208 protein-coding genes and 1 pseudogene (2 of these 209 only partly in view) are annotated in these 226,497 nt (G+C 71.1%); 111 read left to right on the top strand and 98 right to left on the bottom strand.

Going from position 1 to position 226,497, the window contains the following annotated elements:
* The 21 genes from N4G63_RS04820 to N4G63_RS04720 form a co-directional block, all read left to right on the top strand.
* A protein-coding gene (locus N4G63_RS04820) for an SLBB domain-containing protein (protein WP_260790425.1) crosses the window boundary here: on the top strand, positions 1-47 show its 3' end. Its footprint begins 1,810 nt before the window's first position; only the last 47 of its 1,857 coding nucleotides appear in the window; its start codon lies beyond the left edge, outside the window; the stop codon is at positions 45-47.
* A 124-nt stretch (positions 48-171) separates the two neighbouring features.
* The gene (locus N4G63_RS04815) at positions 172-1,284 is read left to right on the top strand and encodes a Wzz/FepE/Etk N-terminal domain-containing protein (protein ID WP_260790424.1); all 1,113 of its coding nucleotides are present in this window, start codon (positions 172-174) and stop codon (positions 1,282-1,284) included.
* A 158-nt stretch (positions 1,285-1,442) separates the two neighbouring features.
* Complete coding sequence (locus N4G63_RS04810; protein WP_314599405.1) at positions 1,443-2,438, top strand: FAD-binding oxidoreductase; 996 nt, start codon at positions 1,443-1,445, stop codon at positions 2,436-2,438.
* Between the two features lie 19 nt (positions 2,439-2,457).
* Complete coding sequence (rfbF, locus tag N4G63_RS04805; RefSeq protein WP_260790422.1) at positions 2,458-3,231, top strand: glucose-1-phosphate cytidylyltransferase; 774 nt, start codon at positions 2,458-2,460, stop codon at positions 3,229-3,231.
* 2 nt (positions 3,232-3,233) lie between these two features.
* Complete coding sequence (gene rfbG / locus N4G63_RS04800; protein WP_443112038.1) at positions 3,234-4,316, top strand: CDP-glucose 4,6-dehydratase; 1,083 nt, start codon at positions 3,234-3,236, stop codon at positions 4,314-4,316.
* Positions 4,313-5,635, top strand: a complete 1,323-nt coding sequence (gene rfbH, locus N4G63_RS04795) for a lipopolysaccharide biosynthesis protein RfbH (RefSeq protein ID WP_260790420.1) — start codon at positions 4,313-4,315, stop codon at positions 5,633-5,635. The genes rfbG and rfbH overlap by 4 nt, the downstream gene beginning before the upstream one ends.
* 8 nt (positions 5,636-5,643) lie before the next feature.
* A complete protein-coding gene (locus N4G63_RS04790; protein WP_314599404.1) occupies positions 5,644-6,714 on the top strand; it encodes an NAD-dependent epimerase/dehydratase family protein in 1,071 nt (356 codons plus the stop codon).
* Complete coding sequence (locus tag N4G63_RS04785) at positions 6,711-7,646, top strand: FkbM family methyltransferase (protein WP_260790418.1); 936 nt, start codon at positions 6,711-6,713, stop codon at positions 7,644-7,646. The genes N4G63_RS04790 and N4G63_RS04785 overlap by 4 nt, the downstream gene beginning before the upstream one ends.
* The gene (locus tag N4G63_RS04780; RefSeq protein WP_260790417.1) at positions 7,643-8,458 is read left to right on the top strand and encodes a transketolase; all 816 of its coding nucleotides are present in this window, start codon (positions 7,643-7,645) and stop codon (positions 8,456-8,458) included. The genes N4G63_RS04785 and N4G63_RS04780 overlap by 4 nt, the downstream gene beginning before the upstream one ends.
* Positions 8,455-9,369, top strand: coding sequence for a transketolase family protein (locus N4G63_RS04775; RefSeq protein WP_260790416.1), 915 nt, complete (start codon positions 8,455-8,457; stop codon positions 9,367-9,369). The genes N4G63_RS04780 and N4G63_RS04775 overlap by 4 nt, the downstream gene beginning before the upstream one ends.
* 82 nt (positions 9,370-9,451) lie before the next feature.
* Complete coding sequence (locus N4G63_RS04770; protein WP_260790415.1) at positions 9,452-10,813, top strand: lipopolysaccharide biosynthesis protein; 1,362 nt, start codon at positions 9,452-9,454, stop codon at positions 10,811-10,813.
* Positions 10,814-11,027: 214 nt separating this feature from the next.
* The gene (locus N4G63_RS04765; RefSeq protein WP_260790414.1) at positions 11,028-11,981 is read left to right on the top strand and encodes a glycosyltransferase family 2 protein; all 954 of its coding nucleotides are present in this window, start codon (positions 11,028-11,030) and stop codon (positions 11,979-11,981) included.
* A gap of 5 nt (positions 11,982-11,986) precedes the next feature.
* A complete protein-coding gene (locus N4G63_RS04760) occupies positions 11,987-13,018 on the top strand; it encodes a glycosyltransferase (protein WP_314599403.1) in 1,032 nt (343 codons plus the stop codon).
* 4 nt (positions 13,019-13,022) lie between these two features.
* Positions 13,023-14,090 (top strand): glycosyltransferase family protein, encoded by a 1,068-nt coding sequence (locus tag N4G63_RS04755; RefSeq protein WP_260790412.1) that lies wholly within the window; start codon positions 13,023-13,025, stop codon positions 14,088-14,090.
* Positions 14,087-15,412 carry a hypothetical protein gene (locus tag N4G63_RS04750; protein WP_314599402.1) on the top strand — a complete coding sequence of 442 codons (1,326 nt, stop codon included), beginning with the start codon at positions 14,087-14,089 and terminating at the stop codon, positions 15,410-15,412. Before N4G63_RS04755 ends, N4G63_RS04750 begins: the two co-directional genes overlap by 4 nt.
* A gap of 100 nt (positions 15,413-15,512) precedes the next feature.
* Positions 15,513-16,622, top strand: coding sequence for a glycosyltransferase family 4 protein (locus N4G63_RS04745; protein WP_260790409.1), 1,110 nt, complete (start codon positions 15,513-15,515; stop codon positions 16,620-16,622).
* Complete coding sequence (locus N4G63_RS04740; protein ID WP_260790408.1) at positions 16,622-17,752, top strand: DUF1972 domain-containing protein; 1,131 nt, start codon at positions 16,622-16,624, stop codon at positions 17,750-17,752. Before N4G63_RS04745 ends, N4G63_RS04740 begins: the two co-directional genes overlap by 1 nt.
* Positions 17,749-18,222 carry an acyltransferase gene (locus N4G63_RS04735; RefSeq protein ID WP_314599401.1) on the top strand — a complete coding sequence of 158 codons (474 nt, stop codon included), beginning with the start codon at positions 17,749-17,751 and terminating at the stop codon, positions 18,220-18,222. The genes N4G63_RS04740 and N4G63_RS04735 overlap by 4 nt, the downstream gene beginning before the upstream one ends.
* Entirely contained in the window at positions 18,219-19,301 is a 1,083-nt protein-coding gene (locus N4G63_RS04730; protein ID WP_314599400.1) for a Gfo/Idh/MocA family protein, read from the top strand. Before N4G63_RS04735 ends, N4G63_RS04730 begins: the two co-directional genes overlap by 4 nt.
* A complete protein-coding gene (locus N4G63_RS04725) occupies positions 19,298-20,158 on the top strand; it encodes a hypothetical protein (RefSeq protein ID WP_314599399.1) in 861 nt (286 codons plus the stop codon). Before N4G63_RS04730 ends, N4G63_RS04725 begins: the two co-directional genes overlap by 4 nt.
* A 144-nt stretch (positions 20,159-20,302) precedes the next feature.
* Positions 20,303-21,130, top strand: coding sequence for a class I SAM-dependent methyltransferase (locus N4G63_RS04720; protein ID WP_314599398.1), 828 nt, complete (start codon positions 20,303-20,305; stop codon positions 21,128-21,130).
* A gap of 106 nt (positions 21,131-21,236) precedes the next feature.
* Here N4G63_RS04720 and N4G63_RS04715 read toward each other — a convergent pair whose 3' ends face one another.
* Genes N4G63_RS04715 through N4G63_RS04655 form a run of 13 tightly spaced genes read right to left on the bottom strand, consistent with a single transcriptional unit; the run spans position 21,237 to position 35,329 of the window.
* Positions 21,237-22,619: an LTA synthase family protein gene (locus tag N4G63_RS04715; protein WP_314599397.1), complete on the bottom strand. Its 1,383-nt coding sequence runs from the start codon at positions 22,617-22,619 to the stop codon at positions 21,237-21,239.
* A complete protein-coding gene (locus N4G63_RS04710) occupies positions 22,616-23,503 on the bottom strand; it encodes a PI-PLC domain-containing protein (RefSeq protein ID WP_260790403.1) in 888 nt (295 codons plus the stop codon). Before N4G63_RS04710 ends, N4G63_RS04715 begins: the two co-directional genes overlap by 4 nt.
* Before the next feature lie 37 nt (positions 23,504-23,540).
* Entirely contained in the window at positions 23,541-25,517 is a 1,977-nt protein-coding gene (locus tag N4G63_RS04705; protein WP_260790402.1) for a polysaccharide biosynthesis protein, read from the bottom strand.
* Between the two features lie 16 nt (positions 25,518-25,533).
* Positions 25,534-26,130, bottom strand: a complete 597-nt coding sequence (locus N4G63_RS04700) for a sugar transferase (protein WP_260790657.1) — start codon at positions 26,128-26,130, stop codon at positions 25,534-25,536.
* Positions 26,131-26,178: 48 nt separating this feature from the next.
* Positions 26,179-27,369 carry a DegT/DnrJ/EryC1/StrS family aminotransferase gene (locus N4G63_RS04695; protein WP_260790401.1) on the bottom strand — a complete coding sequence of 397 codons (1,191 nt, stop codon included), beginning with the start codon at positions 27,367-27,369 and terminating at the stop codon, positions 26,179-26,181.
* A gap of 10 nt (positions 27,370-27,379) precedes the next feature.
* A complete protein-coding gene (locus tag N4G63_RS04690; RefSeq protein WP_314599396.1) occupies positions 27,380-28,108 on the bottom strand; it encodes a class I SAM-dependent methyltransferase in 729 nt (242 codons plus the stop codon).
* Positions 28,105-29,358, bottom strand: a complete 1,254-nt coding sequence (locus tag N4G63_RS04685; RefSeq protein ID WP_260790399.1) for a glycosyltransferase family 4 protein — start codon at positions 29,356-29,358, stop codon at positions 28,105-28,107. Before N4G63_RS04685 ends, N4G63_RS04690 begins: the two co-directional genes overlap by 4 nt.
* On the bottom strand, positions 29,355-30,599 hold the full coding sequence (locus N4G63_RS04680) for a glycosyltransferase (RefSeq protein ID WP_314599395.1): 1,245 nt from the start codon (positions 30,597-30,599) through the stop codon (positions 29,355-29,357). Before N4G63_RS04680 ends, N4G63_RS04685 begins: the two co-directional genes overlap by 4 nt.
* Positions 30,596-31,216, bottom strand: coding sequence for an acyltransferase (locus N4G63_RS04675; protein ID WP_314599394.1), 621 nt, complete (start codon positions 31,214-31,216; stop codon positions 30,596-30,598). The genes N4G63_RS04680 and N4G63_RS04675 overlap by 4 nt, the downstream gene beginning before the upstream one ends.
* Position 31,217: 1 nt before the next feature.
* Positions 31,218-32,465 carry a lipopolysaccharide biosynthesis protein gene (locus N4G63_RS04670; RefSeq protein ID WP_260790395.1) on the bottom strand — a complete coding sequence of 416 codons (1,248 nt, stop codon included), beginning with the start codon at positions 32,463-32,465 and terminating at the stop codon, positions 31,218-31,220.
* A gap of 40 nt (positions 32,466-32,505) precedes the next feature.
* Entirely contained in the window at positions 32,506-33,648 is a 1,143-nt protein-coding gene (locus N4G63_RS04665) for a DegT/DnrJ/EryC1/StrS family aminotransferase (RefSeq protein ID WP_260790394.1), read from the bottom strand.
* An 8-nt stretch (positions 33,649-33,656) separates the two neighbouring features.
* Positions 33,657-34,262 (bottom strand): acyltransferase, encoded by a 606-nt coding sequence (locus N4G63_RS04660; RefSeq protein ID WP_260790393.1) that lies wholly within the window; start codon positions 34,260-34,262, stop codon positions 33,657-33,659.
* Positions 34,263-34,264: 2 nt separating this feature from the next.
* Positions 34,265-35,329: a Gfo/Idh/MocA family protein gene (locus N4G63_RS04655; RefSeq protein WP_260790655.1), complete on the bottom strand. Its 1,065-nt coding sequence runs from the start codon at positions 35,327-35,329 to the stop codon at positions 34,265-34,267.
* Positions 35,330-35,420: 91 nt separating this feature from the next.
* Here N4G63_RS04655 and lysS point away from each other — a divergent pair, with 91 nt between their 5' ends.
* Both lysS and N4G63_RS04645 read left to right on the top strand, forming a co-directional pair.
* Positions 35,421-36,971 (top strand): lysine--tRNA ligase, encoded by a 1,551-nt coding sequence (lysS, locus tag N4G63_RS04650; RefSeq protein ID WP_260790392.1) that lies wholly within the window; start codon positions 35,421-35,423, stop codon positions 36,969-36,971.
* 250 nt (positions 36,972-37,221) lie between these two features.
* Complete coding sequence (locus N4G63_RS04645; RefSeq protein WP_260790391.1) at positions 37,222-37,812, top strand: pyridoxamine 5'-phosphate oxidase family protein; 591 nt, start codon at positions 37,222-37,224, stop codon at positions 37,810-37,812.
* A gap of 56 nt (positions 37,813-37,868) precedes the next feature.
* On the opposite strand, the gene N4G63_RS04640 is transcribed toward N4G63_RS04645, so the two are convergent.
* From N4G63_RS04640 to N4G63_RS04615, 6 genes are all read right to left on the bottom strand, one after another.
* The gene (locus N4G63_RS04640; RefSeq protein ID WP_260790390.1) at positions 37,869-38,651 is read right to left on the bottom strand and encodes an enoyl-CoA hydratase; all 783 of its coding nucleotides are present in this window, start codon (positions 38,649-38,651) and stop codon (positions 37,869-37,871) included.
* Positions 38,652-38,831: 180 nt separating this feature from the next.
* Positions 38,832-39,581 carry a DUF3108 domain-containing protein gene (locus N4G63_RS04635; protein WP_260790389.1) on the bottom strand — a complete coding sequence of 250 codons (750 nt, stop codon included), beginning with the start codon at positions 39,579-39,581 and terminating at the stop codon, positions 38,832-38,834.
* A gap of 550 nt (positions 39,582-40,131) precedes the next feature.
* Complete coding sequence (locus tag N4G63_RS04630; RefSeq protein ID WP_260790388.1) at positions 40,132-41,904, bottom strand: M61 family metallopeptidase; 1,773 nt, start codon at positions 41,902-41,904, stop codon at positions 40,132-40,134.
* Between the two features lie 145 nt (positions 41,905-42,049).
* Positions 42,050-42,511, bottom strand: a complete 462-nt coding sequence (locus N4G63_RS04625) for a DUF3429 domain-containing protein (protein WP_260790387.1) — start codon at positions 42,509-42,511, stop codon at positions 42,050-42,052.
* 133 nt (positions 42,512-42,644) lie between these two features.
* Positions 42,645-43,379: a DsbC family protein gene (locus N4G63_RS04620; RefSeq protein ID WP_260790386.1), complete on the bottom strand. Its 735-nt coding sequence runs from the start codon at positions 43,377-43,379 to the stop codon at positions 42,645-42,647.
* 30 nt (positions 43,380-43,409) lie between these two features.
* Positions 43,410-44,546 carry an FAD-dependent monooxygenase gene (locus tag N4G63_RS04615; protein WP_260790385.1) on the bottom strand — a complete coding sequence of 379 codons (1,137 nt, stop codon included), beginning with the start codon at positions 44,544-44,546 and terminating at the stop codon, positions 43,410-43,412.
* Between the two features lie 162 nt (positions 44,547-44,708).
* On the opposite strand from N4G63_RS04615, the gene ychF reads away from it, so the two are divergent.
* The 6 genes from ychF to tnpC all read left to right on the top strand — a co-directional run bounded on the left by ychF (position 44,709) and on the right by tnpC (position 52,988).
* The gene (ychF, locus tag N4G63_RS04610; RefSeq protein WP_260790384.1) at positions 44,709-45,803 is read left to right on the top strand and encodes a redox-regulated ATPase YchF; all 1,095 of its coding nucleotides are present in this window, start codon (positions 44,709-44,711) and stop codon (positions 45,801-45,803) included.
* A 126-nt stretch (positions 45,804-45,929) separates the two neighbouring features.
* The gene (locus tag N4G63_RS04605) at positions 45,930-49,211 is read left to right on the top strand and encodes a CHASE domain-containing protein (protein ID WP_260790383.1); all 3,282 of its coding nucleotides are present in this window, start codon (positions 45,930-45,932) and stop codon (positions 49,209-49,211) included.
* 140 nt (positions 49,212-49,351) lie between these two features.
* Positions 49,352-50,281, top strand: a complete 930-nt coding sequence (gene rpoH / locus N4G63_RS04600; RefSeq protein WP_260790382.1) for an RNA polymerase sigma factor RpoH — start codon at positions 49,352-49,354, stop codon at positions 50,279-50,281.
* 180 nt (positions 50,282-50,461) lie between these two features.
* Complete coding sequence (tnpA, locus tag N4G63_RS04595; protein ID WP_314599393.1) at positions 50,462-50,899, top strand: IS66-like element accessory protein TnpA; 438 nt, start codon at positions 50,462-50,464, stop codon at positions 50,897-50,899.
* Positions 50,896-51,231, top strand: a complete 336-nt coding sequence (tnpB, locus tag N4G63_RS04590) for an IS66 family insertion sequence element accessory protein TnpB (protein WP_260786059.1) — start codon at positions 50,896-50,898, stop codon at positions 51,229-51,231. Before tnpA ends, tnpB begins: the two co-directional genes overlap by 4 nt.
* Before the next feature lie 71 nt (positions 51,232-51,302).
* Entirely contained in the window at positions 51,303-52,988 is a 1,686-nt protein-coding gene (gene tnpC / locus N4G63_RS04585) for an IS66 family transposase (RefSeq protein WP_260790381.1), read from the top strand.
* 80 nt (positions 52,989-53,068) lie between these two features.
* Here the strand turns inward: tnpC and N4G63_RS04580 are convergent, their stop codons facing one another.
* The 6 genes from N4G63_RS04580 to N4G63_RS04555 form a co-directional block, all read right to left on the bottom strand.
* The gene (locus N4G63_RS04580; RefSeq protein ID WP_260790380.1) at positions 53,069-53,713 is read right to left on the bottom strand and encodes a PEP-CTERM sorting domain-containing protein; all 645 of its coding nucleotides are present in this window, start codon (positions 53,711-53,713) and stop codon (positions 53,069-53,071) included.
* A gap of 83 nt (positions 53,714-53,796) precedes the next feature.
* Positions 53,797-54,438: an SCO family protein gene (locus tag N4G63_RS04575; protein ID WP_260790379.1), complete on the bottom strand. Its 642-nt coding sequence runs from the start codon at positions 54,436-54,438 to the stop codon at positions 53,797-53,799.
* A complete protein-coding gene (gene cyoE, locus N4G63_RS04570) occupies positions 54,426-55,334 on the bottom strand; it encodes a heme o synthase (RefSeq protein ID WP_260790378.1) in 909 nt (302 codons plus the stop codon). The genes N4G63_RS04575 and cyoE overlap by 13 nt, the downstream gene beginning before the upstream one ends.
* 25 nt (positions 55,335-55,359) lie before the next feature.
* Entirely contained in the window at positions 55,360-56,535 is a 1,176-nt protein-coding gene (locus N4G63_RS04565; protein WP_260790377.1) for a COX15/CtaA family protein, read from the bottom strand.
* A 99-nt stretch (positions 56,536-56,634) separates the two neighbouring features.
* A complete protein-coding gene (locus N4G63_RS04560; protein WP_260790376.1) occupies positions 56,635-57,456 on the bottom strand; it encodes an SCO family protein in 822 nt (273 codons plus the stop codon).
* Positions 57,419-58,192 (bottom strand): SURF1 family protein, encoded by a 774-nt coding sequence (locus tag N4G63_RS04555; RefSeq protein ID WP_314599392.1) that lies wholly within the window; start codon positions 58,190-58,192, stop codon positions 57,419-57,421. The genes N4G63_RS04560 and N4G63_RS04555 overlap by 38 nt, the downstream gene beginning before the upstream one ends.
* Before the next feature lie 24 nt (positions 58,193-58,216).
* Here N4G63_RS04555 and N4G63_RS04550 point away from each other — a divergent pair, with 24 nt between their 5' ends.
* Entirely contained in the window at positions 58,217-58,444 is a 228-nt protein-coding gene (locus tag N4G63_RS04550) for a twin transmembrane helix small protein (protein WP_260790375.1), read from the top strand.
* A gap of 80 nt (positions 58,445-58,524) precedes the next feature.
* Here N4G63_RS04550 and N4G63_RS04545 read toward each other — a convergent pair whose 3' ends face one another.
* From N4G63_RS04545 to N4G63_RS04510, 8 genes are all read right to left on the bottom strand, one after another.
* On the bottom strand, positions 58,525-59,409 hold the full coding sequence (locus N4G63_RS04545) for a cytochrome c oxidase subunit 3 (protein WP_260790374.1): 885 nt from the start codon (positions 59,407-59,409) through the stop codon (positions 58,525-58,527).
* A 56-nt stretch (positions 59,410-59,465) separates the two neighbouring features.
* Entirely contained in the window at positions 59,466-59,696 is a 231-nt protein-coding gene (locus N4G63_RS04540; RefSeq protein ID WP_260790373.1) for a DUF2970 domain-containing protein, read from the bottom strand.
* Entirely contained in the window at positions 59,693-60,301 is a 609-nt protein-coding gene (locus tag N4G63_RS04535) for a cytochrome c oxidase assembly protein (protein ID WP_260790372.1), read from the bottom strand. The genes N4G63_RS04540 and N4G63_RS04535 overlap by 4 nt, the downstream gene beginning before the upstream one ends.
* A gap of 46 nt (positions 60,302-60,347) precedes the next feature.
* Positions 60,348-60,491 carry a cytochrome oxidase small assembly protein gene (locus tag N4G63_RS04530; protein WP_443112002.1) on the bottom strand — a complete coding sequence of 48 codons (144 nt, stop codon included), beginning with the start codon at positions 60,489-60,491 and terminating at the stop codon, positions 60,348-60,350.
* Between the two features lie 12 nt (positions 60,492-60,503).
* On the bottom strand, positions 60,504-62,129 hold the full coding sequence (ctaD, locus tag N4G63_RS04525) for a cytochrome c oxidase subunit I (RefSeq protein WP_260790371.1): 1,626 nt from the start codon (positions 62,127-62,129) through the stop codon (positions 60,504-60,506).
* A 52-nt stretch (positions 62,130-62,181) separates the two neighbouring features.
* On the bottom strand, positions 62,182-63,351 hold the full coding sequence (coxB, locus tag N4G63_RS04520; protein WP_260790650.1) for a cytochrome c oxidase subunit II: 1,170 nt from the start codon (positions 63,349-63,351) through the stop codon (positions 62,182-62,184).
* Between the two features lie 5 nt (positions 63,352-63,356).
* Positions 63,357-63,929: a DUF2244 domain-containing protein gene (locus N4G63_RS04515; protein ID WP_260790370.1), complete on the bottom strand. Its 573-nt coding sequence runs from the start codon at positions 63,927-63,929 to the stop codon at positions 63,357-63,359.
* A gap of 211 nt (positions 63,930-64,140) precedes the next feature.
* A complete protein-coding gene (locus N4G63_RS04510) occupies positions 64,141-65,049 on the bottom strand; it encodes a class I SAM-dependent methyltransferase (protein ID WP_260790369.1) in 909 nt (302 codons plus the stop codon).
* Between the two features lie 22 nt (positions 65,050-65,071).
* On the opposite strand from N4G63_RS04510, the gene N4G63_RS04505 reads away from it, so the two are divergent.
* Entirely contained in the window at positions 65,072-65,815 is a 744-nt protein-coding gene (locus tag N4G63_RS04505) for a ComF family protein (protein ID WP_260790368.1), read from the top strand.
* A gap of 23 nt (positions 65,816-65,838) precedes the next feature.
* Positions 65,839-66,318, top strand: coding sequence for a tRNA (cytidine(34)-2'-O)-methyltransferase (locus N4G63_RS04500; protein WP_260790367.1), 480 nt, complete (start codon positions 65,839-65,841; stop codon positions 66,316-66,318).
* Positions 66,319-66,359: 41 nt separating this feature from the next.
* Here the strand turns inward: N4G63_RS04500 and N4G63_RS04495 are convergent, their stop codons facing one another.
* The 4 genes from N4G63_RS04495 to N4G63_RS04480 form a co-directional block, all read right to left on the bottom strand.
* A complete protein-coding gene (locus N4G63_RS04495; protein WP_260790366.1) occupies positions 66,360-67,355 on the bottom strand; it encodes an NAD(P)H-dependent glycerol-3-phosphate dehydrogenase in 996 nt (331 codons plus the stop codon).
* Between the two features lie 67 nt (positions 67,356-67,422).
* Positions 67,423-67,872 (bottom strand): protein-export chaperone SecB, encoded by a 450-nt coding sequence (secB, locus tag N4G63_RS04490; protein ID WP_260790365.1) that lies wholly within the window; start codon positions 67,870-67,872, stop codon positions 67,423-67,425.
* A 173-nt stretch (positions 67,873-68,045) separates the two neighbouring features.
* The gene (gene grxC, locus N4G63_RS04485; RefSeq protein ID WP_260790364.1) at positions 68,046-68,306 is read right to left on the bottom strand and encodes a glutaredoxin 3; all 261 of its coding nucleotides are present in this window, start codon (positions 68,304-68,306) and stop codon (positions 68,046-68,048) included.
* Positions 68,307-68,433: 127 nt separating this feature from the next.
* Complete coding sequence (locus N4G63_RS04480; protein WP_260790363.1) at positions 68,434-68,832, bottom strand: rhodanese-like domain-containing protein; 399 nt, start codon at positions 68,830-68,832, stop codon at positions 68,434-68,436.
* Positions 68,833-68,990: 158 nt separating this feature from the next.
* Between N4G63_RS04480 and gpmI the strand changes: the two genes are divergently transcribed.
* The 9 genes from gpmI (at position 68,991) to N4G63_RS04435 (ending at position 78,347) form a co-directional block, all read left to right on the top strand.
* Positions 68,991-70,631 carry a 2,3-bisphosphoglycerate-independent phosphoglycerate mutase gene (gpmI, locus tag N4G63_RS04475; protein ID WP_260790362.1) on the top strand — a complete coding sequence of 547 codons (1,641 nt, stop codon included), beginning with the start codon at positions 68,991-68,993 and terminating at the stop codon, positions 70,629-70,631.
* Between the two features lie 156 nt (positions 70,632-70,787).
* Positions 70,788-71,570 (top strand): FadR/GntR family transcriptional regulator, encoded by a 783-nt coding sequence (locus N4G63_RS04470; protein ID WP_260790361.1) that lies wholly within the window; start codon positions 70,788-70,790, stop codon positions 71,568-71,570.
* A complete protein-coding gene (ltnD, locus tag N4G63_RS04465) occupies positions 71,567-72,526 on the top strand; it encodes an L-threonate dehydrogenase (protein WP_260790360.1) in 960 nt (319 codons plus the stop codon). Before N4G63_RS04470 ends, ltnD begins: the two co-directional genes overlap by 4 nt.
* Positions 72,523-73,815 (top strand): 3-oxo-tetronate kinase, encoded by a 1,293-nt coding sequence (gene otnK, locus N4G63_RS04460; protein ID WP_260790359.1) that lies wholly within the window; start codon positions 72,523-72,525, stop codon positions 73,813-73,815. Before ltnD ends, otnK begins: the two co-directional genes overlap by 4 nt.
* On the top strand, positions 73,812-74,501 hold the full coding sequence (locus tag N4G63_RS04455; RefSeq protein WP_260790358.1) for a class II aldolase/adducin family protein: 690 nt from the start codon (positions 73,812-73,814) through the stop codon (positions 74,499-74,501). The genes otnK and N4G63_RS04455 overlap by 4 nt, the downstream gene beginning before the upstream one ends.
* 53 nt (positions 74,502-74,554) lie before the next feature.
* Positions 74,555-75,370, top strand: a complete 816-nt coding sequence (gene otnI, locus N4G63_RS04450; RefSeq protein ID WP_260790357.1) for a 2-oxo-tetronate isomerase — start codon at positions 74,555-74,557, stop codon at positions 75,368-75,370.
* Between the two features lie 57 nt (positions 75,371-75,427).
* Positions 75,428-76,408 (top strand): TRAP transporter substrate-binding protein, encoded by a 981-nt coding sequence (locus N4G63_RS04445; RefSeq protein WP_260790356.1) that lies wholly within the window; start codon positions 75,428-75,430, stop codon positions 76,406-76,408.
* 124 nt (positions 76,409-76,532) lie between these two features.
* Positions 76,533-77,045: a TRAP transporter small permease gene (locus tag N4G63_RS04440; protein ID WP_260790355.1), complete on the top strand. Its 513-nt coding sequence runs from the start codon at positions 76,533-76,535 to the stop codon at positions 77,043-77,045.
* A 9-nt stretch (positions 77,046-77,054) separates the two neighbouring features.
* A complete protein-coding gene (locus tag N4G63_RS04435) occupies positions 77,055-78,347 on the top strand; it encodes a TRAP transporter large permease (protein WP_260790354.1) in 1,293 nt (430 codons plus the stop codon).
* A gap of 20 nt (positions 78,348-78,367) precedes the next feature.
* On the opposite strand, the gene cybH is transcribed toward N4G63_RS04435, so the two are convergent.
* From cybH to N4G63_RS04385, 10 genes are all read right to left on the bottom strand, one after another.
* Positions 78,368-79,084 carry a Ni/Fe-hydrogenase, b-type cytochrome subunit gene (gene cybH, locus N4G63_RS04430; protein ID WP_314599391.1) on the bottom strand — a complete coding sequence of 239 codons (717 nt, stop codon included), beginning with the start codon at positions 79,082-79,084 and terminating at the stop codon, positions 78,368-78,370.
* A complete protein-coding gene (locus N4G63_RS04425) occupies positions 79,081-80,511 on the bottom strand; it encodes a methyl-accepting chemotaxis protein (RefSeq protein WP_260790352.1) in 1,431 nt (476 codons plus the stop codon). The genes cybH and N4G63_RS04425 overlap by 4 nt, the downstream gene beginning before the upstream one ends.
* A gap of 119 nt (positions 80,512-80,630) precedes the next feature.
* The gene (locus N4G63_RS04420) at positions 80,631-81,515 is read right to left on the bottom strand and encodes a ribose-phosphate diphosphokinase (protein WP_260790351.1); all 885 of its coding nucleotides are present in this window, start codon (positions 81,513-81,515) and stop codon (positions 80,631-80,633) included.
* Entirely contained in the window at positions 81,512-81,682 is a 171-nt protein-coding gene (locus tag N4G63_RS04415) for a hypothetical protein (RefSeq protein ID WP_260790350.1), read from the bottom strand. The genes N4G63_RS04420 and N4G63_RS04415 overlap by 4 nt, the downstream gene beginning before the upstream one ends.
* A gap of 10 nt (positions 81,683-81,692) precedes the next feature.
* A complete protein-coding gene (locus tag N4G63_RS04410; RefSeq protein ID WP_260790349.1) occupies positions 81,693-82,442 on the bottom strand; it encodes a lysophospholipid acyltransferase family protein in 750 nt (249 codons plus the stop codon).
* A 70-nt stretch (positions 82,443-82,512) separates the two neighbouring features.
* Positions 82,513-83,829, bottom strand: coding sequence for a dihydroorotase (locus N4G63_RS04405; protein ID WP_260790348.1), 1,317 nt, complete (start codon positions 83,827-83,829; stop codon positions 82,513-82,515).
* 73 nt (positions 83,830-83,902) lie between these two features.
* On the bottom strand, positions 83,903-84,865 hold the full coding sequence (locus N4G63_RS04400; RefSeq protein ID WP_260790347.1) for an aspartate carbamoyltransferase catalytic subunit: 963 nt from the start codon (positions 84,863-84,865) through the stop codon (positions 83,903-83,905).
* 135 nt (positions 84,866-85,000) lie between these two features.
* Positions 85,001-85,507 (bottom strand): bifunctional pyr operon transcriptional regulator/uracil phosphoribosyltransferase PyrR, encoded by a 507-nt coding sequence (pyrR, locus tag N4G63_RS04395; protein WP_314599390.1) that lies wholly within the window; start codon positions 85,505-85,507, stop codon positions 85,001-85,003.
* On the bottom strand, positions 85,504-85,932 hold the full coding sequence (gene ruvX / locus N4G63_RS04390) for a Holliday junction resolvase RuvX (RefSeq protein ID WP_260790346.1): 429 nt from the start codon (positions 85,930-85,932) through the stop codon (positions 85,504-85,506). Before ruvX ends, pyrR begins: the two co-directional genes overlap by 4 nt.
* A gap of 17 nt (positions 85,933-85,949) precedes the next feature.
* Positions 85,950-86,525: a YqgE/AlgH family protein gene (locus N4G63_RS04385; protein WP_314599389.1), complete on the bottom strand. Its 576-nt coding sequence runs from the start codon at positions 86,523-86,525 to the stop codon at positions 85,950-85,952.
* 34 nt (positions 86,526-86,559) lie between these two features.
* On the opposite strand from N4G63_RS04385, the gene N4G63_RS04380 reads away from it, so the two are divergent.
* Entirely contained in the window at positions 86,560-88,113 is a 1,554-nt protein-coding gene (locus N4G63_RS04380; protein WP_260790345.1) for a cryptochrome/photolyase family protein, read from the top strand.
* Between the two features lie 54 nt (positions 88,114-88,167).
* Here N4G63_RS04380 and N4G63_RS04375 read toward each other — a convergent pair whose 3' ends face one another.
* From N4G63_RS04375 to N4G63_RS04350, 6 genes are all read right to left on the bottom strand, one after another.
* Positions 88,168-94,965, bottom strand: a complete 6,798-nt coding sequence (locus N4G63_RS04375) for a hybrid sensor histidine kinase/response regulator (RefSeq protein WP_314599388.1) — start codon at positions 94,963-94,965, stop codon at positions 88,168-88,170.
* A gap of 19 nt (positions 94,966-94,984) precedes the next feature.
* The gene (locus N4G63_RS04370) at positions 94,985-97,333 is read right to left on the bottom strand and encodes a methyl-accepting chemotaxis protein (RefSeq protein ID WP_260790342.1); all 2,349 of its coding nucleotides are present in this window, start codon (positions 97,331-97,333) and stop codon (positions 94,985-94,987) included.
* A 76-nt stretch (positions 97,334-97,409) separates the two neighbouring features.
* Complete coding sequence (locus tag N4G63_RS04365) at positions 97,410-97,937, bottom strand: chemotaxis protein CheW (protein WP_260790341.1); 528 nt, start codon at positions 97,935-97,937, stop codon at positions 97,410-97,412.
* 30 nt (positions 97,938-97,967) lie between these two features.
* Positions 97,968-98,333 (bottom strand): response regulator, encoded by a 366-nt coding sequence (locus N4G63_RS04360; RefSeq protein WP_260790340.1) that lies wholly within the window; start codon positions 98,331-98,333, stop codon positions 97,968-97,970.
* Positions 98,334-98,368: 35 nt separating this feature from the next.
* Positions 98,369-98,824, bottom strand: a complete 456-nt coding sequence (locus tag N4G63_RS04355) for a response regulator (RefSeq protein ID WP_443112001.1) — start codon at positions 98,822-98,824, stop codon at positions 98,369-98,371.
* A 74-nt stretch (positions 98,825-98,898) separates the two neighbouring features.
* Complete coding sequence (locus N4G63_RS04350; RefSeq protein ID WP_260790645.1) at positions 98,899-99,051, bottom strand: rubredoxin; 153 nt, start codon at positions 99,049-99,051, stop codon at positions 98,899-98,901.
* Positions 99,052-99,237: 186 nt separating this feature from the next.
* On the opposite strand from N4G63_RS04350, the gene thiD reads away from it, so the two are divergent.
* From thiD to N4G63_RS04335, 3 genes are read left to right on the top strand one after another with little or no spacing between them, the layout of a single operon-like run.
* Positions 99,238-100,269, top strand: a complete 1,032-nt coding sequence (gene thiD / locus N4G63_RS04345; RefSeq protein ID WP_260790339.1) for a bifunctional hydroxymethylpyrimidine kinase/phosphomethylpyrimidine kinase — start codon at positions 99,238-99,240, stop codon at positions 100,267-100,269.
* Positions 100,270-100,294: 25 nt separating this feature from the next.
* Positions 100,295-101,605: a glutamate-1-semialdehyde 2,1-aminomutase gene (gene hemL / locus N4G63_RS04340; RefSeq protein ID WP_260790338.1), complete on the top strand. Its 1,311-nt coding sequence runs from the start codon at positions 100,295-100,297 to the stop codon at positions 101,603-101,605.
* Entirely contained in the window at positions 101,602-102,438 is an 837-nt protein-coding gene (locus tag N4G63_RS04335; protein ID WP_260790337.1) for a D-hexose-6-phosphate mutarotase, read from the top strand. The genes hemL and N4G63_RS04335 overlap by 4 nt, the downstream gene beginning before the upstream one ends.
* 27 nt (positions 102,439-102,465) lie before the next feature.
* On the opposite strand, the gene N4G63_RS04330 is transcribed toward N4G63_RS04335, so the two are convergent.
* Complete coding sequence (locus N4G63_RS04330) at positions 102,466-102,945, bottom strand: DUF6152 family protein (RefSeq protein WP_260790336.1); 480 nt, start codon at positions 102,943-102,945, stop codon at positions 102,466-102,468.
* Positions 102,946-102,976: 31 nt separating this feature from the next.
* Positions 102,977-103,396 (bottom strand): hypothetical protein, encoded by a 420-nt coding sequence (locus N4G63_RS04325; protein ID WP_260790335.1) that lies wholly within the window; start codon positions 103,394-103,396, stop codon positions 102,977-102,979.
* A 72-nt stretch (positions 103,397-103,468) separates the two neighbouring features.
* On the opposite strand from N4G63_RS04325, the gene mpl reads away from it, so the two are divergent.
* The 15 genes from mpl to N4G63_RS04250 all read left to right on the top strand — a co-directional run bounded on the left by mpl (position 103,469) and on the right by N4G63_RS04250 (position 119,025).
* Positions 103,469-104,842, top strand: a complete 1,374-nt coding sequence (mpl, locus tag N4G63_RS04320) for a UDP-N-acetylmuramate:L-alanyl-gamma-D-glutamyl-meso-diaminopimelate ligase (protein ID WP_260790334.1) — start codon at positions 103,469-103,471, stop codon at positions 104,840-104,842.
* Positions 104,843-104,930: 88 nt separating this feature from the next.
* Positions 104,931-105,581, top strand: coding sequence for a GTP cyclohydrolase I FolE (gene folE, locus N4G63_RS04315; RefSeq protein ID WP_260790333.1), 651 nt, complete (start codon positions 104,931-104,933; stop codon positions 105,579-105,581).
* Between the two features lie 91 nt (positions 105,582-105,672).
* Positions 105,673-106,257 (top strand): YqiA/YcfP family alpha/beta fold hydrolase, encoded by a 585-nt coding sequence (locus N4G63_RS04310; protein ID WP_260790332.1) that lies wholly within the window; start codon positions 105,673-105,675, stop codon positions 106,255-106,257.
* Positions 106,248-106,988, top strand: coding sequence for a 3-oxoacyl-ACP reductase FabG (gene fabG / locus N4G63_RS04305; protein WP_260790331.1), 741 nt, complete (start codon positions 106,248-106,250; stop codon positions 106,986-106,988). The genes N4G63_RS04310 and fabG overlap by 10 nt, the downstream gene beginning before the upstream one ends.
* 224 nt (positions 106,989-107,212) lie before the next feature.
* The gene (locus N4G63_RS04300; protein ID WP_314599387.1) at positions 107,213-109,282 is read left to right on the top strand and encodes a ribonuclease catalytic domain-containing protein; all 2,070 of its coding nucleotides are present in this window, start codon (positions 107,213-107,215) and stop codon (positions 109,280-109,282) included.
* A gap of 43 nt (positions 109,283-109,325) precedes the next feature.
* Positions 109,326-110,393, top strand: coding sequence for an energy transducer TonB (locus tag N4G63_RS04295; protein WP_260790329.1), 1,068 nt, complete (start codon positions 109,326-109,328; stop codon positions 110,391-110,393).
* Between the two features lie 86 nt (positions 110,394-110,479).
* Positions 110,480-111,361, top strand: coding sequence for a shikimate dehydrogenase (gene aroE / locus N4G63_RS04290; RefSeq protein ID WP_314599386.1), 882 nt, complete (start codon positions 110,480-110,482; stop codon positions 111,359-111,361).
* Positions 111,362-111,377: 16 nt separating this feature from the next.
* Positions 111,378-112,223, top strand: a complete 846-nt coding sequence (locus tag N4G63_RS04285) for a transglycosylase domain-containing protein (protein ID WP_314599385.1) — start codon at positions 111,378-111,380, stop codon at positions 112,221-112,223.
* 64 nt (positions 112,224-112,287) lie between these two features.
* Positions 112,288-112,902, top strand: coding sequence for a hypothetical protein (locus tag N4G63_RS04280; RefSeq protein WP_314599384.1), 615 nt, complete (start codon positions 112,288-112,290; stop codon positions 112,900-112,902).
* Positions 112,899-113,498: a TlpA disulfide reductase family protein gene (locus N4G63_RS04275; RefSeq protein WP_260790326.1), complete on the top strand. Its 600-nt coding sequence runs from the start codon at positions 112,899-112,901 to the stop codon at positions 113,496-113,498. The genes N4G63_RS04280 and N4G63_RS04275 overlap by 4 nt, the downstream gene beginning before the upstream one ends.
* A 299-nt stretch (positions 113,499-113,797) precedes the next feature.
* Positions 113,798-114,268 carry an acetyl-CoA carboxylase biotin carboxyl carrier protein gene (accB, locus tag N4G63_RS04270; RefSeq protein ID WP_260790325.1) on the top strand — a complete coding sequence of 157 codons (471 nt, stop codon included), beginning with the start codon at positions 113,798-113,800 and terminating at the stop codon, positions 114,266-114,268.
* Between the two features lie 16 nt (positions 114,269-114,284).
* Positions 114,285-115,634, top strand: coding sequence for an acetyl-CoA carboxylase biotin carboxylase subunit (gene accC / locus N4G63_RS04265; RefSeq protein ID WP_260790324.1), 1,350 nt, complete (start codon positions 114,285-114,287; stop codon positions 115,632-115,634).
* Between the two features lie 11 nt (positions 115,635-115,645).
* Positions 115,646-116,563, top strand: a complete 918-nt coding sequence (prmA, locus tag N4G63_RS04260; protein ID WP_260790323.1) for a 50S ribosomal protein L11 methyltransferase — start codon at positions 115,646-115,648, stop codon at positions 116,561-116,563.
* A 113-nt stretch (positions 116,564-116,676) separates the two neighbouring features.
* Entirely contained in the window at positions 116,677-118,017 is a 1,341-nt protein-coding gene (locus N4G63_RS04255) for a zinc-ribbon and DUF3426 domain-containing protein (RefSeq protein ID WP_260790322.1), read from the top strand.
* Between the two features lie 93 nt (positions 118,018-118,110).
* Positions 118,111-119,025 (top strand): carbohydrate kinase family protein, encoded by a 915-nt coding sequence (locus tag N4G63_RS04250; protein WP_260790321.1) that lies wholly within the window; start codon positions 118,111-118,113, stop codon positions 119,023-119,025.
* 36 nt (positions 119,026-119,061) lie between these two features.
* On the opposite strand, the gene N4G63_RS04245 is transcribed toward N4G63_RS04250, so the two are convergent.
* Genes N4G63_RS04245 through sorT form a run of 3 tightly spaced genes read right to left on the bottom strand, consistent with a single transcriptional unit; the run spans position 119,062 to position 121,240 of the window.
* Positions 119,062-119,628 (bottom strand): MOSC domain-containing protein, encoded by a 567-nt coding sequence (locus tag N4G63_RS04245; protein ID WP_260790320.1) that lies wholly within the window; start codon positions 119,626-119,628, stop codon positions 119,062-119,064.
* Positions 119,625-119,993 (bottom strand): SorU family sulfite dehydrogenase c-type cytochrome subunit, encoded by a 369-nt coding sequence (sorU, locus tag N4G63_RS04240; protein ID WP_314599383.1) that lies wholly within the window; start codon positions 119,991-119,993, stop codon positions 119,625-119,627. The genes N4G63_RS04245 and sorU overlap by 4 nt, the downstream gene beginning before the upstream one ends.
* A gap of 41 nt (positions 119,994-120,034) precedes the next feature.
* On the bottom strand, positions 120,035-121,240 hold the full coding sequence (gene sorT, locus N4G63_RS04235; protein ID WP_260790641.1) for a SorT family sulfite dehydrogenase catalytic subunit: 1,206 nt from the start codon (positions 121,238-121,240) through the stop codon (positions 120,035-120,037).
* Positions 121,241-121,524: 284 nt separating this feature from the next.
* On the opposite strand from sorT, the gene N4G63_RS04230 reads away from it, so the two are divergent.
* The 15 genes from N4G63_RS04230 to N4G63_RS04160 all read left to right on the top strand — a co-directional run bounded on the left by N4G63_RS04230 (position 121,525) and on the right by N4G63_RS04160 (position 138,364).
* Positions 121,525-122,208 (top strand): GntR family transcriptional regulator, encoded by a 684-nt coding sequence (locus tag N4G63_RS04230; RefSeq protein WP_260790319.1) that lies wholly within the window; start codon positions 121,525-121,527, stop codon positions 122,206-122,208.
* Between the two features lie 25 nt (positions 122,209-122,233).
* Positions 122,234-123,685 (top strand): malonyl-CoA decarboxylase domain-containing protein, encoded by a 1,452-nt coding sequence (locus tag N4G63_RS04225; RefSeq protein ID WP_260790318.1) that lies wholly within the window; start codon positions 122,234-122,236, stop codon positions 123,683-123,685.
* Positions 123,686-123,798: 113 nt separating this feature from the next.
* Positions 123,799-124,803 carry a Bug family tripartite tricarboxylate transporter substrate binding protein gene (locus N4G63_RS04220; RefSeq protein ID WP_260790317.1) on the top strand — a complete coding sequence of 335 codons (1,005 nt, stop codon included), beginning with the start codon at positions 123,799-123,801 and terminating at the stop codon, positions 124,801-124,803.
* 8 nt (positions 124,804-124,811) lie between these two features.
* Positions 124,812-126,365, top strand: coding sequence for a malonate--CoA ligase (locus tag N4G63_RS04215; RefSeq protein ID WP_260790316.1), 1,554 nt, complete (start codon positions 124,812-124,814; stop codon positions 126,363-126,365).
* On the top strand, positions 126,362-126,661 hold the full coding sequence (locus N4G63_RS04210) for a cysteine-rich CWC family protein (protein WP_314599382.1): 300 nt from the start codon (positions 126,362-126,364) through the stop codon (positions 126,659-126,661). Before N4G63_RS04215 ends, N4G63_RS04210 begins: the two co-directional genes overlap by 4 nt.
* 186 nt (positions 126,662-126,847) lie before the next feature.
* Positions 126,848-127,651 (top strand): hypothetical protein, encoded by an 804-nt coding sequence (locus N4G63_RS04205; protein ID WP_260790315.1) that lies wholly within the window; start codon positions 126,848-126,850, stop codon positions 127,649-127,651.
* Between the two features lie 93 nt (positions 127,652-127,744).
* Positions 127,745-129,265 carry an amidase gene (locus N4G63_RS04200; RefSeq protein ID WP_260790314.1) on the top strand — a complete coding sequence of 507 codons (1,521 nt, stop codon included), beginning with the start codon at positions 127,745-127,747 and terminating at the stop codon, positions 129,263-129,265.
* Positions 129,266-129,656: 391 nt separating this feature from the next.
* Positions 129,657-130,964 (top strand): glucose-1-phosphate adenylyltransferase, encoded by a 1,308-nt coding sequence (glgC, locus tag N4G63_RS04195; protein ID WP_443112037.1) that lies wholly within the window; start codon positions 129,657-129,659, stop codon positions 130,962-130,964.
* Positions 130,965-131,006: 42 nt separating this feature from the next.
* Entirely contained in the window at positions 131,007-132,851 is a 1,845-nt protein-coding gene (locus N4G63_RS04190) for an NADH-ubiquinone oxidoreductase-F iron-sulfur binding region domain-containing protein (protein WP_260790312.1), read from the top strand.
* Positions 132,848-133,573, top strand: a complete 726-nt coding sequence (locus tag N4G63_RS04185) for a 2Fe-2S iron-sulfur cluster-binding protein (protein WP_260790311.1) — start codon at positions 132,848-132,850, stop codon at positions 133,571-133,573. The genes N4G63_RS04190 and N4G63_RS04185 overlap by 4 nt, the downstream gene beginning before the upstream one ends.
* A complete protein-coding gene (locus tag N4G63_RS04180; RefSeq protein ID WP_314599381.1) occupies positions 133,570-134,133 on the top strand; it encodes an NADH-quinone oxidoreductase subunit B family protein in 564 nt (187 codons plus the stop codon). Before N4G63_RS04185 ends, N4G63_RS04180 begins: the two co-directional genes overlap by 4 nt.
* A 5-nt stretch (positions 134,134-134,138) precedes the next feature.
* Positions 134,139-135,674: a Ni/Fe hydrogenase subunit alpha gene (locus N4G63_RS04175; protein ID WP_260790309.1), complete on the top strand. Its 1,536-nt coding sequence runs from the start codon at positions 134,139-134,141 to the stop codon at positions 135,672-135,674.
* A 7-nt stretch (positions 135,675-135,681) separates the two neighbouring features.
* Complete coding sequence (locus N4G63_RS04170) at positions 135,682-136,203, top strand: hydrogenase maturation protease (RefSeq protein WP_260790308.1); 522 nt, start codon at positions 135,682-135,684, stop codon at positions 136,201-136,203.
* Between the two features lie 69 nt (positions 136,204-136,272).
* Positions 136,273-137,172, top strand: coding sequence for a hypothetical protein (locus tag N4G63_RS04165; protein WP_260790307.1), 900 nt, complete (start codon positions 136,273-136,275; stop codon positions 137,170-137,172).
* A gap of 100 nt (positions 137,173-137,272) precedes the next feature.
* The gene (locus N4G63_RS04160) at positions 137,273-138,364 is read left to right on the top strand and encodes an RNA methyltransferase (protein ID WP_260790306.1); all 1,092 of its coding nucleotides are present in this window, start codon (positions 137,273-137,275) and stop codon (positions 138,362-138,364) included.
* 75 nt (positions 138,365-138,439) lie between these two features.
* On the opposite strand, the gene N4G63_RS04155 is transcribed toward N4G63_RS04160, so the two are convergent.
* Positions 138,440-139,807 carry a citrate/2-methylcitrate synthase gene (locus tag N4G63_RS04155; RefSeq protein WP_260790305.1) on the bottom strand — a complete coding sequence of 456 codons (1,368 nt, stop codon included), beginning with the start codon at positions 139,805-139,807 and terminating at the stop codon, positions 138,440-138,442.
* Positions 139,808-140,058: 251 nt separating this feature from the next.
* Between N4G63_RS04155 and N4G63_RS04150 the strand changes: the two genes are divergently transcribed.
* A complete protein-coding gene (locus tag N4G63_RS04150; RefSeq protein WP_314599380.1) occupies positions 140,059-141,552 on the top strand; it encodes a CoA transferase in 1,494 nt (497 codons plus the stop codon).
* Between the two features lie 9 nt (positions 141,553-141,561).
* On the opposite strand, the gene N4G63_RS04145 is transcribed toward N4G63_RS04150, so the two are convergent.
* Positions 141,562-142,425, bottom strand: coding sequence for a phytanoyl-CoA dioxygenase family protein (locus tag N4G63_RS04145; RefSeq protein ID WP_260790304.1), 864 nt, complete (start codon positions 142,423-142,425; stop codon positions 141,562-141,564).
* Between the two features lie 60 nt (positions 142,426-142,485).
* Here N4G63_RS04145 and N4G63_RS04140 point away from each other — a divergent pair, with 60 nt between their 5' ends.
* Positions 142,486-143,796: an amidohydrolase family protein gene (locus N4G63_RS04140; protein ID WP_443112000.1), complete on the top strand. Its 1,311-nt coding sequence runs from the start codon at positions 142,486-142,488 to the stop codon at positions 143,794-143,796.
* Positions 143,797-143,910: 114 nt separating this feature from the next.
* A complete protein-coding gene (locus N4G63_RS04135; protein ID WP_260790303.1) occupies positions 143,911-144,522 on the top strand; it encodes a glutathione S-transferase family protein in 612 nt (203 codons plus the stop codon).
* 127 nt (positions 144,523-144,649) lie between these two features.
* Here N4G63_RS04135 and N4G63_RS04130 read toward each other — a convergent pair whose 3' ends face one another.
* From N4G63_RS04130 to N4G63_RS04115, 4 genes are all read right to left on the bottom strand, one after another.
* Positions 144,650-145,213 carry a PEP-CTERM sorting domain-containing protein gene (locus N4G63_RS04130; protein ID WP_260790302.1) on the bottom strand — a complete coding sequence of 188 codons (564 nt, stop codon included), beginning with the start codon at positions 145,211-145,213 and terminating at the stop codon, positions 144,650-144,652.
* Between the two features lie 141 nt (positions 145,214-145,354).
* Positions 145,355-145,987, bottom strand: coding sequence for a hypothetical protein (locus N4G63_RS04125; RefSeq protein ID WP_260790301.1), 633 nt, complete (start codon positions 145,985-145,987; stop codon positions 145,355-145,357).
* A 100-nt stretch (positions 145,988-146,087) separates the two neighbouring features.
* Positions 146,088-147,833 (bottom strand): FMN-binding glutamate synthase family protein, encoded by a 1,746-nt coding sequence (locus tag N4G63_RS04120; RefSeq protein WP_260790300.1) that lies wholly within the window; start codon positions 147,831-147,833, stop codon positions 146,088-146,090.
* Between the two features lie 443 nt (positions 147,834-148,276).
* On the bottom strand, positions 148,277-151,462 hold the full coding sequence (locus tag N4G63_RS04115; RefSeq protein WP_314599379.1) for an adenosylcobalamin-dependent ribonucleoside-diphosphate reductase: 3,186 nt from the start codon (positions 151,460-151,462) through the stop codon (positions 148,277-148,279).
* A 68-nt stretch (positions 151,463-151,530) separates the two neighbouring features.
* Between N4G63_RS04115 and N4G63_RS04110 the strand changes: the two genes are divergently transcribed.
* Positions 151,531-153,720, top strand: coding sequence for an ATP-dependent helicase (locus N4G63_RS04110; protein ID WP_443111999.1), 2,190 nt, complete (start codon positions 151,531-151,533; stop codon positions 153,718-153,720).
* A 99-nt stretch (positions 153,721-153,819) separates the two neighbouring features.
* Complete coding sequence (locus N4G63_RS04105) at positions 153,820-154,671, top strand: acyl-CoA thioesterase (RefSeq protein WP_314599378.1); 852 nt, start codon at positions 153,820-153,822, stop codon at positions 154,669-154,671.
* A 40-nt stretch (positions 154,672-154,711) separates the two neighbouring features.
* On the opposite strand, the gene N4G63_RS04100 is transcribed toward N4G63_RS04105, so the two are convergent.
* Positions 154,712-155,995 (bottom strand): glutamate carboxypeptidase, encoded by a 1,284-nt coding sequence (locus N4G63_RS04100; protein ID WP_314599377.1) that lies wholly within the window; start codon positions 155,993-155,995, stop codon positions 154,712-154,714.
* 146 nt (positions 155,996-156,141) lie between these two features.
* The gene (locus N4G63_RS04095) at positions 156,142-157,032 is read right to left on the bottom strand and encodes a DMT family transporter (RefSeq protein ID WP_260790294.1); all 891 of its coding nucleotides are present in this window, start codon (positions 157,030-157,032) and stop codon (positions 156,142-156,144) included.
* A 434-nt stretch (positions 157,033-157,466) separates the two neighbouring features.
* On the opposite strand from N4G63_RS04095, the gene N4G63_RS04090 reads away from it, so the two are divergent.
* The 4 genes from N4G63_RS04090 to N4G63_RS04075 all read left to right on the top strand — a co-directional run bounded on the left by N4G63_RS04090 (position 157,467) and on the right by N4G63_RS04075 (position 159,787).
* Positions 157,467-158,147, top strand: coding sequence for a choice-of-anchor E domain-containing protein (locus tag N4G63_RS04090; protein ID WP_260790293.1), 681 nt, complete (start codon positions 157,467-157,469; stop codon positions 158,145-158,147).
* Positions 158,148-158,184: 37 nt separating this feature from the next.
* Positions 158,185-158,892 carry a choice-of-anchor E domain-containing protein gene (locus tag N4G63_RS04085; protein WP_260790292.1) on the top strand — a complete coding sequence of 236 codons (708 nt, stop codon included), beginning with the start codon at positions 158,185-158,187 and terminating at the stop codon, positions 158,890-158,892.
* A gap of 78 nt (positions 158,893-158,970) precedes the next feature.
* Positions 158,971-159,357, top strand: coding sequence for a cupin domain-containing protein (locus N4G63_RS04080; protein ID WP_260790291.1), 387 nt, complete (start codon positions 158,971-158,973; stop codon positions 159,355-159,357).
* A 61-nt stretch (positions 159,358-159,418) separates the two neighbouring features.
* Positions 159,419-159,787: a hypothetical protein gene (locus N4G63_RS04075; RefSeq protein ID WP_260790290.1), complete on the top strand. Its 369-nt coding sequence runs from the start codon at positions 159,419-159,421 to the stop codon at positions 159,785-159,787.
* Here the strand turns inward: N4G63_RS04075 and N4G63_RS04070 are convergent.
* From N4G63_RS04070 to N4G63_RS04050, 5 genes are all read right to left on the bottom strand, one after another.
* The gene (locus N4G63_RS04070) at positions 159,771-160,751 is read right to left on the bottom strand and encodes an NAD-dependent epimerase/dehydratase family protein (protein WP_260790289.1); all 981 of its coding nucleotides are present in this window, start codon (positions 160,749-160,751) and stop codon (positions 159,771-159,773) included. The genes N4G63_RS04075 and N4G63_RS04070 overlap by 17 nt on opposite strands.
* 55 nt (positions 160,752-160,806) lie before the next feature.
* Positions 160,807-161,049 (bottom strand): hypothetical protein, encoded by a 243-nt coding sequence (locus tag N4G63_RS04065; RefSeq protein ID WP_260790288.1) that lies wholly within the window; start codon positions 161,047-161,049, stop codon positions 160,807-160,809.
* 175 nt (positions 161,050-161,224) lie between these two features.
* Positions 161,225-161,743: a hypothetical protein gene (locus N4G63_RS04060; RefSeq protein WP_260790287.1), complete on the bottom strand. Its 519-nt coding sequence runs from the start codon at positions 161,741-161,743 to the stop codon at positions 161,225-161,227.
* A 494-nt stretch (positions 161,744-162,237) separates the two neighbouring features.
* Positions 162,238-163,977 carry a hypothetical protein gene (locus tag N4G63_RS04055; RefSeq protein ID WP_314599376.1) on the bottom strand — a complete coding sequence of 580 codons (1,740 nt, stop codon included), beginning with the start codon at positions 163,975-163,977 and terminating at the stop codon, positions 162,238-162,240.
* Between the two features lie 166 nt (positions 163,978-164,143).
* Positions 164,144-165,391 carry an NAD(P)H-dependent flavin oxidoreductase gene (locus tag N4G63_RS04050; protein ID WP_260790284.1) on the bottom strand — a complete coding sequence of 416 codons (1,248 nt, stop codon included), beginning with the start codon at positions 165,389-165,391 and terminating at the stop codon, positions 164,144-164,146.
* A gap of 200 nt (positions 165,392-165,591) precedes the next feature.
* Here N4G63_RS04050 and N4G63_RS04045 point away from each other — a divergent pair, with 200 nt between their 5' ends.
* Both N4G63_RS04045 and N4G63_RS04040 read left to right on the top strand, forming a co-directional pair.
* Positions 165,592-166,806, top strand: coding sequence for an NAD(P)/FAD-dependent oxidoreductase (locus tag N4G63_RS04045; protein ID WP_260790640.1), 1,215 nt, complete (start codon positions 165,592-165,594; stop codon positions 166,804-166,806).
* Positions 166,790-167,359: a CAP domain-containing protein gene (locus tag N4G63_RS04040; RefSeq protein WP_260790283.1), complete on the top strand. Its 570-nt coding sequence runs from the start codon at positions 166,790-166,792 to the stop codon at positions 167,357-167,359. Before N4G63_RS04045 ends, N4G63_RS04040 begins: the two co-directional genes overlap by 17 nt.
* Before the next feature lie 32 nt (positions 167,360-167,391).
* Here N4G63_RS04040 and N4G63_RS04035 read toward each other — a convergent pair whose 3' ends face one another.
* Together N4G63_RS04035 and N4G63_RS04030 are read right to left on the bottom strand one after the other, a co-directional pair.
* Positions 167,392-167,847: a response regulator gene (locus N4G63_RS04035; RefSeq protein WP_260790282.1), complete on the bottom strand. Its 456-nt coding sequence runs from the start codon at positions 167,845-167,847 to the stop codon at positions 167,392-167,394.
* 185 nt (positions 167,848-168,032) lie between these two features.
* Positions 168,033-170,156 carry an amidohydrolase family protein gene (locus tag N4G63_RS04030; protein WP_314599375.1) on the bottom strand — a complete coding sequence of 708 codons (2,124 nt, stop codon included), beginning with the start codon at positions 170,154-170,156 and terminating at the stop codon, positions 168,033-168,035.
* Positions 170,157-170,331: 175 nt separating this feature from the next.
* On the opposite strand from N4G63_RS04030, the gene N4G63_RS04025 reads away from it, so the two are divergent.
* Positions 170,332-171,231 carry a caspase family protein gene (locus N4G63_RS04025; protein WP_314599374.1) on the top strand — a complete coding sequence of 300 codons (900 nt, stop codon included), beginning with the start codon at positions 170,332-170,334 and terminating at the stop codon, positions 171,229-171,231.
* Between the two features lie 4 nt (positions 171,232-171,235).
* Here N4G63_RS04025 and N4G63_RS04020 read toward each other — a convergent pair whose 3' ends face one another.
* On the bottom strand, positions 171,236-172,339 hold the full coding sequence (locus N4G63_RS04020) for a phosphotransferase enzyme family protein (protein ID WP_260790279.1): 1,104 nt from the start codon (positions 172,337-172,339) through the stop codon (positions 171,236-171,238).
* Between the two features lie 75 nt (positions 172,340-172,414).
* On the opposite strand from N4G63_RS04020, the gene N4G63_RS04015 reads away from it, so the two are divergent.
* The 8 genes and pseudogenes from N4G63_RS04015 to N4G63_RS03985 all read left to right on the top strand — a co-directional run bounded on the left by N4G63_RS04015 (position 172,415) and on the right by N4G63_RS03985 (position 180,053).
* Complete coding sequence (locus tag N4G63_RS04015; RefSeq protein WP_260790278.1) at positions 172,415-173,110, top strand: aspartate/glutamate racemase family protein; 696 nt, start codon at positions 172,415-172,417, stop codon at positions 173,108-173,110.
* A gap of 15 nt (positions 173,111-173,125) precedes the next feature.
* On the top strand, positions 173,126-174,796 hold the full coding sequence (locus N4G63_RS04010) for an ABC transporter substrate-binding protein (protein WP_443111998.1): 1,671 nt from the start codon (positions 173,126-173,128) through the stop codon (positions 174,794-174,796).
* Entirely contained in the window at positions 174,796-175,749 is a 954-nt protein-coding gene (locus N4G63_RS04005) for an ABC transporter permease (protein WP_260790277.1), read from the top strand. The genes N4G63_RS04010 and N4G63_RS04005 overlap by 1 nt, the downstream gene beginning before the upstream one ends.
* A gap of 13 nt (positions 175,750-175,762) precedes the next feature.
* Positions 175,763-176,671 (top strand): ABC transporter permease, encoded by a 909-nt coding sequence (locus tag N4G63_RS04000; RefSeq protein WP_260790276.1) that lies wholly within the window; start codon positions 175,763-175,765, stop codon positions 176,669-176,671.
* A complete protein-coding gene (locus tag N4G63_RS03995; protein WP_260790275.1) occupies positions 176,668-177,717 on the top strand; it encodes an ABC transporter ATP-binding protein in 1,050 nt (349 codons plus the stop codon). Before N4G63_RS04000 ends, N4G63_RS03995 begins: the two co-directional genes overlap by 4 nt.
* A gap of 103 nt (positions 177,718-177,820) precedes the next feature.
* Positions 177,821-178,387 (top strand): annotated as a pseudogene (locus tag N4G63_RS28280) (ATP-binding cassette domain-containing protein); the annotation flags it as partial.
* Between the two features lie 123 nt (positions 178,388-178,510).
* Entirely contained in the window at positions 178,511-178,837 is a 327-nt protein-coding gene (locus tag N4G63_RS28275; RefSeq protein ID WP_443112036.1) for an oligopeptide/dipeptide ABC transporter ATP-binding protein, read from the top strand.
* 7 nt (positions 178,838-178,844) lie between these two features.
* Entirely contained in the window at positions 178,845-180,053 is a 1,209-nt protein-coding gene (locus tag N4G63_RS03985) for an amidase (RefSeq protein WP_314599372.1), read from the top strand.
* A 121-nt stretch (positions 180,054-180,174) separates the two neighbouring features.
* Here the strand turns inward: N4G63_RS03985 and N4G63_RS03980 are convergent, their stop codons facing one another.
* The 4 genes from N4G63_RS03980 to N4G63_RS03965 all read right to left on the bottom strand — a co-directional run bounded on the left by N4G63_RS03980 (position 180,175) and on the right by N4G63_RS03965 (position 185,115).
* The gene (locus tag N4G63_RS03980; protein ID WP_260790274.1) at positions 180,175-180,693 is read right to left on the bottom strand and encodes an ureidoglycolate lyase; all 519 of its coding nucleotides are present in this window, start codon (positions 180,691-180,693) and stop codon (positions 180,175-180,177) included.
* 423 nt (positions 180,694-181,116) lie between these two features.
* Positions 181,117-182,571 carry a DUF1501 domain-containing protein gene (locus N4G63_RS03975; RefSeq protein WP_314599371.1) on the bottom strand — a complete coding sequence of 485 codons (1,455 nt, stop codon included), beginning with the start codon at positions 182,569-182,571 and terminating at the stop codon, positions 181,117-181,119.
* Between the two features lie 22 nt (positions 182,572-182,593).
* Positions 182,594-184,339 carry a DUF1800 domain-containing protein gene (locus N4G63_RS03970; protein ID WP_260790272.1) on the bottom strand — a complete coding sequence of 582 codons (1,746 nt, stop codon included), beginning with the start codon at positions 184,337-184,339 and terminating at the stop codon, positions 182,594-182,596.
* A gap of 56 nt (positions 184,340-184,395) precedes the next feature.
* Complete coding sequence (locus tag N4G63_RS03965; protein ID WP_260790271.1) at positions 184,396-185,115, bottom strand: PEP-CTERM sorting domain-containing protein; 720 nt, start codon at positions 185,113-185,115, stop codon at positions 184,396-184,398.
* A gap of 152 nt (positions 185,116-185,267) precedes the next feature.
* On the opposite strand from N4G63_RS03965, the gene N4G63_RS03960 reads away from it, so the two are divergent.
* Positions 185,268-185,885: a hypothetical protein gene (locus tag N4G63_RS03960; protein WP_260790270.1), complete on the top strand. Its 618-nt coding sequence runs from the start codon at positions 185,268-185,270 to the stop codon at positions 185,883-185,885.
* Between the two features lie 62 nt (positions 185,886-185,947).
* Positions 185,948-186,583: a YitT family protein gene (locus tag N4G63_RS03955; RefSeq protein WP_260790269.1), complete on the top strand. Its 636-nt coding sequence runs from the start codon at positions 185,948-185,950 to the stop codon at positions 186,581-186,583.
* 1 nt (position 186,584) lies between these two features.
* On the opposite strand, the gene N4G63_RS03950 is transcribed toward N4G63_RS03955, so the two are convergent.
* From N4G63_RS03950 to N4G63_RS03880, 15 genes are all read right to left on the bottom strand, one after another.
* Positions 186,585-187,727 (bottom strand): acyl-CoA dehydrogenase family protein, encoded by a 1,143-nt coding sequence (locus N4G63_RS03950; RefSeq protein ID WP_260790268.1) that lies wholly within the window; start codon positions 187,725-187,727, stop codon positions 186,585-186,587.
* A gap of 68 nt (positions 187,728-187,795) precedes the next feature.
* Positions 187,796-188,470 carry an SDR family oxidoreductase gene (locus N4G63_RS03945; protein WP_260790267.1) on the bottom strand — a complete coding sequence of 225 codons (675 nt, stop codon included), beginning with the start codon at positions 188,468-188,470 and terminating at the stop codon, positions 187,796-187,798.
* Positions 188,467-188,931, bottom strand: coding sequence for a MaoC family dehydratase (locus tag N4G63_RS03940; RefSeq protein ID WP_260790266.1), 465 nt, complete (start codon positions 188,929-188,931; stop codon positions 188,467-188,469). The genes N4G63_RS03945 and N4G63_RS03940 overlap by 4 nt, the downstream gene beginning before the upstream one ends.
* A 42-nt stretch (positions 188,932-188,973) precedes the next feature.
* On the bottom strand, positions 188,974-190,155 hold the full coding sequence (locus N4G63_RS03935) for an acetyl-CoA C-acyltransferase (RefSeq protein ID WP_314599370.1): 1,182 nt from the start codon (positions 190,153-190,155) through the stop codon (positions 188,974-188,976).
* Between the two features lie 47 nt (positions 190,156-190,202).
* Entirely contained in the window at positions 190,203-192,011 is a 1,809-nt protein-coding gene (aceK, locus tag N4G63_RS03930; RefSeq protein WP_260790265.1) for a bifunctional isocitrate dehydrogenase kinase/phosphatase, read from the bottom strand.
* Positions 192,012-192,240: 229 nt separating this feature from the next.
* The gene (gene can, locus N4G63_RS03925; RefSeq protein ID WP_260790264.1) at positions 192,241-192,915 is read right to left on the bottom strand and encodes a carbonate dehydratase; all 675 of its coding nucleotides are present in this window, start codon (positions 192,913-192,915) and stop codon (positions 192,241-192,243) included.
* A 163-nt stretch (positions 192,916-193,078) separates the two neighbouring features.
* The gene (locus tag N4G63_RS03920; protein ID WP_260790263.1) at positions 193,079-194,260 is read right to left on the bottom strand and encodes an isovaleryl-CoA dehydrogenase; all 1,182 of its coding nucleotides are present in this window, start codon (positions 194,258-194,260) and stop codon (positions 193,079-193,081) included.
* Between the two features lie 137 nt (positions 194,261-194,397).
* Positions 194,398-194,844 carry a MerR family transcriptional regulator gene (locus tag N4G63_RS03915; RefSeq protein WP_260790262.1) on the bottom strand — a complete coding sequence of 149 codons (447 nt, stop codon included), beginning with the start codon at positions 194,842-194,844 and terminating at the stop codon, positions 194,398-194,400.
* A gap of 160 nt (positions 194,845-195,004) precedes the next feature.
* The gene (locus N4G63_RS03910) at positions 195,005-195,952 is read right to left on the bottom strand and encodes a M48 family metallopeptidase (protein WP_260790261.1); all 948 of its coding nucleotides are present in this window, start codon (positions 195,950-195,952) and stop codon (positions 195,005-195,007) included.
* A gap of 86 nt (positions 195,953-196,038) precedes the next feature.
* Complete coding sequence (locus tag N4G63_RS03905) at positions 196,039-196,779, bottom strand: lysophospholipid acyltransferase family protein (protein ID WP_314599369.1); 741 nt, start codon at positions 196,777-196,779, stop codon at positions 196,039-196,041.
* A 147-nt stretch (positions 196,780-196,926) separates the two neighbouring features.
* Positions 196,927-197,526 (bottom strand): D-glycero-beta-D-manno-heptose 1,7-bisphosphate 7-phosphatase, encoded by a 600-nt coding sequence (gmhB, locus tag N4G63_RS03900; RefSeq protein ID WP_260790260.1) that lies wholly within the window; start codon positions 197,524-197,526, stop codon positions 196,927-196,929.
* A 133-nt stretch (positions 197,527-197,659) separates the two neighbouring features.
* Positions 197,660-199,825 carry a glycine--tRNA ligase subunit beta gene (gene glyS, locus N4G63_RS03895; RefSeq protein ID WP_314599368.1) on the bottom strand — a complete coding sequence of 722 codons (2,166 nt, stop codon included), beginning with the start codon at positions 199,823-199,825 and terminating at the stop codon, positions 197,660-197,662.
* Positions 199,826-199,831: 6 nt separating this feature from the next.
* A complete protein-coding gene (gene glyQ, locus N4G63_RS03890; RefSeq protein WP_314599367.1) occupies positions 199,832-200,803 on the bottom strand; it encodes a glycine--tRNA ligase subunit alpha in 972 nt (323 codons plus the stop codon).
* A 95-nt stretch (positions 200,804-200,898) separates the two neighbouring features.
* Positions 200,899-202,530: an apolipoprotein N-acyltransferase gene (gene lnt / locus N4G63_RS03885; RefSeq protein WP_260790259.1), complete on the bottom strand. Its 1,632-nt coding sequence runs from the start codon at positions 202,528-202,530 to the stop codon at positions 200,899-200,901.
* The gene (locus tag N4G63_RS03880) at positions 202,530-203,417 is read right to left on the bottom strand and encodes a CorC family transporter (RefSeq protein ID WP_443111997.1); all 888 of its coding nucleotides are present in this window, start codon (positions 203,415-203,417) and stop codon (positions 202,530-202,532) included. The genes lnt and N4G63_RS03880 overlap by 1 nt, the downstream gene beginning before the upstream one ends.
* A 138-nt stretch (positions 203,418-203,555) precedes the next feature.
* Between N4G63_RS03880 and N4G63_RS03875 the strand changes: the two genes are divergently transcribed.
* The 6 genes from N4G63_RS03875 (at position 203,556) to N4G63_RS03850 (ending at position 210,620) form a co-directional block, all read left to right on the top strand.
* On the top strand, positions 203,556-204,641 hold the full coding sequence (locus tag N4G63_RS03875; RefSeq protein WP_260790258.1) for a CobW family GTP-binding protein: 1,086 nt from the start codon (positions 203,556-203,558) through the stop codon (positions 204,639-204,641).
* A gap of 133 nt (positions 204,642-204,774) precedes the next feature.
* A complete protein-coding gene (gene dksA, locus N4G63_RS03870; RefSeq protein WP_260790257.1) occupies positions 204,775-205,464 on the top strand; it encodes an RNA polymerase-binding protein DksA in 690 nt (229 codons plus the stop codon).
* 130 nt (positions 205,465-205,594) lie between these two features.
* The gene (locus N4G63_RS03865) at positions 205,595-207,562 is read left to right on the top strand and encodes an STAS domain-containing protein (RefSeq protein ID WP_260790256.1); all 1,968 of its coding nucleotides are present in this window, start codon (positions 205,595-205,597) and stop codon (positions 207,560-207,562) included.
* A gap of 152 nt (positions 207,563-207,714) precedes the next feature.
* A complete protein-coding gene (gene hslV, locus N4G63_RS03860; RefSeq protein ID WP_260790255.1) occupies positions 207,715-208,260 on the top strand; it encodes an ATP-dependent protease subunit HslV in 546 nt (181 codons plus the stop codon).
* Positions 208,261-208,383: 123 nt separating this feature from the next.
* On the top strand, positions 208,384-209,718 hold the full coding sequence (gene hslU / locus N4G63_RS03855) for an ATP-dependent protease ATPase subunit HslU (protein ID WP_260790254.1): 1,335 nt from the start codon (positions 208,384-208,386) through the stop codon (positions 209,716-209,718).
* 62 nt (positions 209,719-209,780) lie between these two features.
* Positions 209,781-210,620, top strand: a complete 840-nt coding sequence (locus N4G63_RS03850; RefSeq protein WP_314599366.1) for a potassium channel family protein — start codon at positions 209,781-209,783, stop codon at positions 210,618-210,620.
* 63 nt (positions 210,621-210,683) lie between these two features.
* On the opposite strand, the gene N4G63_RS03845 is transcribed toward N4G63_RS03850, so the two are convergent.
* Positions 210,684-211,451 carry a type III pantothenate kinase gene (locus N4G63_RS03845; RefSeq protein WP_314599365.1) on the bottom strand — a complete coding sequence of 256 codons (768 nt, stop codon included), beginning with the start codon at positions 211,449-211,451 and terminating at the stop codon, positions 210,684-210,686.
* A 193-nt stretch (positions 211,452-211,644) separates the two neighbouring features.
* On the opposite strand from N4G63_RS03845, the gene N4G63_RS03840 reads away from it, so the two are divergent.
* The 6 genes from N4G63_RS03840 to N4G63_RS03815 all read left to right on the top strand — a co-directional run bounded on the left by N4G63_RS03840 (position 211,645) and on the right by N4G63_RS03815 (position 217,225).
* Positions 211,645-212,490, top strand: a complete 846-nt coding sequence (locus N4G63_RS03840) for a GntR family transcriptional regulator (RefSeq protein ID WP_314599364.1) — start codon at positions 211,645-211,647, stop codon at positions 212,488-212,490.
* A 5-nt stretch (positions 212,491-212,495) separates the two neighbouring features.
* Complete coding sequence (locus N4G63_RS03835; protein WP_260790251.1) at positions 212,496-213,308, top strand: transporter substrate-binding domain-containing protein; 813 nt, start codon at positions 212,496-212,498, stop codon at positions 213,306-213,308.
* Positions 213,309-213,454: 146 nt separating this feature from the next.
* Complete coding sequence (locus N4G63_RS03830; RefSeq protein WP_260790250.1) at positions 213,455-214,132, top strand: amino acid ABC transporter permease; 678 nt, start codon at positions 213,455-213,457, stop codon at positions 214,130-214,132.
* Between the two features lie 18 nt (positions 214,133-214,150).
* On the top strand, positions 214,151-214,801 hold the full coding sequence (locus N4G63_RS03825) for an amino acid ABC transporter permease (RefSeq protein ID WP_260790249.1): 651 nt from the start codon (positions 214,151-214,153) through the stop codon (positions 214,799-214,801).
* A 4-nt stretch (positions 214,802-214,805) separates the two neighbouring features.
* Complete coding sequence (locus tag N4G63_RS03820) at positions 214,806-215,603, top strand: amino acid ABC transporter ATP-binding protein (RefSeq protein WP_260790248.1); 798 nt, start codon at positions 214,806-214,808, stop codon at positions 215,601-215,603.
* Between the two features lie 95 nt (positions 215,604-215,698).
* Entirely contained in the window at positions 215,699-217,225 is a 1,527-nt protein-coding gene (locus N4G63_RS03815) for an AMP nucleosidase (RefSeq protein ID WP_260790247.1), read from the top strand.
* A 56-nt stretch (positions 217,226-217,281) separates the two neighbouring features.
* Here the strand turns inward: N4G63_RS03815 and N4G63_RS03810 are convergent, their stop codons facing one another.
* Positions 217,282-218,994, bottom strand: coding sequence for a phosphoethanolamine transferase (locus N4G63_RS03810; protein ID WP_314599363.1), 1,713 nt, complete (start codon positions 218,992-218,994; stop codon positions 217,282-217,284).
* A 143-nt stretch (positions 218,995-219,137) separates the two neighbouring features.
* Positions 219,138-219,935, bottom strand: a complete 798-nt coding sequence (locus tag N4G63_RS03805) for a phosphatase PAP2 family protein (protein WP_314599362.1) — start codon at positions 219,933-219,935, stop codon at positions 219,138-219,140.
* Positions 219,936-220,011: 76 nt separating this feature from the next.
* Here N4G63_RS03805 and N4G63_RS03800 point away from each other — a divergent pair, with 76 nt between their 5' ends.
* Positions 220,012-220,701: a response regulator gene (locus N4G63_RS03800; protein WP_260790245.1), complete on the top strand. Its 690-nt coding sequence runs from the start codon at positions 220,012-220,014 to the stop codon at positions 220,699-220,701.
* Positions 220,698-222,104: a histidine kinase dimerization/phospho-acceptor domain-containing protein gene (locus tag N4G63_RS03795; RefSeq protein WP_260790244.1), complete on the top strand. Its 1,407-nt coding sequence runs from the start codon at positions 220,698-220,700 to the stop codon at positions 222,102-222,104. The genes N4G63_RS03800 and N4G63_RS03795 overlap by 4 nt, the downstream gene beginning before the upstream one ends.
* Here the strand turns inward: N4G63_RS03795 and N4G63_RS03790 are convergent.
* Positions 222,085-223,521: an efflux transporter outer membrane subunit gene (locus tag N4G63_RS03790; protein WP_314599361.1), complete on the bottom strand. Its 1,437-nt coding sequence runs from the start codon at positions 223,519-223,521 to the stop codon at positions 222,085-222,087. The two genes, N4G63_RS03795 and N4G63_RS03790, sit on opposite strands and share 20 nt — an antisense overlap.
* Positions 223,522-223,550: 29 nt before the next feature.
* A protein-coding gene (locus tag N4G63_RS03785; RefSeq protein ID WP_260790242.1) for an efflux RND transporter permease subunit crosses the window boundary here: on the bottom strand, positions 223,551-226,497 show its 3' portion. The gene runs 263 nt beyond the window's last position; the window shows 2,947 of its 3,210 coding nt (coding positions 264-3,210); the start codon falls outside the window, past its right edge; its stop codon occupies positions 223,551-223,553.

The following is a 226,497-nucleotide window of genomic DNA, read 5'->3' as shown; positions in this document are numbered from 1 at the left end:
ACCAGTTCGGTATCGGCTTGGCGGGTATCAAGAGCGCCATCCAATGATGGTTTGCGGGCTGGCGCGCCACGCGCCCCTGAGAATGCTGCCGTCTAGACCTTTTCGATCCGCTTGCGTGCTTTCACGGTGACTCGATCTGCCATGCCAGACCCTACTTCAGATTCCGAGGACATGGAATCGCCTGACCGCACCCTGGGTCAAGTGCTGCTGGACGTCGGCCGCCAGTTGCGCCCCCAATGGCTCCTGTTGGCGGTTGCGCCCATCGTGGTTGGCGGACTGACACTTGGTGCGACGCTCCTCATACCCCCGACCTACACCGCAACAACGACGTTTCTGCCGCCTCAGCAGTCGCAAACCATGGCATCCGCCGCGCTGTCGTCGCTTGGTGCCTTGGGCGGCATCGCCGCGGGTGCAGCCGGCATCAAATCATCGGCCGAGCAGTACATCGCGCTCATGCAAAGCGTGACGGTATCCGACCGCATCATCGATCAGTTTGAACTGAGAAAGGCATACGACGCCAAGTACCAGGTCGATGCGCGCAAGACCCTGCTTCAGGGTGTGCGCATGTCCTCGGGCAAGAAGGACGGCCTGATCACGGTGGAAGTCGACGACAGCAGCCCACAGCGCGCGGCGGACATCGCCAACCGGTATGTGGATGAACTGCGGCGCATGACGGCGACCATTGCCGTCACCGAAGCGCAACAGCGCCGGGCCTTCTTTGAAGGCAAGTTGCGTGAGAGCCGCGAACGACTGACGCAGGCGCAGAAGACCCTTCAGGCCACCGGTTTCAATCCCGACGCATTGAAGACCGAACCGAAGTCCGCGGCAGAGTCGTACGCCAAGCTCAAGGCGGAAGCAACAAGCGCCGAGGTTCGACTGAAGACACTCCGTAGCACGTTGTCCGACAACACGCCGGAAGTTCAGCAGCAGGCGGCCGCCTTGGCGGCCATCCGTGAGCAGTTGAGCCGTGCAGCGCAAGCGACAGAGTCGGCCAATGGTTCTGACTACATCGGCCACTACCGCGAGTTCAAATACCAGGAAGCGCTGTTCGAACTCTACGCACGCCAGTTCGAGGTGGCACGCACGGACGAGAGCCGTGAGGGTGCCTTGATCCAGGTGGTCGATCCGGCCACGCCGCCTGAGCGCAAGAGCAAGCCCAAACGCACATACACCGCAGCAAGTGCAGGTGCCGCAACGTTGATTTTGCTGCTGGCCTGGGTGCTGTTCCTGCGTCGGCAGTTCGTTGTGGAAACATCTACGCCGGGCCGCGCCGTTCCGACTTAAAGGTAGGTGCTGCTTAGTACCGCGGTGCGCCGCGAGGCGCGTCGAATCCAATGTAAACGCCTGAGCAGGCGTTGGTTGCTCCCAGGTTCCCGGCGCAAAGGCAGCCCAGACTGCCGACCCAAGGTTTTGATCGCCAGCACTCCGCTTGCTTCCGTCTCGTGCACACCATCACCCTGACCTCCGGCAAGAAGTTCGACATCGCTGATGGCGAATCGATCCTAGATGCGGCGACCAAGGCTGGCGTCTCCCTTGAGCACAGTTGCCGCACTGGCCGCTGCAACAGCTGTCGCAGCCGGGTGCTGTCTGGCAATACCCGGCCCTTGCAGGCCGAAACCGCACTGTCGGCCGACGACTCGGCGCTGGGCTGGATACTCACCTGCGCGCGTACGGCCGGATCGGATCTCCAACTGGAGGCGAGTGACCTGGGGGCATTGCAACTGCCCAAGGCCGGTACTTGGCCAAGCCGCATCCAGTCCATCGAGAAGCTTGCCGAAGATGTGGCGCGTGTGCGTCTGCGACTTCCCCCGAGCTGCGATTTCGTCTACCTGCCGGGTCAGTATGTCGATGTCGTCGGCCCCGGCGGCGTGCGCAGAAGCTACTCGATCGCCAATGCGCCAGCGCCTGACCGATTGATCGAACTGCATATTCGCAGCGTCCCCGGCGGTGCCATGAGTGCCTACTGGTTCGGGCAGGCCAGGACCAACGATCTCCTGCGCTTGCACGGACCGAGCGGGAGCTTCGTGCTGCGCGACATTGACGACCAGGATCTCTGTTTCCTGGCAACGGGCACCGGACTGGCCCCCGTCAAGGCCATGCTCGAAAGCCTCTCGGGCGAACGCCAGACCGGCCGGCCGCGCAGTGTCACCGTGTATTGGGGTGCGCGGGTGGCCGAGGATCTGTACTGGGATCTGTCGACCCTCGGAGCGTCGTTCACCCCGGTGCCTGTCTTGTCCCGGGCCGCGGCAGGCTGGTCCGGCGCCCGAGGGCATGTCCAGGATGTGCTCCTGTCGCGCGGCCCCGACCTGTCGCGCCTGCAGGTGTACGCCTGCGGATCCGAGGTGATGATCCGCGATGCCAGGCAGCGATTGCTGGACGCCGGATTGGCGCCGACATCATTCCATGCCGACGCCTTCGTCTGCTCAGCGCCCGCTTGACCGGAAAGGAAATCCACCCATGAAAGCCGTCATCTTGGCCGGTGGCCTCGGCACCCGCCTCAGCGAGGAAACTTCGGTCCGGCCCAAGCCGATGGTCGAAATCGGCGGCCGGCCCATCCTCTGGCACATCCTGAAGATGTACTCCCAGCATGGGGTGAACGACTTCATCATCTGCTGCGGCTACAAGGGCTATGTCATCAAGGAGTACTTCGCGAACTACTTCCTGCACATGTCCGACATCACCTTCGACATGCGCAGCAATCGCATGGAAGTCCACCAGCGCCGCGCCGAGCCCTGGACGGTGACGCTGGTCGACACGGGAGACACATCGATGACCGGCGGCCGTCTGCGGCGCGTGGCCGACTATGTCGCCCAGGATGAGGCCTTCTGCTTCACCTATGGCGACGGTGTGAGCGATGTGGACATCTCCGCGACCATCGCCTTCCACCGCAGCCATGGCAGGGCCGCAACCCTGACGGCAACCCTGCCACCCGGGCGCTTCGGTGCACTGGACCTGAGCGGCGGGCAGGTGCGCAGCTTCAAGGAGAAACCCAAGGGCGACGGCGCCATGATCAATGGTGGCTTTTTCGTGCTCTCGCCCAAAGTGCTGGGGCTGCTGCATGACGACCAGACAGTGTGGGAGCAGGAGCCACTGATCACGCTGTCTGACCAAGGCGAACTCATGGCCTACGAGCACCATGGGTTCTGGCAACCGATGGACACCCTGCGCGACAAGATGCTGCTCGAGGAACTGTGGGCTTCAGGCAAGGCCCCATGGAAAAGCTGGGACTGAGCATGGCGACGACACGATCGCAAGTGGATCCGTCCTTCTGGCGCGGACGCAGGGTGCTGCTCACCGGGCACACCGGCTTCAAGGGCAGCTGGCTCAGTCTCTGGCTGCAGTCTATGGGCAGCGAAGTCCAGGGCCTGGCGCTGGCGCCCCCAAGCGATCCCAGTCTCTTTAAAGCAGCCTCGGTGTCGCAGGGCATGTCCAGCACGATCGGCGACATTCGTGACTTCGATGTTGTCTGTGCGTGCATGCAGCATTTCCGCCCGGAAGTGGTGATGCATCTGGCGGCTCAGCCACTGGTGCGGCTCTCGTACCGCGATCCGGTCACCACCTATGCCACCAACGTCATGGGCACGGTGCATGTGCTGGAGGCAGCCCGGCGCGTCGGCAGCGTTCGCGCCATCGTCAACGTGACCACCGACAAGTGCTACGAGAACCGCGAGTGGGTGTGGGGCTACCGCGAAGACGAGCCGATGGGTGGGCACGATCCCTACAGCAACAGCAAGGGATGTTCGGAACTGGTGACATCGGCGTACCGGCGGTCGTTCATGTCCGACGCCGGCATTGCGCTCGCCTCGGCGCGGGCCGGCAATGTCATTGGCGGCGGCGACTGGGCGTCAGACAGGCTGGTGCCCGACATACTGCGGGCCTTCGAACGTGACGATCCTGTGGTGCTGCGCAATCCGTCAGCCACGCGCCCCTGGCAGCATGTGCTGGAGCCGCTGTCGGGCTACCTGATGCTGGCACAAGGCCTGGTTAACGGCGGGCCACAACATGCCGAGGCCTGGAACTTCGGGCCGCGCGACGACGATGCTCGCCCGGTGCAGTGGATCGTCGAGCAGCTCGCTGCACTCTGGGACGGCCAGCGCCGTTGGACGATCGACGCCGGCGCGCACCCGCATGAAGCGCACTACCTAAAGCTTGACATCTCCAAGGCCGGTGCACGTCTGGGCTGGGCGCCTCGCTGGCCACTGGCCACGGCGCTGCAGCACATCGTGGCGTGGCACCGCCAATGGCTTGCCGGCGACAATCCCCGGTCGACGTGCCTGCGCCAGATCGAGCTCTACACCAACACGAATCCCTCATGAACGCCCCGACTCCCGACACACTGCGCCTGCAGATCGCCGAACTGGTAAGGCAGTACGCCGAGGTCGCCCACGCTCCGAAGCCCTTCGTGCCCGGCGAATCGCCCGTCCCGGTGTCGGGCAAGGTGATTGGCACGCGCGAACTGCAGCTGATGGTGGATGCCTCGCTGGACGGCTGGCTGACCACTGGCCGCTTCAACGCCGCCTTCGAGGAACAGCTGGCCCGGTTTCTCGGCGTCCGCCATCTCATCACCGTGAACTCGGGGTCGTCGGCCAACCTCGTGGCGTTCTCTACCCTGACGTCGCCACGTCTGGGCGAGCGCGCCATCCGTCCGGGTGACGAGGTCATCGGCGTGGCCGCCGGATTCCCGACCACGGTGAATCCCATCCTTCAGTTTGGCGCCGTTCCGGTCTTCGTCGACGTTGATCTGGCCACCCACAACATCGATGCCAGCAAGATCGAGGCGGCCATCGGCCCCAAAACCAAGGCCATCATGCTGGCGCACAGCCTGGGCAACCCGTTCAACCTGGACGTGGTGACGGACATCTGCCGCCGGCATGGCCTGTGGCTGGTGGAAGACTGCTGCGACGCGCTGGGAGCCACCTACGACGGCCGGCTGGTGGGCACGTTCGGCGACATCGGAACACTCAGCTTCTATCCGGCACACCACATCACCATGGGTGAAGGTGGTGCGGTGTTCACCAACAACCCCGAACTCAAGCTCATCGCTGAATCGTTCCGCGACTGGGGCCGCGACTGCTACTGCCCACCGGGCAAGGACAACACCTGCAACAAGCGCTTCTGCTGGAAGCTGGGCCAGCTACCCGAGGGCTACGACCACAAGTACACCTACAGTCACCTCGGCTACAACCTGAAGATCACCGACATGCAGGCCGCCTGCGGCCTGGCCCAGCTTGAGCGGGTGGACGAGTTCATCGCCACGCGCCGTGCCAACTTCGACTACCTGAAGACACGGCTGCAGACGTGCGCCGAGTTCCTCCACCTGCCGGAAGCCACGCCGAAGTCCAACCCGTCATGGTTCGGCTTCCCCGTGGTGCTGAAGCCGGAGTCGGGTGTCCGCCGTGTCGACCTGCTGAACTACCTCGACCAGCACCGCATCGGCACGCGGCTGCTCTTTGCGGGCAACCTCACGCGGCAGCCCTACATGATCGGCCGTAACTTCCGGGTCAGCGGCGAGCTGACGAATACCGACATTGTCATGAACCAGACGTTCTGGCTGGGCACCTTCCCCGCGCTCACGCCAGTACACCTGGACTACATCGCCGACCGGCTCGAAGAGTTTCTCGGCGTGAGTTTCTGAGCGACAACATGCCATCTCCTTCTGCCCGGATCATCAGCGGCGACATCGACGCCGTCCTCGCCCGTGACCTGCCATGGCAGACCCTGTCAGGTTCCCATGTGGTCGTCACCGGTGCCGGCGGGTTCCTGGGGGGGTACCTGGTCCGGGCGCTGCTGGCGCTGCATATCCGCGGCAAGACTGAGCAGCCGGTTCGTGTCACTGCGCTGGTGCGGGACGCGGAGCGCGCACGCCGATCGCTGGGCACGCTGCTCGACGCGCACCCTGAACTGCGCCTGCTGACATGGGATCTCAACAGCATCGCGGTGCCAGACCTTGGCGACGTCCAGTTCGTACTGCACGCCGCCAGCCAGGCCAGCCCGAGGTTCTATGGCAGCGACCCGGTGGGCACCCTGCTGCCCAACACCGTGGGCACGGCGGCCTTGCTGTCGACACTCAGGCAGTCAAGCGAACCGCGCGGCTTGCTGTTCGTCAGCAGCAGCGAGGTCTACGGCGCCGTATCAAGCGAGACGGCACTGCCCGAATCGGGCTACGGTACGGTGGATCCTGCCACGGTCCGCGCCTGCTACGCGGAGAGCAAACGCATGGGCGAAACCATGTGCGTCGCCTGGCACCAGCAGCACCAGCTGCCCACGTTCATCGTCCGCCCCTTCCACACCTACGGGCCGGGACTGCAGGCCGACGACGGCCGGGTGTTCGCCGACTTCGCCTACAACGTCGCGCGCAACGAGAACATCGCCATGAACAGCGACGGCACTGCCCGGCGCGCCTTCTGTTACGCCAGCGATGCCGTGGCGGGCTTCTTCACCGTGCTGCTCAAGGGCACGCCGGCAACGCCCTACAACGTGGCCAACCCGGCCGGTGAACTGTCGGTCGCCGATCTGGCCGAGTTGCTGGTGGGTCTGTTCCCGCAGAAGAAGCTCCAGGTCGAGCGCCGCTACCTTGCCGGTGACCGGCCCTACATCCCCAGCGCCTACAACCGCCTCGTGCCGGACGTGAGCCGGCTGACATCGCTGGGGTGGCGAGCCGAAGTGTCACCGGCAGCCGGCTTTCAACGCATGATCGAGACCCTTCAGCCATGAGCTTTCAGGCCCTCAAGCAGCGCTTCACCGCCGGGGAGATCGGCAAGCCGGAATTCATCCGCGCAGCGTTCGAACACCACACCACGCTGTTCGCCTACACAGACGCGCTGAAACAGACGGACGTGCGCGAAATCCGTATCAACGACGAAGGCGTGTCCTTCGTGATGGGCGAAGAAGGCATCCGGCTTCATGCCCCGCCTGGCGAAGCGCGCGTTGCACCCCTCGAGGTGCTGAACTTCGGTCGCTACGAACCGGCCGAGACCCGGGTGATGGACCTGCTGTGCGCCCAGGCCCGGCAGATCCTGGACGTCGGTGCCAACATCGGCTGGTACTCCGTGCGCATGGCCAGTCGCTTGCCCGAAACGCGCATCCACGCGTTCGAACCCCTGCCGACGACCTACCGCTACCTGCAGCGCAACGTGGCCGAGAACGGCCTGGGCGCACGCGTCTCGACCTACAACTACGGCCTGTCCGAAGACAGCGGCGCGTTCAAGTTCTACATCGCACCGAGCAGTGGCACGAACGCATCGCTGAAGAACGTGGCCAACGCGGCAGATGCGCGTGAGGTGACCGGACTGGCGCTCACGCTCGACCAGTGGGTCGCCAACACCGGTGTACGCCCGGACTTCATCAAGTGCGATGTAGAAGGTGCCGAGCTACTGGTGTTCCGCGGCGGCCGGGCAACACTGGCCGCCAGCCGGCCAGTGGTCGTCGCCGAACTGCTGCGCAAGTGGTCCAAACCCTTCGGCTACCACCCCAACGACATGCTGCAGTTCTTCGTCGACCTGGGCTACGTGTGCTTCGGCATCGGTGACACCGGCACCCGCCGGATGCACGAGGTGACCGACGAGACGGTCGAGACCAACTATGCGTTCCTGCATGGCGAGGCGCACCGGGAACTCATTGACCAGCTTCAGCAGGAGACCCCATGAGCTCCGTCGCCCTGGCCCGCGGCATCCGCGCACGCGCGCTGAAGATGGTTCATCGCGCCAAGGCGTCCCACATCGGCAGTGCGCTGTCCATCAGCGACATCGTTGCCGTGCTCTACGGCGATGTGCTGCGCGTGCGCCCGTCCGAGCCTGCCTGGCCTGCGCGTGATCGCTTCATCCTCAGCAAGGGCCACGCCTGCGTGGCGGTCTACGCGGCGCTGGCCGCCCGCGGCTTCATCACCGAAGACGCGCTCGATCAGTACGGCCAGGACCACTCGATGCTGATGAACCACATCAGCCACAAGGTGCCTGGCGTGGAGTTTTCAACCGGCTCGCTGGGCCATGGCCTGCCCTTCGGGGTCGGCAAGGCCCTTGCCGCCAAGCGCCGCGGGCAAGACTGGCGCTGCTTCGTGCTGCTGAGCGACGGCGAGTGGGGGGAGGGAAGCAACTGGGAGGCATGCCTGTTCGCCAGCCATCACGGCCTGGACAACCTGGTGGCCATCGTCGACTACAACAAGCTTCAGAGCCTGACCAGCGTGGCCAAGACGCTGGCCCTGGAACCACTGGCCGACAAGTTCCGCAGTTTCGGCTGGCATGTGGACGAAGTGGACGGTCATGACCATGACGCCCTGCGACGCGCGCTCGCCGCCGTGCCCAGGCAGCCAGGCAAGCCATCGATGCTGCTGGCCCACACCACCAAGGGCAAGGGCGTGAGTTTCATGGAAGGCTCGGTGGAGTGGCACTACCGCAGCCCGAACGACACCCAACTGGCCCAGGCACTGAGCGAAGTGGCTGCGGGAGGCCCTGCCGCATGAGAAACGCCTTCATCGACGAACTGGTGGCACTGGCCGCCGTGCATCCGCAGATCGCGCTGGTGGTGGGCGACCTGGGCTATTCGGTGGTCGAGCCCTTCGCCGACCGGTTCCCCGACCGCTTCATCAACGCCGGCGTGGCCGAGCAGAACATGACCGGTCTGGCGGCCGGCATGGCCTCCGAGGGCTATCACGTCTTCACCTATTCGATCGCGAATTTCCCCAGCTTCCGCTGCGCCGAGCAGATCCGCAACGACGTGGCCTATCACCAGCTACCAGTGACCGTGGTGGCCGTCGGCGGCGGTCTCGCCTACGGTGCGCTGGGCTATTCGCATCACGCCGTGCAGGACTACGCGCTGTTCCGCAGCTTCCCGAACCTGCTCATGGCGGCCCCGGGTGACCCGATGGAGGTGCGCGCCTGCATGCGCTATCTGGTCGAGCACCCGCAACCCTCGTACCTGCGCCTGGGCAAGGCGGGTGAGCCCTCCTTTCACGACAGTGTGCCCACGGTGAGTCCGGGCCGCTGGCTCGCGGTATCGCCGCCGCAGGCGCAGCCGCAGGCCAGCCGCACCGTGTTATGCACCGGCGCCACGCTGGCGCTGGCCATGCAGCACTGGCGCCAGGCCGCTGATCCGGCGCTGGCCGTCCACTCGCTGCCGCTGTGGGGAATGGGTTGCAAGTCAGGACAGGCCGAGCAGGTCGAGCGCTTCGCCCATGTGCTGAGCATGGAAGATCATCTGCGGGACGGCGGCTTCGGCTCCTGGCTCCAGGAGGCGCTGTGCGTTCGGCCAGACCTGCTGCCGCGGCTGCGTGCGGATGCGCTGGACCCCGTGGTTTGCGGAACCGTCGGCAGCCAGGCGATGCTCAACGAACTCGGCGGACTGGGCCGGACCTTGTCGAGCTTCTGGCGCTAGTCATCCGGCCGCTTCGGCGGCCGGCCGCAGCAAATCCAACGGTCGCGGGCCGTGGAGTTCTCTTTCCCGAACGATGGAGCGCATGAGCCGATTGTTGTCGGTCGCAGCCGGTCTTGACCGGGCCGTGGTCTACGCGCTCGCTGCCCGTGTCTGGAGCCTGCTCGCCAGCTTCGTCACGCTTGCGCTGGTCGTCCGTTTCCTGTCTGCCGAAGAGCAGGGCTACTACTACACCTTCTCCGCCATCGTGGGCGCCCAGATCCTGTTCGAGCTGGGCCTGGGCGTAGTGGTGACGCAGTTCGCCAGCCACGCCATGGCCCGCCTGCACTGGCTGGCGGACGGACGACTGGGCGGCGACCCCGGCGAACTTGCGCGCCTGAGCTCGCTGTTCAAGCTGGTGCTGCGCTGGTACGGGCTGCTCACGCTGGTGATCGTCGCCGTGCTGGGCCCCACGGGCTGGTGGTTCATCACGAGTTCGGCGAAGTCCGCAACCGTGCAATGGGAGGCCGCCTGGTTCTGGCTGATCGCCGCCGCAGCGCTGAACCTCGTCACCCAGCCCGTGATGTCGCTGCTGGAGGGATGCCAGTGTGTCGCCCAGGTGGCCAGACTCCGCCTGATCCAGGGCGTGCTGGGCAGCATCGTGGCATGGTTCACCCTGCTGGGCGGCGGCGGCCTGCTGGCGCTTCCCGCGTGGAACAGCGCCATGGCGCTGTCGGCCGTGGCCATGCTGCTGGTGGTGCACGGTCCCTTCTTCCGTCAGATGCGCCACCACGCAACGTCGGCGATCCGTGGCATCTCGTGGCGCCACGAGATCTGGCCCTTTCAATGGCGGATCGCGCTCAGCTGGATCAGCGGCTACTTCATCTTCCAGCTCTTCGTTCCAGTGCTGTTCTCGGCGCAGGGGCCGGTAGAGGCCGGCAGGATGGGCCTGAGCCTGGCCATCGCCAACGCACTGATGGGGCTGCCCCTGGCATGGCTCAACACCAAGGTGCCACGCTTCGGGCAATTGATCGCCCAGCGCGACTATGCACAACTGGACAAGCTCTGGCGGCGCACCACCCTGGCAACGCTGGGTCTGTTGTGCGCCGGCGGTGTTGCCGTCGTCGGGCTGGTCCATGTGCTGCAGACCCATGGAATGACGCTGGGCGGCCGGCTGCTCGCCAGTGGGCCCTTCGCGCTGCTGGTGCTGGCTACCGTCTCGAACTACATCATGATTGCGCAGGCCGCCTACCTGCGCGCGCACAAAGAAGAGCCCTTCCTGGTCGTCAGCCTCGCCAGTGGCGCCAGCATCGCCGCCAGCACCTTGCTGCTGGCAGGGTCGTACGGGGCCACCGGCATCATGGCGGGCTACCTGGTCTGCTCGCTGTCCTGCGGTCTGGCCTGGGGTTCGGTCATCTTCGTCAACAGGCGGCGGGCGTATCGCGCCGCGGCCACAGCCAGCCCATGAGCGGCCAGTGGGCCTCGTACAATGATGGGCTGCGCTCTTGGGCTCCCATGGGATCAGCGGCAGCCCGCATCAGGCGATGCGGGCACGTCCAGCCAGGCTCGGGCACCTGCGGTACGTTTCATCCGATCCCGGAACCGATGACCGAACGCGACAGTCCCCGCGGCGCGGCTCTGCTTGCCGGCGCCTCACGGGACAGGCCAACATCCATCCAACCATGAGTGCCCGATCATCCAACCACATCGCAGCGCATGCCGCTGACGCGACCCAGGCAGCTTCCAGCATCGCCGATGTGCTGTCGATCTTCGTCATCACCTACAACCGGGCAGGCCCGCTTCGGCAGACACTTCAAAGTCTGGGTTCCTCACCCTGGTCGCGCTGCCGTATCACGGTACTCGACAACTGCTCCACCGACGGCACCGCCGAGGTGGTGCGCGACGCGATGGCGCGGCTGCCCGGCCTCACCCATGCCCGCAACGTGACGAACATCGGTGCGGCCGCCAATGCGGTGCAGCCCTTCCTGTTGTCGCAGACGCCCTACACCTGGATCCTGTGCGACGACGATGACCTGATCTTCGAGCAGGTTGGCGATGTTGAGGCGGCAATGCGTGCCGGCCAGGCCCGGCTGCTGCTGGTGGGAGGCTATGCAGACCCCGGTCGCGATGGTGCAGGCATGCTGGCTGACCCTGAAGCGCTGATGGCAACACGGGTCAACTTCTTCCGCGACACCAGCTTCCTGCCCAGCACGATCTACGCGACCGCCTTCGCGCGCGAGCATGTGGCGGCTTGCTATGACGCCTGCCACTTCAACTACCCGCATGTGGCGCTGGCCCTGAAGGCCATCCGACTGGCACAGCCGTGTTATGTGTCCCAGCAGCGGCTGGTGACACCCAGCGTCGGCACGCAGTCGTACACGCTGCGCGCGCAGTTGGGCTGGTGGTACGAAATGTCGCGCACCATTACCGAACCCGGCATTCGCAAGTGCTTCCTGACATCGCAGTTCACTGGCCCCCTCGACCCGAGTGGTCTGTATGGCCTGCTGAACCATGCTATCCGGCTGGGCCGCGGTGACCTGGCATGCCGACTGCTGCCCCTGTTCGGGTTCGACACGCTGCGCGCCGTCGGCAGGATGCTGGGCGCGCGCCTGCGTGGCGTGCGGCACACCCTCTGAGCCGCATGAGCGTGACCGCGTCCGCGCCAGCCGCCGGGACCGTGCAGGTTTCGGTGTCGGTGGCCATGTGCACCTACAACGGTGAGCGCCACCTGCAGGCCCAGCTCGACAGCATCCTTCAGCAGTCGCAGTTGCCCAACGAGATGGTGATTGCCGACGACGGTTCCAGCGACACCACGCAGGCGATCCTTGGGCGATTCGCAGCGACGGCGCCCTTCACAGTGCGCGTCATTGGCGACCGGTCGAACCTCGGCGTGACCCACAACTTCGAACGGGCGTTGCGCGCCTGCACGGGGGATATCGTGGTGCTGTCCGACCAGGACGACATCTGGCATCGCGACCGCATTGCAACCCTGACTCAGGCGTTTCGCGACCAGCCGTCGGCTGGGTATGCATTCTCGGATGCGGAAGTCTTTGACGGCGCCGGTCCGCCCGCGGCCGACTCGCTGTGGCAGAGAATCGGCTTCAATGCCGCCAGGCGACACGAGTTCCAGAACGGCAATCAGACCCTGGCCTTGCTCAACGGCGGTAACTTCACCTACGGCATGTCGATGGCCATACGGGCCGACTGCCTGCCCTGGGTACTGCCGATCGACTCGGCTTCACCCTCGTGCACTCACGACACGTGGAGCGCACTCGTGCTGAGTGCAGCCGGTCGCCCGGGCATCGCGCTCGAGCAGTTGCTGGTGAAGTACCGCCAGCATCAGGCCCAGGTCGTCGGCGCCGGCGAGGCGCAACCGAGTGCATGGCAGTCCTTTGTGCGATCGATGCGCGGCGACAGGTGCTACGACCCGCTGCTCCCCGATGCACTGGAAGCCATCGCCCGACGGGTGGCGGCGCTGGCCGGCGACCAGGCCGAGACCCACGAGGCGCGGCAACTGCTGATCGACAAGGCCATGCACCTTCGCAATCGCCGTCGGGCAGACGCCTCTGGACTGTTCATTCGCGCCCGGATCATCGCCGTCGAGCTGGCCTCCGGCCGGTACCACCGGTTCTCCGCGTCCTGGAAGACCGCGCTCCGTGATCTCATCGCCTGAGTCCATGAGCAGCGCTGCGCCCACCAGCACCGGGGTCACCGTGGTGATCGTGAACTGGAATGGTGGAGACGACTCCATCGCCTGCCTGCAGTCCTTGCAGGCACTGCGTGCCGAGGGCGCCGTGGTGCGTGTGGTGGTCGTGGACAACGCATCTTCCGATGGTTCAGTCAGTCGCCTGACGCAGCACCTGCAGAACCATGGGTGGCGGCCCCGCCATGCCAACATCCCTGCGCCGGAAAGCAGCCGCGTTCGGCAGCTGTCAGCGTTCGCTGGCGCGCCAGGCAGTGTCGAGCAGGTTCTGGTGGTGCAGGGCCTGGACAACTACGGTTTCGCCGCCGGCAACAACATCGGCATCGCTGCAGCGGATGCGCACTGGGTGTCCGATCACTACTGGCTGTTGAACAACGACACCTGGGTTGCCGCGGATGCCTTGTCCAGGCTGCTCGACAAGGTGCAGGCCGAAGCCCAGGTCGGCATCTGCGGTGCAACGGTGCTGTATGCCGATGCCGATCGCCACGTGCAGTCGTACGGCGGTGCCTGGTACTCCCTGAGGTCCGGACGCGGCTGGTCGCTGGGCATGGGCACGGTCTACGACCCAGGCATCACCGACGCCTACGCCGAGGCCCGGATCAACTATGTGTCCGGCGCCTCGATGTTCATCCGCGCTGCCGCACTGCGGCTGATGGGCCCGCTGTGCGAAGAGTACTTCCTCTACAACGAGGAGATTGACCTGTCGGTGCGCCTGCCAGCGCCGTATCGCCTGGGTGTGGCCACCCGGTCGCTGGTCTATCACAAGGTGGGCGCGAGCATCGGCTCCGAGAAGGGCAACAGCAGCGGCAGCCGATTGGCCAATTTCTTCCAGACCCGCAGCAAGCTGCTCTTTGCCGCCCGCCACACGCGACGCTACTGGCCACTGGTGTGGCTCACGCTGCTGGCGCGAGCGCTGAAGTTCCTCCGCGCCCCCGGGTCCAGGCCCAACGCCTGGGTGATCCTGACGGTGCTGCTCGGTCGTCGCCAACCCGATCCGAAGTGGTTCACCGAGCGCCGGGTGGCCAGCCAGGAGCCGGCATGAGCACAGCGTCCATGCATCCCGGGATCTCGCCTGCGCGGCCCGCCGTCGGCCGCCAGCGCGCGGCCAGCCCTGATCGCATACGCAAGGGTCGTGTGGCTGCGCTGATGCTGATCCTGCCGATGTTCTTCTCGTTCGGCCGCTACGTTCCCGGGTTCGAGTGGACCTTGGACCTGATGGCCCTGGCAACCTTCGCCTCGGCTGTTTACCTGCGCCGCTCGGTCAGCTCGGTGCCTCTGGGGGTACTGCCGCGGTACACCTGGCTCATCATCCTTGCCGCGCCGCTTTGGGGTGCCACGATGGCGGTGTTGGTGTTCGGCCAGCCGGCCTGGCTGGGCCTGGCGACACAGCGTGCCTTGCTGCTGGCGCCCTTCGGCCTGGTACTTACCGCCCTGCTGCATCGCGGCGCAATCCGCATGGTTGAACTGGAGCAGGCTTTCGTCTGGCTGGCCTGGCTGAACCTCGGCATCTGCAGCCCGGTGCTGCTGCTGCTTGACCCTAACAACTACAGCGACCTGGGCAACCTGGTCACGGACGGCGGCGGGGTCTACAACCAGTTCAACCTGCCGATGACCTTCGTCATCTTTGGTGCCTTCTACTACTTTGCCAAGGCGCTGCTGCTCGGCCGGGCCAAGTGGTATGCCCGATGCGTGCCCTTCCTGCTCTATATCTTCGGTGGCAATACCGGGCGCGTGCTCAACGTGGCCATGCTGCTGAGCTTCCTGCTGCTGGCCGCGCTGTCGCGCCGGCGCGGTCAGGCCATGCTGCGCAATGTGGCGACGGGCGTGGGCTTGTTCGCAGCGGGGTTCGGCCTGACGCTGCTGCTGGCGCCAGACCGGCTGGACCTGCTGTCGGCCAAATACACCGACGCCTTTGCAGCGCTGTCAGGGGCCGACAGCGTCGACGACTGGTCTGCCAATGCCCGCATTCTCCAGGTGGCCACCGTGACGCCCTGGGTTGAACAACATCTGTGGTTCGGCACCGGCACCATCAGCAATCGCTGGAACGATGGCTACAAGGGCTTGTTCGACTACCTGCACCCCAGTGACCTGGGCTTCCTGGGCGTGATCTTCGTCTATGGCGTATTTGGACTGCTGGCCTTCAGCTACCAGTATGTCCTGGCCTGGCGCGGCCTGCGCGCCCTGGGCGCACAGTCGGCCGGCTTCAGCGCCCGGCCTTTCCTGTTGGGCTTGGGCGGATGCCTGGCAACGCTGCTGTTGACCTCCGTGACCACAGGGTCGCTGGTGTTCTTCGTCGAACAGACGCTGTTCTACATCTCAATGCTGCACTTCGGACGGGCGCTGCTCCGCACCAGGCATGGCTGACGCGCCAATCGTTTCCACACCCCCCCCTGCCGCGCCCAGCACGGCTGGCGTCGCGCCACTGTCGGTTGCGGTCATGGAGCCCGTCGGCTCCCACGGTGGCATGGACTTCTATGACCACGCCCTTTGCGCTGCACTGGCCGCGGCCGGGACGAAGACCCTGCTGTTCACCTCGTCGACCTACCCTGCGAGCGGCCCTGGCCATGAGACACAGGAGGTCTACCGCGGCGTGTTCGGGCCCGATCCGAAATGGCGGCGCGCCCTGCGTTTCGCCGCCGCGTCACTCCAGGCCTTTGCCACCTGCAAGCGACGTGGCGTCCAACTGGTTCACTTCCACTTCTTCCATGTCGGGCCGCTGGAATACGCCAACGTCCTGCTCGCGCGTCTGCTTGGCCTGTCGGTGGTGGTCACGGCCCACGACGTCGGCTCGTTCCGGGCTGGCGAGAACGTCTCGATCCTCCGGCGGCTGTACCGGCACTGTGCCGCCGTGATCGCGCACAGCCGAACGGCACGCGCCACGCTGGAGCACAAGCTCGGCGTCGACGCGTCGCGCATCCATGTCGTGCCACATGGCAACTATGTCGGTCTGCTCGCGGCGCTGCCGGCCAAGCAGGCGGCTCGCGCCTCGCTGGGCCTGCATGCGGACGATCTGGTGCTGCTCTTTTTCGGACAGTGCAAGAAGGTCAAGCGACTCGACCTGCTCATCCACGCCGTGGCCCAGGCGCGCACGCGCGGCGCGGGCCGCCTGAAGCTGCTGGTGGCAGGCTCCATGGCCGACGCCGATGGCCCGGCGCTCGCGGCGCTCATGCAGCAACTGCTCGGCCCCGACGTGGTGCAGCACCATGCCCGCTACATCCCGAACGAGGAGCTGCCGCGCTTCTTCGCGGCCGCAGATCTCGCCGTCCTGCCCTATGACCACATTTACCAGAGCGGTGTCGTGCTGCTGGCCATGTCCCACCGCCTGCCAGTGCTGACCAGCGACATCGATGGCATGGTGGAGGTGGTAACACATGGGTCGACGGGCCTGACATTCCGCGCCGGTGACGCCGGTGACCTGACCGACCGATTACTGGAGCTTGCACGGGGCGACTGGCCGTTGCAAACATTGGCCGAGGCCGCGTATGCCCAGGTGAGCGTGCGGCACGCCTGGCAGCGCTGTGGCGAGGACACCGTGGCGGTGTACCGAGCCGCGCTCCGCAACGGGATGGTCTGATGGACCGTACCGCCATCGCCGCCAAGCACGGAACCCCCTCTCCGGCCCTGCACATCCTGGGCATCGTGGGTGTGCCCGGCAACTACGGCGGCTTCGAGACCCTGGCCGACCATCTGCTCGACTCCGATGCGCTCTCGCGCCAGGGCATCGCGGTGTACTGCGAGGCAGACGTGGCCGCGCAGCAGTCGGGTGCCTACAAGGGCGCCCGGCTGCTGCCGGTGAACTGGCGCGCCAACGGCTGGCAATCCATCGTCCATGATTCGGTGGCGCTGTGGTCAGCCAGCCGGGCGGGCGGCGTGGTGCTGGTGCTGGGTACATCGGCCACGTTCTGGCTGCCGCTGCTGTGCAGGCTGTACCCCCGCAACCGCTATCTGGTGAACATGGCCGGCCTGGAATGGGCCCGGGCCAAATGGGGGCGGCTGGCCCGTGCACTGCTGAAGTACAACGAGGCCGCCGCCGCACGCCACGCCCATGTCTTCATTGCTGACAACCAGGGACTGGTCGACTATGTACGCGCGGAGCATGGGCGCGAGTCGGTGCTGATCGCCTATGGCGGTGATCAGTATCAAGACGTCGTCGCGGATCCGGGCGTGTTCGACCAGCATCGGCTGCCGCAGCGCTATGACTTCGCGATGGCACGAGCCCAGGTCGACAACAACATGGAGATGATTCTCCAGGCCTATGGTCGCAGCGGGCTGCCCCTGGTCTTCGTCTCGAACTGGGACGCCAACGACTATGGGCGCGAGGTGAAGGCACGCTTCGGCGCCCACGCCAATCTGCACCTGATCGGGCCGATCTACGAGGCAGCCAGCGTCAAGGCGCTGCGCTCGCGCGTGCGCCTGTACGTGCATGGTCACAGCGCCGGCGGCACCAACCCGGTTCTGGTGGAGTCGATGTGGGACGGGCTGCCGACCGCAGCTTTCGACGTCAATTTCCACCACTACACCACCCGCGAGCAGGCCATGTACTTCGACTCGAGCGAGGCGCTCGAGCAGTTGTCCATGTCGGTGACCGATGTCGCCCTGCACGCCTGCGGTGCGGCGCTGCAGCGCATTGCACAGGCAGAGTACAGCTGGGCGTCCGTTCGCGCCGACTACGAGAAGATCATCGTGGAGGAGACCGCCTCATGAGCTCAGGCAAGGGCTTGCGCATCATCGTGCTGGAGACGCTCGGGCCCTGGGTTCAGCGCGTCCGTTACCACCTGCTGCGGCTGAAGGGCTACCGCAACATTTCGCCCTTGGCGACGATCGAACGCAACGTCAATCTCGATCGGGTGTATCCGGCATCCATCTACATCGGTGACGGCAGCCTGGTGGCGAGTTCCGCCACGCTGCTGTGCCATGAGCATGTGTACCGCGAGCCGTCCAATCCTGAACTGCCCCTGCACAAGCCCGTGCGCATCGGCGCGCGCTGCTTCATCGGCGTGTCGGCGGTGGTGCTGCCGGGCGTGACCATTGGTGACGACTGCATCGTCGGCGCAGGCAGCGTGGTCACCAAGGACCTGCCACCCGGCTCGCTGGCGGTGGGCGTGCCGGCGCGGGTGATCCGAAGCCATCTCAAGATGTCGGAGCGCGCGACCCTGTTGCCGGATCACAGATGAGTGCCAACACCGACCCGCAAATGCATCAACTGAAAGGCTCCTCAACCGTGAACGGGATACTCGTGGTGGGTGGCGGCAAGATGGGCCTGTCGCACCTGGCCATCCTGAACCGACTGCTCGACGCCGGCCAGGTGGCCGTGGTGGATCCATCGCGCCTGACGCGCTTCGTGTTCGGCCAGATGGGCATTCGCACATTTGCCAGCCTGGACCAGGCGTTCCAGACCGCCACCCAATGGCGCGGCGCGGTGATCGCCTCGCCGACCGGCTCGCACTATCCAATCGCCCGTGCGTTGCTGGGTCGCAAGATCCCGTGCTTTGTGGAAAAGCCGCTGACGCTGGACCCGGTACGCAGCCGTGAACTGGTCAATCTGCAGAAGCAGGCCGGTGTGCCCGCGCAGATGGGGCTGGTGCTGCGCTTCCTGCAGCCCTTTGTGCGCCTGCGCGCCATCGCGCGCTCAGGCGTTCTGGGTGCGCCACGGTCCTACCGCGCGCGCATGTTGGGCAACGTGGTGACCAAGCCCGACAACGGCAGCTGGCGCACAGACTACCGTCGGGGTGGCGGATGCCTCAACGAATACGGTCCGCACCTGATCGACCTGTGCCGGGCTGTGTTTGGCGACGTGGACAAGATCGAGCGCGCCAGCATCGCCAAGGTGCACTCCACCCTGGCCGATGACCGCGCAAAGATCGAATGGCACCACACCAGCGGGGCCTGTGGCAGCCTCGAGCTGGACTGGTGCGATAGCAGTCGCCGCAAGTCGTACACCGACTTCGACGCAGAGTTCGAACTTGGGTCCGTTCATGCCAACGTGGCCGAGATCAGCGTGCGCGCACGCCCAGGGGCGGACGTGTCCAACAGCCGCCTGGACGAACTGACCCGCCCGACCCTGCCTTTCCCGGTGAACTTCTACCTTCGCGGCGAGGAGTTCACCCTGCAACTGGAGATGTTCCTTGAACGTGCACTGGGGAGGTCGATGCTGAGGGCATCGCTGGACCTGGATCTGGCTGCAACGCTGGAAGACGGACTGGCAGCCGACCTGCTGATCCATGAGGCGGCCAAGATGGGAGGACTGGCATGAGCTTCGGCCGCATCATCCTGGGCGACAACCAGTTCCTGGGCATCAACCACGCCAGCCCATCCAAGGCCGCGGAACTCTCGGACCGGTTTGCCCACACCGACGCCATCCTCGAGGTGATCGGCTGGGCCTACGAGGCAGGCATTCGCGATTTCATGTTCACCACCCATGAGCGACTGCAGCCGGTGCTGGCAGAGATCGCGCGATCGCGGCTGTTTCCGGACATGCAGTACATCCCCTGCCTGCCCTATGCCCACAAGTACGCGAACACCATGACCGAAGGCGGCATGAAGGCGGTGTTCACGCGCCACCTGGGCGAATGCTCGAAGTCCCGGCTGGCCGCCAGCGTGGCCAAGCTGGCCATCGGCAGGTTCTCGGCGGTGATGGAACTGCTGCTGGAGATCGAACTGCTGATGTGTCGCGGCATTGCCGTCAAGGGCGTGTTCCTGCAAAACGTGATCTTCGACCTGCTCATGGGCCTGCGCGCGCACCGGCTGATCGAAGGCTTCGACCGCGAGGTGCGGCGGCGCTTCGGTGCCACGCCCGGCTACATCACCATGAACCACGGGCTGGCCCAGACGCTGCTGTGCGACGAGATCGGCCTGTCGCAGCCGTGGGTCTGCACGAACTTCAACGCCGGCGGCTTCCGCATGCACCCGTCACCCGAGCAGGTGGTGCAGACCTTCGCCAACGGCCGCAGCTGCAACATCGCGATGTCAGTCTTTGCGTCCGGCGCCCTGTCTGCCGACGCAGCGGTCAGGTTTATGCAAACGGCCAGAGGTGTGGACAGTGTGCTGTTTGGTTCATCCAGCCAAAAGAACATTGTCAGAAACTTCGAACAACTATCCCGGAAGCCGTAAACCAGAACACAACGCCGCGCCAGGCAACCACAGATCCATGCGTTGACTACTGCAGCCTAGCCTTCTGTGGTCAACCTAAGCAGGGTAGGCCGAACGAGTGGCCCGGTTTCACCCCGCACCGACGCATCTCGAATAAATTTTGCTATGAAATCTCTCATTCGACCCATTTGGCACAAGTATCGCGCCCTTCGCAGGCGTGCAACATTTTTAATGGCCACAGGACCGTCGGTCGATTTCACCTGCAACATTTGCGGTAGCCATACAAGTGCACCGCTGTTGGCAGTGTCAGAAAGAGAGACACCCTCATGCACCAACTGCGGATCCACGCTGAGGTTTCGCAGTATCGCCGCATCATTGACCCAAGAGTTGCACGGCGCCATTCAGCCTCTGTCCATGCTGCCGTTGAGCAAGAGTCTCGTCGGCATTGGCATGAGTGATGCAACTATCTATGCAGATCAACTGTCTAGGGTTTATTCCTATCGGAATACTTTCTATCATCAAGCGCCTCGTCTTGATGTGACAGATGTTTCCGATTGGCCGGAAAACGGATTGGATTTCATTATCACAAGCGATGTCCTGGAGCATATTTCAGCACCAGTAGAAACCGCCTTCCACAATATGCATCGATTGCTGAAGTCTGGCGGATTGTTGGTACTCTCCGTGCCGTACAAGATTGATGGCGACACGCAAGAGCATTTTCCCAATTTGCACAAATGGTCGATCTCCAGCGAAGGTGGCGTTCGAACCTTGGTCAATGAGTGCAAGGACGGCACGACCGAACGCTTCACTGACCTATGTTTTCACGGAGGTGATGGCGCGACACTCGAAATGCGAGTGTTTGGTTTGCCCCATATCATTTCGCTCCTTGAGACTTCGGGGTTCAATAATATTAAAGTCCACCAGGAAGACATCCCTGAATTTGGAGTGATTCACGCAGCCAAAGACTCACTGGTTATCACAGCTCGGTCGTGAGCGCGGCGTTGGCGTGAGAAGCCGGAAAACTGCCTACATTGGGCCCGCTGCACAACTGACTTCAGCGCAAGCGCGCCGGGCCAGATACACGTTCGTTGATAGCCGATCAATTGCCCGGCTGAAGCAGCAGCGCAGGTACATGGGTTGAACTGAACTGCTCTCGGTCAGTGCGCCGGCTGAACGGTGGTGCATGGTCGCCCACCACGATTACCAGGGGCTTGACAGACAGGCGGGTCAAGCCGGCCGCAAGCTGATCCAGCAACAAGGACTGCGCTGCCAGCAGTTCGCACACGGCAGGGCCGGTGCGGCCCGTAGCGCACAAGGCTTGCAGCGGCGGGGGAACGGGCGTTGCCGCAAGCGGCAGGTGGGTGTTGAGCGTGAGGGCGTATGCCAGCGTGCGCGGCTTCGCCGCTGCCGCCAGAGCCCTGTCGAGCAGATCCTTGTCGCACACACCGCGGAACACCAGACCGCAGCGCACTGCATCGGGGGCAAGCAAATCCTCGGCGAATTCCGCCTGTCCGATGCCGACCGTCGGCCACCACCGCCAGCGCTCGAACATGTTGCCAGAGAAGCCGTGCATGCCGACCGTGGTCCAGCCCTGGGCCGCCAGCAGCCTGGGCAGGCAGCCTGCAGCGTTGTGGGCGTCGAGTCGGCGATAGTCATTGCCCTTGCGACACAAGGCACGCAATTCGCCGGCAGTGGTGCTGCCGCGAAAGGGCATGCGCACCGCACGGGCATCGAAGCTGCCCGGCTTCAGCTGCTTCAACAAGCGGGCATTCATCCAGGCTTGGATCGCTGTGTCGTTGTGCCACCCGAATGATTCGATGACCAGCAGCAGCATGCCGCGCTCCGGGTGCTGTGCAGCCCATTGCGGTACATCGACCAGGCCTTGAACCGTCTCGTCGATGGGTATGTCGACCAGCGGATTGGGCGTGCGGGCGGTGTTCACAGCCACTGCCAGGGCAAAGGTCGGACTGCCGACCAGATTGGCCGCATTCAATCGGCCCATGGCCTGCGGCCGCCCCACCGAGCCGTTCAGGAAGTCCAGCCCGAACAGGATCAGGATGGCCAGCGATGGCGCAACAAGCCCAACCGGTCGCCGCGCCAGCAATCGCCACAGCAGCGCAGCCGAGCCGCAGAACAGCAGCATGAGCGCGAGGCGCGGGGTATCGATGAAATCGAGCACGCGCATTTCGCGGATGAACGACAGCGAATCGAGCAGCGCGTCGATCGACGTGAACAGATAGATGCGTGACAGTGCCACCACGGCATCTGCGGCCCAAAGCAGCAGCAAGGCCGCGGCGCCGACGGGCGTACGCCACGCCAGCAGTGCACAGACGACCACGCTCTCGTAGGCGACCAGCGGCCGGTCGATGAAGATCACGCGACCCAGCACCCAGAACGGCAGATTGACCAGGGCGACACCTGCCAGGACACGCAGCAACGCGCGCCACTGGCACCACAAACGCTCCTTCCGGTCGATCGTCAAGGTCTCAGATGGTCATTGAACTCCGGGCATTTCAACATGCCAGGCACAAACAGACCATTGACGCCCTGAGCCAGAATGTTTCTGGCTGTCGGGCAATCCGACACCGGATGCACCATGACTTGCACCGATGGCCGCTGGCGCGACAAAGCCGGCAGGCGGTTCGCGGGAACCACCAATACCTTGACGCCCAAAGCTTCGCTGGCATCCATCAGGCGGTCAATGGCACGACGCGATCGATAGGCCGTGATCAAGGGGCCAGCCAAGGCCAGTTGCTGGCGCCAGACCATGAACTGCGCCACATGGTCTGGCGCGTACATCTGCACCACCACATGGGCTGCCCTTGCATCGGTGGCGATGACCGCCATGGCGCGTTCGCCAGTGGTCTTGAAGTCTGACTTGATGTCGAGAATGACATGGCCATCCACTGCCATCACACGCTCCAGCACCTGGCCGAACTCGCAGTCACCTGGCGTGAATGGTGGCGGCTGCTCTGGGCCATGGTGGCAACGCAGGCGCCCGTCAGGGTCAAGCCACAGATCCACTTCCACCAGCCGATGGCCGGCCTGGATCGAGTCCTCTAGCGCCGCCAGCGTGTTGGCCCTGGGCGTGCCGGCGCCACCCAGGGCATGGGCCACCCACAGTGGCCGCAAATTGGGCTCTGACCATCGATAGTCCAGGTCTGAAGCGATCGGTACGACCCGCCAGTCCTCGTCATGCACCAGGTGATGCCGAACCTCCTTCAAGGCCTCATGCGTCCATCGAACATCGGCGTCATGGAGCCAGACACGACCTGTCGGTGACAGCAAGGCCACCAGAAGCACAACGCCGCCGCACCAGATGGCCCAGTGACGCCACGACAGCCGCTGCACGCTCGCGACCGCCATGCACACGAGGCCACGCGGCCCATACCCTGACGTCAATTCAATGGGGCCGATGGCCCTTTGCCCTCTCGCTTTCAACGCGCGCCTCCTCCATATTCAATGCCCCCCGGTATTCGGCAACACATGACGCCAACCATCCCTTGACGTCATGGAAACCGGGGTGGCTTCCCAACTGTGGCAATTGCGCAATCATCTCGTGCACCGCCTCCATCCGCGTCACGAGCACCGCCACGCGCAGGCGAGGCACCGAGGTCGGCACCGTGGCATCCGCATCCGCCAGAAGTTCTTCAAACAACTTTTCTCCCGGACGCAATCCGGAAAACACGATCGGAATCTCCTCCAACGTATGCCCCGACAACCGGATCAGATCCCGCGCCAGATCCACGATCCTCACCGGCTCGCCCATGTCCAGCACCAGCACCTGACCTGATTCGCCGATGGCCGCAGCCTGCAGCACCAACCGCGCTGCCTCGGGGATGGTCATGAAGTAGCGGATGATGTCCGGGTGGGTGACCGTCACCGGGCCGCCCCGGGCGATCTGCTCCTTGAACTTCGGGATCACGCTGCCGCTGCTGCCCAGCACATTGCCGAAGCGCACGGCCATGAAGCGGGTGCCCGGGTGCTCGGCGGCCATCATGCTGATCACCATCTCGGCCGCGCGCTTGGTGGCGCCCATCACATTGGTGGGATTCACCGCCTTGTCGGTGCTGATCAGCACGAAGCGGCCGGTACTGGCTTCGGCGGCCGCCAAGGCCGCGTGATAGGTGCCCAGGGTGTTGTTGCGCAGCGCGGCCAGGGCGTTGTCGTCTTCCTCCATCAGCGGCACATGCTTGAAGGCCGCGGCATGGAAGGCCACCGCCGGCTGCCACTTCTGGAAGGTGGCACGCAGGTGTTCAAGGTCCTTCACGTCACCGATCAGGCGCGTCAAGGCAATGGCCGGGAAGCTGTCGGTGAGTTCCTGCTCGATGCTGTAGAGGTTGAACTCGCTCAGCTCGTACAGCACGATGCGGCTGGGCGCAAAGCGCGCCACCTGGCGGCACAGCTCGCTGCCGATGCTGCCGCCGGCACCGGTGATCAGCACGGTCTTGCCGCGCAGCACCTCGCCGATGCCGGCCTCGTCCAGCTGCACCGGCTCGCGGCCCAGCAGGTCCTCGGGCTCGATGTCGCGCACGCGGTCGATGGGGCTTCGGGCATCGCTGGCGCCGGCCTCGCGCAGTTCGTCGGGCGAGGGCACGGTGAGCACCGGCAGGCCGGTGGGCGCGGCCAGTTCCAGCGCGCGACGACGCTGCGCGGCGGTGGCCGCCGGCATGGCCACGATCACGTGGGTGGCCGCGCCGCGCACGGCCTTGTCGGCAATGGCCGCCAGCGGGCCCAGCACCGGCAGGCCGGCGATGCGCGCGCCCTGCTTGGTGGCATCGTCGTCGAGCAGGCCCAGCACGATCCAGCCCTGGCGGTGGATGCCGGCCAGCAGGCGCCGCGCTGCCTCGCCGGCGCCCATCACGATGGCGCGGCGAATCTCCTGGTCGCTGCCGGTGATGCGGCCACGTGCATGCTCGTACACGGCCCGAAAGGCCAGGCGCACCAGGGCCAGGCCCATCAGCGCCACGAAGGGGTGCAGCGCCAGCACCGCGCGCGGCACGGCACTGAGTTGCGCCATCAGCACCAGCACCGCGCTGACCAAGCCGGCCCCGGCACAGGCCAGCGCGATGCGCTGGATCTCGCCAAAGCCCGAGAAGCGCCACATGGCCTGCGGCGTGCGCGCCAGGCGGAAAGCCAGCGCATAGGTGGCGGTGATGCCGATCAGCACCCAGATGTCGTAGTTGGGCCGGGCGCTGATCCAGCGCTCGAAGCCCAGGCGGAACAGGTAGGTGATGTTCCAGGCCAGGGCCACGATGGCGCTGTCGATGGCCAGGGACAGCGGCTCGCGATGCGGGCGCAAATGGGCCAGAAAGCGGTCCAGCCGGTGCCAGACGGTGGGTGCGGTCGCCGCGCGCTCGATCGGAGGAAATTGGGACATCGGAGGGCGGATTGTCTCAGCGCGCCAGCAGCACCCGCAGCGTGCGCCACAGCACAGCCACATCGCTGGCCAATGTGGCGTGGCGCGCATAGTCGGCCTGCAGGGCCAGCTTGACGGGCAGGATCTGCTCGACGTAGGTGCGCTCGGGGTCGGCGGCGGTGGCCAGGTGGGTGGCTTCGTCCAGCCCGGCCAGCGACGCCGGATCGGTGATGCCTGGGCGCACCGCCAGCACCTGCTGGCGCAGCGCCTCAGGGTAATGCGCCACGTACTGCGGCACCTCGGGCCGCGGGCCCACCAGGCTCATCGTGCCCTGCAGCACATCGATGAATTGCGGCAGCTCGTCGATGCGGTGGTGGCGCAGCCAGTGGCCGGCGCGGGTGATGCGCGGGTCGCGCCCCACGGTCACGGCCGGGCCCAGCGCTGGTGCGTCCACGCGCATGGTACGGAACTTGTGGATGCGAAACCCGCGGCCGCCGCGCCCCACCCGTTCTTGCCGGAAGAACACCGGCCCCGGCGAATCGAGCTTGATCCACATTGCCACGCCCAGCAGCACCGGCGCCAGCAGCAGCAGGGCTGCGGCGGCGCCGATCAGGTCAAACAGGCGCTTGGCCATGGACATCGACATGGGGCGAATGCGGCGCTCCGGCGTCGTACCGGTGGCTCAAGCCGCCAGCAGGCCGCGCACGGCGCCGATCACGCGTTCGGTGTCGGCATCGCCCATGCGGCTGTACAGCGGCAGGCTCAGCATGCCCTCGTAGGCGCGCTGGCTGTGCGGAAAGCCGGCCGCTTGCAGCGCATAGCGCTCGCGCCAGTAGGGCTGCAGGTGCAGCGGGATGTAGTGCACGCTGCAGCCGATGCCCTGGGCGAACAGGCGCTCGATCAGCGCATCGCGGCCCAGCGGCGCGCCTTCGGCCAGGCGCAACGCATACAGGTGCCAGGCATGGGTCTGGCCGGCCGGCGGCTCGGGCGCCAGCAGCACCGGCAGGTCGGCGAAGGCGGCGTTGTAGCGCCGCGCGATCTCGGCGCGCCGCTGCTGGAACGCCCTCGCCTTCTTCAGCTGGTGGATGCCCAGCGCCGCCGCAATGTCGGTCAGGTTGTACTTGAAGCCTGGCGCCACGATCTCGTAGTACCAGCTGGGCACCTTGGCGGTGAAGCGGTCGAAGGCGTCGCGGCTCATGCCGTGCAGGCGCATCACCTTGGCGCGCTTGGCCAAGGCCTCGTCACGCGTGACCAGCATGCCGCCTTCACCGGTGGTGATGGTCTTGTTGGCGTAGAAGCTGAACACCGTGGCGTCGCTGTCCAGCGTGCCCACCAGGCGGCCGCCGCTGGTGCTGGGCAGGGCGTGGGCGGCGTCTTCCACCACCTTCAGGCCGTGCTTCTTGGCGATGGCCAGGATGGCCGGCATGTCGGCGGCCAGGCCGGCGTAGTGCACCGGCATGATGGCCTTGGTGCGCGGGGTGATGGCCGCCTCGATCAGGGCCGGGTCGATGTTCAGCGTGACCGGGTCGATGTCCACCAGCTTGACGTCGGCGCCCAGGTAGCGCACCACCTCGGCCGTGGCCGTGAAGGTGTGGGTGGTGGTGATCACCTCGTCGCCGGGGCCGATGCCGATGGCCTCGAGCGCCAGGTGCAGGCCGGCGGTGGCCGAGTTGACGGCGATGCAGTGCAGGCCGGCCGGGTCTTCGCCGCTGCCTGCGGTGAGAAAGGCGGCGAAGTCGCTCTCGAATCGCTTGGCCTTGGGGCCGGTGGTGACCCAGCCGCTCCTGAGCGTGTCCACCACTTCGGCGATTTCTTCATCGCCGATCTCGGGCAGGGCAAAGGGCAGGAAAGGCAGTTCGGTCGGGTCGCTCATGATGACGGTCTCAGGGGGTCTTTTCCAGCCAGGCCAGCACATGCGTGCGCAGCAGCGGCAGGGCATTGAACACGGGGTACAGCCCGGGATGCAGCGGGCACACGGCGCGCGCGATGGGCGGTGCCAGCGTGACGCGGCGATGCGTGATGCGGGCCTGCGGAAACAGGCGCTGCACGCGCGCCAGCGGCATGCCGCGCACGTCGGGGTTGCGTGGATTGTCGACGGTGAAGTCGTACCACAGCACGCCGCCGCCCGGCGCCACCCAGTGCCACATGGCGTCGGCCAGGCGCTGCTGGAAGGCGTCGTCCAGCAGCGAGCTGAACACGGTGCTCTGCAGCACGATGTGCTGGCTGTCGGGGGCGATGTCCAGCGTGCTGGCATCACCGCCGTGCAGGGCCACGGCCGCCGGCAGCACGGCGCGCGCCTGGGCCAGGCGCTCGGGCAGCAGCTCGGCGCCGCTCAGGTGGGCCGGTGCAAAGCCCAGGCGCAGCAGCTCGAGCAAGTTGCCGCCGGCGCCGCAGCCCACCTCCAGCACGCGCAGGCTGGGCAGATCGGTCAGCCCGGCGCGCACCAGCAGGCGCAGCATGGCGCGCTGGCGCTCCTGCACCATCTGCCAGACCTCGGGGCGCAGCAGGCTGTAGCGGTCGGCCGGCAGGCCGGCTCGCCGCGCATAGCGGGCGGCCACGGCCGCGGTCTCGGCGCCCTGTTCAGCACCGTGTTTAGCATTGTGCCCGGTCATGGTGCGGCCCCCGCCGGGCGCGCGCCGGCCACGGCCTGCAGAAAACGCTGCGCAAGCACCGGATAGGTGTGGTGGGCCAGCACAAAGGCACGGCCACGCTCGCCCATCTCGCGGCGCTCGTCGGCGCCGAGTGCGGCCAGCTGGCGCAGGCCGCGGGCCACGGCCTCGGGGTCTTGCGGCGGCACGGTCAGGCCGCAGCCGCTTTCGGCCACCGGGTCGTTGCCGGCGTCCACGCTGTGCAGCACGGCGCAGCGGGCCATCATGTAGTCCATCAGCTTGTTGGGCGCGATGCCGAAGCGGTAGATCGGCACGCGCTGCCAGCCGATGTAGGCGATGTCCACCGCCGCCAGCATGGCCGGCACCTGGGCCTTGGGGATGGGCGGGAGCAGCGTCACGTTGACCAGGCCCTCGTCGGCCACACGCCGGGCCAGGCGGGCGCGCTCGTGGCCATCGCCCACCATCACGATGGCGATGGGCTCGCCCTGCAGCTGCCTGGCGGCATCCAGCAGCACGTCCAGCGCATTGGGCAGCCCCATCGAGCCGGCATAGCCCACCACGCTGCGGCCGGCCGCGCGCTGGGCGGCGATGGCGCTGGCCACGTCGTCGCGCAGCGCGGGCGGCTGGCCCTGCCATTCGTCGAGCGTGATGCCGTTGGGCACGATGTGCAGCTTGCGCAGGTCGAGCCCGCGGCTGGCCATGTAGCGGTGCACCTTGGGCAGCATGCTCACCACCAGGTCGGCGTCGCGGTAGGCATCGTCCTCGGCCTTTTGCACCAGGCGGATGAAGGGGTGGCGCGGCGACATGCCCGACAGCTCGATCGGGCTCAGCGGCCACAGGTCGTGCACCTCGAAGGCCAGCACCGCGCCGGCCTGGCGGGCGATGCGGCGCGCCACCCACATGTCCATCGGGTAGGTGCTGCTGGCGATCACCAGCCCGGGGCGGAACTCGCGCACCAGGCGCGGCGTATGGCGCCACAGCTGCGACAGGAAGGCCCAGATGTTCTTCACCCGGCCCAGGCCGTTGCCCTGGTAGGGCGGCGTGGGCAGCCAGCGGTAGGCGATGCCGTCGATCAGCTCGTCGGTCATCACGCCGTCGGTGTGCGGCTGGCGTGCGCGCACATGCGAAAAATCGGCCGCCACCATCTGCACCCGGTGGCCGGCGCGCACCCATTCGCGGGCCAGGTAGTAGGGCCGGTACTCCATGCCCAGGGCCGGGCTGCCGGCGTAGTGGTTGAGGTACAGGATGTTCATCGGCGTCCCTTCGGGCGAAGGGCGGCGGTGGGCGCGTCGCTGGCGGCAGCGGCCTGGTCGGCCGCCTGGCTGGCGGCGGTGGCGCGCGCGGTGGCGGCCTCGATGTCAAACGGGGTCACATGCGGCGGCTCGTTGCGCGCGGTCGGCTCGGCGCGGATGTGGCCGGTGGGGTCGGCATCGATCTCGCGCAGCCGCGCCAGAAAGCGCTGCACCCAGGGCATGAACATGGCGTGCGCGGCCACCCAGTCGTGGTTGGCCTGGGCGATGGCGTCGCGGTTCTTCAGCAGGGGCTGCAGATCGGCCAGCGAGACCATGCCGCCGGCGGGCAGGATCAGGCCGTTTTCGCCCGGCCGCACCAGCTCGTGGTTGGCCGGCAGGTCCGACAGGATCGGGATGCAGCCATGGGCCATGGCCTCGAGCACCGACACCGCCACCGAGTCGCTGGTGGGCAGGCTGAGGTACCAGCGCGCCCGGGCATAGTGGCGCGCCTGGGCGGCGGCATCGAGCCGGCCGACGAACTTGATCCTCTCTTTCAGCTTGGCCTGCTCGGCCAGCCGCTCCAGCTCGGCGCGCATTGATCCGGTGTTGGCCATCACCAACTCGGTGCCCGGCCATTCGGCGGCGACGGCGGCAAACACGGCCAGCACACGCTGCGGCGCATACACAGCCTCGAGCCCGCGGTTGGCAAAAAACACGTGGCCTTGCTTGTGCTCGGGCGATGGCAGCGCGGGCAGCGTCTCCAGGCCGAACGGAAAGGTCATCACCTCGCCGGCCCCCAGCGCGCGCATGTGCCAGGCCATGTGGTCGGAATCGCTGGTGGTCAGGGCGCAGGCCTTGAGCACCTGGCAGGTCACCCAGCGCATCAGGCCGCCACGCTTGGGCGTGACCAGGATGTCGGACCCCCAGGCCGAGCCCACCAGCCGGCCCGGCGCGCCCAGCCAGCGCGTGGCCAGCCAGGCCAGCGTGCCATGCGAGGTGAGGTAGTGCGCGTGGATCCAGTCGGCCTTGACCCGCTCGAGCCAGCCAGTCAGCGCCGGCAGGTGCTTGAGCAGGCCGAAGTTGCCGCCCTTGAACTGCGGCGTCGTGCCCAGCGAGAGCCGCCGCGATTCGGGCACCAGGCCGTCAAAGCCCGGCAGAAAACCGCGCGACGAGGCCGCCCACAGCTCGACCTCGGGCGCCAGCGCGCGGGCCCATTTCAGCAGGTGCGGGCTTTCGCCGTCGCCAAACAGCACCAGCCTCATCGCGCCGCCTCGTCAGCTTGGCTGCCGGGCAGCTCGCCGGCCCATTGCAGGTAGTGCGGCTGCAATTCGGGGTGGCGGGCCAGGTGCGGCGCATCCATGCGCCGGGTGTCGCCCACCCGGCGTGCCGGGTTGCCGGCGATCACCGAGAAATCGTCGAAGCTGCCGCTGACCAGGCTGTAGGCCGACACCAGGCAGCCACGGCCCAGCCGGGTGCCTGGCAGCAGCGTGGCGTGGGCGCCGATGAAGCAGTACGGCCCGATCGACACCGGCGCCTCGAAGTAGGCGGCCTTGTCGGCCACCTCGACATAGCTGCGCCCATAAAGGCGCACCGCCACATGGCTGGAGTGGGTGAAGATGCCGGTGAAGAAGCCGATCTGGCAGCCCTCGCCGATCGACAGGCCGTAGGTGGCATCGAGCACGCTGAAGTGGCCGATGAAGACATGGTCGCCCACCTGCAGGCGCTCGGGCGCAAAGATGAAGCTCTGGTTGCTGATGCGGGTGTGGGTCAGGTACTCGCCGTCACCGCGGATCCAGCCACCCACCACGCGCGGGCCGGTCGCCCGCGAGATCAGGCGCTTGAGGGGCAGCCAGGCACGTTGCCACAGCGTTGCTTTCACCTCAGCCCTCCTGCACGGCCACCGGCCAGGTGGCCAGCTTCAGAAAGTACCAGCCAAAGTACACGGCCATGGCCAGCGAGACCGCCCAGCCGGCGCCGCGCAGGCCATCCCAGTGCAGGCCGGTGGCCAGCGCCGCCACGAACAGGCCCTGGCCCACCAGGGCCAGCTTCAGCGCCCAGGCCTGGGCGTCCCAGGCCAGCGTGACCACGCCCAGCGGCGAAGCCACGAAGTGCAGGCCGATGTAGAGCGCCAGCGCGCGGCCCAGCGTGCCGGCATCGGCCCAGGCCGGCCCGAAGGCCCACACGAACAGCGGCGGCGCCACCGCCCACAGCAGCAGCACCAGCGGCACGGCCACCGCCGCCAGCAGCAGCATGGTGCGCAGCACCAGCGCACGCCCGGCCGGCGTGCAGCCCGCCTGCGCCAGCCGCGGATGCAGGGCCTGCGACACCGCGCTGCCCACCAGCGTGGCCGGCGCCTTCAGGTAGCGCAGCGCCAGGCCCCAGACACCGGCCGCGGCCGCACCCAGCTGCGCGGCGATCAGGGCCACGGCCACGGTGTCTTGCAGCGCGCCCAGAAAGGCGTGCGGCGTGTTCAGCAGCGGGTAGTGGCGGTAGCGGCGCGCGGCGGCGCGCCAATCGGGCGGCAGCGGGCCTTCCGGTGCATTGCCGATGGGGGCCGGCAACCGCGCCGACCTCGCGGCAAGGCCACCCAGCGCCGCCCAGGCCGCCATCACCGCCACCAGGGCGCCAACGATCAGGCCCTGCACGCCGCCATGCACCAGGCCGGCGCCCACCTGGCCCAGCGCGCCGCCGCCATGCTGCAGCACGCGGGCCGTGGCCAGGGGCTTGAATTGCTGTGCCCGCGTGGCCAGCAGCGTGGCCAGCGACAGCTGGCCCAGCGCACCCACGCTGGCCGGCAGCCACAGCGGCCACACGGCGCCCAGCGCCACCGCCCAGGCCACGGCCACGGCCAGGGTGATCACCACCACCAGCCCCAGCACGCGCTGGCACAGGTGGCGCAGCGCGCGGGCCTCGGCCTCATCGGCGGCCATCGGCAGCGCAAACTCGTAGCGCCCGCAGGCCACCACGGCGATGTTGGCCGCCACCGCGGCAAACAGGTGGTACTGGCCGTAGTTCTCGGGCGTGTACAGCCGGGTCAGCCAGGGGCCCAGCAAGAGCGGCAAGGCCTGCGCCAGCGCACCACCGGCCAGCAGGGTGAAGACGGCGCGGCGCAGGCCGGTGCGGGACATGGGTGCGTCGCTGCGCGGGCAGGGCGGGCGCGGGCTGCGCTCAGGCCGGCTGGGCCAGGCCGGCAGCGCCGGCCACGGCCGCCACGCCAGCGCAGGCCTGGGCCAGGGCGTCGACCACGCGCTGCTGGTCGGCATCGCCCAGGTCGGCGCTCATCGGCAGGCTCATCACGCGCTGCGCGGCGGCAATCGAGGCCGGATGGGCCAACGGATCGCAACCCGCGGCGTAGGCCGGCTGGTGGTGCAGCGGCTTGGGGTAGTGGATGGCGGTGGGCACGCCGGCGGCCTGCAGGGCCTGCTGCACGGCGGCGCGGTGATCCAGCATCACGGTGTACTGCGCCCACACGCAGTCGCGATCGGGGCGCACGGCCAGCAACTGCACCGGCGCGCCGCTGCGGCGGATCAGTTCGCCATACCGATCGCCCAGCTGCTTGCGGCGTGCGATCTCCCAGTCAAAACGCTCGAGCTTGCCCAGCACCACCGCGCACTGCAGCGTGTCCATGCGCCCGCCCAGGCCCAGGCGGGTGTGGGTGTAGCGCGCGCTCTGGCCATGCACGCGGATCTCGCGCGCGGCCTGGGCGATGGCATCGTCGTTGGTGAACAGCGCGCCGCCGTCGCCATAGCAGCCCAGCGGCTTGCTCGGAAAGAAGCTGGTGCAGCCGATGGTGCTGACGGCGCAGCTCGCTTTTGCCTGGTACGAGGCGCCGAAGCTCTGCGCGGCGTCCTCGATCACCGCCAGCCCGTGGCGCGCCGCGATGGCATTGATCTCGGCCATGTCGGCCACCTGGCCGTACAGGCTCACCGGCATGATGGCGCGGGTGCGCGGCGTGATCGCGGCCTCGATCAGCGTGGCGTCGATGTTGCAGGTGTCGGGCTCGATGTCCACATACACCGGCTGGCCACCCAGCAGCACGATCACCTCGGCCGTGGCGGCAAAGGTGAAGGGCGTGGTGATGACCTCGTCGCCCGGCTTCAGGTCGAGCGCCATCAAGGCGATCAGCAGCGCCTCGGTGCCGCTGGCCACGGCCACGCAGTGCCTTGCGCCGGTGCGGGCCGCCAGCGCCTTCTCCATTTCGGCCACCTCGGGGCCCATGATGTACTGGCCATGGTCGAGCACGCGCTGGATGCGTGCGTCGATGCTGGCCTTCAGCGCCTGGTACTGGGTCTTGAGGTCGGTGAATTGCATGGTGGGGTTCAGTCCAGGCAGGAAAGCTCGGTGCCGTCGAGCCGGTAGCGCTCGCCGGTGGCGGGGCAGCTGGCTTCAACGCCTTGACCGGCCGGCGCGCTGACCGGCAGGGCCAGCCGCTCGCCATGCCGGCTCATCCAGCCGATCTGCCGGGCCGGCACGCCGACCATCAGCGCATAGGGCTTCACGTCGCGGCTGACCACCGCGCCAGCGCCCACAAAGGCGTACTCGCCCACCGTGCTGCCGCACACGATGGTGCAGTTGGCGCCCAGCGTGGCGCCGCGCTGGACCAGCGTGCGGCGGTACTCGGCCTTGCGCACCACCGCGCTGCGCGGGTTGAACACATTGGTGAACACCATGCTGGGGCCGCAGAACACGTCGTCCTCCAGCGTCACGGCGTCGTAGACGCTGACGTTGTTCTGGATCTTGACGTTGTTGCCGATGGCCACGTCGTTGCCGACGAACACGTTCTGCCCGAACGAGCAGCCGGCGCCGATGCGCGCGCCGCCCGAGATGTGCACCCAGTGCCAGACGCGGCAGCCCTCGCCGAGCTGCGCGCCCTCGTCGACGAGGGCGGTGGGGTGGATGGTGGTGGGGCTTGCAGCCGTGGCCAAGATCAATACTCCAACGGCAGATTGATCTTCTTGCCGTCGCGCGCCGAGCGGTACATCGCGATCAGCAGCTCCAGGCTCTTGAGGCCCTCGCGGCCATCGGTCTCGGCCTCGCATTCGCCGCGCAGGGTGCGGATCACGTTGTCGTAGTACAGCGGATGGCCGAAGCCGTAGACGCTGGTGGTCTGGTAGCTGGCCTCGTCGATGCCGGCGTCCATCTCGTGCGGCTGGTCGAACTCCCAGTGCTCGATCTTGTTCACCGCCACGCCGCCCACGCGCACCGTGCCGTGCTCGCCCAGGATGGTGATCGAGCCCTCGAAGTTCTTCGGGTGGGTGAGCATCGTGACGTTGACCGAGCCCATCGCGCCGTTGCGCCACTTCAGCGCGGCCACGCCGCTGTCCTCGACCTCGATGTTGCGCGCCAGCGTGCCGGTGTAGGCCATCACGCTTTCCACCGGGCCGATCAGCCAGTCGAGCAGGTCGATGTAGTGGCTGGCCTGGTTCATGAACGCGCCGCCGTCGAACTCCCAGGTGCCGCGCCACTCGGCGCTGTCGTAGTAGCTCTGCGGCCGGTTCCAGAAGACGTTCAGCGTGACCATGTAGATGCGGCCGAAGCGCCCGGCGCTGATCGCCTGGCGCAGCAGCTGCAGCGTGCGGTTGCGCCGGTTCTGCTTGACGACGAACAGGCGCACGCCGGCGTCGTCGCAGGCCTTGACCATGGCCAGGCCATCGGCCCAGCGCGTGGCCATGGGCTTTTCGGTCATCACGTGCACGCCGGCCTGCGCGGCCTCGGCCGCCTGGCGTGCATGCAGGCCGCTGGGCGTGGTGAGCACCACGCAGTCCAGCCCCAGCGGGCCGGCCTCGGCCAGCAGCTCGGCGTAGCTGGCAAAGCCGCGCGCACCGGTGCGCTGCCGGGCAGCGGCCAGCGCGGCGGGATCGGTGTCGCACACGGCCACCAGCTCGGCGCGCTCGGCATGGCGCGCGACCGAGTCCATGTGGTTGGCCGCAATGCGGCCGCAGCCGGCCAGCGCGAAACGGATCTTGCGATCGGTGATGACGGGATGCGTCAGGTGCACAGACAGCCCCAGGCGAAAGTCAACCGGTCATTATCGCCGAGGCCCCGCCTACAATTCGGGGTTTGCCCCGACTCTTCCCGCAGCCATGACCACCGCGACCCCGGCCCACGCATCCCAGCCCGATCCGCAGCACCCGGACGACAACAAGCTGATCGCCGAGCGCCGCGAAAAACTGGCCGCCATCCGCGCCCGCGGCGTGGCCTTCCCGAACGATTTCAAGCCCCGGCACCACGCCTCGGCGCTGCAGGCCCAGTACGGCGTGCTGGACAACGAGACGCTCGAGCCCCAGGCCGTGGCCGTGGCCGTGGCCGGGCGCATGATGCTCAAGCGCGTGATGGGCAAGGCCAGCTTCGCCACCCTGCAGGACGGCTCGACCAGCGCGGTCAGCGTCGGCCAGCAGGGCCGCATCCAGCTGTTCATCAGCAAGGACGGCGTGGGCGAAGCCGCCTACGAGCAGTTCAAGACGCTGGACCTCGGCGACATCCTGGGCGCCGAAGGCACGCTGTTCAAGACCCGCACCGGCGAGCTGTCGATCAAGGTCAGCACGCTGCGCCTGCTGACCAAGAGCCTGCGCCCACTGCCCGACAAGTTCCACGGCATGGCCGACCAGGAGCAGAAGTACCGCCAGCGCTATGTCGACCTGATCAGCGACGAGAACGCCCGCGCCCGCTTCACTGCGCGCAGCAAGGCGGTGAGCTCGATCCGCAGCTTCATGGTCGAGCACGGCTTCCTCGAGGTCGAGACGCCGATGCTGCACCCCATCCCGGGCGGCGCCAATGCACGGCCCTTCACCACCCACCACAACGCGCTGGACCAGGAGATGTTCCTGCGCATCGCGCCCGAGCTGTACCTCAAGCGCCTGGTGGTGGGCGGCTTCGAGCGCGTGTTCGAGATCAACCGCAACTTCCGCAACGAAGGCATCAGTGTTCGGCACAACCCCGAATTCACGATGATGGAGTTCTATGCGGCCTACTGGAACCATCACGACCTGATGGACTTCACCGAGGCCGTGCTGCGCCACGCCGCGGTGGCCGCCACCGGCAGCGCCCGCATCACCTACGCCGACAAGCCGGTGCACCTGGACGAGCCCTTCGCCCGCCTGAGCGTGCGCGACAGCCTGGTGGCGCATGCCGGCCTCACCGAGGCCGAGGCCGACTCGGCCGAGGCCGTGCACGCCAAGCTCAAGAGCCTGGGCGAAGAGCCGCCCAAGCACTGGGGCCTGGCGCAGCTGCAGTTCGGCCTGTTCGAGGCCGCGGTGGAAGACAAGCTGTGGCAGCCCACCTTCATCATCGACTACCCGGTCGAGGTGAGCCCGCTGGCCCGCGCGTCTGACAGCAACCCGGCCATCACCGAGCGCTTCGAGCTGTTCATCACCGGGCGCGAGTTCGGCAACGGCTTCAGTGAGCTGAACGACGCCGAGGACCAGGCTGCGCGCTTCCAGAGCCAGGTGGCCAACAAGGAGGCCGGCGACGACGAGGCGATGTTCTTCGACGCCGACTTCATCCGCGCGCTCGAATACGGCATGCCCCCCACCGGCGGCTGCGGCATCGGCATCGACCGGCTGATGATGCTGATCACCGATTCGCCCAGCATCCGCGACGTGATCCTGTTCCCGGCGCTGCGCCGCGAGGGCTGAAGCCGGCGCCGCAGTGGCGGCGCACGCCCCCTCGCCCCCTCGCCCCCTCGCCCCCCCGGGCGGCCCCGGCCCGTTGGCCCCGCAGGCCGCCCGGCACTGCGCGGCATGGCCCGGCACGGCCCCATGCGGCCCGCACACTTTCTGCGTTGGGTCAGGCTTTGTGTCGGGCCTGCGCGTCACAATGCGCGCTTCGGGTGACATCGAGCCCGGCGGCCGCCCTGGCGAGCTGAGGACCGAGGAGACACATTCGATGACCGAGCGGCTCACGTCGCTGGATCGCATCCACGCGGCCTGCTGGCAGGAGCTGGAGGCGGCCACGCGCACCCGCGGCCACGGCTGGCGGCTGCTGGCGCTGGCCAGCCTGGCGCCGCCCGACCACGCCGGCGAGCCGCCGGTGGCCGATGTGCGCACCGTGGTGCTGCGCGAGGTGCAGGCCGACGCGCGCCAGCTGGTGATCTACACCGACAGCCGCTCGCCCAAGCTGGCCCAGATCCGCAGCCAGCCGCAGGTCACCGCCATGTGCTGGAGCCCGGCCCTGAGCTGGCAGCTGCGCCTGCGCGCGCGCCTGACGGTCGACACCGACGGCCTGGGCGTCTCGTCGCGCTGGGCGCGGCTGAAGATGCACCCGTCGGCGCAGGATTACCTCTCGCCGCTGCCGCCCGGCGCCGCGCTCGACACCCCGGCGCAGCAGGCGCCGCCGGCACCCGACCGCGGCTCGCGCGAGTTTTTTGCGGTGATCTTCGCCACGGTCGAGCGCATCGACTGGCTCGAACTGCACGCCGAAGGCCACCGCCGGGCGGTGTTCGATGACCACGGCGCGGGGCACTGGGTCACGCCCTGAGGCCTGCCGCAGCGGCGCGGCCCCGCCCAGGGGCTTTGCCGGCCGCTGCGGGCGGCTTACTTGAACGCCGGCTTGCGCTTGTTGAGGAAGGCGTCCATGCCCTCCACCTGGTCGGGCGTGCCGAACATGGCGTGGAACATGCGGCGTTCGAACATGATGCCGTCGGCCAGCGTGCCTTCATAGGCGCGGTTCACGCATTCCTTGGCCGCCAGCACGCTGGCCAGGCCCATGCCGCAGATGGTGTCGGCCGCGGCCAGTGCCTCGTCCAGCAGCTTGTCGGCCGGCACCACGCGGCTCACCAGGCCGGCCCGCTCGGCTTCTTCGGCGCCCATCATGCGGGCGGTGAGCGCCAGGTCCATGGCCTTGGCCTTGCCCACCGCGCGCGGCAGGCGCTGCGTGCCGCCAGCGCCGGGGATCACGCCCAGCTTGATCTCGGGCTGGCCGAACTTGGCCGAATCGGCAGCGATCACGATGTCGCACATCATCGCCAGCTCGCAGCCGCCGCCCAGCGCAAAGCCGGCCACCGCGGCGATCACCGGCTTGCGGATCGTGCGGATGGTTTCCCAGTTGCGGGTGATCAGGTCTCCGGTGTAGGCCTTGATGAAGTCGTGCTGGGCCAGCACGCCGATGTCGGCACCGGCGGCAAAGGCCTTCTCGCTGCCGGTGATGACGATGGCGCCGATGCCGGCATCGGCATCGGCCGCCTTCAGCGCGGCGCCCAGCTCGTCCATCAGCTGGTCGTTCAGCGCATTCAGCGCCTTGGGGCGGTTCAGCGTGATCAGCAGCGTGCGGCGGCTGCCGTCGCCACGCAGTTCGGTCAACAGGGTTTCGTAGCTCATCGCGGGCTCGTCCGGGGTTGGGGTGAAGAAGAAGCGGCGGTCAAAAGCGGCGGTCAAGGCGGGCTGGCGCAATCTACCGCATGCCGGGGCGCCGGCCGGCCAGGCAGGCCAGGCCGGTGGGGTCGCGGCCGGAGCTGGGCCGGGCCTGAGCGGGCCGGATCGGGCCGGGCGCGGTGGCGCTCAGCGGGTGCCGCCGGCCTGCAGCGGCGGCTTGTCCAGCGTCAGGTCGACCCACACCTCGGCGCTCTGGCGCAGCAGGATGCGCACCGGCAGGTACTGCAGCGTGGGCGCGATCCAGATCTCGGCCGCGAAGTCGCCGCCGCTGGCCTCGCGGCGCGGCTTGACATGAAAGCTGGGCACCTCGCCAAAGGGCAGGCGCAGCAGCTCTTCCTCGACCACGTCGTAGGTCCAGCGCTCGAGCTTGCGGCCCATGGCCAGCGGCAGCTCGACCGACTGGCCCACGCGCAGCCGCTCGGGCTGGGTGGTGAACAGCCAGGTCAGCTGCACGAACTGGCTGGCCTCGTCCTGCATGCCGGGCAGCGCCGGTGTTTCGCGGCCGTCGATGAGGGTCACGCGCTCGGGGCCGAAACCGATCTGCCAGGTGCGCGCCTTGCCAAACAGCACCCGCTGCTCGCCCGCAAAGCGCCGCGGCACCAGGCCGCGTTCGCCCAGCTCGCCCTCGCTGACCCCGGTGCGCTTGAACAGCGGCCCGGCCGAGCTTTCCATGCGCACCTGGTAGCGGCTGCCCTCGCGCAGCCACTCCACCCGCGCACTGCCCTGCACCTGGCCGCGGTAGTGGCCCAGCAGGTTGTAGCTGAGCTGGGTGGAGGGCGGCCAGGCAAACGCCGGCGCCGAGGCCGCTGCAGCCGCCGAGGGGCTGGCGGGCAGGGCCAGTGCCGCACTCTGCGCCCCCAGCGACACGGCGGCCATGGCCGGCGCGCTGGCGGCGCGGCGGCGCCGGGTGGGCTGATGGGTGGGCTGGTGGGTGGGCTGGCGAGCGCCGCCGTGGCCGGTGGCGCCGATGCCACCCGCGCGGCCTCGGCCACCCGCGCGGCCTCGGCCGGCGGCGCGGCCTTGGCCGCGCTGGCGGCACTGGCGGCGTCGGTGGCCGAGGCGGCCTCGGCGGGTGGTCGCGCCGCCTGCTGCGTCACCGCCGGTGGCCGCGGCGCGGGCGCCGGGGCCGCGGCCGGCGCCTCGGCGGGCGGCGCCGCCTGCGCCAGCTCGCGCACAAAGGCCACCTCGATGCGTGCCGGCAGCCGCGGCCCGGCACCCTCGCCCAGCCGACTGTGCACCACCCCCTCCAACAGCAGCAGGTGGGTGGCCAGCACCGCCAGGCTCAGGGCGGTGCGAGCCCAGCCGCGGCGCCGTCGCGCCGGGCCGGCATCAAGCGGCGGCGCCATGGGTTGGGGTGGCGGCCGGCCAGGCCGCCGGGCCTGCAGCCGCCGCAGGCCGGGCCCGGCCGCGCCCGGGCAAGGCCAGCTCAGGCATCGATCCAGGCCCGGCGCCGGGCCAGCGCGTGGCGCGCCGGCCGCTCCTGCAGCGCCAGCGTGGGCGTGGCGGCCAGGGCCGCATCGCGCTGCGGCTGCAGGCGCAGCGTCAATACGCGCTGGTCGCGCGCCAGCAGCAGATCGAAGGGCGATTCGCGCCCGGCCCAGGCCAGCGCGTCATCGAGCCGGCGGATGCGCCAGCCATCAACCGCCAGCAGTTCATCGCCTGCGGCCACGCCGGCCACCGCGGCGGCACTGCCGGCCAGCACCGACTTGACCTGCACACCGCTCACCGGCCCCTCGCTGAGCTTGAGGCCCAGCGTGGCGGCCCAGCCGGCACGCTCGCTGCCGCACAGCACACCGGTGGCGGCCAGCAGCTCGGCCAGCGGCAGCTCGTCGGTGCCATGCACCCAGGCGCGCAGCGTGCGCTGCAGGCCGCGGCCGGCCACCGCCTGCAGGGCGGCCTGGATCGCGGCTTCGTCCACCGGGCCGCCGGCGCTGTCGGCCCACAGCCGGCGCATCACGGCATCCAGTGAATGGCCGCGCTGGCGCAGGCTCAGGTCGAGCGCCAGCGCCACCAGCGCGCCCTTGACGTAGTAGCTCACCGTGGCGTTGGCACTGTTCTCGTCGGGGCGGTAGTACTTGATCCAGGCGTCGAAGCTGGCCTCGGCCAGGCTTTGCAGCTGGCGCCCCGGTGTGGCCGCCAGCGAGGCCAGGTTGCGCGTCAGCAGGCGCAGGTAGCGCGGTGCGTCGATCAGGCCGGCGCGGCGCAGCATCAGGTCGTCGTAGTACGAGGTCACGCCCTCGAAGAACCACAGCAGCCGGGTGTAGTTCTCGTGCTGGTAGTCGAGCGTGGCGAACTCGGCCGGCTTCAGGCGCTTGACGTTCCAGCTGTGGAAGTACTCGTGGCTGATCAGGCCCAGCAGGCCGATGTAGCCGTCGCCGCCCGGCTCGCTGCCCTGCACCGGCAGGTCGCGGCGGCTGGTCAGCAGCGCGGTGCTGGCGCGGTGCTCCAGGCCACCATACCCATCGCCCACGGCATTGATCAGGAACACATAGCGGCCAAAGGGCGCGCTGCGCGCCGCGGCGTCGGCGCCGTGCCAGAAGGCGATCTGCTCGGCGCAGATGCGCTGCGTGTCACGCAGCAGGCGGTCGCCGTCAAAGCGCGGCCAGGCACCGGCCACCACCAGCTCGTGCGGCACGCCGCCGGCACTGAACCGGCCGCGCCAGAAGCTGCCCAGCTCGAACGGGTGATCAACCAGCTCGTCGTAGTCGGCCGCCAGCCAGGCCCCCGACTCACCGCGCGAGCGGCCTGGCGCCGCGGCCGGCATGGCGGTGGCCACCTCCCAGCCGGCCGGCAGGCGGCCCAGGCTCAGGCGCTGCGCTTGCGCCTCGCGGCCCACCACGCGCAGCAGCAGGCCGGTGCCGTTGAAGAAGCCGCGCCGGTCGTCCAGAAACGCCGTGCGCACCGAGGTGTCGAAGGCATAGACGCGCCAGCGCACGGTCAGCGCAGCGCGGCTGGCCGGCGCGCCCGCGGGCCGGCGCAACTGCCAGCGCGCCTTGTCGAGGGCCTGCACCTCCCAGGCCTGGCCGCCCTGCTGCGCCTGCAGGCCCGACAGGTGGCGCGCGAACTCGCGCACCAGGTAGCTGCCCGGAATCCACACCGGCAGCGCCAGCTCGAGCGCATCGCCCGGCTGCGGCACGCTGAGCGTGACGCGGTAGTGGTGGCTGTGCAGGTCGTCGAGTTCGACGTGATAGCTGATCATCGTGCTGACGGGTCCGTCGGTGGCCGGAGGTCGGGTGGCTTTCGCCGCGAGCGGGCCCAGCGGCGTTCAGGCAACGCAGCCGCACACCCGTACGGCAAGTAGCGCAGGGCCGCCATGTGCTCGTGCAGCCGAAAGACGCCCGGCCTCAGGTGCCCGCGGCACCCAGAAAACAGCTCAGCGAAGCCACGGCCGACAGCCGAAAGCGCAGCGTGAGCCAGCGTTGCAGGCCCTGCACCGGGTAGACCCGGCGGTCGACCGCGTAGCACACCGCCAGCATCACGCCATGCAGCACCAGGCCGGCGCTGGCCGGCATCATCACCGCCACCCAGGCGATCAACGAGGGCACCACGCCCCAGATGAACAGCGAGGCATCGGGCGCCGTCTGCCGGAACGCGATGCCCCAGTGGATGCCGCCCAGAAAGGACACGATCACCGCCGCGTAGGCCGACAGCGCCAGCGTGGCGTATGGATGGGCCTCGACATTGACCACCCACACCAGCAGGGCCCCCAGCACAAACGGCACCAGCCCCAGGTGGCCGAGCCAGCGGGCGGTGTCGGTGAGCGGGGCTTCGTAGAGGGGAGCGGGGGCGTGGGCGGCGCGGGTCACGGCGTGGCGGTCGGTTGCGGGCGATGTCGGCCGCATTGTCACCGCAGCGCACCGCCAGCGCCCGGCCGGTATGGCGCAGGCCGCACGGGGCCTGCCTGGCCGCCGGCCGCCGCCTGCGGCCGGCCCGCAGGCATCAGCTCTTCTTGGCCCCGGCCAGACGGGTTTCGATCTGCGCCGCCGGAATGGCACCGGGCGCGCGCGAGCCGTCCTCGAACACCATCGCCGGCGTGCCGTTGACGCGGTACTTGCGGCCCAGCTCGACATTGCGGTCCAGCGCCGCGGTGTCGCAGCCGGCGCTGGCCTTGGCCGGCGTCTGGCCATCGACCATCAGGCCGCGCCAGGCCTTGCCCGGGTCTTTGGCGCACCACACATCCCTGGACTTGGCGGTCGAGTCGGCGCCCAGGATCGGGTACAGGAAGGTGTAGATGGTCACGTCCTTCAGCGCCACCAGGTCCTTCTCGAGGCGCTTGCAGTAGCCGCAGTTCGGGTCGCCAAACACCACCAGCTTGCGCGCGCCGCTGCCTTGCTTGAGCACCACCGCGTCCTTCAGCGGCAGGGTGGCGAAGTCGATGGCGGTGAGCTTGTCGATGCGGGCCTGGGTCAGGTCGGTCTTGCTGCGGGTGTCGATGATCGAGCCCTGCACCAGGTGGTTGCCGTTTTCGTCGGTGTACAGGATCTCGGAGCCCAGGCGCACCTCGTACAGGCCCGGGATCGGCGTCTTGCTCACCTCGTCGATCTTGGGAAAGTTGGGCAGGCGCTCGGCCAGGTTCTTGCGGATCGCGGCCTCGTCGGCCACGGCCGGCAGTGCCGCGGCCAGCGCCAGCATCAGGCCCAGGGAGCGGCGCAGCGGGTGAGACATCGGCTTCATCGGACGGATCTTTCGGGTGGGCGGTGACGATCAGCGGTCGAGCGCCTGATCGGTGAGCAGGCGTTTGATCGGCGCCAGCCGGTTGAGCAGAGTCATGCCTCGGTTGCGGAGTTCCCGCAACACCGGCTGATCCTGGGCGAAAAGATGGTGCAGGCCATCGGTGACCAGGGCCATCGCCGCGGTGGGCAGCGCGCGTGCGCGTTCGTAGCGGCGCAGCAGCGTGGCATCGCCCAGCGCGCGCCAGGGCTCGCGCGCGGCGATCACGCCGGCCAGCGCCGCCACATCGGCCAGGCCAAGGTTCAGGCCCTGGCCGGCCAGCGGATGCACCACATGCGCGGCGTCGCCCACCAGCACCCAGCCGCTGCCGCACAGGCGCTCGGCGCGGCCCAGCTGCAGCGGCCAGGCGGCGCGCTCGCTGGCCAGCGTCAAGCCACCGGCAGCACCGCCGGTGGCCTCGTTCAGCGCCTGTTCAAAGGCTGCCGGCGGCGCAGCCAGCCAGTGCTCGGCCTGCGCCGTGGGCATCGACCACACCAGGCCGTAGCTGTGGCCCGGCTGCGGCCGGTCAAAGGGCAGCAGGGCCAGCACATCGGGAGAGCGGAACCATTGCCGCGCCACGCCCTGGTGCGGCTGGCCGGCCACCAGGCGCGCGGCCAGCGCCGTCATGCCGTAGGCGTGGCGTTCGAAGCGCACGCCCAGCGCCTGGCGGCTGGCCGAGGCCTTGCCTTCGGCCAGCACGGTGAGCGCGGCATCGCCCGGCGCGGCCAGAAATTCGAGGTGGGGCGCAAAACGCGCCGCGGTGGCCAGCGCGGCCTCCAGTGCCGCGGCGTCGACGATCCAGGCCAGCGCCTCGCTGCCCTGCTGCCAGGCCGAAAAATCGATCGCGCCCAGCGGCGTGCCGTCGGCGCCGCTGGCGTCGCCCTGCACGCGCATGTCGTCCACCGGCGTCACGGCGTCGGGCGGCAGGGCGTCCCACACCTTCAGCAGCAGCAGCAGCCGGCGCGAGCGTTCGTTGAGCGCGTAGGCACGCACATCGGGCCGGGCCGGCGCCGCGGCGGCATCGGCCGGTGGCGCCACCACGCCCACACGCAGGCCCTGGCGGGCCAGTGCCAGTGCCAGCGCCAGACCCACCGCGCCATTGCCGCGAATGCACACCTCGAGCGTCGTCATCGCTGCGATTGTAGGAAGCTGCCGCACCCGGCCATGCCGCAAACAGCGGGCATCGGCGGCCCGCGGCGGCCGGGTGGCCCGAGCCAGGCACCTAAAATCGGTGGTTTGCATCGGGGTCGCGTTGCCGGCGCCCCCTGCCCCGTCTCCAGTCGAAAGCCCCCCATGAGCCTCAAATGCGGCATCGTGGGCCTGCCCAACGTGGGCAAGTCCACCCTGTTCAACGCCCTCACCAAGGCCGGCATCGCCGCCGAGAACTACCCGTTCTGCACCATCGAGCCCAATGTGGGCGTGGTGGAGGTGCCCGATCCGCGCCTGGGCAAGTTGTCGGAGATCGTCAAGCCCGAGCGTGTGGTGCCGGCCATCGTCGAGTTTGTCGACATCGCCGGCCTGGTGGCCGGGGCCAGCAAGGGCGAGGGCCTGGGCAACCAGTTCCTGAGCCACATCCGCGAGACCGACGCCATCGTCAACGTGGTGCGCTGCTTCGAGGACGACAACGTCATCCACGTCTCGGGCAAGGTCGATCCGATCGCCGACATCGAGGTCATCCAGACCGAGCTGTGCCTGGCCGACCTGGGCACGGTGGAAAAGAGCCTGCACCGCTACAACAAGGCGGCACGCTCGGGCAACGACAAGGAAGCCGCGGCCCTGGTCAAGGTGCTCGAGAAGTGCCAGGCCGCGCTCGACCAGGCCCAGCCGGTGCGCAGCATCGACTTCAGCAAGGAGGAGCTGGTCATCCTCAAGCCGCTGTGCCTGATCACCGCCAAGCCGGCGATGTTTGTCGGCAACGTGTCGGAGACCGGCTTCGAGAACAACCCGCTGCTGGACCGCCTGAAGGCCTATGCCGAGGCGCAGAAGGCGCCGGTGGTGGCCATCTGCGCCAAGACCGAGGCCGACCTGTCGGAGATGGAAGACGAGGACAAGGCGCTGTTCCTGGCCGAGATGGGCCAGGACGAACCAGGCCTCAACCGCCTGATCCGCGCCGGCTTCCGGCTGCTGGGCCTGCAGACCTACTTCACCGCCGGTGTGAAGGAGGTGCGCGCCTGGACCATCCACATCGGCGACACCGCGCCGCAGGCTGCCGGCGTGATCCACGGCGACTTCGAACGCGGCTTCATCCGCGCGCAGACCATCGCCTTTGACGACTTCGTCCAGTACAAGGGCGAGCAAGGTGCCAAGGATGTGGGCAAGATGCGGGCCGAAGGCAAGGAATACGTCGTCAAGGACGGCGACGTGATGAACTTCCTGTTCAACGTCTGAGGCCAGGCCTGCACCGCTGACGGCCCTGCCACCAGGGCGCTGCCGCCCGCGGGTCAAGCGCCTGTCATCGCCGGTGCCGGTGCATGCGCAGCGTGTGCCGGCGCCGGCCCCGCTGCACTGCCGCCCTTGAGCCAACACGCCACCACCGTCACCGCCGTTCCCGGCCTGGGCCGCCGGGGCGCCGTGCGCGCGGTGCTGGGCACGGCGCTGGCCTACCTGGTGGCCGGCCAGCTGGCACTGCTGCTGGCCATTCCACCCTCGAACGCCTCGCCGCTGTACCCGGCCTCGGGTGTGGCGGTGGCGGCACTGCTGGTGCACGGCGGCCGCGCCCTGCCCGGCGTGCTGCTGGGCGCCCTGGCCGTGCAATGGCCGCATGGCGTGGCCAGCGAGCCGACGCTGGCCTCGTGGCTGGTGGCGCTGGCCATCGCGCTGGGCGCCACGCTGCAGGCCTGGGCCTGCCGCTGGCTGCTGATGCGCGGCCGCACCGAAGCCCCGGCGCTCAGCGAGCCCGGCGAGGTGCTGGCCTTCGGCCTGCTGACCATGCTGGGCTGCGGCGTGAGCGCCAGCGTGGCCACGCTGGGCCTCAGCCTGGGCGGCGTGCTGGGGGCCGGCGAGCGTCTGTCGAGCTGGTGGACCTGGTGGCTGGGCGACACGCTGGGCGTGCTGATCGGCGCGCCCATGGTGCTGGCCTGGATCGGCCGGCCGCGTGCCCACTGGGCGGCGCGGCGCTTCACGCTGTCGCTGCCGCTGCTGGTGGCCACCTGCCTGCTGACCGCCGGCGCCACCATGGTCACCCGCTGGGAGGCGCAGCGCGTGCGCACGGTGTTCGAGCGCGACGCGGCCCAGGCCGCGGCCGCGGTGGACGCCCAGCTGCTGGCGGCGCTGTACACGCTCGAGGCGATGCGCGGCGTGTTCGTGGCCTCGCAGGACGTGTCGGCAATGGAGATGCGCCGCGCCGCCGCGCCCTGGCTGGCCATGGCCCTGCCGGTGCAGGCCATCGGCCATGCCGAGCGGCTGACCCGCGACGCCGTGCCGGGCTTCGAGACGCGCGCGCGCGATCTGGATGGCCGCAGCCTGCGGGTGTTTGATCGCCGGGACGGTGACACGCCGGCCGATGGCCTGCTGATGGCCATCCGCTACATCGAGCCCGAAGACCGCAACCTGGCGGCGTTGGGGCTCAACTCGCGCAGCGTGCCCATCGCGCGGGCGGCGATCGACCGCGCCACGCTGACCGATGCCGCCGCCGTGACCGCCCCCTTCGAGCTGACCCAGCGCCCGGGCGACGAATCGGGCGTGGTGGTCTACCGTGCGCTGTACGGCGACAGCCCGGTGGCGCAAGCCGACGCCCGGCGCGCGGCACTGCGCGGCGTGGTCTTTGTCACCCTGCGCACCCAGGCCATGCAGGATGCCGCACGCCAAGGGGCCCGTGCCTACCTCGACTGGTGCCTGGTGGACGCCGACGCCGGGGCCACGCGGCGCCGGCTGGCCGGCCCGCCCGGCTGCGACAAGGCCTTGCGCCCTGAGGGCGCGCCGGGCACCGTGCAGACCGGCGACCAGCTCAGCCACCGCCGCTCGCTGGCCTTTGCCGGCCGGCGCTGGGATTTGCTGCTCAGCGCCCGCGCCACCCAGGTGCCCGACACCGGCCGCGGCAATGCCTGGTTGTTTTCGCTGGGTGGCCTGGCGGCCGCCGCCTTGCTGACCAGCCTGCTGCTGGTGGTCACCGGCCGCACCCGCCGCATCGAGGCCGCGGTGGCCGAGCGCACGGCCGAACTCGAGCGCGAGATCGCCGAACGCGAACGCACCGAAAGCGCACTGCGCGACAGCGAGCGGCGTTTTCGCAATGTGTTCGACCAGGCGCCGGTAGGCGTGGCCTATGGCGACCTGGACGGCCGCATCCGCGAGGCCAATCCGCGCTTGCGCGAGATGGCCGGCCTGAGCAGCGAGCGCCTGTCGCGCCGCCGCCTGCTCGACCTGCTGCAGCCCGAAGACCGCGACGCCGCCGCCGTGCAGCTGCACCGCCTGCGCCATGGCGGCCCGCCCGAGGTGTGGCCGCCAGCCCGGCTGCGCCGCCCCGATGGCCAGGAGATGTGGGTGCAGACCCAGTGCAGCGTCTTGCTCGACGCCGTGGGCCGGCCCGAGCGCCTGGTGGCGGTGATGGAAGACATCACCGAGCGCCGCCACCGCCAGGCCGCCGAGCAGGGCCGCGCGCTGGCCGAGACCGCCAACCGCGCCAAGAGCGAGTTTCTGTCGCGCATGAGCCACGAGCTGCGCACGCCGCTCAACGCCATGCTGGGCTTTGCGCAGCTGCTCGAGCTGGATCGCCGACAACCGCTGGCCACGCACCAGGCCGCCTGGGCAGCGCAGATCCTGCGTGCCGGCTGGCACCTGCTGGAGATGATCAACGACACGCTGGACCTCTCGCGCATCGAGGCCGGCGAGATGCGCCTGCAGCCCGCGCGGCTGGCGCTGGCGCCGCTGATCCAGCACTGCGCCGCCATGCTCGAGGCGGCGGCCGCGCAGCGCGGCATCCAGCTGCAGGTGAGCATCGACGCCAAGGTGCCCGAGGTGCTGGCCGACGACACCCGGCTGCGCCAGGTGCTGACCAATCTGCTGAGCAATGCGGTCAAGTACAACGTCGACCAGGGCCTGGTGATCGTGAGCGCGCAGGCCTCGGCCGACGGCCAGACGGTGGAACTGCGGGTCTGCGACACCGGCCTGGGCCTCAGTGATGCGCAGATGGCCGAGCTGTTTCAGCCCTTCAACCGCCTGGGCCGCGAAAACGGCACGGTGGAAGGCACCGGCATCGGCCTGGTGATCAGCCGCCGGTTGGCCGAGCTGATGGGCGGCAGCCTGCATGCCGAGCGCGGCCGCGGGCAGGCCGGGCAGGCCGCGCCAGTGTCGGGATCAGGGTCGGGCCTGGCAGCGCCGGGCAGTGGCGGCGCCACCTTCGTGCTGCGGCTGCCGGTGGCGCCGCCGGTGGTGTCCGACGGTGAAACCCCGCGCGAGCGCAACGGCCAGTTGCCGGTGCCGGGCTACCGCCAGCGCCATGTGCACTACATCGAGGACAACGAGACCAATGTCGAGGTGCTGCGCGGCATCCTGCTGCAGCGCCCGCAGGTGCGCCTGAGCGTCTCCACTCTCGGGCTGGAAGGCCTGGCCGCGATGCGCAGCGACCCGCCCGACCTGCTGCTGCTGGACATGCACCTGCCCGACATCGACGGCCTGGACCTGCTCGAGCAGTTCCGGCGCGACCCGGTCTGCGCCCAGGTGCCGGTGGTGGCCTTGTCGGCCGACGCCACGCCGGCGCGCGTGCAGCAGGCGCTGGCCAGCGGCGCCCGCCACTACCTGACCAAGCCGCTCGACCTGCCGCAGTTCCTGGCCGTGCTGGACGCCCAGCTGAGCGCCTGAGCCCGGTGCCAGGCCGCGGCTTGACCGCCATCAAGCCGCCGAAAAGACCCTGGATCGGCCGATCTCCCGCCCTTAGCACTCCTCAGGACTGAGTGCTAATATGAACGGAACCAAAAGGAGCGGGAGCTCTCAACAGCACCATGACCCAACTGTCCTCCACCACTGCACTGTCGGTTCGTGACCCCTGGGGCCTGGTGCCCTCGCTGGGCAATCTGGATGCCTACGTGTCCGCGGTGAACCAGCTGCCCTTGCTGACGCAGGACGAAGAATCGCGCTACGCCCGCCGCCTGCGCGACGCCGGCGATCTGGACGCCGCCGGCCGCCTGGTGCTGTCGCACCTGCGCCTGGTGGTCAGCGTGAGCCGCCAGTACCTGGGCTACGGCCTGCCGCAAGGCGACCTGATCCAGGAAGGCAATGTGGGCCTGATGAAGGCCGTCAAGCGCTTCGACCCCGAACAGGGCGTGCGCCTGGTCAGCTATGCGCTGCACTGGATCAAGGCCGAGATCCACGAATACATCCTGCGCAACTGGCGCATGGTGAAGCTGGCCACCACCAAGGCCCAGCGCAAGCTGTTCTTCAACCTGCGCTCGCTCAAGCAACGCCTGAAGGGCGACGCCGGTGATGCACAGGTGCATCGCAACACCTTGTCGGCCGCCGAGATCGAGCGCGTGGCGCGCGAGCTGAACGTCAAGCCCGACGAGGTGATGGAGATGGAAACCCGCCTGTCGGGCGGCGACGTGGCGCTCGAGCCGCAGACCGACGACGGCGACGAAGGCGGCTACGCCCCCATCGCCTACCTGGCCGACGAGCGCAGCGAACCCACCCGGGTGATCGAGAGCCGCCACCGCGACGCGCTGTCGGGCGACGGCCTGCTGCGCGCGCTGGATGTGCTGGATGCGCGCAGCCGCCGCATCGTCGAAGAGCGCTGGCTGAAGGTCAACGACGACAGCTCGGGCGGCATGACCCTGCACGAGCTGGCCGCCGAATACGGCGTGAGCGCCGAGCGCATCCGCCAGATCGAGGTGGCGGCGATGAAGAAGATGCGCAAATCGCTCGAAGCCACGGCGTGAGCGAAGGCCGCGCGGCACCGGCCGCTTGAAGGCCGCCAGCAAGAAGGGCCACCGCGAGGTGGCCCTTTTTTGTTGGCGCCTGGCGCCTGGCGCGATGACCGTGAGCGGCTCGCCGTCCCACCTTGCTTACCGGGAACAGGCGCCTGAGGATGGTGTCCACCTATTCATTGGTGGACACCTATGCATCCCAATTCAAAGTCTCGGCGGCGCCACAGTACCGAGCTCAAGGCCAAGGTTCTGGCCGCCTGTGCCGAACCGGGTGCGTCGATATCCGGGGTCGCGCTGGCGCATGGGCTGAACGCCAATCTCGTTCGCAAGTGGCGCTCGGGTCGCGGCACCAAGCGTGACAGCATGCCCGCTACATCGGCGACGAGCGGCGCAGTGACCCCGGCACCGTCAGGCGCGGCCGCCGAATTCGTTGCCGTCGAGATGCCCGCACCGTCCAAGGCCGTGTCGCGTACCGCGGTCGCACCCAGGGAGCCGGCGCCGATCGCCGAGCCGTTGATCCTGGTCGAGCTTCGCCGCGGTCCGCTGCACCTGAACGTGCGCTGGCCGACCGCTGCGGCCGAGGACTGTCGGTCCTGGTTGCGCGAGCTGAGCTCGAGCCTGCTCAAGTGATCCGCATCGATCAGCTCTGGCTGTGCACGGCCCCGATGGACATGCGCGCTGGCGCCGAGCGGCTGATGAGCTGCGTCGTGCAGACCACCGGCGCGGCCCGCGCCCATCACGGCTACCTCTTCGCGAACGCGCGCGCCACGCGCATCAAGCTGCTGGTCCATGACGGCTTCGGCGTGTGGTGCGCAGCGCGGCGACTGAACGCAGGTCACTTCGCCTGGCCGCGCGAGGCGACGGCGGCGCCGCTGTCGTTGACGCAGAGCCAGTTCGACGCCTTGATCGTGGGCCTGCCCTGGCAGCGTCTGCCAGAGATGAGCGTGATCACGCGGATGTGAGGCTCGGGGCCCGGCGTTGACAGGACATCCGCCAGTGGCGCGGGCTCGCGCGTCTTGGCAAGATGCCTCGCATGCTCGGCATGCGTGACCTCAAGCCTCAGGACCTGCGGGACCTGTCCCCAGAGGCCCTCACGACACTGGCCGTGCAGATGCTGGGGCACATCCAGCAGCAGGCACAAGACCTCCAGGCCCAGCAAACGCTGATCCAGCGCAAGGACCGCGACATCGCCTGGCGCGACGCGAAGATCGAGAAGATCACGTTCGAGCTGGCACGGCTGAAGCGCTGGAAGTTCGGCGCCAAGAGCGAGGCGATGACCGCCGAGCAGCGTCAGATGTTCCAGGACACGCTGCTGGAGGACGAAGCCGACCTGGAGGCGCAACTCGCCGCCCTGCAGGCCGCGCTGCCCAAGACGCAGCCCAAGCCCAAGGACGCGCCCCGTCGTCCGCGGCGTCAGGCGCTGCCCGAGCATCTGCGGCGTGTCGAGCACCACCACGAGCCCGAGGACACGACCTGCACGACACCGGACTGCGGCCGGCCAATGACGCGCGTGGGCGAGGACGTGAGTGAACGCCTGGACATCGTGCCGGCGGAGTTCTTCGTGCACCGGCACATCTACGGCAAGTGGACCTGCCGCTGCTGCCAGCGTCAAGGCATCGAGCACCTGGTGCAGGAGCCGGCCGAGCCGCAGATCATCGACGGCGGCATCGCTGCCAGCGGGTTCGCGGCTCACATCCTCATCAGCCGCTTCGTCGACCACCTGCCGTACTACCGCCAGGAGACCATCAACGCCCGGTCCGGCGTGCACACGCCGCGCTCGACGCTGGCGCGCACCGCCGGCAATGCCGGTGCCGCGCTGTTCCCGCTGTTCGAAGCCCTCAAGCGCTTCGTGTTGAGCTGCCCCGTGCTGCATGCCGACGAGACGCCGGTGGCGATGCTGGACCCCGGCGCGGGCAAGACCAAGCGGGCCTACATCTGGGCCTACGCGCGCGGCGAATTCGATGCCCAGCAAGGTGTGGTCTACGAGTTCTGCCTGGGTCGAGGGTCGCAGTACCCGGTGGCCTTCCTGGGCCCATCGACACGACAGCAAGGTCCGCCGGGCTCGATGAAGGAGGACCAGCCGGCGTGGCAAGGCACGCTGGTGTGCGACCAGTACGGCGGGTACGACGCCGTGCTCGACAGGCGCGTGTACCCGCAGCGCATGGCTGCTCATTGCGCGGCGCATGCCAGGCGCAAGTTCGACGAGCTGATCGGCACCAGCGAGGTGGCCAAGGAGGCGATCAAGCGCATCGGCTGGATCTACCACGTCGAAGGCCAGTTCGAGGGGATGGACGCGCAGCAGCGCCAGGCAGCGCGGGAACAACTGACCCGGCCGCTGTGGAAGGAACTGCACGTCTGGCTCAGGCTGGAGCGCGGCCGCGTGCCCGACGGCGGCTCCATCGCCGCGGCGATCGACTACAGCCTGAACGCCTGGGATGCGCTGACGCGGCACCTCGAAGACGGTGCGGTGCCGATAGACAACAACTTCATCGAACGGCAGATCAAACCCTGGGCCATGGGCCGCAAGGCATGGCTGTTTTGCGGCAGCGAATTGGCCGGCCAACGCGCAGCGATCGTCATGAGCCTGGTGCAGTCCGCCAAGCTCAATGGGCATGACCCATGGGCCTACCTGCGCGCCGTGCTGGAGCGGCTTCCCAGGCATCAGAACAGCCGCATCGAAGAGTTGCTGCCGCACCGGTGGCGAAAACCAAACACATGATCGCTGGTCGGCGAGAACGCTGTCAGCTCAGCGGCTTGTCGTCACGGGGGACGGCGGGTCGCTCACCGATGACCGGCCGTTCAGTGCCGACGGGCGAGGCCGGCCAGGCCCGCCAGCAGGCCGCCGGCCAGCAGCAGCTGCCAGGCGGCCGGTTCGGGCACGGCGGCGCTGAGGCGGATGTTGTCGATGTCGATGGCTTCGAAATCGGTGCCGAAGGTGGCGTGGTACTCGACCTTGAACGATGCCGCCGTCAGGTTGCCCATCACCGTGGGCAGCGCGGCGCCAAACACCGCCGGCGTCAGCGCGATGCGGTAGTGGTGCCACTGGCCATCGGCCGGCGGCTCACCCGGCGCGATGCGGTCCGCCGGGCCCAGCGTGGTGCCGCCCGACACCAGGGTGACTTGTCCGAACTCGGGCCAGTCGGCGGCCAGCTGGCTGGCGTTGCGGGCGTCGAACGACAGCGTGCCGCCCAGGTAGGCCGACCAGTCGCCCAGTGACGGAAAGTGCAGCACCATGTCGGTGCTGCCGTCGTTGTCGAGCACATGCAGCCACTGGCCGGCGGCACCGCCATCCACATGGCTCAGCAGGCCGCCGCTGGCGGTCCAGCCCTGAACGCCGGTATCGAAGGCGTAGTGCTGCTCGGCCTGCGCCGGCGCAGCCAGCGCCACGCTGGCCGCCGCGGCACACAGGCCGCTGAGCAGACCTTGGGGTCGGCGAGAGTTCATGGCGTGTCCTCCTTGGGCTTGCCAGCCTGTACCACGCGGCAAGCTACCAGTTCAGGACAGGCACCGCCTCCCCACAAACCCGCTCAACGGGTTTCAGCCAGCAGGGTCTTCAGGTCCTCGGCCAGCGCCTTGCCGCCGCCACCGTAGCGCACGAACAAGCGCACCCGGCCCTGGGTATCGAAGACGTAGGAGCCGGCGGTGTGGTCGATGGTGTAGCTGGTGTCGGTCTTGCCGGGCACCTTGTTGAAGAACACCTTGAACTCCTTGGCCGCCGCCTGGGTCTGCTCGGGCGTGCCGCGCAGGCCCAGCATGCCGGGGCCGAAGTTGGCCACATAGGCCTTCAGCAGCTCGGCCGTGTCGCGCTCGGGATCCACCGTCACGAACAGGCCCTGCACCCGCGCGCCGTCGGCACCCAGGCTGCGCTTGACCTCGGCCAGCTCGCTCATCGTGGTGGGACACACGTCGGGGCACTGGGTGTAGCCGAAGAACACCACCACCACCTGGCCCTTGAACTCGGCCAGGGTGCGCGCCTTGCCGTCGGGGTCGTTCAGGTTGAGCTGGCGCGCGTAGTCGGCGCCGGTGATGTCCACGCCCTTGAAGGCGGCACGCCCGGCGCCGGCACCCGGTGCCCCGCGCTCGCAGGCGGCCAGCAGGCCGGCCGCCAGGGTGGCGCCGGCCAGGGCCAGGCTGCGCCGGCGCGTGATGAGAGGTTTCAGGACAGCCATGGCATCAGGTAGTGATCCACCAGCAGCGCGGCGAACAGCAGCGACAGGTAGAGGATGGAGAAGCGGAAGGTCTTGCGCGCCAGCGCCTCGCTGTAGCTGCGCCACAGCATGATGCCGTAAGCGATGAACCAGCCCCCCAGCAGCACCGCCGCCACCAGGTAAAGCCAGCCGCTCATGCGGATCACAAAGGGCAGCAGCGTGGCAGCAAACAGCACCAGCGTGTACAGCAGCACGTTCAGCCGGGTGAAGTCGGAGCCGTGGGTGACCGGCAGCATCGGCAGGCCGGCGCGGCGGTAGTCGTCCACCCGGTACAGCGCCAGCGCCCAGAAGTGCGGCGGCGTCCACAGGAAGATGATCAGGCACATCACCACCGCCTCGGGGCCGACATCGTCGCGCATCGCGGCCCAGCCCAGCACCGGCGGCATGGCGCCCGAGGCGCCGCCGATGACGATGTTCTGCGGCGTCATCGGCTTGAGCACCACGGTGTAGACCACCGCGTAGCCCACGAAGGTGGCAAAGGTGAGCCACATGGTCAGCGGGTTCACCCACCAGTACAGCAGCGCGCTGCCGGCGGTGCACAGCAGCACCGAGAAGCTGAGCGCCTGGGCATTGCCCAGCTCACCCTTGGCCGTGGGCCGCCAGGCGGTGCGCGCCATCTTGCGGTCGATGGCCTGCTCGACCAGGCAGTTGAAGGCCGCCGCCGCACTGGCCACCAGCCAGATGCCCAGCGCGGCCGGCACGGCCAGGCCCAGGCGCGGCATGCCGGGCTCGGCCAGCAGCATGCCGATGACGGCGCAAAAGACGATCAGCTGCACCACGCGCGGCTTGGTCAGCGCCCAGTACTGGCGCCACACCGATGCCGGCGCGGGGGTGGGGAGGGAGGACGTCGAGGACATCGGCGATTCGCTTCTCGCAGGCAGATCAGGCGGCGCCCAGCCGCTCGCGGCCGGAACGGATCAGGGACAGGGACAGGGACGGTGCGGTGGCGGCCAGTTGCAGCCGCGCCAGCAGCGAGGCCAGCACCCCCACCAGGGCGGCAGCGCCGCCACTGTGGGCCAGGGCGCCGGCAATCGGCCAGCCCAGCACCACGTTGGACAGGCCGCTGGCGGCCTGCAGCAGCGCCAGGCCCAGCAGGGCCAGCGCATGGCGGCGGGCCGTGGCCTGGCCCTGGCGGTGCAGCGCCCAGGCCAGCGCCAGCAAGGCGGCGAACACCAGCAGGGCAAAGCCGCGATGCGCCATGTGGATGGCCACCAGCGCCTCGAAGGGCAGAAATCCGCCATGCCCGGCGCGACCCAGCTCGCGCAGCAGCGTGAAGCCGTGGCCGGCGTCCATGGCCGGCCACCACTGGCCGTTGCAGGTGGGAAAGCCGCTGCAGGCCATCACCGCGTAATTGGTGCTGACCCAGCCGCCCAGCGCGATCTGCAGCATCACCAGGGCCAGCACGGCGCCCACCACCCACGGCGTCACGCGGTCACGGCCGCCGCCCTGCGGCGCCGCCGGCCATGGCCGCTGGCGCAAGGACTCGTGCTGCAGCACCAGCATCAGCAGCAGCAGCATGGCGCCCAGCAGGTGCAGGGTGACCACGGCCGGATACAGCTTGAGCGTGACCGTGTACTTGCCGAACAGACCCTGCACGATCACCCACACCAGCGTGGCCACCGACCACCAGGGCGAGTGCGGCAAGGCCTGGCGGGCACGCCAGCTGGCGGCCGTGGCCACCAGGATCAGCACCCCCACCACCATGGCCAGATAGCGGTGGATCATCTCGATCCAGGCCTTGGCAAAGGTCACCGGCCCGCTGGGCAGCGCGGTTTGCGCGGCCTGGATGTCGGCCTGGGCGGCCAGCGGCGAGGCCTCGCCGTAGCAGCCCGGCCAGTCGGGGCAACCCAGGCCTGAGTCGGTCAGGCGGGTGAAGGCACCGAAGACGATCAGGTCGAAGGTGAGAAACAGCGTCAGCGCGGTCAGCGCCGCCAGGCGCTGGCGCACCGGCGCGCCGCGCTGGCGCAGCCACCACCACGACAGCGGCAACAGGGCACCCACGCCGGCCAGCAGGGCCAGGCGCAGCAGCGGTGACAGGTCGACGGCACTCGCGCTCATGGCATCGGGCAAGGCGGGTTGGCGTGGACGGCGCGACGGCGCGAACGCATCGGGGCGGTCAAGGCGGTCAGGGCGGCAAACGGCGACACGGCAGGCGGCTCAGGGGCGCGAGGCCGTCGGCGCCGGGGCCGCCGGGGCCGTGGGGGCTGATGCCGTGGCCGCCGGAGCCAGGGCCGCGGGCGCCGAATCGATCAGCGCCTGGCGGCCGGGCTTGTCCCAGCTGGCCGACGCACGCAGCAGGCGGTCGATGTCGCGCTTGACCTTGGCCGGATCGGCATCCACCGGCTGGCGCATCATCCACTGGCCCTGCGGGTCGACGATGTAGAGGTGGTCTTCCAGCGCCTGGCCCGGCGCCGGCTTCAGCCAGGCCGACACCGTGGCGCGCGGCAGGCGCAGCAGGGTCACGCCGGGCCTGGCCTCGAGGGCCTGGCGCAGGGGGGCGGCCACCGGCGCGTCGTCGATCACCAGCCACAGCTTGTCGATGCGATCACGCTCGCGGCCCGTCATCTCGCGCAGCTGGCGCTGCATGAACAGACGCTTCTCGCAGGCCGGGGCGCAGGCGCCGCCGTCCACCACCACCAATAGCCATTGGCCGGCCAGCGCGCGCAGCGCCTGCGGCTGGCCATCCGGGCCTTGGCCCGTCACCGCCGGCATCGGCAGCGGCGGCGTGATCAGCGCGCCATAGGCACTGCCCGAGGGCTTGACCACGTAGTAGGCAAAGTAGCTGGCGATGACCGGCGAGGCGCACACCGCCAGCACCATCAGCATCTTCCAGCGGCCCAGGCTTTGCTGGCGCGCCACGGCGTCGCCCGGTGACGGCAGCGAATGCACCACCAGGCCCAGCGGCTCGTCGCGCGGGGCGTTGGGGTGCGGGATGGCGGCCTTAGCGGCGACGGGGTCGGAGGATTTGGAACCAGACATACAGGCCGGTGATCAATGCGCAGAGCGCAAACCACTGAAAGGCATAACCGTGGTGCTTGCCCACATCCACCGCCACCACCGGCCACTGGCGCAGCAGGCCGTCGTTGGCGGCAGACGAGGGGGTGGAAGAATGGCTTGAAGAGCTGGCCGGCGCGCCCCAGGCTGGCCCGGCTTCGGTCTGCTGCAGCGACAGGGGCCGCAGCGCGATGCCCGCTTCACGCGCGAAGGCATCCAGGTCGACATTTTGCCGGATGCGCCCGCTGTCGGCCGCACCCAGCTCGAACAGCTTGGCCGGCGGCGGGGCGATGCGACCGGCCACCAGCACCGGGCCGGCCGGCGTGGCCAGCGGCGGCAAGGCGCTGCGGTCATGCGGGTGGCGCGGCACCCAGCCGCGCTGCACCAGCACCGCGTCGCCATCGGCCAGCAGCAGCGGCGTCAGCACATAAAAACCCGGCCGGCCGTTCATCTGCCGGTTGTCCAGAAACACCGTGTGCCGGGCCAGCCACTGGCCGCGCAGCAGCGTGTGGCGATAGTGCTGCTCGCCGGCTGTGGCGGCGCTGCGCGCCAGCTCGGCCGCGGGCAGCGGCGGCATGGCGGCGCGGCCATCGATGCGGGCCTGGAGCGCCAGCTTCTGCCCCGCGCGATCGAGCTGCCAGACGCCCAGCCGCGCGGTCAGCGCCGCCGCCAGCAACGCGGCCAGCAGCACCAGCCATGGCCCCCGGTTCAGCAGGCGCATGGGCGGCACCGATAATCCGCGGCAATGAAAACCGTGATCGTGATCGTATTGGTGCTCGTGCTGGTGGCCCTGGCCAGCGCCGGGCTGTTCATGCTGCGCGGCGGCCGTGCCGACGCCCCCGCCCAGCGCAACGCGCGCATGGCGCGCGCCCTGGCACTGCGGGTGGGTTTGTCGATCGCCTTGTTCCTGTTCATCCTGCTGGGATGGTGGATGGGCTGGATCCAGCCCTCCGGGCTGCCGCTGGCGCGCTGAGGCGACCGGCCCAAAAGCAAGACGCCGCACAGCGGCGGCGTCCTCGGTTCAAGGGGCCGACCCATGGCCGGCCCGCGGGCTCAGAGCCAGTACACCAGGAAGTACAGGCCCAGCCACACCACGTCGACGAAGTGCCAGTACCAGGCGGCGCCTTCGAAACCGAAGTGCCGGTCAGCCGAGAAGTGGCCCTTTTGCAGGCGCAGCGTGATGAACAGCAGCATCAGCATGCCCACGAACACGTGGAAACCGTGGAAGCCGGTGAGCATGAAGAAGGTGGAGCCGAAGATGCCCGAGGTCAGCTTCAGGTTCAGGTCGCGGTAGGCGTGCACGTACTCGTAGCCCTGGAAGCCCAGGAACACGATGCCCAGCAGCACGGTGATCCACATCCAGGTGATGGTCTTGGCGCGCTGGCCGGCGATCAGCGCATGGTGCGCGATGGTCAGCGTGAGGCCCGAGGTCAGCAGGATCGCGGTGTTGATGGTGGGGATCGGCCACGGGCCCATGGTGTTGAACGGCTCCACCGTGCCGCCCGGCGCGGCAGTGACGCCACCACCGGCGCTGGGCCAGATGGCCTTGAAGTCGGGCCACAGCAGCTGGTGGTCGAGGTTGCCCAGCATCGGCAGCGCTTGGGCGCGGGCCCAGTACAGCGCGCCGAAGAACGCGGCAAAGAACATCACCTCCGAAAAGATGAACCAGCTCATCGCCCAGCGGAACGACACGTCGATGCGCTTGGAGTACAGGCCGGACTGGCTTTCGTGGATGGCGTCCTTGAACCACACGAACAGCGTGCGCAGCCAGATCGCCATGCCCAGGGCCAGCGAGTACTTGCCCCAGTCAGCGCCGTTGATCCACTGGCCGGCGCCCAGGATCACGAAGAACAGGCCGAAGGCGGCCATGGCCGGATGCGCCGACGGTGCCGGCACAAAGTAGTACGGGGTCACCCCGTTGGGCGTCGCTGCGGACATCTTGTGTGTTCTCCTCGTAACCTCAAAGAAATTGTTGGATCGGCACCGGTGCGCAATCAGCTTGCCACACCGCTGGCCACCACCCACTTGACCAGCAGCACCAGCGCCAGCACGAACAGTGCCGCGCCCGCGATGCCGGCCAGAATCACATGCACCGGGTTGAGCCGGCTGACGTCCTGCGCATGGTCGGCCGAGCGCCGCACGCCGAAGAACGACCAGGCCACGGCGCGCATCGTCTGCAACAGCGAGCCCGGGCGCTGCGCGGCGTGCTTCAGCTCGTCGCTCATGTGCCGGCTCCCACCGCCAGCGGCGCCTGCGCCGTCTTCTTGCCCACCTGCTTGCCGGCCACCTCGAAGAAGGTGTACGACAAGGTGATGGTGGTCACGTCGCGCGGCAGCTTGGGATCGACATAGAACACCACCGGCCACTGCTTGCTCTCGCCCGGCGCCAGCGTGTACTCGTTGAAGCAGAAGCACTCGAGCTTGTTGAAGTGGCTGCCCGCCTGCATGGGTGCATAGCTGGGAATGGCCTGCGCGGCCATGCTGCGATCCTGCTTGTTGCGGAACTCGTACATCACCGTGGCCAGCTCGCCCGGATGAACCTGCACCGAGCGCACCGCGGGCTTGAAATCCCAGGGCCCGCGGGCGTTGGCATCGAACTCGATGGTCACCTTGCGGCTGGTATCGACCTGGGTATTGCCCTTGCGTGCGGCATTGCCCGACAGGCCGGCACCGGTGACCCGCTCGCTGACCGACAGCACATTGATGCCCAGGGCATCGCAGATCGTGCGGTACATCGGCACCAGCGCATAGCCGAAGCCGAACATCGCCAGGGCCACCACCATCAGCTTGCCGAGCATGCGCCGGTTGTCCCGGTGCAGGCGCTGGAGCATGGACGCAAAAGCCATCGGGCAGAGCGGGTTGCGGCGTGCCGGTCGCTCAGCGACCGAGCAGCACGATCTTGGTCACGAAGCCCACACCGAACACCAGGGCCACCGAGGCCAGCACCACGGCCAGCTTCAGATTGGCCCGGCGCTGGCGCTGTTGCGCTGCCGGATTGGCCATGCCCGCCGAATCAGCCATGTCAGCCCGGCATCAACCCAGCACGCGCGTGGCGCTGGCGTCGAGCTTGGGCGGGTTCTCGAAGGTGTGGAACGGCGCCGGCGACGGCACTTCCCACTCCAGGCCTTCGGCGGCCTCCCAGGGCTTTTGCGCTGCCTTCTCGCCCTTGCCGCGCATCATCGGCACGACGACGAACAGGAAGAAGTACACCTGGGCCAGACCGAAGGCGAAGGCGCCGACGCTGGCGATCTGGTTGAACTCGGTGAACTGCATCGGGTAGTCGGCATAACGACGCGGCATGCCGGCCAGACCCAGGAAGTGCATCGGGAAGAAGGTGACGTTGAACGCGATCAGCGACCACCAGAAGTGCAGCTTGCCGCGGAATTCGGAGTACATCACGCCGGTCCACTTCGGGCCCCAGTAGTACACGCCGGCAAACAGCGCGAACAGCGAGCCGGCCACCAGCACGTAGTGGAAGTGCGCCACCACGTAGTAGGTGTCCTGCAGCTGGATGTCGACCGGTGCCATCGACAGGATCAGGCCGGTGAAGCCGCCCATCGTGAACACGAAGATGAAGCCCACTGACCACAGCATCGGGGTCTCGAAGGTCATCGAGCCACGCCACATGGTGGCAATCCAGTTGAAGATCTTCACGCCCGTGGGCACGGCGATCAGCATCGTGGCGTACATGAAGAACAGCTGGCCGGTCACGGGCATGCCGGTGGCATACATGTGGTGGGCCCAGACGATGAACGACAGGATCGCGATCGAGGCCGTGGCGTAGACCATCGAGGTGTAGCCGAACAGGCGCTTGCGCGCGAAGGCCGGCACGATGGCGCTGACGATGCCGAAGGCCGGCAGGATCATGATGTAGACCTCGGGGTGCCCGAAGAACCAGAAGATGTGCTGGTACATGATCGGGTCGCCACCGCCGGCGGGCGTGAAGAAGCTGGTGCCGAAATGGCGGTCGGTCAGCGTCATCGTGATCGCACCGGCCAGCACCGGCATCACCGCGATCAGCAGGTAGGCGGTGATCAGCCAGGTCCAGGCGAACAGCGGCATCTTCATCAGCGTCATGCCCGGCGCGCGCATGTTCAGGATGGTGACGATGATGTTGATCGAGCCCATGATCGAGCTGGCGCCGAGGATGTGCATCGCGAAGATGCCGGCGTCCATGCTGGGGCCCATCTGCAGGGTCAGCGGGGCATAGAGCGTCCAGCCAGCGGCCGGCGCGCCACCGGGCATGAAGAACGAGCCGGCCAGCATGATGGCCGCCGGGATCATCAGCCAGAAGCTGAAATTGTTCATGCGCGCGAACGCCATGTCGGATGCGCCGATCTGCAGCGGGATCATCCAGTTCGCGAAGCCCACGAAGGCCGGCATGATGGCGCCGAACACCATGATCAGCCCGTGCATCGTGGTGAACGAGTTGAACAGTTCGGGGTTGAAGTACTGCAGGCCGGGCTGGAACAGCTCGGCGCGGATGCACAGCGCCAGCACGCCGCCGATCATCAGCATGGCGAATGCGAACAACAGGTACATCGTGCCGATGTCCTTGTGGTTGGTCGCGAACACCCAGCGGCGCCAGCCGTGCAGCGGGCCGTGGTCGTGGTGGTCATCGTGGGCCGCGTGGCCGTGATGGTCGAGGACAGCGCTCATGGTGCGAGGCCTTTGCTTGGCAGTCGGGTGCAAAAAGGGTGGGAGCGGTGGATCACTTGCGCGCGGCAAGGATCTCGGCCGGCTGCACCACCTGGCCGGTCTTGTTCGACCAGCTGTTCTTGGTGTACGTGATCACGGCGGCGATCTCGGTATCGGACAGGCTCTTCCAGGCCGGCATCGCACCATTGTTCTGGCCGTTCAGCAGCACGGCGATCTGCTTGCCCTTGTCGGCATCCAGCACCAGGGCCGAACCATCCACCGCCTTGATCGGGCCGGCGCCCTTGCCGTCGGGCTTGTGGCAGACCGCGCAGTTGGCGTTGTAGACCTTCTCGCCACGGGTCACCAGATCTTCGAGCTTCCAGACCTTGGCCGGATCATCGGCCTTGGCGGCCAGTTCCTTCTTCTTGCCTTCCACCCACTTGGCGTAGTCGGCCTGCGCCAGCACCTTCACGTGGATGGGCATGTAGGCGTGCTCCTTGCCGCACAGCTCGGCGCACTGACCATAAAAATCGCCCACCTTCTCGGCGCGGAACCAGGTGTCGCGCACGAAGCCGGGGATGGCGTCCTGCTTGACCGCGAAGGCCGGCACCATCCAGGCGTGGATCACGTCGTTGGCGGTGGTGATGATGCGGATCTTCTTGTTGACCGGCACCACCAGCGGGTTGTCGACCTTCAGCAGGTAGTCGTCACCGGCGGGCTTGCCGGCGTCGGACATCTGGCGCTGCGCGACGTCGAGCGTGGAGACGAAGCCGATGCCTTCGCCTTCGCCCTTCAGGTAGTCGTAGCCCCATTTCCACTGGTAGCCGGTGGCCTTGATGGTGAGGTCGGCATTGCTGGTGTCCTTCATGGCCACCACGGTCTTGGTGGCCGCCAGGCCCATGGCCGTGACGATGACGAAGGGCACGATGGTCCAGGCGATCTCGACCGCCACGCTCTCGTGGAAGTGCGCCGACTTGGCGCCGACCGACTTGCGGTGCTTGATGATCGAATAGAACATCACGCCGAACACCGCGACGAAGATCACCGCGCAGACGACCAGCAGGCCGTAGTGCAGGGTCTGCACCTCGGCAGCGATCTTGGTGATCGGCGGATGCAGATCGAGCTGGTTCACCGCCGGCCCGCCGGGCAGGTTGTTGACGGCCAGCGCCGATTGCGCGGCTGCCGCCGCGAGCAGACCGGTCAGGCTTTGACCGATCCGTTGCCACCTCGTGTTCTTCGTCATCTTTGTCATTGCTGCTGTTCGTGAACCACAACCCGATCGCCGGTGCTGCGCAACAGGCGCAGCGCGCGGCGCAGCTCCCGTGCGAGTTCCACCCGCAGTTCAGGCCGCACGTGACGCCCGATGCGCACGCTGCGGCCTTCGCCGGACAACTCGACCAGCGAGCCGTCTTCGGCCGCTGGCTCCACCCTCAACCATTCGGCGCGGAACGTCACGCGCTCGACCCCGGGGCCGACACGCTGCTCGACGGCCACCTCGCGACCGCTCAGCGTGACCGTCTCGCGGTCGCCGGCATGGCGCGCCACCATCAGCATCGCCACCCCGACGGCCACCAATTCAATGCCCGTGAAAACCACCACCAACCCAACACCATGCCACCAGAATCCCCCTGCGACCAGCAGTGAAACCGAGCACAGCAACAGGTAGGCGGCGATCAGTTGACGCGGCGAAATCGAGACATTGCGTCTCAAATCGAAGCACCAGCCTGCCGGCGCCTCCAGCTGCTGCGCAAAGCGCCAACCCTTGTCCGACCTGTGAGCAGAGGGCGCGGGCCAGGGGCTGGAAGCGAAGGCGGCGGTCATGGCATTGAGGGCACGGGCAGTTGCGTCATCGCGGGTCGAGGCGCCCGGGCCCGGGCGCACGACCGACCTTCCTGTTGACCCAGAACAAGCCTGGAGGGCGCGATCCACGTCAATGCACCGGGATCTGTGCCACGTCAACAATTCTGAATTCTAGCTGAGCAGTGCAGCAGCATTGGCGCATGCGCGACCAGACCGCGCGGACATGGCGGCTTCAGCGCAACGGACGGCCTTGTTTCATTGACGCGAGCAGGCCATCGAGCGACACCGTCACCGGCTCGCCGGGCCGGGCGCGGGGCGCCGCCTTGAAGGCATGGCCATAGACGATCTCGACCGTCAGCCCGATGCGGCCCTGGCTGTCGGCGCGCTCGGCCAGGGCGGCGAGCAGGCGCTGGCGCCAGCGCGGCGTGCGCAGGCCCGGCAGGCGGCCCGCGCCCAGATGCCCACCCAGGCTGCGCAACTCGGCCAGCAGCGCCTCGGGCGAGGACCAGTGCAGGCGCAAGGTCTCCTGGTCCATCACCGGATCGGCAAAGCCGGCATGCACCAGCTGGTCGCCGATGTCGTGCATGTCGGTGAAGGGCGGATGCGGCGCCGGCCAGCCGGCCGCTGCATACAGCGAACGCAGCTCGCGCCAGGTGTCGGGGCCGAAGCTCGAGAACATCAGGAAGCCACCCACGGCCAGCGCCGCGTGCCAGCGCGCCATCAGCGCCACCGGGTCGGGCACGGCGTGCAGCACCATGCTGGCCCACAGCATTTGCGCCTGGCCGGGTGGCACGGCCGTTTCGTCCAGCACCGCCTGGGCCAGTGCCTGGCGCCGGCGCCAGGCCCACCAGGGTGCCTGCAGCGTGGCGCGGCTGCGCTCGGCCAGGGCCGGCGTGGGCTCGACGACACGCCGCTCGGCCTGCGGCCACAGGGCCTGCACCGGCTGCGCGCCAGCCCCCAGCCAGGCCCACCAGTCCAGCCATTGCGACGGCGTCTCGCGCATCACCACCAGGCGCTCGGCCATGCGCCGCGCCACCTCCTGATGCAGCCAGGGCGGCGCCTCGGCGCGGGCCAGGCGGTCAAGTTGCCGCGCCAGCGCCCGGGCATCGACAAGGGGCTGCGGCGGGCGCGAATCGGGCATGGGCGCGCAGTATATTGAGCCGATGTCCACCCCGGCGGACCGCCCCGCCAAGACCTTGCGCGAGCTCTGGCGCGGCCTGGCAGGCGCCATGCCAGGGCCTTGTGCACTGTGCGGCAGCTGGGCCCCGGGCGCACTGTGCGCGCCGTGCCGGCTGCGCTTTGCCGCGGCCACGCCGCGCTGCCTGCGCTGTGCCCTGGCGGTGGTGCAGGCCGGCGCCTGCGGCGCCTGTCTGGCACGGCCGCCCGCGGTGGCCGCCACCGTGGCCGCGGTGGACTACGGCTTTCCCTGGGACCGGCTGATCGGCGCCTTCAAGTTCCAGCAGCAGCCCGAGTGGGCACCGGCCTTCTCCGGCCTGATCGACGCCGCGCTGCGCCGGCACCCGGCCGCGCCACCGGCCGACGTGGTGCTGCCGGTGCCGCTGGCACCTGCCCGGCTGGCCGAGCGCGGCTACAACCAGGCCTGGCAACTGGCCCGGCATCTGGCTGCCCGGCGCGGCCTGCCGGCGCATGCCGGCTGGCTGCTGCGCCTGCGCGACACGCCACACCAGGTGGGCGCCAGCCGCACGCAGCGCCTGCACAACCTGCGCGCGGCGATGTGGGTCACCCCCGATGGCGCAGCGCACCTGGCCGGCCGGCATGTGGCGCTGGTGGACGATGTATTGACCACCGGCGCCACCGCCGAGGCCGCGGCCCAGGCCCTGCTGACGGCCGGCGCGGCCAGCGTGCAGCTGTGGGTGCTGGCGCGCACACCGGCACCCGAGCGCTGAGCCACACGCGACAATCGTCGCCCATGTTCAACATCGTGCTCGTGCATCCCGAGATCCCGCCCAACACCGGCAACGTGATCCGCCTGGCAGCCAACACCGGCTGTGCGCTGCATCTGGTGGAGCCACTGGGCTTCTCGATGGACGACAAGCTGCTGCGCCGCGCCGGGCTCGACTACCACGAGTACGCCGCGGTGCACCGCCATGCCGACTGGGCCGCGCTGCAGCAGGTGCGGCAGGCCAGCGGCGGCCGGGCCTTCGCGTTCACCACCCGCGGCGCGCTGGCGCTGGCCGAGGCCTCGCGCCAGGGCTGGCAGGCCGGTGACTGGTTTGTCTTCGGCAGCGAGTCGGGCGGCCTGCCCGAGGCGGTGCGCGAGGGCTTTGCCAGCGAGCGCCGGGTGCGGCTGCCGATGCGCGCCGGCCAGCGCAGCCTGAACCTCAGCAATGCCGTGGCCGTGGTGGTGTTCGACGCCTGGCGCCAGTTGGCCTACGACGGCGGCAGCTGAGCCAGGCCGCGGCGCCTGGGCCGCGAGAGGGTGCCTGACGCTCAGCCGGCGCGGTGCGCCAGCTCGGCGCGCGCCTCGCGCCGCATCAGCTCGCGCAGCGCCTGGCCGGGTGTGGCGCGGCCCTGCAGCACGGCCACCACGGCGTCGGTGATGGGCATGTCCACACCCAGGTCCTGGGCACGCTGCTGCAGCGTGGCGGCGGTGTAGACGCCCTCGGCCACATGGCCCAGGCAGGCCAGGATCTCGGGCAGCGCCCGGCCCTCGGCCAGCAGCAGGCCCACCTTGCGGTTGCGCGACAGGTCGCCGGTGGCGGTGAGCACCAGGTCACCCAGGCCCGACAAGCCCATGAAGGTGTCGGCCCGCGCACCCAGCGCCAGGCCCAGGCGGGTCATCTCGGCCAGGCCGCGGGTGATGAGTGCGGCGCGCGCGTTCTGGCCCAGCTGCAGGCCGTCGGCAATGCCGGTGGCGATGGCCATCACGTTTTTCACCGCGCCACCCACTTCCACGCCCACCGCATCGGGCGAGGTGTAGACGCGCAGGCTCTCGCTGTGGAAGGCCTGCACCGCCAGATCGCACAGCGCGGCATCGGCACTGGCGGCCACCAGCGCGGTGGGCTGGCCACGCGCCACCTCGAGCGCGAAGCTCGGGCCCGACAGCACGCCGGCGCGCAGATCGGGCCGGATGGCGCGCGCGATCTCGTGGCCCAGCGCGCCGGTGTTCTGCTCGAAGCCCTTGCTGAGCCACAGCACGCGCGTGGCCACGGGCAAGGCCGCAAGACGCTCGCGCAGCCCGGCGGTGGGCGCGCCGATGATGGCCAAGCCCTCGGCGCTGCGCGCCGCGGCCAGCCCGGCATCGGCACTGATCTCCAGCGCCTCGGGCAGCACCACCTCGGGCAGATAGCGCGCATTGCGCCGCGTGCGCGCCATCTCGGCGGCCTGGTCGGCGTCGCGCGCCCACAGCAGCACGCGGTGGCGCGGTGCGGCGGCCACGGCCAGTGCCGTGCCCCAGGCACCCGCGCCCCACACGACCACGGACAAGTCAGTACCCATGTCGGTCAGCGGCAGCGGCGTGGCCGACTGCCGGTGTGCAAGAACCCGGTCGGGCTCAGTTCGCGCCGTTGCCGCCGGCCTGGGCCTGCTGGGCTTCGAACATGGCCTGGAAGTTCACCTCGGTGAGCAGGATCGGCGGGAAGCCGGCACGCGTGCACACGTCGGACACGATGGCGCGCAGGTACGGGTAGATCATCTGCGGGCAGACGATGCTCAGGATGCCCTGCAGCTGGTCTTGCGGCACATGGCGGATCTCGAAGATGCCGGCCTGCTTGGCCTCCACCAGGAACAGCGTGCGCTCGCCGACCTTGGTGGTGACGGTGGCGGTGACCGTGACTTCGAAGATGCCGTCGGCCACGCCCTCGGCGCCCATCGACAGGTTGATGTCGACCTGCGGCTGCTGCTGCTCGAGCAGGATCTGCGGCGAGTTGGGCTGCTCCAGCGACAGATCCTTCAGATACATGCGCTGGATCTGGAACACGGGGGTATCGTCTTGGTCGGCCATGGCGCTCAATCGCTGGGGATGAAAAAAGGCCCGCCGCCACATGCCGTCTCGACATGGACCCGCGGGCTGACTGCGGCGCGGATTATGGCGCAGCCGATGTGACGCTTCGGCGCGGCGCCGATGCGTTGAAACCAGCCCCGCCGGGCCGCCCCAAGCGCCCGGGCAGCCGCCGCTCAGGCGCCCTGCAGCAGGGGCAGCAGGCCGCCGCTGCGGTCGAGCGCCATCAGGTCGTCGCAGCCGCCCACATGGGTGGCGCCGATGAAGATCTGCGGCACCGTGCGGCGGCCGGTCAGCTCGATCATTTCGTCGCGGCGCTCGGGCAGCAGATCCACACGCACTTCCTCGATCGTGGCCACGCCGCGCTGCTGCAACAAGGCCTTGGCGCGCACGCAGTAGGGGCAGACCTGGGTCGTGTACATGCGGACCGGGTTCATGGCGTGGCACTGGGTGCGTGAGTTGCGGGGCTGCAAATTGTGGCAGCCGTGCGATACCCCTGCATGTTTGTGGGCCGATGCCGGCTGTGGCAGGCGCCACCCGGCAGCGGCAGCGGCGCTCAGCCGCTCAAGCCTTCTCGACCGGCAGATTGGCCTCGCGCCAGGCAGCCAGGCCGCCGTGCAGCGCCACCGCGCGTTCGTGGCCGGCCTTGCGCAGCTGGCCCGCGGCGCGGCTGGCGCGCGCCCCGCTGGCGCACACCAGGATCACCGGCAGCGCCTTGTTCGACGGCAGCTCCTTGGCGCCGGCCAGCTGGGCCAGCGGCACGTTGCGCGCGCCCTGCGGATGGCCGGCGGCGTATTCGGCCGGCTCGCTCACATCGATCAGCACGCCCTTCTCGCGGTTGATCAGGGCCACGGCCTGGGTGGTGCCGATGCCGGAGCCCTTCTGCAGTGCTTGCCACAGCAGGATGCCGCCCGAGACAAGCGCCAGGGCGATCAGCATCCAGTTGTCGATGATGAACTTCACGTTGCCGTCTCAGGAAATGGGGAGCCCGCGATTATGCCGGCGCCCGGGCCGCCGGCCGCCGTGGCCGGGGCGCCATGGCGCTGCCGGCGGCGCGCGCGGTGCGGGGCGCCGCAGCTAGACTCCCGGCGTCTTCAGCCCCACCCCCTGACCGATCCGCCATGAAACTCAGCCCTGCCCAAGCCCCTGCCCGCGTCGTGTTCCTGGTGCTGGATGGTGTGGGCGACGGCCCGGGCGACGCCTTCGATGCGGTGGCGCTGGCGCGCACGCCCAACCTGGACCAGCTGCGCCGCGAGGCCCTGGTGACCGCCATTCGCGCGCATGGCACGGCCGTGGGTCTGCCGTCCGACGGCGACATCGGCAACTCCGAGGTCGGCCACAACATCCTCGGCGCCGGCCGCGTGTTTCCGCAGGGCGCCAGCTCGGTGGAGACGGCCATCGCCTCGGGCGCGATCTGGCAGGGCTGCTGGCGCGACGTGGTCGGCAGCGTGCAGGCCAGCGGCGGCACGCTGCACCTGTTGGGCCTGCTGTCGGACGGCAACGTGCATGCCCACGAACGCCACCTGTTCGCCATGCTCGACCGCGCGGCGCTCGAGGGCCTCAAGCGGGTGCGCGTGCATGTGCTGCTGGATGGCCGCGACGTGATGGACAAGACCGCCCATGTGCACCTCGAGCGGCTCGAGCAGCACCTGGCGGCGCTGCGCCAGGCGCATGGCATCGATGCCTGCATCGCCTCGGGCGGCGGCCGCATGGCGATCACGATGGACCGCTATGGCGCCGACTGGCCGATGGTGGCGCGCGGCTGGCAGACCCATGTGCTGGGCCAGGCGCCGGTGTTTGCCTCGGCGCTGGCGGCACTGCAGGCCGCCCGCGCGGCCACCGCCGACCTCAGCGACCAGTATGTGCCGGCCTTCGTGGTGGCCGATGCCCAGGGCCAGGCCTGCGGCACGGTGCACGATGGCGACGCGGTGGTGCTGTTCAACTTTCGCGGCGACCGCGCCATCGAGATCACGCGCGCCTTCACCGAGGGTGCCGGCTTCACCGAGTTCGAGCGCCAGCGCGTGCCGCAGGTGTTCTTCGCCGGCATGATGCTGTACGACGGCGATGCCGGCATCCCGGCGCATTTTCTGGTGGCCCCGGCGGCGGTGTCCGACACGGTGTCGGAATGCCTGGCCGACAGCGGCGTGCGCCAGTTCGCCTGCGCCGAGACGCAGAAGTTCGGCCACATCACCTACTTCTGGAACGGCAACCGCTCGGGCAAGTTCAACGACGCCACCGAGACCTACCTCGAGATCCCGTCCGACCGCGTGTCGTTCGACCAGCGGCCATGGATGAAGAGCGCCGAGACCGCCGACGCGCTGCTCGAGGCCATCGCCGATCCGGGCTACCAGTTCGTGCGCGCCAACTTTGCCGGCGGCGACATGGTCGGCCACACCGGCAAGCTCGAGGCGGCCATCCTGGCGGTGGAGGCGGTCGACCTGGCGGTGGGCCGGCTGATGCAGGCGGCGCAGGCGCAGCAGCTGTGCCTGATCGTCACCGCCGACCATGGCAATGCCGAGGACATGGTCGAGCGCGACGGCAAGGGCCAGCCGCTGAAGGACGCCGCCGGCCAGCCGATGGGCCGCACCTCGCACACCCGCAGCCTGGTGCCCTTCATCGTGCGCGACTACAGCGGCCGCGCCTGGCAGCTGGCCGAGGTGGCCCAGCCCGGCCTGGCCAATGCCGCGGCCACCATCGTGACGCTGCTGGGCCTGCAGGTGCCGGCGCATTTCGAGCCCTCGCTGGTGCGCCCGGCCGGCTGATCCGGCGCCACCCGACCCAGGCAGCCGCGCCGGCCGCGGGTTCAGCAGCGGCTGCGGCCGCACAGCCCACAGGGCGCCCACGGGCGCCCTTTTTGATGCCCGCCGCGCGGGTTTGTCCGCATCGGGTTCGCGTCATCAAATTTGTATGATGACCCGATGACTTCAAGCACGCCGCCCATGCGCCGGCTGGCCCAGCCGATGCGGGCCGAGCGCCTGTCCGATCGCCTGGCCGCGACGCTGAAGCAGCTGCTCGATTCGGGCGAGCTGGCACCCGAGCAGCGCCTGCCCACCGAGCAGGCGCTGGCGGCGCAGTACGGCGTGTCGCGCACCGTGGTGCGCGAGGCGGTCAGCCGGCTGCGCGCGGCCGGGCGCCTGGTGGCGCGCCAGGGTTCGGGCGTGTACGTGGCGCCGGCCGGCGCGGCGCGCGCGCTCGACTTCGACCCCGAGGTGCTGACCGATCTGGACGCCGTGCTGCAGGTGGTGGAGGTGCGGGGCGCACTCGAGGGCGAGATCGCCGCGCTGGCCGCGCAGCGCGCCACGCCCGGCCAGCGCCAGGCCATCGCGGTGGCGCTGCAGCGCATCGCCGACGCCACCGCCGCCGGCCGCGATGGCGTGCCCGAGGATCTGGCCTTCCACCGCGCCATCGCCGAGGCCAGCGGCAACCCGCAGTTCGGCCGCCTGCTCAACCACCTGGAGCAGTACCTGCGCGAGGCCATGCGCGTGACCCGTGGCAACGAAGCCCAGCGCCAGGACTTTGCCGACGCCGTGCGCCTGGAGCACCGCGCGCTGGTCGATGCCATCCGCCGCGGCGACGCGGCCGGCGCCCGCGCCGCCGCACGCAACCACATGGCCCAGGCCGAGCAACGCCTGCATGCCGCCGAAGACCTGATCCGCGACGCCCTCACCCGCGCCGCCACCCGACCGGGACGATCCACATGAGCACCGACACCTCTTCTCCCGCCGCGCGCACGCTCGGCGTCATCGGCCTGGGCTCGATGGGCCTGGGCGCTGCGCTCAGCGCACTGCGCCGCGGCACGCCGACGATCGGCTTCGACCTCAACGAGGCCGCCTGCGCGAAGTTTCGCGCCGCCGGCGGCCAGGTGGCGGCCAGCGCCGCCGAGCTGGCCGCGCAGAGCGACGCGGTGCTGGTGCTGGTGGTCACCGCCGCGCAAACCGAGAGCCTGCTGTTCGGCGATGGTGGCGCGCAGCCCGGCATCGCCGCGGTGATGAAGCCCGGCGCGGTGGTGATCACCGCCGCCACGGTCGACCCCAACCTGCCGCCGCAATGGGAGGCGCGCCTGGCCGAGCGCGGCCTGCACCTGATCGACGCGCCGGTGTCGGGTGGCGCGGCCAAGGCCGCGGCCGGCGAGATGACCGTGATGGCCTCGGCCCGGCCCGAGGCCTTTGCCGCCGCTGGCGAGCTGCTGGCCGCCTATGCCGGCAAGGTGTACCGCCTGGGCGAGCGCGCCGGCGTGGGCAGCACGGTGAAGATGGTCAACCAGCACCTGGCCGGCGTGCACATCGCCGCCGCCTGCGAGGCCATGGCGCTGGGCATCCGCGCCGGCGCCGATGCGCATGCGCTGTACGAGGTGATCACCCACTCAGCCGGTTCGAGCTGGATGTTCGCCAACCGCGTGCCGCACATCCTGGCCGGTGACTACACGCCGCTGTCGGCGGTGAACATCTTCATCAAGGATCTCGGCATCGTGCTCGACGCCGCGCGCACGCTGAAGTTTCCGCTGCCGCTGGCGGCCACCGCGCACCAGCTCTACCTGGGCACCGCCGCCGCCGGCCATGGCGCCGAGGACGACAGCGCGGTGATCAAGCTCTACGCCGCCTTGTCGGGCATCACCCTGCCCGGCGGCGGGCCGGCCACCGCCGGGGGCGAAGAATGAGCGTGGGCGCACCGCTGCTGCTCGGCGTCATCGCCGATGACTTCACCGGCGCCACCGACGTGGCCAGCATGCTGGTGCGCGCCGGCCTGCGCACGGTGCAGACCCTCGGCGTGCCGGCCGAGGGCGCCGCGCTGCCGCCGGCCCAGGCCGTGGTGGTGGCACTGAAGTCGCGCACCTGCCCAGCCGCCGAGGCGGTGGCCGATTCGCTGGCCGCCGCGCGCTGGCTGCGTGCGCGTGGCGCGCGGCAGATCTACTTCAAGGTCTGCTCGACCTTCGATTCCACGCCGGCCGGCAACATCGGTCCGGTGGCCGAGGCCTTGATGGCCGAGCTGGGCGCCGCCCAGGCCATCGCCTGCCCGGCCTTTCCAGAGAACGGCCGCACGGTCTTTCGCGGCCACCTGTTCGTGGCCGACCAGTTGCTCAGCGACTCGGGCATGCGCGAGCATCCGCTGACGCCGATGGGCGATGCCAACCTGGTGCGCGTGCTGCAGGCGCAAACCGCGCAGCGCGTGGGCCTGCTGCGCTACGACAGCGTGGCCCAGGGGCCTGACGCCACGCGTGAGCGGCTGTCGGCGCTGCAGCGCGAAGGCGTGGCGCTGGTGATTGCCGACGCCATCGGCAACGACGACCTGCGCACCCTGGGCGAGGCGGTGGCCGATGCGCCGCTGCTGGTGGCCGGCTCGGGCGTGGCGCTGGGCCTGCCGCCGGCCTATGCCCGCCGCGGCTGGCTGCAGCCCGATGCCCAGGCCGCCGCACTGGGCCTGGCCGGAGGCCGCGCCGCGCTGCTGTCGGGCTCGTGCTCGCAGGCCACCAATGCCCAGGTGGCCCGCTGGATCGCCGCCGGCCAGCCGGCCCTGGCCATCGACCCGCGGGCCCTGGCGCGCGGCGAGCCGGTGGCCGCGCAGGCCCTGGCCTGGGCGCTGGCGCAAGCCGGCACGCCGCTGGTCTATGCCACCGCCGAACCCGCCGCGTTGAAGGCCGTGCAGGCCGAGCTGGGTGCCGCCCGCGCCGGCGCGCTGGTGGAGCAGGCCCTGGCCCAGGTGGCCTGCGGCCTGGTGGCCGCCGGCGTGCAGCGCCTGGTGGTGGCCGGTGGCGAAACCTCGGGCGCCGTGGTGCAGGCGCTCGATGTGCCGCTGCTGCGCATCGGCGCGCCCATTTGCCCCGGTGTGCCCTGGACGCGTGCCGAGGCTCAGCCTGGCCGCGCCCTGCTGCTGGCGCTGAAGTCGGGCAACTTCGGCGGGCCTGACTTCTTTGCCGAGGCGCTGGCCGCCAGCGAGGCCGGCGCATGACCACCCACGCCGCGCTGCGCGACGAGATCTGCCGCGTCGGCCGCTCGCTGTTCGAGCGTGGCTACGTGCATGCCACGGCCGGCAACATCAGCGTGCGCCTGCCCGACAGCGCGGGCCAGGCCGGCGGCTGGCTGATCACGCCCACCGATGCCTGCCTGGGCTTTCTCGACCCCGCTCGCCTGGCCCATGTGGCGGCCGACGGCACCCAACTCGACGGCGACCGCGCCAGCAAGACCCTGGCCCTGCACCGCCAGATCTACGGTGCCGACCCGCAGGCGCGCTGCGTATTGCACACCCACAGCAGCCACCTGGTGGCGCTGACCCTGGCACCCGCCGGCCTGGGCGTGTGGCGCGAAGACGCCATCCTGCCGCCGATCACGCCCTACTTCGTGATGAAGGTCGGCCGCGTGCCACGCATCCCGTACCACCGCCCCGGCGATCCGGCCGCGGCCGAACTCGTCGCCCGGGCCATCGGCGCCGCGCGCGCGGCCGGCAAGCCCTTGCGCGCGGTGATGCTCGACCGCCTGGGCCCCAATGTGTGGCACGACTCGCCTGCCGCCGCCATGGCCACGCTGGAAGAGCTGGAAGAGACCGCCCGGCTGTGGCTGATGGCGGCGCCGCGCCCGGCGCCCTTGAGCGACGCCCAGATCGACGAGCTGCGCCAGCAGTTCAACGCCGTCTGGTAGCCCGACGCCCGACGCCCGAACTGAACCGAGCCAAACCGCACCGAAAGCCCGCCATGCCCCGCTTTGCCGCCAACCTGAGCATGCTCTACCCCGAGCATGGCTTTCTCGACCGCTTTGCCGCCGCCGCCGCCGATGGCTTCGACGCGGTGGAGTACCTGTTTCCGTATGCCTTTGCGGCCAGCGAGATCGCCGCGCGCCTGCAGGCCCATGGCCTGACTCAGGCGCTGTTCAACGCCCCGCCGGGCCACTGGGATGGCGGCGAGCGCGGCATCGCCTGCCTGCCCGGCCGCCAGGCCGAGTTCCAGCAGGGCTTTCTCGAGCAGGCCCTGCCCTATGCCCGCACGCTGGGCTGCAAGCGCGTGCATGTGGTGGCCGGCCTGGCACCGGCCGGGGCCGACCGCGCGCAGCTGCGCGACATCTACTGCGCCAACCTGGCCTGGGCCGCCGCGCAGGCCGCGCCCGAGGGCATCGAGGTGCTGATCGAGCCGATCAACCCGCGCGACATGCCCGGCTTCTTTCTCAACCGCCAGGACGACGCGCATGCCGTGGTGCGCGACGTGGGCGCCGCCAACCTGAAGGTGCAGTTCGATCTGTACCACGCGCAGATCGTCGAGGGCGATCTGGCGATGAAGCTGCGCCAGTGGCTGCCCACCGGCCAGGTGGGCCACATCCAGATCGCCGGCGTGCCCGAGCGCCACGAGCCCGACACCGGCGAGATCAACCACCCCTGGCTGTTCAGCCTGCTCGACCAGCTGGGCTACGGCGGCTTCGTGGGCTGCGAGTACCGCCCGCGCCAGCCCGGCCCCGGCGGCACCTCGGCCGGCCTGGCCTGGCTGCGCCGCTGGCGCGACACGGCCGCCGCGGCCTGAGACACCCATCGCCCCCGTGCACGCATTCCCACCACCAACACCCCCAAGGAGACTGACATGACCGCCCGCCACGCCCTCACCCGCGCCACCCTGGCCGCCGCCATCGCCCTGCTGGGCAGCGCCGCCGGTGCCCAGACCGTGCTGAAGATCGGCTACGCCACCACCAAGGAATCGCACTACGGTGTCGGCTCGGCGGTGTTCTGCGACGAGATCGCCAAGGGCACGGCCAACCGCTACAGCTGCCAGCAGTTTCCCAGCAGCGCGCTGGGCGGCGAGCGCGAGATGATCGAGGCGGTGCAGCTGGGCACGCAGGATCTGGTCAACACCTCCACCGGGCCGCTGGGCAACTTCGTGCCCGAGGTCAAGGTGTTCGACATCCCCTTCCTGTTTCGCGGCTACGACCATGCCCGCCACACCATGGACGGCGCCATCGGCCAGGACGTGCTCAAGGCCCTGCAGAAGAAGGGCCTGATCGGCCTGGCCTGGACCGAGAACGGCTTTCGCCACATGACCAACAACAAGCGGCCCATCGTCAGCGCCGCCGACGCCGCCGGCCTGAAGCTGCGCACCATGGAGAACAAGGTGCACATGGAGGGCTACAAGACCTTCGGCCTGCTGCCCACGCCGATGGCGTTTCCCGAGCTGTTCGGCGCGCTGCAGCAGGGCACGGTGGACGGCCAGGAGAACCCGATCCCGGTGATCCTGGCCAGCAAGTTCAGCCAGGTGCAAAAGCACCTGTCGCTCACCGGCCATGTGTACTCGCCGGCGGTGATCATCCTGTCGCCGGTGGTGTGGGGCAAGCTGAACGAGGCCGACAAGAAGGTGTTCAGCGAGGCCGCCGTGAAGGCGGGCGCCGCGCAGCGCAAGAAGGTCAACGACGACGAGGCCAGCGGCATCGCCCAGCTGCGCAAGGACGGCATGCAGGTGGTGGAGAAGGTGGACGGCGACAGCTTCCGCAAGGCGGTGACGCCGGCCTACGCCAACTTCGCCAAGGAGTTCGGCGCCGACAAGATCGCCGCCATCCAGGCGGTGAAGTAAGCCCTTTTTCGCGAAGCGGCCTGGCCGCCTCGCCCCAGGGGGTGCCGCCAGCGCCGCGGCCAGGCCGCTCGCGCGGCGGCCGCTGGCTTGGGCCTTGCGCCCTTCTTTGACCGAGCCGAAGTTCATGGGCAAATTCGAAACCGGCCTGATGGCCGTCAACCGCTGGGCGCTGATCGGGCTGTTGGCCGCCATGTCGGTGATCATCTTCGCCAACGTGGCGCTGCGCTACCTGACCCATGCCTCGATCGAGTGGGCCGAGGAGGTGGCGCGGCACATGATGATCTGGCTCACCTTCCTGGGTGCCGGGCCGGTGCTGCGCTATGGCGGCCACATCGCCATCGAGAACCTGCAGGACGCCCTGCCGCCCCTGGCCGCCCGCCTGGTGCGCTGGGTGGTGGTGGTGCTGCTGACCGGGTTCTTCGGCTTCATGGTCTGGTACGGCCTGATCTACATGGAGCGCGCGCAGTACCAGACCACCGCCGCCACGCAGATCTCGTTTGCCTGGATCTATGCGGCCATGCCCATTGGCGGCGTGCTGCTGCTGCTGCACTGGGCCTGCATCGTGCGGGGCTACCTGCGCGGCCGCGAGTTCGCCGCTGACGCCCACTTTGACGCCAACGCCAGTGCGTCACTCTGAGGACCTGTTGTGAGCGCCAGCCTGATCCTGCTGTTGTCCGCCTGCGTGTTTCTGGCCATCGGCGTGCCGGTGGCGTTTGCGCTGGGCCTGTCCACCGTCACCGCCCTGCTGCTGGGCAGCCACTACCCGCTGCTGGTGCTGCTGAAGGAAACCTTCACCGGCATCGACAGCTTTCCGCTGATGGCGGTGCCCTTCTTCATCCTGGCCGCCGAGTTGATGAGCGGCGGCTCGCTCACCGAGGTGCTGCTGCGCTTTGCCTCGCAGTTCGTGGGCCACCGCCGCGGCGGCCTGGGCTACACCAATGTGGTGGGGCTGACCTTCTTCTCGGGCATCTCGGGCTCGGCGCTGGCCGATGCCGCCGGCCCCGGCGCGATGATGATCCGCATGATGGACAAGGCCGGCTACGACCGCGCCTATGCCGCCGCGCTGACCGCCTCGACCGCCATCGTCGGGCCGATCATCCCGCCGTCGATCATCATGATCATCTACGCGCTGGCCGACGAGAACGTGTCGGTGGGCGCGCTGTTCATGGCCGGCATGCTGCCGGGCCTGCTGATCGCGGTGGCCATGGCGGTGGTGAACTGGCGCGTCTCCACCCAGCGCAACTACCGTGGCGACGACGAGCGCACCCACTGGCAGCAGATGCTGAGCACCAGCGTGAAGGCCATGCCGGCGCTGCTGCTGCCGGTGCTGATCCTGGGCGGCATGCGGGCCGGCTGGTTCACGCCCACCGAGGCCTCGGTGGTGGCGGTGTTCTATGCGCTGGTGTGCGGCAAGTTCGTCTACCGCACGCTCGAGTGGCGGATGCTGCCCGACATCCTGGCGCGCTCGGCCCTGCTCACCGCCTCGGTGCTGATCATCATCGGCATGTCGGCCTCGTTTGCCTGGGTGCTCACCGTCGAGGGCCTGCCGCAGAAGCTGGCCGAATGGATGGTGGCGCAGCAGTTCAGCCCGTTCACGTTTCTGCTGGCGGTGAACGTGTTCCTGCTGCTGTTCGGCATCTTCATCGAGCCGCTGCCGGGCGTGATGGTGCTGGCGCCGGTGCTGGCGCCGGTGGCCATGAAGCTGGGCATCGACCCGGTGCACTTCGCCATGGTGATGATCTACAACCTGACGCTGGGCATGGTGACACCACCGGTGGGCGGGCTGCTGTTCGTCACCTCCAACGTGGCCAAGGTGCCCATGGGCCCGCTGGTGCGCGAGCTGCGGCCGTTTCTGTGCGCCCACGGCGTGGTGCTGCTGCTGCTGACCTTCGTGCCGGCACTCAGCACCTGGCTGCCGCATCAGCTGGGTTTCAAGTAGGCGCCCTGCCGCTGCGTGGACTAGTCCTTGAAGGTGCGATAGCCCGACACCATGGTGCTGACCATGCTCGAGCGGCCCAGGATCTCCTCGCGCACCGTGGCGTAGACATGCACGATGACGAAGCAGAACACCGTCCACATGCCCAGGTGGTGGGCGGTGTGCACGTCCTGCGAGCTGCCGAACAGCGGGATCACCCAGCCGAAGATGCCCTCGAACCATGAGCCCACCTGCTGGCCTTCGGCGTACAGCGCAAAGCCGGTGAGCAGCATGAACACCAGCGGCAGCAGGAACAGGAAGAACATCGAGAACCGGGCCAGCGGGTTGTGGCCGATGTACTGGCCCGGCCGCGCGCTGACGAAGCCGTACCACTTGAGCATGGCCCACAGGTCCTGCCAGTAGGCCCACTGGAACAGCGGCACCCAGAACAGCTCGCGCGCATACCAGTTGCCCACCACCGCCCAGTACACCCGCCCCAGCAGCCCCACCGCCAGCAGGTAGCCGGCCGCGAAGTGCGCAAAGCGGATGTAGCCCATCTGGTAGTGGCTGCTGGCCTCGCCGCTGGGTGAGTGCAGCGGGTGTGCGATCAGCCAGCCGCTCACCGCCAGCACCACGATGGCCAGCGCATTGACCAGGTGCCACACCCGCACCGGCAGCTCGTACACGTACACCGAGCGGATCGACTGCGCATCGGCCAGCTGCTGCTGGTCGATCCGGGTGATGTCCAGGGACTGGGTCATGCCGTCACTCCTTCTGCGGCGAACACCGCCACCGTCTGCACCAGTTCGTCGGCCTGGGCCTGCAGGCTGGCCGCGGCGGCGGCCATCTGCTCCACCATGGCGGCGTTGCGCTGGGTGGCCTGGTCCATCTGCGCCATGCTGTCGCCCATCTGGCCCACCTCCTGCGCCTGCTGGCGGCTGCGATCGCTCAGGTCGGCCATCAGCGCGCTCACGCGCTGCACCGCCTGCTGGATGCCGCCCATGGTGGCGCCGGCACGGTCCATCAGCGAGGCGCCGTGGGCCACGCGCTGGGCGCTGGTGCCGATCAGCGTGCGGATGTCGCGTGCCGCGCCGCCCGAGCGTGCGGCCAGTTGCCGCACCTCGGCCGCCACCACCGCAAAGCCGCGGCCGGCGTCGCCGGCACGCGCCGCCTCCACCGCGGCGTTCAGCGCCAGCAGGTTGGTCTGGAAGGCGATGGCGTCGATCATGCCGATGATGTCGGCAATGCGTTCCGAGCTTTCGGAGATGCCCTGCATGGTGGCCACCACCTCGGCGATCACCGCGCCCCCCTCGGCGGCCACGCTGCAGGCCGTTTGCGCCAGCGCATGGGCCTGGCCGGCGCTGGCGTCCGACTGCTGCGCGGCGCTGGCCAGGCCGGCCATGCCGGCGGCGGTGCGCTGCAGGTTGGCGGCGGTCTGCTCGGTGCGCAAGCTCAGGTCGCGGTTGCCCGTGGCGATCTGGTGGCTGGCGCCGTTGATGCGCTGGGTGCTGCCGCGCAGCGCAGCCACCGCGGCGGCCATCTTCTGCAGCGTGGTCTTCAGTGCGCGGCCGCCGTCGGTGCGGGCCGGCACGGCGTCAACGTCGAGCGCGATCTGCTCGCCACGGTCAACCTCGGCCACCAGGCGGCTGAGCTCCTCGCCCTCGGCCGCCATGCGGCCCATGCCGAGCGCCAGCACCCACTCGGCCGACGCCTGGGCGACGATGAACGCGGCATGCAGCAGCACACGCAGCGGGCTGGGCCGGTCAAGGCACCACACGGCCCAGCCCGCGGCCTGCAGGCGATCCATGCCGAACTGCAGCACGATGAAGGCCAGCGCCGCCAGCACGATGGGCCGCCAGTCGCGGTACACCAGCAGCAGCGCCAGCGTGGCAAACACGCCGAAGTGAAACTCGACCATGCCGCGCGACAGGTGGATGTGCAGCGTGACAAAGCCGACCAGCACGCTGGTGAGGATCAGCCGGCTGGTGAGCGAGCCACGCGCCGTGGCATAGCCCAGGCCGGTAGCGCCCAGCAGCACCAGGGTGCCCAGCAGGGCCGCGCGTGGCTCGGCGAACTGGCCGCCCAGCACCACGGCGATCACCGCGCTGAGGCCAATGGCGATCAGCAAGGTGTTGTCGCCCAGCACGCCGAGCGAGGGTTTCAGATCGGGAACATAGGTGTAGGCCATGGGGACTGCGAAGCCGTTGCCATCAAGGCTTCGCATTCAACCCGCAGGCCTGGCCGCCCAATGCCCAATGAGCACGGGCGCCGGCGCCCAGCTCGGGCGACCGGCTGTAACCCCTCAGGTCACAGCTGGCGCACCGCCTGGGCCAGCAGCGGCGCCAGCGGCACGCAGGCGCTGGCATGCGGCACGGCATCGGTGCACCACAGGTGGCGCACGCCCACGGCGCGCAGCTCGGCCACCGCCTGGCCCACGAACAGGCCGTGGGTCACCGCCACGTCCACGCTGGCCGCGCCGGCCGCGCGGGCGGCCAGTGCCGCCTCGGCCAGCGTGCGGCCGGTGCTGGCCACGTCGTCCAGCAGCACCACGGCGCGGCCGGCCAGGCTCAGGCCCGCGGGCAGGGCCACGCGCACGTCGCGGTCGCCAAAGCGCTGCTTCACGCACACCGCATGCGCCAGCCCGTGCGCGCGGCCGGCCACGGTGACCCATTGCGCCGATTCTTCATCGGGCCCCAGCAGCAGCGCGCCCGGCACCTGGGCCGCCACCCAGGCGCCCAGCAGGCCGGCGGCGGTGAGGGCCACGGTGCGGCAGCCGGGCATCACCTCGTCCATCGAGGCAATGCGGTGCAGGTGCGGATCCACCGTGATCAGCCCGTCGACCAGGCGCGACAGCGCGGCGCCGATGTGGCGCTGGCTCACCGCCTCGCCGGGGCTGAAGGCGATGTCCTGGCGCATGTAGGCCAGGTAGGGGCTCACCAGCACGATGTGCCGCGCGCCCAGCTCGCGCGCCGCGGGGCAGGCGATCAGCAGCTCGGCCAGCTTGTCATTGGGCCGGTGCAGGCCGCGGTAGAGCAGCAGCTCGGCCGGCAGCACGGGCGGCAGGTGCAGGCGCGTCTCGCCATCGGGAAAGTGGTGGCGGCCGATCAGCGCCAGCGGCACCGCCAGCGCCTGGGCCAGCGCGCTGGCGGCGGCCTGTTCATCGTCAAAGGCCAACAGCAGGCCGGGGGTCATGGGCAGGTTCTCCTGGCCGGTGATTCAGAGGGTGCGGCGGCTGGGGCGATGCGGGCCCCGGTGCGCTGCGGCACCGCGTCGCGGCGCAGGCCGACCACGTACTCGGGCCCGATGCCGATGCCGATGCCGATGCCGACACGGCAGAGGTGCAAGGTCTGGCCGTCCATCGGCTGGATGCTACCCGGCGGCCGAGCGCGCCAGATGATCCGAGATCAGGCCGCGCAGGTGCTCGGCCAGCGCACGGCGGTCGGCATGGGCCGTGGCCTGCGCGGGCAGCAGATTGACCTGCACCTGCAGGCCGCGCGCGCTGGCGATGCGCCAGATGCTCTGGGCCAGCGTGGTCTCGCCGATGTACTGCGCCGCGGTGCTGAAGGCCTCACCCGGCTGCAGATACCGCAGTGTCGCCGGCTGGATGGGCGTGGCCGTGGCGATCGCCGCCTGCAGCAGGTTGGCATGAAAGGGCAGCAGCTCGGGCCCCGGGCCGGTGGTGCCCTCGGGAAACACCGCCACCGTGCCGCCGGCCTGCAGGGCCTCGGCCATGGCGTGCACCACGCGCAGTGCGTCGCGCTTGCGTTCGCGCTCGATGAACAGCGTGCCGGCCCCGGCCACCAGCCAGCCCACCAGCGGCCAGTGCCTCACATCGGCCTTGGACACGAAGCGCGCCTGCGGCACCGCAGCGTGCAGCGCCGCGATGTCCAGCCACGACACATGGTTGGCGATCAGCAGCGTGGCGCCGGGCCGCGCCTGGCCGCTCACCTGAACCGTCAGGCCCAGCACGCGCAGCAGGCCGCGCGACCAGTGGCCGATGTGCGCATGGCGCCGGGCCTCGGGCAGCCGCGGAAACAGCAGCCCCACCAGCAGCAGGCCCTGCAGCACATGCAGCAGCACGCGCAACGCGCGCCACGACGCCAGAGCGGCGCGGGTCATGGCCGCCCCAGGCCCGGCGGGCACGCCGGCCGATCCCCCGAGGGGACAGCCGGCCCGGCGCTCGGCCCGCTCACGCTGCGCCGGCGGCTTCGTAGGCCACGGTGCCGGCCACCAGGGTGGCGCGCACCCGGCCCGGCAGCGCGGTGCCGCTGGTCTCGAAGGCGAAGGGCGTGTGCTTGCCCTGGCTCTTGAGCAGGCGCGGCTCGGCCGTCCACACCGCGGCGGGGTCGAACACGCAGACATCGGCCACGCCGCCATCGGTGAGCCGGCCGGCCGAGGAGCTGAGCGAGCCCAGCGCCTCGCCCAGCACGCGCACCGGGTCGCAGGTGATGCGCGCCAGCGCGGTGGCCAGCGGCAAGCCGGCGTCGGCGCCCCACTTGAGCGCCAGGCTCAGCAGCAGCTCCAGCCCGGTGGCGCCGGGCTCGGCCTCGCCGAAGGGGATGTTCTTCTCGTCGGCGTCCACCGGCGTGTGGTCGGACACCAGCGCGTCCAGCGTGCCATCGGCCAGCGCAGCGCGCAGCGCATTGCGGTCAGCACCCTGGCGCAGCGGCGGCGTCAGGCGCATCGCCGGGTTGAAGAAGCCGATGTCCACATCGGTCAGGTGCAGGCTGTTGATGCTGACATCGGCCGTCACCGGCAGGCCCTCGGCCTTGGCCGCGCGCACCAGGGCCACGCCGGCCGCGCTGGACAGGCGGCACAGGTGCACCCGCGCACCGGTGGCCCGCACCAGCTCGAGGATGGTGAGCAGCGCAATCGTCTCGGCCGCCACCGGCACGCCGCTCAGGCCCAGGCGCGTGGCCACCGCGCCGCTGGCCGCCACGCCCTTGCCCAGCCAGCCGTCCTGCGGCCGCAGCCACACCGTGTAGCCAAAGGTGGCGGCGTACTGCAGCGCGCGCTGCAGCACCTGGGTGTCCTTTACCGGCACCTCGGCCTGGCTGAAGCCGACGCAGCCGCTCTCGGTCAACTCGGCCATCTCGGTGAGCACCTCGCCGGCCAGGCCGCGGGTGAGCGCGCCCAGCGGGAACAGCCGGCACAGACTGAGCTTGCGCGCGCGGAACTTGAGCATGTCCACCAGGCCCGGCTCGTCGAGCGCGGGGTCGGTGTCGGGCGGGCACACCAGGCTGGTGACGCCACCGGCCGCGGCGGCGTTCAGCTCGCTCTCCAGCATGCCTTCGTGCTCGTGGCCCGGCTCGCGCAGGCGCGCGGCCAGATCCACCAGGCCCGGCGCCACGATGCAGCCACGCGCATCGATCACGCGGTTGGCCTGGAACTCGGGCCGCGGCGCACCGATGGCCACGATGCGCCCGGCGGCGATGGCCAGATCGGCCACCTCGTCGCGGCCCGATGCCGGGTCGATCACCCGGCCGCCTTGGATCAGGATCTTCATGCGTGCCTCCGCCGAGCCGCCTCAAGGAGGCACACCCCCTCGGGGGGCGACGAACGATAGTGAGTCAGGGGGCTCATGCCTCATTCCCGGCAATGATGGACATCACGGCCATGCGCACGGCGATGCCGAAGGTCACCTGCGGCAGGATCACGCTGTGCGTGCCGTCGGCCACCGACGAGTCGATCTCCACGCCGCGGTTGATCGGGCCCGGGTGCATCACGATGGCATCGGGCTTGGCCAGTGCCAGCTTGTCGTCGGTGAGGCCGTAGTTCTTGAAGAACTCGCCGGCACTCGGCAGCATGGCGCCGCTCATGCGCTCGTTTTGCAGGCGCAGCATGATGATCACGTCGGCCCCGCGAATGCCCTCGGCCATGTCGTGGCACACCCGCACACCCATGTCGCGCAGATCGCCCGGCACCAGGGTCTTGGGGCCCACGGCGCGGATGTCGGGCACACCCAGCGTGGTGAGGGCATGGATGTCCGAGCGCGCCACGCGGCTGTGCACGATGTCGCCGACGATGGCCACACTCAGCTGGGTGAAGTCCTTCTTGAAGTGCCGGATCGTGTACATGTCCAGCAGGCCCTGGGTGGGGTGGGCGTGGCGGCCATCGCCGGCGTTGACCACATGCACATGCGGCGCGCAGTGCTGGGCGATCAGGTAGGGCGCGCCGCTCTCGCTGTGGCGCACCACAAACATGTCGGCATGCATCGCGCTGAGGTTGGCGATGGTGTCGAGCAGGCTCTCGCCCTTGGCCGCGCTGCTCTTGGCGATGTCGAGGTTGATGACGTCGGCGGACAGCCGCTTGGCCGCGATCTCGAAGGTGGTGCGGGTGCGCGTGCTGTTCTCGAAGAACAGGTTGAACACGCTCTTGCCGCGCAGCAGCGGCACCTTCTTGACCTCGCGGTCGTTGACGCTGAGAAAGGTGCCGGCGGTGTCGAGGATGTTGCTCACCACATCGCGCGGCAGGCCCTCGATGGACAGCAGGTGGATCAGCTCGCCGTTGCGGTTGAGCTGCGGATTGCGCTTATTGAGCATCTCTGTTCTCCATGCTGCCAAGCGGCACCCACGTCGCATGAATCGGTCGCAACCCAGCGACCGCCGCGGAACCGGCTTCGCCGGGCCGCTGGCGGTGCCCCCTGGAGGGAGGTGCCGAAGGCGCTTCGGGGCGGGTCATGTCACCTCGCCTTCGATCGAGAACGTGAAGCGGCCGTCGGCACCGCGCGCCAGCGCCAGCTTCTGCGAGGCCGGCAGCGCCAGCTTGGCCGCGGCATAGGCGGCGGCGATGGGCAGCTGGCGGCCGCCGCGGTCCACCAGCACCGCCAGCGTGACGCTGGCCGGGCGGCCAAAGTCGAACAGCTCGTTGATCACCGCGCGGATGGTGCGGCCGGTGTAGAGCACGTCGTCGAGCAGCAGGATGTGGGCGCCGTCCACCGCATACGGGATCTTGGTGGCATCGGTGCCGCTGGCCAGGCCGCGGGCGCCGAAGTCGTCGCGGTGCAGCGCGCTGCTGATCACGCCGGGCCTGGCGGCCAGGCCCAGGTCGGCGGCCAGGCGCTCGGCCAGCCAGGCGCCGCCCGACCACACGCCCAGCAGCAGGGTGTCGGGCCGCATCAGCGGGCGCACGCCGGTGCGCAGTTCGGCATACAGCGCCTCGGCATCGAGGGTCAGGGTGCTCATTCGGTGTCGCTGCCTTGCGAGGTGGAAGGGGTGGGCATCGGGTTCAGGTACTGGTCGAGGATCACGGCGGCCGAGGCGGCATCCACATCGGCGGCGCCGGCGGCGATGGCCTCGACCGTGGTGTAGCGCTCGTCGACCTCGTGCACCGGCAGGCGAAAGCGGCCGTGCAGCTGGCGCGCAAAGCGCTGCGCGCGCTGGGTGTTCTCGTGCGGGGCGCCGTCGGGGTGGCGGGGCACGCCCACCACCAGGGCGTCGGGGCGCCATTCGGCGATCAGCGCGCCGATCCTGGCGAAACGCGCGTCGCCCTCGGCGGCGATGGTGGCCAGCGCACTGGCGCGGCCGATCACCGTGTTGCCGGTGGCCACGCCCACGCGCTTGGTGCCGAAGTCGAAAGCCAGGTACTGCAGGTTGCGGGGCGGCGACATCGTGGCAGGGCCTGCCTTCACGCGTGCCCCGCCTCTTGCGACAGCATCAGCGGATCAAAGCCCAGCAGGGCCACGGCGCGCTCGTAACGCTTGTCGATCGGCGCCTCGAAGAGGATCTCGGGGCAGGCATCCACGGTGAGCCAGCCGTTGCGGCCCAGCTCTTCCTCCAGCTGCCCGGCCGCCCAGCCGCTGTAGCCCAGCGTGACCAGCATGCGCCGCGGGCCGGCGCCATGGGCCATGTCCTCGAGCACGTCCTTGCTGGTGGTCATCTCCAGGCCGCCGGGGATGGCCAGCGTGGAGCTGTAGGGTTCGGCACCGCTGCGCTGCTCGTGCAGCACGAAACCACGCTCGGTCTGCACCGGCCCGCCAAAAAACACCGGCTGCTCGGCCAGCGCCGGCTGGTGCAGCTCGATCTCGACCTTCTCGAACAGGTTCTTCAGCTTGATGTCGATGGGCTTGTTGATCACCAGGCCCAGCGCACCCTTCTCGGTGTGCTCGCACAGGTAGACCACGGCGCCCGCAAACGTATCGTCGGCCATGCCGGGCATGGCGATCAGGAACTGGTTCGCAAGGTTCAGGCGGTCCGCAGACATGGCGGGGATTCTAAGTTGCGCCACACTCCTGCCCGTGACCACCGCCCCCCACGCTCACCCACCCCAGCCCGACCTGCCACGCGCGCTGGTGTGGTTTCGCCGCGACCTGCGCGTTGACGACCACGCCGCGCTGTACCACGCGCTCACCCAGGCGCGGCAGGTGTATTGCGCCTTCGTGTTCGACCGCAGCATCCTCGATGCCCTGCAAGCCGCGGGCCGCCAGGCCGACCGCCGTGTGGAGTTCATCCGCGACAGCCTGGTGGATCTGGACGCCCAGCTGCGCGCGCTGGGCCAGGCGCATGGTGTCGAGGGCGCCGGCCTGATCGTGCGCCACGGCCATGCCGACACCGAACTGCCCGCACTGGCCGCCGAGCTGGGCGTGCAGGCTGTCTACTGCGCCCACGACGACGAACCCGCCGCGCTGACCCGTGACGCCAAGGTGCGCGGCCGCCTGGCCGATGCCGGCATCGTGCTGCACACGGCCAAGGACGTGACCGTGTTCGAGCGCAGCGAGGTGCTCACCGCCACCGGCAGCCCGTATGGCGTGTTCACGCCCTACAAGAACGCCTGGCTGAAGAAGCTGGGCGCCGCCGGCCACCCGCGTGGCGACGGCTTCTACCTGCGCCCCTACCCGGTGGCCCGCCATGCCCGCCACCTGGCGCCGCGCCCGCCGGCCCTGGCGCTGGCGGTGCCCACGCTGGCCGACATCGGCTTTTTGCCGACCAATCTGCACCAGCTGAAGCTGCCCACCGGCAGCACCGGCGCGCTGGAGCTGCTGGACGATTTTCTCGAGCAGCGCATCGACGGCTACCACGACGCGCGCGACTACCCGGCCGTGAAGGGCCCCAGCTACCTGAGCACGCACCTGCGCTTCGGCACGGTGTCGATCCGCCGCCTGGCGCGCGAGGCCTGGGACCGCATGCGCGGTGGCTCGCGCGGCGCCGAGGTGTGGCTCAGCGAGCTGATCTGGCGCGACTTCTACCACCAGGTGCTGCACCACCACCCGCGCGTGGTGGGCCACGCCTTCCGGCCCGAGTACGACGCCATCCGCTGGGAGCACGGCAAACAGGCCGAGGCGCTGTTTGCCGCCTGGTGCGAGGGCCGCACCGGCTACCCGCTGGTGGACGCCGCCATGGCCCAGCTCAACCAGACCGGCTACATGCACAACCGCCTGCGCATGGTGGTGGCCAGCTTTCTGACCAAGGACCTGGGGCTGGACTGGCGCCGCGGCGAGGCCTATTTCGCCATCCACCTGAACGACTTCGACCTGGCCGCCAACAACGGCGGCTGGCAGTGGGCGGCCTCCACCGGCTGCGATGCGCAGCCCTATTTCCGCATCTTCAACCCGGTCAGCCAGAGCGAGCGCTTCGACCCCGAGGGCCGCTTCATCCAGCGCTACCTGCCGCAGCTGGCACGGCTGGCACCCAAGCTGATCCATGCACCCTGGCAGGCGCGGCCGGTCGACCTGGCCGCCGCCGGCGTGGTGCTGGGCCGCGACTACCCGGCCCCCATCGTCGACCACGCCGCCGCGCGCGAGCAGACGCTGGCGCGCTTTGCGGTGGTGAAGTCACGCGCCATCGGCAGCTGATCGGCAGCGGATCGCGCGCGGCGCACCGGCCGCCGGCCGGGCGCAGCGCCGGGTTCAGGCCGCGGCTGCCACGCCGCTGCGCGCGTAGCGCGCCACCAGGGCCAGCAACTCGTCCTCGGCGTAAGGCTTGCCGAGGTAGTGGTTGACGCCCAGTTCGGCGGCGTAGTCGCGGTGCTTTTGCGCAATGCGCGAGGTGATCATGATCACCGGCAGGCGGGTCAGCTGCTCGTCGCTGCGCAGGTTGCGCACCAGGTCGAAGCCGTCCATGCGCGGCATTTCGATGTCGCTCAGGATCACCGATGGCAGCTCGCCGGTGAGCTTTTCCAGTGCGTCCAGACCATCCTTGGCCACCGTCACGCGGTAACCCTCGCGCTCGAGCAGGCGCTGGGTGACGCGGCGCACGGTGAGCGAATCGTCGACCACCAGCACCATCGGCGCCTGGGCCACCACCGGTGCCGGGCGCGCATCGGCCGCCGCGCGCCGGGCCTCGCGCTGCGACTCGGTGGCCTGTGCGCGGGCATGCTCGCCGTACAGCGTGGCCAGCGCCACCGGGTTGTAGATCGGCGCGGGCAGGCCCGAGGGCAGCAGCGTCATGCCCACCATGCCGGGCAGGCGTGCCAGCTGCGGGCCCAGGTGCTTGATGACCACTTCCTGGTTGCCCAGCACGTCGTCCACATGCAGCACGATGCGCTGGTCGGCACTGCGCACCACCACCGACTGGCCGCTGCGCCCGCCCAGCGTGCCGCGTGGCGAACCCTGCAACAGGCTGTCGAGCCAGAAGAACGGCAGCTCGCGTCCGGCGTGCGCGGCCAGGCCACGCTCGTAGGCCTGGGCCAGCTCGTCGGCCGGAATGCGCTTGACGGTCTCGACCAGCGTCGACGGCACGGCCACGGTGCGCTCACCGCAGCGCAGCATCACCACCTGCGTGACGGCGGTGGTGAGCGGCAGCACCAGCTTGAAGCTGGCGCCCTGGCCCGGCGCGCTGGCGGTCTCGATGCGCCCGCCCATGGCGTTGACATCGGTGCGCACCACGTCCATGCCCACGCCGCGGCCGGCCAGATCGGTCAGCGCGGCGGCGGTGGTGAAGCCGGGCTGGAACACCAGGTTGGCCAGCTCGCCATCGTCGGGCGTGGCGTCGGGTGCCAGCAGGCCGAGGGCCAGCGCGCGCTCGCGGATCTTGTCCAGGTGCAGGCCGCCGCCGTCGTCGCGCACATCCACCGCCACCTCGTTGCCGAGCTGGCTGACGGCGAGCGTGATCGTGCCCGTGGCGTCCTTGCCGGCGGCCGCGCGCTCGGCGGCAGGCTCGATGCCGTGCACCACGCTGTTGCGCAGCAGGTGCTCAAAGGCCGGGGTCATGCGGTCGAGCACGCCGCGGTCGATTTCGATCGAGCCGCCCACGATGTCCAGGCGCACCGGCTTGCCGGTCTCCTTGGCCGCCTGGCGCACCACGCGGTAAAGGCGCTCAGACAGGCCCTCGAACTCGACCATGCGCGTGCGCAGCAGGTCGTCCTGCATGTCGCGCGTCATGCGCGCCTGGTGGGCCAGCGCGTCTTCGGTCGACTGCAGCGTGCGCTGCAGGCCGCGCTGCACGGTGGCCACGTCGGACACCGACTCGACCATCATGCGCGTGAGTTCCTGGAAGCGCGTGAAGCGGTCCATCTCGAGCGGATCGAACTGCTGCGCGGCAGCGCGCGCCGCCTCGAGCCGGCTGCCGATCTGGCTTTCGGCCTGCAGCTCGATGTCGCGCAGCTGCGAGCGCAGGCGCTCCAGGTTTTCGTTCAGGTCGACCAGCGCGCCCTTGAACTGGCGCAGATCGGTTTCGATGCGGGTGCGCGAGAAGCTCACCTCGCCGGCCTGGTTGACCAGACGGTCGAGCAGCGGCACGCGCACCCGCACGCTGCCGTGCTGCGCCGCGGTGGCGGCACTGCTGCGGTCGGCCTGCGGCGCGGTGGCGGCCGACACGCCGGCTGCCTGGAACTGGCGCCAGTCGATGCGGCGCGAGGGCGCGCCCCCGGCGGCCGGGCCGACGCGCGGTGCCGGCGCGGGCATGGCCGCCGGCTGCACCGGCGCCACCGGCTGCCGCGCCACCGGCACCGCGGCCGGCAGCTCGGCCAGCAGGGCGGGCATGGTGAAGCGCGTGTCGAGCGACTCGTCGCTGCGGGCCACGCCGCGCAGCCGGTCGAAATGGGCCTCCAGCAGGTCGGTGTAGGCGATCAGCGGTTCGATGTCGGCGGCCGTGGCCGCGGCGCCGCGGGCGGCCTGGCGGGCCACCGCGCTCTCCAGCCGGTGGGCCATCTCGCCCAGGTGCATCGCGCCGGCCAGGCGCGAACTGCCCTTGAGGGTGTGCAGGCTGCGCATGCAGGCCGACGCGGCGGCACCATCGCCCGGGCGCTGGCTCCAGTCGCGCAGGCGGCCGTGCAGCTGCGGCAGCAGCTCCAGGCCTTCTTCGACGAACACCGGGAACAGCTCTTCGTCGAGCGAGTCGACGGCGTCGATCTCGTCGTCGAGGCCCGGGCCGGCATCGCGCAGCGGCGTGGCCACCGGCGCAGCCGCTTCGGGCAGGGCAGTGAAGGGCAGCAGGGCCGCACGGCCCAGCTCGGCCGGCACCACCGGCACCACCGTCGACGGCACCACCGGTGCCGGCATGGCGGCTTCGGCGACTTCTGCGACTTCGGCGATCGCGGGCGCGGCAGGCAGGTCGGGCAGGTCGGCGGCGACCGGCGCCACCGGCTGGGTGGCCGGTGCCAGCTCGGCCGGCGCGTCCTGGTCGGCCTGCGCCAGGGCCGGCAGTTCGCCCGGAGCGGTGGGCTCGGCGCCGTCCAGCGCGCCCAGGTCGGTGAGTGCCGGCTCGGGCGCGGCGTGGGCGGCGTCCTGCAGCTGCTGCAGCAGCTCGGCCTCGGGGGCGTTCAGGAAGCCGGCGGCAAACAGGTGCAGCAGGCGGCGGATCTCTTCGCCGCCGCGGGTGAACAGGGCGGCTTCGTCGGCATGGCCGTGGCCGCGGTCCTGGGCGCGCTCGAGCGCATGTTCCAGCGCACGCGCCAGCTGCGACAGATCGGCATAACCCACCGTGCCCGAGCTGCCGGCCAGCGAATGGGCCAGCGCCACCGCGGTTTCGCCCACCGGGCGGTGCAGCTCGTGCGACCACTCGGCCAGCTCCACGCCCAGGCGGCGCGACAGCTCGTCGGCCTCGTTGAGGTAGATGTTGAACAGCGGGATGCCGATGCGCAGCGGGCCGATCTGCTTGAAGGCCTCTTCGGGCTCGGCGGCCAGCACGGGTTCCGGCTCGGCCACGGGTGTGGGCTGGGGCGTGGCGGCCGGCTCGGCGGCCAGCGTGTCGAGGTCGAGCACCAGGTCGGGCACGGCATCGGGCGCGGGCAGCGGCAGCGTGGCGTCCATCGGCGCCGGCGGTTCCACCAGCACGTCGAGCGCCGGCCCGGCGGGCACGCCGGGCAGCGGCTGGGTCGGGGCCAGATCGGCCTCGGCAGGCAGCAGCAGGTCAGTCAGCTCGATGGCCTCGGCGGCGGCCACGGTCTCGATGGCCTCGATGGCCTCGGGGAGCGGCAACGGATCGGTCGCCGCGCCATTCAGCGCGTCGGCCGACGGCAGTGCCGCTGCGCCGCCGTCCAGCGATGCCAGGTCGAGATCGGGCAGGGTGAGCTCGATCGCCTCGGGCTGCGCCAGCGGGGCCGGCGCGGCGGCTTCCAGCGGCAGCAGGGGCGCGGCCGAGGTGTCGTCGTCGAGTGCGGGGGCCAGGCTGAAGTCGAGATCGGCGGCGGTGGGCAGGTCGGGCACGCGCTCGAGCAGGCCGGGCAGCGCGGCGGCCGGGGCCGGAGTCAGATCGGCCGGTTCGACAGCTGCCAGCCCCTCGCCGGCCATCAGGCCCAGATCGAAGGCCGGCAGCGGCAGGCCCGAGGGCAGGGGCGGCAGCGCCGTGGGTGCAGCGCCGGCGGCAGGGATGGCGGGCGCGGCAGGTGCCGTGGGCGCGGCAGGAGCAAGCGCCTGCGCTTCGGGCAGGGCCTCGGCCGGCGCGGGCAGCGTGGCATCGGCCACCGGCTCGGCCGGCAGCACGGCGCCCAGCGGCAGGCGGCGGTGGCTGATGCGCAGCGCATCGGCCGGATGGGCCACCACGTCGGGGTCGAAGGCCGAGGCATCCCCGGCAGTCAGCGCGCTGACCCAGTCACCGATGTAGGCCAGGGCCTCGGCGGTGAACTCGCGCAGGTCGGTGTCGGCGCCATGGTGTTCGGCCAGGCGCGTGTTGTAGAGCTGCTCGCAGGCCCACGAGGCCTCGCCGAAGCGGCGCAAGCCCACCATGCGGGCGCTGCCCTTCAGGGTGTGGAAGGCGCGCCGCACGGTGGTCATCGCGGCATGGTCGTCGTGGCGGATCTGCAGCGCCTGCAGGCCTTCGCCGGCCGACTGCAGCACCTCGGCAGCCTCTTCCAGGAAGATCTCCCGCATCTCGGGATCGTCTTCGAGGCCGCTGTCGACCAGCGGTGCCGCCGGCGGCATCGGCGCCGGCACGGTGGCGGCGTGGCCGGGCGGCTGCGCGGCCGGCGTGTCGCGGCGCGGCAGCTGGATGGTGGTGGCCTGGTCGTCGTCAAAGGCCGCCGCGCGCGGGATCTGCAGCGTGCGGTCATCGTCGCCCCAGGCCGACGGAAAGTGCGGCTGCGTGGCGCCCTGCCCTTCGTCGGCCGGCGTGGGCCGGCGCTCGAGCTGGATGGTCTTGGCCTCGTCGTCGAGGTGGCGGCGCGGCAGCTGGATGGTGCGCTCGTCGTCGATCTCGGTGGGCCGTTCCAGGCGCACGGTGGCGATGTCGGTGCCGCGGTCGAAGCGCAGGGTGCTGCCCACGTCGGCCGAGGTGGGATGCACGCCATGCGGCTGGGTGGGCGGCTCGTCCAGGTGCATCAGCGGCAGGCCCTGGCGGCCCTGCTCGGGATGCGCGGCGCGCTGCTGCACACGCGCCTGCTTGACCATGCGGTCGAAATCGAGCGTCACGGCCAGCGCGTCGGTGTCGCGCGGGGCCTGGCGCTGGGCCTGTTCATGGCGGGCATCGAGTTCGCCAAAGCCCGACGGCCGGTCTTCGCGGGCCATCACCGCCGACAGGCTGCCGGTGTGGACATCGAAGCGGAACAGCGACTTGGCCATCTGCGGCTGCACCGCCACCATGTCGATCAGGAAGCTCAGCGCGCCCAGGTTGTCGGCCAGGCGGTCGAAGGTGCCGGCCTCGATGGCGCGCTGCGGATCGACCTCGGTCTCGGCCAGCGCGGCCACGTCGTCGCGCATGCGCAGCACGGCCTGCGAGGCCTGGTCCAGGCCCAGCACCGACAGCACGCCACGCATCGAGCCCAGTTGCCCGGGCACCGGGATCAGCACCGAGCGCTGCGACGGATCGCGGAAGTACTGGTCGATGTTCTTCTCGACCTCGGACAGCGAGGCGCGCAGCTCGGCCACCACGCTGCCCATGGTCTGGCGGTCGGAGACGCGGCGGTACAGCTCCTCCATCCACAGCTCGAGCGTGCCGGGGTCGCGCTGCTGGCGCACCTGCTCGATGCGCTGGGACAGGCGGTGGATGCGCTGCACCAGCTCGGGATGATCGAAATCGGCGTCGTCGAGCGAAGCGTCGACGTACAGCAGCGCGGTGGCCACCTCCATCGCCAGCTCGGCCGGCGGCTCGGCGCCGCTGGCCAGGGTTTGCTGCACCGCGGCCTGCAGGGCCTGGCCCAGCACGCCGCCATCGGGGTACAGGCGCTGCAGCGAGTCGGCCACCAGCGTGAACTGCTCGGGCAGGCCCGGCAGGCGGGCCAGATCGCCACCAGCCACCGCCGACCACACCTCCTTGGCCGCCGCGACGCGCTTGCGCGCCTGCGACATCCAGGCCGGATCAAAGCGGCCCAGCCGGGCCACCGTGATGTCGACCGGCGGCGCATCGCGCAGGCCGTAGACCTCGCGCACTGCCGCCAGGCGCACACCCGGCCCGCCCGACATCGGCACGCCGGGTCGGGGCGCGGCCTGGCCGCAGAAATAGAGCAGGTCGTGCGCCAGGCGTTCGGCCGCCTCGGCGTCCTCGCCGGCACGCAGTTGCTTGAGCAGTTGCGAGCCCACCCGCTTGGAGTAGACATCCGGGCCCAGCAGGCCATCGGCCTGGGCCTCGTAGAAGCCGGCAGCCAGGCGCCACAGCGTGGCCAGCTGCTGGTGCGCGCGGTCATGCGGCGCGGCCTGCAGCGTGCCGGCGCCGATGGCCGCAAACACCTCGCTCATGCGCGCGGCCACGCTGGGCTGCGCACCGCGCATCAGCGCCAGCAGGTCGGATTCGACCTCGCCGATCGCACCGGCATCGGGGTGGCGCGGCAGCAGGCCGGCCTCGGCCGGCAGCAGGCGCCAGGTGAACGGCACCGGCCACAGGTCGGCCGGATGGATGCGGATGGCCCCGGCCAGCTCCTGCAGTGCCTTGTACTGCGGAAACAAGGCCAGCGGCGACACCGCCTTGCCGGCCAGCCGGCGGCCGATGTAGTCGAGCAGCGCGAACGAGCCGCGCTCGATGGTGTCCACCGCCGCCGGCGTGATCAGCCGGGTCTTGGCCGACAGCCGCTGCAGCGCCGCCTCGGCCGCGCGCAGCAGTTCGATGGCCGGACCCAGTGCCACCAGTTCGAGCACACCCACGCTCTGGTGCAGCTGGCTGCGCGCCTGGCGCAGCACGGCTGGATCGACGCGGTCGAGATCGCTGCCCTCGCCAGACTCTTTCAGGTAACGCCGCAGCGCCTTGTGCGCGGTGTCGAGCGAACGCCGCAGCTCGTCGTGCACCCACGACAGGGCACTGAGGTCGTCCTGGACAACCGGATCGCCGTTGAGCGCCATGCGCGAGCCCGCCTGCTGTTCAGCTGATCTTGAACCGTGCAACCGACTGCCGAAGCTCTTCGGCGGTCCGCGACAGTTCGCGCACCATCTGCGCGGTGGATCGGGTGCCTTCACCAGTCTGCTCGGTGACGGCGAAGATGTGCTGGATGTTGTTGGCCACCACGTTGGCCGAATCGGCCTCGCGCAGGGCCTGATCGGAAATGGCCTCGATCAGCTCGGCCAGCTGGCGCGTCACGCGGTCGATGTCGCCCAGCGCGGCGCCGGCCGCATCGGACAGCTGGGCCCCTTCCACCACGCCCTGCGTGCTGCGCGCCATGGCGCCCACCGCATCCTGGGTGTCGGCCTGAATGGTCTTGACCAGGGCCGCGATCTGCCGCGTGGCGTCGCCCGAGCGCTCGGCCAGTCGCTGCACTTCCTCGGCCACCACCGAGAAGCCGCGACCGGCCTCGCCGGCCGAAGCGGCCTGGATGGCGGCGTTGAGCGCCAGCACGTTGGTCTGCTCGGTGATGTCCGAGATCAGCTCGGTGATCTCGCCAATCTCCTGCGAGCTTTCACCCAGGCGCTTGATGCGCTTGGAGGTTTCCTGGATCTGGTCGCGGATGGAGTTCATGCCGCCGATCGAGTTCTGCACCGCGGCCAGGCCGGTCTCGGCGGCGCGCAGCGATTGCCGCGCCACATGTGCCGACTGCTGCGCCTGGGCCGACACCTCGTTGATGCGCTGGGCCATCTGCAGCACCGACTCGCCGGTCTCGCGGATCTCGCGCAGCTGCTCGTCCGACGCGGCCAGCAGCTCGGTGGAGGTGTCGTCCACGCGCTGCGTGGTCTCGGCCACCCGGGCCGCCGTGCCCTGCACCTGCGACACCAGGTTGCGCAGCTCTTCAACGGTGTAGTTCACCGAGTCGGCAATGGCACCGGTGATGTCTTCGGTGACGGTGGCCTGCTGGGTCAGGTCGCCCTCGGCCACCGACTGCAGCTCGTTCATCAGCCGCAGAATGGCCGCCTGGTTGGCGTCGTTGACGCGCTTGGCTTCCTGCTCCTGGCGCTCGGCCTCGAGGGCCTGGGCCTCGGCGATGCCGGCGCGCTGGGCCTGGTCGGTGACGAACAGGCGCAGGAAACCATACGCCGCCGCGGCGATCATCAGCACGCCCAGCAGCAGTGCGATGACGTGCACGGCGCGGAAGCCGCCGGCACTGGCCAGCGCGTCCTGCACCCCTTCGAGACCCTTGCGCAGCGGTTCGCTGTCCTTGATCACCGCGCCCTGGGCTTCACGCGCGCTGGACATGCCCTGCAGGTTGCTCAGGATGGCGCTGGCCTGGGTCTGGGTCTGGCCGAACTGGGTCTTCAGCTTGGCCAGCTGCTCACGGGCCTGCGGCTCCTTGGTGCCGGGCAGGCGCAGCTCGGCGTTGCCCTCGATCAGGCCGTCGACGATCTCGCGGAAGGTGTTCAGGTCCTTGCCGAGCAGAAACACCGCCTCGGGGCTGCCGCCTTCGGTGGTGAGGAACTCGTTGGCGCTCTTGCCGATGCGCTGGGTCAGCATCACCACCTGGCCCACGGCCGACAGCTCGGCCGCCGAGGCGCCCTGCTGCAGCTTGAGCGACGACACGGTCTCGGCGGTGTCGAGCAGGTCGACCGACTGGCGGTTGATCGCGCGCAGCGCCTCGCCCACCTGGGTCAGCGTCTTTTGCTGACCGAGCACGATGGTGGCGTTTTTCTCGGCGCGGTCGACCATCGGCATCAGCGGCGTCAGCTGGTCCAGCGCGGCACCCGAGACGGCCGAGATGCCGGTACCACCGTCCTTCAGCGCGCGGGCGTTGTTGGCCAGCACCGAGACGGCGTCCTTCACTTCGACGAAGGCCGGGGCGTTGCCCACCACCGCCTGCGACACCGCCTTGGCCAGGCGCTGCGACTGCATCAGCGAATGGCCGGTGGCCGCCACCTGGGCCGAGTTGCGGCTGGCCGAGGTGAGGGCAAACACGGTCGACAGCACCAGCAGCAGCAAGCCCACGCCCAGCACGATGGCCAGGATGCGCTGCTGCTCGGCCACCGGGCGCTGGCCGATCAGCGGCAGGCCCGCGGCGGCCGCGCCGGCACCGGCCACGGCGGCCAGGTTCTGACGCGAATCGCTGAAATCGCCACGGGCGTCGGACGGGGGCATCTCCGAGATGATGGCGCTGTCGGTCTCGGCCGGCACCAGGGTCGAGGCCACCGAGGGCGCCTCGAGCACCGAATCGCCCGGCTCGGCAGCGCGTCCCGCGGGCACCTGGCCAGCGTCCATCGCCGCCTGCAGCTCGTCGAAGTTGGCTGGCGCGTTGGCACCCCCCGCCTCGTCACCGCGCCGGTTGCCCTTGAGTTTGTCCAGGAAGCCCATTACATCCCTTTCCCTACTTGCTCGGCCGCGGCGCGGCTCACCTGGGCGGCGGCCAGCGCTCGCCCGGCTTGTCTTGTCAGCCAGCGATGGCCAGAAATTGCGGCTCGTGCGCCAGACCGGCCAGGCTGATCTCCTGCCACTCGCGTCCGGCTGCATCGCGCCAACGCGCCGGCGCAAAGGCCGGGCGCGATGCATTGTCATCAGTTTCTTCGGTGGCCTGCATGTCGGCCGCGTGACGCAAGCCCTCCAGCCGATCCACCAGCAGCGCGCCGTTGACGTTCAGCGCGGCATTGAAGGCCACCAGCCGTGCATGTTCGGGCAAGGGGCCACCGGCCTCGCGCAGCCCCAGGAACGAGGCCATGTCGACCACCGAGCACACACCGCCACGCAGGTTGACCACGCCGCTGAACCAGGGCTGGGTGTGCGGCACCGCCACCATGGTGCCGGTGTCGAAGATCTCGCCAGCCTCCTTCAGCGGAAACAGCAGGCCCTGGCCGCCGCAATCGACCGCCAGCCACGAAACGCCGGGCTGCTCGCTGCGCACCTGCTGCATGCGCTCGGCGAGGCGGGTCTGCAAAGCGCGCAGCGCATCCTTGTTGGCCATGTCGGGTGTGGGTTCCGGGGTGGGCGTGGGTCAGTCGAACTGGCGGATCTTGGCCAGCAGCTCTTCGGCCTTGACCGGCTTGACCACGTAGTCCTTGGCACCCTGGCGCAGGCCCCAGACCCGGTCGGTCTCCTGGTTCTTGCTGGTGCACATGATCACCGGCATGCCGGCATAACGCGGATCGCGCGTGATCGTGCGGGTGAGCTGGAAGCCGTTCTGCCCCGGCATCACCACGTCCATCAGGATCAGGTCGGGCTTTTCTTCGGCCAGGCGCCGCAGCGCCTCTTCGCCGGTCTCGGCGGTGCGCACGCGAAAACCTTCGCGGCGCAGCATCTCCGACAGAACGTGCAGTTCGGTCTTGGAGTCGTCGACGAGCAGGATGTTGTGCACTGGCATCGGATGATTCTCCCGGATCGTGCCCGCGCAGTCGCTCAGCGTTTGGGGGGGTCGGACGGCTCGACGCCGCCCGGGGCCGCGGCCGCCCGGCTGAACTGCTCGACCGCGCGCAGCAGCTGTTCCTTGGTGAAGGGTTTGGTCAGGTAGTCTTCCGAGCCGACCATGCGGCCACGCGCCTTGTCGAACAGCCCGTCCTTGGACGACAGCATGATCACCGGCACGCGGGCAAAGCGCGGGTTGCGCTTGATGATGGCGCAGGTCTGGTAGCCATCCAGGCGCGGCATCAGGATGTCGCAGAAGATCAGGTCGGGCGTGTTGTCGCTGACCTTGGCCAAGGCGTCGTAGCCATCCTCGGCCAGCACCACCTCGTGGCCGCCCTGCTTGAGGAATATCTCGGCCGAGCGCCGGATGGTGTTGCTGTCGTCGATGACCAGCACCCGGGTGCTGCCCCCGGACGACACCGAGGAAGGGGTGGGCAGAACGTCGTCCACGTCAGGCGATCCTCAGTTCGGGCAATGTGGCCGACTCGGGCGATGGGCAAGCATGGACGCCCCGTGGTGCACGGTCAGGCCGGCACCATCTCGAAGTCTTCCTTGCGGGCACCACACTCGGGGCAGGTCCAGTTCATGGGCACGTCTTCCCAGCGGGTTCCGGGGGCGATGCCATGCTCGGCGTCGCCCGCGGCCTCGTCGTAGATCCAGCCGCAGATGAGGCACATCCAGGTGCGCGGTTCAGTCACGTTGTCGGGCAGGTCACTACAATGAAGCTGGCATTGTAGCCACGGGTTCCCGCCCCCTTTCGTGCGGCCCGCAGCTCGCGCCCGAATTTCCTCTTCCTCCCGCCTGACGGGTTCCTGACGCGGCCAGCGCCGCGCCAGCCGTCAGACCCAACGGACCCGCCATCGATGACCTCCCGCCCCCCTCCCGGCCAAGCGCCCGGCACCGCCGCCGGCGCCCCTGGCGCCGACCAGGCCGCCGAGCCCGGCGACGAAGCGCTGCAGGAGGCGCCCGCGCCGGCCTGCGTGCTGAGCTTCAACGTGGCCGACCCCAGCGGCGCCGGCGGCAGCGCCGGTGATGTGGCCACGCTGGCGGCCATGGGCGCGCATGCGCTGCCGATCACCTGCGGCGTCCTGATGCGCGACTCGGCCGAGATCTTCGACCACCATCCGATCGACGCCGACGTCGTCACCGAGCAGGCGCGCACCATCCTCGAAGACATCACCGTGGCCGGCTGGAAGGTCGGCTTCCTGGGCAGCGCCGAAGGCGTCAGCGCGGTGGCCGAGGTGCTGTCCGACTACCCCGATGTGCCGCTGGTCTCGTACCTGCCCAACCTGGGCTGGCTTGATGAAGACCAGGCCCAGCCCTACCACGAGGCCTTTCGCGACCTGATCCTGCCGGCCACCGAGCTGCTGGTGGGCAGCCACAAGACGCTGACCGACTTTCTGCTGCCCGACTGGGACAGCGAGCGCCCGCCCTCGGCGCGCGAGCTGGCGGTGGCCGCCGGCGAACGCGGCACGCGTTATGTGCTGGTGACCGGCATCATGCTGCCGAGCAAGGGCACCGAGCAGTACATCGACAACGTGCTGGCCTCGCCGCAGGGCGCGATCACCGGCGAGAAGTTCGAGATGTTCGACACCGCCTTCGTTGGTGCCGGCGACACCCTGAGCGCCGCGCTGGCCGCGCTGCTGGCCTCGGGCACCGAGCTGCAGGCTGCCGTTGGCGAGGCCCTGGCCTTCATGGACCAGACCCTCGATTCGGGCTTCCGCCCGGGCATGGGCGGTGTGGTGCCCGACCGCTTCTTCTGGGCCCTGCCCCCGGCCGAGGAGGGCGCCGAAGGCGAAGCCGGCGCACCGGCTGCGGCCGCCGCGCCAGCCGCCAGCGCCGCCGAGCCGGCCGAACCCAAGGCCGCCAAGCCGCCGCCGCGGCGCATGCACTGAGCGCCCACCGATCCGTTCCTTCGTGATGACCACCAGCAACCAAGCCCTGTTCGAACGCGCCCAGCGCGTCATTCCCGGCGGCGTGAACTCGCCCGTGCGCGCCTTTCGCGCCGTGGGCGGCACGCCGCGCTTCATTGCCCGCGCGCATGGCGCCTACATGTGGGACGCCGAGGGCCAGCGCCTGATCGACTACATCGGCTCCTGGGGCCCGATGATCCTGGGCCATGGCCATCCGGCCGTGCTCGAGGCGGTGCAGAAGGCCGCACTGGAGGGCTTCAGCTTCGGCGCGCCCACCGAGCGCGAGGTCGAGCTGGCCGAGGCCATCATCGCGCTGGTGCCCAGCATCGAGCAAGTGCGGCTGGTGAGCAGCGGCACCGAGGCCGGCATGAGCGCCATCCGCCTGGCGCGCGGCGCCACCGGCCGCAGCAAGATCATCAAGTTCGAGGGCTGCTACCACGGCCATGCCGACGCGCTGCTGGTGAAGGCCGGCTCGGGCCTGGCCACCTTTGGCCACCCCACCAGCGCCGGCGTGCCGGCCGAGGTGGTGCAGCACACGCTGGTGCTCGAGTACAACAACCTCGAGCAGATCGAGGCGGCATTTGCCGCCCATGGCGCCGAGATCGCCTGCGTGATGATCGAGCCGATCGCCGGCAACATGAATTTCGTGCGTGCGCAGGTGCCCTTTGTGCAACGCATTCACGCGCTGTGCAAGCAGCATGGCGCGCTGTTTGTCTTTGACGAGGTGATGACCGGCTTTCGCGTTGCGCTCGGCAGCGCGCAAAGCCTGTACGCCCAGGCCATTCCCGGCTTTGCGCCCGACATCAGCGTGTTCGGCAAGGTCATCGGCGGCGGCATGCCGCTGGCGGCCTTTGGCACCACGCGCGAGATCATGAAGCACCTGGCGCCGCTGGGCCCGGTGTACCAGGCCGGCACGCTGAGCGGCAACCCGGTGGCCACCGCCTGCGGCCTGGCCACGCTGACCGAAATCGCCAAGCCCGGCTTCTACGAGGCGCTGGCCGCCAAGACCCAGAGCCTGGTGGCGGGCCTGACCCGTGCCGCGCAGGCGGCTGACATCCCGTTCTGCGGTGACAGCCAGGGCGGCATGTTCGGCTTCTTCTTCTTCGACAGCCTGCCGCAGCACTACAACGCGGTGATGGCCACCGACAAGGCGCGCTTCAACCGCTTTTTCCACGGCATGCTCGACCGGGGCGTGTACCTGGCCCCGGCGCTGTACGAGGCCGGCTTTGTGAGCGCGGCGCACACCGAGGCCGACATCGCCGCCACCGTGGCGGCGGCGGCCGAGGCCTTTGCCGACCTGCACAAGGCGGCCCCATGATCGAGCCGGTGACCGTGCTCGGCCAGCCGGCCATGTGCCTGGTGTCGCCCGATGGCGCGCAGGCCATCGTGCTGCTGCATGGCGCACACATCGTGTCGTGGATTCCGGCCGGCGACGAAGAGCGCCTGTACCTCTCGCCCGAGGCCGTGGCCGGCCCCGGCCAGGCGGTGCGTGGCGGCATTCCGGTGTGCTTTCCGCAGTTTGCGGCGCGCGGGCCGCTGCCGCGGCACGGCTTTGCCCGCACCACCCCCTGGCAGTGGGCCGAAGGCGTGCAGCGCGGCGGCGCAGCCATCGGCGTGCTCAGGCTGGTGAGCGACGAGGCCACGCGCGCGCTGTGGCCGCATGACTTCGAGGCCGAGCTGACCCTGGTGGTGTCGGGCAAGCAGCTGGATGTGGAGCTGGCCGTCACCAACACCGGCAGCAGCAGCTTCGAGTTCAGCACCGCGCTGCACACCTACCTGCGCATCGACGACCTGCTGAAGGCGCGACTGCACGGCGTGCACGACCTGGTCTACGAGGACATGGTCAACGACGGCGAGCGCTGCCACCAGGAGTTCGACCCGATCGGCTTTGTGGGCGAGATCGACCGCGTGTACTGCGAAGTGCAGCACCCGTTCCAGCTGGCCAGCGGCTTCGGCAGGCTGCAGATCGATCAGGAAGGCCTGCCCGACACCGTGGTGTGGAACCCCGGCCCTGACAAGGCCGCCGAGCTGTCGGACCTGCCCGACGAAGACTGGCAGCACTTCCTGTGCGTGGAGGCGGCGGCCATCGACACGCCGGTGCTGCTGGCGCCCGGCGCCGAATGGGCCGGCCGCCAGGGCCTGCTGGCCTGAGCGGCTTTGTGCCGCGCGGGCCGGCACTCAGGCCGGTGACGAGCGCAGGCCGTAGGCCTTGCCGGCCAGCCACAGGTATTCGGCCCGCAGCACCGCGTCGCCCTTTTCGTCGGCGAAGCCAAAACCCAGCACCGCCAGCGCCTGGCCGGCGGTGATCTCGGGCACGCCCCAGGCCTGCAGGCGCGTCAGCGGCGCCAGCTCGATCTGCCACAGCCGGTCACCACGCCGCGGCAGGCGCGTGGCAGCCAGCAGGGCCTTGCCGTCCACCGGCGCGGTCTGCGCCGGCAATGCCCGCGTGGCCAGGTCGGCCGGCAGGGCCGGCGTGGCCGCCAGCTCCAGCTGCAGCTCGGCATGCGGGTTCTTCCAGCTCACCTTCTGCGCCCGGCCTTCCAGCCACAGCGGCCGGGTCTGGTCGAAGCTGCTCCAGCCATGGTGGGCCCGTGCAGCGGGCCAGGCCCACAGCGCGGGGGCGGCCAGCAGCAGCTGGCGGCGTTGCAGGGCGTTCATCGGATCACTCCCGGGGTTTGGCGCGAAGGCCTCAAACGTAGCCGAGCCAGCGGCCGAGCACGATGACCACCAGCCATCCCCCCAGCGACAGCGCGGTCTGCAGCCGCGCCCAGGCATCGGGGTGCTGCAGCGCGCCGCGCGCATGAAACACCGCCGCATTGCAGCCCAGCACGGCGATCAGCAGCATCTTCAGCGTGAACAGGCGCTGGCCCAGCAGTTCAACCGCCTGGCCGGCAAACATCAGCAGGCCGCTGGCGGCGGCCAGCCCGAAACCCGCCAGCGTGACCGGCAGCGCCAGGCCCGCCAGTGCGGGCAGCGGCAGCGCGCGGCCCAGGCCCCACACGCGCAGCTCCAGCAGCACCAGGCTGCCCAGCAGCAGGCCGATGCCGTTGATGTGCAGCACCTCCAGCGCCGGGTAGGCCCAGGGGTGCGAGACGATCCAGCCGAACATCGGCCGATTGTGCGCGGCGGCCCGCCGCACGGCCATCGGCGGTGCCGGGCACCCGCTGCCTAGAATGGCCGCATGCACATCCATATCCTGGGCATTTGCGGCACCTTCATGGGCGGCATGGCCGCCATCGCCCGCGAAGCCGGCCACCGCGTCACCGGCTGCGATGCCAACGTCTACCCGCCGATGAGCGACCAGCTGCGCGCACTCGGCATCGAGCTGATCGAGGGCTTTGGCGCCGAGCAGCTGGCGCTGCAGCCCGACCTGTTCGTGATCGGCAACGTGGTCACGCGGGGCAACGCGCTGATGGAGGCGGTGCTCGATGCCGGCGCGCCTTACATCAGCGGCCCGCAATGGCTGGCCGAGAACGTGCTGCGGCAGCCCGGCCGGCCACGCCATGTGCTGGCCGTGGCCGGCACGCATGGCAAGACCACCACCACCTCGATGTTGGCCTGGATCCTGGAGCAGGCGGGGCTCCAGCCCGGCTTCCTGGTGGGCGGCGTGCCGCTGAACTTTGGCGTGTCGGCACGCCTGGGCGCGGGCGAGACCTTCGTCATCGAGGCCGACGAGTACGACACCGCGTTTTTCGACAAGCGCAGCAAGTTCGTGCACTACCGGCCGCGCACCGCCATCCTCAACAACCTCGAGTACGACCACGCCGACATCTTTGCCGACCTTGGCGCCATCGAGACCCAGTTCCACCACCTGGTGCGCACCGTGCCGGGCAAGGGCCGGCTGGTGGTCAACATCCGCGAAGAGTCGCTCAACCGCGTGCTGGCGCGCGGCTGCTGGAGCGAGGTGCAGCGCTTTGGCGCCCGCAAGGAAGAGCCCGGCGCGTTGCGTGCCCGCGGCGAGCCGCATGCCTTTGACGTGCTGCGCGGCAGCCTGAAGATCGCGCGGGTTGAATGGGGCCTGCTGGGCGAGCACAACCAGCTCAACGCGCTGGCCGCCATCGGCGCGGCCGAGCACGTGGGCGTGGCCCCCGAGGTGGCCGCCGCGGCGCTGGCCAGCTTCGAGAACGTGCGGCGGCGGCTCGAGCTGAAGGGCGAGGTGCCGCGCGGTGGCGGTGTGGTGCGGGTCTACGACGACTTTGCCCACCACCCCACGGCGATGCGCACCACGGTCAACGGCCTGCGCCGCAAGGTCGGGCTCGAGCGCATCCTGGCGGTGTTCGAGCCGCGCAGCAACACCATGAAGCAGGGCAGCATGAAGGCCCAGCTGCCCTGGAGCCTGGAAGAAGCCGACCTGGCCTTCTGTCTGCAGGGCAACTACGGCTGGAGCGCCGCCGAGGCCCTGGCGCCGATGGGCCCCCAGGCCGTGGTGAGCGACGATATCGACAAGCTGGTGGCGCAGATCGTGCGTGCCGCCAAGCCCGGCGACCATGTGCTGGTGATGAGCAACGGCGGCTTTGGCGGCATCCACGACAAGCTGCTGAAGGCACTGGCGTGAACTCGCCCCGAAGCACCGCCGGCGGCGGCCGCTGGGGTGCGCCTCATTCGTGCGACGCACGCGCCACTGGCCAGCATGGGACGTTGACATGACCGACACCTGCCCGCACGAGGATCACCACGATCACGGTCCGGGCAGACCGCCGGCGCCTGGCAGTGTCGGCATCCCGCGCAGCGGCGCCTTTGACGCGCCGGCCTTTGAACGCGCCGTTGCCGACCTGATGCGCGCCTGCGGCGTGCCGGCCGAGGGCGTGCACACCGGCAAGACGCCGCAGCGGGTGCGCGAGCTGTGGGAGAAGCGCCTGCTCGGCGGCTATGCGCTGAACCCCGCCGAGGTGCTGGGCGAGGGCTTTGCCGACCCGCGGAGCGACATGGTGGTGGTGCGCGGCATCGCCGTGCACGGCGTGTGCCCGCACCACCTGCTGCCCTTTCGCGGCGTGGCCCATGTGGCCTATGTGCCGGGCGGGCGGCTGCACGGCTTTGGCCGCATCGCGCGGCTGGTGGACGCCATCGGCCACCGCTTCACCTACCAAGAGTGGATGAGCCGCGACATCGCCGATGCACTGCTCAGCCACGGCCACGCCCACGGCGCAGCCTGCGTGATCGAGGCCGAGCAGCTGTGCCTGCTGCTGGGCGAAGACCGCCGTGGCGACGAGCGCGTGGTGACCCAGGCCTTCGCCGGCTGCCTGGCCGACGACGCCACGCTGCGCGCCGAGTTCATGCGCGCCATCGGATCATGACGGCGCCCGGTGCCAACGTACCGGCCCCACCCGCCAAGCCGGTGGCCGGGCGGCGTGGGCGCGGCCCGGCGCCCGCCCGGACGGCGTTTCGATGATCACGCACCTGCTCTACCTGCACGGCTTTCGCTCGTCGCCGCGGTCGTTCAAGGCGCAGCGCATGCAGGCCTGGATGGCGGCGCAGCGGCCCGATGTGCAGTGGTGCTGCCCACAGCTGCCGCCCTCGCCGGCGGCGGCCTGGGCGTTGATCCAGGCGCTGATCGCCGACTGGCCGCGCGCGGGCATGGCCGTGGTGGGCTCGTCGCTGGGCGGCTTCTACGCCACCGCGGTGGCCGAGGCCACCGGCTGCCGCGCGATGCTGCTGAACCCGGCGGTGGACCCGGCGCGCGACCTGGCGGCCTACATCGGCGAGCAGACGGCGTTTCACGACCCCGACCAGCGCTTTTTCTTCCGCCCCGAGTTCATTGCCGAGCTGCGCGCGCTCACCCCGCCGGCCATCACCCGGCCCGACCGCTACGGCGCCGTGATCGCCCAGGGCGACGAGGTGCTGAGCTGGCGCGAGATGACCGGGCGTTACCCCGGCGCCACGGTGCGCCTGCTGGATGGCAGCGACCACGCGATCAGCGACTTCGACGACCACCTTCCCTTCGTGCTGAGCTTTCTGAACCTATGCGACTGAAGAACAAGGTTTCCATCATCACCGGCGCCGCCCAGGGCATCGGCCTGGCCACCGCGCTGAAGTTTGCCGACGAAGGCGCCATCGTCGTCGTCTGCGACCTCCAGCCGGCCGGCGTGGACGCCGCCGTGGCCGCGGTGCAGGCGCGCGGCGCCCAGGCCATGGGCTTTGCGCTCAACGTCACCGACCGCCCGGCGCTCGACGCCATGGTGGCCGCGGTGAAGACGCGCTTCGGCCGCGTGGACGTGCTGGTGAACAACGCCGGCATCACCCAAGACGCGCGCCTGGTGAAGATGAGCGCGCAGCAGTTCGACGCGGTGATCGACGTCAACCTGCGCGGCGTGTTCAACGCCAGCCAGGCCGTGGCCGACCTGATGTGCGCGCAAGGCAGCGGCGTGATCCTCAATGCCAGCAGCGTGGTCGGCATCTACGGCAACTTCGGCCAGACCAACTACGCCGCCAGCAAGTTCGGTGTGATCGGCTTCACCAAGACCTGGAGCCGCGAGCTGGGCCCCAAGGGCGTGCGCTGCAATGCCGTGGCGCCCGGCTTCGTCGAGACGCCGATCCTGGCCACCGTGCCCGACAAGGTGCTCGAGCACATGCGCGAGCAGGTGCCGCTGCACCGCCTGGGCCGACCCGAGGAAATTGCCAACGTCTACGCCTTCCTGGCCAGCGACGAGGCCAGCTACATCAACGGCGCGGTGATCGAGGTGTCGGGCGGCATGACCGTGTAGGTACAGAGGGCACCCGGCCCCGCGGGTACGCGGGGCCACCCGCCAGGCGGGTGCGGGCCGGCTTGGGGCGGCCCGGCGCTCGGCCCGCTGGGGCACCCGGCCCCGCGGGTACGCGGGGCCACCCGCCAAGCAGGTTCGCGATACCACCCGCTGGGGATGGGACAATCGGCCGGGTGAATTACGCCCTGTTCGATGAAGCCGGAAAGTTCCTCGCCGGCCGTGTGATGTCCGAAGCCGAGAGTTCGATGCAGATCGAGCTCGATTCGGGCAAACGTGTCAAGGTCAAGCTGGCCAATGTGCTGCTGCGCTTCGCCAAGCCTGAGCCGGCCGCGCTGCTGGCCGCGGCCCAGGCCATGGCGGCCGAGATCGACCCCGATCTGGCCTGGCAGTTCGCCCCGGAGGGCGAGTTCCACTTCAGCGAGCTGGCCAAGGAGTACTTCGACGCCAAGGCCGGCCCCGAGCAGCAGGCCGCCGCGCTGCTGTGCCTGCACGAGGCGCCGCACTACTTCCGCCGCGCCGGCAAGGGCCAGTACAAGAAGGCGCCTGAAGAAATCGTCAAGGCCGCGCTGCTGGCCATCGAGCGCAAGGCGCAGATCGCCGCGCAGATCGAGGCCTGGGCCACCGAGCTGGCCGCCGGCAGCTGCCCGGCGCCGGTGCGCGAGCAGCTCTACCGCATCCTGTTCAAGCCCGACAAGAACGGCCCCGAATACAAGGCCGTGGTCGAGGCTGCCAAGCGCAGCCAGCGTGCGCCGCTGGATTTGCTGCAGGGCGCCGGCGCGATCGACAGCCCCTACCAGTTCCACTGGCGGCGCTTTCTGTTCGAGACCTTTCCCAAGGGCACGGGCTTTCCGGCGCTGCAGGCGCCCGAGATCAAGGACGAGTTGCCGCTGGCCGCGGTGCAGGCCTTTTCGATCGACGATTCGCTCACCACCGAGATCGACGACGCGCTCAGCGTCACCGGCCTGGGCACCGGCGAGATCGTGTTCGGCGTGCACATCGCCGCACCGGCGCTGGCCATCACGCCCGACTCGCCGGTGGACAAGGTGGCGCGCGAGCGCCTGTCCACCGTCTACATGCCGGGCTGGAAGATCACCATGCTGCCCGACGCGGTGGTGCAGGCCTACACGCTGATCGAGGGCCGTGACTGCCCGGCGGTGAGCCTTTACGTTCGCTTCGACGAGGCCACGCTGGAGCTCAAGTCGGCCGAGACCCGGCTCGAGCGGGTGCCGATCGCCGCCAACCTGCGCCACGACCAGCTCGATGAATCGGTCACCGAGGCCAGCCTCACCGGCGAGGCGGTGGCCGAGTACCCGTTCGCGGCCGAGCTGGCCTTCTGCTTCCGGCTGGCGCGGCACCTGAAGGCGCAGCGCGAGGTGGTGCGCGGCAAGCCCGAGAACTTCAACCGCCCTGACTACAACTTCCGCCTGGATGGTGACCGCGAGACCGAGCCCGAAGGGCACGAGACGGTGAGCATCACCGAGCGCCGCCGCGGCGCGCCGCTCGACCTGATCGTCAGCGAGGCCATGATCCTGGCCAACAGCCGCTGGGGTGGCTGGCTGGCCGAGCATGGCGTGCCGGGCATCTACCGCAGCCAGGCCAGCCTGCTGCCGGGCATCAAGGTGCGCATGGGCACCCGGCCGCTGCCGCATGCCGGCATGGGCGTGGCGCAGTACACCTGGGCCACCAGCCCGCTGCGGCGCTATACCGACCTGGTCAACCAGTGGCAGATCATCGCCTGCGCGCGCCATGGCCGCACCGCCGCGCTGGCCGCGCCGTTCAAGCCCAAGGACGCGATGCTGTTCTCGGTGATCTCGTCCTTCGACACCGCCTACAGCGCCTACAACGACTTCCAGCACGGCATCGAACGCTTCTGGGCGCTGCGCTGGCTGCAGCAGCAGGGCGTGGCCGAGCTCGATGCCGCCACCATGAAGGACGGCCTGGTGCGTGCCGATACGCTGCCGCTGGTGTTTCGCGCCCTCGGCTGCGAAGGCCTGCCGCGCGGCACGCATGTGCGCGTGCGCATCACCGGCATCGACCTGCTGACGCTGGACGTGCATGCCTCGCTGGCACAGCGCCTGGACGACGCCGGGGCCGCCCCCGCCGCAGCCGATGACGGCGCCGACGAAGACGACGACGCCGCCCAGGCCGCCAGCCCGCTGGCCCTGGCCATCGACCTGGCGGATGCCGCCGACGGCCCTGACGCGCCCGCGGCCACGGCCACAGACGCCAATGGCCCTGTCGCCGATGGCACGGCCCCCCCCGCCACGGCGCCCGCCGCGCCAGCGGCCGACTGACCCGCCCGCCCGGCAGGCAGGCCACCCGCACCAGCACCCTGACATGGCGCCCACTGGACGCAACAGCAGCGGCCCGGCCATGCCGGTGCCGGGCCGGCCGGCGCGCGGCGTGCTGCCGCCGTCGGCCGGCGATTCGCCCTTCGTCGGCTTTGCCGACACCCAGATGCAGCCATCGGCACCGCCCGAGCCGCGGCCGACGCTGGCCGCTGGCGGCCCGGGCGCCCTGGCGGCCGCGGCGCGCCCGGGGCGCTGGTGGCGGCGCCTGGGCGTGCTGCAGTGGGCGCTGGCACTGTCGGTGGGCGTGCATGCCGGGCTGCTGACGATGCGCTTTGTCGACCCCGAGCGCTTCGAGCGCGTGTTCCGCGACACGCCGCTGGAGGTGATCCTGGTCAACGCGCGGGGCCAGGAGCCGCCCACCCAGGCCCAGGCCATCGCCCAGGCGGCGCTGGCCGGTGGTGGCGATGCGGCCGCCGGCCGCGCCACCTCGCCGCTGCCCGCGGCGGCCCAGGTGGAGCTGGGCGACGCCAGCGACGAAGCCCACCGCCGCATCGAGCAGCTGCAGCAGATGCAGCAGCAGCTGCTGGCCAGCGTGCACCAGGAGCTGGCCAAGCTGCCACCACCCGACCCGCAGCGCGACGAGGGCACGCCCCAGGCCCGCGAGCAGGAGGAGCGCCGCCGCCAGCTGCTCAAGCAGATGGCCGAGATCGAGAAGCGCATCACCGAAGAAAACGCCCGGCCGCGCAAGCGCTTCATCAGCCCGGCCACGCGCGAGGCGGTGTACGCGCTGTACTACGACCGCCTGCGCCGCCGCGTCGAGGAGCGCGGCACGCGCGACTTTCCCACCCACCAGGGCCGCAAGCTGTATGGCGAGCTGACGATGAACATCACCGTCGATGTGGAAGGCCGCGTGGTCGACGCCGAGGTCATGCACAGCTCGGGCAACAAGGCGCTGGACCGGCGCGCGCTGGCCATCGTGCAGGGCGCCGCGCCCTATGGCCGCTTCAACGGCGAAATGCGCAACCAGGCCGACCAGATCGTGGTCTCGTCGCGCTTTCGCTTCACGCGCGACGAGGGCCTGGAAACCTCGCTCAGCGCGCCGCAGATGCGCTGATCTCGCCTGCCCGCTGCCGCCCGCGCCCGCCGCCCGCTCCTGCCTGACCCCGCCTGATCCCGTTCCGCCCCGCATGACCGCCCCGCATGACCGCCCCCCTTCCTGACCGCTACGCCGTGCTCGGCCATCCGGTGGCCCACAGCCAGTCGCCCTTCATCCATGCTGAGTTCGCGCGCCAGACCGGCCAGGCGCTGGTGTACGAGCGCATCGAGTGCCCGCTGGATGGCTTCGAGGCCACGGTGCGTGGCTTCATCGCCAGCGCCGATGCGGCACGCGGCCTGGGCCCGGCGCGTGGCTGCAACATCACCGTGCCCTTCAAGTTCCAGGTGCTGCCGCTGGCGCGCCAGCTCACGCCGCGCGCCGCGCTGGCCCAGGCGGCCAATGTGCTGCGCTTCGATGCCGAGGGCTGGACGGCCGACAACACCGACGGCGAGGGCCTGATGTGCGACATCACCCACGGCGCGGGCGTGCCGCTGGCCGGCCAGCGCGTGCTGCTGGTGGGTGCCGGCGGCGCCGCGGCCGGCGTGCTGGGCCCGCTGCTGGCCTGCCGGCCGGCCCAGGTGTGGCTGGCCAACCGCAGCCGCGACAAGGCCGAGGCCCTGGTCGAGCGCCATGCCGCCTGGGCGCGCACGCATGGCGTGGCGCTGCAGGCCTGCGGCCTGGCCGATGCGGCCCGGGGTGGCGCCTTCGACGTGGTGATCAACAGCAGCGCCAGCAGCCTGGCTGGCGAGGGCGTGCCGGTCGAGGCCGCGGTGCTCCGGCCCGGCGCGCTGGCCGTCGACCTGATGTACGGCCCGGCCGCGCAGCCCTTCATCGACTGGGCCCGGGCCCATGGCGCGGTGGGCCGCGACGGCCTGGGCATGCTGGTCGAGCAGGCGGCCGGCGCCTTTGCGCTGTGGCGCGGCCTGCGGCCCGACACCGCCCCGGTGCTGGCCGCGCTGCGCGCCCGCCTGGCGACCAAGGGCTGAAGGCGCGGCGCGGCACATGGCGGCAAGCAAGCTTCTGTCCGGCTGGCGCGCGCAGGCCTGGCGCGTGCTGGCGCTGCTGCTGCTGTCGGCCCTGTCGCTGCAGCTGTTTTTTGCCGGCCGCATCGCCTTGATGGCGCTGCTGGACCCGGCCTCCACCAGCTTCGAGCGCAGCGAGGCCTGGCGCCTGCTGGTCGAGAAGCAGCGCATTGACTGGCGCCAGGACTGGGCCGACGACAGCCGCATCGCCGCCCACCTCAAGCGCGCCGTGATCGCCAGCGAGGACGCCGGCTTTGCCGACCACAGCGGCGTGGAGTGGGACGCCATCGAACGCGCCTGGGAGAAAAACCAGCGCGCCGAGGCCGCCGCCGAGCGGCGCAACGCCCAGCTGGCGCAACAGGCCGAACGCCAGGCCGAGCGCCAGGCGGCCCGCCAGGCCAGGGGCGCCACCCCGCCGCCCGCCACCGCGGCCAAGCCGCGACCCAGGGTCGAGCCCAAGCTGATCGGCGGCTCCACCATCAGCCAGCAGCTGGCCAAGAACCTGTTCCTGTCGGGCGAACGCACGGCGCTGCGCAAGCTGCAGGAGATCGTGCTGACCTACGAGCTCGAGCTGATCCTGGGCAAGCGCCGCATGCTCGAGATCTACCTCAACCATGTCGAATGGGGTGAGGGCGTGTTCGGCGCCCAGGCCGCGGCGCGGCACTACTTTCGGGTGGATGCCGCGGCGCTGGGCCCCGGCCAGGCGGCACGCCTGGCGGTGATGCTGCCGGCGCCCAAGCGCTTCGAAAAATCTCCCGGCTCGGCCTACCTGGCCGGGCGCAGCGGCACCATCGCGGCGCGCATGGGCGCGGTGGAACTGCCCTGATGCGCCGCCACGGCGCTTGGCCCCTGCGGCGGCACGGCTGAGCCGGCTTTCTACAATCGCGCCCATGGTCACCCTTGCCGAAGAGATCGCCGCCACCGCCGCCCGGCTGGTGGTCGACGAAGACCTCGACTACGCCGGCGCCAAGCGCAAGGCGCTGCGGGCGCTGGGCCGCCAGGGTGCGCGCCAGTCCGAGCTGCCGTCCAACGAGCAGGTCGAAGACGAGGTGCGTGAGTACCTCGCCCTGTTCTGCGCCGACACCCAGCCGGCCGAGCTGCGCGAACTGCGCGAGCTGGCCCTGCCCTGGATGCAGCGCCTGGCCGAGTTCCGCCCGCACCTGGCCGGCGCGGTGTGGCGCGGCACGGCCACCCGGCGCTCGGCCATCGTGCTCGACCTGTACTGCGACGACACCAAGTCGACCGAGATCGCGCTGATCAACCTGGGCCTCGACTACGACGTGGGCAGCCGCCCCGACGGCCATGGCGGCGGCATCGACGTGCTGAGCCTGGCCCAGCGCTCGCGCGTGCTCGGCGACTGGGTCACCGTGCACCTGGTGATCCGCGACCACGACGACCTGCGCGGCGCGCTCAAGCCCGACGCCCGCGGCCGCAGCTGGCGTGGCGACCTGGCCGCCCTGCGCCGCCTGCTCGACACCGCCCCCCACCCGGCGCCCGCGCCATGAGCGAGCCCGAGCACCCCACCCGGGCCACGCGCCGGCCGCTGCTGATCGGCGCGGTGGCGGCGGTGGCCGCCGCCGCCGGTGCCGGCCTGGCCTGGCGGCAGCAGGCGGCCGGCCACGCGGACAGCGGGCACGGCACGGCGGCGGCCGGCCAAGGCGGCGCCGCCGCCGGCGGCTCGCCCGAGCTGCAGGCGCTGTGGCCGCTGCGTTTTGACCGGCCCGAGGGCGGCGAGCTGGCCATGGCCAGCCTGCGCGGCAAGCCGCTGGTCATCAACTTCTGGGCCACCTGGTGCGCCCCGTGCGTGCGCGAACTGCCCGAGCTCGACCGTTTTCACCGCGATTTCGCCGGCCGTGGCTGGCAGGTGCTGGGCCTGGCCATCGACGGGCCGACGCCGGTGCGCGAGTTTCTCGGCCGCGTGAAGCTGGGCTTTCCGATCGGCCTGGCCGGGCTGGACGGCACCGAGCTCGTGCGGGCACTGGGCAACACCCACGGCGGCCTGCCGTTTTCGGTGCTGGTGGATGCGGCCGGGCGCATTGCGCAGCGCAAGCTGGGCGAAACCAGCTATGCCGAGCTGAGCGGCTGGGCGGCCCGCCTCTGACGCCAGACCCGGCGGCCACGCAGAAGCCGCCCCCAGGCCGCGCGCCAATGGCGAAAATCGCGCATCGTCGTTGAAGTTCAAGCCATTACCGGTCAACGCGCCGCCAACGGCCGCCAGCCAGAAAATCGGCAAAATTCACGGCGCCGGGTCATCACTGTGCCACAATCCGCCCTCTTTTCGGTGCCGTACGCAGCACCAGCGGGCCTCAGTCCCTGCAGATGAATTCAGATCGCGACAAGGCGGTCTGCCGTCCCACCGTGGCGCCGCTTGCGGCGCCGCCGAACCGGAGCAACACCCCCATGGACCTGCGCAAGCTCAAGACGCTGATCGACCTGGTGTCGGAATCGAACATCTCTGAACTCGAGATCACCGAGGCCGAAGGCAAGGTGCGCATCGTCAAGGCCGGCGCCGCCCCTGCCGGCATGGTGCAGCCGCAGATGATGATGATGGCCGCCCCGCAGGCGCCCGCCGGTGCACCGGTGGCCGCCGCCCCGGGCGCCGCAGCGGCCGTGGCCGCCGCGCCGGCCGAAGAGACCGGCCATGTGGTCAAGTCGCCGATGGTGGGCACCTTCTACCGCGCGTCGAGCCCCGGCGCCAAGCCGCTGGGCGAGGTCGGCCAGCAGGTCAAGGAAGGCGAGGCCATCTGCATCATCGAGGCGATGAAGATCATGAACGAGATCGAGGCCGACAAGTCCGGCACCATCACCAAGGTGATGGCCGAGAACGGTCTGGCGGTCGAGTTCGGCCAGCCGCTGTTCATCATCGAGTGAGCGTCGGCAGCACCGCATGTTCAAGAAGATCCTGATCGCCAACCGCGGAGAGATCGCACTCCGCATCCAGCGGGCCTGTCGCGAGATGGGCATCAAGTCGGTGGTGGTGTATTCCGAGGCCGACCGCGAAGCCAAGTACGTCAAGCTGGCCGACGAGTCGGTGTGCATCGGCCCGCCCGCCTCGGGTCAGAGCTACCTCAACATGCCGGCCATCATCGCGGCCGCCGAGGTGACCGACGCCGAGGCCATCCACCCCGGTTACGGCTTTCTCAGCGAAAACGCCGACTTTGCCGAGCGGGTCGAGAAAAGCGGCTTCACCTTCATCGGCCCGACGCCCGACGCCATCCGCATGATGGGCGACAAGGTCTCGGCCAAGCAGGCCATGATCCGCTCGGGCGTGCCCTGCGTGCCGGGCTCGGAAGGCGCGCTGCCCGACGACGCCAAGGCCATCGTGCAGGCGGCGCGGGCCATTGGCTACCCGGTGATCATCAAGGCCGCCGGCGGCGGCGGTGGCCGCGGCATGCGCGTGGTGCACACCGAGGCGGCGCTGCTGCACGCGGTGCAGACCACCCGCGCCGAGGCGGGTGCAGCCTTCAACAATCCGTCGGTGTACATGGAGAAGTTTCTCCAGAACCCGCGCCACATCGAGATCCAGGTGCTGGCCGACCAGCACAAGAACGCGGTGTGGCTGGGCGAGCGCGACTGCTCGATGCAGCGCCGCCACCAGAAGATCATCGAAGAGGCGCCGGCGCCGGGCATCCCGCGCCGCATCATCGAGCGCATCGGCGACCGCTGCGCCGCGGCCTGCAAGAAGATCGGCTACCGCGGCGCCGGCACCTTCGAGTTCCTGTTCGAGAACGGCGAGTTCTATTTCATCGAGATGAACACCCGCGTGCAGGTGGAGCATCCGGTGACCGAGCTGGTCACCGGCGTCGACATCGTGCAGATGCAGATCCGCATCGCCGCCAACGAGAAGCTGCCGTTCACGCAGCGCCAGGTGCAGATGCGCGGCCACGCCATCGAGGTGCGGGTCAACGCCGAAGACCCGTTCAAGTTCACGCCCTCGCCCGGCCGCATCACCGTGTGGCACGCCCCGGGCGGCCCCGGCGTGCGGGTCGATTCGCATGTCTACACCAACTACATGGTGCCGCCCAACTACGACTCGATGATCGGCAAGATCATCGTGCACGGCGACACCCGCGAGCAGGCGCTGGCGCGCATGCGCACCGCGCTGAGCGAGACGGTGGTGGAGGGCATCTCCACCAACATCCCGCTGCACCGCGAGCTGATGGTGGACGCCAAGTTCGTCGAGGGCGGCACCAGCATCCACTACCTCGAGAAGTGGCTGGAACACCATAAACGCTGAGGTGACATCGCATGCATGAACTGGTGTTGCGCCTGCCCGAGGCGCTGGTGGAGTCGGTCAGCGAGGCGCTGGTCGACGAGCTGGAGGCGCTGTCGGTCTCGGTGGCCGATGCCGATGCCGGCACCGAGGCCGAGCAGGCCTTGTTCGGCGAGCCCGGCATGCCCGCGCCGCGCGAGGGCTGGCAGCGCAGCGACATCACCGCGCTGTTTGCCAGCGAGGCCGAGGCCACCGAGGCCGCCGCGCTGGTGATGGCCCAGGAATGGGCCGCCACGGTGCAGGTGCTGGCGCTGCGCGAGGTGGCCGACCAGGACTGGGTGCGGCTCACCCAGTCGCAGTTCACGCCGGTGGAGATCACGCCCAGCTTCTGGGTCGTGCCCAGCTGGCACGAGGCGCCGGCCGCGGCCGAGAAGGTGATCCGGCTCGACCCCGGCCTGGCCTTTGGCACCGGCACCCACCCGACCACGCGCATGTGCCTGCGCTGGACCGCCAACCACGCCCCGGCGCTGGCCGCCGGCTGGCAGCGCGTGCTCGACTACGGCTGCGGCTCGGGCATCCTGGCCATCGGCGCGGCGCTGCATGGCGCCAGCGGCATCGACGCGGTGGACATCGACGAAGCCGCGGTGCAATCCACCCGCGACAACGCCGCCGCCAACGGCGTGACGCTGCAGGCGGCGCTGCCCGACGGTGCCGAGGGCGGCGCGCGTGGCGAGTACCCGCTGGTGCTGGCCAACATCCTGGCCACGCCGCTGAAGCTGCTGGCCCCGCTGCTGGCCAGCCATGTGGCGCCCGGCGGCCACCTGGTGCTGGCCGGCATCCTGGAACGCCAGGCCGACGAGCTGAAGGCCGCCTACGCGCCCTGGCTGGCGCTCGAGGTCAGCGACAGCGAAGACGGCTGGATCCTGATGACCGCGCAGCGCCCGCTGCGCTGAGTCCGCCGCCGGCCCGGCGGCCGGGCCGATCTGCATGGCATCATCGCCGCCACCATGCGCGCCCGCCCCCCAGCCATCGACACCCGGCACCTGCCACCCGGGCCGCCACGCCGATGAGCCTGGCTTCACGTTGCCCGACCTGCGGCACCGTGTTCCGCGTGGTGCACGACCAGCTGCGTGTGTCCGAGGGCTGGGTGCGCTGCGGCCGCTGCGCCGGCGTGTTCAATGCCGCCGATGACCTGATCGACATGGCCACTGGCCAGCCGGTGCCGCCCCAGGCCGCCGCCGCGCGGCCGTTGCCGTCGGCCGCGCCGGCCGAGGCGCCCGACCTGGCCGAGCGCTGGGACGAGGCGCCCCTCTCGCCGCCCATCTCGCCGCAAGCCGCAGCGCAAGCCGCACCGCCAGCCCTGCCGCGCGATCTGCCGAACGGTGCCGACGATGCCCTCGCCCACCTCGACGCGCTGGGCAGCACCGTCGACCCGCTGCCGGGCCTGCTGCTGCGCACGCCATCGCGCGAGCCGGTGGACGCGCCGGCCGCCGCGGGCGCGCCCGCACCTGCCGCGCCAGCGTCCGCACCTGCCACAGCCACGGCCGAGCCGGCGCTCGAAGCGTCAGCGCAACAAGCCGCCGATGCCGCCCCGCCGCCCAGCGCCGAGGCCCCGAGCCCAGACCTGGCCGCGGCGCCCGACAGCCCCCCGGCCATCCCCCCGCACAGCCACCCCGACGCGCCCGCCGCCACCCGCGTGGCGGCGCACGACCCGGGCCTGCCCGGCCGCCTGGCGCGCCAGGACGACACGCCGGCCGACACGCCCTCGGCCCCGGTGGCCGACGGCCTGGCCGCCACGCTGGCCGATCCGGCGCATGCCGCGGCGCCGGCCCTGGCGGCGATGGCGGCGTTTCCGCAGCCGCCCGCTGCACCGCCCGAGCCCACGCTCGAGTTCGTGCGGGTGGCCGAGCGCGCCGCGCTGTGGCGGCGCAAGCCGGTGCGCGTGGCCGCCAGCGTGGCGGCCGCGCTGCTGCTGCTGCTGGCCCTGGCCCAGGCCACGCTGCTGTGGCGCGACACGCTGGCCGCCCGCCACCCGCACTGGGCCGGGCCGCTGCAGCGGCTGTGCGGCCTGGCCGGCTGCACGCTGCAGCCGGTGCAGCGCATCGGCGCCTTCTCGGTGGATGCCTCGGGCATGGCACGGCTGGAGGCCGCCACGCCCGAGGGCGCGCAATACCGCTTCAGCGTCAGCCTGCGCAACCGGGCCGACCTGGCGCTGGCGATGCCGGCGGTGGAGTTGTCGCTCACCGATGCCAGCGGGCGCCTGGTGGTGCGCAAGGTGCTGCGCGCGGCCGAACTGGGCGCGCCGCAGGCCCTGGTGGCGGCCGGTCAGGAGCTCAGCCTGCAGGCCCTGGTGGCCACTGGCGGACAATCGATCGACGGCTACACCGTCGAGCTGTTCTACCCATGACCCCGGCCCCGCTGTGCGCCCGACGCGCAGCGGCAGGCGCGGGGGCATTTTTTGCAACATGAACCGGGGCCCCTTGCCGGGCCCGATGACACCATGTCCGTCCTGATCTGCGGCTCGCTCGCCTTCGACACGATCACCAATTTCCACGGCCGCTTCGCGCAGCAGATCATGCCCGACAAGGTGCACATGCTGAATGTGTCGTTCCTGGTGCCCACGCTGCGCCGCGAGTACGGCGGCTGCGCCGGCAACATCGCCTACACGCTGCACCTGCTGGGCGGCGAGCCGCTGGTCAAGGGCGCCATCGGCAACGACGGCGGCGACTACATGGCGCGGCTCAAGGGCTGGGGCGTGGACACCTCGCTGGTGCTGCAGGCGCAAGAGACCTACACCGCGCAGTGCATGATCATCACCGACGAGGACAACAACCAGATCACCGCCTTCCACCCCGGCGCGATGATGCTGGCCCACACCACGCCGGTGCCGGTGGAGCGCAAGGACATCACGCTGGCCATCGTGGCGCCCGACGGCCGCGAAGCCATGCTGGGCCATTGCCAGCAGCTGGCCGACGCGAAGATCCCGTTCATCTTCGATCCGGGCCAGAACCTGCCGCTGTTCAGCGGCCCCGAGCTGCAGCGCTTCACCGAACAGGCCACCTGGGTGGCGGTGAACGACTACGAGGGCGCGATGCTGACCGAGCGCATCGGCACCACCATCGAGGCGCTGTCGCGCCAGCCCAACCTGAAGGGCGTGATCGTGACGCTGGGCGCCGAGGGCTGCGAGGTGTGGATCAACGGCAGCCGCACCCATGTGCCGGGCGTGGCCGCCGAGGCCGTGGTCGACCCCACCGGCTGCGGCGACGCCTTCCGCGCCGCGCTGCTGCACGGCCTGTCGCAAGGCTGGAGCCTGGCGCGCTGCGTGGCGCTGGGCAACCAGATCGGCGCGCTCAAGATCGCGCAGCGCGGCGGCCAGAACCACACCGTGCCGCCGGCCCTGCTGGCCGCGGCCTGATTGGCCCGCCGGGCGGCCGCCTGGCCGCCCACGCGCTCACACCGGCTGCAGAGGCAGGGCCTGCGCGGGCCCGGGTGCCCGCACGATCGGGTCGCCCGGGCGCACCGGGCCGCCGCTGAGCACCACGCCCATCACGCCGGCCTTGCGCAGCAGCTGGCCGTCGGGGCGGCGCACCAGCACGGCGGCCAGCAGGCCCGGCTGAAAGGCCTCGATCTGCGCGCACGGGTTGCGCAGGCCGGTGATCTGCACACGCGCCTGGGCCCCCAGGTGCAGCACGGCGCCGGTGGGCAGGCCCAGCAGGTCGATACCGCGGGTGGTGATGTTTTCGCCCAGCGCGCCGGGCGCCACCGCAAAGCCCTGCGCCGCCAGCTCGGCCAGCAGCTCGGCGTGCAGCAGGTGCACCTGGCGCAGGTTGGGCTGGCTGGCATCACGCGCCACCCGCGAGCGGTGCTGCACGGTGTGCCCGGCATGGCCGTCATCGGCCACACCCAGACCGGCCAGCAGCTCGATGACCGGCCGCGCGTCCTTCGAGAAGCTGTGGCCCGCGCGGGCACTCACCGACAGCACCTCGGCCACGGCGAGCGGCCCGGCCGCGCCGGTCATCGCGCCGCGCCGGTGGCCACGGCCACGTAGCGCGCCACGGCCTGCATCTCGGCCTCGCTGAGCTTGTCGGCAAAGGCCGGCATGGCGCCGAAGCCGCTGCGCAGGATCTTCAGCACGCGCGCGGCGTCGGGCTTGAGCTCGTCGAGCGGCGGGCCGATCTGGCCCTCGGCGTCGGCATCGCGCAGCGTGTGGCACAACGCACAGGCCGGCTTGGCGCCCTGCTTGAAGACCTGCCGGCCCAGCGCCAGCTCGGCGTCGCCGGCCTGGGCCTGGGCCTGGGCCTGCCCGGCCGCCGCCGCCAGCAGCGCCAGCATGGCGGCACCGGCCACACGGGCCAAGCCGGCAAGAGGGGCCAGGGGGGCCATGCGGGCTTCGCAGGCCAGGGGGGCCGCCGGCCGGCCCGCCATCAGGCCACCACCACCGTCACCGCGTGGTCGGCCCAGCTGTTGTTGTTGTAGCCGCCGGCGTTTTCGGCGCGGTCGCGCGGCTGCACCTGGCCGGTGGAGTCGGTGGCGCGGCTCATCAGGCGGTGGCTGCCGGCGGACAGGCGTGCCTCGAGCACGAAATTGCGCCAGGCATAGCGGCCGAGGTCGGGCCCGACAAAACGCGCCGGCAGCCAGGTGCTGCCACCATCCACCGACACTTCCACCGCAAACACCGCGTTCACGCCACCAAAGGCCACACCGGCAATCTGCACCGTGCCGGGCTTGAGCGGCGCGCCGTCGCCGGCCGGGCTGTTGATCCAGCTCTTGACCGCCATCTCCTGCACCGAGGGCTGGCTCGGGTCGCCCTTGGCGCCCGGCGGGCTGATGCGGTAGCCGTGCGACATGATGCGGGCATCGCTCTCCTGCGCCGTGAAGGCCAGGCGCTTGACGTACTTGATGCTGTTCACGCCGGTGTAGCCGGGCACCACCAGCCGCAGCGGGCCGCCGTGGGCCAGCGCGATCGGCGCGCCGTTCATCTCCCAGGCCAGCAGCGCGTCGGCCAGCGCCGCCATCGGCACCGAGCGCTCGACGATCACGCTCTTGGGGTCCACCCCCTCGGGCAGCTTCTCGCCACCGGTGCCGGTGATGAAGCGCATGCCCTCGGCCACGCCGCCCAGCGCGGCGGCCACCTGGCGCAGCGGCACGCCGCTCCACATCACGCAGCCGGCCGCGCCCACACCCCAGGGCGTGCCGCTGGGCTTGCTGGGAAAGAACCCGCGGCCATTGCCCGAGCACTGCAGCACCATGGCCACGGTCTCCACGCCCAGGCCCTTCAGCTCGGCCAGGCTCAGGCTGCGCGGCTGCTTGACGCCCTCGATGGCGACCACCCAGGCATCGCGGTCGGCCACGATGGCGGCATCGGGTGCCGGCAGGTTGTTGCGGATGTACAGGCGCTCGGCCGGCGTGATCGGGCTGGTGCCGAAGGCGCTGCGCCGGGTCTCGATGGTGGTGCCGCTGTGCTGGATCAGCGTGGCGGGGTCCTTCCAGGCCACGTAGGCCGGCAGCGGTTTGGCGGCACCCGGGGCGGCCGGGGCGGCCGGGGTGGCCGGCGTGACGGCGGTCTGCGCCCCGGCCGTGCGCGCGGCGCCCAAGCCGGCAGCCGCCAGCGCGGCCGCGCCGCCGGCCATCAGGCGGCGCCGGGCGGGCAGTGCGGGCGTTTCGCCTGCGGCGGCTTGCGCAATCGAATCGGGGGGCAGAACACGACGCATGGGTACTTCCTTGCAGCAGTCCGAACAGGGGGAAGGGATGGCCGGGCGGCCGGTTGGCGCAGCGGCGGCGTGCCCCGGCCCGGGGCCGGCCGCTGGGCACATTCTGCGTTGTGCAAGGCCCGGGCCCGGGCCGGGCGGCATCCCCAGTTCAAGGGCGGGAGAACACCATGGTGATTTTGTAATTACAGCATTACGATAGTGGCATGAGCGATCCGATCCCGCTGCGCGGTGTCTCGATGCACGATGGCGTGGCCGCCCGGCTGCGGGCCATGGTCTTCGAGCGTGAACTGGCGCCCGGCAGCTTCATCGACGAAAACGCGCTGGCCGAGGCCTGGCAGATCAGCCGCACGCCGGTGCGCGAGGCGCTCAAGGTGCTGGCCTCCGAGGGCCTGGTCGACTGGGTGCCGCGGCGCGGCGCCCGCGTCACCGAGCTGGGCGATGGCGACGCCGAGCAGCTGTTTCCGGTGATGGCCATGCTGGAAGGCCGCTGCGCGCTGGAGGCCACCCACCGCGCCACGCCCACCGACCTGGCCCAGCTGCAGCAGCTGCACGACCAGCTCGAGCACCACGCCGCCGCGCAAGACCTCGACGGCTACTACCGCGCCAACCACGACTTCCACACCCGGGTGCAGCAACTGGCCGCCAACCGCTGGCTCGACCGCGCCACCGGCGACCTGCGCCGCTTCATGCGCCTGTGGCGGGGCCGCCAGCTGGCCGCACCGGGCCGGCTGCAGGACTCGATCAACGAACACCGCGTCTTGATCGCGGCCATGCGCAGCGGCGATGCCGAGCGCGCCGGCCGCGCCATGCACGACCACCTGATGGCCCAACTGGCCGCGCTGAAGGCGCTGCAGCACCAGGAGCAGGCCGCCCGCCATGCCGGATGACACCCCCACCCCCCGCCCCGCCGCCGTGAAACGCCGCGCGCCCCGTGCCACGCCGGCCACCGGCAACGCCGCCGCCCCAGCCGGCAAGGCCGCCAGCCCCACCGGCAAAGCCGCCAGCCCCACCGGCAAGCCCGCCACGCCCGCCGGCAAGGCCGCCAGCCCGCGCCTGGCCCGCGCCGAGGCCGACCGTGCGCTGCGGCCGCTGCTGCAAGACTGCCGGCGCCTGCTGTCGGAAGACGGCGAGGCCAACGGCCCGGCCATCGCGCGCGCCATCCTGGCCCGACTGGAGCCGCTGCTCGATGCGCCGCGCCATCCGCTGCTCGACCGCTTTTTCGAGCACCTGGCGCGCGACTTCTCGCCCGATCCCAAGAAGGTGCTGGCCGCCGCGGTGGCCTATGCCAATGCCCCGCAGCTGCCCGACACGCTGCTGCAGCTGGGCCGCCTGGCCGAGCCGCCGCGCCAGGAGCTGCTGCGTCGCATCAACCGCGCGCCCGGCGGCTGCGCGGCCCTGGTGCGGCTGCGCCGGGCCTTGCTGGAGCGCCTGCCGCGCCAGCGCGCGCTGGCGGTGGTGGAGCACGACCTGCTGCACCTGCTGTCGAGCTGGTTCAACCCCGGCTTCCTGCAGCTGCAGCGGGTCGACTGGAACTCGCCCGCGCAACTGCTCGAGCAGATCATCCACCACGAGGCGGTGCACGAGATCGACGGCTGGGACGACCTGCGCCGCCGCCTGCAGCCTGACCGCCGCTGCTTCGCGTTTTTCCACCCGCAGCTGCCGCAGGAGCCGCTGATCTTCGTCGAGGTGGCGCTGGTCGACGCGATGGCCGAGGCGATTGCGCCGCTGATCGACAAGAAGGCCGCGCCGCGCCCGCCCGAGGCGGCCAAGGTGGCGGTGTTCTATTCGATCAGCAACTGCCAGCCGGGCCTGCGCGGCGTGTCGCTGGGCAACTTTCTGATCAAGCGGGTGGCGGCCGAGCTCAAGCGCGAGTTTCCGCAGCTCAGCACCTTCTGCACGCTGTCGCCCATTCCGGGCCTGATGGCCTGGCTGCACAGCGCGCGCGATCCGGCCCAGGTGGCGCGGGCGCTGATCGGCCTGCCGCAGCCGGTGACCGAGCGCGCCGTGCATGCCCTGGCCACGCTGCGCGAGGCCGCCGGCGACGATCTGGCCGGCCTCGGCCAGCTGGCCGCGCTGCAGGCCCTGCCGGCGCCGGCGCAGCAGGCCCTCAAGCGCCTGGCCACGATCTACCTCACCCAGGTCACGGCGCAGCCGCTGGGCGATCCGGTGGCGCGTTTCCACCTCGACAACGGCGCGCGGCTCGAGCGCCTGAACCCGCTGGCCAACCTGGCGCCCAAGGGCCTCAAGCAGTCGGCCGGCCTGATGGTGAACTACCTGTACGACCTGCAGCACATCGAGCGCCGGCACCAGCGCTATGTGCGTGGCGAGGTGGTGCAGGCACGGGCGATCCAGAGCCTGATCTGAGGCAGCAGAGTGCCGGGGCGCTGGTGGCATCATCGCCCGCCAGCCCCCGGGGCACGCGCCGGGGCAAGGCCCGGCCGGCCGGACTTCACAACACGAACGTCGCAGGAGACATGATGCGCAGCAACCCGATTTCCATCCGCCGCCGCGGTGCCCTGGCGCTGGCCACGGCCGCCGCCAGCCTGCTGGCGCTGCCGCTGGCCGCCCAGGCGCAAGCCCAGGCCTGGCCCAGCAAGCCGGTCAACATCGTCGTGCCCTTCCCGGCCGGCGGCGGCACCGACGCCTTTGCACGGCCGCTGTTTGCGGCCATGAGCAAGAGCACCGGCAAGCAGTTCCTGATCGACAACAAGGGCGGCGCCGGCGGCACCGTGGGCGCCGGCGTGGCGGCCAAGGCCGCGCCCGATGGCTACACCTTCTTCATGGGCGCGGTGCACCACGCCATCGCGCCGTCGATGTACCCCCGGCTCGACTACGAGCTCGAGCGCGACTTCGTGCCGGTGGGCCTGCTCAGCAGCGTGCCGCAGGTCATCGTGGTCAATGCCCAGCGCGTGCCGGTGAGCGATCTGAAGGGCCTGCTGGAGTACCTGCGCAAGAACCCCGGCAAGCTCAACTACGGCTCGGCCGGCAACGGCACCAGCCACCACCTGGCCGGCGAGCTGTTCAAGCTGCAGACCAAGACCTTCATCACCCACATTCCGTACCGCGGCGCCGGCCCGGCGCTGCAAGACCTGATCGCCGGCCAGGTGGACCTGATGTTCGACGGCCTGGGCTCCTCGGCCGCGCACATCAAGGCCGGCCGCATCAAGGCCCTGGCGGTGGCCGGCACCCAGCGCGCGCCGGGCTTTGCCGACGTGCCCACCAGCACCGAGGGCGGCGTGGCCACCTACCAGGTGGCCACCTGGTACGGCCTGTGGGCGCCCAAGGGCACGCCGCAGCCCATCATCGACGCGATGAGCGCCGAGCTGAAGAAGACGCTGAACTCCGACGAGGTCAAGGCCGCCTGGGCCAACCTGGGCGCGCTGCCGCCCAACCTGTGGGGCGCCGACTTCGGCCGCTTCGTGGCCGCCGAGACCCGGCGCTGGCACGAGGTCGTCAAGTCGTCCGGAGCCAAACTCGACTGACACGCACGATGAGCGACAACCACAACCTCTTCAGCGCGCTGCGCGCCGCCTTTCCGGCCGATCTCGACCGCCCGGCCATCGAGGTGCTGGACGGCCCCTGCGCCGGCAGCCTCTACAGCTGGCGCGATCTCGATCGCGCCACGGCCATGATGGCCAACCTGATCGACAGCCTGGGCCTGCCGCCGGCCAGCCGCATCGCGGTGCAGACCGAGAAGAGCGTGGAGGCCCTGGTGCTGTACCTGGCCGTGCTGCGCGCCGGCCATGTGTTTCTGCCGCTGAACACCGCCTACCAGGAAGCCGAGATCGGCTACTTCATCGGCAATGCCGAGCCGGCGGTGGTGGTCTGCGCGCCCAAGAACTTCACCTGGGTCAGCCGCATCGCGTTTGCCAGCGGCACGGCGCATGTGTTCACGCTGGGCGACGACCGCAGCGGCAGCCTGCTGGAACGCGCCGCGCACCACGGCGACCAGCACACGCCGGCGGTGAAGCCGGCCGACGCGCTGGCCGCCATCCTCTACACCAGCGGCACCACCGGGCGCAGCAAGGGCGCGATGCTGAGCCACGGCAACCTGCTGTCCAACGCCCAGGTGCTCAAGTCGTATTGGGACTGGCAGCCCGATGACGTGCTGATCCACGCGCTGCCGATCTTCCATGTGCACGGCCTGTTCGTGGCCAGCCACGGCGCGCTGCTCAACGGCAGCACCATGCTGTGGCTGAACCGGTTCGAGCCCAAGACGGTGATTGCGCAGTTTCCGCGCGCCACGGTGTTCATGGGCGTGCCCACGCTGTACGTGCGCATGCTGGGCGAGGCGGCGCTGAGCACGGCGCAGGCCGCGCACATGCGCCTGTTCATCAGCGGCTCGGCGCCGCTGCTGGTGGAAACCTTCGACGACTGGACCACCCGCACCGGCCACGTGATCCTCGAGCGCTACGGCATGAGCGAGACCGTGATGCTGACCAGCAACCCCGGCCGCGCCAGCGACGGCGCACGCCAGCGCGGCACCGTGGGCCCGGCCCTGCCCGGCGTGGCGGTGCGCGTGGTGCGCGACGACGGCAGTGCCTGCAACAGCGGCGAGATCGGCCACATCCAGGTGCGCGGCCCCAATGTGTTTGCCGGCTACTGGCGCATGCCCGAAAAAACCGCCGAGGAGTTCGCCAGCGACGCCCAGGGCCAGCGCTGGTTCAAGACCGGCGACGTGGGCCAGCGTGCGGCCGACGGCTTCATCACCATCGTGGGCCGCAGCAAGGACTTGATCATCAGCGGCGGCTACAACGTCTACCCGGCCGAGATCGAGGGCTTCATCAACGAGATGCCGGGCGTGGCCGAAAGCGCCGTGATCGGCGTGCCCCACCCCGACTTTGGCGAAGCGGTGGTGGCCGTGGTGGTGGCCCGCCCCGGCGCCACGCTCGACGCCGCGGCCATGGTGGCCGGGCTCAAGGCGCAGATCGCCAACTTCAAGGTGCCCAAGCAACTGTTCGTGGTGGCCGACCTGCCGCGCAACGCCATGGGCAAGGTGCAGAAGAACCTGCTGCGCGAGCAGCACCAGGGCCTGTTCGCGTGACGGGCCTGGCCGCCGGCACCGGTGCCACCACGGCCGAGCCGGCGGGCAACACCCCGGCCACAACCCCGGCCACCACCCCTGCCGACACCGCGGCCAAGCCCGCGGCAGACACCCCGCCCCCCGACCGCTGCCCGCGCTGCGGCGGCGGCTTCCACTGCGGCGTGCAGGGCCCGGCACCCTGCCCCTGCAGCACGCTGAGCCTGGCCCCCGCGCTGCAGGCCACGCTGCGCCAGCGCTACCGCGGCTGCCTGTGCCTGGCCTGCCTGCAAGCGCTGGCGGCCGGCGCCGAGCCTTGATCGTCTGAGCGGCTGATCTGCCAGGCCACGCCGCCACGCCGCCGCGGCGCGGCTGAGCGCCCCGGCGGGCAGCCACGCACCGGGCCGATTCACGACCGAAAGCCTGCACTCATCGCGGCTTTGCCCGCAGGCCGCGCGCCCACACTGACGGCCTGTTGCCCACTGTCCGTTCGCGCCCCCGTCCCCATGAATCTGCTGCTCCGCGCCCTGCTGGCCTCGGCCACCCTGCTGTTCACGCCGCAGGTGCCGGCCCAGGCGGCCGGCGCTGACCCGGCGCCGCTGCTGATCCATGCCGACCTGCTGGCCGGCGCGCAGGCCTTCGATGCCGGCGTGGCGGCCATCGGCCGGCCCGTGCACACCCAGACCCTGCACGGTCTGAGCGACGGCGCGCGCCGCTTCGCGCTGCCCGGCCTGGACATCCTGGGCGCCGACGGCCTGCCGCGCCTGGTGGACCCCGACTACGCCGCGCTGCGCGCGCTGGGCCTGCCGGGCGCGCTGAGCGGCGCCGCCATCGGCCTGGTGCCCAGCACCGCGGGGCCGGCCTCGGGCCTGCTGTTCCGGTTCGAGCAGCCGATCAGCGCCTTCGGGCTGGAGATCGGCGACTGGGGCACCTGCTGCTTTGCCTCCAGCCTGTACCTGGCCTTTGACGGCGGGCCGGGCCTGGCCGTGGCCACCGCGCAGTCGGCGGCCGACAACCCCGGCTGGCTGCTGCACGGCCAGTACACCCAGTTCGTCGGTGCCATCGCACCGGCCGGCCGCTTCAGCCAGGTGGCGCTGTACGGCGATGGCCTGGGCGAGTACCTGGTGGCCGGCGGCACGCTGCGCTGGGCCCAGGCGGCCGCCCTGCCCGGCAGCGGTGCGCTGGGCGGTGGCGTGGCCGCACCGGTGCCCGAACTGAAGACCGGCGCACTGCTGCTGGCCGGCCTGATCGCGCTGCCCTGGCTGTCGCGCCGCCGTGTGCGGCCGCTGCCGGTGCGCCGCCTGCGCTGACCCGGCGTGATTGAGCCTGCTGCGCGGGCGCTTTCTTCACACCGGGTGAACACCCGCAGCAAGGCATTGAACCTGCACAGGTAGGCTGCGGGCATGAACGCCAGCCGCCCGCCCAGCCCTGCCCCCAGCCCCGACACCCCGGACGGGATCACCGACCTCGACGCCCACGCCCTCTCGGCCGCCATCCATGCGCGCCAGCTGTCGTGCCGCGAGGTGATGGCCGCCTACCTGGCACGCATCCACCGCCTGAACCCGGCGCTGCGGGCCATCGTCAACCTGGCGCCCGACGAACGCCTGCTGGCCCAGGCCGACCGCCACGACGCCGAGCTGGCCCCCGGCCATGCGCGCACGGGCTCGCGTGGCTGGCTGCACGGCATTCCGCAGGCCATCAAGGACGCGGCCATGGCCGAGGGCTTTGCCACCACCGTGGGCAGCCCGCTGCTGGCCGGCGCCGTGGCCCCGCACGACGGGCTGATGGCCGCGCGCATGAAGGCCGCCGGCGCCATCGTCATCGGCAAGACCAACATGCCCGAGCTGGGCCTGGGCTCGCACACCTTCAACCCGCTGTTCGGCGCCACGCCCAATGCCTGGGATGCCACGGTCAGCGCCGGCGGCTCCAGCGGCGGCGCCGCGGTGGCGCTGGCCCAGCGCCTGTTGCCGGTGGCCGACGGCTCCGACTTCATGGGCTCGCTGCGCAACCCGGCGGCCTGGAACCATGTCTTCGGCCTGCGCCCCAGCCAGGGCCGCGTGCCGCTGTGGCCGGCGCAGGAGCTGTGGATCAGCCAGCTCGGCACCGAAGGCCCGATGGCCCGCAGCGTGCGCGACCTGGCCGCGCTGCTGGCCACCCAGGCCGGGCCCGATCCGCGCACGCCGCTGGCGCTGGCCGACGGTGCCAGCTTCGCGCTCAGCCCGGCGCATGCCGATCCGGCCTCGCTGCGCGGCCTGCGCATCGGCTGGCTGGGCGACCTGGGCGGCCATCTGGCGCTGGAAGACGGCATCCTGCCCGCCTGCCAGGCCGCACTGGCGCGCTTCGAGTCGGCCGGTGCCGAGGTGCAGCCGGTGCGCTTTGCGGTCGATCTCGACGCGCTGTGGCAGGCCTGGCTGGTGTGGCGGCGCGCGCTGGTGGCGCCGCGTGTGGCCGCCCTGCTGGCGCTGCGGCCCGATGCCCGCCAGCACATCAAGCCCGAGGCGCTGTGGGAGCACGACCAGGCCCAGGGCCTGGACGCCATGGCCCTGCTGCGCGCCGGCGAGCTGCGCAGCCGCTTCCACGACGCCTGCCTGGCACTGTGGCGCCAGGTCGACCTGCTGGCCCTGCCGGTGACCCAGGCCTGGCCCTTTGCCCTGGGCGAGCGCTGGCCGGCGCAGATTGCCGGCCGGCCGATGGACACCTACCACCGCTGGATGGAGAGCACGCTGTACGCCACCTTTGCCGGCGCACCGGCGATCAGCCTGCCGGCCGGCTTTCATGCCAACGGCCGCTGGCCCGCCGGCCTGCAGCTGATCGCACCGCCGCGCGCCGATGCCCGCCTGCTGCAGGCGGCGGCGGCCTACGAGACGCTGGCCGCCGGGCTGCTGGCACGGCGGCCGCCGGCACCGGCCGGGCCGCCGGCCTGAGCCGCTGCCGGCGCCCGCAGCCACCCACCCGCAGCCACCGGTTCTGCCGGTTCTGCCGCTTGTGCTGCGCCAGGGGTGCGCCGGGCCGGCGGCGGCCCGATCACCCTGCCGGCCTCGGTAGGGCAAGCTTGATTCACGGGGTGGGGAATGACATGGATCAATTCGCGCCCCTGGCGCGGACTGGCCATGCGCGGCAGCATCGCGGCTCGTCAAGACGCCGTCACGCTGGCCGCTCATCCTGGGCGGCAGGCCGCCACGGCCACCGCCAGGAGACGACATGCCCCAACGGCCCGCCCCACCGGCCCCCACGGCCTCCACGGCGCGCCCGCGCGCGCCGCACCGGGTGGCCCCGGCCGCCGCCGCCCGCGCCGCCGCCGATCTGGCGCACCGCATGCAGCATGTGTATGCCGTGGTGCTGGCCGGCGGCCGCGGCTCGCGGCTCTACCAGCTGACAGACCGCCGCGCCAAGCCCGCGCTGCCCTTTGCCGGCAAGCTCAACATCATCGATTTCGCGCTCAGCAACTGCGTCAACTCGGGCATCCGCCGCGTTGGCGTGCTCACCCAGTACAAGGCGCAAAGCCTGATCCGCCACATCGAGCGTGGCTGGGGCTTTCTGCAGTCGGCGCTGGGCGAGTTCATCGACGTGGTGCCGGCCCAGCAGCAGCTGGACGAGCGCTGGTACAGCGGCACCGCCAACGCCGTGTGGCAGAACCTCGAGATCGTGCGCGAGGCGCGGCCCGAGTACGTGCTGGTGCTGGCCGGCGACCATGTCTACAAGATGGACTACGCGCGCCTGCTGGCCGACCACATCACCGCCGGCGCCGATGCCACGGTGGCCTGCATCGAGGTGCCGCTCGACCAGGCGCGCGGCTTCGGCGTGATGAGCGTGGACGCGGACGACCGCATCACCGCCTTCACCGAAAAGCCGGCCCAGCCGCAGGCCCTGCCGGGCAAGCCCGACCAGGCGCTGGCCAGCATGGGCATCTACGTGTTCGGCACCGAGTTCCTGTGCGCCAAGCTGGCGGCCGATGCGGCCGACCCCGACTCGCGCCACGACTTCGGCCACGACGTGATTCCCCGCCTGGTGGCCGGCGGCCACCATGTGCTGGCGCACCGCTTCACCGAGAGCTGCGTCAACATGGTCGGCAACAAGCCCTACTGGCGCGACGTGGGCACGGTGGATGCCTTCTGGGAGGCCAACATCGACCTCACCCACGTGGTACCCGAGCTCAACCTCTACGACGACGAGTGGCCCATCCTGAGCCTGCAGCGCCAGGTGCCGCCGGCCAAGTTCGTGTTCGACGACGAGGGCCGGCGTGGCATGGCCATGGACTCGCTGATCTCGGGCGGCTGCATCGTCAGCGGCGCCACGGTGCGGCGCTCGATCCTGTTCTCGAAGGTGCGCGTGGCCGAGGCCAGCCTGGTGGAGGATTCGGTGATCCTGCCCAATGTGCAGATCGGCCGCCGCGTGGTGCTCAAGCGCGCCATCGTCGACAAGGGCTGCGTGCTGCCCGACGGCTTTCGCGCCGGGCTGAACCTCGACGAGGACCGCGCGCGCTTCCATGTCAGCCCGCGCGGCGTGGTGCTGATCACCCCCGACATGCTGGCCGCGCCACGCCCCGGCGAGCCGCCCGCCCACGCGCTGCCGGCCACCGACGAGGATTCGGCCGCCATGCCGCTGTCACCGCTGTCGCTGTAGCAGCGGCCACCGCCGGTCCTGCCTGCCCCGCGGCGCCCAGCGATGTCGGCCGCCCCCGCCGGTGAACCTGGCCAGCTGCTGCAGCGGCTGGTGGCCTTGCAGGCGCAGCGGGGCTGGCTGCCGCCCGCCGCACTGGAGGCCCTGGCCGTTGAGATGGCCCTGCCGCTGGCCGAGCTGCGCGGCGTGGCCGGCTTCTACCGCTTTCTGCACCTGGCGCCGGTGGGGCGGCTGCGGCTGCTGTTCTCCGACCATGTGTCAGACCGCCACCAGGGCGCGCCGGCCCTGATGGCCCGGCTGTGCGCGCGCCTGGGCGTGGCGCCCGGCCAGGTGCGTGCCGATGGCGCGCTCAGCATCGACCGCTGCTCGTGCATCGGCCTGGCCGACCAGGGCCCCTCGCTGCTGGTCAACCATGGCCAGGTCATCACCCGGCTGGATGCGGCGCGCATCGACGCGCTGGCCCAGGCCATCGAGGCTGGCCTGCCGCCCGCCGCCTGGCCGGCCGAGTGGCAGCAGGTGGACGAGCCGGTGCGTCGCGCCGATGTGCTGCTGGGCGCCGCCGATGCCCCCGGCGCCGCGCTGGCCGCCGCGCTGGCGCAGCCCGGCAGCGCGCTGATCGAGGCCCTGGCCAGCGCGCGCCTGCTGGGCCGCGGCGGCGCCGGCTACCCGGTGGCCGACAAGTGGCGCGCCTGCGCCGCCCAGCCGGTGACCGAGCGCGTGGTGGTCTGCAATGCCGACGAAGGCGAGCCCGGCACCTTCAAGGACCGCACGCTGCTGCGCCTGCAACCCGATGCGCTGATCGAGGGCATGACCCTGGCCGCCTGGGCCCTGGGCGCGCGCCATGGCCTGATCTACCTGCGTGGTGAGTACCGCTGGCTGCTGCCCGGCCTGCAGCAGGTGCTGGCGCGCCGCCGCGCCGCCGGGCTGCTGGGCGCGGCCATCGCCGGCCGGCCGGGTTTCGATTTCGACATCGCCATCCACCTGGGCGCCGGCGCCTATGTGTGCGGTGAAGAAAGCGCGCTGCTCGAATCGCTGGAGGGCCGGCGCGGCGTGCCACGCATCCGCCCGCCCTACCCGTCCAGCCACGGCTGGCGCGGCCTGCCCACGGTGGTGAACAACGTCGAGACCTTCTGCTGCGTGGCGCAGATCGCGCTGCGCGGTGCCGCGCGCTGGGCCGCCATCGGCACCGCGCGCGCCACCGGCACCAAGATCCACTCGGTGTCGGGCGACTGCGCGCGGCCGGGGCTGTACGAGTACCCGCTGGGCACGCCGGTGGCGCGCATCCTGGCCGATTGCGGCGCTGTCGATGCCCAGGCGGTGCAGGTGGGCGGGCCCTCGGGCCATTGCGTGCCGGCGCGCGACTTCGGCCGCCGCATCGCGCAGGAAGACCTGCCCAGCGCCGGCGCGTTCACGGTGTTCGGCCCGGGGCGCGACCTGTTCGAGGTGGCCCGCCACGCGGCCGACTTTTTTGCCCACGAGAGCTGCGGCTTCTGCACGCCCTGCCGTGTGGGCACCACGCTGATGGCCCGCCGCTTCGACAAGATCGCCGCCGGCAGCGGCTCGCGCCACGATCTGGACGCGCTGCGGTCGCTCACCGAGCTGCTGGGCAGCAGCAGCCACTGCGGCCTGGGCGCCAGCGCCGGGCGCATGCTGCACGACACGCTGCGCCACCACCGGCCGGCCTACGAGCAGCGGCTGCAGTCGCTGCAGTTCGTGCCCGGCTTCGACCTCGACGCCGAGCTGTCGCAGGCCCGCGCGCTGACCGGCCGCCACGATGCCGGCGCGCATCTGGCCACGCGCGAGACCGATGTCACGCGCAAGCACGAGGTCATGCCCGAGCCCGATGCCCCCACCAACCCGCAGCCGCAGCCGCAGCGCATTGCGCCATGACCCCCGCCGCACCGCTGTTCCTGCTCGATGGCCACCCGGTGCCCTTCAAGCCCGGCGAGACGCTGATCGAGGCCGCCACGCGCGCCGGGCGCCACATCCCCCACCTGTGCTGGCACCCGGGCTTTGCGCCGCACGGCTCGTGCCGGCTGTGCATGGTGGCCATTGGCGAGCGCCAGTTGGCGGCCTGCAGCACCGCCGCCGAAGCCGGGCTCGAGGTGCGCCTGCACGGCGAGGCACTGGCCGCCCAGCGCCGCACGCTGCTGCAGCTGCTGTTCGTCGAAGGCAATCACTTCTGCCCCAGCTGCGAGCGCAGCGGCGCGTGCAAGCTGCAGGCCGAGGCCTGCGAGGCCGGCGTCGAGGGCCCGCATTTCGAGCAGCTCTACCCCGACCGCCCGGTGGATGCCAGCCACCCCGATGTGCTGCTCGATCTCAACCGCTGCATCCTGTGCGGGCTGTGCGTGCGCGCCTCGGCCCAGCACGACGGCAAGGCGGTGTTTGCGCTGGGCGGCCGCGGCCTGGGCACGCAGCTGGTGGTGGGCAGCGCCAGCGGCCGCCTGGGCGACACCGACCTGGCCGCCAGCGACCTGGCCGCGCGCATTTGCCCGGTGGGCGCCATCCTGCCCAAGCGCCGCGGCTTTGCCGTGCCCATCGGCCAGCGCCGCTACGACGCCGCGCCGATCTCGGCCCTGCCCGAGACCGACGACGGCATGCCGCCGCCATGAACGCAGCACCGCCCCCCGCACCGCGCAAGCTGCGCCTGGCCACGGTGTCGCTGGCCGGCTGCTTTGGCTGCCACATGTCGTTTCTGGACATCGACGAGCGCCTGTTCGCGCTGATCGAGCGGGTCGAGTTCGACCGCTCGCCGCTGACCGACCTGAAGGCCGTGGGCCGCTGCGACATCGGCCTGGTGGAAGGCGGCCTGTGCAATGCCGAGAACGTGCAGGTGCTGCGCGAGTTTCGCGCGCACTGCAAGACGCTGGTGGCCGTGGGCGCCTGCGCCATCAACGGCGGCCTGCCGGCGCAGCGCAACCACCTGCGCATCGACGAGCTGCTGCGCGCCGTGTACCAGCAGCGCGACGGCCTGGCCGCTGGCGCGCAGGTGCCCGATGACCCCGAGCTGCCGCTGCCGCTGAACCGCGTGCACCCGATCCACGAGGTGGTGCACATCGACTACAGCCTGCCGGGCTGCCCGCCCAGCGCCGATGCGTTCTGGCAGTTCCTCACCGACCTGATGGCCGGCCGCACACCGCAGCTGGGCCATGGCCTGATGCACTACGACTGAAGCCCATGCCCTTCGACCTGGAAACCGCCGCCCACCCCGAGCGCCTGCGCCGCGTGGCCATCGACCCGGTCTCGCGCGTCGAGGGCCATGGCAAGGTGACCCTGCTGCTCGATGAGGCCGGCCGCGTGCAGCAGGCGCGGCTGCACATCGTCGAGTTTCGCGGCTTCGAGCAGTTCATCGTCGGCCGGCCGTATTGGGAGGTGCCGGTGATGGTGCAGCGCCTGTGCGGCATCTGCCCGGTGAGCCACCACCTGGCGGCCAGCAAGGCGCTCGATGCGGTGGTGGGCGTCACCGGCCGCGGCGGCGCGCACCCGCTGCCGGCCTCGGCCACCGCCATGCGCCGGCTGATGCACTACGGCCAGGTGATGCAAAGCCATGCGCTGCACTTTTTTCACCTGGCCTCGCCCGACCTGCTGTTTGGCTTTGACAGCGAGCCGCAGCGCCGCCACATCGTGGGCGTGGCCGAGGCCCACCCCGAGATCGCGCGCCAGGGCGTGCTGCTGCGCCAGTATGGCCAGGAGGTGATCCGCGCCACCGCCGGCAAGCGCATCCACGGCACCGGCTCGGTGCCCGGCGGCGTGAACCGCCTGCTCAGCGATGACGACCATGCGCTGCTCAAGGGCCAGGCCGCCGAGCGCATTGCCTGGGCCGAGGGTGCGGTGGCGCTGGCCGCGCGCCTGCACGAGAGCGAGCCCGCGCTGTACCGCCACTTCGGCGAGGTGCCGGCGATGATGCTGTCGCTGGTGCGCCCGGGCGACGGCGCGATGGAGCTCTACGACGGCGTGCTGCGCGTGCGCCATGCCGACGGCAGCCTGCTGCTCGATGGCCACAGCGACCAGCGCTACCTCGACCTGATCGAGGAAGAGGTGCGGCCCTGGAGCTACATGAAGTTCCCGTACCTGCGCGCCCTCGGCCCCGAGCGGGGCTGGTACCGCGTGGGGCCGCTGGCGCGGGTGCAGAACTGCAGCCACATCCCCACACCGCGGGCCGAGGCCGCGCGCCAGGCCTTCGTGGCCGCGGCCGGCGGCGCCGTGGCGCATGGCGCGCTCAGCACCCACTGGGCGCGCATGATCGAGCTGCTGTACGCCATGGAGGTGATTGCCGAGCTGCTGGACGAGCCCGCGCTGCGCGCCGGCGAGCTGACGGCCAGCGCGCCGCGCCAGGGCGGGCCCGGGGGCGACAGCGAAGGCGAACGCGAGGGCATCGCCAGCATCGAGGCGCCGTGCGGCACGCTGATTCACCACTACCGGGTGGGCCGTGACGAGCTCGTCACCCACTGCAACCTGATCGTCAGCACCACGCACAACAACCAGGCCATGAACGAGGCCGTGCGCGCGGTGGCCCGCCACTACTTCGACGGCCGCGCGCTCACCGAGGGCCTGCTCAACCGCATCGAGGTGGCGATCCGCGCCTACGACCCCTGCCTGTCGTGCGCCACCCATGCGCTGGGCCGCATGCCGCTGGATGTGCAGCTGAGCGCCGCCGACGGCCGGCCGCTCGACCGCCTGCTGCGCGACGGCGATGGCCGGTGCACGCGGTGAGCCGGCCATGAACCCAGGCCACCCGCCCCACCCGCCCCACCCGGGCAGCGGCACACGCGCGGCCACGCTGGTGGTCGGCTGGGGCAACCGCGCCCGTGGCGACGATGCGCTGGGCCCGCTGTGCCTGGATGCCCTGGCCGCGGCGCTGCCGGTGGCGCTGCCGGCCCTGGTGGCGCAAGTCGAGCTGCTCGAGCTGCACCAGCTGCAGCCCGAGCAGGTGCTCGACCTGGCCGGCCGCGCGCGCGTGCTGTTCATCGACTGCCAGATCGCGCTGGACGCGCCCTGGTCCGTGCGCGCGCTGCTGCCGCAGGCCGATGCCAGCGCCTTCAGCCACGCGCTGTCGCCGGCCGCGCTGCTGCACATCCACCGCCAGGTGCTGGGCCTGACGCCGCCAGCGGCCACGCTGCTGGCCCTGCGCGGCACGCGGTTCGGCCTGGGTGAGCCGCCCGCAGCGGCGGCGCTGGCGGCGCTGGATGCCGCGGTGGCCTGGGTGCTGGACTGGCTGCAGGACGCGCCCTTGGCCGCCTAGGCCCACCAGCGGCGGCGCGGTATGCTGATCGCCCCCCGCCACGCCCCCCACTGCAAGGAGCCCCCTGCCATGGCCACTGTCCGCCCCTCGGCCCTCCAGGGCACGACCGCCCTCGAGCTCAACGGCCAGTTCGCCGGCTGGCTGCGCAGCCTGCAGCCGCCGGGCTACCAGCTCAGCCCGGTGGTGGTGCCGGCCGGCCCCGGTGCCGCGGCGCGCCTGGCGGCCCAGGTGGCGATCACCGAGATGGCGGCCGAGTTCACGCTGGGCGGCCAGGGCGCCCTGCTGGACTGGGCGCTGTCGCTGCCCGAGGCACGGCCCGAGCCGGTGGCCGGCGCGGCCCTGGTGCTGGATGCGCGCGGCCGCGTGGCCCGCCGCATCGCCTGGAGCGAGGGCCTGATCACCGCACTGCAGCTGCCCACGCTGGACGCCGCCAGCAAGCTGCCCTTCAGCATCGGCCTGCGCTGGCAGCCGGGCACCGTGGCCTACCCCAAGGCCGAGGGCAGCAGCCCGCCCGGCGCGGTGGCCGGCTCCCGCAAGGGCCCGATGCTCGCCAACTTCCGCGTGGGCGGCCTGCCCTTCGACAGCCGCCATGTGCTGCGCGTGGCCCTGCCCACCGTGACCGCCACGCTGGCCGAAGAGGCCTACGGCGTTGCCCGGCTGCCGGCACGCCATCGCTACAGCATTGATCTGGGCGAGGTGCAGCTCGACTTCCTGGCCAGCGCGCGCGACGAGCTGCTGGCCTGGGTGGGCAAGGTCATCGCCGATGGCCTGATCGCCGACAGCGACTACCTCACGCTGGCCGTCGAGCTGCTCGACCCGGCGATGAAGAAGGTGCTGGGCACGATCACGCTGCACGGCTGCAGCCTGCTGGACTACGCCGAAGCGCCGCTGGGCCAGGCCAGCGACGCGCTGCCCACCGTCTCGCTGCGCTTCGGCGTGGGGCAGTTCGCGATGGCGATGGCCAGCTGACAAGCTGTGATTGAACCCGCTGCGCGGGCACATGGCGGCCCGGCGGCGCCGTGCCGCCGGGCCCATCGCCGACAATGGGGGCCGACCACCGCCTGCCGCCATGCGCATCGCCGACCTCCTCGACCAACTGCGCACGCTGGGCGCCGGCCCGGCCCACCAGCAGCGCGTCTTGCGCCACTGGGCCCAGGCGGCCAGCCTTGATCGCGGCGCCCACGCTCCCGAGCACTTCTACCCCAAGGCCTTGCTCGAGGCCCTGCCCGGCCTGCGCGCGGCGCTGGCCGGCCTGGCCCGGCTGCACACCAGCCACCCGGGCGACGATGGCTCGGCCCGCCTGCTGGTGGCCCTGCACGATGGCCAGATGGTGGAGAGCGTGCTGCTGCCGGTGGGCGCCAAGGGCGGTGGCGTGTGCGTGTCCACCCAGGTGGGCTGCGCGGTGGGCTGCCGCTTCTGCATGACCGGCCAGGGCGGCCTGGTGCGCCAGCTGGGCAGCGCCGAGATCGTGGCCCAGGTGGTGTTGGCGCGGCAGCAGCGGCCCGCGCTGCGGCACGGCGTGCGCCGGGTGGTGTTCATGGGCATGGGCGAGCCGGCGCACAACCTCGACGAGGTGCTGGACGCCATCGAGCTGCTGGGCACGGCCGGCAACATCGGCCACAAGGAGCTGGTGTTCTCCACCGTGGGCGATGCGCGGGTGTTCGAGCGCCTGCTGGGCCCGCAGGCGGGCCGGGTGAAGCCGGCGCTGGCGCTGTCGCTGCACACCACCAAGCCGGCCCTGCGCGCCGAGCTGCTGCCGCGCGCGCCGGCCCTCACGCCGGCCGAGCTGGTGGCCCTGGGCGAAACCTATGCCCAGGCCACCGGCTACCCGATCCAGTTTCAATGGACGCTGCTGGAAGGCGTGAACGACGGCGACGACGAGCTCGAAGGCATTGCCAGGCTGCTGGCCGGCAAGCGCGCGATGATGAACCTGATTCCGTTCAACAGCGTGGAAGGCACGGGCTACCGCCGCCCCAGCTGGGAGCGCGCCGCCGAGATGGCCCGCTGGCTCAACCGCCGCGGCGTGCTCACCCGCCTGCGCCGCTCGGCCGGGCAGGACGTGGACGCCGGCTGCGGCCAGCTGCGCGCCCGTGCCGAGCGGCCGGCGCGGGGCCAGGCGGGCAGCGCCCGGCGCGTGATCGGCATCGCGCCCGCCGCCTGACCCGCGGTGAAGGGCCCGGCTGCGCAGGCCCATGCCGCGCGGGGGGGGCACGTTCACCGCACGCTCAACGCACGCTCAGCGCCGGCGCACCACGCGCCCTGCCGGCGCCCCTGCGGCCGGGCCGGCCAGGCCGGCCGGTGGCTCGCCCACATAGGCCGCGCGTGGCCGGATCAGGCTGCCCTGCGCGCGCTGCTCCAGCGCATGCGCGATCCAGCCCACCGTGCGGCCGATGGCAAACAGTGCAAAGGCGGCGCCCTCGGGCAGGCCCAGCGCATGGCGCAGCGCCACCAGTGCGAAGTCGATGGTGGGTGCCCAGCCGGTCTGTGCCTGCACCTCGCGCAGCAGGCGCGCCACCCGGGCATCGGGCGGCAGGCGCGCCAGCAGATGCCGCGCCCGCGGATCGCCCTGCGGGTACAGCGGATGGCCGAAGCCCACGGTGAACGCGCCGCCGCGGCCCGGGCCGGCCTCGGGCGGTGCCGCCAGCGTGGCCACCAGGCGGCGCAGGCGGCGGGCGTCGCCGGCGGCGGCCATCCACCCGGGCCAGCGCGCTTCCAGCCGCGTCGTCACGCCGCCATGGCGCGGGCCCGACAAGGCGCCCAGCCCGGCCAGCACGCAGGCCCCCAGATCGGCCCCGGTGGCCGCCACGCAGCGTGCGGTGAAGCTCGAGGCATTGAGCTCATGGTCGGCACACAGCAGCAGGGCGCGCCGCAGCAGATCGGCCTGGCCCGCGTCCAGCCGCCACGCGGCCTGCAGGCGGCGGTGCAGCGGCGCGGCGCGCAGGCGCGCGGGCACCGCCTGCTGGGTGCAGGCCGCGCGCACCGTGGCCAGCAGGGCCAGGGCTTCGATGGCCAGCGGCTCGGGCGGGGTGGCCGCGGCCAGCGGCGCGGCACCGGCCCATGCCGCACGGGCCGCCGGCGGCGCTGAGGCCTGCGCCAGCGCCTGCCCCGCGCGCAGCGCCTGCAGCGTGGCCAGGCAGCGCGCGGGGCCGGGCGTGGCCACGCGGCGCCAGGGTGCCAGCAGCGCGGCGGCAGGCTCGGCCGCCAGCACGGCAGGGGCCATCGCGGCCCGGGCCAGCACCGCCGCATCCAGCTGCCACAGCCGCGCGGCCACGTCTTCCAGCGTGGCCTGTTCGGCCAGGGCCTCGGCGTCCATGCCGCGGTAGTGCAGCCGGCCCGATTCGATCAGGGTGAGCGCCGAGGGCAGCACCGGCAGGCCCCAGTCCAGCGTGGCCTGCGCGGCCTGGCGCGGGTTGCGGGCAGCGCGGCGCTGGTTGGCCAGGCGCAGCACCGCATCGGCCGGGTAGCGGCTGCGGCGCGCGCCCGCGCCGGGCAGCGCCTCGCGCTGCAGCAGGCCGCGGCTGACATAGGCATACAGCGTGGCGCGGCTCACGCCCAGGTGGCGCGCCGCCTCGTCGGCGCTCATCCAGCGGTCGGCAGGGCTCATGGGGGCATTCTCGGGCCGCGCCTGGCGGGGCGAGTGCCTGGCCTGGCCTGGCCAGGCGTGGCGCGGCGATGGTCGCCCACCTGGCCTGATCGCCAGAGGCCGCGCCGGCGGCCCAGGCCGCCAGGGCCCCGGCCCCCGGATCGCCAGCTGGATCGGCAGCTTGATCGGCCCGATCAAGATTGACGCTGGCGCTGCGCGCGACATCCAATGCGCGCACGCCCCAGGGCACAGCCAGGCACGCCGCCACCACCATGACCAGCACGCCCGCCGACCCGCCCGCCGACACGCCCGCCAACACCCCCGTCTCTGCCGCCGCGGCCCTGGCCGGGCTGTGGCAACTGGGCGGTCTGCCGCCCGAGGCGCTGGCCCAGGTGGCGCTGCCGGGCCAGGGCGCGGCGGTGCTGCCATCGTCGTTTGCGGTGACCACGGCCGCGCAGTCGAGCCTGGCCGCCGCGGCCCTGGCGGCGGCCGAGCTGTGGCACCTGCGCCAGGCTGCGGGTGGCCCGCGCCAGCAGGTGACGGTGGACGCCACCCATGCCACGCTGGACAGCACGGCCTGGTTCACGCTGGATGGCGTGGTGCCCTCGATCTGGGACAAGCTCTCGGGCCTGTACCGCTGCGGCGAGGCCGTGGGCACGCCCGGCTGGGTGCGCATCCACGCCAACTTTGCCCACCACCGCGATGGCGCACTGCGCCTGCTGGGCCTGCCCCCGGGCCCCGACACCGAGCGCGCGCAGGTCAGCCAGGCGCTGCGCCACTGGCGCGCCGAGCATTTCGAGAGCGCCGCGGCCGAGGCCGGCCTGGTGGTGGCCGCCGCACGCCGCTTCAGCGACTGGGATGCCCACCCGCAAGGCCAGGCGCTGGCCGGCACACCCGTGCTGCGCATCGCGCCGATCGAGGGTGCGCCGCCCGCCGCCGCCATCGCCTGGCCCGCCCTGCACCCTGCTGGGCGCCCGCTGGCCGGCCTGCGCGTGCTCGAGCTCACCCGCATCCTGGCCGGGCCGGTGGCCGGTCGCACGCTGGCCGCGCATGGCGCCGATGTGCTGCTGGTCAACTCGCCCCGGCTGCCCAACATCGAGGCCCTTGCCGACACCAGCCGCGGCAAGCGCTCGGCCCATGTCGACCTGGCCACCGCCGACGGCGGCGCCAGGCTGACCGCGCTGCTGGGTGAGGCGCATGTGTTCCTGCAGGGTTACCGGCCCGGCGGGCTGGCGGCGCGGGGCTTTGCGCCGCGCGATCTGGCGCGGCTGCGCCCGGGCATCGTGTGCGTGTCGCTGTCGGCCTACGGCAGCAACGACGGCCGCAGCGACAGCCCCTGGGCGCGGCGCCGCGGCTTTGATTCACTGGTGCAGACGGCCACCGGCTTCAACTGGGCCGAGGCCGAGGCCGCAGGTTCGGACCAACCCAAGGCCATGCCCCTGCAGATCCTGGACTACGCCGCCGGCTACCTGCTGGCCTTTGGCGCCCAGGCCGCGCTGTGGCGCCAGGCACGCGAAGGCGGCAGCTGGCAGGTGGACGTGAGCCTGGCCGGCGTGGCCCGCTGGCTGCGCGGCCTGGGCCGGGTGCCGGGCGGGCTGCAGGCTGTGGCGCCCGAGGTGACGCCCTATCTCGATGCGCCGCAGGCCAGCGGCTTTGGCCGGCTGCAGGGCCTGCGCCACGGCGCGATGCTGTCGCTCACGCCGCCGGCCTACACCCTGCCCTCGATGCCGCCGGGCTCGCACCCGGCGCAGTGGCTGCAGGACTGACGCCCGACCTCAGTCAAAGCCGCGCAGGGGCAGACGCCCGCGCTGCAGCCAGTTGTGCGCCGCATAGTGCGCGCGCCCGTCGGTGGCATGCAGCGTGTACGCGTGGCGCGACTGCGCCGAGCGGTTGGGTGCGCTCCAGTGCGGCAGCAGGCCGTGGAAGGCCACCAGCGCCCCGGCCGCCACCTCCACCGGCACGGCATCGGTGCCTGGCGCGCGGGCGTCGGGCCAGGGCGTGGTGTCCAGCGCCAGCATGCGCGTGCCGCCGCCCTGGGCCTCGGGCACGCGCTCGAAGCGCTCGCGCAGCGGGCTGCGGTGGCCGCCGGGCTGCACCCACAGGCAGCCGTTGTCGCGCGTGGCGTCTTCCAGGGCGAACCAGAAGCCGGTCACGCTGGTGGGCGTGGTGTCGAGAAAGCTCGCGTCCTGGTGCCACTTGACCTCGCCGCCGATGGCCGGCTGCTTGAAGATGTACATCGACTGCCACAGCTGCACTTGCTGCAGGCCCAGATCGGTGGCCAGCTCGGCCAGCGCGGGGCCGTGCGAGAAGGCCTCGAACACCGGGTCGAGGTCGTGCATGGCATGGCCGATCTTGTTGATCGACAGGCGCTGGTGCTGCCGCAGCCGGCCTTGCGCATCGAAGGCCTCTTCCTCGAAGAAGCACTCGATGCCTTCGGCCGAGGCCATGAACACCTCGTCGCTGCTGCGCCGCGCCTGGTCTTGTGTGCTGAACACGCTGTGGTGACGCCCGGCATCGAAGGCGTCAACGATGGCCAGCGCGCGTGCGCGCAGCGCCGCCACCTCATCGGCACGCTTGAAGCCGGGCAGCACGATGAAACCCTGGGTCTGGTACTGGTCTTGCTGGGCAGGGGTGAGCATCGCTTGATGATGCCATCGCATACCCTTGCCAGCCATGCCCGCACCGCAGGAGCCCCATCCATGCCGACCATGCCGACCCTGCCGCCGCTGCTGATCCGCCAGGCCACCTTGCCCGATGGCCGCAGCGGCGTCGACCTGCTGGCCATCGACGGCCGCATCGCCGAGATCCGCGAGTCGACCGACCCGGTGCTGACGCCCCCGGCCGGCACCACGCTGCTCGACGCGCAAGGCTGGCTGCTGAGCCCGCCCTTCGTCGACGCGCATTTCCACATGGACGCCACGCTCAGCCACGGCCTGCCGCGCATCAACCGCAGCGGCACGCTGCTGGAGGGCATTGCGCTGTGGGGCGAGCTCAAGCCGCTGCTCACGGCCGAGGCGCTGATCGAACGCGCCATGGCCTATTGCGACTGGGCCGTGGCCCGCGGCCTGCTGGCCATCCGCAGCCATGTCGACGTCTGCGACGACCGCCTGCTGGCCGTGCAGGCGCTGCTGGAGGTCAAGCGCCGCGTCGCGCCCTACCTCGACCTGCAGCTGGTGGCCTTTCCGCAGGACGGCGTGCTGCGCAGCGCCACGGCCCTGGCCAACCTGAAGCGCGCGCTCGACCTGGGCGTCGAGGTGGTCGGCGGCATCCCGCACTTCGAGCGCACGGCCGAACAAGGCGCCGAGAGCGTGAAGCTGCTGTGCGAGCTGGCCGCCGCGCGCGGCCTGCGCGTCGACATGCACTGCGACGAGAGCGACGACCCCCTGAGCCGCCACATCGAGACCCTGGCCTGGCACACCCAGCGCCTGGGCCTGCAGGGCCGCGTCACCGGTTCGCACCTCACCTCGATGCACTCGATGGACAACTACTACGTCAGCAAGCTGCTGCCGCTGATCGCCGAGGCCGGCGTGCAGGCCGTGGCCAACCCGCTGATCAACATCACGCTGCAGGGCCGGCACGACAGCTACCCCAAGCGCCGCGGCATGACCCGCGTGCCCGAGCTGATGGCCGCCGGCGTGAACGTGGCCTTCGGCCACGACTGCGTGATGGACCCCTGGTACAGCCTGGGCTCGGGCGACATGCTCGAGGTGGCGGCCATGGGCCTGCATGTGGCGCAGATGACCAGCCAGGACGCGATGCGCGCCTGCTTCGACGCCGTGACCGTGAATCCGGCCCGCATCCTGGGCCTGCCCGGCTACGGCCTGGCGGTGGGCTGCGAGGCCAGCTTCGTGCTGCTGCAGGCGCGCTCGCCGGTCGAGGCCATCCGCCTGCGCGCCACGCGGCTGGCCGTGGTGCGGCGCGGCCGGGTGCTGGCGCGCACGCCGGCCGCCACCGCCACGCTCGACCTGCCGGGCCGGCCGGACCGGCTCGACTGGACGCTGCCGCACTGAGTCAGCCACTGCGCGCACCCCGCCCGAACCGATGGCCCGCCCCCGTGGCCGGCAGGGGCCCTTGGCTAGAATGAATCGAACAGGGAAGCCCCAGGCCCAGAACCAGAACAGCACATGAAACTCATCGGATCACTCACCAGCCCCTACGTCCGCAAGGTCCGCATCGTGATGGCCGAGAAGAAGCTCGACTACCAGCTGGTGCTGGAAGACGTGTGGGGGCAGGAGGCGATCCTGGCGTCCAACCCGCTCGGCAAGGTGCCCTGCCTGATCATGGAAGGCGGCGAGGCGGTGTTCGACTCGCGCGTGATCGTCGAGTACGTCGACACCCTCAGCCCGGTGGGCAAGCTGATCCCGCCCTCGGGCCGCGAGCGCGTGGAAGTGCGCACCTGGGAGGCACTGGCCGACGGCGTGTGCGATGCCGCCATCCTGGCCCGGCTGGAAGCCACCTGGGCCCCGCGCGAAGGCCTGCGCAGCGAGGCCTGGATCGAGCGCCAGATGAGCCGCGTGCACAGCGCCCTGAAGGCCATGAGCCTGGGCCTGGGCGACAAGCCCTGGTGCAGTGGCAACCACCTCACTCTGGCCGATGTGTCGGTGGGCGTGGCGCTGGCCTACCTCGACTTCCGCTTCGCCCACATCGACTGGCGCACCGACTACCCCAACCTGGCCCGGCTGGCGCTCAAGCTGGCGGCCCGCCCGAGCTTCATCGACACCGCACCGCCGCCCTGAGAGGCCGAGCCAGCGCGGCGCGGCATGTGCCGCGGCCGCCCGCCAATGAAAAAAGGCCGGTCACTGACCGGCCTTTTTTTGCCTGCGGACCGCGGCGGCCGGATGGGGCCCGCCGCCGCCGCGGCGATCACACCGCGCGGCGACGCCCGGCCAGAAAGCCCACACCCACCAGGCCGGCCAGCAGCAGCGCGGCCGAGGTGGGCTCGGGCACTGCGGCGCTGACGCCGGTGAACTGCACCTCGCCCACGCTGTAGGCGTTGTCGCCAAACAGCGCCACGACACGCGCGTACTTGTAGCCGGGGCCGGTGGTGACCACGCTGGGCGTGAAGGTTTCCTGGCCTCCGGTGACCGCGCCCTCGAAGGCCAGAATGGTGACGTACTGCGACCAGCTCAGACCGTCCTTGGAGATCTGCACCTGGTAGAAGTCGTTGTTGTCGACGGTGAGCGTCACGCCGCTCAGGCTGTAGGCCTGATCGAAGCTGAAGGTCACGGCCTCGGTCGTGCCAAACCACCAGGCGCTCTGGGTCTGCCAGTAGGTGCTGTCGGCCGGAAACAGGCCATCGCCCGCCAGTGCGGCGTTGACGACACCGGCGCTGCCCTGCACCTGGGTGTAGGCCACAGTGCCAGCGGCCTGCGCGCCGGTGGCCATCATCGCGGCAGCGGTCAGGGCCGCGCTCATCCACTTGTTCATGTTCTGACTCCCGGGGCCGTCGCGCCGAAACCATCGCCGGCTGCATGACGCCCTGGCGACGACTGTATGACACCCCTAAATTGTTGTAACCGCCTGGAATGAGGGGCGCGTCAGGCCCCCGCCACCCGGCGGCCCGCGCCGCTACACCAGCTGCAGATCGCCGGCGCGCAGCGTCCACTGCATCTTGCGGTAGATGCGGCGCACGCAGGCGGTGAGCTCGCGGGCGCTCACGTCGGCCTCGCGGGCCAGCTCGCCCAGGCGGTAGCCCAGTGCCAGGCGGCGCAGCAGCTGGCCCTCGTCGGCGGTCAGCGCCAGCGGGTTGCTGAGCTCCTCGACCCGCTGGCTGGCCAGTGCCGGCTGGCCCACGCCAAAGTGCTCGAGCAGGCGTCGCGCCACCCAGGGCGCGATGTCGGCGCCACCGGCCAGCGCGTCGTGCACGGCGCCGGCCAGCAGCTGCGCGTCAAAGGGCCGCGCGAGGATGCTGTCGGCGCCGGCCTGCAGCAGGTCGAGCAGACGGGTGTCGTCTTCGTGCTCGGTGACCACCAGGGTCAGGATGCGCTCAGCGGGCGTGCGCAGCTGCAGCGTGCGCAGCAGCTCGTGCACCGGGCCGTCGACCAGCGCGGGTTCAATCAGCAGCAGGGTGGGCGGCGTGCGGCCCAGCATCAGGCGCGTCTCGGCCAGCGAATGCACCGGCATCAGCACACGCCAGGGGCCTGCACCGTCCAGTGCGGCGGCCCAGCGTGCGCCAGTGTGACCATCGCGCGTGGCCAGCATCAGGCTTCTCATATTCCCAACGACAGGAGCTATTGTTGGGGTTCATTTTTAGCGAATATTGATGATGGCCTGCCCCCCGCAAGCCGGGGGATCCGGGCACTCAAACGCCCAGCGTTTTCCCTGTGTTCAGGGTGTTGTCGGCGCGGCGGGCGGCCTCGGGCGGCACCGCCACCGGCACCGGCTGGAAGCTGTGCGCCGCGGCCTGGTGCCAGTAGCGCGCAAACACGTGCAGCGGCCAGTCGGCCTCGCCGCGGATGGCCGCCAGCAGCGCGCCGGGCTTGACGGTGGGCAGCACGGTTTCGAGCGAACGCACCTGGTGGTCGGCATTGCGCCGCATGATGTGCTGCGGCTGGATCTGCCGCGGATGGCCCAGGCCCGCGGCCTGCACCAGCTCGCGCAGCGCCTCGAGCGTGTTCTGGTGGAAGCGCGCCACACGCTCGATCTTGTCGGGCACCACCAGCGCGCGGCCGCGGGCGGCATCTTGCGTGGCCACGCCGGTGGGGCAGGCGCCGGTGTGGCAGTGCTGGGCCTGGATGCAGCCCAGCGCAAACATGAAGCCGCGCGCCGAGTTGCACCAGTCGGCGCCCAGGGCCATGGCGCGCGCGATGTCGAAGGCGCTGACGATCTTGCCGGCGCAGCCCAGCGTGATGCGCTCGCGCAGATCCAGCCCGACCAGGGTGTTGTGCACCAGGCGCAGGCCCTCCTGCAGCGGCGCGCCGACATGGTCGGTGAACTCCAGCGGTGCCGCGCCGGTGCCGCCCTCGGCGCCATCGACCACGATGAAGTCGGGCAGCAGCCCGGTCTCGAGCATGGCCTTGGCGATGGCGAACCATTCCCACGGGTGACCGACGCAGAACTTGAAGCCCACCGGCTTGCCGCCCGACAGCGTGCGCAACCGGTCGATGAACTGCAGCATCTCCACCGGCGTGGCAAAGGCGCTGTGGCCGGCCGGCGAGATGCAGTCCTCGCCCACCGGCACACCGCGTGCCGCCGCGATCTCGGGCGTGACCTTGGGGCCCGGCAGCATGCCGCCATGGCCGGGCTTGGCGCCCTGGCTGAGCTTGAGCTCGATCAGCTTGACCTGGCTGTCGGCCGCGGTAGCGGCAAAGGCCTCGGCGCTGAAGCGGCCGTCGGCATGGCGGCAGCCGAAGTAGCCCGAGCCGATCTCCCACACCAGATCGCCGCCATGCACGCGGTGGTGGGCGCTGATCGAGCCCTCGCCGGTGTCGTGCATGAAGCCGCCCTTCTTGGCCCCGCCGTTGAGCGCCAGGATGGCATTGGCGCTCAGCGCGCCGAAGCTCATCGCCGAGATGTTGAACAGGCTGGCCGAGTAGGGCTGGCTGCAGCGGCCGCTGCCGGGCCGGCCATCCGGCCCCGACGAGCCGCCGATGAGCACGCGAAAGTCGTGGCTGGCGATGCGGCTGGGCGCCACCGAATGGTTGATCCACTCGTAGCCGTCGGCCCGGACATCGAGCTGGGTGCCGAAGGGGCGCTTGTCGCTCTGGCCCTTGGCGCGCTGGTAGACCAGGCTGCGCTGCTGGCGCGAGAAGGGCACGGCGTCGCGGTCGCTGTCGATGAAGTACTGCCGGATCTCGGGCCGCACCCATTCGAGCAGAAAGCGCACATGGCCGATCAGCGGATAGTTGCGCAGCAGCGCGTGGCGGGTCTGCAGCAGATCGCGCAGGCCTTGGGCCAGGCCCAGCGCGCCGGCCACGGCCAGCCAGCCCGCCCGCGGCTGCCCGGCCCACCAGGCCAGCGCCCCGCCCACAAAGGCGGCGGCGGCCAGCGCCAGCGTGAGCAGGCGCACCGGAAAAAATCGGTCGAGCGTCATCAGCCAGGCGGGCATCGCAGTCTCCTTGATGGCGGCCGGGCCGCACCACCACGGCGCGACCAGCCAGCGGCGCCTGCGAAGACACGGCGCCAGACTGCATTGGAGACACGCCGACCCGCCGGCGATCGGTGCATCAACGCGGCCTTGGCCTGGCAATCCGGGGCTTTGCCGGCCCGGCCGGCTCAGCCCCTGCCCGTGCTCACGCACCCACGGCCGGGCTTGGCATGCCCGGCCGCTTCGGCAGGCGTTCGCCAGCGCGCAGGCGCTGGCTCACGTCCAGCCTGTGCTCACGCACCCACGGCCGGGCTTGGTATGCCCGGCCGCTTCGGCAGGCGTTCGCCAGCGCGCAGGCGCTGGCTCACGTCCAGCCTGTGCCCACGCACCCACGGCCGGGCTTGGCATGCCCGGCCGCTTCGGCAGGCGTTCGCCAGCGCGCAGGCGCTGGCTCACGTCCAGCCTCAGCCACACTGCCCCACGAAGCCGCAGGTGGTGCAGAACTCGCAGCCGTCTTTGTGGATCAGCGTGTGGTTGCCGCACTCGGGGCAGGACTTGCCGGCCATCGGGGGCATGCCGCCGGGGCTGGCCACGGTGGGGTCGGCCGCCGCGTCGGGGCGCCCGGCCGGTGCGGCCAGGATGCCCATGGCCTGCACCGGCAGGCCCTGCTCGTCGAGCACGCCCAGCATGGCGTAGCGGTGGATCACCAGGCGCGCGATGTAGGCCACGGTGCTGGGCCAGACCTGCTGGCGCTTTTCGCCCGGCACGCGGGCCATGAAGTGGCCCAGCGGCTCGCCCAGGTTCAGCAGCTTGCGCAGCTTCATGCCGATCCAGGCCGGATCAACCACCCGCATGTCGAGCGACAGCAGGCGTGCCAGGCCGTCGTAGGCCCGCGGGTAGTTGCCCGAGAAGCCGATGGCGCAGGGCCGGTTGACCGCGACGCCATCGGGCCCGGACAGCGCCACCTCCTTCAGCGTGAGGGTGAAGCGCTCGCCAGTGGCCGGGTTGTCGATGTCGACGCCCCAGGCCAGCGTGCCATCGGGGCCGGTGCGCGGCTCGTCGCGGCTGAACATGGCATCGACCACCGGTGTGGGCCCACCCTCCTGCAGTGCGCCCAGCTGTTCGCAGCGCCAGCGGATCACCGCCGCGGTGGCGGCCACCACGCCGGGGTACAGGCGCTTGTCGCCACCGGGCGGCGAGGGCATCTCGAAGGCGCGCTCCTCGGCCACGGTGGCCAGGGCGTCGAGCTTCAGGCGCAGCCAGGCGGCGTCGTTGGTGCGCAGGTCCATCGACAAGGTCTTGGCCAGCGCGCCCACGCCGCGGGGCTGCTCGGCGCCGTTGACCCACACCTCAAACGGCAGGCTGCGGCCGAACAGGCCGCCATCGGGGCCGGCCTCGGCCGGCATCTCGCCGACGAACAGCGCGAAATCACCGTGCGGATGCTGGATCAGGTAGCTCCAGGCGGCATTGCCGCCGGGCAGCTCGGGCCGGCCGGGCCAGCGCAGGCTGGCCAGCACCGGCGCCGGCAGGCGCTCGACCCGCAGGCGCTGGTTGGCGCCGTCCAGCCCGGCCGGCGTGGCCACCGCCATGGGCGCGGCGGGCTGCGGCTGGGCCACCGGCGCCGCCGTGGCGGCCGCGGCCGGGGCCGGGGCCGGTGCGTCCACGCTCAGCACCGAGCCCAGCACGCTGTTGGGGCGGTAGGTGGCCAGGCCCTTGAGGCCCGCTTGCCAGGCCTGCAGGTACAGGCCCTGGAAGTCTTCGTACGGGTAGTCGGCCGGCACGTTGACCGTCTTGCTGATCGAGGTGTCGATGTAGGGCGCCACCGCGGCCACCATGCTGGCATGGGCCTCGGCGCTCATTTCCAGCGCAGTGACGAAGGCCTCGGTCAGTGGCGCGTCGGCGCCCTTGAGGTGGCGGTACAGGCGCCAGGCATGGTCCTCGACGCTGTACTGCTTGAAGCTGCCGTCGGCCTCGCGCTTCTTGCGGTGGTAGCTCCAGCTGAAGGCCGGCTCGATGCCGTTGCTGGCGTTGTCGGCAAAGGCCAGGCTGATGGTGCCGGTGGGGGCGATCGACAGCAGGTGGCTGTTGCGCAGGCCGTTCGCGCGGATCTTGTCCTTGATGGGCTGCGGCAGGCGCGACGCGAAGCTGCCGCCCTGGCCGCCGCTGGCCTGGCCCGGCGCTGCGGCGGCCTCCTGGGCGCGGCCCGACAGGTACAGGTCGGCATTGAACAGCGGGAACGCGCCGCGCTCGGCCGCCAGGTCGGCGCTGGCCGCATAGGCGGCGTCGCGCATCACGGCCGAGATGTGGCGGGCCATCGCGCGGGCCGGCTCGCTGTCGTAGCGCAGGCCCAGCATCACCAGCGCATCGCCCAGGCCGGTGAAGCCCAGGCCCACGCGGCGCTTGTTGCGCGCCTCTTCGTGCTGCTGCGGCAGCGGCCACACGGTGACGTCGAGCACGTTGTCGAGCATGCGCGTGGCCACCGCGCACACCTGGGCAAAGCCGGCGTCGTCAAAGGCCGCGTCGGCCTCGAACGGGCGCTGCACGAAGTGGGTGAGATCGACGCTGCCCAGGCAGCAGCAGCCGTAGGGCGGCAGCGGCTGCTCGGCGCAGGGGTTGGTGGCCGCGATGGTTTCGCAGTAGCCCAGGTTGTTGTCGCTGTTGATGCGGTCGAGGAACAGCACACCGGGTTCGGCGTGGTCGTAGGTGCTGCGCATGATCTGGTCCCACAGCTCGCGGGCCTTCACGCGGCGGTAGACCCACAGGCCGTCGGCACGCTGGTAGGCACCCGAGGCCGGATGGGCCGCCGGGCCGCCCTGAGGCGAGTCGCCGCCCTCGGCGGCCTGGGCGCCTTGCTTCAATTTGGGGCCGGGCTCGGCCTTGTGCACCAGTTCAACCGCCTCGTCGGCCTGCACCGCGGCCATGAAGGCATCGGTGACACCGACCGAGATGTTGAAGTTGCGCAGATCGCCCTGGTCCTTGGCGTGGATGAAGCGCTCGATGTCGGGGTGGTCGCAGCGCAGCACGGCCATCTGCGCGCCGCGGCGCGCGCCGGCCGATTCAACCGTTTCGCAGCTGCGGTCGAACACGCGCATGTAGCTCACCGGGCCCGACGCACTGCTTTGCGTGGGCGCCACCCAGGCGCCCGAGGGCCGGATGCGCGAGAAGTCGTAGCCCACGCCGCCGCCGCGGCGCATGGTCTCGGCAGCTTCGGTGAGCGCGGTGTAGATGCCCGGAAAGCCGTCTTCGGACACGGCGATCGAGTCACCCACCGGCTGCACGAAGCAGTTGATCAGGGTGGCCGCCAGGCGCGTGCCGGCGGCCGAGTTGATGCGCCCGGCGGGCACGAAGCCGCGGCGCTGCGCATCCAGAAAACGCTGCGTCCACAGCGCGCGCTGCTCGGGCGCCTCGGCCTCGGCCAGCGCGCGGGCCACGCGCTGGCGCACCGCATCCAGCGTGGTCTCGTCGCCCTTGGCGTACTTTTCGGCCAGCACCTCGGCGCTGATCGGCTGCGGCGGCAGCGAGGCGCGGCTGGGCGCGGCCGGGGTGTCAGGGGCGGCGGAAGGGGCGGCGGCAGGGGTGGCGGCCTGGCGGCCCGTGACGCGGGAGTCGTGCTCATCGGCGGCGTCGGAAAACAGGGCTGGCTGGGTCATGGTGGTTCGCACGCGGGTCAGGAAGCCACAGCGCCGGCGCGGTTCGATCAGAACCACCCGGCGCTGCGATGTTGGATTCGGCTGGCAATTTATACAGTAATCTCGGGCCGCCGACAGCCATCTCCCCACTCGCCCGGCACGGTCTTGACGTGGCCCAAGAACCCCTCTCTGTCCTCGACACGCTGAACCCCGAACAGCGGGCCGCCGTGCTGCACCGCGGCGGCCCGCTGCTGGTGCTGGCCGGCGCCGGCACCGGCAAGACACTGACCCTGGCCGCCCGCGTGGCGCAGCGCGTATTGGACGGCGCCGACCCGAACCGGCTGCTGCTGCTGACCTTTTCGCGCCGCGCCGCGCAGGCGCTGAGCCAGCGCGCGGGCCGCCAGGTGCAGCAGGCGCTGGGCCTGCGCAGCAGCTCGCCCGACGGCGCCGCACCGCTGCTGCCGTGGTCCGGCACCTTTCACGCCGTGGCGGCGCGGCTGCTGCGCGACTACGCCCCGCGCATCGGCCTGGCGCCGCAGTTCAGCATCGTCGACCGTGCCGATGCCGAGAGCCTGATGGGCCTGGCGCGCGAGCGGCTGGGCCTGGCCCAGGCCAATGTGGGCGGCCAGGCCGCGGCCCAGGCCCGTGGCGGCCGGCGTTTTGCGCTGCCGGCCACCTGCCTGGCCATCCACTCGCGCTGCCTGAACACCCAGGCGCCGCTGGGCCAGGTGCTGGCCACCCAGTACCCCTGGTGCCTGGATGCGCACGATGCGCTCACCGCCTTGTTTCGCGCCTATGCGCAAGACAAGCACGCCCAGGCCACGCTCGACTATGACGACCTGCTGCTGGGCTGGCAGCGCCTGCTGGCCGAGCCCACGCTGGCCGCGCACCTGCGCGCACGCTTCGACGAGGTGTTCGTCGACGAGTACCAGGACACCAATCGCCTGCAGGCCGCCATCCTGCGCGGGCTGCGGCCCGATGGCAGCGGCCTCACCGTGGTGGGCGACGACGCGCAAAGCATCTACGCCTTTCGCGGCGCCGAGGTCGGCAACATCCTGGGCTTTGCGCAGCAGTTCGAGCCGCCGGCCCGCGTGGTGGCGCTGCAGCGCAACTACCGCAGCACGCAGCCGATCCTGGATTGCGCCAATGCCCTCATCGCCGAAGCGCCGGGCCATCCCGACAAGCACCTGCACACCGAGCGCACCGAGTCGGCCCGGCCGCAGCTGGTGACCGTGGCCGACGAGCTCGACCAGGCCCGCAGCGTGGCCGACCAGGCCCTGGCCTGGCGCGAGGAAGGCCTGCGCCTGAAGCAGCAGGCGGTGCTGTTTCGCACCAGCACGCACAGCGCGGCGCTCGAGTTCGAGCTGGCGCGGCGCAACATCCCCTTCGTGAAGTTCGGCGGGCTGAAATTTCTGGAGGCCGCGCACATCAAGGACCTGCTGTCGGTGCTGCGCTGGGCGCACAACCCGCGCGCCCGCCTGGCCGGCTGGCGCGTGGTGCAGCGCGTGCCGGGCATCGGCGCGGTCAGTGCGCGCCGCCTGCTGGACGCGATGGACGCCGCACCCGAGCCGCTGGCCGCGCTGCAGGCCTGGCAGCCGCCGCCCGCGGCGCGGGCCGAGTGGCCGGCACTGGTGCAGCTGATGGCCGGCCTGGCCCGGCCCGATTCACCCTGGCCGGGCGAACTGGGCCGCGTGCGCGACTGGCTGGCCCCGCACCTGGAGCGCCTGCACCCCGAAGACCACACGTTGCGCCTGGCCGATCTGGACCAGCTGCAGGCCCTGGCCGCCGGCACCCGCCACCGCGAGCGTTTTCTCACCGACCTGACGCTCGACCCGCCCGAGGCCACCAGCGACGAATCGGGCGTGCCGCACCGCGACGAGGACTACCTGATCCTCAGCACCCTGCACTCGGCCAAGGGCCAGGAGTGGAGCGCGGTGCAGATCCTCAACGTGGTCGACGGCTGCCTGCCGTCCGACCTCTCTACCGGCTCGGCCGGCGAGATCGAGGAGGAGCGCCGCCTGCTCTACGTGGGCATCACCCGCGCACGCCGCCACCTGCGGCTGATGGCGCCGCTGCGCTTTCATGTCACGCAGCAGCACCGCCATGGCGACCGCCACCTCTACGGCAACGTGTCGCGCTTTGTCACCCGCCGCGTGATGGCCACGCTGGAGCGCCTGGCCCCGGCCGCGGCGCCGGCCGACGCTGCCGGCGCCGACCTGGCCGGTCTGCCCGACGGCGCGCTCGATCTGGGCGCCGCGCTGCGCAACACCTGGTCATGAGCCTGCGCACCCTCGGCCCCTCGGCCCCTTGGCCCATCGGCCCGTCACCCGTCACCCAGACGACGGGCCGGGCGCAGCCGGGCCGGCACACTGCGGGGCATGACCGACAGCTGTTTCACCCCCCACCCCTTCGACGCCGCGATCGCGCTCACGCCGGCCGGCCCCCAGGCACCGAACGACTTTCTCGGCGCCACCCAGCCGGCCTGGCAGAACATGGTGGGCCCGTTTGGCGGCATCACCGCCGCCATCGCGCTGAACGCCGTGCTGCAGCACCCGCGCCTGCTGGGCGAGCCGGTGTCGCTGACCGTCAACTACGCCGGCGCCACGGCCGATGGCCCGTTCACCGCCACCGCCCGGCCGGTGCGCACCAACCGCAGCACCCAGCACTGGATCGTCGAGATCAGCCAGCCGGATGCCGACGGCCAGCCCCAGGTGTGCACCACGGCCACGGTGTTCACGGCGTTGCGGCGCGAGACCTTCAGCGCCAGCGACATGCCCATGCCCGCCGTGCCGGCGCCCGAGGCCGTGGCCCGCCAGCCGCTGCCGCCGGGCATGGTGGCCTGGCTGCAGCGCTACGAGATGCGGCCGGTCTCCGGTGGCATCCCGATGCAATGGGAAGGCCAGACCCACGCGCACAGCCAGAGCCGCCTGTGGGTGCGCGACGCGCCGCCGCGCGCGCTCGACTTCGCCTCGCTGGCGGCACTGAGCGACATCTTCTTTCCGCGCGTCTGGCTGCGCCGCGCGCGCCGCGTGCCGGCAGGCACGGTGTCGATGACCGTGTACTTCCATGCCGACGGCGCCATGCTGGCCGGCAGCGGCAGCGGCCACCTGCTGGCCCAGGCCCAGGCCCAGGCCTTCCACCAGGGCTACTTCGACCAGACCGGGCAACTGTGGAACGAGGCCGGGCAGTTGCTGGCCACCACGCACCAGGTCGTGTACTTCAAGGAATAGCGGCAAGGCGGGAGGATCACGGACTCAGCGAGGCCGTGGCTCAGTTCTTTCCGAGCTCGGTGATCAGCCGCGTCACCAGGTACAGCCGCGGCACGATCTGATCGATGGCGATGTACTCGTCCTTGGCGTGGTAGCCCCAGCCCGGCAGGCCCAGGCTTTCCAGCACCACGGCCTTGCCCGAGCGGTTGGCAAAGCCGGCATCGGTGCCGCCGCCAGTGATCGGGTGGATGCCCAGCGGCTTGCCTTCGCCCAGCTCGGCGGCGATGGCGCGCACGCGCTCGGCCAGCGCCTGGGTGCGCGGCCCGCCCACAAACGGCGGGCGGCCCACGCGCAGGGCCACGCTCACCTCGGTGTCGGGCACCTGCTTGCCGTCGGCCACCTTGGCCTGTACCGCGGCCAGCAGCTTGTCGGCGGCGTCGGGGCGGGTCAGGCGCACATCGGCGCCGGCCTCGGCGCTGTCGGGGATCTGGTTGCGCACATTGCCGGCCTTCATCGTTGTCCAGTTCAGCTGCGCGCCCGGGATGCCCTTGGCGATGTCGGCGGTGGCCAGCATCTGGTGCGCCAGCTCCAGCGCGGCGTTGCGGCCCAGCTGCGGCGCGGCACCGGCGTGCGAGGCGCGGCCCTTCACCTTCATCAGGATCTCGCCCACGCCGGCGGCGGCCAGCAGCACGCCGGGGTCTTGCGCGCTGGTGGGTTCGAAGGACAGCACCACGTCGTGCTGGTCGGCCAGCGCGGCGATCGCCTCGCCCGAGCCGGGTGAGCCCGACTCCTCGTCGGCGTTGAACAGCACGGTGATCTGGGCATAGTCCTTCCAGCCCTGGGCGCGCAGGACCTCCAGGCCGTGCAGGATCATCGCCACGCCGCCCTTGTCGTCGGCGATGCCGGGGCCGTAGAGGCGGCCGTTCTCCTCGCGGATCGGCGTCTTGGCCAGCTCACCGGGCCAGTAGATGGTGTCCAGGTGCGCCATCAGCATCAGCTTGCGGGTGCCGCTGCCGGCAAAGCGGGCACTCAGCAGCTCGCTGTGGCCGGCGCTGGCCGGCTTGCGCTCGACCTGCCCGCCCAGCGCCTTGAGCCGCTTCTCGGCGTAATCGGTCATGCGCGCCAGGCCCGGCGCGTCCATGGTGCCGGACTCGATGGCCACCATCTCGCGCAGCGTCTGCATCACCGCCGGCTGGGCGCTGCGGGCAGCGGCCAGCAGCGCGGCATCGGGCGCGGCCAGGGTCGGCAGCGGCGCGGCCAGCAGCGCCAGGCTGGCCAGGCTGGCCAGGGCGGCACGGGCGCTGCGGCGCAGCGAATAAGGGCTGAGGGTCAGGGGCAGGGCCATGCAGTCTCCGCAAAAAGGGCTGGTGCAGCCGTAGCAGGATCGATGCCCCAGTGTCGCGCCGGCCGGCGCCGGATGGTGTCGGGCCTTGCCCCGAGTGACACGAACCCGAACCCGGGTTCAGCTTCGGGTTCGGCCGGCACCCAGCCTCAGGCCTTGCGCGTGCCCAGCCAGGTGCCCGACAGCACGGCCGCCAGGCCCACGCCGTGCCACACGGTGAGCGGCTCGCCCAGCAGCAGCACCGCAAAGCCCACGCCGAAGATCGGCACCCAGTAGGCATACAGCGCGGTGCGCGCCACGCCCAGGCGCACCAGCGCGCGGTTCCACACCAGCGCGCCCACGGCGGTGGCCAGCAGGCCCGACAGCGCCACCAGCAGCCAGTCGAGTGCACGCACCGCGCCCCAGTCGGGCAGGCGCGTACCGGGGTCCAGCAGCGCATGCAGCACCACGGCACTGGTGCCCAGCACATTGACCACCGCACTGACCACGGTGGAATCCATGTTGCGCGTGAGCCGCTGCACCAGCACGCCGCCGGCCACCCAGGTGAGCACCGAGCCGAACACCAGCAAGTCGCCCAGCCCGCCCTGGCCCAGCGCCGCGCCGGGCCGGTGCAGCACCACCGCGGCCACGCCCGAAAAACCCAGCACCACGCCCAGCAGCCGCGCCGGCGTGAGCCGCTCGCCCAGCAGCGCCGCGGCGGCCAGCGTCGACACCAGCGGGTTCAGCGCGATCACCAGCGCGGCATTGGCCGCCACGGTGCGCTGCACGCCCAGCGTGAAGCAGATCTGGTTCAGGTAGATCATCAGCAGGCCGCACAGCAGCATGCCGGCGAACTGCCGGCGCGACAGCCGGGGCCAGCCGGGCCCATGCCAGTGCAGCACGGCCAGCAGCGCCAGGGCCGCCACCGCCATGCGCAGCGCCGACAAGGCCATCGGGTCGAAGCGCTCGAGCAGCAGCTTCACCACGGCCAGGTTGCCGCCCCAGATCGCCATGGTGGCCAGCAAGGCCAGGCGCATGGCGCCGGGGGTGTGCACGGTCATGGCGACGCAGTGTGCCAGTGCCATGCGCCGGCCCCGACTGCAGCGCTGCAGGCCGGACGTGCAGGCGGGGCCTGCTGGCCGGGCCAGCAGGCCGGGAGCATGGCCCGGGCGGCCGGCCGGCCTGGCTGGCGCAGGGTTTGTCGAAAGTTTTGACGCCCCCGGGGCTGCGGGGGGGTGCGGCCGGCGTGCGTTGCTTCACGAACGGCGCTGGAGCGTGAAGGACCGCACGTCGCCGCCTTTGACAGCCCGCCGCAGCCCCCGTGGGCGCGGGTGGCAAGTGATTGATTCTTAAGGGAATATCCACTCACACAAGGGCTGGCATGGCGCTCGCTATGAAACCACCCGAGACCGGACCGCACAGGCCCGGCCACCACCTCCAAGAATCGTTGGGATCACTCGTGAAGAAACTCGCCGCCTTCGCGGTTGCGGCCGCCATGGCCACCGCAGCCTCCACCGCCTCTGCCGCGCTGCTGACCCAGAACGTGTCGTTTGCCGACTCGCACACGGGCACCACGAACTGGTACGAGACCACGCTGAGCCTGCCGCAGTTCAGCGCCTCGCTGGGCACGCTGACCGGCGTGACGCTGAGCTACGACGGCCTGTTCGCCAGCACCTTCAAGTACGAGAACACCGGCCGCAACGGCCGCGAGGTGGTGCAGCAGGTCAATGGCGAGCTCAGCTTCGCCAACAGCATCCTGGGCAACATCACGCTCAACACCCAGGCCAAGGTCAAGAACAACGTGTCGGGCAAGGACGACGCCATCGACTACGCCGGCACCGCCGGCTACACCCAGACCGTGGACGCCACCGACAGCCAGGTGCTGACCTGGCTGCTGGGCACGGACGACCTCAGCGCCTTCATCGGTGCCGACCTGCTCGAGTTCGTGGTCTCGGCCCATGGCCAGGCCAACAACAGCGGCAGCGGCAACAGCCGCTCGGGCATCGCCACCACGGCCACCGCCAGCCTGAGCATCACCTATGACTACCGCGAGGCGCTGCTGCCGCCGGCCGTGATTCCGGGCGGCACCGTGCCCGAGCCGGGCTCGGTCGCGCTGCTGGGCCTGGCCCTGCTGGCCGCCGGTGCCGCCAGCCGCCGCAAAGCCCACGCTGCCTGACCCGCCGCCCCATCGCCTCGCCAGACAGGACCACCACATGACCCGCTTCACCCACCACACCGCCGCCCTGCTGGCCGCGCTGAGCCTGCCCTTTGCCACGGCCGCCGCCGTGGCCGCCCCGGCGCTGCCGGGCACCGTGAGCTTCAGCTCCAACATCGTGGCGTTGCAAGACACCGACTGGGACGCGCAGCTCTCGGTGCAGCAGTATGGCGGCAGCGCCACGCTGACCGGCGTGACGGTGGAGCTGTTCGGCTCGCTGGCCGGCAGCCTGGGTGCCGAAAGCACCGACCAGCAGGCCGCGACGCTGACGCTGACCCTGGCCTCGACCATTGCGCTGGCCCTGCCCACCGCCGGCAGCCCGGCGCTGACCGTGACCCCGCAGTACGCCAAGGTGGTGAACTTCAGCGCCTTCGATGGCAGCGAAGACTTTGCCGGCAGCTCGGGCATCGATGTCGACCTGAGCACGCCGGTGACACGCAGCGCCAGCCTCAGCTTCACCGATGCCGCCAGTCTGGCGCTGTTCACCGGCCCCGGCGCCTTGACCCTGGACATCAGCGCACGCGACGGCTCGATGAGCACCGGTGCCGCCAACTATGTTGACGGCTACGCCTCGCAGGCCGGCGCCTATGCCCGTGTGACCTACAGCTTTGCCAGCGCCCCGGTGCCCGAGCCCGGCACCTGGGCCCTGATGGCCGCCGGCCTGGGCATGCTGGGCACGCTGGCCTCGCGCCGCCGCGTCGGCTGAGCGGCTGAGCGGCTGAGCGGCTGAGCGGCTAAGCGGCTAAGCGGCTGGGCGGCTGGGCGCCCGGCTACCATGCCGGGCATGAACCCCAGCTTCACCCGCGTCGTCCTCTTCACCGACACCGATGGCCGCGCGCGCTTCCGCGACGAGGCCGTCGAACTGAACGAGGGCAAGCCGCAGGCGCGGCTGTCCGCGCTGATGCCCAGCGGCGGCTACCAGCTGCGCGAGAGCCCGCTGGGCTTTCGCAGCAGCTTCCATTGCACCGAGAACCCGCAATGGGTGTTCATCCTGGCCGGGCAGATGGAGATCGGCCTGCAGGACGGCAGCTCGCGCGTGTTCGGCCCCGGCCAGCATTTCTACTCGGCCGATCTGCTGCCGGCCGGCGCCAGCTTCGATGCCGAGCTGCACGGCCACTGGAGCCGGCAACTGGGCGAGGTGCCCCTGGTCACCTTGTTCGTGCGCGGCTGAGCGGCCGGCCCGTCTTGATCTTTGTCATTTCGGCCGGCGCTGGTTGAGGCACAGTCCGGCCATGGCCTGTCCTGCCACCATCATCCCGATCCATGCCGCCGAGCCCAGCCGCGGTTGCGCGGCCTGCCTGCAGGCCAGCAGCGGGCCGGTGTGCCGCAGCGCGCTGGGCGAGCCCTGCGGTGCGCCACGGCTGAGCGGGCCGGCCGCCGAGCTGCACCGCGTGATGCAGGCGCTGCAGCAGTCGCTGGGCCTGCCGATCAGCGGCGATGACAACCGCGTGGTGCGGGCCCTGACCCTGGGCGATGGCGAAGCCGAGCTGCAGCTGGCGGTCGACCCGCGCTGCGGCGGTGCCGAACTGGCCGACACCGCCTTCCAGACCCTGCGCCGGCTGCTGCCCGACACCGACATCTACGTCACCCACCACGCCTGAGTGGCTGCGGCGCCAGCACCTCGGGTGCACCGGCCGCCCATTGCGCCAGCACCGACTCAAAGCCGCAGCGCGGCCTCCAGCCCAGGCACTGCACGGCCAGCGAGGGGTCGTACACCCGGTCGATGCCCGCCGGCACCGCCCAGCCCCGCTGCGCAAAGGCCTGCAGCAGGCCCGGGCAGCGCCGCTGCAGCACGCCGGCCAGATCGCTGCCCAAGGCGGCCGCATCGGCCGGCACGAACGGCGGCAGGCCCGAGACGATGAAGCAGGCCACATCGGCCAGCCCGCAGCCACCGGCCAGGCCCGGCCCGGCCGGCGACGCGCTGAGTCCGGCCTGCGGCATGGGCCCGTGGTGCAGCGCCAGCAGATGGGCCTGGGCCACGTCGCGGGCGTCCACACCCCGGTGCAGCCGGTACACGGCCATCAGCGGTGCCGGCTCGGGAAAGCAGCGCGACATGCGCAGCACGCGCAGGCTGAGCGCGCCCTGCGATGCAGCCACCGCCTCGGCCAGCACACGCTCGGCGGCCAGCTTGCTGCGGTGGTAGATGGTGCGTGGCCGCGGCACGGTGGCCTCGGTGATCCAGGGCACGGCGGCCGGCGTGCCGGGCGCGTGCGCAGCCGCCTCGCCGGCGCCATACAGCGCGGTGGTGCTGGTGTAGACCACGCGGCGCACGCCGGCCTGCAGCGCCGCCTGGGCCAGGCGCTGCGTGCCCAGCACATTGACCCGCTCGAACTCGGCATCGGCCAGCTGCCCCACCTGGGGCGCATGCAGGGCCGCCGCATGCACCACGGCCTGCACGCCGCGCAGCGCACGGCTCAGCAGCGCGGCATCGGCCAGGTCGCCCACCCAGGTGCTGCCCGGGCCGGGCCGCTGGTCGAGGCCCTGCACCGCATGGCCCTGGGCCTGCAGGGCCTGCAGCACGGCCTGGCCGATGCGGCCGCTCGAACCGGTGACCAGGACTTTCATGCCGGCATGCGGCCATGCCGCGCCCCGATGGCGCCTTGCGCGCTCATCCTGGGATTTAGGTCTTGGGCTGGCGCGCGGTGCTGGCAAGCGCCGGGTTGGGGCCAAGCGCCGGGCTGGTGCCAAGCGCCGGGCTGGTGGCCGCCAGCGGCTGGCTGGCGGCCTGGGCCAGCAGCTGCTCGCTGCGATAGCCCTCGGCCACACCGAACATCGAACTCACGATGCTCAGCGCGGTGATGGTGGCCAGACCCAGGGCCGTGAGGTGCTGGGTGGTGGCGGCAAAGAGGTGTTGCGGGATCATGGCGGGCGCTCCTGACGGTGCGTGAGGGGTGGTGCGATGAAGTCATCATCGGCACCCCTGCCCGGCCCCGCGAGGCCCTTGCGATGAACGGCCTGCGCGCCCGCTTGAACCGACCAGGCCGGCGACGGGCGGTGGCCCGCCGCAGGGCGTCCACCGGCCGGCGGCCCTCAGTGGCTCACAGCTTGTTGGCCGACTTGCGCTTGGCCTCGGTGGCATCCACCTGGTACTGCGACTCGGCCTCGCGACGCATCTGGATCGCCGAATCCAGCGCCGCCTGGTAACGCTCGGGCGAGTAGGTGTTCTGGTTGGCGATGTAGACGCTGCGGCGCAGCGGCTTGGCACCGAAACGCGGCAGGTTCACCGAGAAGTGGCACTCGGGCACCGAGCGGCCGGGGCGGTGGCGCAGGATCGGGCCGCTGATGCCCACCGGCAGATCGTTCTGCTTGTTGGGGCTGATCTCGCGCTGCAGGCCGGTGGGCGCAGGCAGTTCGGCAATGCGTTGGCGCAGCGCGTCGACAGCGCGCTTGAGCGCCTGCCGCGGGCCGTTGCCGCTGCCTTGGCCGTCCGAGAAGAACAGCGTGGGTTGCCCGTAGCGCATCTGCCAGCCGTGCGTGCTGTGGGTGTCGATGCGCTGGATGTGCTCGGGTACGCGGATGCGCACCCCGGTATGGATGGTGACAGTTCTTGTATTCATCTGGTTTGGCTTTCGAAGGGTTCCTCCCCTTGAAGCCGTCGCTTGCACATGCCGACGACGCCCGCTTTTAGTTCTGCAGTGCCCGTGGTTCAGCCAGGTATCCCAACGCCCCCCCGGCACGGGGCCGGAGGCAGCCTGACCTTCCACGTGATCGGCCTGGTTTGCTCGTCCAGGCTGTCACTGTTGGAAACAATTCTATCGTTTTCGCTGAGATCGCCGCATCAGCAGTAACCGCGATACCGATGCGCCTATCCCGGAACGCCGTGCGGCATTGCACGCCGCACCGCAACTCGCACCGGCCCGCGGTGCCCCGCACCGCGCGATCAATGAACCTCGAACATGCCGCAACGATGACATGTTGGGTGGGCGTCCAGATACCCTCACAAAGGGGTAGTGACAAACCGACACCGCGTTCCGCAAGCAATAAGGCACAGCTTTGCGGCGGGGCGGCCGCCCGCCTTGGCCGCCACCCCGCACAGGCCGGCTTGGCCCGCCTACCAGCGGCAGCCGTCGCCCTTGACCGCATCGCGCACCAGTGGCGCAGCGGCGGCCAGGCCCATGGCGCTGTAGGCGGTGCGGCAGTCGGGCCGGCTGGCCTTGTCCAGTTCCTCGGCCAGCTTTGATTTGGCGGGCGCCTCGGGCGGCCGGGGCAGCAGCGGCAGCATGCCCGCGGTGCTGCTGCGCGACAGCTCGCCGCCGCGCGGGCGCACCAGCTCCAGGTTCAGCCGCGGCGCACTGGCCGGCAGCGATGGCGGCGTGGCCAGGTCGTGTCCCAGCCGCGCGCCCGCATCGGGCGCCCCGGCCAGCGGCCGCGCGCCCAGGCGCGGCGTGGCGGTGGTGCGCGTGGCGGCAGCGTCGGCCAGTGCACCGGGCGATGGTGCGGCCGCGCGGCCTGCCGGGGCGGCCGCCGCGGTGGGCGCTGGCGCGGCGGCGGCCACGCCGGGGACGGGCTGCGTTGGCGTTGGCGTTGGCGTTGGCGTTGGCACGGAGGGCATGGCCAAGGTGGGCGGCGCGGGCAGTGCAGCGTCCTTGGCCTGCAAGGCCTGTGCAGGCGGCACCAGCACGGGAGCCGCCGCCCTGGCCAAGGCTGGCACGGCTGGCCGGGGCGGCTGCGCGGGGGCAGGCGGCATGGGCGGCGCAGGTGGCGCCGGTGGCGCCGGTGGTGCCGGTGGTGCCGGTGGTGCCGGTGGTGCCGATGGCGCGGCCGCCGTGCGCTCGGGCGCGCTCAGCAGCGGCGGCGGTGGCAGCGTGAGGCTGGCCGAGGCCGCCAGCGCCGGACTGGCCACCGCCGCGACCGCGCTGCGCGCCGTCTGCACCCGTGCCGGTGGCTGTCGTGGCACCGGCACATCGGTGGGCGCCGGGCCTGGTGCCGGGAGGTCAACCGCCGGGGGCCGCGCCGATTGAGGAGGCGGCACTGGCAGCGGCACTGGCGCCGGCGCGCCGGGCAGCGGTGGCAGCAGCAGCGGCGGTGCGGCAGGCACCGGCAGGGCCAGGCTGGGTGGCGCCAGATCCCGGGCGGCCGCTGCCGCCAGCGGCGCGGCAGGCACGGCCTTCACGGCACTGGGCGGCAGTGGCGCCACCGGCACCGCGGCACGGAGCGGCAAGGGTTCGGCACCCGGCGCAGGCGCAGGCGCAGGCGCAGGCGCAGGCGCAGGCGCAGGCGCAGGTGCAGGTGCAGGTGCAGGTGCAGGTGCAGGTGCAGGTGCAGGTGCAGGTGCAGGTGCGGGTGCAGGTGCGGGTGCGGGTGCAGGTGCGGGAGCCGGCCGAACCGCCTCGGCCGGCGCAGCGGCCACAGCGCCGGCGTCGGCGGCGTCAGCGGCGTCGGCGGAGGGCGCGTGGTCGTCGGCCGTGGCCTGCGCCTGCCAGGCGCCCAGACGGGCCGCGCCGGGCTGCTGCTCGGGGGGGCGCTGCGCGTCGTGCGGGCGCACCGCCCCGCCCCAGCGCCGTTGCTGGGCGCGGCCTTCGGGGCCGGTGTAGGCGTCGCTGGCCACCGTGCCGTGCGGGCTGTGGCCCGATGCCTCACCGCGCAGCGTCACGTTCAGCGCGCCCCACACGCCCTCACCGGGGCGGGCGCTGCCGCCGGGGGCGTTGCCCAGTGCCAGCATGGCCAGCACATGCAGCAGCAGGGCCAGCCACAGGCATTGCTGCAAGGAGGTCGGCCGCACGCCGGCCGGGCCACGCCAGCGGCCGGGCAGCAGATCGGCGATCAGGTCATCGGCAGACGGAAGGCTCACGGCGCGCAGTGCCAGGGCACCGGCCCGTGGCGCTGCCGCCGCAGTGGCGCGCATCGGCCCGGGCCGGCTGATGGCGCATTCTGGCCGGCCAGCCGACGGCCAAAGCGCCGAACTGCGCGGCCTTCAAGCCCATGCCGGGCGCTACACCCGCAGCCGCCGCAGCGGGTCAGGCCTGGCCGGGCAGCGCCGTGGGCACGGCCACGCCGCGGGTCAGCAGGCGCTCCATCAGCTCGCGCACGCTGCGGATCTGTGCGCCGAAGGGCAACGCGCCCACGCCGCGAAAGAACAGGCCCTTCTTCAGATCGCCGCGCATCGCGGCGGCGAGCTGGTTGTCGATGCAGAACTGGCCCCAGTCCTTGAAGCCGTCGCGCAGTCCGCACTGGGCCAGACAGTCGAAGGCCTTGGTGCAGCGTGCCTTGGCGTGGGCCACGGCCTGCAGCGCCGGTTCGGCCTTGAGGTAGTTCTTGAGCCAGGGCGTGGCCACCGCGCGCGCCGGCAGGCCGGCCACGCTGGTGAACTCGACCATGTCCTCGTCGCGGGCCTCGGCCAGCACGCGCTTGAACTCGAGGCTGGCATCGCCCTCGGTGGTGACGGCAAACGGCGTGCCCAGCTGCACGGCGGCGCCGCCCAGGGCCTGGATGCGGGCGATGTCCTCACAGCTGCGGATGCCGCCGGCGGCGATCAGCGGGATGTCCACGCCCATCCTGGCCAGAAACTCGCGCGATTCGGGAATGACGCGCTCGAAGTCGAAGCGCGGGTCGTTCAGGTCGGCAATGCGCGCGGCGCCCAGGTGGCCGCCGGCCAGGCGCGGGTGCTCGATGACGATGGCATCGGGCAGGCGCTTCTTGCGCTCCCACTTCTTCACCAGCAGGGCCACGCCGCGGCTGTCGCTGAGGATGGGCACCAGCAGCGCATCGGGGTGCTCGGCGGCCAGATCGGGCAGGTCGAGCGGCAGGCCGGCGCCCACCACCACCATGTCGACCCCGGCCTCGAGCGAGCGCTTCACATAGGCGGCGTAGTCGCTCACCGCACGCATCACGTTCATCGCGATCAGGCCCAGGCCGCCGGCCGCCTCGCGCGCGGCCTTGACCTCGCGCGACACCGCCTCGAGGTTGGCCGCATCGATCTGCGCCTTGGTGTCGGCGTCCTGGCCCGGGCGCGCCGACAGGCCCTCGGTGCGCGCCATCAGGTCGGGGTGGTGGCGGCGCAGGTCGACGCTGCTGAGCGTGCCGATGCCGCCCTGGCGCGCCACCGCGCCGGCCAGCTTGTGCGCCGACACGCCCACGCCCATGCCGCCCTGCACGATGGGCAGCAGCAGCCGCCCTGCCAGCCGCAGCGGCTGCAGACCGCTGCTGTGCAGCGTGGGCAGAAGATCGGGCGCGATGCCCGTGTTGGCAGTGATGGGCGACAGCATCGGTGGGGGGCCTGGTGTGCCGCGCAGGAGCGCGCCAGCCAGGCTTTGCAAGGGGAGGCGGCAGGCTAGCCGCCCGCCGCCACGCGGGCCTTGACCAAGATCAGGGACAACCTGGATGCGCAGCCGCACCCGCCACCGCGGCCGGGCATGACGGGCCGCCCGGCGCCCCGGCGCATCGCCCACAATCACGGCCGATGGACATGGACAGCGTGGAATGTGTGGTGATCGGCGCCGGCGTGGTGGGCCTGGCGGTGGCGCGCGCGCTCGCGCAGGCCGGCCGCGAGGTGGTGATCCTGGAGGCCGAGAACGCCTTCGGCACCGTGACCAGCGCGCGCAACAGCGAGGTCATCCACGCCGGCATCTACTACCCGCCGGGCTCGCGCCGCGCCGCGCTGTGCGTGCGCGGCAAGGCCTTGCTGTACGACTTCTGCGCCAGCCACGGCGTGGCGCACCAGCGCTGCGGCAAGCTGATCGTGGCCGGCAGTGCCGACGAACTGCCCGCGCTGGCGCAGCTGCAGGCCACCGCGGCAGCCAATGGCGTGCACGATCTGCAGGCCTTGTCGGCCGCCCAGGCGCAGGCGCTCGAGCCGGCGCTGGCCTGCGTGGGCGCGTTGCTGTCGCCGTCGACCGGCATCGTTGATAGCCACGGCCTGATGCTGGCCCTGCTGGGCGATGCCGAGGCCCATGGCGCGGCGCTGGCGCTGTGCGCCAGCGTCATTGGCGGCCAGCTGCTGCCCGAGGGCGGCGCGGTGCTCGACGTGGCCAACCGCCCGCCGGGCGACAGCGCCGGCATGGCCGACAACGCCGACAAAGCCGGCATGGCCGGCCCGGGTGGCGCAAACACCGCGGCCCGCACCCGCCTGCGCGCGCGCCTGGTGGTCAACGCCGCCGGCCTGGGCGCGCCGGCCCTGGCGCGGCGCATCGCCGGCATGCCGCTGTCCAGCGTGCCGCAGGCCCATCTGGCCAAGGGTTGCTACTTCACGCTGCCCGGGCGCGCGCCGTTCTCGCGCCTGGTGTACCCGGCGCCCGGCCACAGCGGCCACCTGGGCGTGCACCTGACGCTCGATCTGGGCGGCCAGGCACGCTTCGGCCCGAGCTTCGAATGGGTGCAGGCCATCGATTACACGGTCGACGCGGCGCAGGCCGCGCCCTTCTACGACGAGGTGCGCCGCTACTGGCCCGGCCTGCCCGATGGCGTGCTGCAGCCCGGTTATGCCGGCATGCGGCCCAAGATCAGCGGCCCGGGCGAGCCCGCGGCCGATTTCCGCATCGACGGCCCCGAGGTGCACGGCGCGCCCGGCTGGGTGAACCTGTTCGGCATCGAGTCGCCGGGGCTCACCGCCTCGCTGGCGATTGCCGAGGTGGTGGCGGCGCGGCTGGCGCCGGCGGACAACGGCCATGCCGCCGCGGGTTGACCGGGCCATGGCGCTGGCCCTGGTGCTGGGCCTGGCGCTGGCGCTGACCAGCGCTGCGGCCGTCAGGGCGGCCGAGGCGGCTTCACCCTGCCCGCCGGTCGATCTGCCGCAACAGGCGCTGCAGTCGGTCAACGCGCTGCGCGCCCAGGGTGCACGCTGCGCCGGGCGCTGGATGCCGGCGGCACCGGCGCTGCAATGGTCTGGCGCCGCCGCCATGGCCGCCGCGGGCCATGCCGCCGACATGGCCGGCCAGGGCGGCATGGCCCACCGCGGCAGCGACGGCAGCCAGGGCGGCGACCGCCTCGAGCGCGCCGGCTACGTGTGGAGCAGCTGGGGCGAGAACCTGGGCCAGGGCCACCGCAGCGTGCCGGCCCTGGTGGCGCACTGGGCGGTCAGCGCCGGCCACTGCGCCAACCTGTTGAACCCGCGCTTCACCGAGCTGGGCATGGCCTGCGCGCGCAGCGCCGGCGGCGAGCCCTATTGGGCGATGACGCTGGCGCGGCCGTCGGCGGTGCCGGGGGCGCCGGCCGGGGCAACGCCGGCATCGCGCTGAGCGCGGCCGCGCAGCGGTTCCGGCGCCAGGTTTCAGCGCACGCCGCTGAGGGTGCGCGCGGGGTCGGGCCGGGTGCCGGTGAGCGCGCGGCGCAGGCCGTTCTCGAACACCGAGGCGGTCAGCGGCTTGACCCAGTATTCGTAGGCGCCCAGGCTCATGGCCTTGATGATGTCCATGGTGAGCCGGTCGCCGGTGAGGATGCTCACACGCAGCCCGCGTGCCGCGATCTCGCCGCTGATCTGGCGCACCACCTCGAGGCCGTTCATGTCGGGCAGGTGCATGTCGAGCAGCACGAAGTCGGGCTGGGCGCTGCGGGTCAGGCTCACGCCCTCGGCCCCGGTGCCGGCATGCAGCAGATGCACCTGGGGATGCGCCGCCAGCAGGGCCTGCACCAGCTGCACGCTGACCGGCTCGTCCTCGATGTAGAGCACGGTGCCCTGCAGGCAGGTGTCGGCTTTGGCGGCGGCGTTGGCGGTCGGGGGGCTCATCGCGGTCATCCAGGCGGGTCCGGGGGCGTGGGGCCGATCGCCGCAACGCCTCCGGCCGATCCAGACGCGCAGCATAGCGCCGCCCGGGCCGTTCGTCACATGACCCCGGCTGCAGCCGGGCCGCCGATGTGTGCCGGTTTGCAAGCACGCCGGATGAGCGGCATGCCTGGAGGGCCGGGTTTCTGCTAACGCGAAATCGGTGCGGCAGGCGCGATCAGCCGACGCACCGGCACCTGGCTGTCGGTGAACGGGCGGATGCCGATGGCCTCGTGCACCTGGCGCGGCCGCAGCACCCCTCCCTGGGTGAGCACCAGGGCCACCCGGCGCAGGTCGTCGATGCGCTGGGTGGGGTCGCCATCCACCAGCAGCAGGTCGGCACGGCGGCCGGGCAGGATCTCGCCGCGGTCGCCCAGCGTGCCGCTGACCTTGGCGCCGTTGTAGGTGGCGATGCGCAGCGCCTCGCCCGGCGTGAGGCCGGCGTGCACATAGGCGATCACCTCGCTGTGCAGCACCAGGCCCGAGAGGTGGTCGGTGCCGGCCACCAGCGTGACACCGGCGCGGTGCAGGCGCAGCGCAAACTCCGACAGCTTGGCCACCGCGGCGCGGTAGCGCTGGGCCGTGGCCTCGTCGGGGATCTTCATCTGCGCGGCGCGCAGGCTGCGCTGCATGTCGGGCGGCAGGTGCGCGAGCACGCTGGCCAGCTCGGCCGGCGCCTCGCCGTCGCGCTGCTGCAGGAATTGGAAGGTCATCAGCGTCAGGTCGGCCACCGTGCCGCGGGCCTTGAGCTTGGCGATGAACTCGCGCACCGCGGCGCTGTCGAGGTCGAGCGTGCCCAGGCGCTCGGCGGGCAGGTAGAAGCGCTCGAGCGTGCGCGTGTCGGTGCTGGGCGTGACCAGAAAGTTCAGCAGCAGCTGGTTGACATGCGAGACCTCGTCGAAGCCCATGTCCACCACCTCCTCGGCACGCAGAAAAGCCGGCACATGGCCGGCCACGCGCAGGCCGCGCAGGTGGGCGTAGTCGATCGCCTGCTGCAGAAACTCGCGCGGGAAGGAGTTGTAGATCTTGACCGTGCCGTAGCCGCGCTGGGCGTACCAGTCGACCGCGGCCTTGGCCTCGTCGAGCGTGCGCACCATGAAGCCGTTGGCCGACGAGAAGGGGCTGGCGCCCTCGATGAAGCCGGCCGGCACGATCTGCGGATAGGCCAGCTCGCCGCGCGCGGTCTCGTCGAGCAGCTGCTGCAGCTGGGCATTGGTGTTGCCCATGTCGCGCACGGTGGTCACGCCGGCGGCCAGGTGCAGGCCGCCGCTGCCGCGCCAGGCATGGTCGTGCATGTCGAACAGGCCGGGCAGCATCACGCGGCCGCCGGCGTCGATCTCGTGCTCGGGCTCGCGCGCGGCCACGCTGCCGGCCGGCAGCACCGCGGTGATGCGCCCGCGCAGCACATACACATCGCTGGCCGGGCCCAGGCGCGCGGCGGCGCTGTCGAAGACCCGCGCATTGCGCACCACGGTGAGCCCCGGCAGCGGCTGCAGCCACTCGGTGGCACGCCGACGGTGCAGCGCGGCCTCGGCCTGGCGCTGGCGCTCGCGCAGCGTGCCCAGGCTGGCCGCCCAGCCCTCCTCGATCAGCGCGCCCCAGCCCGACCAGACGGCGGCAAACAGCCGCGGCTGGGCCTCGTCGGTGGCCCACACATAGTTGGGCGACAGGCCCAGGCCGGTGTGCTCGAGCAGTTGCAGCGCCAGGCGCCGGCCCTGGTGGCTGAGCTCGGTGCGGTCGACCACGCGCTGGGTCAGGCGGCCGCTGGGCAGCAGCGGCAGGCTGGCATCGGGGCGGCGGCTCAGCGCGCCCAGCGCCACCGCATCCATGGCCGGCGAGCCGCCCATCGAGACATACAGCGCCGGGCCGTCCAGCGCCTGGTCGCCCTGGTCGACCGGCGAGCGCCAGCGCACGCGCCCGCCCTCGCGCTCGAACTGCTCGTCGATGGCGCTGCCGTAGGTGCTGGTGCCCTTGACGCTGTAGCGCTGCGGCGTGCCGTCGTCGGCCAGGCGGATCTGCTCCACCGTCTCGGGACCGCGGCCATTGTCCTTGTACTCGAAGCGCACCGTGAGCTGGCGCGCTCCGTCCACTTGCGCCTGCTCGATCTGCAGCCCGCCCAGGCGCTGGCCGGACGACTCGCTGACCAGGTCGTAGCGCGCACCCGGGGGCGACGCCTGGGCCGCCACCTGGGCCAAGGCCAGCAACGGCAGCAGGGCCAGCAGGGCCTGACGCGCGCGCCTGCACCGCGGCGCCATCCAACGAGACTTGTGCATGGGCTTCTTCACCTGAATCCTTGACCATGTCGCCGCGCAAGGCGGCCTGCAAGCAGTATTGCCCAGGCGCGGCGGCCCGTCCGGCACCGGCTTTGGCGCCGCGCCATCTAGGGATGGCCGCTGTGCGGGTGACAGCGCACTGTGGGCGCCCCCAAACCAGCACGAGGAGACCGTCATGGCCAAGAAAGCCATCTGCGTGGGCATCAACAAGTTCGCCAACTACCCGCAGTTCGCCCTGAACGGCTGCGTCAACGACGCCAAGGACATGGCTGCGCTGGCCAAGGAGGTGCTGGGCTTCAAGGCCGGCGAGATCAAGACCCTGGTCGATGCCCAGGCCACCAAGGCCGCCATCATGGCCGAGCTGCAGGCTGCGGTGGCGGCGGCCAAGGCCGGCAAGCTGAGCTACCTGCTGTTCAGCCTGTCGTCGCACGGCACGCAGATGGCCGACAAGAGCGGCGACGAGCCCGACGGCATGGACGAGGCCTTCGTGCCCTACGACATCGCGCAAAAGGGCAATGCCTGGGACCCGGCGCGCATCATCAGCGACGACGAGCTCAATGGGCTGTTCGCCCAGCTGCCGGCCAGCACCCTGCTCGAGGTCTACCTCGACACCTGCCACTCGGGCAGCGGCTTGCGCGGCGCCGAGTTCAGCCTGCACGCGCCGCGCGCACGCTATGTGGCGCCGCCGGCCGGCGAGCTGCAGGGGGCGGTCAGGCAGCGCACGGTGCGCGGCTTCACGCTGCAGCGCGCGCCCGGCAGCAGCGCGGCCGCCGGCAAGGGCAAGAAGGCCGCCCAGGCTACCGCCGCCGCGGCCGCCGACAAGGCCGTGGCCGGCCGCAACCATGTGCTGTGGAGCGGCTGCAAGGCCAACCAGACCAGTGCCGATGCCTACTTCAGCGGCCGCTACAACGGCGCCTTCACCTACTGGTACGTCAAGACCTTGCGCGACAGCGGCAACAAGCTCTCGCGCAAGGCCGTGGTGACCAAGGTCCGCGCGGCGTTGAAGGGCCAGTTCAGCCAGGTGCCGCAGCTCGAGGGCAACGCCACCAACCGCGCCAGCGCCATCGTCTATTGAGCGCTCATGGCGCGGCCGGATGCTGCAGCGGCCCGCTGGCCGGATGCTGCAACGGCCCGCCGGCCGTGGCCGGCCCACCCAGCAGCCGGCCCGCCAGCAGCCGCGGCACGCTGCGCAGCAGGCCGGGGCCAAAGGCGCGCAGCGTGGGGCGTGGCCAGTCGTCGAGCACCCAGGCCACGCTGCCCAGCCAGCGCGCCACCCGCAACGCGTCGGTCTGCGCCTGGGCCAACGGCCACAGACCGCGCTGCGTGTCGTAGCCGGCCAGCAGCGCGTCGCGCAGCGCCGGATAGCGGTTGCGGTGGTCGTGGTTGCGGGCCAGCGGATGCTGCAGGTACTGCAGCACCGAGGCCAGATCCTGTGCCCGCCAGTCGAGCCCGCAGTCGGTGAAGTCGATCGCGCCGGCCTGGCCGCGGCGAAACAGCAGGTTCCACAAGTGCATGTCGCCATGCACCAGGCCCCAGCTGGCGGCGTTGCGCGGCCAGCCGGCGATCTCGGCCTGCAGTTCGCGCGCCACCGCGGTGGCCAGGCGGCAGGCGCCCAGCGGCCACAGCGGCGTGGCGCGGCGCTGTCCTGCGGCCCAGCCGCCAAGCAGGTCGACGCCGGGCGGCGGCGCCGCATGCTGGCGCGCCAGCACACGCTCGCCGGCGTGGTGGATGGCGGCAATCAAGCGGCCGGTGGCCTGCAGGTGCGCCGGGCGCACCGCCGCGTCCAGGCAGCGGCCGTCCAGCCAGTCCAGCAGCACGGCCACGCGGCCGTCGGCCAGGCGCGGCAGCGTGGTGGCGTCGGGCGCCGTCCAGGGCCGCGGCACACGCCAGCCTTCGGCCGCCAGGTCGGCCAGCAGCGCCAGCTCGAAGGCGATGTGCGCGTCGCTGCGGCGGCCGGGCGGGTAGATGCGCAGCGCCAGGTCATGCCCGGCGCTGCTGCGCAGGCGCAGCACGGTGCAGTCGAGCGCGGCGATGCGGCGCCAGTGCTGCAGGCGCAGGCCGTGGGCGGCCAGCAGGCGCGGCAGCTCGTGCGCCAGCGGGCTGGGGGCGGCGCGCGCGGGCCGGGACGGCGGCGGGCGCAGCTGCGGCGGCGGCGAACGGCGGTCGGCGGGTGGTGAGCGCATGGCGGCGGTGCGATCTTGCCGCAGCCTGAAACCCGCGGCCAGCCGCACGGCACGCGGCTTGCACCAGGGCCGTGCATGCCTCAATTGCTGCTGATCAACCCGAACACCAGCGCCGCCGTGACCGAGCTGCTGGCGCACCACGCCGGTGCGCTGGCACCCCACGATGGCGTCTTGCACGCACGCACCGCACCGTTCGGTGAACCCTATATCGCCAGCGCTGCGGCCTGTGCGCTGGCCGAGCAGGCGGTGCCTGCCGCCTGGGCCAGCCATGTGGCGGCGCACGGCGAGCCCGACGCGGTGCTGGTGGCCTGTTTTGGTGACCCCGGTGTGGCCGCGCTGCGCGCCCGCACCCGGGTGCCGGTGCTGGGCCTGGCCGAGGTGGCCATGCGCCAGGCCCAGGCCCTGGCCGCCACGCACGGGGGGCCTGACGGGCGCTATGCCATCGTTACCGGCGGCGCCGCCTGGCGGCCCATGCTGTGGGCCCTGGCCGAGCGCCTGGGCCTGGCCGCCCGCCTGGCCGAGGTGGTGACCGTGGCGCCCAGCGGCGCCGAGCTGATGGCCGACCCCGCCGCCGCCCAGACGCTGCTGCGCGCTGCCTGCCACGAAGCGCTGGCGCGCCCGGGCGTGCAGGCCATCGTGATCGGCGGCGCGGCCCTGGCCGACCTGGCCGCACCGCTGTCGGCCGAGCTGCAGGTGCCCCTGGTCGACAACGTGCAGGTTGGCCTGCGGGCCGCGTGGCACACCGCTTGCAGTGCTCGCCCCACCGTCTGATGGAGCGTTTGCCGAATGAAAACCCTGCCCCGACCCCTGGTTTCCCGCGCCGCCACGGCCACGCTGTCGGCGGTGGCGGCCACCACCGCCCTGCTGGCCAGTCCCGCCGCGCTGGCCCAGGAAAAGGTGCTGCGCATCGCCATGACCGCGGCAGACATCCCGCGCACGCTGGGCCAGCCCGACCAGGGTTTCGAGGGCAACCGCTTCACCGGCATTCCGCTGTACGACGCGCTGGTGCACTGGGATCTGAGCAAGACCGATGCGCCCAGCGTGCCGGTGCCCGGCCTGGCCCTGAGCTGGGCCGTGGATGCCAAGGACAAGACCAAGTGGGTGTTCAAGCTGCGCCCCGGCGTGAAGTTCCATGACGGCAGCGCCTTCACCGCCGACGCCGTCGTGTGGAACGTGCGCAAGGTGCTCGACAAGGACGCGCCGCACTTCGACGCCAGCCAGGTGGGCGTGACCGCCAGCCGCATGCCCACGTTGCGCAGCGCGAAAAAGATCGACGACCTGACGGTGGAACTCACCACCAGCGAGCCCGATGCGTTCCTGCCGCTGAACCTGACCAACCTGTTCATGGCCTCGCCGGCGCATTGGCAGAAGAAGTTCGATGCTGCGGCAGGCGCCACGCCGGCCGACAAGGCCAAGGCCGCCTGGCCCGCCTTTGCCGCCGATGCCTCGGGCTCGGGCCCCTACCGCATGACCCGCTTCGTGGCGCGCGAGCGGCTCGAGCTGTCACCCAACAAGGCCTACTGGGACCCCAAGCGCACGCCCAAGATCGACAAGCTGGTGCTGCTGCCCATGCCCGAGGCCAATGCGCGCACCGCCGCGCTGCTGTCGGGCCAGGTGGACTGGATCGAGGCGCCGGCGCCCGATGCCATGGCCGCCATCCAGGGCCGCGGCCACAAGATCTACTTCAACCAGCAGCCACATGTGTGGCCCTGGCAGCTGAGCTTTGCCGAGGGCTCGCCCTGGCTCGACAAGCGGGTGCGCCACGCCGCCAACCTGTGCGTCGACCGCACCGGCCTGCTCAAGCTGCTGGGCGGCATGATGGCCATTCCCAAGGGCACCGTGCCGCCCGGCCACCCGTGGTGGGGCAACCCGAAGTTCGACATCCGCTACGACCCCACCGAAGGCAAGCGCCTGATGGCCGAGGCCGGCCACACGCCGGCCAAGCCGCTGAAGGTGAAGGTGCAGATCAGCGCCAGCGGTTCGGGCCAGATGCAGCCGCTGCCGATGAACGAGTTTGCGCAGCAAAGTCTCAAGCAATGTGGCTTCGACGTGCAGTTCGACGTGATCGAGTGGAACACCTTGTTCACCAACTGGCGCAAGGGCGCCAAGGACCCCTCGGCCAACGGCGCCAACGCCATCAACGTGAGCTACGCGGCGATGGACCCGTTCTTCGCGATGGTGCGTTTTGCCAGCACCAAGACCTTCCCGCCGGTGAGCAACAACTGGGGCTACTTCGGCAATGCCGAGATCGACAAGCTGATCGCCGATGCGCGCGGCAGCTTCGACGACAAGGCGCGTGACGGCGCGCTGGCCAAGCTGCATGCGCGCATCGTGGAAGAGGCGCCCTTCGTGTGGATTGCGCACGACGTGGGCCCGCGCGCCATCGCCGCCAAGGTCAAGGGCGTGGTGCAGCCGCGCAGCTGGTTCATCGATCTCGCCCCGCTGACCATCGACTGATGCTGGCCACCCTGCTGCAGCGCGTGCTGTACGCGCTGCCCATCATGGCCGGCGTGGCGCTGGTGTGCTTTGCGCTGGTGCACCTGGCGCCGGGCGATCCGCTGGTGGCCATCCTGCCGCCCGACGCCTCGGCCGAGCTGGCGGCGCAGATGCGCCAGATCTACGGCTTCGACCGCAGCCTGCCCGAGCAGTTCGGCGTGTGGGTGTGGCGCGCGCTGCAGGGCGATCTGGGCACCAGCATCGCCAGCGGCCGGCCGGTGGCCAGCGAGGTGCTCAACGCCGTGGGCAACACGCTGCGCCTGGCGGTGCTGGCCACGGCCATCGGCTTTGTGCTGGGCAGCCTGTTCGGCTTTGTGGCGGGCTACTTCCAGGGCAGCTGGCCCGACCGCCTGGCGTCGATGCTGAGCGTGCTGGGCGTCAGCGTGCCGCACTACTGGCTGGGCATGGTGGGGGTGATCGTGTTCTCGGCGCTGACCGGCTGGCTGCCCAGTACCGGCGCCGGGCCCGACGGCTCCAGCAGCTGGGCCTGGGACTGGAACCACCTGCAGTACATGGTGCTGCCGGCGGCCACGATGAGCGTCATTCCGATGGGCATCATCGCCCGCACCGTGCGCGCGCTGGTGGCCGAGCTGCTGGCGCAGGAGTTCATCGTGGGCCTGAAGGCCAAGGGCCTGACCGACTTCGGCATCTTCTGCCATGTGGTGAAGAACGCCGCGCCCACCGCGCTGGCGGTGATGGGCCTGCAGCTGGGCTACCTGCTGGGCGGCAGCATCCTGATCGAGACGGTGTTCGCCTGGCCGGGCACCGGCTTCCTGCTCAACAGCGCCATCTTCCAGCGCGATCTGCCGCTGCTGCAGGGCACGATCCTGGTGCTGGCGATGTTCTTCGTGGTGCTGAACCTGTTGGTGGACATCGTTCAATCCACGCTCGATCCGCGGATCGCCCGTGGCTGATGGAGGCAAGGACATGAGCACCCTCGCCCCTGCCGCCGCCTCGCCGGCCGCCCACGCGCTGGCCACGGCCGCCGTGCAAACCTCCCCCGGCTACTGGGCCAGCGTGCTGCGCCGCCTGCTGGCCGACCGCGTGGCCATGGGCGCCGGCCTGGTGGTGCTGGCGCTGCTGCTGCTGGCCGCCTTCGGGCCCTGGCTGGCGCCGGCCGATCCGTACCAGAGCTCGATGCTCAAGCGCCTGCAGCCCATCGGTGCCGAGGGCTATCTGCTGGGCAGCGACGAGCTCGGCCGCGACCTGCTCAGCCGCCTGATCGTGGGCACGCGGCTGAGCCTGTTCATGGGCCTCACGCCGGTGCTGATGGCCTTTGTGATCGGCTCGGGCCTGGGCATCCTGGCGGGCTATGCGGGCGGCTGGGTCAACAGCGCCATCATGCGCACCATCGACGTGTTCTACGCCTTCCCGTCGGTGCTGCTGGCGATTGCGCTGTCGGGTGCGCTGGGGGCAGGCATCCTCAACTCGCTGATCTCGCTGACCATCGTGTTCGTGCCGCAGATCGCCCGCGTGGCCGAGGCCGTCACCGCCCAGGCCAAGGGGCGTGACTACGTGGAGGCCGCGCGCGCCTCGGGCGCCAGCGCCTTCACCATCGTGCGGGTGCACGTGCTGGGCAATGTGCTGGGGCCGATCTTCGTCTACAGCACCAGCCTGATCGCGGTGAGCCTGATCCTGGCCTCGGGCCTCTCGTTCCTGGGCCTGGGCGTCAAGCCGCCCGAGCCCGAATGGGGCCTGATGCTCAACACCCTGCGCACGGCCATCTACACCCAGCCGGCCGTGGCCGCGCTGCCCGGGGCGATGATCTTCATCACCTCGATCGCCTTCAACCTGCTGTCGGACGGCCTGCGTTCGGCGATGGACAACAAGCGATGAGCGCTGCCCCCCACACCGACATCGGCGGCCCCGCCCAGCCGCTGCTCAGCATCCGCGGCCTGACCAAGCATTTCGGCCTTCAGCGTGGCCTGTTCGGCGGCCTGCTGCCGGGCGACGGCCGTGTGGTGCGCGCGGTGGATGGCGTCGACTTTGCCGTGCGCAAGGGCGAGACCCTGGGCGTGGTGGGCGAGTCGGGCTGCGGCAAGAGCACCACCGCGCGGCTGATGATGCAGCTGATCGCGCCCACCGCCGGCGAGGTGGTGTTCGATGGCCGCGTGGTCGGCACGCGCGACCTGCCGCTGAAGGCGTTTCGGCGCCAGGTGCAGATGGTGTTCCAGGACAGCTATGCCTCGCTGAACCCGCGCCTGACCATCGAGGATTCCATCGCCTTCGGCCCCATGGTGCATGGCGTGTCGCGCCGCGAGGCGGTGGCGCGCGCCCACGACCTGCTGGCCCGCGTGGGCCTGGAGCCGGCGCGTTTTGCCGGCCGCTGGCCGCATGAACTGTCGGGCGGCCAGCGTCAGCGCGTCAACATCGCCCGTGCGCTGGCGCTGCAGCCGCGCCTGGTGATCCTGGACGAGGCCGTGTCGGCGCTGGACAAGAGCGTCGAGGCCCAGGTGCTGAACCTGCTGATGGACCTGAAGGACGCCTTCGGCCTGACCTATGTGTTCATCAGCCACGATCTGCAGGTGGTGCGCCACATCAGCGACCGGGTGATGGTGATGTACCTCGGCCGCGTGGCCGAACTGGGCCCCACCGAGGCGCTGTACGAGGCGCCGTTGCACCTCTACACCAAGGCCCTGCTGTCCAGCATGCCGGCCCTCGACCCCGACCACCGCACCGAGGTGCCGCCGCTGGCCGGCGACCCGCCCAACCCGATTGCGCCGCCGCCGGGCTGCCGGTTTCACCCGCGCTGTGCGATGGCGGCGCCGGTGTGCAGCCAGCAGGTGCCGCGGTCGGTGGCGCCGGGTGATGCGCATGGCGTGGCCTGCCTGATGCACGAGGCGGGCAGCGGGCATCCGGCGGCTATGGGAGACGCGGCATGACGTCGTTCGCAGCACCAGGCGGGCCGAGCGCCGGGCCGCGCCCAGGCCGGCCCGCCGTCCCCGCGGGGGGCCGGCCGACCTGCCCGTCGGGCGAGGGGCAGGCATGACGGCGCTGGTCGAGATCAGGAACCTGCAGGTCACCTTTGCCGGCAGCGGCGCCAAGGGCCGGCCGGTGCGGGCGGTCAGCGATGTCAACCTCAGCGTGCAGCGCGGCGAGGTGCTGGCGCTGATCGGTGAATCGGGCTCGGGCAAGAGCGTCACGCTGCGCACCCTGCTCAAGCTGCACCCCGAGCGCCGCACCACCATCGGCGGCCAGGTGCAGGTGGCCGGCACCGATGTGCTGGCGCTGCAGGGCCGGGCGCTGGCCGCCTACCGCGGCAAGACCACGGCCATGATCTTCCAGGAGCCGCTGCTGGCGCTCGACCCGGTGTACACCGTGGGCGCGCAGATCGTCGAGGCCATCCGCCGCCACGAGCCGGTGAGCGCGGCCGAGGCCAAGGCGCGCGCGCTGGCGCTGTTCGAGCAGGTGCGCATTCCCAGCCCCGAGCGGCGGCTGGCGGCCTATCCCCACGAGATGAGCGGCGGCATGCGCCAGCGCGCGATGATCGCCCTGGCCCTGGCCTGCCGGCCGCAGCTGCTGCTGGCCGACGAGCCCACCACCGCGCTCGACGCCACGGTGCAGATCCAGGTGCTGCTGCTGCTGCGCGAGCTGCAGCAGCGCCTGAGCCTGGGGGTGATCTTCGTCACCCACGACATCGGCGCCGCGGTGGAGGTGGCCGACCGCATCGCGGTGATGTATGGCGGGCGCATCGTCGAGGAAGGCACGGTGCGCCAGCTGATCCGCAGCCCGCGCCACCCCTACACGCAAGCCCTGCTGGCCAGCCGCCAGCATGGCGCCATGGTGCGCGGCCAGCGCCTGCCCACCATTGCCGGCAGCCCGCCCGACCTGGCCGCCCTGCCACCCGGCTGCGCCTTTGCCGAGCGCTGCCCGCTGGCCACCCCGGCCTGCCGCGAGGCGCTGCCGCCGGCGGTGACCATCGCCGCGGGCCACATCGCGCGCTGCCACCGCAGCGATGCCACGGCCGCAGAATCTCCCGCGCCCACCGCCACCGAGGCCTGAACCCGCCATGCCGCTGCACGACCCCGCCCACGCCTTCGTGCCCTACCCCGAGGCACCGGTGCCGCATGCCGCCAGCGGCCCGCTGGCCGGCCTGCGCTTTGGCGTGAAGGACTTGTTCGACGTAGCCGGCCACCCCACCGGCGGCGGCAACCCCATCGTGCTGGCCCTGTCGGGCATCAAGACCCGCAGCGCGCCCACGGTGCAGCGCCTGCTCGATGCCGGCGCGGCCTTTGCCGGCAAGACCGTCACCGACGAGCTGGCGTTCTCGATGAACGGCCAGAACGCGCACTTCGGCGCGCCCGTCAACGGCGCGGCACCCGAGCGCATCAGCGGCGGCTCGAGCTCGGGCTCGGCGGCGGCGGTGTCGAACCGCCTGGTCGACTTTGCGCTGGGCACCGACACCGGCGGCAGCGTGCGCGCGCCGGCCAGCCACTGCCACCTGCTGGGCCTGCGGCCCACACATGGCCGCGTGAGCCTGGACGGTGCGCTGGATCTGGCCCCCAGCCTCGACACCTGCGGCTGGTTTGCCCGCGATGCCGCCACCTTTGCCCGCGTGGCCGAGGTGCTGCTGGGCGCCGACGCCCGCCCCCTGCCGGCCAGCGTGCGCCTGCTGTGGCCCACCGCGCTGTGGACCCTGCTGGTGCCCGAGGCCGCACCAGCGGTGAAAGACGCCGCCGGCCGTGTGCAGGCCGTGCTGGGCGGCGCCACGCCGGTGGACGTGGTGCACGAGAGCCTGGACGCGATGTACTGGCACTTTCGCCACCTGCAGGGCCGCGAGGCCTGGATGACCGACGGCCCGCTGATCGAGCGTTACGCGCCGCCGCTGGGCCCCGGCGTGGCCGAGCGCTTTGCCTGGTCGCGCCAGGTCAGCGATGCCCAGGTGGCCGCGGCCTGGGTGCACCGCCGCGCCATCAGCGCCCGGCTCGACGACCTGCTGGGCGACGATGGCGTGCTGCTGCTGCCCACCATGCCCGATGTGGCGCCGCTGCGCGCCGCACCCGAAAGCGCGCTGGAGGACTACCGCAACCGCGCCATCCGCCTGCTGTGCCTGGCCGGCCTGACCGGCCTGCCGCAGCTGAGCCTGCCGCTGCTGTGGCGCGAGGATGCCGCGGGCGGCCGCGCGCCGATGGGCCTGTCGCTGCTGGGCCCGCGCGGGTCTGACCGCAGCCTGGTGGCGCTGGCCGAGCGGCTGGCCGCCGCCGGCGTGGGGGTGTGAGCCGGCGCGCGCTCAGCGCCTGAGCGGCCGGCCCGATCCCGCCGGGCCGCCCCAAGGGGCTGAGGCCCCCTCGGGTCGCAGGAGCGCAGCGACGTGGGGGCTGCCAGGCGCCGGAGGCCTGCTACGACAGCGCCAGCTGCAGCGGCTGCGCCAGCGCCACGGTGTCGCAGTCGGGCAGTTCGCCGCGGCGCTCGATGACCAGGAAGTCGCCCGCATCCAGCGCCAGCAGCGCGTGATGCCAGGTGCCCGGCGCCAGCCACACGCCCTGCGTGCCATCGGTGACAAAACATGCCAGCTGCGCCGCATCGGTCGGCGCCGGCCCTGGCCGCGCCACCACCAGCACGAAGCGCCGCGGCGCACCCAGCGGCACGAAGCTCTGGCTGCCCAGGCGGTGGCGCTCGAGCTCGGTGATGGCCAGCGGCAGCGTGCGCGCCTGCGCGCGCATCAGCGCGAGCACCGGCCGGTCGGCGCCGGCGCCCAGGCGGGCATCGGGCACCAGCTCCACACGCTGGGCGGTGCCGGCGTTGAGGGTTTCCGCGCCGGCAAGGGCGCCGGCCTCGGCCTGCAGCACGCGGCCATAGGGCGCAAAGGCCGCGGCCGTGAGCGGCTGCGGATGAAGCAAGGCGTTGACGGTGGACATGGCGGTCGCGATGCAAGCGCCGCGCCAGGCCGCTGGCCGCCGCGGCCGCCGTGCTTGCGGTGGCCGCCGCGGCCGTTCTCGCAGCTCAGCGCCGGCCGCGCCGAGTGCCAGGCAACCCATGCGCGGCCCCACGCTGCCGCAAATGACGCTGCCGCTGCAGAACGGCGAGGGCGCCAGGTAGGAGATCCACGACACCTGCGCCCGGTTGCCGCGGCCGGCCAGGCCGTCGATCAGGATGCTGTGGCGGCGTCGTTGAACGGCGCCGCGGGCTCCCAGTTGCGGTGGATCACGCCACCCACCGCGCTGTTGTTGCTGAACCAGAGCGTGTCCACCTGGCCCAGCCACACATGGACGCGCGCCTGCGCCGGCCGCGCCGGCCCGCCACGGCCGAGACGCCGCCGGGCCGGGCCTGCCCGCGCCGCCTCAGGCGCGCAGAAAGCCCAGGTTGCGCGCGCTGCCGAAGTTGGCCAGGTTGGGCAGGGCGGTGTCGAGCTGCCCTTCGCCGAGGCCCCACCAGCGCATCAGCGTGGCGGCGTACTGGTCCACCGACAGGCCGGGGATCCAGCGGCCCTGCAGCTCCCAGTCGTCCACGCCCACGTCATCAGGGCCGCCGAGGGCCAGCGTGGGATAGCGACCGTAGCTGCGGCCACCGGCCACCGCGCCGCCCAGCACCAGCTGGTGGTTGCCCCAGGCATGGTCGGTGCCGGCGGTCTCGTTGGGCGCGAAGGTGCGGCCGAAGTCGCTCTCGGTGAACAGGGTCACGCGATCGCCCATGCCGATGGTCTTGAGCGCCTGCCAGAAGGCGGCCAGTCCGGCCGCCATCTCGGCCATCAGGTCGGCATGGGTGCCGTCCATCGCGGTGGTGCCCACCTGGCCCGAGTGGTTGTCGAAGCCCCCCATCTGCACAAAAAACACCTGCCGCGTGCCGCGCACCGTGCTGCGCGCATGGACGAAGCGCGCCACCTGGTACAGCTGCGCGCCAAGCTGGTTGGTGAAGTAGCCCCCCGCGGCGTCGATCTGGCCGGCAAAGGCCTGGGCGATGCCGCTGCGGTCGTTGACCGGATCGACCGCCGCGCCGATCAGCGGCGCCAGCCGCGACTCGATCTCGAAGGCCTCGCGCATGCCGCCGGCATAGGCCTCGGTGAGCGGGCTCTTCTGCGCCTCGGCGAACAGCGCGTTCAGCGCGGCGCGACGGGCGGTGACCGGGCTCCAGTCGTAGAAGCCCTCGGCGCCGAAGGCCGAGCCCGGCCCCGGCAGCACCCAGGGCGCGCGCAGGTCCGACAGCGTGAAGTGCGCATTGCCGCCAAAGCTGATCGGCGGGTTGGTGGTGGCCATCAGCGCCGCGGCGCGGCCGCCCCAGCCGGTGCGCTCGATCGAGCGCGTGCCGCCCGACTCCCACTGCATCTGCTGGTCGGAGTGCGAGAACAGGCTCTCGGGGATCAGTACATCGCCGGACGCCGCGGCGCGGTACTGCGCCTTGCTCAGCGGCGCGTACAGCGGGCCCACGTTGAGCACCGGCGCCAGCGCGCCATCGGCCCAGGCGGTGGCCAGCGGGGCCATGGCCGGGTGCAGGCCCAGGTCGGCGCCCAGCGGCACCAGGCTGGCGCGCGGCAGCGCCAGCGGGCCGCGCACCGCGGCGTACTGGGCGTGGCGGGTGGCGTCGCGCGGCACCACCATGTTCATGCCGTCGTTGCCGCCGTACAGAAACAGGCAGACCAGGGCCTTGTAGTCGTCGGCGGCGGCCTGCACGCCGCCTCCGGCCAGCAGCGGGCCGAGCAGTGGCGCACCCACGGCGCCGGCAGACAGGGCACCGCCCCAGCCCAGCAGGCGGCGGCGCGAGAGCAGCGGGTTCGGGCGGGAGGAATTCTTGGCGTTCATGTCGTGTCCTTGGTCGGCCGCGTCAGTTCAGCACCTGGTAGGCCGGCGAGGCGTACACCAGGTAGGCCGCCGTGCGCACGCGCTCGGTGCGCCAGTCGATGCCGGCGTCGGTGGTGGGCCAGGCGTTGACCGCTTCGACGATGCGCGCCTTGGCCGCCGCGCTCAGGCGCCCGCCGGTGGCCAGCGCCACCAGGCGCTCGACCAGCAGCGTGGCATCGGCCGCATCGGCGCGAAACGCCGCCAGGTTGACCCCGGTGCCCAGCGCGCCGGGCACGCTGCTTTCGGGCGCAAAGCCGTCCCAGTACAGCAGGGCGTTGATGAAGTTCAGCCGCGCAAACGCCGTGTTGGCGTTGTAGACGCCGAACGCCGGCCCCACCAGCCGCGTGCCGGCCACCGGGTAGTTGGGCGGGTAGAAGCCGAACACCGAGGGCGACATGAAGACATGCTGGCGCAGGCCTTCGCCCCACCACCAGCCCAGCGCGGCGCCATCGCTGCGGCCGTTCAGGCCGCGCAGCACGCCGGTCATCATCAGCACCGGTTCGCGCAGCTTCTCGGCCACCAGCGGCGGCGCGCTGTTGCGCGCCTCGCTGTCGAGCAGCACTGCAGCCACGGTGGCTGCCAGGTCGCCGCGCGTGCCGGTGCCGAAGCTGCGGGTGCCCTTCAGGAAGCGGCCGCTGCTGAAGGCGGTGGCCACACGCTTGACATAGGCCGGCGTGGGATTGCTCTTGACCAGCTGCTGGATCAGCTGCCGGCCGATGAAGGGCGCCATGTTGGGATGGGCCATCAGCGAGTCGAGCACCAGGTTCAGCGCCTGCGCCGGCGTGCGGCTGGCCGGCACGGTCACGCCGCCGAGCAGGCTGCGGGCCTGGTTGTCCTGCAGCACGGGCTTGGCCACCATGTCGCCGGCCAGGTAGCGGCAGTTGGCGCCCTCGGGCCAGCAGCCCCATTGCGAGCTGCCGCCGGCCGGATAGCTCCAGCCGGTCAGCGCATAGGCATAGGCGCGCACGGTGGCGTTGTCGTAGGTGGGCAGGCAGCGGCTGCCGGCCAGCGTGCCGTCGGCATTGAGCTGGCAGGTGCCCAGCGCAAACAGCTGCAGCAGCTCGCGCGCGAAGTTCTCGTTGGGCGCCAGCTTGTCGTTGTTGACATGGTCGAGGTACTCGCCCATCAGCGGCGACAGCGTCACCTTGCGCAGCACCTCGCGGTAGTTGCCGAAGGCGTTGCTGAGCAGCGCGTTGTGATAGACCCGCCAGCCGTAGGTGCCCGACACCTCGTGTGCCGACACCACCAGGATCTGCCCCAGCGCAAAGGCCACGCGCTGGCGCAGCTGGTCGGAGCGGCCGATGGCGTTGCGGTAGAAGTCCCACAGCAGCGGTTCGGTGCTGTAGTAGTCGCGCCAGCAGGTGTCGCCCGCCCCGGCGCAGGGGTCGACGCCGTCGGCGGTGCGGTCGATGCGGGCATCGCCGCCGCGGGTGTAGCTCGAGCCGCTGGTGGTCAGCTGCGCCGCCACCCAGGCCTCGGTGCCGGCCGTGCGGATGGCGGTGACCAGCGCCTCGTTGGCACCGAAGCTGGCCTGGTCGGCCAGACGCACCGCATCGCGCTGGGTGGCCAGCAGCGGCGTGGCGGCCGCGGCGATCGACTTGGTGCCCTCGTCGGCCGCGCTGGCCTGGCTGGAGGCCTCACCGCCACCACCGCCGCCACCGCAGGCGGACAGCAGCAGGGCCAGGGCACCCGACAGCAGCAGGCGCGGTGCGTGTCGGTGCGCGCACACTGGAGAACCTCCAGGCTGTGCCGTCCGGTATTCACCCTTGGGGCGGCCCGGCGCGCTCATGAGCGGCCTGCACCAACAGATACAGATTGAGCGCCCGAACCCCCGGCTCCGGGGGGCGTCGGCAGCGCCTGGCGGCCGCGCCAGCGGCGCCCGGCCAATGCCGCGGCGCCCAGCAGCCACAGCGCGGCGCTGGCCGGTTCGGGCACCGGGCTGACCGTCTCGAAACGGATTTGCTGCAGCACGAAGCCCTGCAGCGGCACCGGCTGATCGTGGTGGAAATAGAAGACGTTGAAACCGTCGCTGCCCATCGCCGTGAAGGTCAGCGTGGCGCGGCCGTCCTCCTCGGTGGGCACCAGGCTGTTGGCCACCAGGCTGGCGCTGCCGTCGGCACTGCTGACCGACAGGTTGCCCGGCGCATCGGCCGCAAAGCCTGCGAGCGTCTCGGTGCCTTCGCCGGCCACCGCGCTGAGCGCGATCAGGTCCAGCGAGAGCCAGGCCAAGGCCCGCTGGCTGCTCAGGCTGTAGTGGCCGGAATCGCCGCCGCTGCCCAGCCACAGGCCTTCAAAGCCGAACAGTTCGCTGCCAGTCATCGTGGCCGTGATCTGCTCGCTCACGCGCAGCCAGCCGTCCGCGGTGTCGAACTGGGCCTGGCCGCTGTCGGGCGCCACCAGCATCAGCTGCGCCGCGCTGATCACCTGCGGCACCGCCAGCGCGGCCTGCGCCGCCAGAGCCAATGCGCCTGCGGCGACGCCGCGAATCCATGTCTGCCTTGCCATCCCATCCTCCTGTGCCTGCGTGGATGGGCGGCACCGTACGGTGTCCGAACCGAAACACTGCAACCAGACGTTTCAGGGCGCAGCGCCCGCTGGGCCCGCCGCCGCCTGCGCCAGATCAGGGGCGGCCGGGGCTGCGCACCCACAATCGGCGGGTGCTGATCAACCTGTTTCTGGCGCTGCCAGCCCTGGCCCTGGCGCTGGCCTTGCGCCCCTGGCGCGCCGTGGGCCAGGGCGGCCCGCCGTGGCCCTGGCTGGCCTGGTGCGCCACGCTGCCGCTGCTGTGGGCGGCCGATCACCTGGCGCGTGCGCCCATCGTGCAGCCGCTGTCGGGCGCCTCGCTGCTGGTGTTGCTGGCCGGCTGGCCGCTGGCCATGCTGGCGCTGCTGCCGGTGGCCCTGCTGATGACCCTGGCCGGCGACCTGCCCTGGCACGAAGGCCTGCACCGGCTGGTGTGGCTGGGCGTCGTGCCGGGCACGCTGGCCCTGCTGCTGGGCGCGGCGCTGCGGCGCTGGCTGCCCGGGCACCTGTTCATCTACATCCTGGGTCGCGGCTTTTTCACCACCTGGATCGCCGCGGCGCTGGCGGGTGCGCTGGCCTTGGCCCTGACCGGCGCGCCGCAGGGCACCGAGCCGGCCGACCTGCTGATCGGCCGCTTTCTGTCGGCCAGCGGCGAGGCCTTTCTGACCGGCATGTTCGCGGCCATCTTCGTGGCCTTCCGGCCGCACTGGCTGGCCACCTACTCCGACCGGCTGTACCTGCCCAAGGATTGACGCGGCCAGGCGGCCGCGCCGGCAGTGCACGGCGCACGGCACGCCGCATGCTAGAAGCCGGCATGGCCGCCCCCACGCCCGCCCCCACGCCCGCCCCCGCCCCGGCGCCGCTGCACAGCTGGCTGGACGACGGCCATGCGCTGCTGGCCGGCACGCTGTTCGTGGCGCTGGGCCTGGTGATGTTTGCCAATGCCGGGCTGCTGACCGGCGGCGTGGCCGGCGTGGCCTTTCTGGTGAGCTACGCCACCGGCTGGAGCCTGGCGGCCTGCTTCTGGCTGTTCAGCCTGCCGTTCTTCTTGCTGGCCTGGCGGCGGCTGGGGCCGGAGTTCACGCTCAAGAGCCTGGCCGCGGTGACGGCGGTGTCGCTGTTCACCGCGCTGGCGCCGCGGGTGGTGCGCTTCGAGCTGCTGAACCCCTGGCTGGCTTCGGTGCTGGGCGGCTTTCTGATCGGCTTCGGCCTGCTGGCCCTGCTGCGCCACCAGGCCAGCGTGGGCGGCGTGAACATCGTGGCGCAGTGGCTGCAGCGCTCGCGCGGCATCCGCGCCGGCCATGTGCAGATGGCCGTGGACATCGCCGTGGTGCTGGCCGCGCTGGCCGTGGTGCCGCCGCTGCGGGTGCTGCAGTCGGTGCTGGGCGCGGTGGCCATCGGCGCCATCCTGACGCTGAACCACCGCCCCGGGCGCTACCTGGGGGTGTGATTCAGGCCAGCGCCCGCGCGATCAAGATCTTCTGCACCTCGGAGGTGCCCTCGTAGATCTGGCACACGCGCACGTCGCGGTAGATGCGCTCGACCGGAAAGTCGCTCACATAGCCATAGCCGCCCAGCACCTGGATGGCCGCCGAGCACACGCGCTCGGCCATCTCGCTGGCATTGAGCTTGGCCATCGCGGCCTCCTTCAGGCAGGGGCGGCCGGCGTCCTTCAGCACGGCGGCATGCCAGATCAGCTGGCGCGCGGCCTCGATCTGCATGGCCATCTCGGCCAGCTTGAACTGCACCGCCTGGTGGTTGAAGATGGCCGTGCCGAAGGCCTGGCGCTCCCTGGCATAGGCCAGCGCGCAGTCAAACGCCGCGCGGGCCATGCCCACGCACTGGCTGGCGATGCCGATGCGCCCGCCCTCCAGGCCCGACAGCGCGATCTTCAGGCCCTCGCCCTCCTGGCCGATGCGGTTGGCGGCGGGCACGCGGCAGTTCTCGAACACGATCTGCGCCGTGTCGGACGCATGCTGGCCCATCTTGTCTTCCACCCGCGCCACGGTGTAGCCGGGCGTGCCGGTGGGCACCAGAAAGGCGCTGATGCCGCGCTTGCCGGCGGCTTTGTCGGTGACCGCCATGACGATGGCCACATCGCCGTTCTTGCCGCTGGTGATGAACTGCTTGACGCCGTTGAGCACGTAGCCGTCGCCATCGCCAGCCTGAGCACGCACGGCGGTGGTCTTCAGCCCGTCGGCCTGGCTGCCCACATGCGGCTCGGTGAGGCAGAACGCGCCCAGCATGTCACCGCGCGCCAGCGGCTTGAGAAACGCCTGCTTTTGCGCCTCGCTGCCCCAGGCCATCAGGATCGAGCACACCGGGCAGTTGTTGACGCTGACCACGGTGCTGGTGGCGCCGTCGCCAGCGGCGATCTCCTCCAGGATCACGGCCAGCGCCAGGTAGTCGAGCCCCGCACCGTCATAGGCCTGCGGCACGGCCACGCCGTAGCAGCCCAGCGCGGCCAGGCCCTTGAGCTGGGCCGCCGGGAACTGGTGGCTCTTGTCCCAGGCGGCGGCATGCGGCGCGATCTCGGCCTGCACAAAGCTGCGCACGGCGTCCTGCACCGCCACGTGGTCGTCGCTCAACAGCATGGGCTGGGTCTCCTGGGGATGTTTTGGGGGAGGGCCGGCGCGGCCGGGTGGCGCGCGCGGCGCGGGCCTCACCAGGCGAGTGGCTGGCCGTCGTGGTTGAAGAAGCCGCCGTTGTCGGCCGGCGTCAGCCGGGCCACGGTGGCGCGCAGGTCGGCGGCGCTGCGCTCGACCGTGAGGTCGGCGCCGCCACCCCCCATGTCGGTGCGCACCCAGCCGGGGTGCAGCGCGGCGCAGATGGCGCGGCCGGCCAGGCTCAGCGAGACATCCTTCAGCACCGAGTTGAGCGCCGCCTTCGAGGCGCGGTACAGCCAGCCGGCGGGGCTCTGGCGCAGGCCCAGCGAGCCCATGCGCGACGAGATCACCGCCAGCCGCCCGCCTGGCGCCAGCGCCTCGCCCAGCTGCGGCAGCAGGCGCATGGCGGCCAGCACATTGGTGTGCATCACCTGGTCGAACTCGGCCTCGGTGGGCGCCTGCAGGCCCTGGCTGCGCGGGCCGTAGATGCCGGCCACCAGCCAGGCGGCGTCGAACTGCTCGCCGTCGATCGGCCAGGCCAGGCCGGCGCACCCGGCGGCGCTGGCCACATCCAGCCGCAGCGGCCGGGCGCCCAGTGCGGCCAGGCGCGCCAGGCCGGCGTCATCGCGCGCGGTGGCGACCACCGGCACGCCGTCGGCACGGTACTGGCGCACCAGCTCCAGGCCGATGCCGCGCGAGGCACCGACCACCAGCACCTGCGCAGGGCTCACACCGGCACCGGCTTGACCAGGAAGGTGCCGCGCGCCACCACCGCCGGCTTGGCCAGGCGCACGCCGGCCTGGCCATGGGCCTGCACCAGCCAGCCGCCCAGGCGCTCATGCCATTCGGCCTCGGTCACGGCCCAGCTGAGCTCGAGCGACTGGTCGGCAAACACCGGTGCCTTGAAGGCGAAATTGGTGTTCAGGCACAGGTATTCGCGCGTGAAACCTTCGCCGGCCCGCGAAAAATGGCTGGCCGCCAGGCCCATCAGCATGGCCGACACCTGCTGGCCGCTGGCAATGATCTCGCCATGCCGGGCACGCAGCGCGGCCTGCTGATCGTGGTGCAGCGGGTTGGCATCGCCCGACAACTGGGCAAAGGCGGCAATGTCATCGCGGCTGAAGCGCAGCGTGCGCTGGCAGCGTTCACCTTGTTCGGCGGCAATCATCGGCGGGTTGACTCGTGTATCCAAGGGTTCTCCCTGTATTTTTAGGTTACAGGGCGAGCATAGAGCTCAGAGCATCTCCAATGCCAAGGCTGTGGCTTCACCCCCCCCAATGCACAGGGCTGCCACGCCGCGGCGCAGGCCCTGCTTCTTGAGGGCGCCCAGCAGCGTGACGACGATGCGCGCGCCCGAGGCGCCGATCGGGTGGCCCAGCGCGCAGGCGCCGCCATGCACGTTGACGATCTCGTGCGGCAGCTTGAACTCGGCCATCGCGGCCATGGTCACGGCGGCAAAGGCCTCGTTCACTTCCCACAGGTTCACGCTCTTGGCGTCCCAGCCGGCCTTCTTCAGCACCTTGTCGATGGCGCCGGCCGGCGCGGTGCTGAACCACTCGGGCGCCTGGGCGTGCACCGCCTGGCTGACGATGCGGGCGATGGGCGCGAGGCCCAGGCGCGCCGCGGTGGATTCGCGCACCAGCACCAGCGCGGCGGCGCCGTCGGAGATGCTGCTGGCATTGGCGGCGGTGATCGTGCCGTCCTTCTTGAACGCGGGCTTCAGGCCGGGAATCTTGTCGAGCTTGGCCTTGAAGGGCTGCTCGTCGCGCGTGACCACGGTGTCGCCGGTCTTGCCGGGCAACGTCACCGGCGCGATCTCCCAATCGAAGCTGCCGTCCTCGTTGGCCTGCCGGGCGCGCGTGGTGCTGGCAATGGCGAAATTGTCCTGCGCCTCGCGCGTGAAGCCGTACTTGGCCACGCACTGTTCGGCAAACACGCCCATGGCCTTGCCACGCTCGTACGCGTCTTCCAGGCCGTCCATGGCCATGTGGTCGAACATCTGCGCCGCGCCGTAGCGCACGCCCTTGCGCGCAAACATCAGGTGCGGCGCGTTGGTCATGCTCTCCATGCCGCCGGCCACCATCACGTCGGCGCTGCCGGCGGCCAGCATGTCGTGCGCGAACATCATCGTGCGCATGCCGCTGCCGCACATCTTGCTCATCGTCACCGCCCCGGCTGAATCGGGCAGGCCGGCGCGGCGCAGCGCCTGGCGTGCCGGCGCCTGGCCCTGGCCGGCCATCAGGCAATTGCCCATCAGCACCTCGTCGATGGCTTCGGCGGGCACGCCGGCGCGCTGCACCGCGGCCTGGATCGCCACCGCGCCCAGCTCCCACGCGGCCAGCGGGGCGAAATCACCCAGCAGGCCGCCGATGGGCGTGCGGGCAGCGGAAACGATGACGATGGGATCGGCAGCCATGGCGTGCTCCTTGGGGGATGGGTGGGGGAAATGACCGTTCAGGCCGCTCAGGCCGCGGCCGGCTCGGCGGCGCTGGCGCCGGCCTGGCCGGCAGCCCGCGCCAGGCGCAGCTGGGCAAAACGCTTGTGCGGCTCGTAGGGAAACACGTCGTGCACATGGCCGGCCTGGATGCGCTGCTTGTGGCCTTGCCAGAAGGCGGCATCGAGCAGGTCGCCATGGTGCTTCATGAAGATCTCGCGCACCTGCGGGTTGCCCAGCAGGAACGGGCCGAAGGTCTCGGGGAACACATCCTTGGGGCCCACCGCGTACCAGACCTCGCCCGACATCTCGTCTTCCTCGTTGCGCGGCGTGGGCACGCGGCGGAAGTTGCAGTCGGTGATGTACTCGATCTCGTCGTAGTCGTAGAACACCACCTTGCCGTGACGGGTGACGCCGAAGTTCTTCCACAGCATGTCGCCCGGGAAGATGTTGGCCGCCACCAGGTCCTTGATGGCATTGCCGTACTCCACCACCGCGTGGTTCATCTGCTCGGGCGAGGCGTCCTGCAGGTAGATGTTCAGCGGGATCATGCGGCGCTCGATGTAGAGGTGCTTGATGATCAGCTGGTCGCCGTCTTCCTCGATCAGGCTGGGGCAGAACTTCATCAGCTCGTCGATCAGCTCCTGCTCGATGCGCGCGCGCTCGAAGGCCACGCTGGTGTACTCCAGCGTGTCGGCCATGCGGCCGACGCGGTCGTGGGTCTTGACCAGCAGGTACTTGCCCTTGATCTGCTCGCGCGTGGTGTCCTTTTGCGGCGGGTAGTAGTCCTTGATGACCTTGAACACGTACGGAAACGACGGCAGGTCGAACACCAGCATCACCATGCCCTTGATGCCGGGCGCGATGCGGAACTTGTCGCTGCTGTGGCGCAGGTGGTGCAGAAAGTCGCGGTAAAAGGCGTTCTTGCCCTGCTTTTGCAGGCCCAGCGCGGCATACAGCTCGCTGCGCGGCTTGCGCGGCATCAGCGAGCGCAAGAACTGCACGTAGGCCGAGGGAATCTCCATGTCCACCATGAAGTAGGCCCGCGCAAAGCTGAACAGCATCAGCAGGTCGTCTTCGGTGAACAGCGCGGTGTCGATCAGCAGCCGGCCATCGGCGGCGTGCAGGATCGGCAGCGCGAAGGGCGTGGTGGCAAAGCCGTTGACGATCTTGCCGATGATGTAGGCGCCCTTGTTGCGAAAGAACAGCGAGCTGAGCACCTGGATCTGGAAGTTGGCGCGCAGGCGCACATTGCCGCCCACTTCGTCGCGCAGGGCCAGCATCACGTCGTCGATGTCGCGCTCGAGATCCTCGAACTCGCGCTGCAGGCGGAAGTTGTCGACGATGCGGATCAGCGTCTCGCGCAGCGTCTCGCGCGTGGGGTAGTAGGCGCGGTAGGTGGGCAGCGCGGCGGGCTCGTCGTTCTCGATGTACTCGGTGCTCACCGCCGGCCGCACGAAGATGAAATCGTTGCGGAAGTAGCTGTGGTGCAGGATGCGCGTGGTGACCGAGTTGAAGAAGGTCTCGGCCAGCTCGGGCTGGTGGTGATCGACCAGCAGGCCGATGTAGTGCAGCTTCACCTGCTGCCAGGCGTCGTCGGCCAGGTGGCCGATGTCGAACTCGGTCTGCAGGCGCTGCACGGCCTCGTCGACACGGATGTCGTAGAACTCGATGCGCTCGCGCTGGGCGCGCTGCTGGCCGTGCCAGTCGGCCTGCTCGAAGCGCAGCTTGGCCTCGCGGTTGGTCTCTGAGAACAGCCGGTAATGGCGGTTGAAGCCTTCCATCATCGCCTTGGCGATGTCGTAGGCGCGCGGGTCGGACAGGCGGTGGGGAAACATCGGCGCGGGTCTTTCTACTGCAATGCGGCAGGCGGCCACGGCGTCGCAAGGAAACGCCGGGCCGCCCCAGGTTTCCTTGACCGCCTCGGGGGGCCTGACGGCGGTGAGCCGGCAGGTCTGGGGGCACTCTCAGCGCACCGCCCAAAGCCAGCGAACGCCGCAGAACCGGCTTGGCCGGGCTGCTGGCGCTGCCCCATCGAGGGGGCGCGCAAGGCGCGTACGGGGTGGGTCATGTTTGGGCGTTGCGCTGGCGCCAGCGCTGGTGCAGCTGCGCCAGCGCCGTGGCGTAGGCCAGGTTCACGTCCTCCGACGAGGCGGCGGTGAGCTTCAGGTCCTGCAGCAGGCCGTTGTGCAGGCCGTACACCCAGCCGTGCACCACCACCGCCTGGCCGCGCTGCCAGGCGTCGCGCACCACGGTGGTGTGGCACACGTTGCGCGCCTGCTCCAGCACGTTCAGCTCGACCAGGGCGTCCACGCGCAGGCCCTCGTGCAGGCCGGCCAGGAAGCCCTCGTGCGCGTCGCGCACGTCCTGCACATGGCGCAGCCAGTTGTCCACCAGGCCGGCGCGCTGGTTCAGCAGCGCCGCCCGCACGCCGCCGCAGCCGCTGTGGCCCACCACGATCACATGCTTGACCTGCAGCGCGTCCACCGCGTACTGGATGACGCTGAGCGCATTGAGATCGCTGTGCACCAGCAGGTTGGCCACGTTGCGGTGCACGAACAGCTCGCCCGGCAGCAGGCCCACCAGCTCGTTGGCCGGCACGCGGCTGTCGGCACAGCCGATCCACAGGTATTGCGGCGTCTGCTGCGCCAGCAGGCGGGTGAAGAAACCGGGTTCGCGCGCCTCGGTGGCGGCGGCCCATTGCTGGTTGTTCTCGAACAGGTCGTCCAGTGCGTTGCTCATCGTGTTGGTCTCGTCAGGCGCGCCCACCCCGATGGGAGGCTCCGGCCATGTTGCAGCGCACAGTTTACGAAGGGCTGTCGGGCATCCTGTCCGCATGCCCCAGCACCCACCCAGCACCCACCCAGCGGCCGCCGGGGGGCGGCCTTGGCCGCTTCTGCGGTGGCTACATCGTCTCGGCAAACAACTCGCGGCCGATCAGCATGCGGCGGATCTCTGACGTGCCGGCGCCAATCTCGTAGAGCTTGGCGTCGCGCCACAGGCGGCCGAGCGGGTAGTCGTTGATGTAGCCGTTGCCGCCGAAGATCTGCACGCCCTCGCCGGCCATCCAGGTGGCCTTCTCGGCGCACCACAGGATCACCGAGGCGCAGTCCTTGCGCACCTGGCGCACATGTTCGGTGCCCAGCAGGTCGAGGTTCTTGCCGATGGTGTAGCAAAAGGCCCGGCCGGCCTGCAGCACGGTGTACATGTCGGCCAGCTTGCCCTGGATGAGCTGGAACTCGCCGATGCTCTGGCCGAACTGCTTGCGGTCGTGCACATAGGGCACCACGTTGTCCATCACCGCCTGCATGATGCCGATGGGCCCGGCGGCCAGCACCGCGCGCTCGTAGTCGAGCCCGCTCATCAGCACCCGGGCGCCCCCGCCCACCTGGCCCAGCACGTTCTCGGCCGGCACCTCGACGTTGTGGAACACCAGCTCGCCGGTGTGGCTGCCGCGCATGCCCAGCTTGTCGAGCTTCTGGGCGATCGAGAAGCCCTTCATGCCCTTCTCGATCAGGAAGGCGGTGACCCCGCGCGCGCCCAGCTCGGGCTCGGTCTTGGCGTACACCACCAGGGTGTCGGCGTCTGGGCCGTTGGTGATCCAGAACTTGCTGCCGTTGAGCAGGTAGTGGCTGCCCTGGTCCTGGGCGCGCAGCTTCATGCTGATGACATCGCTGCCGGCATTGGGCTCGCTCATCGCCAGTGCGCCCACGTGCTCGCCGCTGATCAGCTTGGGCAGGTACTTGCGCTTTTGCGCCTCGCTGCCGTTGCGCTTGATCTGGTTGACGCACAGGTTGCTGTGCGCGCCATAGCTCAGGCCCACCGAGGCGCTGGCCCGGCTGATCTCCTCCATGGCGATCATGTGGGCCAGATAGCCCATGCCGGCGCCGCCGTACTCCTCGGGCACGGTGATGCCCAGCACGCCCAGATCACCCATCTTGCGCCACAGGTCCATCGGGAACTGGTCGCTGCGGTCGATCTCGGCGGCCCGCGGCGCGATCTCGGCGGCGCAGAAGTCGCGCACCGCGTCGCGCAGCGCATTGATGTCCTCGCCGAGCTGGAAATCGAGGCCGGGAAGCTGGCTCATGAAGGGTCTCCAAGTCGTGGCAGTGGGCGCCGGCCGCCTGCGCGGTGGCGGCGCGAGTGACGTTTACGTAAACGTCAATCATAGCGAGGCCGGCCGGCCTTGCGAAGGGGTGGGAAAGCTCGGGGGCCCCGGCGGGCTCAGTCGCCGCTGCGGGGCCGCGGCCGGCGTGCGGCCACGGCCGGCAACGCCTTGTCGGCCAGCAGCTGGCGGCACTTGCTCTCGTGCTGCTGCAGCTCTTCCAGCGTGACGCGGATGTCTTCCAGCTGCTGCTCCAGCGCCTGGCGATGGGCACCCAGCGCCGACTGGAAGGCCTCCAGCTGCGGCACCGTGTCGGCCTCGGTGTCGTACATGGTCACCAGCTGCTTGATGTCCTGCAGCGAGAAGCCCAGGCGCTTGCCGCGCAGCGTGAGCTTGAGCCGGGTGCGGTCGCGCCCGGTGTAGACGCGGTTGCGGCCCTCGCGGCCGGGTTCGAGCAGTCCCATGTCCTCGTAGAAGCGGATGGCGCGCGGCGTCACGTCGAACTCCTGCGCCAGCTCGGTGATCGTGAAGGTCTTGCCGTCCTTGGGGCGGGGGGTGGCGGGCATCGCGCGGTCTTTACGTTGACGTCAACGTCAATCGTACCGTCACCGCGGCAGGCCCGCGCGCACTCGGTCTGACTCCGCGCTCAAGCTGTGTGCCGGCCTGCGCGAACCCGGCGGCCGCCACGCGCCCGCGCAGCCGGGCCCCTCACGGCCTGCCAGCCGGTCAGTCGAACGACGGCAGCAGATCCGAACGCAGCGCGCCGCGGTGGCGCTCGTAGTCGGGCAGCACCGAGCGCACCACCTCCCAGAAGGCCGGGCTGTGGTTCATCTCGCGCAGGTGGGCCAGCTCGTGCGTGACCACATAGTCGATCACCGGCAGCGCAAAGTGGATCAGGCGCCAGTTCAGCCGCACCGAGCCGTCGGCGCTGGCCGAGCCCCAGCGCGTGCTGGCCGAGCTGAGCGCCAGGCGCTTGATGCGCACGCGCAGCAGCGGCGCAAAGTGGTTGCAGCGCTCCTCGAACACGCGGCGGGCCTGGCGCTGCAGCCAGCTTTGCACCGCCTCGGCCACCTGGTTCTCGCTGGCCGATTGCGGCAGGCCCACATGCAGCGTGAGCCGCGGCACGCCGGGCAGGGTGTCGTCGGCGGTGCGCAGCTGCGCGCCCGTGACCCGCGCATCGAGCACCACGATCACCGTCTCGCCCAGAAAGGGCAGCGTGGCGCCGTCGCGCCACACCACGCGCGAGGCGGCCACGCGCTGGGCGCGCTCATGCTGCTCGTGCAGCTTGCGCAGAATCCAGCCGGCCTTGGCGCGCAGCGCGTTCTCGACCTCGCCCACACCCACCCAGCGCGGCGCCGAGACGCTCAGGCCTTCGGCGCCCACCACAAAGCCGATCGAGCGGCGCCGCGCACGGCGGAACTCGTAGCCCACGCGGTGTTCGCCCAGATCGATCTGGCGCTGCGCGCGGGGATGCTGGAAGCGCGTGCTGGCCGGTGACGGCACCTGCGGCATCCCGGGCGGCCGGGCCGCGGCATCGGGCCCGCGCGTCGGGGTCGATCCGGCGGCCTGGGGCGCCAGCGGCGCCGCCGCAGGGGCGGCCGCCGGCGGCGCTGCGTCAAACAGCGACAGCTGCGTCTGGGCGGGGTTGGCCGGATCCGGGCCTGGGTTGCGCATGATGAGCACGCATTCTACGAAGGCCCGCCAGGCCTTGTGCGCGCCCGCCCATGCAGGGTGCTGGGCGGCGCGGCCTGAGCGCCGGCTCAGCGGTAGGCGTCGGGGTCGATGCGGCGCATCTCGGCCTCGATCCAGGCTTCCACGTCCTTCATCACCGCGGTGGGCTCGCGCCCGACGGTGGCCATCGGCGCGCCGATCGACACGTCGATCACGCCGGGGCGCAGCAGCCAGCTCTTGCGCGGCCAGCACTTGGCCGAGCTGGCGGCAATCGGCACGATCGGGATGCCGGCGGCCGCGGCCAGGCGCGAGGCGCCGCTCTTGTACTCGCCGGCCTCGCCGCGCTCGACGCGCGTGCCTTCGGGAAACATGATCACCCACACGCCCTTGGCCGCCAGGCGCTTGCCCTGGCTCAGCACCTTGGACCAGGCCTCGGCACGGCGGCCGCGGTCGATGTGCACCATGTCCATGCGGCTCATGGCCCAGCCGAAAAACGGCACGTAGAGCAGCTCGCGCTTGAACACATAGGCCAGCGGGTGCGGCATCAGCGCCGGAAACGCGAAGGTCTCCCAGGTGCTCTGGTGCTTGGCCGCCAGCAGCACCGCGGCATTGGCATCGGCCGCGCTGGGCACGTTCTCCATGCCGTGCACGCGCCAGCGCACGCCGCAGATCACGCGCGCGCCGTGCACCGCCACCTTCAGCCAGCCGGCGCACATCCAGTACACCTGCGTGCTGTTGAGCACCAGCGAGGCCAGCAGCACCGCCAGCGCCCAGGGAATCACCGTGACGATCAGCCACAGCACGAACAGGAAGGAACGCAGGTAGATCATCAGTTCAACAGCGGGTGCGCACGGCTCGAAACCGTGCAATCAAAGAAGGGCAGGTGCGCAAACCAAGCAGTCGCCGCAGATCCGGCTCTGCCGGTCTGCTGGCGACGCCCCTTGGGGGGAGGCGCCGAAGGCGCTTCGGGGGGGGGGTCAATGAAAGGCGCCGGGCGTGGTGATCTGCACCTGGCCACGGCGCAGCAGGTGCTCGACGAAGGCACCCAGACTGTCGTGCACCTCGGCCCCGGGCACCTGGCCCAGGATGTGGGCGATCTGCGCATCGTCGAGCGCCGCGGCGCGGCCCGAGCGCACCAGGTGCGGCTCGCAGCCGGCGGCGGCCGCAGCCTGCAGGTCGCGCAGCGTGTCGGCCACCATCGGCACCTGATCCAGGTCGATGCCGTAGCGCTTGCCGATGTCGATCATCAGGCCGGGCTGCGGCTTGCGGCAGTCGCACTGGTCTTCGGGCGTGTGCGGACAGAAGAACACCGCGTCGATGCGCCCGCCCACCGCGGCCAGCTGCTTGAACAGATGGGCATGCACGGCATTCACCGAGGCCATGTCGATCATGCCGCGGCCGATGCCCGACTGGTTGGTGGCCAGCACCGCATGCCAGCCGGCATGGTTGAGCCGCGCCACCGCCTCCAGCGCGCCGGCAATCAGCTCCAGCTCCTCGGGCGCCTTGACATGGTCGTCGCGGAACTCGTTGAGGATGCCGTCGCGGCCCAGGATCACGAGCTTGTCGAGGTGCTGCATTGCGCGTGCGCCAAAGATGTTTGCAAGTCGAGAACTCAGCCGCGCCGGGCCGCTCCGAGGGCCTGGGCGCCCCAAGGCTGCGAAGCGGCCCTTCGCGGGGCCACGGCGGCCTGAGTGCAGCGACGTGGCGGCATCATGCCGCCAGGCGCGAGAGGTCGGCCACCCGGTTCATCGAAGCATGCAGCGTGCCCAGCAGGGCCAGGCGGTTGGCGCGCAGCGCGGCATCGTCGGCATTGACCATCACCGCGTCGAAAAACGCGTCCACCGGCGCCTTCAGACCGGCCAGGGCCTGCAGCGAGGCGGCGTACTCACCGGCCTCGAAGGCCTTGTCGGCCAGCGGCGCCAGCGCGGCCAGCGCCTGGTGCAGCGTGGCCTCGGCGGGTTCGTTCAGCAGCGCGGTGTCCACCGTGGTGCCCACCGCGCCGTCCACCTTCTTCAGGATGTTGCCCACGCGCTTGTTGGCCGCGGCCAGCGAAGCGGCCTCGGGCAGATCGGCAAAGGCGCGCACGGCGGCCAGGCGCTTGGCCACATCGCCCAGACGCGGCGGCTGCAGCGCCAGCACGGCATCCACCTCCTGCGCGCTGTAGCCCTGCTCGCGCAGGCTCACGGCCAGGCGGTCGTAGAAGAAGGGCAGCAGCTTGGCCACCGTGTCGTCGGCCAGCGCCAGCTCGGCCGGAAAGGCCTCGAAGGCCGCCGCCAGCAGCGCCGGCAGGGCCAGCGGCAGGTTCTTCTCGGCCAGGATGCGGATCACGCCCAGCGCGTGGCGGCGCAGCGCGAAGGGGTCCTTGTCGCCGGTGGGCAGCTGGCCGATGCCGAACAGGCCGGCCAGCGTCTCGAGCTTATCGGCCAGCGCCAGCACCGTGCCGGTGTGGTTGCGCGGCAGCGCATCGCCGGCAAAACGCGGCTTGTAGTGGTCTTCGATGGCGATGGCCACGCCGTCGCGCAGGCCCTCGTGGCGGGCGTAGTACGCGCCCATCACGCCCTGCAGCTCGGGAAACTCGCCCACCATGTCGGTCAGCAGATCGGTCTTGGCCAGGCGCGCGGCCTGCTGGGCCTTGCTGTCGAGCACCTCGAACTCGTCGCGCGCCTCCACCGTGTAGGGCACCGTGGCCGTGCGCAGCTGGTTGACGATGGCGTGCGCGATGGCGCGCACCCGCTCGGCGCGGTCGCCCTGGCTGCCCAGCTTGCCGTGGTAGACCACCTTGGCCAGTCCGGGCACGCGGCTTTCCAGCGTCTTCTTGCGGTCTTGATCAAAGAAGAACTTGGCGTCGGCCAGGCGCGGGCGCACCACGCGCTCGTTGCCGCCGATCACCGCGCTGGCATCGGCCGGGCGGATGTTGCTGACGATCAGGAACCGGTTCGTCAGCTTGCCGGCGGCATCGAGCAGCGGAAAGTACTTCTGGTTGGCCTTCATCGTCAGGATCAGGCATTCCTGCGGCACGTCGAGAAACTCGCGCTCGAACTGGCAGCCCAGCACATTGGGGCGCTCGACCAGGGCCGTCACCTCATCCAGCAGGGCCTCGTCATCGATCGGCTGCAGGCCCTGCGCGGCAGCGGCGGCGGCCAGCTGGCGCACGATCTCGGCGCGGCGCTCGTCGAAGCTGGCGATCACGGCGCCCTGCTCGCGCAGCTGCTGCGCGTAGCTGTCGGCGGTGTCGATGGCCAGCACCGGCGTGGCGGCCTCGAAGCGGTGGCCCAGCGTCTCGCGGCCGGCCTGCAGGCCCAGCGCCTGCACCGGCACCACTTGCGTGCCGTGCAGCGCCACCAGGCGGTGCGCCGGGCGCACGAACTTCACATCGCTCCAGCCATCGGCCAGCTGGTAGGTCATCACCTTGGGGATCGGCAGCCTGGCGATGGCGTCATCGAGCGCCTTCTGCAGGCCTTCGGCCAGCGTGGCGCCGGGCACCAGGCTGTCGAGGAACAGCGTCTCGGCACCCTTGCCACCCGCGTCGGGCAGGCGCTTGAGCTGCGGCAGCACCGAGCCGTCGGTGCCCAGCGCCGCCAGCTTCTTCAGCAGCGCCGGCGTGGGCTGGCCGCCGGCATCCAGCGCCACGGCCACCGGCATCAGCTTTTGCTGCACGGCGCGGTCGGGTGCGCGGCTGGCCACGCCGGCCACCTGCACCGCCAGCCGGCGCGGCGAGGCATAGGCGGTGACGGCCGCATCGGCCGCCGCCAGGCCTTGCGCCTTGAGGCTGGCGGCCAGCACCGACGAGAAGGCCTCGCCCAGCTTCTTCAGCGCCTTGGGCGGCAGCTCCTCGACAAAGAGTTCGACCAGCAGATGGGGTTGCGCGGCGGTCATGTCGGCTCAGGCCTTTGCGGTGTTGTTCTTGTCGGCCGCGGCAGCGCCGGCCTTGGCGGCCTTCTCGGCCTTGTCGGCCAGCTGCGCCAGCACTTCCTCGCCCCAGGCCTTGGGCGCCATCGGGAAGCCCAGGCGCGCCCGGCTGTCCAGATAGCCCGCGGCCACGCTGCGGGCGAGATTGCGGATGCGGCCGATGTAGGCCGCGCGTTCGGTCACGCTGATCGCGCCGCGCGCGTCCAGCAGGTTGAAGGTGTGGGCCGCCTTGAGCACCTGCTCGTAGGCCGGCAGCGCCAGCTGCTGCGCGATCAGGTGCTGGGCATTGCCCTCGTGCGCGCCGAAGGCCTGCAGCAGGAACTCGACGTTGCTGTGCTCGAAGTTGTAGGTGCTCTGCTCCACCTCGTTCTGGTGGTAGACGTCGCCGTAGCTGAGTGAGTCGGTCCACTTCAGGTTGTAGACGTTGTCCACGCCCTGCAGGTACATCGCCAGGCGCTCCAGGCCGTAGGTGATCTCGCCGGTGATCGGCTTGCAGTCGATGCCGCCCACCTGCTGGAAGTAGGTGAACTGTGTCACCTCCATGCCGTTGAGCCAGACCTCCCAGCCCAGGCCCCAGGCACCCAGCGTGGGGTTCTCCCAGTCGTCCTCGACGAAGCGCACGTCGTTTTTCTTCAGGTCGAAGCCCAGCGCCTCCAGGCTGCCCAGGTACAGCTCCAGGATGTTGGCCGGCGCCGGCTTGAGCACCACCTGGTACTGGTAGTAGTGCTGCAGGCGGTTGGGGTTCTGGCCGTAGCGGCCGTCCTTGGGGCGGCGGCTGGGCTGCACATAGGCGGCCTTCCAGGGCTCGGGGCCGAGGGCGCGCAGGAAGGTGGCGGTGTGGCTGGTGCCGGCGCCCACTTCCATGTCATAGGGTTGCAGCAGCGCACAGCCCTGGGCGTCCCAGTAGTCCTGCAGGCGGAGGATGATCTGTTGGAAGGTGAGCATGGACGGATGCAGGTTCGCGACCGGGATCGCTGGGGTTCACTGGCACAGGGCGGGCCGGCGGGCCGCCGTTCGAGCGCCGGGCTCGGCCGCCGAGTTTACTGGCCGCCCCCGGGCCCGGCGGCCGCTGGCACGCGGCGTGGCCGCCAGGCCATCGCGCCCACCACGGCCAGCGCCAGCGCCCACAGCGGCTGCAGCCCGGCGGCGGCCAGCCAGCGCGCATAGGGCGTGTCGCCGGTGCGGCCGTCCACCTCGGCCTCCAGCGTGGCGGCCACCTCGGGCGGCAGCCGGGCGCTGACACGGCCGTGGTGGTCGACCACCGCGGTGGCGCCGGTGTTGGTGCTGCGCACCACCGGCCGCTGGAACTCCAGCGCCCGCATGCGCGAGAACTGCAGGTGCTGGTCCTGCACCATCCGCGGGCCGAACCAGGCCAGGTTGCTGGCGTTGACGTACACCGTGGCCGAGTCCGGGCCCACGGCGCTGTCGGCCAGGTCTTCGCCGAACAGGTCCTCGTAGCAGATCAGCGGCCGCAGGCGCTGCGCGCCCAGGCGCATCGGCGCAGTGCTCTGGCCGCGCGCCTGGTCGTCGAGCGGAATGGCCATCGCGCGCACGAACCAGCCAAAACCCGGCGGAATGAACTCGCCAAACGGCAGCAGGTGGCGCTTGCCGTAGCGGTAGAAGTCGTCACCGGCCACGCCGCGGCCGGCCTGGGCCGCGCCCAGGCCGATCATCGAGTTGACGTAGCCGGCCTGCTCGTCGCCCAGAAACACGCCCACCAGCGCCGCACGGCCCGGCGCCGCCACGGCCCCGGCCAGGCGCGTCCAGTACTCGGCCGGCACCGCCGGCAGCGGCAGCGGCACCACCGATTCAGGCGTCACCACCAGCGTGCCGCGCGCGCCTTCCACCGCGCGCGCCAGCGCGTCGAGGTTGGCGTCGATGCGGGCGGCGTCAAACTTGAGGTCCTGCGCGATGTTGGGCTGCACCAGGCTCACCGCCAGGCGGCCGGTGCTGCGGGTGAAGGCCTGCGGCAGCCCTTGGCCCAGCGCCGCCAGGCCGCTCACCAGCAGCAGCGGCAACCAGCGCGACCAGGCGCCGGCGCGCGGCTGGGCCGCCACGCCCGCCCCCGCCAGCCGATCGGCCGGCCGATCCGCCAGCCCATCGGCCGGCCCGCGCCAGGCCAGCGCCAGCGCGGCACTGGCCGCCGCAGCGATGGCCAGGATGCCGTACACGCCCAGCCAGGGCGCCCACGCCGCCAGCGGGCCGGTGCTGTGGGCATAGCCCGAGGCGATCCACGGAAAACCGGTGAAGAAGCTGGCCCGCGCCAGCTCGGCCAGCAGCCAGCAGGCGGCAAACAGGGCCACGTCCTGCCCGGCTCGGCCGCGGCGCCAGCGCGCCCAGGCGGCCAGCGCCGCCGCCGGGTAGAGCGCCAGAAACAGCGCCAGCAGCCCCACCGCGCCAGCCGCCAGCGGCGCCGCCAGGCCACCGTAGTGGTGCATGCTGATGAACAGCCACCACAGGCCGCTGGCAAACCAGCCCAGGCCGAACCAGACCCCCAGCGCCGCGGCACGGCGCGTGGCGCCGGCACCGGCGGAGGCGGCCCGGGCCACCAGCGCCACCAGCCCGGCCAGCGCCAGGATCTGCAGCCACCAGGCTTCCACCGGGGCAAAGGCCGCGGTGTGCAATGCGCCCAGGCCCAGCGCCGCCGGGCCGGCCAGGCGCGGCCAGCGCATCAGTCGGCAGCCGCGGGGCGGCGTGTCACGCGGAACCAGCGCACCGCGCCGCCCCGGGTGAGCATCACGCTGAACACCAGCCCCCCGGCCTGCACCACCTCGCCACGCCGCGGCACCTGGCCGAGCTGGTGCACGATCAGGCCGCCGATGGTGTCGAAATCTTCTTCGGGCAGCTCGGTGCCGAACACCGCGTTGACGGCGCTGATTCCGGTGTCGCCGGCCACGCGCCAGCTGCCATCGGCCAGCGAGACGATGCCGTTGTCGGCCGCCGTGGCCTGGTCGTCGAACTCGTCCTCGATCTCGCCGACGATCTCCTCGAGCACATCCTCGATGGTGATCAGCCCGGCGGTGTTGCCGAACTCGTCGATCACGATCGCCAGGTGGTTGCGGTTGCTGCGGAAGTCGCGCAGCAGCTCGTTCAACTTCTTGCTCTCGGGCACGAACACCGCCGGCCGCAGCAGCGTGCGCAGGTTCAGCTCGGGCGCGCGCTGCAGCTTCAGCAGATCCTTGGCCATCAGGATGCCGATGATGCTGTCGCGCTGGCCCTCGTAGACCGGAAAGCGCGAATGGCCGGTGTCGATCACCGCGGCCAGCAGTTCGTCATAGGGCGCGTCGATGTCGAGCAGGTCCATGCGCGGCGCGGCCACCATCACATCGCCGGCAATCATGTCGGCCATGCGGATCACGCCCTCGAGCATCAGGCGTGATTCGGTGGGGATGAGCTCGCGCTGCTCGGCGTCGGCCAGCGTCTCGATCAGTTCGGCGCGGGAATCGGGGCCGGGCGAGATGAACTCGACCATGCGCTCGAACAAGGTGCGCCGCTCGGCGGCCAGGGCCGGACGGCCAGAGCCATGCCTGGGCGGCCGACTCGAAGGGGGTTCTGACACAGCGGGTGCCGGAAGTCGCGATGCGCGCAAGAATACCCGATCACCTTGACACGGCGCGGGTCTTGCAAGACAGTCCGCCGCCCTCACCTGCCGGGGTTGACCCGCGCCACTGGCGCCGCCCCTTGGAGCCTGTTCACCATGTCTGCTGCCGTCGGCCTGATCCCCGCCACCATCCTCACCGGCTTTCTCGGCTCGGGCAAGACCACGCTGCTCAAGCGCGTGCTGACCGAAAGCCATGGCCAGAAGATCGCCGTCATCGAGAACGAATTCGGTGAGGAGAACATCGACAACGACATCCTGGTGGCCGATACCGAGGAACAGATCATCCAGATGAGCAACGGCTGCGTGTGCTGCACCATCCGCGAGGATCTGCGCACCACGCTGTCGGAGCTGGCCACCAAGCGCCGCAAGGGCGAACTGCACTTCGACCGCATCGTGATCGAGACCACCGGCCTGGCCGACCCCGGCCCGGTGGCGCAAACCTTCTTCATGGACGACGAGGTGGCCGAGAGCTACCTGCTCGACTCCATCCTCACGCTGGTGGACGCCAAGCATGCCGAGCAGCAGCTCGACACCCGCGTCGAGGCACAGCGCCAGGTGGGCTTTGCCGACCAGATCTTCATCAGCAAGACCGACCTGTGCGAGCCGGCCGCCGTGGCGGCGCTGGCCCACCGCCTGAAGCACATGAACCCTCGCGCGCCGCAGCACCAGGTGCATTTTGGCGAGGTGCCGATCGCCAGCGTGTTCGATCTGAAGGGCTTCAACCTCAACGCCAAGCTCGAGATCGACCCCGAGTTCCTGGCCGCCGGGGATTCGCACGGCCACCACCATCACCATCACCATGATCACGGCCACGACCATGGCCACGAGGGCCACGACCACGCCCCCGGCGAGGCCTGCAACCACCCGCACCACCATCACCACGACGACGACGTCAAGAGCTTCGTGTTCCGCAGCACGCGGCCCTTCGACGCCGCCAAGCTGGAAGACTTTCTCGGCTCGATCGTGCAGGTCTACGGCCCCAAGATGCTGCGTTACAAGGGCGTGCTCTACATGAAGGGCACCGACCGCAAGGTGGTGTTCCAGGGCGTGCACCAGCTGATGGGCAGCGATCTGGGCCCCAAATGGGTGCCGCAAGAAACCAAGCAGAGCAAGATGGTGTTCATCGGCCTCGACCTGCCGCGTGAGATCCTGCTGCAAGGCCTGGACGGCTGCCTGGCCTGATGGCCGACGGCGCCGCCCAGCCGTGGGCCTGGCGTCAAATTTGCGTGGCTACAATCCGCGCGCCCGAACCGATGCGGTGATCGCACAGGCGGTGGCACAGAACAGGTATAAAGCCACTGCGAGGAGTCCCGAAGTGAGCAAGACCTCGGCCAAATCCGCCCCTCCGGGCGGGGCCCCTGAAAAAGCCAGCCCTGCTGCGCCTGCCACCAAAGCCGCCAAGACCCCGGCGGCCCCGAAACCCGCGTCCACACCCCAGGCCACGGCGGCGCCCGAACCCGCGCGCAACCGTTTTGCCGAACGTTTTTCTCCGCCCAAGCCTCCCGCCCGGGGTTACCCAGAACCGATGGAAACTGTGAAGCCTGCCCACAAGGCAGATCCCAAACTCGCCAATGCCTGGAAGTCCAAGGCTGGCCGCGACCTGTCCGAAGCCGAACTCATGGCCATGCCCGAGTCGGAGTACATGAACGAGAAGCAGATCGAATTCTTCCGCGTGCGGCTCACCGCCCTGAAGGACGACCTGCTGAGCAATGCCGGCGAAACCACCGAGCACCTGCGCGAAGACACCTCGATCGTGCCCGATCCGGCCGACCGCGCCACCATCGAGGAAGAGCATGCGCTGGAACTGCGCACGCGCGACCGCGAGCGCAAGCTGCTGAAGAAGATCTCGCAGTCGCTGACCCGCCTCGATTCGGGCGAGTACGGCTACTGCGACGAGACCGGCGAGCCGATCGGCCTGGGTCGCCTGCTGGCGCGGCCCACGGCCACGCTGTCGCTCGAGGCGCAGCAGCGCCGCGAGCTCAAGCAGAAGATGTTCGGAGACTGAGCATGCACCGCGGGCCCTGCTCCCGCCGCGGGTCGGCACGCTGCGCCTTGCGCGCGGCATGTGCCGGTGCGCGCGGCAGTCGGGTGGCGATGGTGCCCGGCGCCACCACGCACTGAAGACAGGGCGGCGGATGGCAGAACCCAAGGACAACGAGAGCTTCTTCCGCAAAGTGGTGCGGTTCGTGGCCAATCCGGCCACCGACTGGAACGAACTCGCCACGCGGCAGGACGACAGCCTTGATCTGGAGAAATCCGAGCTCAAGGCGATGATCGAGCGCAAGAAGCGCAACGACTTCGTGCGCAAGCGCGAGTTCGACACGCTGCGCCGGCTGCGCCGCGACGGCCTGTCGCCCGAGCAGCTGGCAGCGCTGGGCGGCTCGTCGCGCGTCGACGATTCCGAAGGCCGGCTGTCCGAGCCCGCGGCGCTGGGCGTCAAGGCCAAGATCGACGAGATCGAGCAGCAGATGGTCGGCGAGGCCCAGGGCCCGCTGTCGCAGCGTGCCATGGGCGTGGTGGCCCCGCCGATTCCGGCGCGCCGGCCGGCGGCCGACGCGCCGCGGCGAGCCCCGGCGCCGCCGCTGCCCTCGGGTTTCCACACCGCACCCACCGAGCCGCAGGCCTTCGACACCTTGCCACCGGCGCCAGGCAATGGCGCGCTGTCCGGCCTGCCGCTGTCGGGGCTGGATTCGATGCCGCCGCTGCCCGATCTGGGCACGGCCCCCACCGCGCCGGCCGAGTTGTCGTCGCTGGGCGGCATGCCGCAACGCGACCTGCCGCGCCCGGCGATGCCGCCCGACCGGCCCACCGACCGCTCGGCCATGCGCCATGCGGCGGCGTCGTCGCCCGCGTCCTTCGATGCCAGCCGCACCACGGCCTCGCGCCGACCGCCCGCACCGGCCATGGGCCTGGGCGGCCCGGCCGGTGATGACCCCGCCGCGCACAGCCTCACCGGCGTGCCGCCGCGGCGCGCGGTGGTCGAGACGGCGCTGTCCAGCAAGTTCGTGGTCGAGGTCAGCGAGCTGGTGCACGACCCCGAGCTGGACGAGGCGGTGATCGCCTTCGCCAATGCCGATTTCGAGCACTGCGAGCAGTCGCTCACCACGCTGTGCCGCCTGCACGGGCCACGCCGCCAGCATGCCGAAACCTGGCATGTGCTGTTCGACCTGTACCGCGCCACCGGCCAGCAGGCCAAGTTCGAGGCCCTGGTGCCCGACTATGTGAACCTGTTCGGGCGCTCGCCGCCGCAGTGGTTCTCGCTGCCCAAGCTGGTGGCCGATGCCGCCGCCGACGAGCGCCCCGACACCCGCGGCGTGCAAGGCGATGTGGGCTGGGTCAGCCCGGCCATGCTGGACGACGAGGGCGTGGCGCGGCTGCGCTCGGCCACGCTTCAGCTGCCGCTGCCCTGGGTGCTGGACTGGCAGGCGCTCGAGCGGGTGGAGATCGGCGCCGCCGTTCACCTGCAGCAGCTGCTGCGCCAATGGGCGCCGCAGCCGCTGGACATGCGCTGGCTGGGCGCCGACCGCTTGTTTGCCGCGTTGCAGGAAGCTGCGCCCACCGGCGTGCGCGATGCCGACCCGGCCTACTGGATGGCCCGGCTGGAGGCCTTGCGCCTGGTGAACCGGCCCGACCAGTTCGACGAGACGGCCATCGACTACTGCGTCACCTACGAGGTGTCGCCGCCGTCCTGGGAGCGTGCCCGCTGCGCGGTGCGCTGCGTGGGCTCGGGCCATTCCACCACCGCGCCGCCGCTGTCCATCGTCACCGAGGTGCAGAGCAGCTTCTTCGAGTCGCGCCTCACCGACGAAACCCAGGGCCCGCAGCGCGCCACGGTGGAGCTGTCGGGTCAGCTGGTGGGCGACATCGGCCACACGCTGCAGCAGCTCGACCAGCGGCTGGGGCAGGATCGGCTGGTCACCGTGTCGTGCGCGCGCCTGATCCGGGTCGATTTCATCGCCGCCGGCGACCTGCTGAACTGGGTGCTCAGCAAGCAGGGCGAGCAGCGCAACGTCACCTTTGCCGAGGCGCACCGCCTGGTGGCGCTGTTCTTCGGCGCGATGGGCATCAACGAGCACGCCCGCGTGCAAGTGCCGCGCAACTGATGCCCGGGCCCGGCGCGGCCGCCGCGGCCGGCCTTGCAGCGGCGCAGTTCGCCCCGCAGATGGCCCACGGCAGCCACTGAAGCAGGCCGCAGCAGCGCCAGCGGCCCGGTGCCGCCGGCCCGGCCGAAACCCCTTTTCTCACCGAGATCTCCATGGAATCCTTCCACGGCACCACCATCCTCAGCGTCCGCCGCTTAACGCCTCAGGGCTGGCAGGTGGCGCTGGGCGGCGACGGCCAGGTCACGCTGGGCCACATCGTCGTCAAGGCCAGCGCGCGCAAGGTGCGCAAGCTCTACCGCGAGCAGGTGCTGGCCGGCTTTGCCGGCGCCACCGCCGACGCGTTCACGCTGTTCGAGCGCTTCGAGGCCAAACTCGAGAAGCACCAGGGCCATCTGCAGCGCGCCGCCATCGAGCTCACCAAGGACTGGCGCACCGACCGCGTGCTGCGCCGCCTGGAGGCCATGCTGGCCGTGGCCGACCGCGAGAGCAGCCTGATCATCACCGGCAACGGCGACGTGCTCGAGCCCGAGCAGGGCATCGTGGCCATCGGTTCGGGCGGCGCCTATGCGCAGGCGGCGGCGCGGGCGCTGCTGAACCACACCGAGCTGAGCGCCGAGCAGATCGTCAAGCAAAGCCTGGTGATCGCCGGCGACCTGTGCATCTACACCAACCAGAACCACACCATCGAAACGCTCTGACCCCCGGCCGTCGCGGCAGACCCTGCGGCCTGAACCGCGCGCCCCTGCGCGCGCTGCCCGCCCTGCCCGCCAGCCGCGGCCTGTCCTCCCAGCCGGGATGCCGACCTCATTGAAAGCTCCAGCATGTCGATGACGCCCAAAGAAATCGTTTCCGAGCTCGACCGCCACATCGTCGGCCAGGCCGCCGCCAAGCGCGCGGTGGCGATCGCGCTGCGCAACCGCTGGCGCCGCCAGCAGGTGCCCGAGGGCCTGCGCGCCGAGATCACGCCCAAGAACATCCTGATGATCGGCCCCACCGGCGTGGGCAAGACCGAGATCGCACGCCGCCTGGCGCGGCTGGCCGATGCGCCCTTCATCAAGGTGGAGGCCACCAAGTTCACCGAGGTGGGTTATGTGGGCAAGGACGTGGACACCATCATCCGCGACCTGATCGACATGGCCGTCAAGCAAGAGCGCGAGGCTGCCATCGTGCGCCAGCGCATGCGCGCCGAGGATGCCGCCGAAGACCGCATCCTCGACGTGCTGGTGCCGCCGCCGCGGCACAGCGTGGGCTTTGACACCGCCGCCGCCGAGCCCAGGGACGGCACCGCGCGCCAGGTGATGCGCAAGCGCCTGCGCGAGGGGCTGCTGGACGACAAGGAGATCGAGCTCGAACTGGCCGACACCAAGGCCAGCGTCGACATCATGAGCCCGCCGGGCATGGAAGAGATGGCCGAGCAGCTCAAGGGCCTGTTCAGCCAGATGGGCCAGGCCAAGAAGACCACGCGCAAGCTCAGGATCGGCGAGGCGCGCAAGCTGCTGGTCGACGAAGAGGCCGCCAAGCTGGTCAACGAAGACGAGATCAAGGCCCGCGCGCTGGCCAATGCCGAGCACAACGGCATCGTGTTCATCGACGAGATCGACAAGGTGGCCTCGCGCAGCGAGCACGGCGGTGCCGAGGTCAGCCGCCAGGGCGTGCAGCGCGACCTGCTGCCGCTGGTGGAGGGCACCACGGTCAGCACCAAGTACGGCATGGTCAAGACCGACCACATCCTGTTCATCGCCTCGGGCGCCTTTCACCTGGCCAAGCCCAGCGACCTGATCCCCGAGCTGCAGGGCCGCTTTCCGATCCGCGTGGAGCTGGGCGCCTTGAGCGTGGACGATTTCGAGGCCATCCTCAACAGCACGCATGCCAGCCTGATCAAGCAGTACCAGGCCCTGCTGGCCACCGAGGGCGTGACGCTGGAGATCGCGCCCGAGGGCATCCGCCGCCTGGCACAGATCGCCTGCGACGTGAACGAACGCACCGAGAACATCGGCGCGCGCCGCCTGGCCACGGTGATGGAGCGCCTGCTCGACGAGGTGAGCTACGACGCGCCCGACCGCAGCGGCCAGACGGTGCGCATCGACGCCGCGGCGGTGGACGCCAAGCTGGCCGCCCTGGCCGGCAACGAAGACCTGTCGCGCTTCATCCTGTGATCGGCCCGGCTTGACCGGCATCAAGGGCCACCCCCCGGCCCCGCTGCCAGACTGGGCACACGATGCTGGCCGAGTTCTCGCGACGATTTGCCCCGGGCACCCTGTGGGGCCTGCGCCAGGCGCCCCGCGAGGCGGCGCATGGCCGGCGGGTCGAGCGGCACTGGCGCTGGCCCACACTGCTGCTGCTGTCGGCCACCGTGCCGGCCTTCTATGCCGAGCTGCTGGACGAGCCCACGCCGCTGGTGGCCAAGCTGGCCTACATGCTGGCGGCGGTGGTCACCGGCCTGGCGCTGCTGCACACCGCGGCGCGCAGCGGCGGCTTCGGCCGGCACCTGTGGGCCAATCCGCTCGACCTGCTGCTGGTGCTGGGGCTGGGCGTGTCGGCCTGGCTGCCTGAAAGCAGCCAGTCGACCTGGGCGCTGATGTTCCGGCTGGGCGTGGCGCTGATGACCCTGGTGCGCATGGTGTGGGGCATCCAGCACCTGATCACGCGCGGCGGCCTGACCTACCTGCTGCTGCTGGCCGCCACGGTGCTGGGCCTGTGCGGCATCGGCTTCTGGTGGCTGGAGCCCAAGGCGCATTCGCTGGCCGACGGCCTGTGGCTGGCCTTTGCCACCGCGGCCACGGTGGGCTATGGCGACATCGTGCCGTCCACGCCGGCGTCGAAGATCTTCTCGGTGTTTGTCGTGATGCTGGGCTACGGCGTGCTGTCGCTGGTGACGGCGGCCATTGCCACGCGCTGGGTCGAGACCGAAGAACGCATGATCGAGCGCGAGATCCTGCGCGACATGCACCGCCAGATCGATTCACTGCGGCACGAGATCGCCGGCCTGCGCCACGATCTGGGCGCGTCGCGGCGCGAGGTCCACGGCCACTCGGCGGCCGACGACAGCGTCACTTGAGCCGCAGCTGAGCGGCAACGCAGGCGGCGCGCCGGCGCGCCGGCGCGGCCCGGGCGGCAGCGCCTACAGCGCCAGCCGGTGCGACTGCAGCGCCAGCAGGCCGTCGAAGATCAGCGAGTCGACCAGCTCGTGCGCCAGCTCGAGCGAAGGCGCCACCTTCCAGCCGGCGCCGCCGGTCATCAGCAGCAGCGGCGCCTGGCCGGTGTGGGTGGCCAGGTTGCGGTGCATGCGCTCGATGGCGCCGGTGATGGCGTAGGTGCCGCCGCTGGTGAGTGCGTCGCTGGTGTTGGTGGGAAAGTCACGCACCTCGCCGGTGGGCACGCGCAGGCCGGCGGTACCGCTTTCCAGCGAGCGCAGCATGATGCCGTGGCCCGGCAGGATCAAGCCGCCGAGAAAGCGGCCGTGGTGGTCGAGCGCGTCCACCGTTACCGCGGTGCCCACCATCACCACGATCACCGGCTGCGCCGGGCCGCGGGCCAGCACATGCTGGCGCGCCCCGATCAGGGCCACGAAGCGGTCGGTGCCCAGGCGGCCGGGGTGGTCGTAGCCATTGACGATGCCGCCGGCCTGGGCGCTGGAGACCACCCAGCGCGGCTCCAGGTCCCACAGCTCGAGCTGTTCTTCGACGCGGCGGCGCACGGCGTCGCCGGCCACGTTGCAGCCCAGCACCGAGCCGGGCGTGGGCAGCTCGCGCCACTGGTCATCGGCCAGCGTGTCGATGTGCTCGAGAAACACCACGCCATGTGCCAGCACCGGCGCACCGGGCTGGGGCGCCGCGTACAGCGACCATTTGAGCCGCGTGTTGCCGATGTCGATCGCGAAAAAACTCATAACCCTGGGCAACGCCCCGAACCGGGGCACAGGCTGCATGACGGGGAGGCGCGCAGCGTAACAGGCCCGGCCGCGCGCGCCAGCGCGGCGGCGACACGCCGGCGTGCAGCGTGGCGCATCGGCCACGGCGCCGGGGCTGGCACCGCGCTTGCATACAAGCCTGGTCAATCAAGCCCGTGCACCAAGGCACTGCATGCCAGCCCACCCCGCAGCCGACGCCACCGCCAGCCGCCCCGACCAGATCGCCGACCGCATCGTCGACGCCATCCTGGCCGGCCGCCTGGCACCTGGCCAGCGCCTGGGCGAGCAGGACCTGGCGCTGCTGTTCGGCGTCAGCCGCACCCTGGTGCGCGAGGCGCTGGCGCGCTTGTCGGCGCGCGGCATGGTCACGGTGAACGCGCGCCGCGGCTGGTATGTGGTGCAGCCCTCGCTGGCCGAGGCGCGCGAGGCCTTCGGCGCCCGCGTGGCCATCGAGACCGGCCTGCTGCACACGCTGCAGGGCCGGCCATCGGCCGCCGCGGTGCAGCGCCTGAAAGACCATGTGGCGCAGGAGCAGGCCGCCATCCGCGATGGCGAGCCGGGCCAGCGCAGCTGGCTGCTGGGCGACTTTCATGTCTGCCTGGCCGACTGCCTGGGCAATGCGCTGCTGGCCGACATCCTGCGTGACCTGACCGCGCGCACCACGCTGATCGCCACGCTGTACCAGAGCACCCACGCTGCCGGCAGCAGCTGCGCCGAGCACGGCGAGATCGTGGCCGCGCTGGAGGCCGGTGACATCGCGCTGGCGGTGCAGCGCCTGCAGGCCCACATCGGCGGCGTGGCCGAGCACCTCGACCGCGCCAGCCGCCGGCCCGACGCCGACCCGCTGGCGCCGCTGCGCGCCGCACTCGGCCCGCTGGCCACCACCGCGCAATCGCCGGCCGCGCAGGCCGGCACCGCCACCCGCCGCCGGCCACGGCGCGCGCTGTTCACCTCGCTGGTCGGCACACCGGCCGCCAGCGACCCCACCCCCGCCCATCCCGCCACCCCGGAGACCTGATCCCCATGCAACGCCTGCACCGCCGCCCCTTGCTCGGTTCCACCCTCGGCCTGGCCGCGAGCGCACTGCTCGGGCTGGCCCTGCCCGGCGCCGCCCAGGCGCAGAACGCGCTGGACGAGATCGTCGCCAAGAAGCTGATCACGGTGGCCATCCCCACCGACTACCCGCCCTACGGCTATGTGGGCACCGACCTCAAGCCGCAGGGCCTGGACATCGACATGGCCCACCTGATCGCCGCCAAGCTGGGCGTGAAGGTGGAGCTGGTGCCGGTGGTCAGCGCCAACCGCATCCCCTACCTGCAGACCAGGAAGGCCGACCTGGTGATCTCGACCCTGGGCAAGAACCCCGAGCGCGAGAAGGTGATCGACTTCAGCGCCGCCTACTCGCCCTTCTACCAGGCGGTGTTTGCGCCCAAGACGCTCAGCATCAAGGGCCCGGCCGACCTGGCCGGCAAGAGCGTGGGCGTGACCCGCGGCGCGATGGAAGACCAGGAACTGGCCAAGGTGGCGCCCCCCGGCGTGGAGGTGCGCCGCTTCGAGGACAACAACGCCACCGTCTCGGCCTTCGTGGCCGGCCAGGTGCAGGCCATTGCCACCGGGGCCTCGGTGGCCGGCAACATGATGGCGCGCAACCCCGGCCTGGGCGCCGAGTACAAGTTCGTGCTGAAGGATTCGCCCAACTTCATCGGCGTGGCCAAGGGCGAGGACAAGCTGCGCGCCAAGGTCAACGAGATCATCGCCGCGGCCAAGGCCGCCGGCGACCTCGACAAGATGGCGCAGAAGTGGCTCGGCCGCCCGGCCGGCGATCTGCCGAACTGAACCCACCCCCGAAGCGCCTGCGGCGCCTCCCCCTCGGGACCTGCAAGGTCCCCTTCGGGCCCAGGGGGCGCCGCCAGTGGCCCGGCGGAGCCGGATCCACAGCGGCCGCCGGGCCTGGTCACCGTTTGCTGGGGGGCTGTTCGCTCATGATCCAACTGGACTTTGGGGCGGTGCTGGCCGAATGGCCGGCGCTGCTGCGCGGTGCCGGCGTGACGCTGGCGCTGACCGCCACCGCGGCGCTGCTGGGCGGCGCGCTGGGCACGGCCTGCGGCTGGGCGCGCGCCTGGGGGCCGCGGCCGCTGGCGCGACTGGTGGCGCTGTATGTGGAGCTGATCCGCAACACGCCCTTCATCGTGCAGCTGTTCTTCGTGTTCTTCGGCCTGCCGGGGCTGGGCATCAAGCTCTCGCCCGAGGCGGCCTCGGTGATCGCGATGGTGCTGAACCTGGGCGCCTATGCCGCCGAGATCGTGCGCGCCGGGCTCGAGAGCACGCCACGCGGCCAGATCGAGGCCGCGCGCAGCCTGGCGCTGAACGAATGGCAGGTGCTCAGCCGGGTGGTGCTGCCGCCGGCGCTGGGCCGGGTGTGGCCGGCGCTGGTGGGCCAGATCGTCATCGTGATGCTGGGCTCGGCGGTGTGCGGGCAGATCTCGACCGAAGAGCTGAGCTTTGCCGCCAACCTGATCCACAGCCGCAACTTCCGCGCCTTCGAGGCCTGCATCGTGGCCACCGCCATGTACCTGGTGCTGGCCATGGCGCTGCGCCGGCTGCTCGAGTGGGCCGGCCCGCGCTGGGTGTTCGGCCACCTGCCGCCGGCCGGCAAATAACCCGCAGGAGACGCGAACATGGTCGACTTCACGCTGTGGGACATGCTGCGCAACCTGCTGCTGGCCGCGCGCTGGACGGTGGCGCTGTCGCTGATCGCCTTCATCGGCGGCGGCCTGGTGGGCGCGCTGCTGCTGTGGTCGCGCCTGGCACGCTGGCCGGGCGCCGAGCCGCTGGTGCGCGCCTGGGTGCAGCTGTTCCAGGGCACGCCGCTGCTGATGCAGCTGTTTCTGGCCTACTTCGGCCTGGCGCTGCTGGGCCTCAATGTCTCGGCCTGGGTGGCCGCGGCGCTGGCGCTCACGCTGTATGCCAGCGCCTTTCTCACCGAGATCTGGCGCGGCAGCGTGGCGGCCATCGCGCGCGGCCAGTGGGAGGCGGCGCAAAGCCTGGGCCTGGGCTTTGGTGAAACCCTGCGCCATGTGGTGGGCCCGCAGGCGCTGCGCATTGCCGTGGCGCCCACCGTGGGCTTTGCGGTGCAGGTCATCAAGGGCACCGCGCTGGCCTCGGTGATCGGTTTCATCGAACTGACCAAGGCCGGCACCATGATCACCAACGCCAGCTTCCGGCCGTTCACCGTGTATGCGTTGGTGGCCCTGCTGTACTTTGCGCTGTGCTGGCCGATCTCGGCCGCCAGCCGCCGACTGGAAAGGAACCTGCGCCGTGCCCACTGAGCCCATGCCCGCCGCTGCCGCCGCTGCCGCCGCTGCCGCCGGCACCCCCGGCACCCCCGAACCCATCGTGCGCATCAGCGGCCTGCGCAAGCGCTTCGGCGCCAACGAGGTGCTCAAGGGCATCGACCTGAGCGTGCAGCGCGGCGAGGTGCTGGCCATCATCGGCAAGAGCGGCTCGGGCAAGAGCACGCTGCTGCGCTGCATCAACGGGCTGGAAGCGTTTCAGGACGGTGCGCTCAGTGTCGACGGCCAGCCGCTCAGGCACGGCGACGCCGCCGCCATGCGCGCGCTGCGCCAGCACGTGGGCATGATCTTCCAGGGCTTCAACCTGTTTCCGCACCTCAGCGTGGGCCGCAACGTGATGCTGGCACCGGGCCTGGTCAGGCAGCAGGGCCGCGCCGAGGGCGAGGCCCAGGCGCGCGCGCTGCTGGGGCGCGTGGGCCTGGCCGAGAAGTTCGAGGCCTGGCCCGACCAGCTCTCGGGCGGCCAGCAGCAGCGCGTGGCCATTGCGCGGGCGCTGGCCATGCAGCCCAGCGTGCTGCTGTGCGACGAAATCACCAGCGCGCTCGACCCCGAGCTGGTGGGCGAGGTGCTGCGCGTGGTGGAAGCCCTGGCCGACGATGGCATGACGCTGCTGATGGTGACCCACGAGATGGGCTTTGCCCGCAAGGTGGCCGACCGCGTGGTGTTCATGCATGCCGGGCGCATCCACGAGATGGGGCCGCCGCAGACCTTGTTTGCCGATCCGCAGACGCCCGAGCTGCGCCAGTTTCTGTCGGCGCTGCACCTGGCCCCCGCATGACATGAGCGCCCCCGAAGCGGCTTCGCCGCCTCCCCCCAAGGGGGCGGCTGGCCACCCTGGAAAACTGACACGCTGAGCAGCGAACATAATCCGCCATGTCAAGCACAACACTCATCGTCACCCAGAGCTTCACCGATCCCGACGCTGCCCTGGCCCATGCCAGGACGATCTACGACAGCGGCATTGCCCACCTGCGCCAGAGCCTGCAGGAGTTTGTGGCGGGCAAGGATCACGGCCAGCGCATCCGCGCCTGCTACCCGTTCGTGCGGATCCGCACCGAGCGCTCCACCCGCACCGACTCGCGCCTGAGCTACGGCTTCGTGGCCGGCCCCGGCACCTACGAGACCACCCTCACCCGGCCCGACCTGTTTGCCAGCTACTACCGCGAACAGTTCGCGCTGCTGCTGCAAAACCACGGCGGCGTGCTCGAGGTGGGCATGAGCAAGCAGCCGATCCCGATCCACTTCTCGTTCGCGCAGCACGACCACGTGGAAGGCAGCATGAGCACCGAGCGCCGCGCGCTGATGCGCGACGTGTTCGACCTGCCCGACCTGGCGGCCATGGACGACGGCATCGCCAACGGCAGCCACGAGCCCGGCCCGCGCGACCCGCTGCCGCTGGCGCTGTTCACCGCGCCGCGGGTGGACTACTCGCTGCAGCGCCTGCGCCACTACACCGGCACCTCGCCCGAGCACTTCCAGAACTTCGTGCTGTTCACGAACTACCAGTTCTACATCGACGAGTTCGTGCGCCTGGGCCACGAGATGATGGCCAAGGCCACCGGCGAGGGCGGCCTGCTGGGCGACTGGCCCAAGCACGCCGCCGACAGCAATGGCTACACCGCCTTCGTGGAACCCGGCAACGTGGTCACCCGCCGCAACGGCCAGGCCGCGCAGCCCGAAGACGCGCTGGGCGCGCCGCTGCCGCGCCTGCCACAGATGCCGGCCTACCACCTGGTGCGGCCCGACAACTCGGGCATCACCATGGTCAACATCGGCGTCGGGCCGGCCAACGCCAAGAACATCTCCGACCACATTGCCGTGCTGCGCCCGCACACCTGGCTGATGCTGGGCCACTGCGCCGGCCTGCGCAACACGCAGGAGCTGGGCGACTACGTGCTGGCCCACGGCTATGTGCGCGAAGACCATGTGCTCGACGAAGAGCTGCCGCTGTGGGTGCCGATCCCGGCGCTGGCCGAGATCCAGCTGGCGCTGGAAAAGGCGGTGGCCGACGTGACCCAGCTCGAGGGCTTCGAGCTGAAGAAGATCCTGCGCACCGGCACCGTGGCCTCAACAGACAACCGCAACTGGGAGCTGCTGCCGCATCCGGGCCCCGAGCGCCGCTTCAGCCAGAGCCGCGCGGTGGCGCTCGACATGGAAAGCGCCACGCTGGCCGCCAACGGCTTTCGCTTTCGCGTGCCCTACGGCACCTTGCTGTGCGTGAGCGACAAGCCGCTGCACGGCGAGATCAAGCTGCCCGGCATGGCCAACGCCTTCTACCGCGAGCGCGTGGATCAGCACCTGCGCATCGGCATGCGGGCCATCGAGATCCTGCGCCGCCAGCGGCTCGATCAGCTGCACAGCCGCAAGCTGCGCAGCTTTGCCGAGGTGGCGTTCCAGTGAGCGCCGCGCCGGCACGCTGAGCCGGCAATGGCCGCGCCGCGCCGGCAGGCCCCCGCTCAGCGCCGGCAGGCCGCATACGCATCCAGGGCCGGCAGGTAGGCGCGGGTCTGCACCGCCGCCAGGCCCAGCAGCGAGTGAAACAGGTGGTCGTGGCTCAGCGGCTGGTCGGCGCGGGCGGCCAGGCAGGCGGCATCGAGCTGCTGGCGCGCGGCAAAGGCCGGGCTCAGCCAGGTCAGCCAGGGCACCTGCTTTTGCACATCGGGCGCCATGGCATAGGGCAGACCGTGCAGGTAGAGGCCGTTTTCGCCCAGTGATTCGCCGTGGTCCGACAGGTAGACCAGGGCCGTGTCGTGCTGCGCCGACTGGCGCTTGAGCCAGTCGATGGTGGCGGCCAGCATCGCGTCGGTGGCGGCGATGCTGTTGTCGTAGGCGTTGAGCACCTGCTCGCGGCTGCAGTCGGGCAGCGTGGTGCTGGCGCACTCGGGCCCGAAGCGCTTGAGCTCGGGCGGCGAGCGCTTGTAGTACGCCGGGCCGTGGCTGCCCATCATGTGCAGCACCAGCACCGTGCCGCGCGCGCGGCTGGCCTGCCACTGCGCGGCCGGCACGCCGGGCGCTGCGGCCAGGCGGGCGTCCAGGCCGTGCAGCAGCGCAGTGTCGAAGCATTCGCCGTCGGCGGCGCAGGTGCCCGCCGGGTAGGGCGGCACGCCGGTCGGCAGGGCATCGGCGGTGCTGGCATGCGGCACGCGCTCGCACACGCCCTTGCAGCCGCCCTGGTTGTCCAGCCACAGCACGGCCAGGCCGGCGCGCTGCAGCACATCCAGCACGTTCTCGTGGCGGCGCGGGTCGGCCACAAAACCCTCGCGGCCCAGGTGCGAGAACATGCAGGGCAGCGAAGCCGCGGTGCTGGTGCCGCACGAGCGCACCTGCCGGAAGCTGAGCACCGTGCCCTCGCGCGCCAGCGCCGGCGTGGTGTCGCGCGCATAGCCGTTGAGGCCGAAGTTGGCGGCGCGGGCGGTCTCGCCCAGCACCAGCACCACCAGCGGGCTGCGGCCCGCGGCCGGCGAGGCGGTGGCGGCCTGGGCCGTGGCCAGCCCCAGCGCGCCCAGCGCCCCCGGGCCTGCCGGCGCCGGCGGGTTGGCGGCCAGGTGCGCGTCCTCGCCCACCGGGTGCAGGCGCGCATCGCGCTGGCGCAGCGGTGCGCTGGCCACCCAGGCGCCCGAGAACAGCGTGGTCAGCGGATTGATCAGGTAGCGCACATGCTTGTGGTTGCGCATGGCCGACGACAGCGGCTGATAGCTGGCCAGCACCGCGCCCAGCAGCAGCAGCAGCGCGGCCAGCAGCAGCGCCAGGTTGTGCAGCGCCCGGCGCGGCCATGGCCGGTAGTGCAGCGGCTGGCGCCACACCCACAGCGCCGGCAGGCCGCCGGCCAGCGCCAGCGCCAGCAGCAGGCGCGGGCCGATCAGGTCGCCGGCCTCGTGCACATCGGTCTGCGCCACGTTGAGCATCATCGCGGGGTCGATCACCACGTGGTAGGTGTGCATGAAGTAGCCCCCCGCGGCGGCGATCAGCAGCAGCGCGATGGCCGTGCCCTTGAGCGTGTGGCGCCAGGCCAGCAGGCTTTGCAGCGCCATCAGCGCGGCGGCAATCGCCAGCATCAGCCCGGCGCCCAGCCAGGGGCCGCCACGGCCCTGCAACAGGCCCAGCCGGTCCAGCTCCAGCCACAGCGGCAGGTTGCCCACGCTGGCCAGCCACAGGCTGACCAGCAGCATCAGCGCCACCGGGCGCTGGCGCCAGTGCGGCGTGTGGCCGACCGACCGGCGCAGCGCAGAGGCTGCGGGCCATGGCCAGCCCGCGCGGGCCGGGCCGCCGGGCACGGGCACGGGCACGGACATTGGTGCGCTGCCGAACGTGCTCATGCGTCGGCCCCGGCGTCGGCGTCGGCCCCGGCGACGGCCGTTGCCAGGCCCGTGGCGGCCAGGCGCCGGTGCAGGCCATCACACAGCCAGGCCACCACCGCGCACAGCACGGCGGCCCACAGCGTGTGGCTCATGAAGTGCGCGCCACGCCACTGCTGGGCCAGGCCCAGCAGCAGGCCGCAAGCCAGCGCCGTGCCGAGCCAGGCGCGGGCCAGCGCCGGCGCCGCCTCGCGAAACACGAACCAGCCCGACACGAAGGCAAAGCCGGCGCTGGCATGGCCGGCCGGAAAGCAGTGGCCGCCGGCACCGGGCCGGGCCCAGGCGTCCCAGTGCGACACCGCCTGCGCCAGGCCACCAAACTCGGCCAGATCCCAGGGGCACGGCGCCGGGCTGGCACTCTTGAGCAGCGCCACCAGCGCCACCGCCAGCAGCGTGCTGCCGGCCAGTTGCAGCCGCCGCGACAGCGCCAGCCGGCGCAGCGGCCCCCACGGCCACCACACGCCCAGGCACAGGGCCAGCGCTGCGGCCCAGGCCAGGCCACGCCCGCCGCGGTGCAGCAGGCCTTCGAGCAGCCAGTGTTCGCGCCCGGCAAAGCCGGCCTGGCCGCCGGCCCAGCGGGCCAGGGCCATGTCCCAGCCCAGGTGGTCCCACGTGGTGGCCAGCAGCAGCAGGCCGCCGATCCAGAGCGCGGCGCCCAGGCCGCTGCCAGGCGCTGCGGCACGGGTGTGATGGGCGGCGGGGGCCAGCGGGCGCGGGGCTGGCAGAAGGCGGGTCGACGGGGGGCTGAAGGGCATAGGGCGCGCAGTGTGTTGCGGCCCGGCTTAAGCGGTCATTAAGTGCCGCGCCCGGTGCCGGCGCCACAATCCGCGCATGCGGGTGCTGCTGATCGAGGACGACACCGGACTGGCCCAGGCCCTGGCCGAGCACCTGGGCGCGCGCGGCCATGCGGTGGATTGCGCCGGCACGCTGGCCGCCGGCTGGGCCTGCCTGACGGCCGAGCCCTTCGACCTGCTGCTGCTCGACCTGGGCCTGCCCGATGGCGACGGCCTGTCGCTGCTGCGCCGCCTGCGCGCGGCGCGCAGCACGGCCCAGGCCCTGCCCGAGCGCGAACTGCCGGTGCTGGTGATGACGGCGCGCGACGACGTGGCCTCGCGCATCGCCGCGCTGGACGAAGGCGCCGACGACCATGTCGGCAAGCCCTTCGACCCCGACGAGCTGGCCGCGCGCATGCGCGCACTGCGGCGGCGCAGTGCCGGCCGCGCCGACCCGCGCCTGCAATGCGGCGCGCTGAGCATCGATCCATCCACCCGCCAGGTCACGCGGCAGGGGCAGGCGGTGGCGCTGTCGGGGCGCGAATTCGCGCTGCTGCTGGCGCTGGCCGAGCAGCGGCCGCAGCTGCTGTCACGGGCGCAGCTGCAGGCGCGGCTGTATGCCTTCGAGCAGGGGCCCGACAGCAACACCATCGAGGTGCACATCCACCACCTGCGGCGCAAGCTGGGCGAGGACGTGATCCGCACCGTGCGCGGCGTGGGCTACCACATGCCCGCCGATCCGGCATGAGGCCGGGCCGCAGCCTGTTCGGCCAGCTGCTGGCCTGGGTGCTGGGCACGCTGGTGGTGCTGTGGGTGTGCGCGGTGGTCATCGGCCACCGCACCGGCAGCGAAGAAACCGACGAGCTGGCCGATGGCATGCTGGCCAGCGTGGCCATGCTGGTGCTGGCCCAGGCCCCGCAGCTGCAGGGCCGCCAGGCCCTGCAGGCCGATGTGCCCGAGACGCCGCTGCTGCACGAGTACCAGCAGCGCCTGAGCGTGCAGCTGTGGGACGGCCAGGGCCGGCTGCTGCTGCAGCTGGGCCCGGCGCCGCGCACACCGCTGCCGGCCACCGACGGCTTTGCGATGCGGCAGCTGGGCCAGCCGCCCGAGGCCTGGCGCAGCTTCACCCGCCATGCGCCGCCCGACCCGGCCGGGGTGGCCGGCGCCGGCACGCCCGGGGTGATGGTGTTGCTGCATGCCGACGACCGCAAGGACCTGTCCTGGGACATCGCCGGCCACATGGCGCTGCCCGGCCTGTGGCTGCTGCCGGTGGCCACCGTGGTGCTGGGGCTGGCGCTGCGCCGCGGCCTGCGGCCGCTGGACGCGCTGGCGCGGCGGCTGCGCGGGCTCGACCCGCTGGCGCCGCCCGACCTGGCGCGCGAGCACCCCGAACGCGAATTCGCCGCCGTGGCGGCCACGGTGGAGACGCTGGTGCAGCGCTTTCAGGCCGCGCTGGCCCACGAGCGCGATGTCAGCGGCATGCTGGCGCATGAGCTGCGCACCCCGCTGACCACCCTGGTGCTGCGCTGCCGCACGCTGCGCGAACAGGCCGAGCAGGGCCAGCCGCCCTCGCCGCAGGCCCTGGCCACGCTGGAGCGCGAGGCGCTGCGCGCCGGCCAGGTGCTGGGCGAGCTGCTGGCGCTGGCCCGTGCCGACCGCGCCGCGCTGGGCGAAGCCCCGGTGCCGGTGGATCTGCAGGCCCTGGCGCAGGAGGTGATCGCCGACGCGGTGCCGGCCGCCAGCGCCCGCGGCCACGAGCTGGCGCTGGCCAGCCCCGGCCCCTGGGTGCGGCCGGCGCATGGCCTGCTGCTGGCTTTGGCCCTGCGCAACCTGGTGGACAACGCGCTGGCCCACACGCCGGCCGGCACCCTGGTAGAGCTGCAACTCGACCCGGCCGCGGGCTGGCTGCAGGTGTGCGATGGCCCGCGCGAGGCGGGCGCGGCGGGTGCGGCGGGTGCGGCGGCCGAGCCACCCGCCGCCGCGGCGCCGGCCCCGCTGGGCCTGGGCCTGGGCCACCGCATCGTCGAGCGCGTGGCGGCGGCGCATGGCGCGCGCTTTGCGGCCGTGCCGCCGCCGGCCGGCTTTCGCCAGGCCTGGCGGCTGCAGTTCGCGCCCGCCACGGGCGCGGCGCTCAGCGCCCCAGGGCCTTGAACAAGGTCACGCGGCTGGTCTGCTCGGCCAGCCGGCCCTGCAGCCAGGCCTGCTCGGCGGCGTAGAGGCCGCGCTGCGCCTCCAGCTGCTCGAGCACGCTGGCGGCACCCTGGCTGGCCTTCAGGTCGGTGAGGCGGGCGGTCTCGCGCGCGGCCTCGCGCTGCTGCGCCAGCGCCGCCAGCTGGGCGCGCCAGCTGCTCAGGCCCACCAGCGCATCGGCGGTCTCGCGGAAGGCCGACTGCACCGCGCGCTCGTACTGCGCCAGCGCGATCTGCTCGGCCGCGTCGGCCTGATCGATGGCGGCGCGGCGGCGGCCGCCGTCAAACACCGTGAACACCAGGTTGGCGGCCAGCGTGTAGGCGAAGTGCCCGCCCTCGAACAGGCCCGACAGCTGGCCTGAGGCCTGACCGGCCTGCCCGGTGAGCGTGATGGTGGGCCACAGCGCGGCACGCGCCGCACCCAGGTTGGCACGGGCGGCCAGCAGCGCCTGCTCGGCCTGCACCACGTCGGGCCGCGCCAGCAGCACCGCCGACGGCAGGCCCACCGGCACCTCGGCCAGCGCTTCGGTGGCGATTGCGGTTGCGGTGGCGGTGACGGCTGGGCCGGTGGCCGGGGTGGCCGCAGCGGCCGGCGGCGCCAGCACCTCGGCCGGCACCGCGGTGCCCAGCAGCAGGGCCAGCGCGTTTTCGTCCTGCGCGCGCTGGCGCTGCCATTGCGCCAGCGTGGCCCGCGCCTGGGCGCTGAGGGTGCGCTGGGCCTGCAGCTCGAGCGCCGAGGCCGCGCCCACCTGCTCGCGCAGCGTGGTCAGGCGCAGCGTCTCGTCGCGCGTGGCCAGGGTGCGCTGGGCCAGGGCCAGCTGGGCGCTGTCGTGGCGCAGGGTCAGCGCGGTGGCCAGCACCTGGCTCACCAGTGCCAGCTCGGCGGCGCGCTGGCCGGCGCGGCTGCCCAGCAGGCTGGCGCGGGCCGCGTCGTCCAGCTGGCGCAGGCGGCCAAACAGGTCGAGCTCCCAGCTCGCCAGCTGCAGGCCGGCGGTGTAGCTGTTGACCTGGTTGCCACTGCTGTTGGGCGCCCGCTGGGCGCCGGCGCCCACGCCGATCACCGGCATGCGGCCGGCCTCGCTGCCGGCCAGGGCGGCCTGCGCGCGCTCGACATTGAGCACCGCCACGCGCAGGTCGCGGTTGTTGGCCAGCGCCAGCTCGGCCAGGCGCTGCAGCGCGGGGTCGGTGGCCAGCGCGCGCCAGTCGGCCAGGGTGCCGGGCGTGCCGCTGTCGGGCAGGCCGGCCAGCGGCAGTTGGGCGGGGATGCCGGGCTGGGCCACGGCCGGCGCGCGCGCCGGGCCGCTGGCGCAGCCGGCCAGCAGGGCCAGGGCGGCGGCTGCTGCCACGCTGGCGCGGCGCAGGGAGGGTTGAACGGTCATGGCAGTCAAGAACTCGGGGCGGGCGGCGCTCATGCCTGGCCCGCCGTGTTGGAACCCGTGGCATCGCCGGCGGCGGCCGGCAGCGCATGGTGCGGCACCGGTGAGGTCGGCAGCGGCGCCGAGATCGGCGTGCCGTGCGGCGCCGGGTGGCGCGCCGGCAGCAGCTTGCGCACCACCACGTAGAACACCGGCACCAGAAACACCGCCAGCACCGTGGCAGCGATCATGCCGCCCATCACGCCGGTGCCGATGGCACGCTGGCTGTTGGCACCGGCACCACTGGCCAGGGCCAGCGGCAGCACGCCCAGGATGAAGGCCAGCGAGGTCATGACGATCGGGCGAAAGCGCAGGTGGCAGGCCTCCAGCGTGGCCTGCAGCAGGCTCTTGCCTTCCTCCTGCAGGTCCTTCGCGAACTCGACGATCAGGATGGCGTTTTTCGCGCTCAGGCCGATCACGGTGATCAGGCCGACCTTGAAGTACACGTCGTTGGGCATGTCGCGCAGCCACACGCCCAGCAGCGCGCCCAGCACCCCCAGCGGCACCACCAGCAGCACGGCGACAGGGATGCTCCAGCTCTCGTACAGCGCGGCCAGGCACAAGAACACCGCCAGCATCGAGAACGCCAGCAGGATGGTGGCCTGCGAGCCCGACAGCTTCTCCTCGTACGACTGGCCGGTCCACTCGAAGCCGAAGCCCGCCGGCAGCTGGCCGGCCAGGCGCTCGAGCTCGTTCATGGCCTCGCCGGTGGAGCGGCCAGCCGCGGCGTCGCCGGCCAGCTTCATGGCCGGATAGCCGTTGTAGCGCACGGTCTGCATCGGGCCGGTGATCCAGCGCGTGGTGGCAAAGCTCGACACCGGCACCAGCTGGCCGCGGCTGTTCATCACCTGCAGCTTGAGCACGTCTTCCGGCACCATGCGCGCCTTGGGTTCGGCCTGCACGATCACGCGCTGCAGGCGGCCCTTGGCCGGAAAGTCGTTGACATAGGCCGAGCCCAGGGCGGTGGCCAGCAGGCTGTTGATGGCGTCGAAGCTCACACCTTGGGCATAGGCACGCTCGCGGTCGATGTCCACCTGCAGCTGCGGCGCGTCTTCCAGGCCGTCGGGGCGCATGCCGGTGATCAGCGGGCTCTGGCTGGCCATGCCCAGCAGCTGGTTGCGCGCCGCCAGCAAGGCCTCGTGGCCATGGCCGGCGCGGTCTTGCAGGCGGAAGTTGAAGCCGGTGGCGGTGCCCAGCTCGGGGATCGGTGGCGGGCTCAGCGGAAACACGAATGCATCGCGGATGCCCATCATCGGCCCGAACGAGCGCCCGGCCAGGGCCTGCGCGGTGTGCTCGGCGCCCTTGCGCTCGTCCCAGCTCTTGAGCGGCACGAACACCAGGCCGGCGTTCTGGCCCTGGCCCGAGAAGCTGAAGCCGATCACGGCCACCACCTGGTCCACCTCGGGCTGCTTCATGAAGTAGCCCTCCACCTGCTCCATCACGGCCTGGGTGCGCTCCACCGTGGCGCCGGGCGGCAATTGCACGTTGACGATCAGGTAGCCCTGGTCCTCGTTGGGCAGAAAGCTCGACGGCAGGCGCTGGTACATCCAGCCCACCGCGCCGACGATGACAACGAACACGATCAGCCAGCGCCCGGCCTTGGCGATGATGCGGCCCACCAGGCCCTCGTAGCCCTTGGCGGTGCGCGCGAACGCGCGGTTGAACAGGCCGAAGAAGCCGCGCCGCTCGTGGTGCGCGCTCACCGGCTTGAGGAAGGTGGCGCACAGCGCCGGCGTGAGCGTGAGGGCCAGGAAGGCCGAGAACATGATCGACGCCGCCATCGACAGCGAGAACTGGCGGTAGATGGCACCCACCGCACCGCCGAAGAAGGCCATCGGCAGGAACACCGACACCAGCACCACGGTGATGCCGATCACCGCGCCGGTGATCTGGCCCATGGCCTTGCGCGTGGCCTCGCGCGGGCTCAGGCCTTCTTCGGCCATCAGGCGCTCGACGTTCTCGACCACCACGATCGCGTCGTCGACCAGGATGCCGATGGCCAGCACCATGCCAAACAACGTGAGCACGTTGATCGAGAAGCCGAACATCAGCAGCATGCCGAAGGTGCCCAGCAGCGCCACCGGCACCACGATGGTGGGAATCAGCGTGTAGCGGATGTTCTGCAGGAACACCAGCATCACGATGAACACCAGCACCATGGCCTCGGCCAGGGTCTGGATCACCTGGGTGATCGAGATGCGCACGAACTTCGAGGTGTCGTACGGAATGGCGTAGTCCATGCCCTGCGGGAAGAAGGGCTTCAGCTCCTTCATGCGCTGGCGCACCGCCTCGGCCGTGGCCAGGGCGTTGCCGGTGGGCGAGAGCTGCACGCCCACGCCGGCCGAGGGCTGGCCGTTCAGGCGCGAGTAGCTGCCGTAGCTCTGGCCGCCCAGTTCAACGCGGGCCACGTCCGACAGGCGCACCGTGCTGCCGTCGGCATTGGCACGCAGCACGATGGCCCCGAAGGCACGCGCATCGGCCAGCTGGCCGTTGACCACGATGGTGGCGCTCATCGGCTGGCCGGGCACCGCGGGCTGGTCACCCAGGGTACCGCCGGGCACCTGCAGGTTCTGCGCGCGGATGGCGTTGACCACGTCCACCGGCGTGAGCCCGAAGGACACCAGCTTGGTGGGCTCGACCCAGATGCGCATGGCGCGCTCGGTGCCGAACAGCTGCGCCTGGCCAACGCCGGCAATGCGCTGCAGCTCGGGCTGGATGTTGCGCGCGGCGTAGTCGCCGATGCTCACCGGGTCGTCGTTCGGGTTGGTCGAGGTGAGCGACACGAACATCAGGAAGTTGAAGCGCGCCTTGTCGATGCGCACACCCTGCTGCACCACCGAGGCCGGCAGCCGCGAGGTGGCACGGCTGACGCGGTTCTGGATCTCGACCTGGGCCAGGTCGATGTCGGTGCCGGTGGCAAAGGTCACGGCGATCGAGCCC

The sequence above is a fragment of the Aquabacterium sp. OR-4 genome, from assembly GCF_025290835.2.
Taxonomy (GTDB): domain Bacteria; phylum Pseudomonadota; class Gammaproteobacteria; order Burkholderiales; family Burkholderiaceae_C; genus Pseudaquabacterium.
The sequence above is the reverse complement of the archived record's forward strand: the minus strand, read 5'-3'. Positions and strand labels throughout refer to the sequence as shown.

Coding starts and splice junctions, on each gene's coding strand:
- N4G63_RS04815 (WP_260790424.1), top strand. CDS start 172: ATGGAATCGCCTGACCGCACCCTGGGTCAAGTGCTGCTGGACGTCGGC.
- rfbF (WP_260790422.1), top strand. CDS start 2,458: ATGAAAGCCGTCATCTTGGCCGGTGGCCTCGGCACCCGCCTCAGCGAG.
- rfbG (WP_443112038.1), top strand. CDS start 3,234: ATGGCGACGACACGATCGCAAGTGGATCCGTCCTTCTGGCGCGGACGC.
- rfbH (WP_260790420.1), top strand. CDS start 4,313: ATGAACGCCCCGACTCCCGACACACTGCGCCTGCAGATCGCCGAACTG.
- N4G63_RS04790 (WP_314599404.1), top strand. CDS start 5,644: ATGCCATCTCCTTCTGCCCGGATCATCAGCGGCGACATCGACGCCGTC.
- N4G63_RS04785 (WP_260790418.1), top strand. CDS start 6,711: ATGAGCTTTCAGGCCCTCAAGCAGCGCTTCACCGCCGGGGAGATCGGC.
- N4G63_RS04780 (WP_260790417.1), top strand. CDS start 7,643: ATGAGCTCCGTCGCCCTGGCCCGCGGCATCCGCGCACGCGCGCTGAAG.
- N4G63_RS04775 (WP_260790416.1), top strand. CDS start 8,455: ATGAGAAACGCCTTCATCGACGAACTGGTGGCACTGGCCGCCGTGCAT.
- N4G63_RS04770 (WP_260790415.1), top strand. CDS start 9,452: ATGAGCCGATTGTTGTCGGTCGCAGCCGGTCTTGACCGGGCCGTGGTC.
- N4G63_RS04765 (WP_260790414.1), top strand. CDS start 11,028: ATGAGTGCCCGATCATCCAACCACATCGCAGCGCATGCCGCTGACGCG.
- N4G63_RS04760 (WP_314599403.1), top strand. CDS start 11,987: ATGAGCGTGACCGCGTCCGCGCCAGCCGCCGGGACCGTGCAGGTTTCG.
- N4G63_RS04755 (WP_260790412.1), top strand. CDS start 13,023: ATGAGCAGCGCTGCGCCCACCAGCACCGGGGTCACCGTGGTGATCGTG.
- N4G63_RS04750 (WP_314599402.1), top strand. CDS start 14,087: ATGAGCACAGCGTCCATGCATCCCGGGATCTCGCCTGCGCGGCCCGCC.
- N4G63_RS04745 (WP_260790409.1), top strand. CDS start 15,513: ATGGACTTCTATGACCACGCCCTTTGCGCTGCACTGGCCGCGGCCGGG.
- N4G63_RS04740 (WP_260790408.1), top strand. CDS start 16,622: ATGGACCGTACCGCCATCGCCGCCAAGCACGGAACCCCCTCTCCGGCC.
- N4G63_RS04735 (WP_314599401.1), top strand. CDS start 17,749: ATGAGCTCAGGCAAGGGCTTGCGCATCATCGTGCTGGAGACGCTCGGG.
- N4G63_RS04730 (WP_314599400.1), top strand. CDS start 18,219: ATGAGTGCCAACACCGACCCGCAAATGCATCAACTGAAAGGCTCCTCA.
- N4G63_RS04725 (WP_314599399.1), top strand. CDS start 19,298: ATGAGCTTCGGCCGCATCATCCTGGGCGACAACCAGTTCCTGGGCATC.
- N4G63_RS04720 (WP_314599398.1), top strand. CDS start 20,303: ATGAAATCTCTCATTCGACCCATTTGGCACAAGTATCGCGCCCTTCGC.
- N4G63_RS04710 (WP_260790403.1), bottom strand. CDS start 23,503: ATGGCGGTCGCGAGCGTGCAGCGGCTGTCGTGGCGTCACTGGGCCATC.
- N4G63_RS04705 (WP_260790402.1), bottom strand. CDS start 25,517: ATGTCCCAATTTCCTCCGATCGAGCGCGCGGCGACCGCACCCACCGTC.
- N4G63_RS04700 (WP_260790657.1), bottom strand. CDS start 26,130: ATGGCCAAGCGCCTGTTTGACCTGATCGGCGCCGCCGCAGCCCTGCTG.
- N4G63_RS04695 (WP_260790401.1), bottom strand. CDS start 27,369: ATGAGCGACCCGACCGAACTGCCTTTCCTGCCCTTTGCCCTGCCCGAG.
- N4G63_RS04690 (WP_314599396.1), bottom strand. CDS start 28,108: ATGACCGGGCACAATGCTAAACACGGTGCTGAACAGGGCGCCGAGACC.
- N4G63_RS04685 (WP_260790399.1), bottom strand. CDS start 29,358: ATGAACATCCTGTACCTCAACCACTACGCCGGCAGCCCGGCCCTGGGC.
- N4G63_RS04680 (WP_314599395.1), bottom strand. CDS start 30,599: ATGAGGCTGGTGCTGTTTGGCGACGGCGAAAGCCCGCACCTGCTGAAA.
- N4G63_RS04670 (WP_260790395.1), bottom strand. CDS start 32,465: ATGTCCCGCACCGGCCTGCGCCGCGCCGTCTTCACCCTGCTGGCCGGT.
- N4G63_RS04665 (WP_260790394.1), bottom strand. CDS start 33,648: ATGCAATTCACCGACCTCAAGACCCAGTACCAGGCGCTGAAGGCCAGC.
- lysS (WP_260790392.1), top strand. CDS start 35,421: ATGACCACCGCGACCCCGGCCCACGCATCCCAGCCCGATCCGCAGCAC.
- N4G63_RS04645 (WP_260790391.1), top strand. CDS start 37,222: ATGACCGAGCGGCTCACGTCGCTGGATCGCATCCACGCGGCCTGCTGG.
- N4G63_RS04640 (WP_260790390.1), bottom strand. CDS start 38,651: ATGAGCTACGAAACCCTGTTGACCGAACTGCGTGGCGACGGCAGCCGC.
- N4G63_RS04635 (WP_260790389.1), bottom strand. CDS start 39,581: ATGGCCGCCGTGTCGCTGGGGGCGCAGAGTGCGGCACTGGCCCTGCCC.
- N4G63_RS04630 (WP_260790388.1), bottom strand. CDS start 41,904: ATGATCAGCTATCACGTCGAACTCGACGACCTGCACAGCCACCACTAC.
- N4G63_RS04620 (WP_260790386.1), bottom strand. CDS start 43,379: ATGAAGCCGATGTCTCACCCGCTGCGCCGCTCCCTGGGCCTGATGCTG.
- N4G63_RS04615 (WP_260790385.1), bottom strand. CDS start 44,546: ATGACGACGCTCGAGGTGTGCATTCGCGGCAATGGCGCGGTGGGTCTG.
- ychF (WP_260790384.1), top strand. CDS start 44,709: ATGAGCCTCAAATGCGGCATCGTGGGCCTGCCCAACGTGGGCAAGTCC.
- rpoH (WP_260790382.1), top strand. CDS start 49,352: ATGACCCAACTGTCCTCCACCACTGCACTGTCGGTTCGTGACCCCTGG.
- tnpA (WP_314599393.1), top strand. CDS start 50,462: ATGCATCCCAATTCAAAGTCTCGGCGGCGCCACAGTACCGAGCTCAAG.
- tnpC (WP_260790381.1), top strand. CDS start 51,303: ATGCTCGGCATGCGTGACCTCAAGCCTCAGGACCTGCGGGACCTGTCC.
- N4G63_RS04580 (WP_260790380.1), bottom strand. CDS start 53,713: ATGAACTCTCGCCGACCCCAAGGTCTGCTCAGCGGCCTGTGTGCCGCG.
- N4G63_RS04575 (WP_260790379.1), bottom strand. CDS start 54,438: ATGGCTGTCCTGAAACCTCTCATCACGCGCCGGCGCAGCCTGGCCCTG.
- cyoE (WP_260790378.1), bottom strand. CDS start 55,334: ATGTCCTCGACGTCCTCCCTCCCCACCCCCGCGCCGGCATCGGTGTGG.
- N4G63_RS04565 (WP_260790377.1), bottom strand. CDS start 56,535: ATGAGCGCGAGTGCCGTCGACCTGTCACCGCTGCTGCGCCTGGCCCTG.
- N4G63_RS04560 (WP_260790376.1), bottom strand. CDS start 57,456: ATGTCTGGTTCCAAATCCTCCGACCCCGTCGCCGCTAAGGCCGCCATC.
- N4G63_RS04555 (WP_314599392.1), bottom strand. CDS start 58,192: ATGCGCCTGCTGAACCGGGGGCCATGGCTGGTGCTGCTGGCCGCGTTG.
- N4G63_RS04550 (WP_260790375.1), top strand. CDS start 58,217: ATGAAAACCGTGATCGTGATCGTATTGGTGCTCGTGCTGGTGGCCCTG.
- N4G63_RS04545 (WP_260790374.1), bottom strand. CDS start 59,409: ATGTCCGCAGCGACGCCCAACGGGGTGACCCCGTACTACTTTGTGCCG.
- N4G63_RS04540 (WP_260790373.1), bottom strand. CDS start 59,696: ATGAGCGACGAGCTGAAGCACGCCGCGCAGCGCCCGGGCTCGCTGTTG.
- N4G63_RS04535 (WP_260790372.1), bottom strand. CDS start 60,301: ATGCTCCAGCGCCTGCACCGGGACAACCGGCGCATGCTCGGCAAGCTG.
- N4G63_RS04530 (WP_443112002.1), bottom strand. CDS start 60,491: ATGGCTGATTCGGCGGGCATGGCCAATCCGGCAGCGCAACAGCGCCAG.
- ctaD (WP_260790371.1), bottom strand. CDS start 62,129: ATGAGCGCTGTCCTCGACCATCACGGCCACGCGGCCCACGATGACCAC.
- coxB (WP_260790650.1), bottom strand. CDS start 63,351: ATGACGAAGAACACGAGGTGGCAACGGATCGGTCAAAGCCTGACCGGT.
- N4G63_RS04515 (WP_260790370.1), bottom strand. CDS start 63,929: ATGACCGCCGCCTTCGCTTCCAGCCCCTGGCCCGCGCCCTCTGCTCAC.
- N4G63_RS04510 (WP_260790369.1), bottom strand. CDS start 65,049: ATGCCCGATTCGCGCCCGCCGCAGCCCCTTGTCGATGCCCGGGCGCTG.
- N4G63_RS04505 (WP_260790368.1), top strand. CDS start 65,072: ATGTCCACCCCGGCGGACCGCCCCGCCAAGACCTTGCGCGAGCTCTGG.
- N4G63_RS04500 (WP_260790367.1), top strand. CDS start 65,839: ATGTTCAACATCGTGCTCGTGCATCCCGAGATCCCGCCCAACACCGGC.
- secB (WP_260790365.1), bottom strand. CDS start 67,872: ATGGCCGACCAAGACGATACCCCCGTGTTCCAGATCCAGCGCATGTAT.
- grxC (WP_260790364.1), bottom strand. CDS start 68,306: ATGAACCCGGTCCGCATGTACACGACCCAGGTCTGCCCCTACTGCGTG.
- gpmI (WP_260790362.1), top strand. CDS start 68,991: ATGAAACTCAGCCCTGCCCAAGCCCCTGCCCGCGTCGTGTTCCTGGTG.
- N4G63_RS04470 (WP_260790361.1), top strand. CDS start 70,788: ATGACTTCAAGCACGCCGCCCATGCGCCGGCTGGCCCAGCCGATGCGG.
- ltnD (WP_260790360.1), top strand. CDS start 71,567: ATGAGCACCGACACCTCTTCTCCCGCCGCGCGCACGCTCGGCGTCATC.
- otnK (WP_260790359.1), top strand. CDS start 72,523: ATGAGCGTGGGCGCACCGCTGCTGCTCGGCGTCATCGCCGATGACTTC.
- N4G63_RS04455 (WP_260790358.1), top strand. CDS start 73,812: ATGACCACCCACGCCGCGCTGCGCGACGAGATCTGCCGCGTCGGCCGC.
- otnI (WP_260790357.1), top strand. CDS start 74,555: ATGCCCCGCTTTGCCGCCAACCTGAGCATGCTCTACCCCGAGCATGGC.
- N4G63_RS04445 (WP_260790356.1), top strand. CDS start 75,428: ATGACCGCCCGCCACGCCCTCACCCGCGCCACCCTGGCCGCCGCCATC.
- N4G63_RS04440 (WP_260790355.1), top strand. CDS start 76,533: ATGGGCAAATTCGAAACCGGCCTGATGGCCGTCAACCGCTGGGCGCTG.
- cybH (WP_314599391.1), bottom strand. CDS start 79,084: ATGACCCAGTCCCTGGACATCACCCGGATCGACCAGCAGCAGCTGGCC.
- N4G63_RS04425 (WP_260790352.1), bottom strand. CDS start 80,511: ATGGCCTACACCTATGTTCCCGATCTGAAACCCTCGCTCGGCGTGCTG.
- N4G63_RS04420 (WP_260790351.1), bottom strand. CDS start 81,515: ATGACCCCCGGCCTGCTGTTGGCCTTTGACGATGAACAGGCCGCCGCC.
- N4G63_RS04415 (WP_260790350.1), bottom strand. CDS start 81,682: ATGGACGGCCAGACCTTGCACCTCTGCCGTGTCGGCATCGGCATCGGC.
- N4G63_RS04410 (WP_260790349.1), bottom strand. CDS start 82,442: ATGACCCGCGCCGCTCTGGCGTCGTGGCGCGCGTTGCGCGTGCTGCTG.
- N4G63_RS04405 (WP_260790348.1), bottom strand. CDS start 83,829: ATGAAGATCCTGATCCAAGGCGGCCGGGTGATCGACCCGGCATCGGGC.
- N4G63_RS04400 (WP_260790347.1), bottom strand. CDS start 84,865: ATGCTCAATAAGCGCAATCCGCAGCTCAACCGCAACGGCGAGCTGATC.
- pyrR (WP_314599390.1), bottom strand. CDS start 85,507: ATGAGCACCCTGACCCTCGATGCCGAGGCGCTGTATGCCGAACTGCGC.
- ruvX (WP_260790346.1), bottom strand. CDS start 85,932: ATGTCGCCGCCCCGCAACCTGCAGTACCTGGCTTTCGACTTCGGCACC.
- N4G63_RS04385 (WP_314599389.1), bottom strand. CDS start 86,525: ATGTCTGCGGACCGCCTGAACCTTGCGAACCAGTTCCTGATCGCCATG.
- N4G63_RS04375 (WP_314599388.1), bottom strand. CDS start 94,965: ATGGCGCTCAACGGCGATCCGGTTGTCCAGGACGACCTCAGTGCCCTG.
- N4G63_RS04370 (WP_260790342.1), bottom strand. CDS start 97,333: ATGGGCTTCCTGGACAAACTCAAGGGCAACCGGCGCGGTGACGAGGCG.
- N4G63_RS04365 (WP_260790341.1), bottom strand. CDS start 97,937: ATGGCCAACAAGGATGCGCTGCGCGCTTTGCAGACCCGCCTCGCCGAG.
- N4G63_RS04360 (WP_260790340.1), bottom strand. CDS start 98,333: ATGCCAGTGCACAACATCCTGCTCGTCGACGACTCCAAGACCGAACTG.
- N4G63_RS04350 (WP_260790645.1), bottom strand. CDS start 99,051: ATGTGCCTCATCTGCGGCTGGATCTACGACGAGGCCGCGGGCGACGCC.
- thiD (WP_260790339.1), top strand. CDS start 99,238: ATGACCTCCCGCCCCCCTCCCGGCCAAGCGCCCGGCACCGCCGCCGGC.
- hemL (WP_260790338.1), top strand. CDS start 100,295: ATGACCACCAGCAACCAAGCCCTGTTCGAACGCGCCCAGCGCGTCATT.
- N4G63_RS04335 (WP_260790337.1), top strand. CDS start 101,602: ATGATCGAGCCGGTGACCGTGCTCGGCCAGCCGGCCATGTGCCTGGTG.
- N4G63_RS04330 (WP_260790336.1), bottom strand. CDS start 102,945: ATGAACGCCCTGCAACGCCGCCAGCTGCTGCTGGCCGCCCCCGCGCTG.
- N4G63_RS04325 (WP_260790335.1), bottom strand. CDS start 103,396: ATGTTCGGCTGGATCGTCTCGCACCCCTGGGCCTACCCGGCGCTGGAG.
- mpl (WP_260790334.1), top strand. CDS start 103,469: ATGCACATCCATATCCTGGGCATTTGCGGCACCTTCATGGGCGGCATG.
- folE (WP_260790333.1), top strand. CDS start 104,931: ATGACCGACACCTGCCCGCACGAGGATCACCACGATCACGGTCCGGGC.
- N4G63_RS04310 (WP_260790332.1), top strand. CDS start 105,673: ATGATCACGCACCTGCTCTACCTGCACGGCTTTCGCTCGTCGCCGCGG.
- fabG (WP_260790331.1), top strand. CDS start 106,248: ATGCGACTGAAGAACAAGGTTTCCATCATCACCGGCGCCGCCCAGGGC.
- N4G63_RS04300 (WP_314599387.1), top strand. CDS start 107,213: ATGTCCGAAGCCGAGAGTTCGATGCAGATCGAGCTCGATTCGGGCAAA.
- N4G63_RS04295 (WP_260790329.1), top strand. CDS start 109,326: ATGGCGCCCACTGGACGCAACAGCAGCGGCCCGGCCATGCCGGTGCCG.
- aroE (WP_314599386.1), top strand. CDS start 110,480: ATGACCGCCCCCCTTCCTGACCGCTACGCCGTGCTCGGCCATCCGGTG.
- N4G63_RS04285 (WP_314599385.1), top strand. CDS start 111,378: ATGGCGGCAAGCAAGCTTCTGTCCGGCTGGCGCGCGCAGGCCTGGCGC.
- N4G63_RS04280 (WP_314599384.1), top strand. CDS start 112,288: ATGGTCACCCTTGCCGAAGAGATCGCCGCCACCGCCGCCCGGCTGGTG.
- N4G63_RS04275 (WP_260790326.1), top strand. CDS start 112,899: ATGAGCGAGCCCGAGCACCCCACCCGGGCCACGCGCCGGCCGCTGCTG.
- accB (WP_260790325.1), top strand. CDS start 113,798: ATGGACCTGCGCAAGCTCAAGACGCTGATCGACCTGGTGTCGGAATCG.
- accC (WP_260790324.1), top strand. CDS start 114,285: ATGTTCAAGAAGATCCTGATCGCCAACCGCGGAGAGATCGCACTCCGC.
- prmA (WP_260790323.1), top strand. CDS start 115,646: ATGCATGAACTGGTGTTGCGCCTGCCCGAGGCGCTGGTGGAGTCGGTC.
- N4G63_RS04255 (WP_260790322.1), top strand. CDS start 116,677: ATGAGCCTGGCTTCACGTTGCCCGACCTGCGGCACCGTGTTCCGCGTG.
- N4G63_RS04250 (WP_260790321.1), top strand. CDS start 118,111: ATGTCCGTCCTGATCTGCGGCTCGCTCGCCTTCGACACGATCACCAAT.
- N4G63_RS04245 (WP_260790320.1), bottom strand. CDS start 119,628: ATGACCGGCGCGGCCGGGCCGCTCGCCGTGGCCGAGGTGCTGTCGGTG.
- sorU (WP_314599383.1), bottom strand. CDS start 119,993: ATGGCCCCCCTGGCCCCTCTTGCCGGCTTGGCCCGTGTGGCCGGTGCC.
- sorT (WP_260790641.1), bottom strand. CDS start 121,240: ATGGCCGGCGGCGCGGCCGCGCTGGCGGCTGCCGGCTTGGGCGCCGCG.
- N4G63_RS04230 (WP_260790319.1), top strand. CDS start 121,525: ATGAGCGATCCGATCCCGCTGCGCGGTGTCTCGATGCACGATGGCGTG.
- N4G63_RS04220 (WP_260790317.1), top strand. CDS start 123,799: ATGCGCAGCAACCCGATTTCCATCCGCCGCCGCGGTGCCCTGGCGCTG.
- N4G63_RS04215 (WP_260790316.1), top strand. CDS start 124,812: ATGAGCGACAACCACAACCTCTTCAGCGCGCTGCGCGCCGCCTTTCCG.
- N4G63_RS04205 (WP_260790315.1), top strand. CDS start 126,848: ATGAATCTGCTGCTCCGCGCCCTGCTGGCCTCGGCCACCCTGCTGTTC.
- N4G63_RS04200 (WP_260790314.1), top strand. CDS start 127,745: ATGAACGCCAGCCGCCCGCCCAGCCCTGCCCCCAGCCCCGACACCCCG.
- glgC (WP_443112037.1), top strand. CDS start 129,657: ATGCAGCATGTGTATGCCGTGGTGCTGGCCGGCGGCCGCGGCTCGCGG.
- N4G63_RS04190 (WP_260790312.1), top strand. CDS start 131,007: ATGTCGGCCGCCCCCGCCGGTGAACCTGGCCAGCTGCTGCAGCGGCTG.
- N4G63_RS04185 (WP_260790311.1), top strand. CDS start 132,848: ATGACCCCCGCCGCACCGCTGTTCCTGCTCGATGGCCACCCGGTGCCC.
- N4G63_RS04180 (WP_314599381.1), top strand. CDS start 133,570: ATGAACGCAGCACCGCCCCCCGCACCGCGCAAGCTGCGCCTGGCCACG.
- N4G63_RS04175 (WP_260790309.1), top strand. CDS start 134,139: ATGCCCTTCGACCTGGAAACCGCCGCCCACCCCGAGCGCCTGCGCCGC.
- N4G63_RS04170 (WP_260790308.1), top strand. CDS start 135,682: ATGAACCCAGGCCACCCGCCCCACCCGCCCCACCCGGGCAGCGGCACA.
- N4G63_RS04165 (WP_260790307.1), top strand. CDS start 136,273: ATGGCCACTGTCCGCCCCTCGGCCCTCCAGGGCACGACCGCCCTCGAG.
- N4G63_RS04160 (WP_260790306.1), top strand. CDS start 137,273: ATGCGCATCGCCGACCTCCTCGACCAACTGCGCACGCTGGGCGCCGGC.
- N4G63_RS04155 (WP_260790305.1), bottom strand. CDS start 139,807: ATGAGCCCTGCCGACCGCTGGATGAGCGCCGACGAGGCGGCGCGCCAC.
- N4G63_RS04150 (WP_314599380.1), top strand. CDS start 140,059: ATGACCAGCACGCCCGCCGACCCGCCCGCCGACACGCCCGCCAACACC.
- N4G63_RS04145 (WP_260790304.1), bottom strand. CDS start 142,425: ATGCTCACCCCTGCCCAGCAAGACCAGTACCAGACCCAGGGTTTCATC.
- N4G63_RS04140 (WP_443112000.1), top strand. CDS start 142,486: ATGCCGACCATGCCGACCCTGCCGCCGCTGCTGATCCGCCAGGCCACC.
- N4G63_RS04135 (WP_260790303.1), top strand. CDS start 143,911: ATGAAACTCATCGGATCACTCACCAGCCCCTACGTCCGCAAGGTCCGC.
- N4G63_RS04130 (WP_260790302.1), bottom strand. CDS start 145,213: ATGAACAAGTGGATGAGCGCGGCCCTGACCGCTGCCGCGATGATGGCC.
- N4G63_RS04125 (WP_260790301.1), bottom strand. CDS start 145,987: ATGCTGGCCACGCGCGATGGTCACACTGGCGCACGCTGGGCCGCCGCA.
- N4G63_RS04120 (WP_260790300.1), bottom strand. CDS start 147,833: ATGCCCGCCTGGCTGATGACGCTCGACCGATTTTTTCCGGTGCGCCTG.
- N4G63_RS04115 (WP_314599379.1), bottom strand. CDS start 151,462: ATGACCCAGCCAGCCCTGTTTTCCGACGCCGCCGATGAGCACGACTCC.
- N4G63_RS04110 (WP_443111999.1), top strand. CDS start 151,531: ATGTTGGATTCGGCTGGCAATTTATACAGTAATCTCGGGCCGCCGACA.
- N4G63_RS04105 (WP_314599378.1), top strand. CDS start 153,820: ATGACCGACAGCTGTTTCACCCCCCACCCCTTCGACGCCGCGATCGCG.
- N4G63_RS04100 (WP_314599377.1), bottom strand. CDS start 155,995: ATGGCCCTGCCCCTGACCCTCAGCCCTTATTCGCTGCGCCGCAGCGCC.
- N4G63_RS04095 (WP_260790294.1), bottom strand. CDS start 157,032: ATGACCGTGCACACCCCCGGCGCCATGCGCCTGGCCTTGCTGGCCACC.
- N4G63_RS04090 (WP_260790293.1), top strand. CDS start 157,467: ATGGCCACCGCAGCCTCCACCGCCTCTGCCGCGCTGCTGACCCAGAAC.
- N4G63_RS04085 (WP_260790292.1), top strand. CDS start 158,185: ATGACCCGCTTCACCCACCACACCGCCGCCCTGCTGGCCGCGCTGAGC.
- N4G63_RS04080 (WP_260790291.1), top strand. CDS start 158,971: ATGAACCCCAGCTTCACCCGCGTCGTCCTCTTCACCGACACCGATGGC.
- N4G63_RS04075 (WP_260790290.1), top strand. CDS start 159,419: ATGGCCTGTCCTGCCACCATCATCCCGATCCATGCCGCCGAGCCCAGC.
- N4G63_RS04070 (WP_260790289.1), bottom strand. CDS start 160,751: ATGAAAGTCCTGGTCACCGGTTCGAGCGGCCGCATCGGCCAGGCCGTG.
- N4G63_RS04065 (WP_260790288.1), bottom strand. CDS start 161,049: ATGATCCCGCAACACCTCTTTGCCGCCACCACCCAGCACCTCACGGCC.
- N4G63_RS04060 (WP_260790287.1), bottom strand. CDS start 161,743: ATGAATACAAGAACTGTCACCATCCATACCGGGGTGCGCATCCGCGTA.
- N4G63_RS04050 (WP_260790284.1), bottom strand. CDS start 165,391: ATGCTGTCGCCCATCACTGCCAACACGGGCATCGCGCCCGATCTTCTG.
- N4G63_RS04045 (WP_260790640.1), top strand. CDS start 165,592: ATGGACAGCGTGGAATGTGTGGTGATCGGCGCCGGCGTGGTGGGCCTG.
- N4G63_RS04040 (WP_260790283.1), top strand. CDS start 166,790: ATGCCGCCGCGGGTTGACCGGGCCATGGCGCTGGCCCTGGTGCTGGGC.
- N4G63_RS04035 (WP_260790282.1), bottom strand. CDS start 167,847: ATGAGCCCCCCGACCGCCAACGCCGCCGCCAAAGCCGACACCTGCCTG.
- N4G63_RS04030 (WP_314599375.1), bottom strand. CDS start 170,156: ATGCACAAGTCTCGTTGGATGGCGCCGCGGTGCAGGCGCGCGCGTCAG.
- N4G63_RS04025 (WP_314599374.1), top strand. CDS start 170,332: ATGGCCAAGAAAGCCATCTGCGTGGGCATCAACAAGTTCGCCAACTAC.
- N4G63_RS04020 (WP_260790279.1), bottom strand. CDS start 172,339: ATGCGCTCACCACCCGCCGACCGCCGTTCGCCGCCGCCGCAGCTGCGC.
- N4G63_RS04015 (WP_260790278.1), top strand. CDS start 172,415: ATGCCTCAATTGCTGCTGATCAACCCGAACACCAGCGCCGCCGTGACC.
- N4G63_RS04010 (WP_443111998.1), top strand. CDS start 173,126: ATGAAAACCCTGCCCCGACCCCTGGTTTCCCGCGCCGCCACGGCCACG.
- N4G63_RS04005 (WP_260790277.1), top strand. CDS start 174,796: ATGCTGGCCACCCTGCTGCAGCGCGTGCTGTACGCGCTGCCCATCATG.
- N4G63_RS04000 (WP_260790276.1), top strand. CDS start 175,763: ATGAGCACCCTCGCCCCTGCCGCCGCCTCGCCGGCCGCCCACGCGCTG.
- N4G63_RS03995 (WP_260790275.1), top strand. CDS start 176,668: ATGAGCGCTGCCCCCCACACCGACATCGGCGGCCCCGCCCAGCCGCTG.
- N4G63_RS28275 (WP_443112036.1), top strand. CDS start 178,511: ATGTATGGCGGGCGCATCGTCGAGGAAGGCACGGTGCGCCAGCTGATC.
- N4G63_RS03985 (WP_314599372.1), top strand. CDS start 178,845: ATGCCGCTGCACGACCCCGCCCACGCCTTCGTGCCCTACCCCGAGGCA.
- N4G63_RS03980 (WP_260790274.1), bottom strand. CDS start 180,693: ATGTCCACCGTCAACGCCTTGCTTCATCCGCAGCCGCTCACGGCCGCG.
- N4G63_RS03975 (WP_314599371.1), bottom strand. CDS start 182,571: ATGAACGCCAAGAATTCCTCCCGCCCGAACCCGCTGCTCTCGCGCCGC.
- N4G63_RS03965 (WP_260790271.1), bottom strand. CDS start 185,115: ATGGCAAGGCAGACATGGATTCGCGGCGTCGCCGCAGGCGCATTGGCT.
- N4G63_RS03955 (WP_260790269.1), top strand. CDS start 185,948: ATGGCCGCCCCCACGCCCGCCCCCACGCCCGCCCCCGCCCCGGCGCCG.
- N4G63_RS03950 (WP_260790268.1), bottom strand. CDS start 187,727: ATGCTGTTGAGCGACGACCACGTGGCGGTGCAGGACGCCGTGCGCAGC.
- N4G63_RS03935 (WP_314599370.1), bottom strand. CDS start 190,155: ATGGCTGCCGATCCCATCGTCATCGTTTCCGCTGCCCGCACGCCCATC.
- aceK (WP_260790265.1), bottom strand. CDS start 192,011: ATGTTTCCCCACCGCCTGTCCGACCCGCGCGCCTACGACATCGCCAAG.
- can (WP_260790264.1), bottom strand. CDS start 192,915: ATGAGCAACGCACTGGACGACCTGTTCGAGAACAACCAGCAATGGGCC.
- N4G63_RS03920 (WP_260790263.1), bottom strand. CDS start 194,260: ATGAGCCAGCTTCCCGGCCTCGATTTCCAGCTCGGCGAGGACATCAAT.
- N4G63_RS03915 (WP_260790262.1), bottom strand. CDS start 194,844: ATGCCCGCCACCCCCCGCCCCAAGGACGGCAAGACCTTCACGATCACC.
- N4G63_RS03910 (WP_260790261.1), bottom strand. CDS start 195,952: ATGCGCAACCCAGGCCCGGATCCGGCCAACCCCGCCCAGACGCAGCTG.
- N4G63_RS03905 (WP_314599369.1), bottom strand. CDS start 196,779: ATGATCTACCTGCGTTCCTTCCTGTTCGTGCTGTGGCTGATCGTCACG.
- gmhB (WP_260790260.1), bottom strand. CDS start 197,526: ATGCAGCACCTCGACAAGCTCGTGATCCTGGGCCGCGACGGCATCCTC.
- glyS (WP_314599368.1), bottom strand. CDS start 199,825: ATGACCGCCGCGCAACCCCATCTGCTGGTCGAACTCTTTGTCGAGGAG.
- glyQ (WP_314599367.1), bottom strand. CDS start 200,803: ATGCTCACCTTCCAACAGATCATCCTCCGCCTGCAGGACTACTGGGAC.
- lnt (WP_260790259.1), bottom strand. CDS start 202,530: ATGCGCTGGCCGCGCCTGGCCGGCCCGGCGGCGCTGGGCCTGGGCGCA.
- N4G63_RS03875 (WP_260790258.1), top strand. CDS start 203,556: ATGTCTGCTGCCGTCGGCCTGATCCCCGCCACCATCCTCACCGGCTTT.
- N4G63_RS03865 (WP_260790256.1), top strand. CDS start 205,595: ATGGCAGAACCCAAGGACAACGAGAGCTTCTTCCGCAAAGTGGTGCGG.
- hslV (WP_260790255.1), top strand. CDS start 207,715: ATGGAATCCTTCCACGGCACCACCATCCTCAGCGTCCGCCGCTTAACG.
- hslU (WP_260790254.1), top strand. CDS start 208,384: ATGTCGATGACGCCCAAAGAAATCGTTTCCGAGCTCGACCGCCACATC.
- N4G63_RS03850 (WP_314599366.1), top strand. CDS start 209,781: ATGCTGGCCGAGTTCTCGCGACGATTTGCCCCGGGCACCCTGTGGGGC.
- N4G63_RS03845 (WP_314599365.1), bottom strand. CDS start 211,451: ATGAGTTTTTTCGCGATCGACATCGGCAACACGCGGCTCAAATGGTCG.
- N4G63_RS03840 (WP_314599364.1), top strand. CDS start 211,645: ATGCCAGCCCACCCCGCAGCCGACGCCACCGCCAGCCGCCCCGACCAG.
- N4G63_RS03835 (WP_260790251.1), top strand. CDS start 212,496: ATGCAACGCCTGCACCGCCGCCCCTTGCTCGGTTCCACCCTCGGCCTG.
- N4G63_RS03830 (WP_260790250.1), top strand. CDS start 213,455: ATGATCCAACTGGACTTTGGGGCGGTGCTGGCCGAATGGCCGGCGCTG.
- N4G63_RS03825 (WP_260790249.1), top strand. CDS start 214,151: ATGGTCGACTTCACGCTGTGGGACATGCTGCGCAACCTGCTGCTGGCC.
- N4G63_RS03820 (WP_260790248.1), top strand. CDS start 214,806: ATGCCCGCCGCTGCCGCCGCTGCCGCCGCTGCCGCCGGCACCCCCGGC.
- N4G63_RS03815 (WP_260790247.1), top strand. CDS start 215,699: ATGTCAAGCACAACACTCATCGTCACCCAGAGCTTCACCGATCCCGAC.
- N4G63_RS03810 (WP_314599363.1), bottom strand. CDS start 218,994: ATGCTGCTGGTCAGCCTGTGGCTGGCCAGCGTGGGCAACCTGCCGCTG.
- N4G63_RS03805 (WP_314599362.1), bottom strand. CDS start 219,935: ATGCCCTTCAGCCCCCCGTCGACCCGCCTTCTGCCAGCCCCGCGCCCG.
- N4G63_RS03800 (WP_260790245.1), top strand. CDS start 220,012: ATGCGGGTGCTGCTGATCGAGGACGACACCGGACTGGCCCAGGCCCTG.
- N4G63_RS03795 (WP_260790244.1), top strand. CDS start 220,698: ATGAGGCCGGGCCGCAGCCTGTTCGGCCAGCTGCTGGCCTGGGTGCTG.
- N4G63_RS03790 (WP_314599361.1), bottom strand. CDS start 223,521: ATGACCGTTCAACCCTCCCTGCGCCGCGCCAGCGTGGCAGCAGCCGCC.